The organism is Agarivorans sp. DSG3-1 (genome assembly GCF_046774965.1).
Taxonomy (GTDB): domain Bacteria; phylum Pseudomonadota; class Gammaproteobacteria; order Enterobacterales; family Celerinatantimonadaceae; genus Agarivorans.
Genome location: NZ_CP177241.1, coordinates 115,344 through 346,029 on the forward strand (window position 1 = coordinate 115,344; position 230,686 = coordinate 346,029).

A 230,686-nucleotide genomic window follows, 5' to 3' on the forward strand; every position below is an offset into this window, starting at 1 on the left:
AGTGCTTACTTACCGTCGTTATGGGTCATGGCGGTGTAGAACAGCCAGCTGACTAACAAGATGATTAAGAAGTAGATGATGGAAAATGCACCCGCCGGGCCAATATCAAACTGGCCCACAGCCATTTTGGTTAGGGTTTGGCTTAAAAATGTGGTGGAGTTACCCGGGCCGCCACCGGTGAGCACGAAGGGTTCGGTATAAATCATAAAGCTGTCCATAAAGCGCAATAACACGCCAATCAGCAGCACGTTTTTAAGTTTAGGAAGCTGAATAAAACGAAATACCGCCCAGTTTGAAGCACGGTCGATTCGCGCCGCTTGGTAGTAAGCATCAGGAATAGCCCGCAAGCCTGAGTAACACAGCAAAGCCACCAACGAAGTCCAGTGCCATACGTCCATCAGCAACACGGTAAACCAAGCGTCCATGGGGTTTGCCGCATAGTTGTAGTTAATACCAAGGCTATTTAAGGCCCAGCCAAATAAACCAATATCAGCCCGCCCAAAAATTTGCCAAATGGTGCCTACCACATTCAGAGGAACCAACAAAGGCAAGGCCAATACCAGCAAGCACACTACCGAACCAGGGCCGCGAGCAGGCATCATTAACGCCACTAAAATGCCCAATGGGATTTCAATTAACAATACCGAGCCAGAGAAAATAAACTGTCGAACCAGTGAATCGTGCAAGCGAGTATCGTTAAGGATTTCTCGATACCATTCGGTGCCCACAAAATAGCGAGTATTGGCATCAAAAATATCCTGAATCGAGTAGTTCACTACCGTCATCAAAGGGATGATGGCGCTAAAAGCCACCAGCGCAAATACTGGCAAGACCAAGTACCACGCTTTGTTGGTATAGGGTTTAATCATGATTGTCTTCCTTGGCTACCAAGTATTCGTCGATGTACAGCATCAACCATTGTTCGGGAAAGCTAATGTAGGCATGTTGCTGCGGTACGCGTTGGTCTTCTTGTAAGCGGGCTTTAATCACCTGCTCACCCAGCTTCAAACTGAGGATTTTGTAGGTGCCTAGGTCTTCTACAAACAACACTTCAGCTTGGTAAGCATCGCCATTAGGCTTGTCCCATACATGCACAAACTCAGGGCGAATGCCTACTTTTAGGTTATTGGACTGGCTGGCGTTTACGGCAGCCATCTCGACCGGACTTAAGGCAATTTTTTGTGGCCCAAAACACACACCTTGCTCACAACGCTCAACTTCCATCAAGTTCATCCCTGGGCTACCAATGAAGTAGCCCACGAAGGTATGGTTGGGTTGCTCAAACAGCTCTCGCGGGGTGCCAAACTGCACCACTTGGCCGTTGTACATCACGGCAATTTTGTCAGCGAAGGTTGAAGCTTCTAGCTGATCGTGAGTCACGTAAACCATGGTAATATTGAACTGCTCATGAATTTGCTTGAGCTTGCGGCGTAGCTTCCATTTGAGGTGAGGGTCAATGACCGTGAGTGGTTCATCGAACAAAATTGCCGATACGTCATCACGTACCAAGCCACGCCCCATCGACACCTTTTGTTTTTCATCGGCACTAAGGTTGGCGGCCTTTTTATTGAGCACCGCGGTGAGATCGAGGATCTCGGCAATCTCGCCAACTTTTGACTGCACTTTGGCCTTGCTAGCGCCCATATTGCGCAGCGGAAAGGCTAAGTTATCAAATACCGTCATGGTGTCGTACACCACTGGAAACTGGAATACCTGAGCAATATTGCGCTCTTGCGGCGGAATGTCGTTCACCTTCACCCCATCAAATAAAACCTCCCCGTCCGAGGGTTCTAGCAGACCAGAGATAATATTGAGTAAGGTTGATTTTCCGCAACCCGAAGGCCCAAGCAACGCGTATGCTCCGCCCTTTTGCCACACATGATTCATCTCTCTAATGGCATAGAGTGGTTCGTCTGCTTGCTTGTCATAGCAGTGAGCCAGTGATTTAAGTTGGATCTCAGCCATGATAGTTGTCCTCAATGCGACGGCTCGAAGCCTGAATTAATTGCCCGTCACCGTTAAACACGTGTAGTTTGTGGGTAGGCACATAGATTTTTATTTTTTCGTCCACATGGTAGGAATGCACGCCAGATAAATGCAGCACCAATTGGAAGTGCTCATTACGTACATGTAAAAAGGTTTCGGAGCCCGAAATCTCAGCCAACTCAACTTGCACCGAAATTTCTAGATCATCGTCATTTTTAGGCAATAAACTCAAATGGCTTGGTCGAATACCAAACTGATAATCCCCCTCGCCCAAGGCTTTTAAGTCAGCATTAAGGGGAAAATGCACTTTGTCATCAAAGGTCACTTCAGTGGCGCTCATTTTGCCGGTGATGAGATTAATCGGTGGCTCATTAAACAACGCCGCAGCTGTTACATTACAGGGCGAATGGTAGGTTTCAGCAGTGGGGCCACTTTGAATAATGCGCCCTTCATGCAATATGGTGGTGGTACCGCCTAGAGCTAAAGCCTCATTAGGTTCAGTAGTGGCATACACCGCAATGGTATTGCGCTGAGCAAACAAATCTCGCATTTCTTGGCGCAGCTCTTCACGTAACTTGTAATCCAAGTTCACCAAAGGCTCATCAAATAAAATAATGTCGGCATCTTTTACCAAGGCTCTTGCCATGGCTGTACGCTGCTGCTGGCCGCCAGAAAGCTCTAAAGGCAAACGCGATAGGTATGAAGTAATGTGCAGCATTTCTGCTGTTTCCATCACCCGCTTGTTAATCAGCGTTTCCGATTCGTTAGCTAAACGCAAAGGTGAAGCAATGTTGTCGTAAACCGTCATGTTGGGATAGTTAATAAACTGCTGATACACCATCGATACATTTCGTTCTTGTACCGACACTCCGGTGACATCTAATCCGTTCATCAGTACTCGACCAGTATTGGGTTTATCTAAACCCGCCATTAATCGCATCAAGCTGGTTTTGCCCGATAAGGTGCGACCAAGTAATACATTAAACGACCCCGGCTCAAAGTTGAGACTGGCTTGATTTATGTAGTATTGACCGTCAACCATCCGTGTAACGTTTTCCAATGTCAGTGACATGGGTGGGGGCTCTCCTTTTACTTAGCGCTAAACAATGTTCGCACTGTGTTCACAATCGCAAATCTACGAAGATGGTTGCTAGAGCCGTGCCACATTCAATGATTTAATCAAAGCACTGATTTAAAAGAGTTTAATTTTAACTAAAGCTTTTATTGAAATTAAACATGTTCATAAAACGTGATCAATGTGAACATTTTGTTAATCAGTTTTGACCAAATAATGTTCGTATGCGAAAGTTCAGCCCTGATCAAGTTCACGTTTACTGATGTGATGCTGATTAAAGGACGAAAATGAGCGATAAAACTCAGTGGTATTTAGAGCATGAAGCACTAATCAAACACTCTTGGCAGCGTTGCCGAGACTTGGGGTTAAGCCACCACAGTGAGCCGGAGGTTGAACATAAATCTGCGGGCGATTTGTCTTGCTTGTTAGAGCAGCATCATCAACTGTTAGAAACCACCCATCACCAAGTTTTGCCTTATTACGAGAACCTCTTAGCTAACAGCAACAGCCAAGTAATGCTGGCAGATCACCAAGGCTACGTATTAAAAAGCTGGGGCGAGCAGCGCTTTAAGCAACAACACCAAGAGATTTTTGCTCCAGGTACCGGCTGGCAAGAACCGGCATTAGGAACCAATGCAATTGGTACCGCACTAAAAACAGGGAGTGTGGTGCAAATTCATCACGATGAGCACTTTTTGGTGGCCAATCGATTTATGACCGGATCTGCTGCACCTATTTTTGGAGTGGACCGAGAAATGGTTGGCGTAATCGATATCTCTAGTGATACCTACCTACCTGAATCTCATACCTTAGGCATGGTAAAAATCATGTCACAAGCGGTAGAAAACCAACTCATTATCTCCCACTTTAACAGTGAACACTTTTTACTGCGTTTTAATACCAGCCCCGAAAACATAGATAGCCAATGGTCTGCATTGATTGTATTTGACGAGAATGGACTCGTTATCTCAGCTAATCGCAGAGCAGAGCTGGTGCTAGCAACAGATTTAAAACTGGTAAATATCAGTGAATTATTCGACATAAGCGTGAGCCAGCTCATTAACCAGCCAGAGAGCTTTCAAGTTCCTTTGCTCACCTGTCAGCAATTTAGAGTGCATGGAATTTTACACAAACCTAAACAAGCTAAACCTAGGGTCTTAGACTTTAGGACGCTGTTGAAAACTGATACCAACACAGATAGCCAGCAAGGCGATAAGAAACAGCCGTTCTTGTTAGATGACCTCAACCTAGGCGATCCTGTAATGGCGAAAGCCGTGGCACAAAGTAAGCGTATTGTTGATAAAGAGATCCCAATATTGATCCGCGGCGAAACCGGTGTAGGCAAAGAAGTGTTTGTAAAAGCGCTGCACCAATCTAGCCTGCGTAGTAAACAAAATATGGTAACGGTAAATTGCGCTGCTATTCCCCAAGAGTTGGTCGAGTCAGAGCTATTTGGTTATGAAAAAGGGGCATTCACAGGTTCAAGCAATAAGGGGTATATTGGTTTAATACGTAAAGCCGATAAAGGCACTTTGTTTTTAGACGAAATTGGCGACATGCCCTTAAATGTGCAAGCTAGATTATTGCGCGTGCTGCAAGAGCGTCGCGTTAACCCGTTGGGCAGCACTGAGTCATACCCTGTAGATTTTAAACTGGTATCGGCGACTAATCGTAATTTAAAAGATGAGGTAGAAGCCGGCGGTTTTCGCCAAGATTTATATTATCGGGTCAGCGGTTTAAACATAGAGTTACCTGCGTTACGCCACCGCAGTGACCGCCAACACTTGATTCAGTTCTTACTTAATTATTACGCTGAGACGCCACAAGATGGCTTAATTACCGAGCGTGCCATGCAGAGCTTTTGCCAACACCCTTGGCCAGGTAACATTCGTCAGTTAGTCAGCGTAATTCAAATTGCACAGGCCATGTCTGACAGCCAAGCCATCGATTTTCAACACTTACCCGATGATTTCTTTGCTGACTTAGACAGCAAAAATAACAATGTGCAAGCCTTTACGCCTTCTACAGAAACGCTCAGCAACGACGCCGAACACCCAACTAAAAGCGCCAGTACTCAAGATATTGTTGCGGTTTATCAATCCCTATCATGCAATATTTCCAAAACCGCTCAGCAGCTTGGTGTAAGCCGAAACACTGTTTATAAGCGCCTAAGAGAGAGTGGTTACAAATAGCCTTAACCGCGTAATAATAACCATCTATGACCCGTCCTGATATGGGTTGACACTTGATTAACTAAAACGCTCGATGCACTTCATCGGGCGTTTTGTATTTTAGTGCCTCGTGAGGCCTATATTCATTGTAGAGCTTAACCGATTCATCGACCATTTTTCGTGCCTCATTTAAGTTTGTAGGTTTATTCAGCAAGTACTCCATCTTTAGTATTCCATTTATTCTCTCCGCAAGGGCGTTCTGATAACAGTCATAACCGTCTGTCATCGAACAAGATACATTCTGCTGACGGTGTATCGCTTGATATTCACTGGAGCAATACTGAACACCTCGGTCCGAATGATGAACAAGCTCCCCTATAGACCTTCGTTCCTTCAACGCATTTAAGAATGCTTGTTTGACCGTGTAAGCTTTCATATCCTTACCTAGGTGATATCCCACTATTTTTCTTGAGTAAGCATCCGTCACGAGACTGAGATAGGCTTCACCGCTTAGCGTTGCCAAGTAGGTGATGTCAGCCACCCATAGCTGTTCTGGTCTCTCTGGTATTAGGCCTTCTTTTATGCGGTTAGGATGGCAGTAAAAACGATGATTGCTATGTGTGGTTCGATGGTAAGCGCTTCGATTATGAACTAATAATCGATTCATTCTTAGTAAAGAGAATAAGCGGTCTCGGCCAATATCGATAGCATTCTGGGCAAGTAGGTACTTGAGCTTACGAGCCCCGATACGAGGGTGCATCATTCTTTGTACTTTCACAAAGTTGAGCACTGACTCATCTTTTTGTATTTGGTGAGCCTGGGCAATACCGCGCTTGTAAAAAGCTTGCCGTGTAATACCCATGAAGTGACAGGCTTTCGTTACAGTTAGCTTTCGGACCGCTTTTTCCTTAATAACTCGGCCTTGCGCTTCTTTGAGAGCCGAACTCCGAAGTCTCTATCCATGACTTTTACCACCGCTTCAAAGAAATCAGCTTTCATCTGAGAGTCTTCTAGCTGCTTCTCTAGCTCTTTAATGCGTTGCTCTGGGGTTTGAGGCGAAGAAGAATTTGACATAGCAGTACCTACCATTCTCGTATGCTCTATTCCTTTAGACCAATCTAGTCGACCATGTTTGCGAAGCCAAACTAAAACGGTAGAGCGACCTTGGATCCCATAACGGTCCTGAGCTTGTCGATAAGACATTTCGCCTTTTTCAACTTGGTCTACCACTGCCAATTTAAAGGCAAGAGAATAATTTCGTTGGGTACGTTTACTGGTTGTTTTCATGACACTCTCCAATTTCATGTTGGATATGTGTCAACCTTATTTAGGACGGTACACTAACAATAAAAAAGGAGCCATATCGGCTCCTTATTTTTATCTACTGTTTAGATGATTAATTCAATACATCTAACTGTACTTGATAGTTACAGCCTGCGCCTTGCAATTCGATTTTGTAGCGAGGCTCTTTAAATTTCGCGGGGTTTTCCACAAACCAATTAACAACATTAACTGCCGGGTTTGCCGGAGTGATAGGCGTAATCAATAAGTTGCCTGCGGTTATCGAACCATCACCATTAATAACCGGTTCTAGCGGCACGTTAATCTGCCAAATAGCAGAAACACTATCCGCTACCACACACTGGTCAGTTACCAACACTTTGTTTGCGGTAAAACTAATATCTCGCTTCCACGAAGTGACCGAATCATAAGCCGCATAAATACCACTTAGATCCATATTGATGACAGTTTCAGCACCATTAACGGTGTAATCCATAGTTGCTTCGGTGCCGCGTTTTTGGAGAATGGTTTCTCCTTCTTCGACAAAACGCACCATGTTATGTACTTCGGACTCTTGATGGATACCACTATGAGACCAAATGTTCTGAGTTACCGCTAACCAATCATTTTTATACAAACTGAACGAACCTTGATCACGGTGAGCGTGAGACTCATCATAAATACCCGCTACTGCTGATAACCAAGTGGCGTCACTATTCCAAGAAGATCTAACAAACAAGTGCCCAGCACTCGTTGCGTGATATACCAACTCTGTAGGTTCTAGTTGATTCAGTTCTTGCTGTAACAAGGTGGTATGTAGATTAAAACCGTAGCGAATAGGGTCAACTGAATTATTGTCTAACCACCACTTACCGCGTTTAGCTTCATCAGTGCCTACATTTAGCGAAGCAGCACGCTGTACCAAGTTCTCGTGGTAGTCAAAAAGCACCGGTTTAGATACACGAGACTGGTCGCCAATCGGAGCGAACATTTCAAGTGGTGGAGTAGTTGCATGAATCCAATAATCAATGGTTTCTTTAGAGTGAACAGATTTTGCTGAGAGGTCTTCACCAGTAGTGTCTTTCCAAATTTGGTAAAGTTCAAATAGCTTCCCTTGAGCCACCCCATAACCGGTTCCTTCGCGGCTGCCCCCCTTATCAAATCCTTCATAATAAGCCACTAACTTAGGCAACTTGTCATCGTTTAATAGATTTAGCCAAGTGGTATTTTGAGAGGCCAAACCCCAAGTCATGGTGGCCTTTAAAAAACTGAAATGGTAATTATTGCCTGGATTGGTGGTTGCCCAACCACTCCAAGGGAAAGAATTACCAGCCCATTCAGCCTCACCGTGATTCCATACATTCCAAATAGCTTGCTCGGCATAGTTTTTCCATCGAGTGCGCTGGCTTTCACTTAACAATTCATAGCCGTAGTCGTAGGTAAAAGCCAGTTCAGATATAAAGCCGCCTACATACAAATAAGAATCGAAACTGGTTTTAGGTTTGTCACCCTCTGCCATTTTTGCTTCTGCAGCAACAACTTGCGCTTCTACATCTTCGATCGCTAAATCAATGTATTTTTTATCTTGGGTCAAATAATACATGTAGACTGCGTCTGTAGGCGAAAAGCCGTAACCTGGATTACCTTCTACTGCTCTATCTACCCAAGCAGCAAATTTACTATAATCTTCATTGGAATAGCGCAAGTGGTCGAGAGAGGCTAAGGACAATTTACGTTGAGTAGCTGCAGAATCAACCACAGTGACCAGAAGCTGAGCAGTCTTTTCTTTCCAAGTAGCGGTACAAGTGGCTTGGCCTACACTCTCGGTGGTCAACACATTCTCTGCATCTAAGCTAACGTTACTAGTATCACAGCTCAATGTTGCGTCAGAAGGCTCAGACTCACTGGTGCCATTGGAGAAGTATCCGGTAAGCTTAATGTCTTGCTTAGTAGCCAAAGGAAGAATCAAATGCCCTTGAGGAATGGTACTAATAAAATCAGGTAGGACTTCACTGGCTGTTACTACGAAGTTTACAGAGAGCGTCAACGCGTTCCAACTGACTTTACAAATAGACTCGCCAGCTTTATATGCACTTAGGAAGCTAGTGGCGCTAATATTCACTGCTGGGCTATCACATTGCCAAACAAGCTCAGAGTTTGCTATAGGCGTAGTTGAATTATCAGCATAAACACCGTTAACAACTAATTGAGAGGTGTCACCTTCTTTCAAAGACGTTTCCCCAGCACCTAAACGAAGCTTGCGAACATCACTTGGTGAAGTGGTATCACCATCTCCTGGTGAAGTCGGATTATCATTTGCTGCGACGACAAAATCTACTGCGAGTTGTAACATACTAAATGAAACAATGCAGTTTGACTCACCAGCTTTGACCGCACTCACTTCACTACTTGAACTAATATCTACAGCAAAGCCTTCACAGCGCCAAATAAGGCCTGATTTAGGCAAAGGCTTAGTAGTACCATTATTGTAGTCAGCATTAACAACCAACTGAGAGGAGTCACCAACGGCAAGCTTTGTAGTACCTTCTTGTAGGCGCAAGTTTTTAACCTGCACTGCTGCATCGGAGTTAGATACAGGAGACACTTCTTCCTCTTCATCGATACAAGCAGTTAATAACAACAGCGACGTAACCAAGCTCATTTTAAGAAATTGATTTAAAAGCCTGTTAATTTGAACAATCATTATTACTTCCCTGTATTTCATTGCTGTAACTACCAAAGCAGCCATGCCCAATAAGTGGGCAGCTAAATGCCTAATCTAACCAACCAAAGCTGTTGCCACTTTGTATCCAAATAAAATGACTAAGCTATAGGTAAACCTACGTTTCTCAAGTTTTAAAGAAAAGAAAACCTTAAAACTCACTAAGATTAAGGACTATTACTCAAGCCTATTACGCCTTTAAGACAATCTATAGGCGAGTTGACGGATAAGATTAACGGGGAATAATATGAGAGATTAATCAATAGCGCAAATCAAAGATCTGCGCTTCGTGACAAAAGTTTGATCTGAATTAAACGCAGGTATCGATTGCGGCTTGAGCTAAAGTAGCGTCATCTTGCTCACTCATGCCACTAATACCTAGCGCTCCAACCACTTGGTCATGTTGATAAATTGGCACGCCGCCTTGAATACCTGTAAAACGAGCATCACTCCAATAGCCCATATCTTTGCCAGTTTCTTGAGCCCAAGCAGCTAAATTGGCGGTAGGTTGGCGGTCACGCGCCGACGTATAGGCTTTATTCTGGGCCAACACCGCAGCATGAAATGCGACACCATCCATACGCGCAAAACTCACTAACTCACCATGTGCATCTACTACTGCTACCGCAATACTTGCTTGTTTCTCACTAGCAAGGCCTAAAGCTTTTTCAGTCAATGCACGGGCAAGGTCAAAGGTAATATCCATAATAAATCTCTTCAAGTAACAATAAGTGGCTTGAGTCTAGAAAGGTTTAGGCTTAAAACCAATGCTTCACACTCAAATGTCTCGCACAATAGTTCGAAGGTTCGCCACTTAATACGAGCTGTAACGCTATTCAGTTAAGGTGTTAAGCTTGCTAGCATAGAATAAAATGTTGAAGCGAAGGAGAGCATGGATGAGCAAGGTTGCTTTAGTGACCGGTTCGAGCAGAGGAATAGGCGCAGCCACGGCATGTTTGCTCGCTGAACAAGGCTATTCGGTATGTATCAACTATAAGAAAAACCAAGCCGCAGCATCAGAGGTCGTAGAACGTATTCAATCTACAGGAGGTACCGCCATTGCCATAAGAGCGGATATCAGTGATGAACACCAAGTTAAGCAACTTTTTAATCATATAGATCAGCAGCTTGGGCCAATCAACGCGCTAGTCAACAACGCCGCAATGTTGTTTCCTCAAATGCGGCTTGAAGCAATGAACGCTCAGCGAATTAATCAGCTTTTTAGCGTTAATGTCACGAGTGCATTCATGTGCTGTAAATACGCGATTAAGAGAATGGGAACTAGCCATGGCGGATCTGGAGGAAGCATTGTTAATGTATCTTCAGCTGCGGCTCGTGTAGGTTCGCCTTTTGAATACATTGACTATGCAGCAAGCAAGGGGGCCATAGATACGCTAACCAAAGGCTTATCTCTCGAATTAGCCGAGCAAGCAATACGCGTAAATGGTGTTCGTCCTGGGTTTATACACACAGAAATGCATGCAGATGGTGGCGAGCCAAATCGTATTGAGCGATTAAGAAGTGCAATTCCGCTCCAGCGAGGCGGCGAGCCAGAAGAAATAGCCGAAGCGATCGCTTGGCTTATTTCAGATAAAGCGTCTTACGTAACTGGTAGTATTTTGGATGTAACAGGTGGGCGCTAAGTGCCTAAAACCCAGTTATGCTGGACTAAGAAATATGACGTTATAAGTGAGAAAAATGGTAAAAGATCCTCGAGTCATCGATAAACGCATCCCTTTTGTATTAGCCTTATTAATTGCTTTGTTTTGCTACTACACTTGGGCCCCAGCCAGCCCATTTAAGAAACTCCCCAAACTAGCTCTAGAGCAAGCATTAAGCAGCCAAACTGCAGCTTGGGCAGAAGGAAGCATTGTGGTGAAAGGTATTAGCCCATTACAAGACAATACCCTCTATATTCATGCGAAAGTTTTACCCAACCAAGCTCTCTCGGTGATTATTATCGCTCCAGCGGCCAGCAATCCAAACTTAAACTCCCGCTGGCGAGTGGAAGGGAAGCTATTGTGGCAAGACAACATTGCAGTATTAGATACCATAAGCAGCAAGGGGAAATTTGAGGTTGTAAGCAATCAGCCTTAGCCTGCGCTAGCGCTAGCGCAAAGCACGCCAAATTTTACTGCTCAATAATAGTCGTCATCGCTCAAACCATAGACACTAGCAATGACTCAAAAGGCTTGGACATATTTGTTGTATATCGTAATCGCTATAGGTTTAGCATTAGTGATACTGGGCGTGGGTTTAGCACTATTTTCCAACATTAACGTATCAATGGGCGTTCGTGGTGTGCAGATTATCGCCGTTACTATTGGTCTGGGTTTATTACTGATGGTACCGAGTAAAATAGTACTGACCTTGCTGCTAATGAAAAACAATAGCCAATAGTTAGTCTGTCGCTGCTAAGTCACTTACTTATAAGCCCATTTTTGTAATCTCGCCTAGTTCTATCGCCTCACATAACGCCACCACTAACCATCTTACAAAACAATAGACCAGCTAATAACTTTTATGTCATTATCGAGCGTTTTTTGAATCTAAGACAATGACGTCATTCGAAGTATTAACGGAATAAACATGAATAAAACCTTAAGTGCCATAACGATAGCAATCAGTTTAACCTTGGCAGGATGTGGCGGAGGTGATGATGGAACGCCAATCGCAAACAAACCCACTACACCCCCGACTACTCCTGGTGAGTTTTCACCTAGCAGACTGAGCTTAGAGCAGTACCAACAGATATTAAGCTGGGATGAAAGCTACATCGCTAACGTCTCCAACGATCCGCTCAACCACTTTGATGAAGATACCATCAATATCGAAGTATTTGCCCAAGATCCTCAGCCTTACTCCATTGCTTATTCGATGAGTGACAACACTTTTGAAGAGCAGCAGTCGGAGACAAGCTCACTTACCTCAAATGTTTGGAATGGAACTTCATGGAATATTCTTCCTGAAACAGAGTTCTTTAATGACGGCGATGACATGCAAGTGGTTGATGATTACTTGTTAGTATCCAGTGCTATTTTAGACGTGAATTTTAAAATCTACGCAAAGCAAGTTGATCTATCTAAACAAGGCGCATTAAATGCAGCGCTAAACATTAGCGATGTCCCCTGGACCTGGGATGACGCTAACTTTGCAGGATATGGCTACAAAATGGTGTCTTATCCTACTGTTCCCTTGATTATGGTAGATGTCAGTGACGAAGATAGCTTCATAAGCAATGGCTCTATCGAGGGAAAAACTTTAGAGCAAATTGCTGAATTAATTCTTCCTGGGCAAGTTAACTACGTGTTGATAGACGACGATACCATCGAGATAGGTGATAGTCGCTGGACAGTAAAACATGACACGGTAGCTAATTTAGCTATTGTAAGAATTAACTCTCCCTACGAGTATGCGGGCGCTTACATGGCAATAGACTGGGCCCTAATTGATTACAATGGTGCTATTCACCAAGCTGTATTAGTTGAGCCCGAAAGCTTAGAAACACTTTTGCTCGCCGAGCCCAATGTTGCCTTTTCTTTCGATAATGCGATTAAAGCCATCACTCACCTTCATAACTTAACGACCAACTAACTAAACTATGCCCAGCGATGTGCTGGGCATTTTATCTAGATACAGCTTTGACTCATTACACAAACTGCTCAATCCATTGCTGCATAGCTTGGGCAGGTAAAGCCCCTGCTTGTTGTCCGAGCAGTTTACCGCTTTTAAAGCACATCAATGTGGGAATAGAGCAAATTTGATAGCGCTGCGCTAAGGCTTGTTGCTCTTCAGTATTCACTTTTAAAAACTGTGCTTGGTGAGCAAACTGCTTAGCCACTTGTTCGTAGGCTGGAGCCATGCTTTTACATGGGCCACACCAAGGTGCCCAAAAGTCGACGATAACGGGTAACTCACCACCAATATGGCGTGCAAAACCTGCTTCATCCGTATCTATCGGTTCGCCCTTAAATAAGGCTTCACTGCATTTCCCACATTTAGCCTGTTCGCCAATACGCGATTGAGGCAAACGATTACCTGCGTTACAACTAGGGCAAATAACGATGAGTGATTCAGACATTTATTTCATTCTCCGATAACGAGCAACTTACAGTGGCGCTAAATGCTCAATCATTAACTGCACACTGCGGCGCCCTCTAAATTCATTTACATCTAATTTGTAAACCAACTGAACCTGTTTTAGGCTGGCATTTGGCCAAATACTTCGATCGACATTAAATGCTATAGCATCTATTTCTTGCGACATGCCGGGCAGCTTTACACTCATTTTTAAGTGTTTCTCGCCTACTACCCGTTGTGCACAAAGCTCGAATTCGCCATCAAATAATGGTTCAGGAAAGCCTTGCCCCCAAGGACCTGATTCCCTGAGCATTTCAGCAAAACCGAGTACCAATTGCTCGGGTAGCAGCTCGCCATCACTAAGCAGCATATGAGTAAGACACTCTTCATCTATAAAATCTTTCGCGGTATTTTCTAAGCACGCTTTAAACTCAGCAAAGCGCGCTTGCGGCAACGATAACCCCGCAGCCATAGCGTGGCCACCGAACTTGCTAATTAAACCAGGATTCTGAGTATCAATACGTTCTAACAAATCACGTAAATGAACTCCTGCGACGGAGCGACCCGAGCCTTTCACCTCGCCATTATCGCCATCGGCAAACGCAAACACTGGGCGGTAATACTTTTCTTTAATACGCGAAGCCACCAATCCCACCACACCCTGGTGCCAATCTGCTTGATATAAACACAAGGCTTTAGGGAGTGATTCGGCATCTAAGCTCAGCTTGTTCACACTAATCAGCGCTTCCTGCTGCATGCTTTGTTCAATATCTTTACGCTCGCTGTTCAGGCTATCCATTTCGCTAGCTAACTGGCGAGCATGATGAATATCGTCACTCAGTAAACAGTGAATACCCAAGCTCATGTCATCTAGGCGACCCACAGCATTTAAACGTGGACCAATAGCGAATCCTAAATCACTGGCCACCATATTGGCTTTATTTCTGCCAGACACTTCAATTAAGGCTTGAATGCCCGGGCGACACGCACCCGCTCGAATACGCTGTAAGCCTTGGTGTACCAAAATACGGTTATTGCTGTCTAAAGGGACTACATCAGCTACCGTGCCAAGCGCCACCAAATCCAGTAGGCTGGCAATATTAGGTTCTTGCAAACCTTGTTTTGCAAACAAATCTTGTTCACGCATTTTGCTACGCAGCGCCATTAGCAAATAAAAAGCAACCCCCACACCCGCTAAGCTTTTACTAGGAAAAGCACAAGCCGACAAATTAGGGTTAACAATCGCTGCTGCTTTGGGGAGTTGCTCCCCAGGTAAGTGGTGATCGGTAATTAATACCGGGATCCCCAAGGCACTGGCTTTTTCTACACCGCTAATACTCGAGATGCCATTATCAACGGTAATGATAAGCTCGGCGCCCTTAGCGGCAGCCAACTCTACAATCTCAGGGCTTAAACCATAGCCATACTCAAAACGATTAGGCACTAAAAAGTCTACCGGGCGAAAACCAAACTGTGGCAAGCCCGCCATTAACAGCGCGGTACTGGTAGCGCCATCGGCATCAAAGTCGCCCACAATCACTATCTTCTTTCTTACGCTGAGATTTTCGATGAGTAAATTCACCGCATCGTCCATGCCTTGTAAACCTTGAAACGGCAACAAAGCTTGCGCTCGGCGCTCTACGTCGGCTGCGGTTTTTACGCCACGGCGTACATAAACCTGCTTTATCAGCTCTGGCCAGTCTTTGGGTAATGCTTGGGTATCTAGGTCTTCTCTGCGGCGTAATAGCAAGGTTGGTTTACTCTTTTTTGAAGTAAATAAAAAAGGCTCCGCTCTAATTAAAAAGCAGGAGCCCAATTATAGGCGCTTAATGTTTAGCCGCGCTCTAAATACTCAAGCAAAGCAGCAGGTGGGCGGTAGCCTGGTAACATAGTGCCATCTTCCAATACCATAGCTGGCGTGCCACGTACTCCAAAGGCTTCGCCTAATTGATACTGTTTTAATACCGTATTATCGCAGCTACTACGTGCTACGTTGCTACCATTTTTAGCTGCGCTCATAGCGGCTGTTTTATCATCGGCGCACCATACACTTTGCATTTCACCATACACTGGCGACTCCACTCCACCACGCGGGAAAGCTAAGTAACGAACAGTAATACCCAAGTCGGTGTAACCTGGAAGGTCTTCTACTTTATTGGTTTCTGGGTTCTTATCTCTATAAGTATAAAGCTCGTTATGCAGCTTACGACAATAGCCACAACTCGTATCGGTAAACACCGTAATAACGTGTTTTTCATCCTTAGCTTTAAATACGATCATGTCATCTTCAAAGCTAGCCAGTTGCGTTAAACGCACCTTAGACATACTTTGGTCGGTTAGATTTACCCGGTTCACTAAATCAAACAAGCTACCTTGCAGTAAATAGTTTCCGTCTGAGCTTACGTAAAATAAACCTTGGCTGGTGGCTACTTCATATATTCCCGCCAGCGGCGTTTCAGCAATGGAGTCAACACTTACCCCTAAACGTGCTTCAATGACATGTTGTGTTTTACTGGTATCTAGTTTAACAGCGCTTAACTGGGCTGCGTCTTCACTCCACGCGCTATTTAGGCTCAGGCCGAAGAAACTCATCGACAACAGTAAGGCCTTGGATAATTTCATTAAATCTTCTCCGAATTAGGGGTGTTTAAGCAGACCGTGCAAACACAGCAAAACTTACCGTCTCTATGGCTTAAATGCAAAAATTTTAATTACAAAGCGCTTACTAGCGCATTTAAGCGCGCGGATGATGCTGCTGGTACACCGAGCGTAAACGCTCATTAGCAACATGGGTGTAGATTTGCGTAGTAGACAAATCGCTATGGCCTAACAGCATTTGTACCACACGCAAATCAGCACCATGATTCAACAAGTGGGTCGCAAACGCATGACGTAAGGTATGCGGCGACAAATGACTATTTATACCCGCCAAACTCGCATAACGCTTAATGCGATGCCAAAAAGTTTGCCGAGTCATTTGGCTACCACGCAAGCTAGGAAACAATACGTCACTCTCTTGTTTAAGTAACATTGGGCGAGCGAGTTTTAAATAGTGCTCTAATACATCGACAGCCTGTTCACCTAAAGGCACTAAACGTTCTTTACCGCCCTTGCCTACGACTCTGACTAAACCTTGGCGTAAACTCACCTGTTCTATTTGTAAACTCACTAACTCGGTAACACGCAAGCCAGTGGCATACAAAACCTCTAACATGGCTAAGTCTCTATGCTGAATAGGATCATCGAGCTGCGGTTCATCTAACAAGGCTTCAACTTCACTTTCACTTAGGGTGCCGGGGAGCTTCTTTTGCAGCTTGGGTTGTACCAGCAATGCACAAGGGTCGGTAGTACGGATTTTATCCTGCAGTAAAAAACGATAAAAACGCCGCATGGTAGATAACTGCCTAGCCGCACTAGCAGGCTTTTGACCTAACTCAAATCGCGAAGCGATAAACCCTTGCAAATCCAATGCTTCAGCTAATTCAATCGCAAGCTGTTTGCCCTGTAAATAACAGGCAAGCTGGTTAAGATCGTTTCGGTAGGAATTAAGAGTGTTTTCGGCAAGGCTATGCTCAAACCACAGTTGCTCGATAAAACGGTTAATATGCGGATTATCTATTTTGCTGGCTTTTGATTTAACGTACTTACTTGTCATTTCGCTCACTACATTACAAAGCTAAGACTTAGCATATTGGTGTTACTAAAGGCTTTTGGTACACTGCCCGCGCACTCTCCAACGCTTTAAAGGATGCATCGCATGCGCATTGGCCTGTTCTACGGCTCTTCTACCTGTTACACCGAAATGGCAGCTGAAAAGATTCAAGTTGAATTTGCTGAGCACAACCTTGATGTATTCAACATCAAAGATTGCGACGTGCAGCAAATGAGTGATTATTCGCTACTTATCCTCGGTATTTCTACTTGGGATTATGGCGAATTACAGGAAGATTGGGAAGCGGTATGGGACAACCTTGAAGGCCTAGATTTAAAAAACAAAACCATCGCCCTGTTTGGCTTGGGTGATCAAATTGGTTACAGCGAATGGTTTTTAGATGCAATGGGCATGTTGTTTGAGCAATTAGCGCCTTCTGGCGCAAACTTTATTGGCTTTTGGCCAAACCAAGGTTACGAATTTGAAGCTTCTAAAGCGCTTACTGAAGACGGAGAATTCTTCTATGGTTTAGCGCTAGACGACGAACACCAGTTTGAACAAAGTGATGAACGCATTCATCAATGGTGTGAGCAGCTGAAAGAAGAACTGAAACAGTTAGCCTAAACCTAAGCCAATGCTCGTTAGAAGCTTACTACTCCAAACATAAAAATGCCCTGACAGCTGTCAGGGCATTTGATGTTCACCTAAATATAAATTAGTTTACTTTACGCTTTCGAGCAAAACCAAGCCCCACCAAACCTAAACCAAAAATGGCCAAGGTTGCAGGCTCAGAAACTGTTGCAGAAACGTCTTCATTTAGCACAATATCATCAACTAAAAAGATACCACCAAAACCCAAACGTAACTCATCGATCAAGCCTGTTTGAGCGCTATAGTACTCATAACTACCATTTAAACTAGTATCAACAGTCCACGCTAACACACCATTATTGTAACCTTGCAATATACCAAACGAAGAGTCTGCGCCGCCAGATTCTTTACCTGTAGCCCATTTCTTCGCCCAAAGGCCATCAAAAGTAAAATCCGCACCATTCTGTTCTGTAATAACGCCTACACCACCACGGTTATTTAGCATGCCAAATTCACCACTCTTAGCGCCATAATTCCAACGAGAACCATCTAAATCTAACCAATCGAGTGTGCTAGAGAAGTTAAAACCTTTGTACGATTGGGCATGCCCATATTGGTTTTGCACACTACCGCCAGGTATATCTTCGAATGATAAGATAGTGGCACTTAGTTGATTGGCAAACAGAGTTAGAAACAATAAAGGGAACAGCTTAGTCATTGATAATTATCCTAAAGTAACATCATATTTTTTATATCCGTCGCTGGCTAAAGCAAAAAGCAGACCACCTAAAAATATCAAACTTAATCAGTAGGTTAGGATCTCTTCAAATAAAATTTCACTAAAAATGTAAACAAAGCTGACACATTTAACCGACTTAATAAGATTTAAATTATAAATACATGTAACTCAACGCTTTATCGGGCAAGAGCAGTTAACCAGATACCCTACCTAAATAAACCTTAGCGCTTAATACTTAGCTCTTTAGTCAGTAATTCCAGCACTTCTACCTGTTCTAACAAAGACTTAATCGCTTGGTCTGAACCTTGAACGAGTTCGGTCACCAACACCGTTTGATCACGCAACTGATGAGTATCATCCGAAATGCCTGTGGCTACCGCACCTTGTTCTTCGGAAGCGGTAGCAATCTCAGAGATTTTTGCCGAGACCATGTCAGTACGCTGATGAATATCAGCAATAGTTTGGTGCACTCCGCCCATCATCTCTTTGCTGGTTTCACCGCGCTGCACACTTTCTTTCACTGTAGAACTTAAACCGGAACTGGTAGATTGCAGCTCTTCAATCATCGATTGAATCTCTACCGTAGCTTGCTGGGTGCGCCCAGCTAAACTACGTACTTCATCGGCCACCACCGCAAATCCACGGCCTTGCTCGCCTGCTCGCGCCGCTTCAATAGCCGCATTTAAGGCCAGTAGGTTGGTTTGCTCTGAAATAGAGTTAATAGTGGTGACCACTGCGCCAATATCTTGCGTGCGCTGTTCTAGCTGAGTTACTGCTTGTTCCGCTCGTTGCACGTCATTCATTAGGTGCTCAATGGCGTCTACGGTTAGCTCTACTTTTTGCTGCCCGTCACTGGTAGCTTGATTAGCTTGGCCGGTTTGCTCGGCGGTATCATTAGCGTTTGCGGCAACGTTGCGAATAGTGACCACCATTTGCTCAATAGCACTTGCCAGCGAATCAACCCTGTCTTGCTGCTGAACACTAAGGCTGTTGCATTGTTCACTGGTACTGCTTAGTTGCTCGCAAAGCTGCTTTACCAAGCCATTGGTGGCATTGGTTTCGCTTACCAGTTGATGCTCGCGCTCTGCGACTTTATCAATAATGATGGCAATAGAGCTAAATTCATCACGTACAGGAAAATAGTTTAAACGATAGGTTAAGTCACCCTTGGCCAGCATATCTAGGGCGTTGTGTATTTGGTACATCGCCCCACCAATAAAGGTCATGATGTAATAAAACAGCAAACCCGCCACAAATAAAATGGCCGCGATACTGGCGTACTGAAATCCCGAAAACAAATCAAATATTGAGGTATCGTCGTGTTGCGAAGTCACTGTATTTTGCTGTAACGAATACCCCGCGCGCGATAACACGCTGCGTAGATGCTCTGGTTCGGCTTGAATCACTTGGCTTAGCAATTGCGCTTCTTGCAAATGTACCTGCGCCAAATGCTGTTCAAAATTACTTGATACAATAAGCAAAATGGCCACCAAGGCCAACATGGGAAAGGCAAACATTAACAGGAATTTCTCCTGTAACTTTAAATGAATGTTATAGCGATCGATCCATCTAAATGGGACTTCTTTCATGACAAACTCCATTTTGTATTGCACTGCGCAATTAATGATCATTCATGTTATGACCCACGCTGAATGAATGCGAGATCCCGCCGTTCAGCTAATGAGATAAGACAAACAAAAAAAACGTAAGCTAACCGATTGTGTTGATTTTTTATGATGAATAATTAGAACTAAAGCGCTAGCAGGGCTACTAGCGCTTTAACAATTAAGCGGTTTCAACCACTTGTTGTTTGCTATCGCGAACAAATACGCTAACCATTACCGCCGCTAGAGTGGGTAATAACCAAGCAAAACCTTGTGAGAAACCAGGCAATACATTAAAGGCATCCATATTTACGCCTGCCGCTTTAATCGCATCAAGTACCCCAAAAATAGCGGCTACACCAATAATTAAACGAGCCGCCATTTGTGGACGATTAAACCAGTCCACCAACAAATTAAAGGCAATCAATGCTACTGCAACCGGGTAAATACCTATCAGAATAGGAATAGACACAACCAATAATTGATTCAAACCAATGTTAGCAACCAGCGCACAACACGCTGCCGTTAGAATAGCCGTGAGCTTGTAAGAGATTTTGGTATTGTCACTCACATAAGTAGAAAACGAAGAAATACCACCAATAGCGGTGGTGAAACAGGCTAAGCCAACCACCGTAGACAATAAAAACTGTCCTTTGGCACCAAATAGCACGCCAACATAGGCGACAATGATTTCGCCACCGTTTTTAGCCTCTGGCGCTACACCTGTAGCGGTTGCGCCTAAGTAGAACAGCACAACATAAAACAGAGTGAGTCCCACCGCGGCAATTAAACTGGCTTTAACCAAGTAACCAAATTGCTCAGACTTACCCGATACACCTTTGCCATTTAGCGCATCAATCATCAATACACCAAACATTAGCGCAGCTAAGGCATCCATGGTGTTGTAACCATCGATAAAGCCTTGACCAAATGGCATGTCAGCAAAGTTTTGTTGAGCCGGGGCGATTTCGGCAAACGGTGCACTAAATACACTCACACCAATCACTGCGATACAAATAACCAACAGCGGAGTAATAATTTTACCTACAGTGTCGATCAGCCCGCCACGACGTAAAATAAAGAATAGTGCTGCAATAAAGTAAAACAGAGAGTAGCCAATTAAGGTTAGCTGGCTAGCACTTTCTACCAAAGGTACAAAACCTAGCTCATAAGCCACTAAACAGGTACGAGGAATACCAAACATTGGCACTAACACTAAGTAAATAGCCAGTGCGATAGCATTGGCCACTTTACTTGGCAAATAACGACCTAGATGAACAATGCCGCCGCCAGCTTTAGCAATCGCCAACAAGCCTAGCAATGGCAAACCTACCGCGGTTACTAAAAAGCCAAGCATCGATAACAGCAAATTATCGCCTGCTAACATGCCCGCCATAGGTGGAAAAATTAAGTTACCCGCGCCTAAAAAGAAGGCAAATACCATCATCCCTAAACTAATTGTGTTCCATGATCCAAGTGCTTTGGTCACGTGTATTCCTCGTTGTAGATTGCAATCATTTATAATTTTAAGCGGAGAAGTATATAGCATGGCTTTTAAACATAAAACCAGTATATCGAACTACATTAATGATAATTGATCCAACTCAACACCAACAAAAATCACATTTTAAGGTACAAATCCCTACAGAGATTAACGAACTGAGTAGAGTAGCTTTTATCTTGTTGATAGATAAGAATTTGCTCTTGCTGGCAACACGAAACCGGTGATTTAGTAAGTAACAACATACTGCGAATAGCTGGCTTATTGGCGAAAGAATGAACTTGAGCACGCCTCGCTAAATGCCAATCATCCAATTCAGCTAAACGCAGCCATTGCTCGGCCACGTCACAAGGTAGGATCACCGCCAGTTGAGTGTGTTGATGGGCTAATTTTGCTAGCGCAGCAAAAAACGCCTGGGCATTTAAACTACCGCTATGCCTAGCTTGTTGGCGTTTTTCTTCAAACACTTGCCCAGCCGAAAAATATGGTGGGTTAGAAATAACCAAATCGTAGCTCTGCGCGCTCTGATGGTTTTGCATACTTTGTAATTGAACATTAATCGCCAAGGGCCAAGGACTATGTGCTACGTTTTGCTGGGCTTGAGAACAAGCATCGGTTTCGATATCGATGGCATCAATAAGCACCTCACCAGCCAATCGCTGGGCCAAGATTAAACTAATCAGCCCAGTGCCCGTTCCTACATCTAAAACACGCTTAATATTATGCAAAGGCGACCAAGCAGCTAACAGGATCCCATCGGTTCCCACCTTCATTGCGGTTTGATCATGAGCAACATGAAACTGCTTAAAAGTAAAACCTGGTCGTTGATTGTGTTCGATCACTTCTTGCTTGCCCCTGTTTGGCGCTATACTATGCCGCGAATGTAAATGACCCGCGCTTTTGGTTCAAGTCGATGGCGCCTGACAACTTGGTAGATTTATGACCTTTGAAGACCTCGACCTAGACTCACAAATATTAGCCGCTGTAAGCGACATGGGCTTGCAAAAAGCGACGATGGTCCAACAGCAAACGATCCCAGCTATGCTTGATGGTCGAGATGTATTGGCTAGCGCCCCCACAGGCACCGGTAAAACCTTGGCGTTTTTACTGCCGGCTATTCAGCACTTGCTCGATTACCCGCGCCGTAAAGCAGGCCCAGGGCGAGTACTGATTTTAACCCCTACTCGCGAACTTGCTATGCAGGTTGCCGAGCAGGCGCGTTTAGCCACTGCTCACACCAATCTGACTACCATCGATATTACCGGTGGAGTTAAATACGATGTACACGCCGAGCAGCTTAAAGGCAACATTGATATTGTTATTGCCACGCCGGGCCGTTTAATGGAGTACATCACCTACAAGGTGTTTGATACCCAAGCCATTGAAGTTCTCATTCTTGATGAAGCCGACCGCATGCTCGATATGGGCTTCATTAAAGACATGGAAACCATTAGTGATGCAACCAGTGAACGAGGCCAAACCGCGCTATTCTCTGCCACGTTAGAAGGTTCAGGTTTGTTACGTTTTGCTGAAAAAGTAATGGAAGACCCTGAGCAAATTGAAGTAGATTCACCGCGCCGAGAACGCGCTAAAATTCATCAAATATTGCACTTTTGCGATGATGCCGCCCACAAATACCAATTATTACGTCATTACTTACTCAACGAAGAAATCGAGCGTTGTGTGGTTTTTGTAAAAACCCGAGACCGCCTGTATGCACTAGCGGAGCAACTGCAAAGTGACGACATTAAAGCCTCTTACTTACGCGGTGAAATGGCTCAAGACAAACGTAACCAAGCGATGCAAGCCTTCCGTGATGGCGAAGTGAAGATCCTTATTGCCACTGATGTTGCAGCCCGCGGCTTAGATGTGCCAGAGATTAGCCACGTATTTAACTATGATATGCCTCGTACACCAGACGTATATGTACACCGCATTGGCCGAACCGCTCGCGCAGGCCGTAAAGGCATGGCTGTAAACCTAATCGAAGCGCATGATATGGGTGCGTTAGCTAAAGCAGAGCGCTATACCGATGAACCGATTAAACGCCGCGTGATTGACAGCTTGCGCCCGACACATCGTGTTGCAGCGCCGCCAGCCAAGAAGAAAAAGCCAAAAACAGTAGAGGCTAAAAAAGCGGCTAAGAAGAAGGCCAAGGGACGAGCTAAAAAGCTGGCCAAAAAAGCCAAGAAGTAAGCCTTAGCCAGTGACCCGTCCTGATATGGGTTGACACTTGATTAACTAAAACGCTCGATGCACTTCATCGGGCGTTTTGTATTTTAGTGCCTCGTGAGGCCTATATTCATTGTAGAGCTTAACCGATTCATCGACCATTTTTCGTGCCTCATTTAAGTCTGTAGGTTTATTCAGCAAGTACTCCATCTTTAGTGTTCCATTTATTCTCTCCGCAAGGGCGTTCTGATAACAGTCATAACCGTCTGTCATCGAACAAGATACATTCTGCTGACGGTGTATCGCTTGATATTCACTGGAGCAATACTGAACACCTCGGTCCGAATGATGAACAAGCTCCCCTATAGACCTTCGTTCCTTCAACGCATTTAAGAATGCTTGTTTGACCGTGTAAGCTTTCATATCCTTACCTAGGTGATATCCCACTATTTTTCTTGAGTAAGCATCCGTCACGAGACTGAGATAGGCTTCACCGCTTAGCGTTGCCAAGTAGGTGATGTCAGCCACCCATAGCTGTTCTGGTCTCTCTGGTATTAGGCCTTCTTTTATGCGGTTAGGATGGCAGTAAAAACGATGATTGCTATGTGTGGTTCGATGGTAAGCGCTTCGATTATGAACTAATAATCGATTCATTCTTAGTAAAGAGAATAAGCGGTCTCGGCCAATATCGATAGCATTCTGGGCAAGTAGGTACTTGAGCTTACGAGCCCCGATACGAGGGTGCATCATTCTTTGTACTTTCACAAAGTTGAGCACTGACTCATCTTTTTGTATTTGGTGAGCCTGGGCAATACCGCGCTTGTAAAAAGCTTGCCGTGTAATACCCATGAAGTGACAGGCTTTCGTTACAGTTAGCTTTCGGACCGCTTTTTCCTTAATAACTCGGCCTTGCGCTTCTTTGAGAGCCGAACTCCGAAGTCTCTATCCATGACTTTTACCACCGCTTCAAAGAAATCAGCTTTCATCTGAGAGTCTTCTAGCTGCTTCTCTAGCTCTTTAATGCGTTGCTCTGGGGTTTGAGGCGAAGAAGAATTTGACATAGCAGTACCTACCATTCTCGTATGCTCTATTCCTTTAGACCAATCTAGTCGACCATGTTTGCGAAGCCAAACTAAAACGGTAGAGCGACCTTGGATCCCATAACGGTCCTGAGCTTGTCGATAAGACATTTCGCCTTTTTCAACTTGGTCTACCACTGCCAATTTAAAGGCAAGAGAATAATTTCGTTGGGTACGTTTACTGGTTGTTTTCATGACACTCTCCAATTTCATGTTGGATATGTGTCAACCTTATTTAGGACGGTACACAGCCACTAAAAAAGCCACGCTATGCGTGGCTTTTTGTATTTAAGAGAGCAGTAATGTTAATGGTATACGCGTACTTCCACTCTTCGGTTATGCGCGCGTCCTTCTTCAGTTGCATTACTAGCAATGGGAGCGGCAATACCTTTACCTTCTTCAACTGCAGCATCTCTAGTGACACCGGCAGCCAATAACGCTACACCAACGTTATGAGCACGACGATTACTTAATTCTATATTGTAACCTGGGTCACCAATGTTATCGGTATAACCAACCGCATCAATTTTGAGGTCATTGGCAATCACGGTTTTAGCAATACACTCTACTTTATGTTGCTCGTCGTGATGATATTCATCTTTATTAAAGCCAAACAAAATGTGTTCAAAGCTCATTATTTTATTGTCTTCAACCAACACATATTGCTCACAAGATTCGGGGATTAAAACCGCCGCTGCAACAGCAACTACCGCGACTTCTTCAATGACGACTTCCTCAACAACAATTTCTTCAACAATGACTTCTTCTACAATTTCACAGCCACGTTCATCAACTTTTGCGCCAGCAGGCGTGTCTGGACATTCATCAATACTGTTGGCCACACCGTCGCCGTCTAAATCAGGGTTTGAACATATTAAGGCACCAGCGATAACACCACCAACCATGCCTCCTCCGCCAGCAACAGAACCAAAAGCACCGCCAATAATGGGACACAATACTCTAACATCTCCCTCAGGAGGACTTGAACACCCTGCCAAGGTGGTTGCGCCAACTAGCGCCAATATCACTGCAATCTTATTTTTCATATTATCTCCATATGGCCTTGCTCGACGATTCTTGTCGATTACCTTGAGTAAAAAATAAGTCAGTTATTTACCAAATAAAGCTGCTCTTCGGCCGCTACTTTTGATATTGGCAGGGCAGGAGTAAAAGCTCAAGTGAATTTAAGGTTAAAATCAATAAGGTGGTTTTGTTAAATTGATTGGTGAACTCCAACAGAGGTCTTTGGCGACTCGCAATCAAAGCCTATACCAATAGGAATGCAGCTGCGCAGATCATATGCACGGTCAAAATTACGGCAGGGAAACAACAGCTCATTAACACCTATAGAGGGTTAGCGACACCTTGCTGAGGAATTCTTTAACCGTGTAATCCCACCCAAATAAAGGCGTAGCCCTAGATCTAGCTAAGTACTATTTCCAGATTACACATTTAACGCGAAAACTTAGCTCCATCGAATACCACGCATAATCATCTGTCCTATGGCGAATAACAAATAACGAGTTTATCTAATTTGCAAATAGGGCTTCAGAAAAAAAATTATGGGCTGGCGAAGGCTACAAACAATAGGCGCGAGCTTGGTTAAGCTGATTCTTAGCGTAAACAGTTCACCTACTTTTCACGAGGCGCTGTAAAGATTTTACGTATAAAAAAGCCCCATCGAAATGAGGCTTTATCATCTAAAAAAGAGAATGACTATTGCTGGGCTTCGTCGCGCAGAAACACGAGAGTGCTGGCATCAGAGCTCGCTTCATCAAAGTAGTAACCCTGGTAATCAAAATCACTCAATTGTTCCAAGCTAGTCACCTGCTTATCGAACATGTAGCGAGCCATTAAACCACGCGCTTTTTTCGCGTAAAAGCTGATGATTTTGTATTGGCCGTTCTTTTGATCTTTAAAGACCGGCGTAATTACCGTGCCATCAAGTTGCTTGGTTTTTACTGCCTTAAAGTACTCATTCGACGCCAAGTTCACCAGCACATTGTCACCTTGTTCAGCTAAAGCCTGATTTAACTTGCTGGTGATTATGTCACCCCAAAACTGATACAAATTAGTACCGCGAGCATTGGCCAGCTTTATGCCCATTTCTAAGCGATAAGCCATCATCAAATCAAGCGGACGTAACAAACCATATAAACCCGACAATATACGTAAATGCTGCTGAGCATAATCCAGCTGTTTGCCGCTTAAGCTGGCAGCATCTAAGCCGGTGTAAACGTCGCCTTTAAACGCAAAAATAGCCTGGCGAGCCAAGTCTTGCGGTAGCTCAGTGCTCCATTCAGCAAATCGAGCCGCATTTAACCCCGCAAGTTTATCGCTAATTTTCATCAAGCTAGAAATGTCCGCCGGGCTTAACTGCCTAGCCACATCAATTAGCTCAGCACTATGCTCTAGCAACTCCGGGCGAGTATGCGATTGCTTGGCTAACTCTGAACTAAAATCTAAGGTTTTAGCGGGTGAAATAACGGCTAACATAATGCTCCTTTAATGACCTTAAAAATCGATGGTTACCCCATCTAACATTCCGCCATCTAAGTTATTCGATTTTTCAGAGCCATGCAATTTAATCATCAAGCGCAAATCGTTTGGCGAATCTGCGTGCGCAATTGACTCGGCATAGCCAATCACACCCGATTCATAGAGTTCAAACAAGCTTTGGTCAAAGGTTAACATGCCCTGTTCACGCGACTTAGTCATGAGCTCTTTCAGCTTATGCATGTCGCCTTTACGAATTAAATCTGCAGCCAATGGGGTGTTAAGTAGGATCTCAAATACACCACGGCGCCCATTACCATCTTTGGTTGGCACTAACTGCTGCGCCACAATCGCTCGCAAGTTAAAAGACAAATCAAAACATAACTGGCGATGACGTTCTTCAGGCACAAGGTGCATAATTCGGTCTAAGGCTTGGTTGGCGTTGTTGGCGTGCAAGGTCGCCATACATAAATGGCCGGTTTCAGAGAACTGCAGGGCAAATTCCATGGTTTCACGAGTACGGATCTCACCAATAAGAATAACGTCTGGCGCTTGGCGCAACGAGTTTTTCAACGCTTCTTCAAACGACGGCGTATCAATGCCCACTTCTCGCTGATTAACAATACAACCAGCATGTTTGTGCATAAATTCCACTGGGTCTTCAATGGTAAGAATATGCCCACTAGAATTGTGGTTGCGGTAATCAATCATGCTCGCCTGAGTAGTCGATTTACCGGCACCTGTTGCCCCTACAAACAGAATCAAACCACGTTTAGACATTCCCACTTCTTTAAGAATTTGTGGCAGTTGAAGCTGCTCAAAGCTGGGAATATCGGTTTCAATTCTACGAATCACCATGCTTGGCTGTTCGCGCTGAAAAAATGCGCTCACACGATAACGGCCCAAACCTTTACGGGCGATAGCAAAGTTAGCCTCTCGTCCGCTTTCAAATGCCTCAATTTGAGCGGGCGTGCGAATGGTTGCCAGCATTTCCATAACATCTTCAGGCATGAGCTTATGCTCGCTTAACGGTGTTAAGCGACCACTCACTTTTGCACTAGGAGGAACGCCAACCGATAAGTATAAATCGGAGGCTTTACGCTCCGACATATCACTCAGTAGTTCATCAATTAACATGGTGACTCCTAAAAGTTATTTGCGTCAGCTGCTTTAAGCTTAGCGTCTTCATATGACACCATGCCTTGGTTCACTAACTCTTTAAGGTTTTGATCAAGGGTTTGCATGCCATGCGCCATACCGGTTTGAATTACCGAGTACATTTGCGCCACTTTATCTTCTCGAATCAAGTTACGAATGGCTGGTATACCAATCATAATCTCATGGGCTGCAACACGGCCGCCACCTAGTTTTTTAAGCAGGGTTTGCGCAATTACTGCACGTAATGATTCAGACAACATTGAACGAACCATGTCTTTTTCAGCCGCTGGGAATACATCAATCACACGGTCAATGGTTTTAGCCGCCGAGGTAGTGTGCAAGGTGCCAAATACTAAGTGACCGGTTTCGGCCGCGGTAAGCGCTAAGCGAATGGTTTCCAAATCACGTAATTCACCCACCAGAATAATATCGGGATCTTCACGCAGCGCCGAACGCAAGGCGTTGTTAAAGCTGTGCGTATCACGGTGAACTTCACGCTGGTTAATCAAACAGTTTTTGTTTTTGTGTACAAATTCGATAGGGTCTTCAATCGTCAGAATATGCTCGTGACGTTGCTCATTCACATAATCAATCATCGCCGCCAAGGTCGTTGATTTACCCGAACCAGTAGGGCCGGTGACTAAAACTAAGCCACGTGGGTGATCTGCAATTTGGCGAAAGATAGCAGGCGCGCCCAATTGGTCTAAATTCAATACTTCCGAGGGAATGGTACGAAACACTGCTGCTGCGCCGCGGCTTTGTTGAAAAGCATTTACCCTGAAGCGAGCAACACTTGGCACTTCAAACGAGAAATCGATCTCTAAGTTTTCTTCGTACTCTTTGCGCTGCTTGTCGTTCATAATGTCATAAATCAAGCTGTGTACTTGTTTATGCTCTAATGCTGGCATATTAATTTTACGCACTTCGCCATCAACTCGAATCATTGGTGGTAATTCGGCAGATAGGTGTAGATCCGACGCGTTATGTTTTACACTAAAGGCCAGTAATTCAGTAACATCCATTTAATTGTTTCCTCAATGTGAGACTATGAGCAGTATTACCCAAGCACTTCAATTTGTTAACCACGAAATTCAGCAAGCGTTAGCTCAAGCACATCGCCCCAGTGATGCTGTTGATTTATTAGCCGTTAGTAAAACCAAGCCTTTGAGTGACATTGCTGCCGCTTATCAAGCAGGCCAGCGCAAGTTTGGCGAGAACTACGTGCAAGAAGGCGTGGACAAAATAAACCTTAGCCAGCAACAAGCGTGGCTAAACGATCCCATTGAATGGCATTTTATTGGTCCCTTACAATCCAATAAAACCCGCTTGGTCGCAGAACACTTCGATTGGATGCAAACGCTAGAGCGCGCCAAAATCGCCGACCGCCTAGCCGCTCAACGCCCTAGCAACATGGCACCGCTACAAGTATGTATTCAAGTTAATATTAGCGGAGAGCAAGCCAAATCAGGAGTGAGCCTAGAAGATGTTAATCATTTGGCTGCACACATATCGCAACAGCCACAGCTGTGTTTACGCGGTTTAATGGCCATTCCACAAAATTTGAATCAAGGCCAAGAGCTTGCGCAACAATTTGCCGCAATGGCCAAAAAATATGCTGAATTGCAAAGCCAGTATGCTAGTGTCGATACCCTTTCCATGGGGATGAGCAGCGATATGCAGCTAGCCATCAATAACGGCAGCACCATGGTGCGGGTCGGCAGTGCTATCTTTGGCCAACGAAGCTAACTTTTACGAATAAAGGAATACAACATGACAGCTCGAATTGCGTTTATTGGTGGCGGTAACATGGCCAGCAGTTTAATTGGCGGCCTAATTGCCAACGGCGCAAATGCTGGCGACATTACCGCTAGCGATCCCAATGTTGAACAACAGCAAAAGCTTCAGCAGCAGTTCTCGGTAAATGTTACCGGTGATAATGGCCAAGCCATAAACCAAAGTGATGTTATTGTGTTAGCGGTTAAACCGCAGCTTATGGCGGTTGTTTGTCAGGCTATCGCCGACTTAGGTATAGACCTAAGCAGTAAGCTGTTTGTATCAATTGCGGCTGGTATTAGCGTACAACGCTTAAAAGGTTTGTTAGGTGAGCAGGTAGCCGTTGTTCGCACCATGCCTAATACTCCCGCTTTAGTTGGCCGCGGCATGACCGGTTTATACGCCCCTAGCGACGTAAGTGCCGAGCAAATCGCCGCAGCAGAACAGCTAATGCAAGCGGTAGGCGAAACCTGCTGGGTGAAGCAAGAAGACGACATTAACCACATTATTGCTGCTGCAGGTAGTGCACCTGCCTATTTCTTCATGTTTATGGAAGCCATGCAACAGCATGCTGAGCAACTTGGCTTTAGCCCAGAGCAAGCCAGAACCTTAGTGCAACAATCAGCTTTAGGCAGTGCCGAATTGGTTGCAGCAAACCCAGACCTTGATTTAGCGACACTTCGGGCCAATGTTACTTCTAAAGGTGGTACCACTGCCGAGGCGGTTCGAATTTTTGAAGAACAAGGTTTACGTAAAGTGGTTGCCAACGCCATGAACGCTGCGGTAGAACGCGGTCGTGAAATGGAAAGTTTGTTTTAATTTAATCAGAGGATCCTATGCAAGCGTCTAGTTACTTAATTGAAGTTGTATTCAACCTCTACTTAATGGTGGTGTTGTTACGTGTATGGCTGCAATTGGCTCGTGCCGATTTCTACAACCCACTCAGCCAATTTGTGGTTAAAGTTACTAACCCTGTGGTAGTGCCATTGCGTCGAATCATTCCCGGTTTTGCCGGAGTAGATTGGGCAGCAGTAGTGATTGCTTTTGCTGTAGTGGCTGCAAAATGGGTGGCTTTATACTTTATCACTGGCGGGCAAATATCTACGAGACTTGGAGTCGTGGGATTTGACTTATCTTCTGTACCTTTGTTATCGCTTGTAAATATTATAAAAGAAGCTGGAATGCTGCTGTTCTGGGTATTGTTACTGCGCGCTATTTTAAGCTGGGTAAGCCAGGGAAGAAGCCCGGTTGAATACGTACTTGGCCAATTAACCGAACCACTACTGTCGCCAATTCGCCGTATTCTGCCATCAATTGGCGGGTTAGATTTGTCCGTCTTGGTATTGTTTATCGGACTTAACTTCCTTAACCTTCTCATCGGCGAATGGTTTTATATATGGCAGATCGTTTAATTGCCGGCGATTAGTTATGATGACGTAAGCCTGCTTTTGCAGGTTTACGTGCAACCCAAGGCCAGCCGAGATGCCATTGTAGGTTTACATGACGAAGAGTTAAAAATTGCCATTACCGCCCCACCCATTGATGGTAAAGCTAATCAGCACCTCGTCAAGTATTTAGCCAAGCAATGCAAAGTGGCTAAGTCTCAAGTGAGCATTATACGGGGCGAACTGGGGAGACATAAAACGGTGAGCGTAAGCAACCCCACTATTATTCCCGAGATAATTGCCAAGTTGATGTAACTTTTGTTAGCTACATTCTTTCTATACTAAAACCATATTTGTTTAAAAGGTCGCCATTATGAGTAAGTTTTTATTAATAAGCTTAATCTCAAGTTTGATGTTGTTTACCCTACCTAGCCGCGCAGAACAAAAGGTAGTATTGGGTGATTACGAAGTCCATTACGTGGCATTTAATTCTACTTTTATTCCCGCAGAAGTCGCCAAAGTATATGGGCTGCAACGCAGCCGCTATAACGGCCTAATCAACATAACGGTATTGGATGGTAAATCGGCTGATAAAAAGCCCGTCGCCGTCAAAATATCAGGCACAGCGCGCAACTTAATTGGCAATCAAACCAATCTAGAATTTAAAGAAATTCGCGAAGGTGAATCGGTGTATTACATCGCTGAATTGCGCCACAGCAATGAAGAAACCTTTCGCTTTAAAGTGATTGTAGATGATGGGAAACGCCAGCAAACCCTCGAGTTTCAGCAAAAGTTTTACGTTGACTAAACGTTTTTCTGGCTAAGTTTCGCCCTAAGGTTATCTTTAGGGCGAATGGTTTTAAGCCCCTATCTCCATTCTTCAACCACTGCTACTTTATAGGAACCGTCATGCAAAAAGTTGTACTCGCCACCGGTAACCCCGGCAAAGTTGCCGAGCTCTCTGAGCTACTCAAACCGCTGCAAAAACAAATTATTGCCCAAAGTGAATTTACAGTTGAAGACGCAGACGAAACCGGCACTACCTTTGTAGAAAATGCCATCATCAAAGCCCGTCATGCTGCCAAAATCACTGGCCTTGCGGCCATTGCTGATGACTCAGGTTTAGCCGTAGATTATCTAAATGGTGCGCCAGGCTTGTACTCTTCTCGCTATGCTGGCGCGAATGCAAGCGACCACGATAATGTGCTTAAACTGCTTGAAGCATTGAAAGATGTGCCCAGCGACCAACGCGGCGCTGAGTTTCATTGTGTATTGGTGTATCTACGTCATGCCGAAGACCCTGCTCCGCTAATTTGTCATGGCAAATGGCGTGGCACAATTACCACAGATATTCATGGTGCTGGCGGGTTTGGCTATGACCCTGTGTTTTGGGTTGAGCAACACCAAGCGACTTCTGCGCAAATTAGCAAAGCCGATAAAAATGCCTTAAGCCATCGCGGCAAGGCACTACGCCAGTTGCTTACGCAAATGGAAACAGAAGCATGCTAAGCCCTGCGCTAAGTTTGTATGTGCACGTGCCTTGGTGCGTGCAAAAATGCCCCTATTGCGATTTTAATTCCCACGGCTTAAAGCAAAACCTACCCGAGAAAGAGTACATTCAAGCCTTGCTGGCTGATTTAGACCAAGATTTACAGCGCTTCCCTGCCATGCAAGGGCGAGAATTACACAGTATTTTTATTGGCGGTGGCACTCCTAGTTTGCTTTCCGCTCAAGCGATTAGTGATTTACTTAATGGTGTAAAGCAGCGCTTAGTGCTCAGCCCTAACACTGAAGTCACCATGGAAGCCAACCCAGGCACCGCAGAAGCCGATCGTTTTGCTGGCTATTTTCAAGCTGGCGTAAATCGCTTATCAATTGGTGTACAAAGTTTTCAGCAACAACACTTAGACAAACTAGGCCGCATCCATAATGGTGATGAAGCGATTCGTGCCTTTGAGTTTGCTCAGCAAGCGGGCTTTAAACGGATTAACCTAGATTTAATGCATGGCTTACCTAATCAAACGCTTGAGCAAGCCATGCAAGACCTACAGCAAGCTTTTGCCCTTGGCCCAAGCCATTTGTCTTGGTATCAACTTACCATTGAAGCCAACACCGCTTTTGCTTCACGCCCGCCTAAATTGCCTAACGAAGATTTACTCTGGGATATTTATGAGCAAGGCCACCAGCAATTACAGCAAGCGGGTTTTAATCAATACGAAGTATCGGCGTATTGCCGCGATGGTGACCGCTCGCAACACAACCTCAATTACTGGCGCTTTGGCGATTACCTCGGCATAGGCTGTGGCGCTCATGGCAAACTAAGCGACTTAACTGGCCAGCGTTTACTTAGAACCGAAAAAGTAAAACACCCTAAAGGCTACCTGGAACAAGATCGCGACTTTTTGTTTAAGCAATGGGCAGTGGAGCCTAGCGACTTAGCCTTTGAGTACTTTTTAAATCGTTTACGTTTGTTTGAAGATATTCCTAAGGCCGAATTTGAAAACCTAACGGGCTTAGGGCTGGATACGCTTGAATCTTCATTAAGCGATGCCAAGCAGCAAAGCTTATTGGAAGAAAATGAGCACTATTGGATAGTGACAAAAAAAGGCCGTTTATTTCTAAACGACCTTCTTAATTGCTTTACCGATTAAGGATAGGCTTAGGCTTCTCTAGCGAAGATTAAATCCCACACGCCGTGGCCTAAACGGTGGCCGCGGTTTTCAAACTTGGTTAATGGGCGCCATTCTGGGCGTGGCACGTAATCATTGGTTTCTGAGGTGTTTTTATAACCTGGAGCCGCTTGCATCACTTCCAACATATGCTCTGCATAGTTTTCCCAATCGGTCGCCATGTGGAATACACCGCCAACTTTTAGCTTTTTGCGCAGCACTTCTACAAACTCTAATTGCACAATACGGCGTTTATGATGGCGAGATTTATGCCACGGATCTGGGAAGAACAATTGCACAGTATCTAGGCTGTTATCAGCAATACTATCATTCAATATTTCTACGGCGTCGTGTTCAAATACACGTAGGTTTTTAATCTCAGCGTCAATGGCGTCGGCCATACAAGCGCCTACGCCAGGGCGGTGCACTTCAATGCCAATAAAGTTGGTGTCTGGTGCGTTTTTAGCCATTTCAACTAACGATGCGCCCATACCAAAGCCAATTTCTAGTACCGTTTTAGCGTTGCGACCAAATACTGCTTCAAGCGAATAGTTGCTTGCCTGATGATCCAAGCCTAATGTAGGCCAAAACTCGTTTAGCGCATTCTCTTGGCGTTTGGTTAAACGGCCTTCGCGTTTAACAAAGCTACGAATCTTACGTAAACGTTTGTCTTCTACTTGCTCTTGAGGCGCCTCAGGAGTTGGATTTTGGTCTTGCTCGCTCATGATATTTCCAGACTAGATATTACAGTGACATTCTAAATGTAGAACAGGGCTGGCATTATCCAAAGATCTCGCAGTTGTGCAAGCTTTGCACGCGCGAGTCCTTAAGATTTTCCTAGCGTTGTTCAGGTAACTTACCCGCCAAGCGCGTGACTAAGGCCTGCTGAACAAGCGGGTCTACCGGCTTAACGACTCGCTCTGTGCTAGCGGGATAATGAGTGACACAATTGCCGTTTACCCAATCGTGCTTAGGCCGAATAGGCCGCGCAGTAAAACCACCGCCGCAATTGGGGCAAACATTATCTAAGTGGGTCTCCACGCATTCCACACAAAAAGTGCACTCAAAAGAGCAAATCATTGCGTTGCTAGCATCGGCAGGTAATGGTGCTTCACAACGCTCACAGCACGGACGTAATTCCAGCATAGTCACCCCTATTCGTTATTGAGTATCTATAATAGAACAAGAAACGGCTTTATAAACATATTGGATACAACACTATTGATGACAAGCTTTAGGCAACAGCAATTTGGCTTCACCCTGATTGAACTAGTGATGGTGATTGTTATTCTTGCCATTATTGCTGTGGTGGCAGCACCTAAACTTATCAACCTTAAAACCGATGGCAAAGCTGCGGTACTCAACACCATCGGTGGCTCTATGCAAGAAGGCCTGAGACTGGTTTACACTGAGGCTGCACTGGAAAATAAAGCCATTGGTAATCAGCAAATCAACTACCTTGGCACGCCTTTACCGATTTACAATGGTCACCCTGCCGTAGAGGGAACAGACAGCTTTGAAGAGCTGAATCGACAAGTACAAGCTTGGCTCAGCATCGACTCTGTAGCACTTACCACTATTACCGCAGACAATGATGCTGCCCCCTTTTTTATAGATAAATCCACCGCGTTTAATCATATCTATATTTTCTTTTCTGAAGACTTAGCGAGCAAGAGTGTGTTCTTTAATTGCCATGTGCTTTATACCAACCAAGAAAATGGTAGCGGGCCTAGCGTTACGGTAAAAACTAGCGATTGTTAAAGCAAACCGCTGCTTCATCATCTCACAGATATCTATTACACTAAGTTTGAATACATTGAAGGACACATCATGAAGTCAAAGCCAGCAGTCCGCTTGTTTAGAGAACAGCAATTTCATGGTGGCGACCACCCACTTTATCTCGGTAACGGACACAGTTTTAAGCAAGCAGAACATATGGCCACCGTGGTTTACCAACCCGCTCATTTAAACCACAACGCACCACAAGGCATGCAGGGTAAAGGCCGATTAGACGGCACTTGGATTTATAGCGAAGAGCCAGATAAAGCCGAAGGTATTCTGGCTAGCGGCATTGAACTGGTCATGGACTCAAGCTTAGAAGCAAACGCTAGCATCGGGCTACATCAGCATACGCACACTGAAGAACTGTATTACCTGCTGAGTGGCGAACTTCAGATCACTATAGTCGACGGGGAGCAACAGCAAACCCAGCACTTAAAGGCTGGTGACTCACACTGCATTCACCCAGGCCAAAGCCATTTTGTGCAAGCCGGTGAAGATGGTGCTCGCTTCATTGTTGTTGCCGCTAAAGTCAGCGCCTAGAGCATATTACTGTGTTAAAAAATCCGCTAAACAACACCATTAACACCGCGGCAATAATTGGCAGTAACTGGGGCATGGTGCATGTTGATGCACTCAAACAACGTGGCCTAAAAATCGTTAGCCTTGTCGACTTAGATCTAGCAAAAGCTCAGCAAATTGCCCAGCAACACAATATTGCGCATGCCTGCAACCACATTCAGCACGTTCCCGCTGTAGATTTGGTGCTAATTGCCACACCAGCGCTAAGCCACCAACAGGTTATTCAACACTTTAAAGACAGTGCGATTATTTGTGAAAAACCACTGCTGGGTTTAAGCCAAGTAGATAACAACTTTACTTGGCCGCAGCGGCTTTGGGTGAATTATGCCTTTAGCCAACTAGCCAGCGCTAAACAGCTTGATTCATTGCTTAGTGGCTATTCTCAGCCAGCCCATGTGCGCTTGAACTCACAGGTTAACCTGCCCCTCAACTTTACCTTAGAGCAGTGGTTTTTAGAAACCACTAGCCATCCTTTATCTTGGCTATTACACCGTTTTGGTAAACCTTCTCAACAGAAAAAAACAGTGGACGGCCAAAGGCTGAAATTACAACTGCAAGCTGGTAAACACCTCATCGATGTGGATTTTAGCTTAGGTGGACCTGCTGGCATTTTTCATCAAATAGACATCACTATTGGTCAGGATAGCTTATCGCTGAACGGCGAATATGTACCGGGTAAACCTTGGCGATTTTCGCCGGTAATGCTGAATCAACAAGCACAAAACCAAGGTGAATATAGCCCACAAGACTGCTGGATTGAGGCTAATCAACGCTCCAGCCAAAAAATGATTGAACAATTTAGGGGTAACATCTCTCACGCCGATTTTCTTGAGCAAGGGGGTTTTGATGCCAGTAAAGCACTGTGGTTAGAACAAGCCTTATTCGGTGACAAGTAGCCACACAAAGATAGCGGTTGTTAATTGGCGTAAAGCACGTAAAAATAGAATCACTTTTCTTGATTTGGGCAATCGTTAAAAAATGAAACTCGATAGTAAAGACAAGTTAATACTCGATTTGCTGCAACGAGACGTGAGTATTGCGCTCAACGAGATTGCCGAGCGTGTAGGTTTATCGGCCACACCTTGCTGGCGCCGCGTGCAAAAACTAGAGCAAGCCGGGTTTATTCGCCATAAAGTGGCTCTACTCGACAGAAACAAACTCAATCTAGGTGTCACGGTGTTTGTTAGTGTTCGCACTTCACAGCACGATCCCTCTTGGTTAGCGCAGTTTAACCAAGCAGTACAAGACATTCCTGAAATCATTGAAGCCCATCGCATGAGTGGCAGCATCGACTATTTGCTTCAAGTCGTAGTGCCCAGCATTAACGACTACGACAAAGTGTATAAACAACTGATTGAGCGTTTAGCCTTTACCGATGTCAGCTCTGCCTTTTCAATGGAAGTCATGAAATCCACCACTTCTTTGCCCACACATTATTTAAGCTAGCCCTACGTTATGAGTAATACAATTCAAGCATTTCCCACTCGAGTGGTGGACTGGTACCACCGCGCTGGCCGTAAACATCTGCCTTGGCAGCAAGACAAAACACCTTACAAAGTGTGGCTGTCGGAAATTATGTTGCAACAAACCCAAGTCGCTACGGTAATACCTTATTTCGAACGCTTTATGCAACGCTTTCCTAATGTCACTCACTTAGCAGCAGCAGATACTGATGAAGTACTACACCTATGGACAGGCTTAGGTTATTACGCCCGCGCCCGCAATTTACATAAAGCAGCCAAAGTGATTGCCGAGCAGTACCAAGGGCAGTTTCCAGAAGACATTAAGCAAGTCATAGCGCTGCCAGGTATTGGCCGCTCTACCGCAGGTGCGGTGTTATCACTTTCTCTTGGTCAGCACCACGCCATACTCGATGGCAATGTAAAGCGGGTATTAGCTCGTCATCAGGCCATCGCTGGCTGGCCCGGTAAAAAGCCCGTAGAAAACCAACTTTGGGAACTTGCTGAAGCAAACACTCCTGCTCAGCAAACCACTGCTTACAACCAAGCAATGATGGATTTAGGCGCGATGATTTGTACTCGCTCAAAACCTAAATGCGAGCTCTGCCCTGTGGCGGAAGACTGTGTGGCACTAGCCACTCAGCGCCAAGGCGACTTTCCAGGGAAAAAACCTAAAAAGGTACTGCCAGAAAAGCCAGTGCAAATGTTAATACTGCACTGGCAACATGAATACTTGCTGTTTCAACGCCCCATGCAGGGTTTATGGGGCGGTTTGTACTGCTTTCCAGAAATAGCGCTAGAAGACAGCATTAGCCAATGGTTAGAGGCACAGCAATTAAGTGCCGATGCGATTTACGAGCTAGAACCACTTCGCCACACCTTTAGCCACTACCATTTGGATATTCAGCCAGCATTGGTTGAGCTAAGTGAAGCGCCGCCACTACAAGTCATGGCAGACAACCAACAACTTTGGTATAACATGCAAAACCCGCCAAAAGTTGGCTTAGCGGCCGTAACCGAAAAGCTGCTAAAAATAGCGCAACACGCACTTTAAAATTTAAGCCTGCCGTACAACACAGCAGCGCATGTAATAAGGGATAATTATGGCTAGAACAGTATTTTGCCAACGTTTAAAGAAAGAAGCCGATGGCTTAGATTTCCAACTGATTCCTGGTGATGTCGGTAAGCGCGTGTTTGATAACATCAGCAAAGAAGCTTGGACTGAGTGGCAAAAGAAACAAACCATGTTCATTAACGAAAAAAAGCTCAACTTGATGAATCAAGACGATCGTGAGTTGCTTCAGGCTGAAATGGTGAAATACTTATTTGAAGACGGCGAAGTAGACATTGAAGGCTACACCCCGCCAAGCAAATAGCTCATGCTAATACCGCATTAAAAAACAGAGCCTTGGCTCTGTTTTTTTCACATGGATTATTTGCTATTAGGCGGCACTTGAAAATAAGCACTTTTTGCTGCTTGGTAAGCATTCAAGTCAACACCTTTCCCCTGATAAGTCATTCGAATTTGAGTCGGGTGCTTACTGTGACCGCAAACGGCGCTTGCCCTTGCCACTATTTGCTAATGAGCTTATCAATGCGTTTCTGCTAAGCTAGTTTTTTTATTCGGGGTAAACGCCGTGGCTTGGCAAATATTAAGTATTGTTGCTCCACTTGTAATTATAGTGGTGCTAGGACTGCTTTACGGGCGCAAACATCGCCCCGACATTAGTGCTGCAAATCGCATGAATATGGAAATATTCTGCCCTGCATTAATCTTTTCGGTATTGGCGAACACTCAACTTGAACTAAGCGATTACAGTGAATTACTGCTGGCATCCATTTGGGTGGTATTAGGTTCAGGGCTTATTTTATGGCCGCTAATCAAAATTTTTAAACTTAAAGCGCGCACCTTTCTACCACCAATGATGTTCAACAATGCCGGTAACCTTGGACTACCGCTGATTATTTTGGCCTTTGGTGAAGCCGCCATGCCCATTGCAGTGATCCTGTTTGTGGTAGAAATGGTATTGCACTTCTCGGTGGGGCTGTATTTTATCGACTCCCAAGCCAAGCTGCTTTCTACCCTAAAAATCCCGGTGATTATTGCTGCTATCGCTGGCCTCATTTGGGGCGGCTTGGAGCTATCCTTGCCCACCATCATTGCTACTCCAATCGACCTGCTCGGTCAAATATCGGTACCACTTATGTTGTTTACCCTAGGTGTAAGATTGATTGACGTGGATTTGAAAGACTGGAAAATTGGCTTATTAGGCGCTGTAGCTTGCCCGCTTAGTGGCTTGATATGTGCAAGTATTACCATAATGATATTGCCGCTAACACCGCTACAACAGTCTTGTTTGATTTTGTTTTCTGCGCTGCCACCAGCAGTACTCAACTTTATTGTTGCTGAGCAATATCAGGTAGAGCCACAACGCGTGGCCTCTATTGTGATGTTAGGAAACATCGCCAGCCTGTTTTTTATTCCCTTAACATTATTCTGGATATTACCTGCAGCTTAAGCCAATGCTTAGTCTTCTAAACTCCCGAGCCATTTAAACAAAGCACAATCCTCATTTAGTAATGCCGTTTAATTTAACTATATTTATCTATACAAACTCGATTAATGGATTAACAAATGAAAATAAGAACAAAGTTTTTGTTGCTGTTACTCGCTGGTGTAGTTTTTCCGGTTTTAGTCATCTCAATCATTACTGTATGGAACGTTAGAAGTAATGCCGAACTCAGTTTTGAACAACGAAGTACCGCGGAACTAGGGCATATCGACACAACCTTTTCTATCTACCTCAATGGCTTGGCCGAAGATGCTAAGTTTCTTGCCAACTCCTATACCATCCGTCAATTAGATCACTCTATTACCACCTATATGGGCAAAGCAAGTAAACCTATGACCCCCGATAAAAACGGTGGCGTTGAACAAACTGCGTTTCATTTCATGCGCGAATTTGGTGAAGCTCGCCCAGACTTAGCCTACGTATATTTAGCCATGGACCACGGTGGCTATATCCAATGGCCACTCGGCAAAAACTCTGCTGATTATGATCCTCGTATACGCCCTTGGTATCCGCTTTCCATCGACTCTACTACGCCGGTTCGTATTCCTGCTTATCAAGACCTAGTCAGCAAGACACCTTTAGTGGATTACATGGTACGTTTTGAAGGACAAAATGGCGCCTTTGGTACCATTGGTGTAGACGTGACGCTAAACAAACTCACCGACTTAATTAAAAAGATTAAATTTGGAGAACAAGGCTACATCATCATGATTGAGGACTCCAATACCATATTGGCCGACCCCTCCAGCGAAGATAATCTATTCCAAGACATTAGCGACGTAACCAGCTACCAAGCCATTAAAGACTCGCCCCCCGGTTTGCACACTATTGAAAAAGATGGTGAAACTTGGTTAGCCAACGTGTATTTATCTCCCGACCTCAATTGGCGCTTTATTGGCTTTATGCCCGCCAGCGAGGTTTACCAGCAAGCCAACTCCTTAATTACCTTAATCATGGGCGTGGCTATTTTAATGGTGGTGGTCTTTATTGCACTTGGGTTCACCTTGATGAATGTCATCACTAAACCAATGATAACCATTACCGAAGGCCTAGAAGGTATAGCCTCAGGTGAAGGCGACTTAACCCAGCGCCTTAATATCCACTCCAATGATGAATCGGGACAGATGGCCGATGCCTTTAACCGCTTTGTTGAGTCTATAAATTCCTTAGTGGCCAGTATCAAAGGCAATAGTGAGCAAGTAGATAATTCAGCGGCTCATGCCAGCGAACTGTCTAGTACCATGAAACAAATAGCCGAAGGACAATTAGCCGCGGTAGAGCAAGTATCCACCGCTTTTCATGAAATGGTGGCCACCTCTAACGAAGTGGCCTCAAACTGCAGCCAAGCAGCCACCAGCGCCGATGATAGCCAACAGCAAGTGGAAGAAGGTCATCAGTTGATTCAAGATACTGTACTAGCCGTTGGGCAGCTCGAAACGACCTTAAACGAATCTAATCAGGCTATGGATGAACTGTCACAAGAATCGGCCAATATTACGGTCATTTTAGATACCATTCGTGGTATTGCTGAACAAACCAACTTACTGGCGCTCAACGCAGCTATTGAAGCGGCGCGTGCTGGTGAACAAGGCCGTGGCTTTGCAGTAGTCGCCGATGAAGTTCGTACTTTAGCTGGGCGTACCGCTGAGTCCACCGAAGAAATCGATAAACTACTAAGTAACCTACGCCAACAAACCGCTAATGTTGCCTCTAAGCTGTCGAGCAGCATTGAGCATTCATCAACCTCAGTTACGGCCACCAATCAAACCAGTACGGTATTTGAGGCTATTTTGCAGTCGGTACTCACTATACGGGATATGGCGACCCAGATTGCCGCTTCGGCAGAAGAGCAGCATTTAGTCGCCGAGGAAATTAATCGTAACATCACTGATATTCACGACGGCTCTAGTCAAGCTAATCAAGTATCACAAGAGCTTGAAGATAGCGCGACCACCTTAAACTCCCTGGCCGGTAGCCTACAGGAAATGGTCTCACGCTTTAAAACTAGTTAGTCACTCTCTAATACAAAAAGCCCAAGCAAACTTGCCTGGGCTTTTTCTGTTTCTATCGCACATCTGGCTTAGCGATTTTCTAAACGGCTGTAATCCAATATTCCAGACTCAAGCGGCTCTGCTTGTAGGTATGCTTGATGCAAACGGTCGCTAAATGGCCAGAACTCTTGGCTTGTTCTGCGAATACCATAGCGCTTCATAAAGGCTTGATATGAAGCTTCGTCATTCACATGCACAAGTTGCTGCTGCAAGCGTTTAAGTTCAGATTTCTGTACCTGCCAAAATGCGCCAGGATAAGCCCCCACTATACCGGGTAACAAAGAAACATGATCTTGGTCTGGGATACGATTATCGTCTTCTAGGAATAAACTAGAGATGTTGGTATGCGCATTGTGTCGCAATAAGGTGAAATACTCGGGTTCAGTTTTACTCGGTTCATCCACTTGAATAAACACCACCTGCGGTAACAGTTTAACCGCCCCTCCTTTCCAAGCATCTATCTGAATCGCAAAGTCGCTGATTTCGCGAGAAAACTTAGGGAAGGTAATATCATGTTTCTTAGGTAATGCCGACGCTAGCTTCTCATCAAGCATATCAAACAGTTGCTGTTTATAGGGTAAGTCATCTCGGTATTCAACTGCGCTTTTAAAAAATGCTTCTTGTGGACGAGACTCTACAAAATCAACAATTTGTTTATCGGCTCCCACATACCAGCTGCGTAGTTCGTCGTAACGCATTTCGGCAGGTAACAAAGAAGTAAAGCTGCCCTCGCCTTCCATACGTAAAAAGTCCATATACAAGCGCGTAACTAACTGATGACCTAAATTGCCATAAGGGTCAAAGCCAGCCACCAATAAATAATGAATACGCTCAAATAAGGAATAATCAATTACCCATGCTGTTTTAGGTTGTTTACCTACAGTGCCTTTGAGTACGCTGGCACTGTCAAAGTGACGAAATATGGTTAATGCAGCGTTGGGGTTGTCACCATCACCATCCCAAAGTAAATCTAAGTTCAATAGGCTATCGTCTTTATTTAACCAGTTTTTCGCTTCTTCAATACTGGCTTTAATGTATTTACGGTGACGCTTGGAATAGCTGATCCAAGTACTAATTGGCAGTACATTACTTTGCTCCACAGAAGGCATGCGTAAATGTTCACTTTGCTCTACCAAAAACTTTGCTTGTTGCTGTTCATAGCGGTTATCTGGATTAGCAAAATACACCCAAAAATGATCTTGAATCACATTGAGCGCGACCTGACCTCTACATACAGGGCCTTTCATAAAGCCCATAATGAAGGTTTCCGCATCGTCTAACATAAAGCGGTAACGGCCATTAACGGTGAGATCCTGAAAGGCCACAAATGGGTTGCCAGCCACTTTAGGTTCATAACCAGGCAGCTCATTCACGACCGTATCATCACCCAAAAACCAGTTTTTCCAACGCTCGGCGCGAGCCTGATCTAAACGGTAAGGAATATGCGTTTTTACCACTATGCTTTCACGTTCTGGCGCAAGGCGGTAATAAACTCGCTCAACTTTTGGATCATCATAAGGTCTGCGAGTAGCAATTTGATCAATAGGATTGCCCGGCGCGGTGCGCGAGCGAACTAGCTTAAAAAAGGCCGGACGAGTATTGGGATCGTCAGCAAAATAAAGGTGGGTTATAAACAAATGCTCGTAAATATAACGGGCCATCAGGCGTTGTTTTTTTGAATCGCCATTTAACAAGGCTTCCCATTGTTCAACCTTATCCATTAGTTTGTTATGGGCGCTTAAGTCATCAGCCATTGGAGCACCACTAGCTAACCAAGCGGTGAGTGTATCGAACTCCTCATCGCTTATCTCGGGCAAGCCGTAAGGCATGCCCCACTCAGGGTGAGATGCTTGCACCTTAGCGTAACCCTCAATGCCTACACATTGCTGGGTTCTATCCAATGCGAAGTCAAACGCTTCGGGGTCGAGGATCTCATCGCCGGGATCTACATAGCTGCGCTTTTGTTTTAACGCTTGATACATTACGCCCGCTTCAAGGTTTGCCTCTTCAGTTTGAACCCGTTCATTTAATACCGGATTAAACCCTTTTTGACGCCACATTTGAGTAGATTTAGCATCGGTATATAAACGTGTTGTTGGCGCAGCAGTAACCCGGCTTCCATGATAAACGCGAGCAGTAGTAACACCCCGGTCGATGCCAGCAGCTGAGGTTAGTTTTAATTGGCAGGGCGCGTCGTAACAGGCGTGGCACATAACGCAGCGTTGATCGAGGATCGGTTTAACCTCACTCAAAAACTCAGCGGCTGGAGGATAATTTTCAGAAAACACCCGGGGTTGCACAGAGGCTTTGCCAAAGCGCTGGTCGAATTGATTAACAATAATGGTAGAACAGCCTGCAATTAACAGCAGGAGCCAAAAAACACTAAAACGTCGAAACATAGCTCTTCCCTGATCAAGTTAGCGCGGCATCTTACACTACTTACAATGCCTTAAGTATACATCAACTCATGATTTTTTAGCCTGGCTTTACACTTCACCACAGTAGCGTTTCAACAAAGATTAAAAAAACATCAAAAACTACTTGAACCATCAAATGATAATGATTATCATTTAGATATAGATTAAAGAGGGGACAGACAAATGATTAAAACAATAACTTTTGCCAGCATGCACTTTAGCATCGCTTTTTTGGTCACTTGGTTATTAACTGGCGATATTATGATTGGTGGTTTAGTAGCTATTGTAGAGCCAGCAGTGAACAGCGTGGCCTACTTCTTCCATGAAAAAGCTTGGGTAAAATGGGGTTTAAGCCCTACTCCTCAGCATTAAGGAGCGGATAAATGTTAGACCAAAACCGTGTACAAACAATGGATATTAATATCTTACTGAGCATTATTAACATGCAGGTGAGAAATGACTTTTCGAGCTTTGAGGAGTTATGCCATTTTTACGAGCTCAACCAAAACCAATTAGTACAGCGCTTGGCACTTGCAGGTTATACCTTACAAGCAAACCAGCAATTTACTGCGGCATAAACTGTTGCTGGTAGTCTTGTTCAGAGATAAGGCACGCCGCATCAGGTACCCGTTCAACAATACAAATACCTTGTAAGTGGTCATACTCGTGTTGAATGATCCTAGCAACAAAACCACTATAGCGCGCTTCTAAATACTCGCCTTGCACGTTTTGATAACGCAGCATAATTTCGCTAGCCCGAGCAATCTTTGCCCGCTTACCTGGCACACTTAAGCACCCCTCCCAACCCAGCTCTTGCTGTTCACTATACGCTACAATCTTAGGGTTACAAATTTCAAAGGCCGGCAGGTTTGGGGCATCTGGATAACGCTGATTTGCCTTACTAGCCACAATCATTAACTGCCACGACTTTCCTGCTTGCGGCGCGGCTATACCTACACCTTGAGCTTCTAACATAGTAAAACGTAAACGTTCTACCCATGCGAGTTCTTGCTCACTTAAGGGAAAATGCACAGCGCCAGCTACTTGTTTAAGCACAGGATCTGGGTAAATCGCCAGCGTTAAAGGCTGAATGCTGATGTTAGCTGGCCTCACTCTCACTGTTCATCGCACTATAAGCCCGATAAGCAAATACTAGAAAGAACGCTTCAAGTATTTGTCCTAGCACTCGGTTACTAAACACCAGTAGTTCACTGGCTTGCTGCGCCAACAACCAACGGTGAACGCCCCATACAGGAATCATAGTGACTCCAGCCACGATAATCACACCAGCTAATAGTGGCCACTTATATTCTTCGGTTTGTTTCCAACTGGCACTAATCGCTTGCAGCGGTGTAGTTCTATGTAATACGCAGTGCAAGTCGGCCACAATTAAACGGCTGGCGATAACAATGCCCGGCAAAACAAAAAAACTCAGCCCTAACATCACTAAGCTAAAAGTCATGGCTATCACTAGAAATAAACTGGGCCAGATGCTCAAGGCTGCTTCAAAGCAACGACTAATCGACCACGCCTGTTGCTTAATGTGGCTGCGCATATAAAGAATGATTGCGCCTTGGTAGATTGGCTGCATTAACAAGCCCAAGCCAACAAACATCCAATAATTAATCGCCGACTCTTCGGGTAAGTTCTGTACATACATACTTTGAATTGCCGCAAAGGGGATTGCGAAAGGCAACACCATTAAGGCAATAGCCATAAAGTGCCGACGGTAGAAATGAACACTGTCAGCTAACCAATCCCACAAACCACTAACTGCCATGGTACTCCTTTAGCCATTTCCCTAGCGTTAAATACAAAACCACCTCTTAAACCTATTTGCGCCAGCGCTACGCCAAGCGAACACATTCCAATAATTGAGAAAGACCCGAAATTTGCCAAGTCACATTATCAAAAGGTTGAGCAACTACTTCACCAGCGACCTGGCGCTGTAACCATACACTAGTAAGGCCCGCTGCTTCAGCCCCTTGAGCGTCATTTTTAAAATTATCCCCCACATAACAGCAATCTTTGGCAGAAAGCTTGGCCATAGCGAGGGCTTTATCAAAAATGGCGGGATCAGGTTTAGCGGAACCGGCCGCTTCGGCGGTTAACACGAACTCAAAATAATGAGTAAGACCAGCCGCTCTAACCTTACGCTGCTGCATATCTTCTGGGCCGTTCGAGACCAATGCTAATCGCCACCCTTGCTGACGCAATTTGTCTAAACAAACTAAAGTATCGGGGTAAAGCTGAGTGGCAGCTATATATTGCTGCATAAAATACTCAAAAGCGTCTTCAGCTTGCTTATCGCTTAATTCAGGTTTTTGTAAGGCTTCGCGGGCGCGCGCTTGGCGCATTTCTGCAGCACTTAACTGGCCCTGCAAAAAAGCGGGATAATGCTGTTTAAGCGCGCGACGCCAATGGCTCATTGCTTCAGCTTCGAGCTCTGGTTGGTAGTGTGTAAACAGCGCTTTAGCCGCAGTCTCAGTGGCGATGGCATCATCAACCAAGGTATCGTCTAAATCGAATAACAGCATGCTTGCTGAGGTTTGAGACGTCATTCGTTTCCCCTTTTTTCAGCCAGATTAGCGAGCTAGCTTTAGAAGTCAACGATTGTTTACAGGCTGCATATTAAGCCTGACAACAAAATGCAGTGATCTATCAGTAGCCTGCTACCGTTATTTGTATGAGTAACATATTAAAGGGCATAAAGATGAACACTCCATCAGTCAGCTTAAGTGAAGTGACCCTGCTATTTTACCCTGAAGATAAACCCTATCAGCTACAATCACTGGTGCTTAAAGATCAAGTAAAAACCCAGCAAGGCCGGGTAATGATCAGCGCTAAATACAAGCAAGGGAAAATCATTGTGGCGGTTATTGAAGGCCATGCTGAATTGCTAAACCTATTGGGTGATCGCTTTGATGGGCGACCCGCTTCGGCAGCTTAAGACTTGGCTTGCGCAGGTTCAGCTTCGCCGTTGCTTAAATTGTCCACTTCCGCTTCGGCGCACATATAGGCTCGGCTGGAACAAAATGGCGTAAGCGGCACACTTGGCTCCATAGCTTGCTCTTGCTCTGTAAGGTGAGATTGATGTTTATCGGTCACTTTACCTACCACGTAAAACGCCATTCTTAAGGCCAACAAGCCAAACACAACGGTACCTAAAGCTTGCCCACCCAGCACACCCAATGGGCCAAACCACTCCCCGCCTAAATATACAAACGGCATGGTGCCTAAAGTTGCTTTACCAAAATTTAGCATGGTAGATGTGCTGGGATAACCTAGGTTATTAAAGGCGGCGTTGGCCACAAACATGGCCCCGTTAAATACAAAACTAAAGCTAATCCACGTACAAAAGAAGGCTATCACTGTGGCGGCTTCCCCGCCTACACCAAATACCCTAATGATATGGTTTTGGCCCACTAACATAAGCAGAGATACCACGACCACAAAGCCACCGTTAAACCACAAAGCCTTACTCAGTGCTTCACGAACGCGATCGTAATAATGGGCACCAAAGTTTTGTCCGACTATCGGGCCTATAGCGCCAGATAAGGAGAAAATCATCCCAAAGGCCACCGGCATGATCCGCCCAACCACTGCCCAACCAGCGACGTAAGCATCGCCAAAAGCCGCAATCGCGGCAGTAACATAAGCATTTCCGAGCGGCGTTGCTACATTGGTCATCATCGCAGGACCGGCTACTTTTAAAATACCGCGTAAGTCTTCCAACAACCTTTGTCCACTGAATCGAGCGAACAGATTATGCTCGTATACCACGCCATATAGCGCGACACCAGCCACCACAAAACGAGCGATAACAGACGCAATAGCCGCTCCTGGTAAACCTAAACCAAGGGCAAAAATAAAAATAGGGTCAAGAACGGCATTCACACCTCCACCGGCCAAAGTAGACCACATGGCTCGCTTGGCATCGCCCACCGAGCGCAACGCAGCGCCTGCGCTCATGGCTAAACCCAGTATCGGCAATGAAGGCAGCAAAATACGAATATAGGTTATAGCCAGCTCATGGGTACGCGCTTTAGCACCAATAAGGCTTAATAATTCAGGAGCGAAATACCACACCAAAGCGGCAAAGGATGCGCTAATAATAAAGCCCGTAAACAGAATATTGGTGACCAGTTGCCTAGCTCTAGCTTTGTCTTGCTGACCAATGGCCTTAGAGACTAGCGCGGTCATAGCAATGGATAAACCAATGGAAATAGAGGTAGTAAAAAATGCGATAGTTCCAGCGTAACCTACCGCAGCGGCCAGCTCTGCTTCACCCAGTAAACTGATGAAAAATAGATCGGCCAAATCAACGAGAAAAAGAGCAGTTAAACCAATAGCATTGGTTGAAGACATCACCACTATGTGGCGAAAAATATCACCGGAAACAAACTTGGCCTTTGGCATAGAAACTCGCAACACGATTGGATAGCTTCTAGTGTAGGCGCAAACTGGTGTTGAGTCATGGGCAGAATAGCCCCTAATTTAAAGGGGCTATTGCTCTGCAACGCTAAAGTTATACTAAGCTAGCGCGTAACTCTTTAGTCGCTAACACCATGTTTTTAAGGGCAGCTTCGGTTTCTTCCCAGTTACGGGTTTTAAGGCCACAATCTGGATTTACCCATAAACGCTGATGAGGGATCCACTCGGCGGCTTTATCGATTAAGCCTTTTATATCTGCAATGCTTGGAATATTTGGCGAGTGAATATCGTAAACGCCTGGACCAATTTCATTGGGGTACTCAAAGTGCTCAAAAGCCTGTAGCAAGCTCATTGCCGAACGTGAGGTTTCAATGGTTAATACATCGGCATCTAGTGCTGCAACGGAGGGCATAATGTCGTTAAACTCGCTGTAACACATATGCGTATGGATCTGGGTTTCAGGTTGAGCGCTGGCTGCAGACAATTTAAAGGCTGATACTGCCCAATCTAGATAGTGCTGCCATTCGCTGCGCTTAAGCGGCATGCCTTCGCGAATAGCAGGCTCATCAATTTGAATAACCTGAATACCTGCTTGTTGCAGCTCAGCCACTTCATCATTCAAAGCCAATGCTATTTGTTCAGCAATTTCTGCCCGGCTAATATCTTCTCGAGCAAAGCTCCAAGTAAGAATGGTTACCGGCCCTGTAAGCATGCCTTTTACTGGCTTGTTGGTGAGTGACTGGGCGTAGTTGGTCCACTCAAGCGTTAATGGTTTAGAACGCTCGATATCATCAACAATAATTGCAGGTTTTACACAGCGTGAACCGTAGCTTTGCACCCAGCCAAAACGGCTAGCGATAAAGCCATCTAATAACTCGGCAAAGTATTCCACCATGTCATTTCGCTCAGCTTCGCCATGCACTAATACATCTAGGCCTAACTTTTCTTGGCGCTCAATAGCATCGGCAATGTGTTTCGCTAACGCGGCATCGTAATCCACTTGGCTTAACTCACCAGCTTTGTATTCACGACGTTGACGGCGAATTTCATTGGTTTGCGGAAACGAACCAATCGTAGTAGTTGGCAGTGGTGGCAGCTGCAAGCTTTGTTGCTGAATAGCTTGGCGCTGAGTAAACGCTAACTTACGCTCGCGCTGTGCCGGCGCCAGCTGTTCTATACGCTGCTGTAGTTCTGTATTTTTCTGATTACTAAGCGATTGTAAAGCAGCACTGTATTGACGCGATAAACGTAAGGTATCAGCGTCACCATTTAAGGCTTCATCCAATATTTGTAGCTCTGTTAGTTTTTGCTCTGCAAAGGCTAAGCGGAATTTTGCATCGCCTAAATCTGTTTCACTTTCTAAATCAAGCGGGCTGTGCAGTAACGAACATGATGAAGCAAACCACAAACGTTCACCTAAGCGCACTTTCAATGAACTATATTGCTCGATAAGCTGCGGTAAGTTAGCGCGCCATACATTGCGACCATTAACTACGCCAGCCGACAGCACCCAATGCTCTGGCAGCCAAGTGAGCACTTGCTCCAATTGCTCTGGTGCAGCACTTAAATCTAGGTGTAAACCGTCTACGGCCAACTGTTTAATTACTTCAGCGTTATAAAGCACATCGGCAAAGTAGCTGGTAAGAAGTAACTTACTAGAGCTTATGCGCGTGCTGTAGGCGTCTAGCAAGGCTGCTTGCCACTGCGGCTCTAGCTCCAAACCAAGCACTGGCTCATCAACTTGCACCCACTCAATGCCTAAATCAGCGATTTTTTGGAAAATCTCGCGATAAACGGTAAGCAATTGTGGAAGCAAAGAGATACGTTGAAAACCATCTTCTGCAGCATCATCATTTTTACCTAGGTATAAATACGATACAGGGCCAAGAATAACGGGTTTAACTTCGTGCCCTAAGGCTAGTGCTTCTTTAATTTCATCAAACAATTGTTGCCACTGTAAGCTAAATTCGGTCTTTTCAGAAAACTCAGGAACAATGTAGTGGTAGTTAGTGTTAAACCATTTACTCATGTCAGACGCAGCATGGTTACAACCACAACCTTGCTGGCCACGAGCCACTGCAAATGTGCTGTCTAAGGTAATTTCATCTGACTGGTGACGCTTCGGCACATTGCCTAATAGCAGTGAAGTATTCAGCACTTGGTCGTACCAAGCAAAGTCACCTACTGTTACCCAAGCCTGACCACTGTCTTGCTGGGCTTGCCAATTTTGTTGGCGAATTGTTTTGCCTACTTCAAGTAGTTGCTGCTGCGATGACTCACCGCGCCAGTAACTTTCTAAGGCAAACTTTAGCTCTCGATGCTTACCAATTCGCGGATAACCCAATACGTGTGTAATGCTCATTTCAATAATCCTTTTAGCCGTCTAGATGTATATAAATCCATAGTGACTAGTCGAACCAAGCAATACAATTGAAAAGCTATCAAGTGAAATTGAAGTTTATTCAACACCATCAATCTCATACCCAAATTAGCAAGGCTTGAAAGCCAACAACTTATTTGCAAAATTGAATATTATTCATGATTGCCTAAGTAACTAAGCCTCACGCTATACAAGCTGAGTAGCCATGCTTAAGCTAGCAACTTAGTGTTAAGAAATGGAGGGCAAGGCACACATGTTAGAGTTAAAACACTTACGCAGTATTAAAGCTATTGCCAATAGCTCTTCACTAAAAGCAGCGGCCGCTAAGCTGTTTATTACTGATTCTGCGTTATCTCATCAGCTAAAAGATATTGAGCAGCGCATTGGAGCCAGCTTAGTCGTAAGAAAACAGCAACCTTTGGCGCTTACCGAGCAAGGCTGCCAATTGTTATCCCTTGCCACACAAGTATTGCCGCTAATAGAAAAAGCGGAGCAAACACTCTTACACTCTCATCAGCAACAGAGTCGATTGAACATTAGTGTAGATTGTCACGCTTGCTTTCAGTGGTTACTGCCTAGCTTGCAGCAATTTCAACAAACCTGGCCGCAGGTTAGCAGTAGCTTCTGCCAAGATAAGGACTACAACGGATTGCCGCTGTTGCAAAGTGGTGAAGCAGATTTACTCCTCACCTCCAATGTGAAAGTAGATCAGCAGATTCATTATCAGGCCTTATTTGAATATGAAATGGTATTAATTTGCCCTCCGCAGCATCGTTTAAGTCAGCGCCAAAGCATTCAAGCTGCAGACTTAGCCGGTGAAACGGTCATTAGCTACCCAGTGGCGCTGCAACGATTAGACCTACACCAACACATACTCGCGCCCGCCAACATTGAACCTAGGCAATGGAAACATGCCGACAACCCCGCCATGCTGTTACAAATGGTTGCAGCAGGAATGGGAGTGGCAGCCATGCCTTATTGGGCTGTGGAGCATTATGCGGCCCAGCAATTCATTAGCCTACGATCGTTTAAACAAGCACTATGGCGACCTATGTACGCTGCTTACTCAACTAACCTGCGAACCAGCACTCCCTTACAAGCGTTTATTTCTCTCATTCTAGAGCAAGCCTTTAGCCAACTAAAAGGCACCAGAACCCTGCGCGCTAAACCGCAATAATCCTCACTAATTATTTGACGAAACGCACAAAAAGAGTTTACTTTTAATAACATAAGTTAAGTTGTTCCCTTCTCATCAATTTGCAGTTTGGCAAAGGTTTCACACTATGGTGTCTGACTGGTCTCCAGCAGAATTTACAGAAAGAAAAATGAGCCTTGTTATGCACTTGGCCGGTTTAATTCCTTGTATTTATTTCTCTTACGTTCACCTTTTTGGTGGCACTTTTTGGTATGGCTTAGTGGTTCTTCCCTGCACATTTGCCATTTTGGTTTCATTGTTTTTATTATTCACTCAACCAGACTCACAGAGTTACAAAATAGCCGATGTATGGTTTTTGCTGCTAGCAATTCCGCCAGTGTTATTAGCACTAACCCGCCATGATATGCATGGTGAATTTTTTGTCCCGCCGTTAATTCTTGCTTGTTTTATTCACCTACCGTTAAAGGTGGCGGAACGCTTAGTGTTAGCAGTGAGTATTGTGGCGGTTGTACTTGGGGTTAACCATCTGGGTATTCATCAAGGTATACGTTTTGGCATCGGGATCCTTGCTACCCACATATTCGCTTGGGGCTTAGCAAGGGTGTTGGTTAAACAACATAACGAGCTAAAAGATCTCGCCTTTAAAGATTCGCTCACTCGCTGTTACAACCGCAGAGCCCTATTCGATGAACTATTAAAGGCAAAACAGCAAGATAAGCGCAGCGGCATTAAAGCAGCGATTGTGTTATTAGATTTAGACCACTTTAAACAAGTGAACGATCAACTAGGGCACAATGTAGGGGATCAAGTACTGGTGTGGTTTGCTCATTTTCTGCAGCAGAATACTCGAGTCAACGACCGAGTATTTCGTTATGGAGGGGAAGAGTTCTTAATTCTTTTTCACGATGCTGACTTTGACATGGCTTACAAAACCAGCGAGAAGCTGGTGAGTACCATCGCCAAGATAATAGCGCCAGAGCAATTAAGCGTTAGCTTTAGTGCCGGAATTTCGGTGATTAAAGATGGTGAAAGTATCGACGATTGGATTCAACGTGCAGATATGGCCTTGTATCAAGCTAAACAAGCTGGCCGTAATCAAACCTGGCCGAGTCAGTTTTCCTCTGCTGAAGTCACCATTGAGTGAAAGTGGGTAATTAGGGATTAAGTACCAAGGCAAGCGATATAAATATTTGAGCGGAGAATAGAGCGCCAATGCTTGTTCTATTCACCAGTATTTTTGAGCATACTAAGAAATGAGTAAAGCGGTAAGCCGAGTTGAATATACCGCTCGGTTTACGTGGCAGGTTTAAGAAGCACTAACACACTTGGTTTGTTGTACGGCTAGGCTCTCTTGTTCATTACGCCACAAACGGTGGCCACACTCTAAACAAACACATTCTCGGCGGTAATCCATTAAGCTTTCTAAGCCGTATTCCCAAGTTTGGTTGCTATTACAATGAATACAACGAATAGTGGTTTCGCTCTCCACCTTTTCTGGGTAGCGCTGCTGGTAATCTTTTAGTGTTGGCAAGCGTAGCCATGTGCGCTCGTTGTTATCACGCCGATTAAAAAACAGCACCACCGCACCAAACAAAATCAACAACAGTTGAAGCAAAACACCCACCTTGGTTTTTTTAAGCTTAAGTTCTTAATATCGAACTCTATTTCTGCTACAGATCCTTGCTTAGATACCATTTTAAATCAACCTGGTTTTTAACAAATATGCCAATAACAGCAAAAAGGCTCTTCACTAACTGTTACATATTGTTTACGTTTTAGTGGTTGATAATACTAATCGAGTTTTATTACGCTTAAACGAGGTGTTTTTGCTATATTTTGACTTTCCTCGTGCAACAATAATTACAGCATCTCGTACGACTAAGGACAGTCTCTGTAAGCCCATGAATAAACTGCTAAAAGCATCATCCATTATACTTTCTCTTATCAGTTTTCTGCTGGCAACACTGATCCTCATTTTGAAATATTTGCCCGATACCACTTGGGGTATCTCGCTCAGTTACTTAATGTTGTTCTCACCCCGCTGGTGGGCGATTTTAGTATTGTTAAGTCCAGTCGTGTTCTTAAGCATAATGACCAAGTGGCAATATTTGTCTTGGGCACTTTGCGCGGTAATTTTTGTTCAGTTTCAAGATTTACAGCTCGCACTGCCTAATCAAAGCGCTGGCGAATTTACCGTGTTGTCTTTAAACAACGGTAATGGGGCCAGTTCAGAACAGATTCGAACATTGGTGGCTCAGCTGCAACCAGATATTGTGTTTATGCAGGAGTCAAAACCCGAACGCGTTGAGCAAATCTTTGATGACAGCTGGTTTAGCCATTGTGATCACCTGTGTACAGTGAGTAGAACCCCAATTGAGCATCAGGGGAGTTTGTCACGAGAGACCTTTGGCGGTTGGGGGAAATTTGCGGTTTTTTACCAAACTCAAATTGGCGATACCACACTGCAACTTGCCAACATCCACATGGATACCCCACGCCCTACGATTAATGCCTTGATACACCGAAGTGTCGCCGCTGAAGAATTTGCCAATCTGCACTTTGCCCGCAACATGCAAGCTTCATTGTTGGCATCATGGGCCAAGCAACAGGCTAACTTTATCGCCGCTGGTGATTTCAATATGACCACCTATGAAAATATCTATCAGCGCCATTTAGCAGAATTAAACAATGCAATTGATATTGCTGGTAGCGGCGTAAATTACACCAAATATACCTCATGGCATGGCGCAAGAATCGACCACCTACTGGCCTCGGAACATTTTGAAATAACTCGAGCAATGGTATTGGAGTCAATGGGCGGAGATCACCGTCCTATTACGGTTAGTTTAAACTTACACTAGCTTTACGTTTAAATCCTCTTCTACTGCCATCAATTGCCAATAACAGTAAGGCCAACACTATCAATATATAGGTTGGCCATTGCTCGGCAGATAAACGCTCTCCCAATAGCCAGCCTACACTAAACACCAAAACTGGTTCTAAATAGCCCATTAAGCCAAACAAGCTAAGCGGTAAGTGGTTAGATGCCAATAAAAACAACAGCATAGGCACTGTACCAGCAATACCTAAACCAAAATAATAGAGCCAAGGGTAGTGATTATAAAAGCTGACTATTTGGCTTTGTTCAACGCTTACACCGTCACTGAACAACAGATACACAATCGCCAGTGGCAACAACAATAAGTTATCTACGGTGAATGCGATATGGCTTGGCAGCGGATACTTACGTCGTAACATAAAATATAAGGGGTATCCAAATGCTACCAGCAACACGACCCATGATAAGCCATCAGCCATTAGATAAGCATAAGCAACCCCTAACCCAGCTACACATACGGCCACCCACTGAACGCGACTGAGTCGCTCTTGGTAAACAAATCGTCCTACCAACACCAATACCAACGGCAAAGAAAAGTAGCCCAATGCAACTGGCAATGTTTGCCCGTTGGCTGGTGCCCAAATAAATAGCCAGAATTGCAAACCCACTAATATTGAGGCGACCATCAATCGTGGCCAAGCTTTAACATTAACCAATTGGCTTACGATCAAAGGAAGTTGCTTCATTAGGCCTAAGCCAATCAGCATCAATAAACAACTCCATACAATACGTTGCGCAGCTAACCAGTTACCACTATTTGGCTCTAGGGGAAATTGATGGATATACCAAGGTAAAAAAGCAAACATGCAGGAGGCGGCTACCGAGCTTAGCAGGCCCACATAGAGCTGAGAATTTTGTGAGGAAGGTAAGGCCAATTTACTGCTCAACCATTAGGCTAAAGAACTGATTAAGCAGTAAATAATGACTCGCCGCAAGTATTTTGACTAATTTTTAACTAGTGCAATACTGGGCTAGGAACTGGTGCAGCAGTCAGTTGGCTAAGCTGAGCCGAAGCCGCCATTGCTTGCCATTGCTGCTGCATTTTTTGATATGGGCTAATGCCAGTTTGGCGCTGGGCGTAATCGTTTAAAATGACTCCCCAACGAAACTCTTCCATTTGTTGGTTAGGCACCTTGGCTTCTCGTTTAGCCATGGCCAGTACTAAAGCCTTAACCTTCTCTAATTGCGGCGCTACCGGGTGATTTACCCCGTCGGTTACCAACACATTCTGAAAGTCAGCCAACATATTTTGTTTTAAGGCGTCCACTTCTTCGTCTTGTAAATCAGCAACGGCGATAGCTTCGGTTAATACTCGTAACTGCCATACGCGAGAAAAGTTTTGGTAATCATCTTGGTGTAAATCAAAAAACAACATCACGTAACCGCTGGCGCGCTCTAACACTGCTAAACATTCATGCGAGCCAACTGCAAAAGAATGCGCACTCCAGCTATGGCGAACGGAGGCATTTTCTAGGGAAGGTAACTCTCGTGGCAAGCTTGCTTGCACATTGTTACTAATTTGAATTTCTATCATAAGTTGCTCATCACTGATCCTAATAATCACTAATGAGCAAAAACAATGCCAGCACTTGGCGTCAAAAAAACGCTGCTAACGTAATTCGCTTAATACTTCATGCAAAGAAGGTCGAATTTGATGACCTAACTGTTTAAGCTGCTCGCTAGGTGGTATCAGGTCTGGAATTTGATAAACCCGCATACCCGCTGCTACAGCTGCTCTTACACCATTGTCTGAATCTTCAAAGGCTAAACAATCTTTGGCTTGAATATCTAAGGCATTGGCCGCCGTTAAAAATATCTCAGGGTGGGGTTTGCTATAAGTCACTTCGCAGCCTGAAGAAATGCTGTCAAAGAAGTCGATTAAGCCTGCGTTTGCTAATTTAGTTTCGGCAGCGTGGCGATTCGATGAGGTAGCTACAGCCAAGGGAATCGACTGTGAGCGCAACCACTTAAGTAGCGCAACAGCGCCGACTTTAACCGGTACCGGTTTATGTAAAATAACCGCATGGTATTTTTCCAACCAGCAAGCGCGCAACTCATCGTAAGCTAAATGTTCACCATAACCAGCACAGATGATCTGTTTTATCTTCTCAGCATTAGAACCAATAATGCCAAGGTAAACTTGCTCTTTAAACTCTAAACCTAAGTCACCACAGGCCGCAGCAAAAGTATCATAAGCAAGACGCTCACTGTCGAGTAACAAACCGTCCATATCAAATACCGCAGCACGATAAGTCATTACAATCTCCACTAAGCTAGGTAAAAACTGCTCGCCAGTAGCCTAGCGAGCAAACGGGTTTAAAAGAACAAATGCGCCATTAAGCTGATAATGGGTAACGTCACCAGCGTACGAATTAAGAAAATAGCGAACAATTGCCATAATTTAACCGGTAATTGGCTGCCCATAATAAGCGCACCCACTTCAGATAAGTAAATTAACTGAGTGACCGACACTGCTGCGATAACAAAGCGAGTGATATCGGCTTCAATAGAAGCCGCTAGAATGGATGGGATGAACATATCAGCAAACCCCACCACTAGCGTCTCAGAAGCACGCGCAGCTTCAGGCAATTGCAGCAGTTCTAATAGCGGAATAAAGGGCTTACCCAAATAGCTAAAGATAGGCGTGTACTCAGCCACAACTAAAGCTACTGTACCCACCGCCATAATGACTGGCAGCACACCAAGCACCATATCTAGTACGTTGTGCATGCCTTGTTTAACCAGTTGCTTCGGATGGCTAGCGCGACCAGCTTGGGTTAAAGCTTGCTGCCAACCCCAAGTAAAACTGTTGTAGCCACTGGGGATCATTTCATCATCTTGCTGGCGTTTACTGCCATCAATAAACTGATCTTTAAAACCAGACAAAGGCGGTAAGCGTGGAACAATCACTGCGGCAGCAAGACCCGCAACACAAACCGTTAGGTAAAATGGGGCAAACATATGCTCAAGGTTTACCTGTGCCAATACCACCAAGCTAAAGGTAATAGACACTGCAGAGAATGTAGTGGCAATCACTACTCCTTCGCGTTGAGTGTAGTGTTTTTCTTCATACTGTTTATTGGTCAACAGTATTCCCACACTACCGTCACCCAGCCAAGATGCCATTGAATCAACGGCACTGCGCCCTGGCAAACCAAATACCGGGCGCATCACTTTAGTGAGCAAAGTGCCAATGAATTCAAGTAAACCAAAGTTAAGTAATAGTGGCAGCAATAAGCCAGCAAAAATAAACACGCTTAATAACGTTGGCAGCAAGTCACCTAAAATTAGACCGCCGGTGTCACCAGACCACAGGGCTTCAGGGCCTATTTTAAAAGCACACACTAACACCAATAGCCAACCGAGCATTCTTACTGAGTACCAAGCCTTTGACACTTGAAACAAAGAGGTTAGCAAGGCATTTTTACCTAGAAAAGCGGGTTTAGCCAGTAAAGTATAGGTCGACATTACAGCGCTAATGCTAATCAAACCCACCAATACCCATAGCGCGCTGTCACCCAAAACCGCCACTAACGCTTTGGCTAAAATAGCCACCGGTATGGTGTAAGAACCGTCGTAAGGCAGCGGTAGCATAAATAGGAAGATACCTAGCAGCGAAGGTATAACAAATTTCCAGGCTGCTACATTTTTTTGGGGGCTAGTTGAGCTAGCTGTTGGCATAGGTGCCGTCTCCGCTTCACGCATACAAAATCACTCGAATATGTAAATCTAGTAGTTGTATTCACTAAAGGTGAATAAATTTTCGCGAAAGAATACAAGCAACAAGCCAATCAATCAAGATTTATGAACTACTAAAATCCAAATAAGCAACATCTTGAACCATAAATTGCAAATTATGCGACACAGTTTCACCACTAGGTGCAGGATTTAACTCACTTTAGCCCTAGTGTTACAGCGAGCAGATTGGAGGTTGGTTTAAAAATCTTCACCACGAAAGCTAAACTCTGCTAGCTGAGCCGAACCTAAAGTGTGTTTAATCACCAGCTTTTTACCGCTAGAGTTATAAGCGAAACCTACACTGGGACTTTGCTGCCACACACTATCTGCAGATCGCCGCCACAGCACATTGTCGGCTTGCAGTTCACAATAAAAGCTGTGCGTGTTGCCACCTTGGCTCAAACGAAGCTGCATAGTGTCACCGTTACGCCGGTACTGGCGAACCAAGTGAGGCTTAACGCCTTGCAAACTAGCGATTGCAGCTTGGCATACTTGTTCGGGTTTAAAACCTCCCAAGTTGGGTTTGGCCGCAATCAAAAAACTTGCTGCCATTAGCAACAGGGCTCTTTTAATCCATGGCCTCATCTCATTAACACTCGTTTTATCAACTCCATTCATTTAGACACATATTGCGAGCGCCCAATTAGGCGAATCAATACTCTGCTATCGACGTTTATTGTTCGTTAGCAGCGTTTCACAATAAGCCCTTAAAAAGCAGCGCTTTATTGTTGTCTTGCGGGCTCAATAATCAGTTAACTTAAGTTTACGTTAAATAGCGATGGCTTAGCTGCAACTTTGCCGTAATTAAGCTAGGCTTAAGCTTAGATTATAAGAGAAATAGGAAACCCAGTATGCACGAGCGCCGCCAATTTTTGCGAGTTCTATTTGATCGCCCCGCTTACTTGAATCATGGGGAGCAATCTTGGTCATGCCAACTGTTGGATTTATCGTTGCAAGGAGCATTAGTCACCTTGCCTAATGACTGGGATAGCACCCTTACTCAACTCACCTTAAGCTTTAGTTTAAGTGATGTAGCAATCGATGAGCTAAGTATTACTATGGATGTTGAAGTAAAACACGAACGTAACCAGCAACTTGGTTTGCGCTGTGTTCACATTGACATTGAAAGTGCCAGCCACCTCAAGCGCCTAATCGAATTAAATTTAGGTGACGACGATTTACTGCATCGCGAGTTAGAGCACTTGATTGATCAAAAGCAGCAACAAGACTAAACCGCTTCTAGCGCCTCTGCGAGTTTACTTACCGCTATCACTTCTAAACCTGCAATCGGCTGTTTTGGCCGATTGCCTAAAGGCACAATCGCTCGTTTAAAACCATGTTTAGATGCTTCGTTTAAACGCTCTTGCCCATTACTCACCGGGCGAATCTCTCCCGATAATCCTACTTCACCAAATACCACTAAATCTTGCGGTAATACTTGATTTCTAAAGCTCGATACCATAGCAACCAATAGCGCTAAATCAGCCCCTGTTTCAGCTACTCGTACTCCGCCTACAACATTGGTGAATACATCTTGGTCAGACATTTGCACCCCGGCATGGCGATGCATTACCGCAAGCAGCATGGCTAAACGGTTTTGCTCTAGGCCTACAGCAACGCGCCTAGGATTGGCCATTTGGCTGTAATCTACCAAGGCTTGAATTTCGACTAATAAGGGGCGTGTACCTTCCCACACCACCATTACCACCGAGCCAGGTGCGGCTTCTTGGCCACGCGATAAGAATATCGCCGATGGGTTCGACACTTCACGCATACCTTGCTCTGTCATGGCAAACACGCCGAGCTCGTTAATTGCGCCAAAGCGGTTTTTGTTGCCACGTAAGGTGCGAAAACGGCCGTCGGCATCCCCTTCCAGCATAATCGAGCAATCAATACAGTGCTCTAATACTTTAGGGCCTGCCAGCGATCCGTCTTTAGTTACGTGCCCCACCATAAACATGGCAATATTGTGCTGCTTGGCAAAGCGCGTTAACCAAGCGGCACTTTCGCGAACTTGGCTTACACCCCCCGGTGCCGACTGAATATCAGCCATGTGCATCACCTGAATCGAGTCAATCACCATCATCTTTGGTTTAACTTCCAAAGCAACTTGGCCAATTTGCTCAACACTGGTTTCGGCTAACAGTTTTAGTTTGTCTTTAGGCAGGCCTAAACGCTGAGCACGCAAGGCAATTTGCTGCAAAGATTCTTCACCCGTAACGTACAAGGTATCCATGGTTTGCGCTAAGCCACACATGGTTTGCAGCAACAAGGTACTTTTACCCGCGCCAGGGCTTCCGCCAATTAAAATAGCGCTGCCCGGCACTACACCGCTCCCCAGCACGCGATCAAACTCAGTAAAACCGGTAGAAAATCGCGGCAGTTCGGCTAAATCGATACTCTCAAGCGTTTGCACCTTACCAGTGGCGTTACCAGCGTAGCCGGTAAAACGGTCGTTACGCGCTGGCGCCGCACTTAAGCGTACTTCGCTAATGGTATTCCAGGCTTTACACTCTCCACATTGCCCCTGCCAACGAGGGAAATCGGCTCCGCAGTCGTTACACACATAGGCCGTTTTCACTTTTGCCATTTTCACTCCGGGCGGTCACATAATGCTAAAATACTGTTAATAATGCTTGCCTTAGCCGAGTCACAAGGCACAATCTTTGCTTATTATCTAAGATTGTAAAGACTGAGACAGAGTTTTGACAGCAAAACAACCGTTTAAGGAATAATACCCAGCAATATGGCGGACACCAAGCACTACGCAATAATTGAACGTTTATTACCACTAATGGGAAGCAGTGACTTTAACCAAGTATTTAGTCGCGCCACCCAAGAGCTGTCTAATAATGAACGCTTCTTATTAAAAATGGAAATGAACCGCTTATCGGCTCCTTGCCAACGCTTGGTTGATCTTAGAACTAAAGTAGATGGCGAATGTAAAGAGTTTCACTATCAAGGTAAAACACACTATCTAGACGACATTGCCATTAAAGTCTTTAAACAGCAGCTCAAACTCTATAACAACCAGTACACCTTAGGCATATTTGAAAAACTGCAAACTACCGAGAATAACTTCAAGGTAATGCAGAAGAACAATATCAGCCCACAAGAAGCGGCCGCCCGTCGCCCCAAAAATATCGTCGCTCGCGCAGTACGTTTAGGCCATTACATCGGGCGCAGTGAAGAGCGCATGCACCTTACCGCGCCATTAAAAATGGCAGGCGTAAACGGCGTATTGTTTGATGCTCGTACTTCAAACATGTCAGTTTCGGGACTTAGAGCTAAGGTCGACTCGCAGCGAGAGTTTGTCGTTGGCGAGCATTACTTCATTTACTTTAGCGGCTTAGAAAAAGAATTTGTTAATCGCGTGCTGAGCGCTGGCACGGAATACCAAGTAGTAGGCATCGACCGTAAAGGTAGCCAGCAATGGGTACGCTTAATTGTGGTCGATCCAGGGGAGGAGTTTAATAACTTCTTCAAAAACTTTTTACGCTCTTATCGTGGGCGCTATAAAGTAGATGTAGATAACATCACTGCAGCGGTTATCACTAAAGGTTATGAGCAATATTTAATGCCGCGCTTAAGCAGTGTGCCGTTGTATTTTTCTGGTGAAACACCCGCGCAACTCAACTATGTGTTAGCCACACAAAATAATTTAGAACTGCTGTCTTATTGGCGAGATGAAACCAATAACAGCCATTTGTCGCAGTTGTTTCACCCGCCAAGAATGATGCGTTATCAGCAGCAGGGCCAAGGGGAAAGCTTAATTTATTGCTTTACTCACACTGCCAACAACAAGTTATTTTTCTATTCTGCCTCTAGTGAGGAACTGGCCGAGCACCCAGAACTTCGAGAATTATATTTTGCTTTTGGCTGTCGCAAACCCAGCTGGAAAGTATTCAAGTTTCAGTATCACCCGGCTCAGGCCAGCGATGCCGAGGTAAGCTCCCCTCTTCCTAAAAAGGACTCGCAAATTGAGCGTGAGCGTGTAGCTAAAGCCTTAGGAAACCTAAGCATGGTAGGTTTGTTAAGCGACGTTACCAACTTACATATTGAGCAAAGCTACCAATTAGCCTACCCGCTTGACGGCAACCCCAATAAACTTGCGCTGTTTAATCAAAGCAAACAGCCCAGCAAGCACTTTGAGCAGGTAAACTATAAGTATCTGCAGCTACGCAAAGAGAATCGCTACAAATACCGCTCATTAGTAGAGGTTGAACATCATGGTGATAATGAATCAGGTTGGATTAGCGATTTTTCAATCAGCGGAATGAAGATTGAAGTCGAGACACCGCTGGATTATACCGTTGGCGATACCGTACACATTGCCCTGCCGCAGTTTCAAAAACTGGTGAAAAGCTTTGAGCTTAAGCACTTGGCTTACGAAGTAACGAATTGCAATAACAGCCACACCATATACAACTTGAAAGTGATTGAAGTGAAGGGACACTCGCACCAAGGTGTAAGTTTTTTCAAACAGCTCATCGATAACAACTTAGACAAACTGCCAATGCTGCCAGAAGGCAAAACCATCGCCGGTTTGTCTGACGCGCTACGCCAAATAGTATGCGCACCACTATTTTGCCGAGCGATGTTTATTCACAAAGTACCGGGCGCACTTGATGTAGGTTGCGTGACTTACGGCTCTATTCCACAGGCCAGTGATAATTGGTTGAATATTGATAGCAGTTCGCATCAGGCAGATTTAACCAAGTTCCTTGCCAGCGAAAACTTAGCATCTTTCCTCGCCACCCAATTACGTAGCCATACGCCCAGTGACAACCCTGAGCGTATTGAAGTGATCACGGTGAGTACTAAAGACAACAGCAAGCTGTTGTCGGTGCGTTGTAGCGACAATTTTACTTCGGTAGCGCAGTTACGAGAGTTTGTTAACTTGAGTTTAAGTCGAGGCCAAGTCAATGCTTTTTGTTTACAATTGTCTCGAGTAGGTCGCCCAGATACAGAGTATATTCAACGCGAACTAGACTACATTAGCCATTACGCAATTCATCGCGCTAAACAACTAGAAGATGAGCTATGGAGTGTGGCGGGAGTGATTGAAGTGACCGATGTCACCGAAGAACTGATGCAGCGCTTTAACTTAAGCGCTGCACCTCAACAGCTCAAACTAAGCAGCTAACATTTTAGCGGCGCGTAAAATACATACTGCGCCGTCTAAATCACTGTGTTTAATGGTAAGTTGTGCTTGTTGCTGTACCAAAGGTTTAGCATGAATCGCAACCCCAAAATCAGCCGCTGCCAACATCTTAAGGTCATTAGCTCCGTCACCAATCGCCATTGTTTGCTGAGCGGCATACTGCTGCTTAAGTTGTAATAGAATATCGGCCTTGGCTTGGGCATCCACCACCGGGCCTAATACCTCGCCAGTCAGCGTGTCATTTTCTATTTCTAGTACATTGGCTTGTACATGATCAAAACCTAAATCTTGCTGTAAGCGCTCGGCAAAATAGGTGAAGCCACCTGAGGCTATCGCCACCTTCCAGCCAGCATCATGAATTGTCTCTATCAAACATTTTAAGCCCGGCATTAACGGCATGTTATCGGCAACTTGCTTGAGAATACTTTGAGGCGCATCTTTCAGCAGTGCTACGCGGCTACGTAAGCTTTGCTCAAAGTCTAACTCTCCACGCATAGCGGCGGCAGTTACCGCGCTCACTTGCTCGCCGATGTTGGCTAAAACAGCTATTTCATCAATACATTCAATTTGAATGGTGGTGGAATCCATGTCCATCAACACCACCCCTGGCTGACTAAGATCTGGCAGACTATCTAGCACAGCCAAATCAAAGTTAAACTCAATACCCGCGAGTTTTTCTTTACACCACTGAGTATCAGCTTCACTTTGCAACAATACGCAAATATTTCCCGCTTCCGGCATTACGCCGCAGAAGTTTAACGCGGTAGAATCGTCGACCAGTGGACGCAAAACGGCAAAGTCTGGAATCAACAATTCTTTTGCCCATACCAAAATATACGCACCAGTCAGTGCACCACTGGTTTCTAAGAGCCCTTCATCAGGACATACCCGATATGGAAATTGCTTTAGGGCCAAAGACCACTGACTTAATGACTGCGGTAAGCTTTCAAGACTATGTGGTGATTGCAAAACGAGATCCTTGTTTCTAAAAATTGCGGCGCATCAAGATAGCGTATTGCTTTTTGGTTTGGCAAGCACCTACAATGGCTTTAAGCATAAAAAAGAGGTTCGTGTGGCCAAATCTGCAGTTAGACGCTATCGAATTATTCAATTCACTCAATTGGTGTTAGCCATTGTATGTTGTGTTTGGGTACTTTATTACTACGTTGATTTAAAACACAGCGGTGAACAGTTAATCGAAAACCAAACCGAAAAACTGGCGCGCTCGTTAACCTCTTTAGCCGCGTTAAATGCAGCAGGCTACATCGAAGAAGATAATCAACAAGATTTAACGGAGTTGGTGAACTCTTTAGTCAAAGAACATTTTGTAAAAGATGCCACCATCTATGACCATCAAGGGCTTCGCTTAGCCGCTTCTCATCTGGCCTTACCGCTCTCGCAATTGCTGCCTTTGGCAGGCAATAGCCATTTACCGTTAGAAGGTTTAGGCAGGCGCCCTTATATTGCTGAAGTTCGTGGAGAAAAAGGAGAAACCTTAGGTTTTTTACGAATAACTCTAGAGCATACAACCTTACTGGCCGAAGCAAATACTTACATCACTAATGGCCAATCAAAAATCATGATAATGTTTTTGATGTCGATTAGCATTGGATTTTTGTTAACGCGGGTATTGTCGAGGAAACGCCATTTGGCCACTTTGTTTAATATAAACAAACGCGCCCAACGTAAAGAAGCGAAGAAAGCGAAGAAACTTCTAGCGGACATTGCCGCTAGAAGTGATACCGCTAAAGGCTAAAGTAAAGACTCAAGGGTTAGGGTAATCATCTCGTTAAATGTGGTTTGACGCTCTTCAGCGGTAGTTTGCTCACCACTGCGAATATGGTCTGAAATAGTCACAACACATAAAGCCGCTTTACCGCATTCAGCCGCTACGCCATAAAGACCAGCCGCTTCCATTTCTACTGCATATACATTATGTTTTTCCATCACATCGAACATATCTGGTTCTGGTGAATAGAATAAATCTGCAGAGAAAATGTTACCTACTTTTGCATCAATGCCTTGTGCTTTAGCACTGTCTACAGCTGCACGTAATAGCTCGTAGTTAGCAATAGCTGCAAAGTCATGGCCTTTAAAGCGGCTACGGTTTACTTTTGAATCGGTACACGCGCCCATGGCAATAACCACATCACGCAACTGAATGTCGTTACTGACTGCACCGGCACTGCCTACGCGGATAATGTTTTCAACACCGTACTGAGTGTATAGCTCGTGAGCGTAAATAGAACAGCTTGGAATACCCATGCCAGAACCCATTACAGAAACACGTTTGCCTTTGTAGGTGCCCGTATAACCAAGCATGTTACGCACACCGGTTACTTCTACAACGTCTTCCAAAAAGGTTTCAGCAATGTGTTTAGCACGCAGCGGATCGCCAGGCATTAAAACCGTTTCTGCGAAATCACCAGGGTTAGCATTGATATGTGGGGTAGCCATATAAACTCCTAAATAAAGTTAGTTCGAGGTGGCGGCAGATTAGCGACCACCCTCAGTTATTATTTTTGTAAAAAACTGCTGCCATATTCTAAGGCTGGCAATTTCATGTAATCGGCAATGGTTTGTCCAATGTCAGCAAAGGTATCGCGCTTACCAACATTTTTTGCGCCTAAGTTTTTACCATAAAAAATCACTGGGATATGTTCACGAGTATGATCGCTGCCCGGCCAAGTAGGGTCACAGCCATGATCAGCAGTAAGGATCACAATGTCGTCATCACTTAACTGGGCCAGTAGCTCAGGCAAGCGTTTATCAAAGTACTCTAAGGCCGCTGCGTAACCTGCAACATCGCGACGGTGGCCGTACGACGAATCAAAATCGACAAAGTTAGTGAAGATAATACTGTTATCAACTTGGCGATCCATTTCACTCAAAGTTAAGTCAAATAGGCCTTCTAAACCTGTGGCTTTTACCTTGCGAGTGATGCCTTGTTGAGCGTAAATATCGGCAATTTTACCAATGCTTACCACCTCTCCACCGGCATCTGCCATGCGGTCTAACAAGGTAGGTGCTGGCGGCAGTACCGATAAATCTCGGCGATTACCCGTGCGGGCAAATTCTTGGGCATTCGCGCCCACAAATGGCCGCGCAATCACTCGACCAATATTGTATTTGTCTACCAACTCTCGGGCTAACTCACACAACATAAGCAAACGCTCGACACCAAAGGTTTCTTCGTGAGCGGCAATTTGGAATACGCTGTCTGCCGAGGTGTAAAAGATCGGCTTACCTGTGGCCATGTGCTCTTCGCCCAAGCGTTCTAACACTTCGGTGCCCGATGCATGACAATTACCTAAGTAACCCGGCAGATCAGCACGCTCAACTAACTCATCTAATAAGCTTTGCGGGAAGCTGTTTTCTAAGTCGCTAAAGTAGCCCCAGTCAAATAACACAGGTACGCCAGCAATTTCCCAATGGCCACTTGGAGTGTCTTTACCACTCGACATTTCAGCTGCATAGCCATAGTGGCCAATCGGTGTTACTTCGGCATCTAGGCCAGGAGGGAATACCCCGCCACTTTCGCCACAGGCTTTACCTAAACCTAAACGGTTTAAGTTAGGAATGTTTAACGGGCCAGAGCGACCAACATCCGCTTTGCCTAAAGCACATTGCTCGGCAATGTGCAGCATCGTATTTGCGCCCACATCACCAAACTTGTCGGCGTCGTCGCTGGCACCAATACCAAAAGAATCCAGCATTAAAATAATTGCACGTTTCATAGGATCTCCTTACTGCGGACCAATACGCTGATAAACAGGGTTTACATCGGCCTGCACTGCACTAGGCTCATCAAGTTTGATGGCCTGTTGAATTTGTTTTGCGGCGGCTTGCCAAGCGTCTTCATCATCAGCATGTAGCATCAGAAGGTTTTGGCCTTTATCTACCAAGTCACCTAATTCTACGAGTTCGCTAATGCCAACACTGTGATCAATCGCAGCACCGGGCACACTTCTGCCACCACCTAAACCCACCACTGCCATGCCTAACTCACGGCAATCGAGTTGTTTAATCATGCCACTGTGTTTTGCCAATACCGGCTTAATCACTTTAGCTTGTGGCAAGTAGTGATCACTGCGTTCTACAAAGTCAGTTGGCCCGCCTAAGGCACTGACCATTTTGGCAAAACGCTCTAGGGCTGCGCCCGAGCTAATACTGTCGGCCAACTTTTGCTCCGCTTGTTGCTTACTGTTGGCTAGGCCACTTGATAGCAACATTTCTGCGGCTAATGCAGTCGTTACTTGATGTAGGCGATGCGCAGACGTGTCACCTTTTAAGTAACGTAAAGTCTCTACTATTTCGACCGCATTACCGGCACTTGGTGCCAAAGGCTGATTCATGTCGGTGAGTAAAGCGCAGCATTTCACACCAGCAGCGTTAGACACTTCAACAATGCTTTCAGCCAAGGCTTTAGATTGGGCGAAATCGGGCATGAATGCCCCGCTGCCCACTTTTACATCCATGACTAAAGCTTGTAAGCCAGAGGCTAACTTTTTACTTAAAATCGAGGCCGTGATCAGTGGAATAGACTCCACCGTCGCCGTCACATCGCGAATGCCATAAAGGCGCTTATCGGCCGGCGCCAATTCACCGGTTTGGCCGATAATGGCAATGCCTACGTCTTTTACAATGCTTTCAAATTGTTGCGAACTTGGGCTAATGGAATACCCAGGGATCGCCTCTAACTTGTCTAAGGTACCGCCAGTGTGGCCCAAACCGCGTCCCGAAATCATCGGCACGTGCCCACCACAAGCAGCCACCATTGGCCCCAAGATCAACGACGTTAAATCCCCAACACCGCCAGTAGAATGTTTATCTACCACTGGACCAGGCAAATTAAGGTGATCCCAATTGAGTACCTGACCAGAATCTCGCATGGCGCAGGTTAAGGCTGTGGATTCACTGCCATTCATACTGTTGAAGTACACCGCCATGGCAAATGCGCCAATTTGGCTATCACTCAGTTGGCCATTAGTAATGCCATCCACCATGAATTGGATTTCTTCTAGCGATAGCGCATTGCCATCGCGTTTACGTCGAATGATTTCTTGAGGTAACAACATAAGCATTCCTTAGAAAAGCTAAACCTTAGTAACCCGCGCCTGCTTGCGCGTTTTCGTCACCAGAAATGGTGGCTTGAAGCGCTGCTAATAAGCTTGATGCGCCAAAACGGAAGTGAGCCTCGCCCAACCAATCGTTACCTAGCGCGTTAGTGGCAATATCTAGGTAAACTTTAGCTTGTTCGGCACTTTTTACGCCACCAGCCGCTTTGAAGCCACAGGCAGGATTAAACTCGGCAATCGCCTTAAGCATAATTTCAGCCGCCTCTGGGGTGGCGTTTACAGGCACTTTACCGGTAGAGGTTTTGATGAAATCAGCACCGGCTTTAATCGACAACTCACTAGCTTTAGCGATCAGGGCTGGCGTTTTTAACTCGCCACTTTCAATAATTACCTTTAATTTAATCTGGCCGCAGGCTGCTTTACACTGCTTAACCAGCTCAAAACCTACCTCTTCGTTGCCAGCCATTAGTGCGCGCCATGGGAACACTACATCTACTTCGTCTGCTCCGTAGGCTACTGCTGCTTTGGTTTCTGCAACAGCTAGCGCAACGTCATCTTCGCCCAGCGGGAAGTTGGTTACGGTAGCAATTTTCACCTCACTAGCGCCGTGTTCGGCTAGCACTTTACGGGCGAAAGGAATGAATCGAGGATAAATACAAATTGCCGCCACTTGGCCTTCAGCTGATTTAGCTTGAGCACACAATGCCGCTACGCTTTCGCGAGTATCATCATCATTTAGCGTGGTAAGGTCCATTAAAGAAAGGGCTTGACGCGCCACAGCAGTAAGAGACTGAGACATAATTATTCCTCAAAATTTTAAGATTAAACCGATTGCCAGAGCAGCAATCGATTGAGCTGAATTAGAGGCTTCTCGACAGGTTGCCGAGAAGCCTTATTAGCTTATAGCAGGCTGAAGAAGAAACCAGCAAGTGCAGCACTCATTAAGTTAGCTAATGATGCAGCCGCTACAGCTTTAAGACCTAAGCGAGCAATGTCAGAACGGCGTGTTGGCGCCATGCTACCTAAGCCACCTAGTAAAATTGCAATTGATGAAAGGTTAGCGAAACCACATAGCGCAAAAGTAATAATTACTTGGGTATGCTCAGATAGTGTTTCACGGATTTCAACAAAGTTAATGTAAGCAACAAATTCGTTAACAACTAGCTTTTGACCAATAAAGCTACCCGCTTGAACGGCTTCAGCCCATGGCACACCAATAATCCACGCAACCGGTGCGAAGATGTAACCAAGGATAAGTTCAATGGTTAGGCCTTCAACACCAAACCAACCGCCAATGCCGCCAACCATACCGTTTAGCAAAGCAATCAAACCAATAAAGGCAAGTAGCATTGCACCTACGTTAAGGGCAAGGTGCAAACCCGTTGATGCACCGCTTGCTGCAGCGTCAATTACGTTTGCAGGGCGATCTTCTTCAGCTAAAGTAGCGTCCATATCTTGCTCTGAAGCATTGGTTTCAGGCTTGATAATCTTGGCCATTAATAAGCCACCCGGCGCTGCCATAAATGAAGCGGCAATAAGGTACTTAAGCTCCACACCTAAACCTGCATAACCGGCTAAAACCGAACCCGCAACAGAGGCTAAACCACCTACCATAATGGCGAATAATTCAGACTCGCTCATTTTAGGAATGAAAGGCTTAACCACAATTGGCGCTTCAGTTTGGCCAACAAAGATGTTTGCTGTCGCAGACATTGACTCTGGGCGACTTGTACCAAGCGCTTTTTGCAGTGCACCACCAATAACCAAAATGATCTTCTGCATAATGCCTAAGTAGTAAAGCACTGCAATGAGTGATGAGAAGAACACGATGATTGGCAATACGCGAATCGCGAATACAAAGCCAACACCGTTAGAAAACATTGCGTTAGTGCCTAAGCCACCAAACAAAAAGTTGATACCCGCTTGCGCGCTATCAATAACCGATTGAACACCACCAGAAACAGCAGCAAGCACGTCTTGGCCAAATGGAAGGTAAAGTACAAATGCACCAAAACCAGCTTGGATAGCAAAAGCTCCAAGTACGGTACGTTTGTTAATTCGTTTTTTGTTGTCGGAGAGCAAGAATGCTATCCCTAGCAGCGCAAGTACGCCAACCAAGCTCATTACTGTACTGTTCATACGTGTCCCTATTGTTTAATTGTCTTTTTTAGTGAAACTCACATCGCTTCCATCTTCTTGCCACATGCAAAAGAAGCCATCTACAACGCGTTTATTTAGTATTCCATTACACTCAGGTATCTGTTCAGGTAACTACCTATAGTGCCGACCGAGGTGTAATGACTTCTACTGCCGGCGATCATACCTTGGGTTTTTAGCCCAAATGATAACTAGATCAAATCTAATCCACTTCTGAGCGCTTGCCATCAACTTGTTAACCAAATGTGTTGATGATTTTTCACAATTTCCCTAAGATGCCTGACTATTCACAATCTTGTTAAGCAAACTATAGGAAATTTCTAATTTATTTCCCAAGCACTTAACCCGAATGTTTAACGAATTTGTTACGAAAAAAAACGCTCTAGTACATTTTGGTAGGCCATACCGCCCAAATAAATACCCAAAATACCAATAATGCCCGACAACACCGGAGGAGCCGGTAAAGGCAACTTAATAGCACTAAATACTATGCCAACAACAGCGCCAGTAATTAGAGCAATAATAACTTCGTACATTTTTTTCGTCCTTTAAATACAGAGGAACTAACACAAGACACAGCGCTATTGCTGTTTTTTCCCTCAGTTCATGGGAAGCAGTTTAAGTTTCTAAGTTGTTAAAAATCGTGAGGTGCATCACGGGATAATAGTCAAAGATTAGTCAAAATGAGGTTAGTTACTAAATGTGTTGAAAGGGAGCGTTGAGTGGTTGATGTTATGGTGAGCAAGAATGAGGAAAAAGTGACCTTTAGACAACAGTTTAACTGCTGTAAGAACTGTCGCTGCCCTAATTTTGGTTTAACCGAGAGCTCAGACTATTTAGCCGAAAGTCATCAGCTTGGCTACCCTGCTCTGCATTGCAAAGCGTGTGGCAGTTACCCCCCTTTGGTAGACAGCCATAGCGTGAATTTAATTGTAGAAGAGCGCGCCAAATTACATTTAAGCAAAGCCCCTTGCGGCTGTAACCATTGTGAACCGGGCTTTTTCTTAGGCCCCACCGCTGGAGTTAAGCGCTACGGTAAAACAGGGGCGAATAGCCAGCGCTACCAATGCCGCCAATGCCAAAGTGTTTTTACTCAAGTTCACGTTAAAGGCACCGAGCAACTATGCCGACTATTTAATTTTTTGAGTTTAGGCCACAGCCCGCAAAAGATTATGCAGCAGTTAAGCATTGCACCAAAAATTTACTACCAATTATTACAGCGGCTGTTTCACTGCTTACGCTTTTATTCACGCCAGCAAGAGACCGCGGTGCTAACACGCAAATTTATTGCGATACACACCGAGAGTAATGTGCACGAGTTTTCTGAACAAAAGCGCGTATGGGCACTTTGTTCTAGCGAAGCGGAATCTGGCTATGTCTTGCTGCATACTCATAATCAAACTCAATTGCAGCTCAACAACTCTGTGTACTATCAACAGCAAGCTTCCACCATGCTGCCAAGTCTTAGCGATAGCCCTATCGTGGACGCGTTAAAACGCCGTTATCAGCTCACTTTGAATCGCTATCATTTTGAAGATTTACACTATGGACCCACCTCGCATTTGCGCGGTACTCAAATTATTCAACCTTCGGTATGCGCCTATGCACATTTCCAGTTGCTGTTCGGTTTTACCCAACAAAGCGACAGCTGCCATCACTATATTGAGCACGAAAGTAGTATTCGTGGGGCTGCGTTAATGAGCTGTGTAGACGAGATAAAACATAAAACGGCTGAGGTATATTACATTTACCGCCACCCTCGTACCCAATCTGATATGGGTTCTGCTGGTAACAAAGTAGGTTGGTGGAATGACCGCTGGTTTCCTGCTGACTTTGGCGCTTTTTGTGGCATTACTTCCGGCCAACAAGTGCCAGCACCTATCGAATTGCCCAGGCCGCTAGCCTGCCATTTGTTCTTTGAGCATCTTGAACAAAACATGTCCAAGCAGCTAAAAAGCGCCAGCTCGGTAGATGCGCTATTTGAGATAAACCGAGCACTATTTAACTATGTAATTTGTGACGATAACGGGCAAACACCCGCCATGCGCTTGGGTTGCAGCGATTCCCCCTTAAGTGGAACCGCCTTAGTTACTGCCGCAGTAGCCGCGGTGAATGCAGACCATATTGATAAGTTTAAAGCCTAAAGTCTGCCCTTGATTAACTTGATGGAGTATTGAGCTGCAGTAGCTTCGTGCTCGCTCTAAGAGCGAGCTAAACAACCTGCAGAAGGGTTACAGTGGTAGATGCAGAGCCTGAAGGCTGTTATCCCACAACGCTTGCTCTAACTGCTCTGCCGGTTCGCTACGCAACGCAATTAATTGTTCAAAGATAATAGATAAATTAAGCGGAGTATTGTGAGCTTGTTTCATCTCAAATAGCGGCATATCGGGGGCGTCAGTTTCTAATACGAGAGCATCAAGCGGCAGCCGCTTTAAAGCCTTACGGGTTTTTTCTGAACGTGGCCATGTGATGGTGCCACCCACGCCAATTTTAAACCCTAAATCCACAAAACGACTAGCCTGCTCGTAGCTGCCACTAAAGCCATGAATAATGCCGCCTTGGCTGAATTGTTGCTGCTTTAGCAACTGTGCCACTCGGTCGTGTAAACGCACCGAATGGATCAGTAGTGGTAACTGTTGTTGCTGGGCTGCCTGTATTTGCCAATCAAAAGCAAACTCTTGGTGAGCCATAGTATCCGAGAACCGTCCGTCTAAGCCGCATTCGCCCCACGCTTGTACTTTATCACCCGCTTGTTTAACTAAGGTCTGCAAGCTATTTAGCTCGCCTAACAAGGCATCAGGATGCTGTGTTAAGGCTTGTTCATTTAGAAAACACGGGTGATAGCCCAAGGCTACAAATAGCGAAGGAATAACACTTAAATCTAACACCGTTTGCCAATTATTAGGGGCAACTGCAGGCACCATACAATGGCTGACATTCGCTTGAACAAAAGTTTCTAGATGTGCAGTTAAATCATCTTTAAAGGGAGGGAAATCAAGGTGACAATGGGTATCAAACCAAGCCATATTAATCTTGCTCAGGTTTAGTATGTTCGCGAGGGATACAACTGCGGCAGGGTTTATCTAATCCATTGGCCGCTAGCCACTTGTCGTAAGCAGCTAGGTATTGAGACATTTTACGCCAAATTCTGTTAAACATAATCTATCTCCGGCTAAAAGCGGCGAACCTTGCAGCTCGCTGCCAACAAATTTAGTGCTCGCGAGTCTGCATAAACTTAACGTCTGGGTAACGCTCTGTCGCTAAGTTTAGGTTAACCATAGTGGGGGCTAAATAAGTTAAGTTATCGCCGCCATCTAAGGCTAGGTTGTCGTGTGCTTTCTTTTTAAACTCTTCAAACTTCTTAGTATCGTTACCGCCACACCAACGCGCAGTGGCAATGCTAATACCTTCGTATACCGCTTCTACCTTGTATTCAGTACGCAGGCGATGCACAACCACATCAAACTGCAACACACCTACCGCTCCAACGATTAAATCATTGTTACGCATAGGGCGGAATAACTGCACCGCGCCCTCTTCAGACAACTGAATCAAACCCTTAAGCAATTGCTTTTGCTTCAAAGGATCTTTTAGGCGAATACGGCGGAACATCTCAGGGGCAAAGTTTGGAATGCCGGTAAACTTCATGGCCTGACCTTGAGTGAAGGTATCACCAATTTGAATAGTTCCGTGGTTATGCAAACCAATAATATCACCAGCAATCGCTTGCTCGGCAGCCGAACGGTCACCCGCCATAAAGGTAACAGCATCAGAAATGCTAACATCTTTACCTAAACGAACATGGCGCATTTTCATGCCCTTGTTGTATTCACCCGATACGATACGCATAAACGCGATACGGTCACGGTGTTTAGGGTCCATGTTAGCTTGAATTTTAAAGACAAAGCCTGAGAAACTATCGTCTGTAGCGCTTACTTCGCCAATATCGGTAGCACGCGGTTTAGGCGCAGGCGCCCAGTTAGTTAGACCTTCTAACATATGGTCTACACCAAAGTTACCCAATGCGGTACCAAAATACACCGGCGTGAGTTCGCCACTTAAAAATAGCTCTTGGTCAAACTCGTTAGATGCCCCCATAACCAGCTCTAACTCTTCACGAAGTTGCTCGGTTAGCTCGTCGCCAATAGCAGCTTCTACTTCTGGGTTATCTAGGCCCTTAATAATTCTCTGCTCTTGAATGGTATGACCATGACCAGTTTGGTAAAGAATCACTTCGTCTTTAAGCAAATGGTAAACACCTTTAAACAATTTACCGCAGCCAATCGGCCACGTAATTGGCGCACAAAGTATGTTTAGCTCGCTTTCAACTTCGTCCATCACTTCCATTGGGTCACGAATGTCGCGGTCCAATTTATTCATAAAAGTCACGATGGGAGTATCACGTAAACGTGTCACTTCCATTAGCTTACGGGTACGGTCTTCTACACCTTTGGCGGCGTCAATCACCATCAAACAAGAATCAACGGCGGTTAATGTGCGGTAGGTATCTTCCGAGAAGTCTTCGTGTCCCGGTGTATCTAACAGGTTTACCATGCAATCGTTAAACGGGAACTGCATCACTGAGGTCGTTACCGAGATGCCACGCTCTTTCTCCATTTCCATCCAGTCTGATTTTGCATGGGTAGCATTACCACGGCCTTTAACAGTGCCGGCTTTTTGGATGGCGTTTCCGAACAACAGTACTTTTTCAGTAATGGTGGTTTTACCCGCATCCGGGTGAGAGATAATCGCAAAGGTTCTTCTGCTGGCAATATCTTGCAAGAGTGAGGCGTTAGACATCGAGTTGATTCTTCTAATTTGGCAACGCAAGGATGCAGCAAAGTGGCAATAATGGCCGAAACAGCACAATCACCCAGCGTTTAGTTAATCGTAATTGGCAGGTATTTTCGCCGATCTAGCTTTGATAAACAATCGGCGGTTTTGTTGGTGGCGTTAAAAGGCTTCATCGGATAAATGAAACAGACTTATTAAGGCACTCTTTATGACTGTAAACTTCTCAATATCGGAGAGTCGACACTTAAGTAGATTAAGAACCTTACTAAAATCACCACACTCAAAGCGAACTATGACGTTTCATCCAATAAAGCTGAAACACTGAGAAAATAGATCAATATGTATGGGTAATTCCTCCCTGGTATAATCACTTCTAAACCATGTATCACTCGGTCCTCGTGCTTGGTATGCGATTCTACTAAATGTACTACTAGGCTAAAAAGCAGGTTGATGATTCTTAGCCACTATTTTTTGAAACTTAAACGCGGCGCCTAGCATACAAATACCGATCAGCATAAAGACAATGATTTTTTGAATGAGTGAAAAATCATGCATATCCCAAATCAATACTTTTAAGGCAGCGGAGGAGTACAAAACCGCTGACAACCAAATAAGCTTTTTCAGCTTTGGGTTAATAGTTTGGAATAGAATTATCGTGGCATGAACAACCAACAGAAATGAAATAGCAGGCCCTAACATGTCATCAAACAACTGCGACAGTAATGCCACGTATACGCCAATGGTGAGTAAGTTGAATATCCAAGTATTTAGTAACCTTCCCCCGGTTTTTTTCCAAACAATTTTATTCTGAGATGTACATCTATACACGAAAAAGTATGAACAGAGAGCGGCAATACCATTAATTAGCGCTAACCAAAGGTTATGTGAGCGCCCCAACTGAATAGGCCATACTAACAATACATGACTAATTGTTATCATCGAGAACAGCAGAAATATTACGATATGCAGCGCCACTAAGTTTGAACGTGCAGGTGGCATTATTGGTTGATACAAAGAGAACCCGGTAAAATAAATCATCATTGCGAGTAGCGATAGTTCAACGTTTCCGGTAAGCGGATACAACACGATAAAAATAGCCAATCCAAAATAATAAACCGCAACAGTGCTGAGTGGTTTCAGCACTTTGTTGAGCAAACGTTTATCCGGTGAACCAATAGGTACTGAGCGAAGTGCCTGCCCTAACCATCCAATAACAATAAACAATACTAAACCCGCAAGTAAGGCTGCCACCGCATTACCGTGCCAGAAATTAAAGTTAGACAATACGCAAGCGACCAGGGTGGTAACTGTTGCACAAGCCACCAATACATATAACTCTATTTTTAACAAAACGAACTTTAAACGGCTGTATAGAAACAATGCAATACCACTAGATCCCCATAAAGCGAGTGGGAAATAGTCTCCGTATTGACGCAGTACTTTTGGTAAAAACAACACAGGTATTAAGCAGTAGAACAGCTTTCTTAAACACTCGGTGAACCCAAAAAGTGAACTCTCTGGATAATATCGTTTATAAAACTCAGCTAATCCCCATAAACTCAGGAATATTTCTACTCTCGCGATTTGACCAAAAGTACTTTGCTCTGAAAAATGAAAATTTCCTACCTCATGAGCACTAATGGCCATGGGTACCAACAGCAATGTAAAATGCCCTAAGCCAAATAACTCGGTTAATGCCAAACCTTTGGATTCTGAACGCTTAATTAAATAAAACATGGGCACGATAGCAAACAGCCACATGGCTTGGGCTGAAAAAATACCGATAGTCAGTAAGAAGCTCACTGACAAGCAAACTGACATGAAATTTTCAGCAATTAAAATAAGAGTGGATTCTTTTTCTGTCAGCTCGTTCTGCTCTCGTTTAAGCAATACAACGGTGCTATAAATTAAGACGGTGAGAGCCAAAAGGTTAGCCCATCCAATGTCCATATTAAGCGCCAATAAATTCACCGACGGTTCGATGGAGCGACCTACCCAGAAAACGACTTGGCTAGCCATTGCTCCAATCGATACAACTAAGGTGATATACCCTTCTATGCGTACTGCCACAAACTGAAACCGGCAGCCCAAATAAATCAACATTAGAGCTTCAATACACCAAATTAATCCTATCAGCTCAGGCGAACTCAAAATTAATATTCCAACACCGGCTAACAATCCTGCGTGCAATAAAGCAATAGCCTGAACAGCTCGATATTCTTCACTATTTGGTGAATATCCAAATAGCTTGCTCTGGAACAGAAATAGCGCTATCCAAGGCAATACATTGAATAACAATAAAGTAGCCATAAATTCACTACTTAGAATGAGTTGCTGACAAATAAAGAGGTAGAAGATCACATTGGAGCTTAAAATTATTAAGCGAGCTTTGTTTATCACTAAACGGCGATTCAAGCCCTGTAAAGCATAGTAACTAAAGGCATAGAAAAAACCATGAATGACCGCAATAAGGCCATACGACTCGGTAAACGTTTGCGCTTTATTAGAAATTGAAAATTCGATCATTGCAGCGCCTAAGCCCATACAAATGTAAGCTAATTGTGGCCATTGAATTCTTTGCGATAAGTACAGCATGGAAACGGATAACAGCAGAAGGTAACAAAGGTAAAGCGCTGGAGCTTGATCAACATGCCCCATAACGATAGGCATGGTAGCGCCACCTAGCAACGCAACAACTGCAACCACCCTTGTTTCAAACAGCAATGCCAAAATACAGGCAACAGCTGTGACCGCTGCCAATAAAAAGAACCCCGCCACTGCCGGCAATAATTCATAATATGGGCCAGCAAAATAAGCACAAAGAAAACTTAAAATAAGCCCTAATGCGATAATGCTTGAACCATATTCCGACATTTCTTTGTTGGTTTTACTCAGCCTCACACCACCAGCAGTAACAGCAATAGAAGTAACAAAACCTAAAAGTACCTTACCGGTAGGGCCAAAGTATTCGTTAAATGAATATTGTAATAGATAAGCAAAACCTAATACTAAAGCCAAGATACCCGTCGCCGTCATAAAGAAGACGGGTGCTTTACCTTGCTGTTGATAATGCCTATATAGCCTAGAGAGTGATGAGGTTAATGAAGCAACAGGCCCAAATAGAGGCGCTAGCAATGGTGCAAGTATGGCGAATAAACCTTGCTTGCCGACTTCCGCCGCTAAGCTGCTGGTTTCCAAGTTCGAGGAATTTGTCGTTTCTTTGGTTTTATCTTGAACTGGCGGCATTGGCGATTCAGCTACAACGAGAGAAGCTTGAACATGTTCGATATTTAAAGCATTCGCATTTAAGGTAGAAACTGGCTCTTTAGCCGACTGATTTTGCTTTTGGTTCTCGATGCGCTCAATGGCATTCGTTTGCTCATTTAATTCAGCATCCTTTGACCACGCTCTTTTGCCTTCCAAATAATCAATGCGTTTTTCTAACGCACCAACCCTTCGACTAAACTCAACTTCCAAAGTGGCTAACTTTTCGCTCAAAGCCTTTGTTTGGTTATCCATTTCCTGACTCACTTTGAAATATAAATAGCACTCGCATAATCCTTGCTTCTTGCTGAACTAGAGCCACAGGGAAGATAGTGATGACAGGTTACTATACTATCGACGCTACTTAAGCACTGTTCGAGTGCACGTTAAGTATGCATAAAAAACCTGATCATTCTCTGTTCATAACTAAGAAGACTACCATTTATATTGATATTAATCAGCGGACTAAGGCCGAAAGTAACAATTAAATCAAAAGTGAAATTGCATATTCCTACTGTACAAAAATGACAAACCCAGACCACTCTTCTTTCAAATGAATGGCATAAAGATCGCCATGCCAGACTTAAGCATAAACATCTACCCCACCGTCCACTAGCCGCTTAACTTTCTGTCAGCCTACTTTACAATCGATATTTAATATTAGTTAAATCAATAGATGAAGTCATACTGGCTAAGGGCTGAGCAATTTTGGTATAGTACTTGCCTATCACTGGTCGAACCATTTACATCAAGGAAGATCGAATTGAACCGCAAGCAAGTTTTATCCACCCTTAGTGGCTTACTGTTATCGTTTGTTAGCCATGCCACTATTATTGATTTTAATGAACTCGCTAACGGCGAAATAGTTAATGGCCAATACCAGCTAAGCCATGGCGTGAGCATTGATGCCACCAACCTACGTTTGGGGCAAAACAATTTGGCTGTCGCTTTTGATACCAGCTTAATCAATACCCAAGATCCAGATTTAGAATCACCTTTTAGCAATATTAATCAGCCTTCTTTAGGTATTGCTAACCCTGGTAATGTGCTGATTATTCATGAGAATCCAAACTCATGTAATGACTTTATTTGTAGCAACCCAGATGATGAAGGTCGCCGCCCTGCTGGTTACTTCACCATTAATTTCTCTAGCGCGGTATTGTTAGAAAGCATCGACTTTTTTGATATTGAACTTGCCGAAAATGGTTATACGCCACAAAACGCCATTCACTTGTTTGATGCTCAAAATAACGAGATTTTCCCTGCTGATTTTTACACCCCGCATACCGGCGGTGATAATACTTGGGATAGATTGAACTTTGATGTGGCCGAAGTGAGTTCTTTGCGTATTCACCTAAACGGTTCTGGTGCTATCGACAACATTAAGTTCTCGGTGCCTGAGCCTGGCAGCATTGCCTTGTTTGGTTTGGCGGTGTTTGGCTTAGTAGCCCGACGCCTTAAGTGAGCGAGCCAAATCCAATAAAAAAGGCGCTAATCAGCGCCTTTTTTTAATCCCAACACACCCGTTACTAGGCTGGATTTACGCTCGGTTTGATACGATAAAACAAAGCATACAATACCGGAACAATCACCAAGGTAAGCACAGTCGCAAAGCCTAAGCCAAACATGATGGTGACAGCCATTGAGCCAAAGAAGGCGTCAAATACGAGCGGAATCATACCCAAAATAGTGGTTAAGGCCGCCATGCTTACTGGCCTTACCCGGCTAATGGCACTGTCTACCACTGCTTGATAAGGGTCTTTGCCTGAATGGGTTTCTAAGTTGATTTGATCCATCAATACAATGCCATTTTTAAGCACCATACCGCTCAAGCTTAATACCCCCAACAAAGCAGTGAAACTGAAGGCTGAATTAGTAGAGAGTAAGCCAACTGCTACCCCAATCACCGCTAGCGGTACCGTTAACCAAATAACAATCGGCTGACGAATCGAGTTGAACAAGAACACCGTAATGATGAACATGAACAAATAACCCATAGGCAGTGAGCTAAACAAAGACTCTTGTGCGTCTTTAGACGACTCATACTCGCCGCCCCACTCCAAAGAGTAACCAACCGGTAAGTCTATCGCTTCTACTTTTGGTCTCACTCTCGTAAACAAGCTAGCTGCAGTTTCATCCCCCAAAATATCGTGGTCAGCCAATACTGTTAGCGTTCGTTTACGATCTTGGCGCTGGATTAATGGCTCTACCCAATCTAGCGAAATATCGTCGACCACTTGCTGAATAGGCACATAAGTTTGTAGTGCGGGGCTCCACAATTTAAGGTTTTGTACGGTAGAAAAATCAACCCGTTCATCAACCGGCAAGCGAACCACAATAGGCAGCATTTCGGTGCCGTCTCTAAACAAGCCAATCGCACTGCCACCAAAGGCCATTTGTAGCGTATCCGCTAAATCTTGCTTGGAAATACCTAAACGGCGTGCTTGTGACTCGTTAAATTGAGGGAGCAAATCTTTGGTACGCTCTCGCCAATCGTGGCGAATATTTCTGGCACCAGAATCGGCACCTATAATATCTTCAACCTGAACAGCTAAATCACGCAATACCTGCGGATCCGGACCAATGATTCTAGCTTCAATTTTTGAGGCTGGTGAAGGTCCAATATCCATCAAGCGGAACTGGAAGCTCACCCTTTTAAACTTATCCCGTAAACTCACGTCTAAATCGCGCATTAGATCTAGCATCTGCTCGCGATCAGTTACCCTAACTTGCAACTGCGCAAAGGCTTCATAGCTTTTTTCAGGGCTGTAAGTAAGGCTAAAACGCTGCAAACCTTGGCCAGTCGTTGAGGTAACAAACTCCACTTGGTCTTTCTCTAATAAGTAGCCTTCAACTTGTTGTACTTCTTTATAGGTTTCACGGATGTCAGTGCCTTCTGGCATCCACATGTCTACGTAAAACATAGGGGTATTTGACGGCGGGAAGAATGAGTTCTTCACTAAACTAAAGCCGTAGAATGCCCCCGCTAACATGGCCAACATCAGCACAATTGTTAACATTCTAAAACGTAAACAGAATTTTAACAGGCGGCCAAACACCACAAACAATAAACCTTTATAGGGGTCTTCGTTGCTTTGCTCTTGCTCACCAGTTTTTGACGAAAGCAGTAAGTTTGCCAAGAACGGCGTAAGGGTAATAGCAGTGACCCAGCTTAAAAATAGCGAGAAACACAATACCCAAAAGAGTGAGCCCATAAACTCACCAGTAGCGTCTGGCGACAAACCAATGGGAGCAAAAGCAATGATAGCGATAACCGTAGCACCCAATAATGGCCACTTAGTTTGCTCTACAATATCAACTGCTGCTTGCACTTTAGTGCGGCCACGTTGCAAGCCAACCAATATGCCCTCGACCACCACAATGGCATTATCCACCAGCATCCCTAGGGCAATAATTAACGCGCCTAAAGAAATACGATGTAATTCCACATCGTAAATGCTCATCAAGATAAAGGTACCTAATACCGTGAGCAACAATACCGCGCCTATAATGACACCGCTGCGTAATCCCATGGTAAACAGCAACACCACAATCACAATGCCAACCGCTTGCGCCAAGCTTAATACAAAGCCACTTACCGACTGATCAACTTCTTTTGCTTGGTTATATAAGGTGTGAATTTGCACACCTGCTGGCTTAATGTTTTCTAGTTCAGCTAAGCGCACATCCAAGGCTTCGCCTACTTTTACTACGTTTACCCCTTTTGAAAAGGCAATCCCTAAGTTTAGGGCTGGTTGACCGTTGTAATTCAGCAAATTACTTGGCACTTCTTGTACGTCTCTAGAAACGGTAGCCACGTCTTTTAAACGGATTAAATTACCGGTATCACGACCATGAATAATCAGGTTTTCAAAGGTTTCGATTGAGTTAAGTTCGCCACTTGGGCGTAGTTTTAGAGTTTGTGAGTTTAAGGTAACTTCACCCGCACTAATCACCGCATTCTGCTGGGTCAATAAGCCCGCTATGGTTGTCATATCGAGGTTAAGTGCTGAAACACGCTTTAGCGACATCTCTACATATAACTGCTCATGTTGGTCACCCGCTAAACTAATTTTGCCAATACCTTCAACCAGCTCTAACTCGCGAGTCAGGTAATCAACATAACGTTTTAGTTCTACATACGAATAGTTGTCTCCGGTGATCATTAACATCACACCATAAACATCTCCAAAGTCATCCATCACCTGAACGGGATTAACACCCGGTGGCAACGACGGCTCCAAGTCGTTCACTTTACGGCGTAATTCATCCCAAATTTGTGGCAACTCATCAGAACCGTAGTCCATCTTCATGCTCACCATAATCTGCGATAAGCCTGCAGAAGAGGTAGAAGTGATCTTGTCGATATAAGGAAGCTGCCTAATCGCCTTTTCTAAAGGATAAGTTAGCTCTTCTTCCACTTCAGTAGACGTAGCCCCCGGATAAGAGGTAATCACCATGGCATCTTTTACGGTAAACGGTGGATCTTCCAAGCGGCCTAACTCGCCAAACGACACGACACCACCCACAGCAAGTATGACCAAAAACATCCAGCTAATGACTTTATTTTTTATTGAATACTCAGCAATGGTCACGCTTATTGCTCCTGCAAATTACTGTTAACTGCTCGGCCATTTCTTAAGCGAGCGAGGCTAGATACTATGATTTGATCACCTTGAGCTAAGCCCTCGCTAACCAATACACCTTCGGTATGAATTTGTGCCACTTTTACTTCCACTTTTTGAGCGAGACCTTCTATCACTTTCCATACATAAAACTGTTGGTCGCTGCTGCCTGGGTCTATGGCAGTCATCGGTAAAAGGTAACCACTTTTGCCCACTAAACCTGCGGCGTCTAAATCCACAAACATGGTTACTGCAGTACCCGGTAATATGGCGGGCGAAACTTGTTTCATTCTCATCCATACTTCAAACGCTTGGGTTTCAGGGTTTGGTTCAGAGGTATGCTCCAAAAACGTTAGGGTGTGTAATTCGCTAGTCCCTGCAAACCTTGCCTTTGGTTGATAGGTATAGTTACGCTCAGTGGGGTCAATTTGCGCTAATAAATTATCGGGCAGCTGCAAACGCACGTAGACTAAATCATCTTGGTAAATCGATATCGCAGTTTCCCCTGGCGCTACATTCTCAAAGGATTGCTTAGGCACCTCGGCCACTAAACCACTAAAGGGCGCGCGTAACTGGGTGTAGTTAAGTTGCGACTGCGCAAGCTGGTAGTCAATACCGGCCAGTTTAAAGTTTGCTTCTAGCTCGTCGTACTCTTCTTGAGACAGTAAGCTTTTACCCACCAAGCCTTGGGCTCGGTTTAACTGGCGTTCGGCCAAACTAAAGGTGGCTTTAGCATCATTGACTTGCTGTTTGATTTTGCGATCATCTAACTGTGCTAACAATTGGCCTTTGCTAACCTTTTGCCCAGGTTTAATCGACATAGCGGTAAGTTCGCCGGCAACTCGAAACGACAAAGGCGTTAGCTCTGCAGGTTCTACACGTGCGTTAAATTCGCGCTCTGGCTGAGCGGCAGATTCACTAATGGTAATAGTAATAACGTTTAAGCTTGGAATAGTTTGCACTTCTTGAGGCTCGCTACAAGCAGCCAGCAGCAAAACAGAACCACTTAACGCTAAGGCTTTAACAGTAGAATTCATCATTAAATTCCTCCCTCGCGCTGCCACGGTCTAATAATTTGTCCGGCAGTTAAGGACTTAGCCCCTGCCGCTACAATACTGTCTCCAGCGCTAAGTCCATCAATGACTAAGCCTTGTAAATTTAGTTCCACGGTAACTGCCTCTACACGCATATTGTCTGGCGATACACGCCAAACCTGTGCCTGTTGTTCCTCTATATTAAAAAATGCACCTTTAGGTAAGGCTAAACCGTTATCTGATTCTGATTCATTACGCACATAAACCGCGCCCGACATACCCGGTAGTATGTTCAGGTGCTCGGGGCGAAGAATAGTTAGGGTGACCGAATAACTGTTGGTATCAGGATCTGGCTGAGTTGAAATTTCTTTAAAGCGAGCAGGAAGCTCTACACCTTTAAAGTTGCCTAAAGTGACCCACAATTTTGCTTCGCGTAATTGGGCTAAATCTAAACGCTCAGTAATGGTCACCGGAAGATTAAATACTAAATCTAATTGCTCTGTTCCCAATAGGCTCAGCACTGCTTGTTTAGCACCTACATATTGATATTGCTTGGCGTAGGTCAGTGATACTACGCCTGAGAAAGGTGCGTGTAATTTGCTGTAGGCTAAATCTGTGACGGCTTGGTCTAGGTTAGCTTCGGCTTCGGTGTAAGCCGTTTGCACCTGATCGTAGTTATCTTCAGAGATAAGTTTTTTGGCGAACAATTGCTCAGAACGATTACGTCTAGCTTTCTGTAATTCAAATTGGGCTTGGTGAGCATCTACCGCTAGCTGAAAATCATGCGGATCCAAGCTAGCCAACAAGTCGCCTTTTTCAACAAACTCGCCCATGCGAACATTAAGCTGGTCAATTTCGCCCGTTACTTGGAAAGCAAGTTGGGCTCGGTTAGTGGCTTGCACTTGAGCGACAAAGTTGTAGTCAACTGAGTTAAATGTTTCTGGCACAACCAGCAACTTTACCGGTTTCACAAGCTCGGTAACAGGCTCCGAATAAGCCGGCTCGCAGGCTTGTAAAAACATCATCAAAATACTGACTAGACCAAGGCGCTGCCATACGACTCGGTGGCTTAGACACGTTCTCATTAATTACTCCGATTGAACAAAACAGTCAACTATGCTTTCCAGGCGGAAAGTATATTGGGCAAATCTTATTCTAGCAAGCTTTACTTTCCACCTGGAAAGTAAAAGTTATGTTAGACTACGCCCTAGTTCAGTGCAGACTGATTAACTTGAATGAAGTAATTGTAGAAGATGATTGAGAAACGCACAGGTAGACAAACAGCAAAAGCGGCTGAAGAAACCCGCCGAGAAATTTTAATTGCCGCCGCAGATCTATTCAGTGACAAGGGTTATGCGGCTGTTTCATTACGTGGTATTAGTGAACAAGCAGGGGTGTCTCATACCTTAATTCGCCATCACTTCGGTTCTAAGTTACAGATTTGGCAGCATATATGTGACTGTATGCATTTACACTTTCAAGAATATGTAAACCAACTGGTAGCCCAGCAAGGAAAAGATTTATCGAGTCGTCACCAATTATTTGATCTACTCACGCGCTTATTAGCCAAACTTCAAGTGGACCCGCAACCTATTCGTTTACTAAACGATGCAGTTAAAAATGAACAAGAGCTGTTTGAATACTTTTTAGAAGAAGAAGACCAAGTGCGTGATATTATCGATGCTTTAGTCGAAAAGTGCCAACAGCAGGGTTACCTCAAGCACTTCAACATAGGCGAATTAAAATGGTTACTCACCATTTTTGCTACCTCATCTACCACCCTTGCGCCTTTGTTAGCTAAACCTTATCCAGGTGAAACCCGAGACTACTGCCAGCTTAAAAGCTGGAAAATGTTCAGTCTGCTTTTAGCAAGCCAACTCGATATTGCCGAATCCGACATCCCGCAACCAAAACATTTACGAGAACTAGTAATAGAAATACCGCCTTGCAGCTTTGCAGTAAATAAAGAAGAACAAGAAAAAACCACATAAGCATTATTGCTAAGCGGCTACTTTTGCACACTCAACTTTAACCAATCCAACTTGTGCACAATATAAAAGCTGCCCACTACGTAAACTCCTACCATAGAAAGTTGAAAGATCCGTCCATAAAACTTAGTGCTTGCTTCGCCGCCACCGGTGCCGATGGTGCTAGCTAACACTATGATAAAAGCCGACAAACCCGCCGCCACGATGGCGCCTTTAGGGTGTAAATAAATGGCTTGGGCAATAAGCATGAAAATCAGGGTTATCAGCAAACTCAAAAACAATAGGTGCGGCACCGCTTCTAATAGATTAAACGCCAGCAAAGCAATTAAGCCGCCAACGATATTGGTAAACACAATACCTAAGCTAGCTTTTACCCCCTTGGTTAGCTCCGGATTCTGCGCCAAAATAGCCACAAAAATCACCACCAATAAATCAGATAATTTGTGAAAAGCAAAAAAGTACACCAGTAACGGCAAGAGCACCATAGTGCTGACTATTGCTTTACGAATAGCAAATTGTTGAGTTAACTCTGTGACCGGTGGCACTGGAGGCTTTTGATGAAAATCATCATCAGACGGAATCAACCAGTGCACTAAAGCCACAATGAGTAACGCTAATACAAACGCCACCATAAAGTCAAATACAAAGCCTGACGCAGCCGCTCTACTCACACTGGCAAGCATCGGCAACGCAATCAACGCCACCAACAAAAACAGCACCACTAGCTCGTTCATTCCAGTGTTGGCGCGATAAAACACAAAGAACAAACACCAAGCTAAAATAATGAATAGCAATAAAGGATAAGGCTGAGCAATAAGTACTACGCCCAAGCCTACAGCAAAACAACTGAGTACCGCCAAGGCTAAGGTTTTTACCATCTTTAAATTAAGCGGTGGTTTGCCCGGCAACAACAGCTGAACAACAAATAGTGCGGTCACATAAGACATGCCCCACTCTAGTGTCACAGCTAGCACAAACATCAAGCTACTAACGAGGCTAAAACGCAGCATATGCCGCTTTAACGAAGCGCTTGGGGCAAGCAAAGTGGCCTCTCTAGTAGACATAAGACAGCCAGCTTTTCACCCGCAGAGAGATTTTAGCTAAAACCTTCATAAGTGTGGTGCCTTCGGTGTGAATCGTCACATCTGCTTGCGCGCCAATTCGGCGTAAACCATAGGCTGAATCATCACTAAACTTGATGATAACCGGGAAACGTTGCGGGTCACGCAACCAACCTGCGGTTTGCGGAATAGACGGTAACACCCCTAGGTTATTAGACTGACCAAAGTTAACTGCAAAGCCAATCGACACCACTTCCCCTTTAAAGATCTTGCCAGGGGCAACATCTAAGGCAATTTCAACGGGGTCACCATTTTTTACATTAGCGATATTGTTTTCACGCATGTAGGCCTCAACCCACACCTCTTTGGTGGTCACAAAAGTCATAATCGGCTGACCTTTGTTGGCGTAATATCCGGCTTCTAGTTGCAGGTTTGTTACCCCGCCATCACTGGGTGCCAAAATCACCGTTTTACTTAAATCTAAGCGCGCTTTGCCTAGCTTAGCTAAGGCAGACTGCAATTTAGGGTTGTCGTCGCCACTTACCCCTAAGCTTTGTTTGGCTTGTTCTAGCTCAGCGGTCGCCTTCGCTACGGTTGCTTTAGCTTTTGCCACATCGTTTCTAGCACGGTCAATATTTTGCTGAGGAACCACGTTTTTATCTTCTACCGCAAACAAACGGTTGGCATCGGTAAGAATCGATTGATAAGACGTATTGGCTTCTAACAAGCGGGCTTGCGCGGCAGAAACACCCGCAGTACCAGCACCTATTTCTTGCCCAGCCAACTCTAGAGTGGCCTCTGCTTGTTGTACCGCAAGTACGTATTCTTCTTCAGCCACTTTAGCCAAAGGTTGGCCTTTTTTAACCAATTGATTGTTGGTCACACTCACGTTCACCAACTTGCCCGATACCGAAGCAGCCACCGGCACCACAAAGCCAAATACTCTCGCATTGTCGGTGGTGGGTGTTACTCTGTCTCCCACCACGTAAATAACAAAAACTAAAATACATAGCAGCAAAACAACTAACGAGCTTTTACGCAAAGGGTTGGCTGGAGGGTTTGTTTCTACTGGATTCTCTTCCGACATCTTGTTTCTCTTACATCTAACAGGAAAAAATTAGCTAGCCTAAGCTAGCCAATAATATGCAGTTACTCTGTTGGTTCTACTTCACTGTTTAACTCAAGCCAAGCCATCAACAAGCGATAACTTACCGCAAGAATAACAGCACCTAAGAACAAGCCCACAAAACCAGACATAATCATACCGCCTAGAGAGCCCAGTAAAATCACCAACATTGGCACGTCTACACCACGGCCCAGCAATAATGGCTTCAGCACATTCTCACTAAAACCTGCCAATATGCTCCAAACAGCAAATAAGCTTGCTACCAAGGTAGATTCGTTATTGAACACATACACCACCAACGGCAATACCACGAGTACCGGAGGTAACTGTGCAATGGCTAATACTAATACCAATACCGACCAAACAGCCGCGCCTGGTACACCTACCGCAAAGAAACCAATCGATAATAACGTCGCCTGAATAACCGCCACGCCTAATACACCTTTAGCAACGCTTTGAATGGTATTACTGGCCAAATTAGTGAGATAAGGGCCATTTTTACCGGCCAGCGCCTTGGCTAACAAGGTAGCGCCATGCACCGACTTTTCACCATTGGCCATAAATACACCCGCAATAATGACCGAGAAACAGAACATTAATAGCCCGCCCATTAAGCCACCAGCAACACCAATAACTTTACCTGCAATATCTCCGACCTCGCTGGCATAAGTAGTTAAGTAACGCTGTAAATCGCTGGCGGCTAAAGACCACTGAGCATGCAAGGTTTCGCCCACTAATGGCCAATTTTTGATGGCGTTGGAAGGAGGAGGGATTTCAAAAGAACCTTGCTGAATTTGCTTACCGAGTGCCGCTACGCTGTCTATCGCCGCAGTGGTTATTTTCACCCCAGGGATGAGGATAATCGCCAGGGCAATCAATACCATAATACTGGCAGCCACTCCGCCCTTGCCCACTAGGCTTTTCAGTTTGAGATAAAGCGGGTTTAAAGCCACTGCCAAAATCATTGCCCATACGACCGGGGTAACAAATGGCCGCACAATATCGAAACACCACGCGGCTAATACAAACAATAAACCAATCTTAATCGCGGCTTCTACTGCACCGCGTTCAAATCCTTTTTGATCCAACATATCCATGTTCTCTAAGTGAAGTTACGCATCCTAACTAAACCTACAACCCTGTGGTTTAGCCTGCTTCAATGAGTATAGAGAATATGCCAAGCAATTGTTTAATTTATTAAAATAAACAATTGCCGGAACACAATGTAAGAAAGAAAGTAAACACCCAGCACATCCATAGCCTGTACTGGGTAATTTAATATTAGGGGTTAACATTGGATGCTCAGAGACTGACCATCGTAAGAAACCGTTTTTTGTTGAACAGAATGGGCTGATATAAACCTGATGGCCAAGGTGCGCTTAGCTAACATGCCAGCAAAGCTACCACGCCGCTCCCCTACTTCTAAACTCGCAACTGAGTCATGCCAAATGAAATCAATTTCTGAGTATTCTCCTTGCTCGTAACGATAGCTATCACCCTCGTCTTCATACAGCGTGAACTGTCCATCAGCTCCAGCATAGACCTCAATAGTGAGCGGATCGCACGGTAGCTCATCATGATATTGAACATCTGGACCATGAGGAATAATCGCCCCTGCTTTTACCAGTAAAGGCATTATATCGATAGGTGTGCCCATGGCTAAGGTTTGACCACCTTGATAACAGTGTTTATTCCAGTAGTTGTACCAAGCTCCCCCCGCAGGTAACACCACATCTCGCTCGGCAGGAAACAGTTCTGTAGATTGCTGGCTTAAACCACTGTGCGCCCAACTTAAACTGCACTTAGATGATCCTTGCCAATGCGCGTACTCTACCCGCAAAGAGTACTGTCTACCTGCTTGAAGCTGGCTTTTGGCTTTGTGGTTTACTTGCGCTTGCGGCTGCCAACTATCAATAATCAAGTCATCATCAAGATAAAAACGCACTCCGTCATTGGCGTGAATCAACCAATCATATTCGCCGTCTACAGGCGCGGTTAACAAGCCTAACCAGCGCACACTATAACCACTCAAAGGCAAACCTGCTGGCGGCCCACCCGCCCAATTACCATCTAGCGTTTCACTGTTTTTTTCGCTCACAAAATGCTTGAAAGCATCATCGCTAAAGTGCTGCTCTATCACTCCAATATGGCCACTGGTTGTGGCTAATTGTTGTGGAGCAATCAGCTGTTGCTGCAAGTTTTGCTGATGAAACATTGCTTGAGTCACCGGGCACACCATTAGGCTATCGCCAAACATAAACTGGTCACTAATATCATGTAACAGGTTTTGCTGCCTAAAATCAAAAGCCAACAAACGCATCATGGTGCCACCTTGCTGAGTCACCCGCCATGCTTGTGAGTAGATGTAAGGCAATAAGCGATAACGTAATTTGTCAAACTTAAGCAGAGCATCAAAGGCCCAATCACCAGGCTCGCCAAACTGATAAATTTCTCTGGGGGTATTCGCGCCATGCGAGCGAAATAAAGGGCAAAACGCGCCATATTGGAACCAACGCACATACAATTCTTTGTAGGCATCGTCATCGACACCTTCGGGGAAATTAGCACCAAAACCACTGGTAAAAAATCCGCCAATGTCGGTAGTCCAATAGGGTAAACCGGCCGCACACAAATTAAGTCCCGCAGGTATTTGTTGTCGCAGTACCTGCCACGTGGCGCTGATATCGCCCGACCAACAGGCAGCGGCATAACGCTGCTGGCCTAGGTAACTGGACCGGCTAAGCGTAAATACCCGCTTATCTTCAGCTCCTTGGCTAATTTGCTGGCGTTGCACTTCATAAACACCACGGGTGGTCATTAAGGAGTACCCATTTAGCACTTTTTTCCAGGAGCCTAATTCGGTATCTCGCTGTTGATAACAATATTCCACACCATCTTTAGGCTGCTGAGTGGAGATAAATTCAGGCTCAGTGCCGTCCATCCACAGAGCGTCTACCCCTAGGTCCATTAAACCTTGTTTTACATGTTTCCAGTATATGTCTCGGCCTTGCTGGCTATACGCATCGTAAACATGGCCGTTGGCCCAGTGCTCTGTTTCAAATAAGTAGCCTTGCTCGAGCAATTCATTAAATACTGGGCTGTCTTTGCCTACTATCGGCCAAATAGACACCATTAACTTGAAGTTCATATCGTGCAATTGCGCAATGGTGCTAGCGCCATCACCAAAAGCAGCCTTATCAAACTGCATGGCACTCCAACCGAGTTCCCCCCAGTACTTCCAATCTTGAACAATGTTATCGATGGGGATATTTTTATCTCGGTAGGTTTGAGCGGTAGCTAATAAATCCTCTGCATTTACGTAGCGCTCTTTACTTTGCCAATAGCCATAAGCCCAACGACCAAATAACGGCGCGGCTCCGGTTAACTCTCGATAATGTTGAATAATGTGATCAAACTCAGGGCCATAAATCAGATAAAACTCAATGCATTCGCCCGCTTCACTGCTAAAGCTAAACGCTTCACCCTGGCTGGCAAACTCAGTAAAAGACAACTGATTCCACAATACCGCATAGCCTTTGCTAGACAGCAACATGGGCGCCGCAATACCTTTGTTAGATTGGCAAATTTCTCGGCTCTGATTGTGGTAATTAAAAATACCGTCGGGATACTGGCCTAGACCATAAAATGCTTGCTCACCAGCACTTAAAAATTGCTGCTGTATATGCTGCTCGCCATCGGCTTGAGGCTGAATGCTGGAATCAGCCAAGCTTAGCAACTCTTCACCTTGGGTAGTGCTAAGCACCAGCATTGTTCCTACACGTTCAAGCCTTAACGCGGAACTAGCAATATGCTGTTCAGAACAGCTTTGTGGCGCAATACCGGTTTGCGGTAATACCACTAGTTCAGCCAAATCATGACTAGTTTGTAATGCTGTTTTATCCAAAGATATTCGTACTTTAAGTACGTTGTCATGAATAAACTCTAGGGCGATAACAGTAGAAGATTCCGCAGGGGAAAGCGCTTTAGCGCTAACAAAGTGAGCCGACATTAAGCAGACCTTAAAACAAAGACGTTAGCCCAAGTGTAATCTATAAACTTACTTTAAAAGTGGTGTTAACTACTAAAAGTGATACCTAACCCAGCCCTAATTCGCCAAGTGTTTACAAAGCAAACAAACCCTCTTAGATAACCCCTACACTGCTTACTTTAACCACTCACGAGCTTGTTCGGTAATGGCGACGACAGCAGGGTTACTGACACGCCGTTCGGCAGATATGGCAAAAAACTGCTCGCGCACCGCGTCAGTACAGCCAATAACCTCTACTTTGTATTGATTGACCACTTCATCGGCAATTGCGGTAGGTACGGTAAATACCCCAGTGCCTGCTTGTCCAAAGGCTTTCATCAACGCGCTGTCATCAAACTCACCAACAATTTTGGGGTGAATATTTTGTTTATCAAACCACTGCAATAAACGAACATGCATTAAGTTTATTTCACTTGGGATCAGCAATGGTGCGCCATCTAAACTTGCAGGGAAATCGGCAGTTAAACGTTTGGCCAATTCAGGCACCGCCAAAAAACTAATACCACTTTCACCCAAAGGATGATTAAAGCCGCGCACACCTAAACCCGGAGGCACAGGGCCGTCGGCCAATACCAAATCTAATCGGTTCAAAGCTAACTCGGCGAGTAGGCTTTCTAAGGTATTTTCTTTGCACACCATACGTACAGCATCAGAAAGATTTAATGCTGGGGCAAGCAGGCGATAAGCGATAGTTTTAGGTACCACTTCAGCAATGCCTACTTTAAGCATTTGCGGACGCTCGGTGGGCCCATTGCGCAAAGCATCTTCTAATTCATCGCCCAATGAGAAGATCTCATCGGCATAACTCAGCGCCAATCGGCCTGTCTCGGTGAGCTCTAAATTTCGCCCTACCTTTACAAACAAGTCATCACCAAAGTGCTGCTCTAGTAAACTAATTTGGCCACTAATGGTTTGCGGAGTAATGTGCAGTAACTCACTGGCTCGAGCAATTCCACCTTGCTTGGCAGCTACCCAAAAGTAATGCAGATGTTTGTAGTTAATCATCAGTAAACACTTCGTATTTTACGAACAATTAGCAAAGTATATTCGAGTATACCTAAGTATTAAAGACCATTAAGGTAAAGCTTCGTGATTCAAATCATCCTTAGGGATCCAGGAGCAAACTATGCCGGGCACCATGAAAATTGATATGCACTCACAACACTTTCCGTTAGGCGAGTCTTTACAAGATTACATTCGCCGCCGTATTAACTTCGCCTTAGGTACCCAATACGACAATATTATGCGCATTGCGGTAAGGCTTTCCGATAGCAAAGACACCAAAGGTAGTGCCGGTAAACGCTGCCAAATATTAGTTAAACTTGCCGGCCAAGCCGATGTGGTGATTGAAGATATTCAAGCTCAGCTTTATGTCGCAATAGACCGTGCAGCGAGTCGAGCTAGCCGCTCTGTTACGCGTAAAGTCGCCCGCATGCGTAACAAAGCCTTACGCGCGCCACACATCAGTGTTGAAGATTATTATGACTTACAGGATAAAAACCATAACTTGCATGATGACGAGGTCGATCCACTAGATGATGAATTTCTAAATGAGGAATACGCTTATTTTGATCCACAACAGCAGCTCGACCTTCCCGACACTCAGCAGCCCATCAAGGAGTAAATATATGATCTCCAATTCCCCTTCGCAGCCAAATCAGCTCGCTAAAGAGTCGGTTTATGCCAGCAATAAAGTGATTCGCAATACCTATGCACTGCTGTCAATGACACTGTTATTCAGTGGCGCAAGTGCAGGGGTATCTATGGCCTTAAACCTGCCACATCCGGGGATTATTCTGACCTTAGTTGGTTACTTTGGATTGCTGTTCGCCACCGTAAAGTTGCGCAATAGTGGCTGGGGGCTAGTGAGTGTTTTTGCCTTAACCGGTTTTATGGGCTTAACCCTTGGCCCCATATTAACTGCCTATTTAAGCTTACCTAACGGCGGCATGGTAGTGACTCAAGCCATGGTGGCCACCGCAGTGATATTTATCTCACTATCGGTGTACGCCATCACCAGTAAAAAAGACTTTAGCTTTATGGGAGGCTTTTTAATGGTGGGCATTATCGTTGCCTTTCTTGCAGGATTGGGCGCGATATTGTTCTCGATTCCGGCCTTGTCATTGGGTGTATCGGCAATGTTTGTATTGCTAATGTCGGGCTTAATTTTGTATGAGACCAGTAACATTATTCGCGGGGGTGAAACTAACTACATCATGGCCACTACGTCTTTATTTGTCGCTATTTTCAACTTGTTCACCAGCCTGCTGCATCTTCTCGGCTTTTTAAATGGTGACGATTAACCCAGCCAATGAGGAATTATTATGAGTATTCAAAATCTACTTAACCAATTTATGGGTAGCTCCGACAGTGCCAAGCAAAACGCTCCACAAAGCCAGGGCGTGTTGGGTTCACTCAGCAATAACATTCCAGGAGGATTAGCAGGGGGAGCCGCCGCAGGCGGACTAATGGCCTTGCTAGTCAGCAATAAGTCTGCCCGTAAATTTGCCGGCAAAGCAGCCACGGTAGGTGGCGCAGCGGTACTTGGAGGCTTGGCCTTCAGTGCATTTAGCAATTGGAAAAAACAAAGCGGCAGTAAATACAGCGCAGATACCAGTGCACAAATGTCCAAAGTGAATCAACAAAGCTTTAGCTCTTCTGCCACCTTAAATGACGAATTTCAGTTAACACTGATTAAAGCAATGATCGCTGCCGCCAAGGCAGATGGCCACATTGACGATGCCGAACAACAGCGAATATTTGAAGCCGTAGAGCAAATGGCCTTAAGTGATGAAGCCAAAGCGACCTTGTTTCAATTGATGCGCCAAACCATCACCATTGAGGAACTAGCCAATGGAGTTGACAGCATTGAGCAGAAATCTGAACTTTACTTGGTATCTTGTATTGCGATTAACGTAGACAACTCGGCTGAGCAAGCGCATTTAGATGGCTTGGCTTATGCCTTAAGGTTGCCCTTTGATCTTGCTGAACAGCTACAGAAACAAGCTCAACAAGCGCTCGACCAAGCGGCTTAAATTCTAGCCTTTCACTTACTGGCAGGGATGCTAGTGACTATCTTTAGAGGTTTGTCCCGCAACTAAAGATGTTGAGTGAACAATTTGCTATTATTAATCGCATTCAACTCCCATGAGCTAGCAACGTGAACCGCAAAAAGAAAATAAACGATACTTTGAAAAAAAGAGCTAAGAAAGCCAACGCCAAAAATCAGAAAACCAATAAACCGCGTTATATTTCTAAAGCTGAACGGGCGGCAATGGAAGAACAACAAGCCAACGAAACGACTAACGATAGCGCAGAAGCCCCTGCTGAATAAGCGCTAGCACCCACAGCGTTCTCCCTTTCAAAAATAAGCCGGCTAACATCCCTCTGTGGCTTACTATTAAACGGTTCAACATCAACACGCTTATGCTTGCCTCTAGCCTTCTATTTTTCCATTCTATTAAGTGATTCATCAACGTTCATGCAAGCATGAGGCAGTTCACAATAGCGGGTTTTCGCAATCCAATTATCAACTTTCACAGTGCTCACCCTATAAAAGGGAGGATAAGGTAGCCAATAAGCTGAATACCGTTCAAGGAGTATGACCCATGCACCAGCATGCAATTAAAACCGGATTTTTCAAAGTGGCTGCCGTTGCAGCGGCTTTTTGTGCGTTACAACTAAACGCTGCTCCATTGCGTGACGTAGTAAAAGACCAAGACCAATTTATTGGTGCGGCGCTAGAAACACGCCACCTTCAAGACAAGCAATTTGCCGAAACACTGGCCCGCGAGTTTAACCAACTCACCCCAGAGAACGAAATGAAATGGGGTTACCTACAGCCAGAGCGCGGTAAATTTACCTTCGACAAAGCCGACCAGCTGATTGACTTTGCCCAGGAAAATAACATGACGGTACGTGGTCATGCGCTAGTGTGGCATATTCAAAACCCCGCTTGGTTAGATGAAGGCGAGTTCAGCAAACAAGAAATGCTGAAAATTATGGAAGAGCACATTACCGAAGTAGTGAGCCATTACAAAGGCAAAGTACAATACTGGGATGTGGTGAACGAAGCCTTAGATGACAACGGTGGTTGGCGCCAAACTATTTGGTACAACACCATTGGTGAAGAGTATATTGCTAAAGCCTTTGAATTTGCCCATAAGGCCGATCCTGATGCGATTTTGGTTTATAACGATTACTCAACTGAGGGTAAAAGCCCTAAAGCCAATGCTGCTTACCGTTTAGTTAAAAAACTAAAAGAACAAGGGGTGCCTATTCATGGCATTGGTACTCAGGCTCACTTAGTCGTTGGCGTAGCACCACGAGTAGCTGATATTGCCGCCAACATTGAACGCATTAGCGAACTCGGTTTAGAGTTCCACTTCACTGAAGTTGATATTCGCATTCAAGGTGAAGCAAGCGATCGCTCATTGCAACAGCAAGCTAACATGTATGAAGATTTAGCCAAACTAAGTGCTTATTTTGATAACGTTAACTTCTTTACCACTTGGGGTATTAGCGATAAATACAGCTGGATACCACATTGGTTCAAAGGTTTTGATCACGGCTTGTTGTTCGATAAACAATACAAAGAAAAACCGGCTTATGTGGCGGTAAACAAAGTATTTGAAGAAAAAGCAAAAGGCACCTTTGATTGGGCTCCGCCTGCCCCACTAGCGGATACAGGTCGTCGCTTTGAAGCCTTTATTAGTAATGAAGCAGAACAACATCTCAAACTAGATGGTCAAGCCGCTAAATGGAAAAACGCGGTATTCTACCCGTTTGCTTACAACCAGTTAGGTGGAAAAGACTTAACCTTACCCGCTGAGTCTGATATTTCAGGCCGCTTTGCTATGTTGTACAAAGACAATACTTTGTATGGTCGTGTTGAGCGTAAAGACGATAAAACCGTGACCAGCAATAAAGCTCAAGTATGGGAAAATGATTCGGTAGAAGTATTCCTTGGTTTTGGTGAAGAGTTTGCTCAAATTCGCGCTTTAGTTAGTGAAGAGTTTGCCCCTAGCGCTTTCCAAGCAGAGATTAAAAACTACTGGAGTGAAGATGGCACAGTGATGGAGTTTTCTATTTCTCCTAAACAAACCACCGAGCTAGCGGGCGCAACCTTAGGTTTCAATATTGCCTTAGCCGACAACGATGCTGGCGCAGATGCCGGGCGTCATGCTCAACTATACCCAGTACCAGGCACCAACAATGGTTGGCAAGGGCACGACTTTGGTGAAGTATTCTTTACCGCGCAAAACCGCGAAATTAGCGAAGGCCTAAAAGGCCAAGTGGTTAGCTTTAAAGCCGAGCCACTAAAAGACCTAGACCCAAGCGCTGAGTTTAGCCTGGCACAGTGGGCAAATGCTTACCATTACCCGTTTGCCTTTAACCAACTCACTCCAGATGACCAAACACCGCCTAGCCAAGACATTATTCACGGCACATGGCGCGTAGCATACTCTGGAAATACTTTGTACGGAGTGGTTCATCGCCAAGACAATGTGACAGTAACGAGTGGTGATGATTGGCAAACAGACAACGTTGAAATATTTATCAAAGTTGGCGAAGAGTTTGTACAGTTCCGCAGTATTGTGGGCCAAGATTTCCAGAAAAATAGCTTCCCAGGAAAACGTGTTGCTAAATGGAATGACGATGGCACCATCATGCAATTTGCCATTGAATTGCCTGTTAAAGACTTGGGCGGCACCACCATTGATTGGAACATTGCCCTAGCCGATAACGATGATGGCAGCTCGCGTAGCTCTCAGCTTTACCCAGTTCCAGGTAACAATACCGCCTACCTCGGTGAGCAGTTAACAATTTTGGAATTTGTTAAATAAGCTGTCGCTCTAAACCTTAAAGCCCCGTTTATTACGGGGCTTTTTTTTGCCCTTTCCTCACACTATTAAAACTCTCCGATTCCCCAATGACCACAGCCGTTGATCTACCACTACGCTAAAGCTTACTATTAGCTAGCCGATAGCTAATTAAGTGCTTGTATAAACAAATGCTTAGTTAATTTCCCAAGAGGCCTGCAATGAGTTTTGAGTTGTTCAAAAAAGCGTTCTTCACCATGGTGCTAATCGCCATTGGCGGTGCGGCCTTAAGTTATATGTTCATTTACCATGTGAAAGGCCGTGGGGTAAGCGCCAAAGATGGCTGGATGTTTGATATTGCTGGTTATCATCAAGCTATTCGAGAATCTAAACTCACCAATAAACCAGTCTTTTTATACCTGCGCCGCCAAGCTTGTCAGCGCTGTATTGCCTTTGAGCAAGACTACCTAAATGATCCTGAGCTGAAACGTATTCTTAATGAATATGTAAAAGTGCAGGTAAACATAGATACCGATCGAGACCACGAGCGCTTTGCTGATCAGTTCAACTTAAACACCTACCCTTCTATGTTTATTATGTTCGATCAAGAACACCCTGTTTCTACCTACTTAGTACTGGAAATGGCACAAATCTGGGTGGCCCGCGACACCTTAAAAAATGGAAACTTTATGCCGCTTTCGCCGACAAGCTTTCGTTTATCTGTGACCCATGCGACAATATTGGCACGAAAAGCTGCCAGCATGGACGACTCAAACAGTGAAACACCCCCTTAAATTTATAACCTTCAGTTTATTTGTCGTTTCACTGTTATCTACTAGCTTCACCAGTTCTGCCAGCGCCATGTTAGAAGGCCCGCTAAATAACGATTGGGGCATCGCCTTTGGCTTCCGTAATGCCAGCATTCCCTTTCGCTCTGAGACCAGCAGCGTTTCTGATGTGGTGCCATTGTTTTTTTATAAAGGTGAACGGGTCTACCTAGACGGGCTAGCCGCCGGTTATAAATTTTGGAAAGACGATGATTTCGATGTAGCTGTTATGGGGCGCTACCGCTTTTTTGATATTCCTTCTGAGTATCAAAATCAAATCCGTGGTGACGGCATAGACTACGGATTGCGCAGCCAATGGCGCTTTAAACCCGATTACTCCTTTAACACTGAGCTGCTAAGTGATGATGTGGGTAACCTACACGGTAATTTAGAGCTCACATGGCAAAAGTTTTACAAACGTTGGTATTTCGCGCCCTACGCTACTGCTCATATCAAAAGCAGCGACTATAACACCCGTTATTACGGCCTAGAACTGTTTGAAACCAAAGCCGACGTAGATATTAAAGCCGGTATAGATATGCGCTATCAAGTATGGCGAGACTTCTTTTTAGTCGGCCGCTTAGGCGGTACGTATTTAGGCCACGAAACGCAAAAAGTCGATATTATTGATAAAAACTTTCAGTTTGAAAGCTTTATCGGAATAAGCTTCTTTAACAAGCAATATCAAACTACTTCAGGTGATTGGCCAAAAGGCTATTTACGGGTATCTCACGCTTGGGCAACCCCTTCTAACCTTGGCGATATCATTCACTTCAAGGCCGAAAAAGACGAATACAATAACCAGCTCAGCTCAATATTTTATGGCCACTTACTCAGTGAAACCTTGTTGGGCTACCCGATTGATGTATACCTAACACCCGGCTTGGCTTACCACCACAGCTCAGAAGTTCAAGATCCTATTCTGGAATATGTTATCGCGTTTAAGGCCTACTACACCTTTACTTGGCCCATTCGCTGGCGCTTTGGCGTGGCCGAGGGTTTATCTTACGTGACTAACATCACTTATATTGAAGAAGTAGACCTAGCCGAAGATGGCAAAGGCTATAAACCCAGCAAACTACTTAATTACTTAGATTTCTCTTTAGATGTAAACCTTGGTGATTTATTTAGAAAACCCGAATTAGACAACATGTGGCTAGGTTACAATATTCACCACCGTTCCGGTATTTTTGAGAACTCTTCACTATTTGGGCGGATTAAAGGCGGCAGTAACTACCAAGGCCTGCATTTCCAATGGCATTGGTAAAGGTTTATTTGTTAGTAACGTTTAGCAAATACATTGCATGATGAGGGCGTCTTCTCGCCCTTGCTCGTGACAAGGATAATAGGCTTTACGCCGGTCAATCTCGCTAAATTCAAAGCGTTTATAAAGCTGCTGAGCCTTATAGTTGCTGGCTCGAACCTCTAGCAGTATGTGCAGCCACTGTTGCTGCTCTGCCATGTTAAACATGGCCCGCATAAGCTGCTTTCCTAGGCCTTGCCCCTGAGACTCTGGAGCGACTGCTATGTTAATTAGCTCGGCTTCTCCAGCCACCACCCGCAAAACAATATAAGCCAACAAGCGTTGCCCTTGCCACAACCCTAAATTGCGATACAAGCCGCCAAAATTACTGGCCAGCAAATCCCGGCTCCAGGGGTGCGAATGTGCTTGTTGCTCTATGGCTAACATCAGCGGCACATCCATTAGTGATAAAGGGCTTAACTCTGGTTTAAGATCTGGCTGCATATTTGTTGCCATAGTATTCGTTTAGCTTGTTTGTTATTGGCAAGCTGCTCTGGGTCACAACGCAGCAACTGTGGTAGTTGGGGGTTATTCTCACTGGGCTCAGCCCACAATACCCAGCCCTGATAACCTTCTGGAAAGTGCTCGGCGCTGGTGCAGTGTATATCTGCCCAATCAAACTTCATAGCGGCTACAATGCCTTTAAACAAGTCGAGGTGCTGCTGCAAAGCCTTCGCATTAATCACCACAACCAAAGGCCAAGCCGGCAGTTCTTGCAAGGGTTTAGCCACCAGCGTCTCTCTGGTTAGCCAAACATCTATCCCCATTTCTTGAAGATAATGATGTGCTTTTTTATCTATCATTACTTGCTTCTATTTGGTCACTGGTAGTCATAGTTAGCGCGGCTTTTTGTTTAAGCTTAAGGTCGCTTTTCCCGAGCGTTGCGAGCGGGACTTTTGAAACTTATATCGCGTGTTGCTACTCGCTGCTTTATTTACAAATACGGTTTTCTTACCAAGCCCTTGTTTAGGCTTTTCTGCTCCAGTGGTTTGAGTAGGCGCAGTTTTACTAGAATGCGTTACCGCTTGATTAATCTCGGCCATCTCGGCTTCAGTTAAGTTACGCCATTGCCCTGGGCGTAAATTGTCTAAACTCACGTTCATTATTCGGGTGCGTTTTAACTTAGTTACTTCGTAACCTAGGTGTTCACACATGCGGCGAATCTGCCGATTCAAACCTTGAGTAAGAATAATAGTGAATACAAATTTGCTGTTCACCCTTACCTTACAGGGTTTAGTCACCGTATCTAAAATAGGTACACCACGCGACATACGCTCTACAAAGCGTTCGCTTAGGGGTTTATCTACGGTAACGACATATTCTTTATCGTGGGCATTTTCAGCGCGCAGGATTTTGTTAACAATGTCGCCATCGCTGGTAAGAAAAATCAAACCCTCAGAAGGTTTGTCTAAACGCCCAATGGGAAAAATGCGCTGCTTGTGGCCAATGGCATCAATAATATTGCCTTTAACATGCAATTCAGTGGTGCTGGTAATACCTATTGGCTTGTTATACGCAATGTATACGCGATCAGATTTATTGCTAGCAATGGCCTTAATCAACTTACCGTCTACCGCTACTTTATCGCCTGGCTGCACTTTAGTGCCTAATTCTGGCTTACTGCCATTAATGGTGACACGCTGCTGTTCAATCAATTTGTCGGCTTCGCGACGCGAACAAAATCCAGAATCACTGATAAATTTATTGAGGCGTTTTTCGGTTGATGAGCTCACAAGAGGTTCCACTAGCTAGTTAACGCGCCTATTAAACCATAGAACAGCAGGCTGAATAAGCGCTTTTAGCCTTAGCCAGCCATTTGCTCGGCCATTTCTCGGCCCTGACCGCGGATTTTGTCAATGGTAACGTAAAATGACGACGGCAATACCAAAGCACCAGAATTAGCATGGCTAGCAAAATAATCGATTTTTGCGGCTTTACTTTCTAGTTGGTCCCAATCTTTATGTAGCTGACAAGCAAAGTGCAAAACCAACGCCCGCAAAGGTTCTATATTGGCTGCATCAGGATTGACATGAAATTCAATGGTGTCGACCAAGCGAGGAGCAAACTTCCATAGGCGAGCCAACTCGGCACCCAGTTTAGCCGTAGTAGTGCCTAACACCTCTAGTTGTACAGATTGAGGGTCTTCGCCTTCAGCTTCTCTCTCCGCTATTTTAGTCGCCAGCTCGGGGGCGAGGCTGTACACCATTAAATCACCAATATTATGCAAAATACCGGCGGTAAACATTTCATTAGGGTCTATGCGTACTTTTTCAGCAATAGCGCTGGTAATGCTGGCGATTTCAAAGGTATCGCTCCAAAACTCACGCATATCTAAATTGTTCACTCGTGGAAACGAACTGGTTAGCCAAGACACCACAATCATGGTTTTAAGCGGGGCAATGCCTAAACGAATCACCGCTTCGTTAATCGAAGCAATAGTACGACTTCGGCCAAAATGTGCAGAGTTAGACAATCGCAATACGCGGGCGCTAATCACCTGGTCCATGGCAATTTTCTTAGACAACATCGAAAAATCACAATCGGGGTCATTAAGCATGTTAACCAGCTCTTGCACCACACTAGGCACTTTAGGCAATTCGTTAACACGGGATAGCAACTCTTGTTCCGTCATCCAAGTCTCCTGCTCGAGCGTTCGCCCTGTTAACCAAGGCGAATAACTTGTGCGCTGTATACGCTATCTAGTACTACTTTATGCCAGTGTGAACAAGGACTTCAAGCAACAGCCGTAAATAACAACCATATCAGTAGTTAACAGGAGGGTAAAGCAAGGTTTTGTCAGTAGATGCTTTTAAGGTAATTCTGCTATGGGAGGGTGGCGATAAAACGAAATATTGGAGCTTGAATAGCTACTTAGAGTCGATGAGCGCATGACTTTAAGACAAGCAATTCACGTTTGCCAAGCTTAGTCATTGTATTGCCACGTTAAATGATGTGTTCTGCTAGGCCGGGATAAGAAACGCGAAGTTTTCGCGTCATTCTGTTACCTAATAGCAAGATGTTTAGCTCAGTGTAGGCAATATAAAGTGACTCTGACCCCTTTTATTATGAAACAGAATTTGCCCTAATAGAGCAGAGCTAAACTACAGATAAATCGAGCAAAGAGGTTCACATAGCCAAACAGGAAGTATTGAGGTTTAGAGAACTAAGACCATTTTGCCTTAACCAAGTAACATAGGCTCGCATATCATCGTCATTGGTAAAAGTAACTTGCCGATTGTTACCACGCTGAATGAGGTGCTACGCCAGATCGGGCTAAGAAACACTATGCTTTCGAGCCATTTCATCACCTGAAGCAATATGTTTACTTTAGTGTAGAAAATATAAAGTGACTCTGACCCCTTTTATTTCAAGGTACCAGTGCGCTGGTAGCGACGATTAAAATACAACACATACATTCGCCCTAGCGACTGCATCATTGTTGAAATGCCCGTTGCTGTTGAAGGTGTGCAGAGTAGATGGACGTGATTAGTCATTAATACCCAAGCATGAATAGCCACTTGATACTGCTTGGCATATTGCTTTAACCAAGCAACATAGGCTTGCATATCTTCGTCGTTAGCAAAAATAACTTGGCGATTATTGCCACGCTGAATGATGTGCTCCGCCACACCGGGATAAGAAGCACGAAGTTTTCGAGCTATTTCATCACCTAAAGCAAGATGTTTACTTTAGTGTATAAAATATAAAGTGACTCTGACCCCTTTTATTTCTTTTATGTTGATTCAATTCCTAATTCCGATTCTTGAACAATAACTTTCACTTCATAAATTCCACTGTCATTGATAAAAGTCATTCCATTCAAAAATACAGGTCGACTATTTAAGATACTTTCGTAGCTATCATCTGAGCGAGAAGTCAGAGCTATGTTGCATTTAGGGCATTTCAATTCATTACGTAAAGCAAACTGGTATGAGACTTCTAAGTCACGGCTTTCTAGGTAGCTCAAAACTGCGCTGCCTAATGTTAACTCAGGTGATTCACAACAATCAGATAGTCCCCTTAAGCTCTCACTTACTAAAATCGCATCACCTGCCAGTGAATACAGGGATACCAAATCCCTATTTAAGCGACTAAGCCAAGAGTATTTCAAGCTAAAAGAGCAATTGGGACACTCTCTCTGCTTACCACTCCTTTCAAGAATACGTACCATAATTTAGTCCTCTAATATGACTGTTATCTGCCGAATACCTTCACCACCGTTAGAAGGTATGCTGTCAATTACTAGCTCTGGAGAATAAAAGGGGTCAGAGTCACTTTATTAAACTTAATCGCCATGCTTTCGCCACCCTTCTCGCCTACCGCGAATACCTTCTGTTACCCGTAGACCTGTTAGTGTTTCTATTTCCTGTTTAAACTGTTCACTACCTAATGCCAAGCCTTTATGCGTAGCTTGACGAATATCATTGAGTAGCTTTCCTTCTATATGATTGGCAAACAAAGCGCGGTAAGCACTTTGCCTCTCAATAGGTGAGCCGCCTAAACTAGCATACAGCTGATGCTCACTCAGTAAGCTACTACGTTTTCCTAAGGCACTGCACTGATAACTAGACCACGAGTAATCCGCAGGGTCACTAACCATGTTAGCCCGCACAGGGTTTAGCTCTATGTATCTGCTTACCTGCATGAAATACGCTTCACTCTCGATTAAGCAAGACTTAAAACGCCCCTCCCACAAGGTACCAGTGCGCTGGTAGCGACGATTAAAATACAACACATACATTCGCCCTAGCGACTGCATCATTGTTGAAATGCCCGTTGCTGTTGAAGGTGTGCAGAGTAGATGGACGTGATTAGTCATTAATACCCAAGCATGAATAGCCACTTGATACTGCTTGGCATATTGCTTTAACCAAGCAACATAGGCTTGCATATCTTCGTCGTTAGCAAAAATAATTTGGCGATTATTGCCACGTTGAATGAGGTGCTCCGCCACACCGGGATAAGAAACACGAAGTTTTCGCGCCATTCTATTACCTAAAGCAAGATGTTTAGCTCAGTGTAGGCAATATAAAGTGACTCTGACCCTGAGGGCTCCCTTTATTTAATTGTATTCTCTGATCTAATGAACTCCATACTTTCTGCACATCTCATCAAAGCAAATTTTCCCTACTTTTGCTTGCTCATAGTCTGACTTAGTAATCTCTATCTCCCTCCCAGCCCCTTGAAGTTGTCCTGAAATGTATGAGAAAAAATAATTCTCATCACGCTTGCACACACTCCAACCGTTTCTAAAAAACAAGTTTTTACTATCCTCTGGCGAGCTTTGAGGGTATACAAATGGTTTTTCCTTATAATACTTACTCATACTCTACCTCTGTTCTTCAGTCTAGTAGTTCCAACTCAATCAATGGTGGCTTATGCGAAAAATCCATAACAGCTTCAGGGATACCGCCGTTAGTATATCCCCCTGGTATCCACTGAGAATTCGCTCCCCCTTCATTTCCTGATGGGACCTTTATATTTTTCAAGTCTTCAGGGCGTATATAGAAGACTACTGTATCGCTATCTCCCAAATAATCCTGATCAAGTCCTAACTTTTGCTCGACAAGCCTAAGGTCACTTCCTGACTCCGACATTACACTATCGAACTCAGACTTCGGTATAACAAACCCTCCGTCAGGCCCAGCCGTTTTAAACTTACCTACATCAGTTCTCGAAGTAAAACGCACGGCCCCTTCATCAAAATGTGATAGATGTTTTTCAATTTGCTGCTTTGTTAAGTAATCTGATGGCTGAGGTCTAGAGCCATTTGGTTGACTCAGAACTTCTTCATAGACTCTAGATGAGTCCCACCCATCATTAATAAAAGAATAAAAGGGGTCAGAGTCAATTTATATCGTAATGACCGGGGCGTCAAAGTGACGTTGGCTTTCTCGAGATATTCGTGGGTAAAAAACAGGCACAAAAAAGCCGTCACTAGGACGGCTTTTTCTAATTTGGTACCAGAGGCCGGACTTGAACCGGCACGTTATTTCTAACGGGGGATTTTGAATCCCCTATGTCTACCAATTTCATCACTCTGGCATTTGTTATGCTCGCCTCAGCGAGTGATTGGCATTATAAGCTGCGTTTTTAGATTGGCAAGCGCTTTTTGTTTTTAAGTTCACTAAGTGTTTAAGAAATGCGCGTACTCGCAATTTGTATACTAAAACCGAGGAAAATCACTGACAGACTCAATTCTTACCCAGTGAGTTTTGCTAACATACTTAAAATTCTTCAGAGTTCGTCAATCATGAGTGAAAACCAATCTACCGCTACGCTGCCCAGCGCAGGCTTTTTTCGACGCCTTGCTGCATATATTTATGACGCACTAATGGCTATCGCTATTGGCATGGTAGCCACTATGTTAGGGCTGGCTACGGTAGCTTTAGCTACCGCATTAGGCTGGTTAGTACTTGATGAAGGTGTAGAACATTCTAGCTACCTCGTAAGCCAGATATGGTTCCAAGGTCTTATTTGGGGAAGCATTATTCTGTTCTACATTTGGTTTTGGTGCAATCTTGGGCAAACCATAGGCATGCGTGCTTGGCGGTTACGAGTACAAAATAAAGATGGCTCTAACATCAGTTATACTCAAGCCCTGATCCGCTTATTTACCTCGGCGTTGGGCGCAGGTAACTTGATGGTATTGGTGACTAAAGACAATACCGCATTCCAAGATATTTGGGGCAGATGCCAAGTCGTAATCCTTCCGAAAAAGTAGTGCTTAGGTTCTTCGATTAATTAAGAAGAAAGCGATGCCTAGCACCAATACGCTAGGTATTGCAGCACTAATGTAAGGATGAACTCCGTACACTAGACTCATAGACCCCAACACTTGATCCAGAATGTAATAACTAAAGCCTGCCACCACACCCAGCATAATTTTAGCGCCCATGCTTGAGCTACGCAGCGGCCCAAATACAAATGACAACGCTAGCAACATCATAATACCGGTAAGAATTGGCATCATTAATTTACGCGCTAGAGCTAATTCGTAACGCGCTGGATCTTGGCGATTCTGTTTTAGGTAGGCAATGTAAGAGTACATACCAGTAATGGATAGATCATGCGGTTTAATCGTTACCACACTTAATTTATCTGGGGTTAAGGTGCTGCTCCACGGGTAGTCTTCGTAAAGCTGCTCGGTAACGCCGTTGTCACTAAAATCAATCACTTTTGCTTCACGAATAAGCCAACGATTTTTATCGTAGTAAGCTTGATTGCCTTCAACTTGTTGGTACAAATCGGCATCGTCGTTAAAGCGATAAATAGTAATATTGAACAGCTCTTTGTTTTCTTGTACTTCGCCAATATTTACAAAGCTTTCGCCGTCTTTGGCCCATACACCACGCTGCACGGCCACCATTGCGCCGCCCGACATTTTGCTTGAACGCAGCTCTTTCGCCGCCATGTCTGATTGGGGAGCAACATACTCGCCCAACAACATCATTACTATCATCATTGGCACGGCGGTTTTCAGTACCGCTACCGCGATATTAAACCGAGATAAACCAGCGCTTTGCATCACCACCAATTCACTGGTGCTAGCTAAAGAACCTAAGCCGATTAACGATCCAAGCAAGGCCGCCATAGGAAAGAAAATTTCTAGCTCGCGCGGTACGCTCAGTAGCACATACCACAGTGCGTCAGTGATTTGGTAATCACCTTGACCAACACTGCCCATTTGCTCTACAAACTTCACTATCATGCTTAAGCTTTGTAAGGTAACCAGCACCAGCAAGCTAGACATAATAATTGTACGGCCTACATACCAATCAAGAATCCGAAACACAGGCCTTTCCTTTAATCTTTCCGCGTATTTTCAAGAAATACTCACTTCTAATAAACAAGTAGAACAGCGCTATAAACAACATGAATGCATGCACCGACCACAACCCTATTTCGGACGCTAATTTACCGTCTTCCACACCACTGCGCGCGGCGCTGAGTAAAAGGTAGTAACTCAAATACAATAGTATGGCTGGCAACAACTTAGCATAACGCCCCTGCCTTGGGTTAACCGCCGCTAAGGGCACCACCATAAAGGTAAGAATAGGAATAGTAAGTGGCAGAGATATACGCCATTGCAGCTCGGCAATATGGGTAAGCTCTTGTGAGCCAACTAGCTGATTAGTAGGTAAAGACCATAAGCGTCGCTGCGATTGGTTGCCTTCTTGCTCGCGTAGGTACACGCGGTAACGTTCGAAATGCAAAATACTGAAGTCTAATTCTTCTGGTGCCTGTTCGTAACGTTTGCCGTTACTTAACACCATCCATTGAGACCCGTCGGTACGACGTTCAATTCCACCTTCTTCCGCCATCACTACCGATGGCCGTGTATCACTACCTTCGGGTGGGGTGTGGGCTACAAATACTTTCTCTAGGTGTTTTCCTTTGTTTTCAATTTGCTCTACAAAGGTGACCACCCCACCGCCTAAAGATTCAAAGCGACCTTGCACTAACACCGACATACCCGCTTCGGCGTCCATTTGGTCAAACAACTGCTGTTCTAACTCATTGGTATAGGGGCTTAAATACAAGGTATTGAAACCCGCCGCTAACGTGGAGATTAATCCAAGAATCATGGTGTCGCGCAACAATTGAGCAGTACTATAGCCACAGGCTTGCAGTACCACCATTTCACTATCGGCGTATAAACGACCATGAGCCACTAAAACACCAATAAACATGCTGATCGGTAAGATAAGGATCAAAAAGGCAGGCATGTTCAATAACATGACTTTTGCAATAATTTCACCGGCCACATTGCCTTCAGCAGCTTGTCCCAATACACGAACAAACTTTTGTGAGGTGAAAATCAGCATTAAAACTGCCAACACCGCGAGTTGGGTTTTTGCAGTTTCTTTAAATAGGTAACGGAATATTAGCACTCAGTCATTCACTTCAAACATAGAACTTTGCTGGTAATAGCAAAAAATTCAGATAAACTTTCTATTTTTTACAGTTTCACATAGCAATATGTGCCTGTATAACTCATATTTATTTAAACAGCAGATAGAATCGGCCAACCCGTTTTAGCAGGCAAGCTATCTTAACCCAGTTTTGGTGATTGTAGGAGTATTCATGGAGTTTAGCGTAAAAAGCGGTAGCCCGGAGAAGCAACGTAGTGCGTGTATAGTTGTTGGTGTGTACGAACCACGTCGTTTATCTCCTGTTGCCGAGCAACTAGATAAAATTAGCGATGGCTACATTAGCGCCTTGTTACGCCGCGGCGATCTAGAAGGTAAAGCTGGCCAAGTACTGTTATTACATCATGTGCCAAACGTACTTAGCGAACGTGTATTATTGGTAGGCTGCGGCAAAGAGCGTGAGTTAAATGAACGCCAATACCGCCAAATCATCACCAAAACCATTAATACCCTAAACGAAACCGGCTCTATGGAAGCCGTTTGCTTCTTGCCAGAGCTGCACGTTAAGTCTCGTAATACTTATTGGAAGGTTCGCCAAGCGGTAGAAACCACTCAAGAAAGTTTGTACAGCTTCGACATGCTAAAAAGCAATCGTGAAGAAACCCGTCGCCCGCTACGTAAAATTGTGTTCAATGTGCCTACTCGCCGTGAATTAACGATTGGCGAAAGCGCGGTGCAACATGGTTTAGCAGTGGCTCAAGGGGTAAAACACGCTAAAGACTTAGCCAACCTGCCACCAAATATTTGTAACCCTGCTTATTTAGCCGACCAAGCTAAAGAGCTGCAAAGCAACTACGACAACGTGAAAGTAAGCACCCTAGGTGAAGCCGAAATGGCAGAGCTTAAAATGGATTCTTACCTTGCGGTAGGCCGAGGTTCAGACAATGAATCAATCATGAGCGTGATTGAGTACTGTGCACCGGGTTGTGAAGACCAAAAACCTATCGTATTAGTAGGTAAAGGCTTAACCTTTGATTCAGGCGGTATTTCTTTAAAGCCAGGCGCAGGCATGGACGAAATGAAATACGATATGGGCGGCGCTGCTGGCGTATATGGCGCCATGAAAGCCTTAGCCGAATTACAACTACCTCTTAAAGTGACTGGCATTTTAGCAGGCTGTGAAAACATGCCTGGTGGCAACGCGTATCGCCCTGGCGATGTAATTACCACCATGTCAGGTATCACCGTTGAAGTATTAAATACCGATGCCGAAGGGCGTATGGTGTTATGTGACGTGCTCACCTACGTTGAGCGTTACGAGCCAGAACTAGTGATTGACGTAGCCACCTTAACCGGCGCTTGTGTAGTAGCACTTGGCCACCATACCAGCGGCTTAATGACGCCACATAACCCGCTCGCTCACGATTTACTCAATTGTGCAGAGCAAAGTGGAGATAAAACTTGGCGCTTACCGTTGGGCGAAGAGTACCAAGAGCAGCTAAACAGCAATTTTGCTGACATGGCTAACATTGGTGGCAAAACGGCAGGCTCAATTACCGCAGCTTGTTTCTTGTCGCGTTTCACTAAAAAGTACAACTGGGCACATTTAGATATTGCCGGTACGGCTTGGAAATCGGGCGGTGAAAAAGGCGCAACCGGGCGACCAGTGCCATTGCTCACTCAATTCTTGCTAAGCAAAACTGACCAAGAATTCGAAGAGTAAGCGCTAAGCCAACAATAATAAATGGGGAGCATTAGCTCCCTATTTTGCTTTTTCTAGGCATCAAAAAAGGGCGTCTACGCCACTAACTAAAGATTGCCGAGTATATTTCAAACAAGTAGTCTCTAGCGTATGAAAGCGAAATTTTATATCATGCCCGATTCTGTCACCACTGACAGCGAAGCACTCGATAAAATAGTGTGTGAGATACTCGCACAGTACTATCGAAATGGTGAGCGAATACAAGTGTATACCTCATCAAAGCAGCACGCAGAGCGGTTAGACGAAGTGTTATGGCAATTTGCGCCAGAACAATTTGTACCGCACAATCTCAGTGGTGAAGGCCCTCAAGGTGGGGCGCCCGTCGAGATATCTTGGCAGGCACCAAGGCAACGTCGCCAGTGTTTAGTGAACCTCACCAACACCGCGCCAGATTTTGCCCGAAATTTTCAGCATATTATCGATTTTGTGCCAGCAGATGAAACCGGTAAGGCTGCGGCTAGAGAACGTTATCGAGTGTATCGCCAACAGGGTCTACAATTAGACACCGTGACGTACACAAACCCAGACATTACATAGAGTCAGTACATCCAATGGAAAAGACCTACAACCCAAGCGCAATTGAACAAGCGCTATATCAAGAATGGGAACAACAAGGCCACTTTAAGCCGCATGGCGATACCACTAAAAACGCCTACAGCATTATGATCCCACCGCCAAACGTAACTGGCAGCTTGCATATGGGACATGCGTTTCAAGACACCATTATGGATACGCTGATCCGCTACCAACGCATGCAAGGTAAAAACACCTTATGGCAAGTTGGTACCGACCACGCCGGTATCGCTACGCAAATGGTCGTAGAGCGTAAGATCGCAGCAGAAGAAGACAAAACTAAGCACGATTACGGCCGTGAGGCCTTTATCGACAAAATTTGGGACTGGAAAGCCGAGTCTGGCGGTACCATTACTAAGCAGCTACGCCGTTTAGGTGCATCGGTAGATTGGGAGCGTGAACGCTTCACCATGGATGACGGCATGTCTAAAGCCGTTGAAGAAGCCTTTGTACGTTTATACGAAGATGATTTAATTTACCGTGGCAAGCGCCTAGTAAACTGGGATCCAAAGCTTCATACCGCTATTTCAGACTTAGAAGTAGAAAACAAAGAGCAAAAAGGCCACATGTGGCATTTGCGTTACCCGCTAGCAGATGGTGAAACCACCAGTGAAGGTAAGAACTACTTAGTGGTTGCTACCACCCGTCCAGAAACCATGCTGGGTGATACTGGTGTTGCGGTTAACCCTGAAGACCCGCGCTACCAAGCGCTAATTGGTAAGTTTATTGAACTACCTTTAGTTGGCCGTCGCATTCCAATTGTTGGCGACGAACACGCCGATATGGAAAAAGGCACGGGTTGTGTGAAAATCACCCCCGCTCACGATTTCAATGACTGCGAAGTAGGTAAACGCCACCAACTGCCAATGATCAACATTCTTACCTTGAATGCTGATATTCGCGATGAAGCAGAAGTATTTAATACTAACGGTGAACCCTCAAACGCTTATCCAACAGATATTCCTGCAGAGTTTCAAGGTCTAGAGCGCTTTGCAGCACGCAAAGCAATTGTTGCCAAGTTTGATGAATTAGGTTTACTTGAAGAAGTTGCCGACCACAACAACACCGTGCCATACGGTGACCGTGGTGGCGTAGTAATTGAGCCAATGCTTACCGACCAATGGTATGTACGTGCAGCTCCGCTAGCTAAAACAGCCACCGAAGCCGTTGAAAATGGCGACATTAAGTTTGTCCCTCAGCAATACGAAAATATGTACTTCTCTTGGATGCGTGACATTCAAGACTGGTGTATCTCTCGCCAGCTGTGGTGGGGACATCGTATTCCTGCTTGGTACGACGAATCAGGCAAAGTATACGTAGGCCGTAACGAAGCCGAAGTACGCAGCAAACACAGCTTGGCTGACGACGTTATGCTTCGCCAAGACGACGACGTATTAGATACCTGGTTCTCATCAGGCTTATGGACCTTTGCCACGCAAGGCTGGCCTGAAAAAACGCCGAATCTAGCCACCTTCCACCCTAGTGATGTGCTGGTTACCGGTTTTGACATTATTTTCTTCTGGGTAGCCAGAATGATCATGATGACCATGTATTTCATGAAAGACGAAAACAACAAGCCACAAGTACCGTTTAAAACCGTGTATGTAACGGGACTTATTCGTGATGAAAATGGCGATAAAATGTCGAAATCTAAGGGCAACGTGCTTGACCCATTAGACATGATTGACGGTATCGATTTAGAAAGCTTAGTAACCAAGCGTTGTGGCAACATGATGCAGCCGCAGCTCGCCAAGAAAATTGAAAAAGATACCCGAAAAACCTTTGAAGATGGTATTGAAGCCCACGGTACCGATGCCCTGCGTTTCACCCTTGCTGCCATGGCCACCACTGGTCGCGACATTAACTGGGACATGAACCGCCTAGAGGGTTACCGTAACTTCTGTAACAAGTTATGGAATGCCAGCCGCTACGTATTAATGAATACCGAAGAGCAAGATTGCGGCCTCTCTTCACAAGAGCAGGGCGGCGAAATGGAGTTTTCGCTGGCTGACCGTTGGATTGAAGGCCAATACCAGCAAACTGTTAAAGCTTACCGTGAAGCACTGGATACTTACCGCTTCGACATTGCCGCTCAGCTTATTTATGAGTTCACCTGGAACCAGTTCTGTGGTTGGTATTTAGAGCTTACTAAACCAGTATTGTTTAAAGGCACTGAAGCCCAGCAACGTGGTACACGTAATACTCTGCTTAACGTTCTAGAGAGTTTATTGCGTTTAATGCACCCAATCACGCCGTACATTACTGAAACTATTTGGCGCCAAGTCGCTCCATTGGCCGGTAAAGCTGAAGCAACAGACAGCATTATGCTACAAAGCATTCCTGAGTTTGACGCCTCACGCATCGACGAAGCAGCAGTGGCAGATTTAGAGTGGCTTAAGCAGTTCATTCTAGCAATTCGCAACATTCGTGGTGAAATGGACATTAGCCCCAATAAACCACTAAATGTATTGCTGAAAAATGCTTCAAGCGAAGATTTACGCCGCTTAAACGATAACGCCCCATTCTTAGCCTCTTTGGCTAAGTTAGAAAGCACTACAGCATTAGCCGAAGGTGAAACTGCTCCAGCCTCTGCCACCGCGATTCTTGGTGACATGGAAATCTTGATTCCTATGGCTGGTCTTATCGATAAAGATGCAGAGCTAGCGCGTATCGGCAAGCAACTTGAAAAGCTAGATAAAGAGCTGTCTAAAGTATCAGGCAAACTGTCTAACCAAAAATTTGTAGCGAACGCGCCAGAGCAAGTTATTGCAAAAGAACGCGGCAAGCTAGAAGAGATGGAAAATGCCAAAGCTAAGCTAGTGGCTCAGCAAGAGACTATTGCAGCGCTTTAGTATTCTATGATTTAAAAGTCCTCCTGCGGGAGGACTTTTTTGTTTGTGAAAGGACAAAAAATGAATAAAAGCTTAATCACCAACTTAATCACGTTAGCGTTGGTAGCGTTTGGCTACTTTGCTAATCATAGCTTGGTGTTCTCTATCGGGTTGTTTGCGCTATCGGGCGCGGCGACTAATTGGATTGCCATTCATATGTTGTTTGAAAAAGTGCCGGGCTTGTATGGCTCTGGAATTATTCCGGCACGTTTTGATGATTTTAAAGCGGGCATTAAACAGCTAATGCTTAATCAATTTTTCACTCCCGAAAACATCGACCGATTTTTGTCTGATGCCAGCGGCAAAGCGGTGCAGCTTAACCTACGCCCAGTTATCGACAAAACAGACTTCAGCCCAGCCTACCACGCCTTAGTTGAAACTATTGAGAGCTCGTCGTTTGGTGGCATGTTAGCCATGGTGGGCGGTAAAGAAGCACTTACTCCGCTAGAGCAACCATTCATCGATAAACTTAAAAATGCAGTGATTGAAATTAGCGAAGATGAGCAATTTAGTGAAGCGCTGCGCGAAGAGCTTGAGCAACCTGAACATTTAGGCGACGTGCAGCAAAAAATCACGGTGATTATTGAGCAACGTTTGGCTGAGCTCACCCCACAACTGGTTAAGCAAATTATTCAAGAAATGATCCGCAAACACCTTGGCTGGTTAGTGGTATGGGGCGGTGTATTTGGCGGGCTCTTTGGCTTAATTCACGGCTTGGTATAGTTTAAAAAGCGCGCTAGTCGCGTTTTAACAACTTGTTCTGTTCCAGCAAACGTTGTACTTCTCCACTATCTAGCATGTCTTGTAAAGCTTTGGATAGCTCTTGTTTTCTCTGTACCAATGGAGAATGTTTAGAAATAGCAAGATATACGGGCCGATGCTCCTGTTCCACATAGTTAGCGTGTTTAAACCATGCACTAATACTTTGTTCCTTTATGAAATAATCCCCTTCAGCACATGACATTATAAGCGTGTCTATACGCTCTCCTTTTAGCAACCGAAATGCTGCTATGTCATCTATTACTTCATGCTTAAACAGCTGCTCGTCTTTATCAAAGCGCTCGAAGTAAGCCACCTTACTTTGCACTGCAATACGCAAACTTTTCAGGTCTTGATAACTATTAATCTTAAGCTGACTGTCATGTCTCAAATAAAAGCAGGTGTTTTGATGGCTTCGATAAGGAGGCTCTACAAAAGCCATGTATTGCTCGCGCTCGGCAGTTTTATATAAACCACTCATTAAGTCACTCTCGCCCATCATCATGTGTTTCAAGCAACGTTTCCAGCCACATCCTTTTGTTACTAGGTCGAGTTCCAAACGGGCGCTTAAGCCTTTCAAGATGTCGATTTCTATTCCACTTAAACTGCCATCAGATTCAATGGTTCGCCAAGGTGGCCAATGGGCGTTCGCAGTTGTGATAGCTTGCTGAGCTGATGCTGACCAACACACAAAACACCATACCGACAAGATTCTTAAAATCACTGCTATTCCTTTAGCCCATCGTTACAGTTTCTCTTAGTATAATTAGTGTAGTAAAAAAAAAGCGACGCATTAGCGTCGCTTTTTTTTAGAAACCTTTGCTACTTAATCGTCATCTTCTTCATCAGACTCAAAGTACGTTCCCCAGCCATCGTAAATCACTTTATTCTTTTCAGCTATTTTAGCTAAGGTTTCAATATCTTGCTTGATACCTTCAGCTTCGAGCGGCGCTTCAACAATTACATCAAAACACCACACCTTAGTGCCGTCTTCTAACTCAGCTTCTTCAGCGTCACTCACTTCAAAACCCGCTTTAAACACGTCTACAGCGGCTTTCTCTAGCACTTTAAAGTCTTTACTAGCTAAGTGATGTTCAATCGTATACTCAGCGTCAGGGTCGCTGCCATCGGCCAACAACTCTTGAATAATTAAATCTGTTTCTTCCTGCCAATCGGCAACCACTTGTTGCATGCTCATGATTGTTCTCCTGCCAACACATCTTGGCCTGCTAGCTGTTTATTGTGAACGTCTTGGTAATCTGCAGCTTCACCACGTGCTTCCATTGTGAGCTCATAAATCCGCTGTTCCATGGTGTCGTGTAATTGGCCAATTTCGGCGCGTAGATTGCTCTTCCAGGCGCTGACATCAATCGGTTGACCAACCTCTACGATCACTTTGCCGTTGTTCCAACGATTTAGTTTTACTTGACCATGAGTAGAAGAACAGCAAATCGGTAACATGGGTACTTTTGCTTGCATAGCTAAATGAAAAGCACCGGTTTTAAAGGCTTGTAAACCACGGCCATAACTCCGGGTTCCTTCGGGGAACATCCATACCGATAAATGGCGTTTATCAATGGCTTCGGCGGCTTGTTTAATGGTGTCTGCAGCTTTACTACGGCGATCTCGATCAATCAGAATATTACCGGTAATCCAGTAAATTTGACCGAAAAATGGAATTTTAGCTAAGCTCTTTTTACCAATAGACACCACTCCTTTGCGCAAGGCAAAAGGCAGGGTGAACATGTCGTAGCTATTTTGATGGTTAGCAACCCACACGGCTTTATCCGGCAAGTCTTGCGTAACCCAACGTACTTCAACGTTAATACCTACAAAACGACCACACTTAGCGATTAATACACCAATTTGATGTACTAAATCTGGATGACGCGGTCGTGTTAAACAATACAAAATAACAAACGGAAATGCCGTTAGCATTACCACAGCAATAAACAAAATTCGGATTACGGCTAACATAGCACCCCCATTAAAACAGCCCGCAGTATACGCGCTGCATTTTAGGTGAACAAGTGTAAGCTGAAAAACTTAACTTAAGCGTCATCTGCAGATGGCTCATCAGCGATGCTTGCATTGGTTTCAACTTCAACCGCATCAACACGTTGCAAACCGCGCGGCAGTTTATTCCCCCTGCGACCTCGTTCTCCACGGTAATGGTCTAAGTCGCTCGGTTTTAAGGTAAGTTTGCGCTTTCCGGCAAACAAGGTCACCGCTGCATCTGCAGGTACTACGTTAAGTAAAGTGACATACTCTTCACGATTCTTAACCCGTGCCGATGGAATACTAATCAGCTTATTGCCCTTACCTTTCGCCAACGCTGGCAAGCTAGTCAGCGGGAACACCAACATTCTACCTTCGTTAGAAATGGCCAAGCAGCTATCGGTATCATAGTTTTGCACCACAATCGGCGCCATAACTTTACTGCCCGCTGGCAGGTTTAAATAAGCCTTACCGTTTTTGTTTTTGCTCAGCATATCGGCGTATTTGCCAATAAAACCATAACCGGCGTCAGACGCCATTAAATAGCGCTGCTCATCATCGGCCATCACCACATGGCCAAACATTTCGCCCGGTGCGGGATTAAAGCGACCGGTTAATGGCTCACCTTGGCTTCGCGCAGATGGCAAGGTATGCGAATCGAGCGAATAGCTTCGCCCTGCGGTATCAAAGAACACCGCCTGTTGGTTACTGCGGCCACTGGCACTGCCTAAAAAGCTGTCGCCAGCTTTATAACTCAAACCGTGGGCATCAACTTCATGGCCTTTCGCCGCGCGGGCCCAGCCTTTATCCGATAACACCACCGTGATGGCTTCGTTTGGCATCAATTCTTTTTCGCTCAGTGCTTTTGCTTCGGCACGTACCATCAGCGGCGAACGGCGATCATTACCATAAGTTTCTGCATCGGCAATTAGCTCTTTCTTGAGCAAAGTGCTCATGCGGCGCTCGCTGCCTAATAACTTTTCAAGCTTATCGCGTTCTTCGGCCAGCTCAGCTTGTTCACCACGAATTTTGATTTCTTCTAACTTCGCTAACTGACGCAATTTAATTTCTAAAATTGATTCAGCTTGCTTGTTGGATAGACCAAAGCGCTCCATAAGGGCTGCTTTCGGTTCATCTTCGGTACGAATAATCTCAATGACTTCATCAATATTTAAGAAGGCGATTAACAAGCCTTCTAATATGTGTAGCCTGGCTAACACTTTATCTAAGCGGTATTGCAGGCGGCGACGCACTACGTCACGACGAAAACGTAGCCACTCACTTAATATTTGAACTAAACCTTTAACCTGTGGGCGATTATCCAAACCCAACATATTTAGGTTTACGCGATAGTTACGTTCAAGATCGGTAGAAGCAAACAAGTGATTCATTAGCTGGTCTACATCCACGCGGTTAGAGCGTGGCACTACAACAATTCGAGTTGGATTCTCATGATCTGATTCATCACGTAAATCCACAACCATCGGCAATTTTTTAGCCTGCATTTGCGCGGCAACTTGCTCTAGTACTTTGGCACCAGATACCTGATGAGGCAAAGCGGTAATAACCACTTCACCATCTTCGGTATGAAACACAGCCCGCATTTTGATTGAACCACGGCCAGTTTCATAAATTTTTTGAATATCTTTCGATGGCGTAATAATTTCGGCTTCGGTGGGATAATCAGGTGCTTTTACATGCTCAAGTAAATCCCCTAGCTGCGCTTTAGGGTTATCCAGCAAATGCACACAAGCATTGGCTACTTCTTTCACGTTATGCGGTGGTATATCGGTCGCCATACCTACAGCAATACCGGTTACACCATTGAGCAGTATGTGAGGTAAACGTGCCGGCAATACTTTGGGCTCGTTCATGGTGCCATCAAAATTTGGCACCCAATCACAAGTTCCTTGGCCTAACTCACTGAGTAAAACCTCTGAGAACTTCGATAATTTGGCTTCGGTATAACGCATCGCCGCGAAAGACTTAGGGTCATCGGGCGCGCCCCAGTTACCTTGTCCATCAACCAAAGGGTGGCGATAAGAAAACGGCTGCGCCATTAATACCATTGCTTCATAACAGGCAGAATCACCGTGAGGGTGATACTTACCTAATACGTCACCCACAGTACGGGCAGACTTTTTGTATTTGGCGTTCGCCGATAAGCCCAGCTCAGACATGGCGTAAATAATACGACGCTGTACCGGTTTTAAACCATCGCCAATATGTGGCAAGGCACGGTCCATGATTACGTACATGGAATAATTTAAATACGCCTGCTCAGTAAAGTTGCTCATCGATAGGCGTTCTACGCCCTCTAAACTGAGTTCATTCGCATCACTCATGCTTTATAACCCTTTTATGTTCCTTGCAAAGCTAGCACTGCTGATGCTTTGTCTAATTGCCAGAAATAGCGTGCGCTAGCTGGTTTACCTATGTAATAGCCTTGCGAGTAATCAACTCCCAAGCTAATCAGTTCGTTATTTAATGCTTCTGATTCGACAAACTCCGCCACCGTTTTATGGCCAAGCTCATTAGCAATGCCAACCAAAGCTTGAATAAGTACCCTATCTTCATTTTGATTAAGGATCTCGCGGACAAATGAACCGTCGATTTTTAAGAAATCAAAAGGCAGTTGTTTTAAAGAGTGGAAAGACGAATACCCGACACCAAAGTCATCCAAGGCAATCGCACAGCCTAGCGCTTTTAAACGCTTAATATGATCTTCTGCTTGCTTCATATTAGGCAGAGCTGCGGTTTCGGTAATTTCGAAAATGATCATGTCACCGGCAATGTTACGGCTAACAAACTCACGAGAAATACGAGCAATCACTTTTTCGCTACAGAACGAGCGTGCTGATAAGTTAATAGCAAGCTTGTCGGTGTAACCATTACGCAGGTTAGTTTCCATCTGCTGCAAGGCTTGCTGCACGACCCACAGGTCAATTTTGTCAATTTGGCCGTTTTTCTCAGCCGCTAAAATAAGTTGATAAGGCGAATGTAACTGGTCTTTATCATCTCGCACTCGCAGCAGCACTTCGTAGTGCTCTACTTTGTTGAGTTTGTTATTCATGATTGGCTGATAAAAAAGCTCTAAGCGGTCTCGCTCAATGGCATTTTGCGCCAAATCTAACCAGTAGTGTTTTTTAGCAAGTTCAGAGTCACTGCTTTCGGCTTGGAAACTCACCACACAATTTTTACCACGTTCTTTGGCCTGGTTGTTACAAATGTCGGCCTTCGCCATTAAGTCTTCAAAGCCACTACCATGCTCTGGGAAGGCAACAATGCCCACACAAGCGGAAGCAGTATGAATAATGTTATGCCCAGGCACACTCACTTGTGCCAGCATGCTAATAATGCGCTGCGCAACCACTTCGGCATAAGCCAAACTGGTATCTTCTAAATAGATCGCAAATTCATCACCGCTAATTCGCGCTAGCAAGGTTTCATTAGGCAATAAACGCTCTAAACTCGAGGCCACTTGGCGCAACATTTCGTCACCAGCACCATGGCCACTAATGTCGTTTACATACTTAAAGTTATCCAAATCAACCATTAGTAAGCAGCCATAACGCTGTTTTTCAACCATTTGGTTAATCACCCGCTCAAATTTACGACGGTTAGGTAAATCGGTTAAATTATCGTAATTAGCCACCCACTCAAGCTCTTCAGCACGGCTTTTAAGCTGCTGCTCTAGCGCCTCTAACTGATAAGAAAGTCTCACCAATGTGTGGTTAAGCTCATCAGATTCATCTTGAAGAAACCGTTTGCCGTTGGTTTCTAAATTACGCCTAAACAAGTTGTGTGATGAGCGCGCTAATAAGGGCAAATTGTTAATGGTGCGGCGCATTCTTCGCAATGAGGGGCTAAGGGCAAATACCACAATCGCGCCAGCAAAAAACAAAGCGGCAATACCAAATAACAGATTGTTGTAGTCAGCCCTTTTTAGCTGATTAAGCTGGGTATTAATATCATTTACGATGGCGTAATACACAGGACGAGTTTGGCTAGTGTTGTTTACCTTAAAGGCGTGTAATTCAGTCAGCCCCATTTCGCTATCAAACTGCTCAACGCCATTAACAATATCTTTGGCGTTCAGCCCTACCAGAATATCCTGCACCATATCGCGATAAGCCGATTCAGAATAAAGCAGGTTCACTGACAAATCTTCGTTTAACTCTACCAAGAAGTGGTGGCTGCCTTGGCTAGCAGGGAATAGTTCAAGTAAGCGCAGCGAGTCAATGCTGTAAAAAATCCGATAACTGCCCTGCTCTTCTAATTGCTCTAAATCGGTGGCGATAATAATCCTACAACTGAGCGGGCAATCTAAAATCCATTTAGCTTCTACTGTCTCCGGGTCTTGAAGCATCCATTCCAAGGCCTTTTGGCTATGAGCAATATAACCAAATTCGTATTTCAAGCCCTCTAGTGGGTCTACCACACTTAAGCTACGCACTGGCAGTTCGGTATTACCACGTAGATCCTGCCAAAAAGAATCAAAAATAGAAGAGAGTTGTTCGGTTTCAAAGTCATCGAAACGATAACTTTGGCTAGAGGTAACGCCCTGCAAGCGAGAGAACACGTCACCATAGTATTTTTGTAATTGATATTGTTGGTTTTCAATAACCTGTGCTCTTCCTAGCAAGAAAAAACTCTTAAGATTATCGTGATTAAAACTAATTAAGCCGACTAAAGTCACCAGCAACACACCACATAATAGTAGTAGTGCTTTATTTGCTAGCCCTAAACGTAAGTCGCGCATGCCTTAATAATTCCCTATACCAAATCTGAGGCCATATTGCCTTTCTCTTCTAACCATTGTTTACGGTCACCCGAGCGCTTCTTCGCCAGCAGCATGTCCATTAGCTGCAAGGTTGGTTGTTCTTCTTCAACGGTTAACTGCACCAGTCGACGCGTATTTGGATCCATGGTAGTTTCGCGCAACTGCAAAGGATTCATCTCACCCAAACCTTTAAAGCGCTGTACGTTAACTTTACCGCGTTTCTTCTCGGCTTCAATTCTATCCAAAATGCCTTGTTTTTCATCTTCATCAAGGGCGTAAAAAACTTCTTTGCCTACATCAATTCGGTACAAAGGCGGCATCGCTACATAAATGTGTCCTTGCTCAACCAGTGCTCGAAAATGCATCATAAATAAAGCACACAGCAAGGTGGCAATGTGCAGACCATCGGAGTCGGCATCCGCCAGAATACATATTTTCCCGTAGCGTAAACCGCTTAAATCAGTACTGTCGGGATCAATGCCAATGGCTACCGATATATCGTGTACTTCTTGTGAGGCTAATACTTCACTGGCATCAACTTCCCAAGTATTAAGAATTTTTCCGCGCAGTGGCATCACCGCTTGAATTTCTCGCTCGCGCGCTTGCTTTGCACTACCACCAGCAGAATCCCCCTCTACTAAGAACAATTCACCTTTTAAAGGGTCTTGGCTAGTACAGTCGGTTAATTTGCCAGGTAAAGCAGGCCCAGAAGTCACCTTTTTACGGGCAATTTTTTTAGTCGAACGTATTCGGCGCTGAGCATTACTAATAAATACTTCGGCCAACAATTCTGCTTGGTCGGTATGGGTGTTTAGCCACAGGCTAAAAGCATCTTTAACAATACCCGATACGAAGGCCGCGGATTGTCGTGACGATAAGCGCTCTTTGGTTTGGCCAGCGAACTGAGGATCTTGCATTTTTACCGACAGCACGTAACAACAACGATCCCACACATCGTCGGGCGTGAGTTTAAGGCCTCGCGGTAAAATATTACGGAATTCACAGAACTCTCGCATCGCATCTAACAAACCTTGGCGCAAACCATTTACATGAGTACCACCTTGAGCCGTGGGGATAAGATTCACGTAACTTTCGGTAATGCTATCGCCACCTTCGGGTAACCAACTTACCGCCCAATCTACCGCTTCATCTTTACTAGAAAAAGCACCAGTGAATGGGTCTTCAGGTAAGCTAATAAAATCTTTAAAGGATTGGCTTAGGTAATCTTTTAAGCCATCTTCGTAATACCATTCGTCGTTTTGTTTATTAACTTTATCGACAAACTTAATGTTCAAGCCAGGGCACAATACTGCTTTCGCGCGCAACAAATGACGTAACCGCGACACGGAAAACTTAGGGCTATCGAAATAACTAGCGGTAGGCCAAAAGCGTACTCGGGTACCGGTATTTCGTTTACCAACGGTGCCCGTTACTGTTAACTCTTCAACTTTATCGCCATTTTCAAACGCCATTTCAAATACTTGGCTATCACGGCGTACCTGCACCTCGACACGCGAAGACAAGGCGTTTACCACCGAAATACCCACACCGTGCAAACCACCCGAAAACTGGTAGTTGTCGTTGCTAAATTTACCACCAGCGTGCAAGCGAGTGAAAATAAGCTCTACGCCACTGACCTTTTCTTCTGGGTGAACATCGGTGGGCATACCACGACCATCATCAACAACTTCAATTGATTGGTCTTCAAACAAGGTGACGGTAATTGAGCGAGCATGGCCAGCGAGTGCTTCATCAACACTGTTGTCTATAACTTCTTGGGCTAAGTGGTTGGGGCGAGTGGTATCGGTATACATGCCAGGGCGGCGTTTTACCGGGTCTAAACCACTTAATACCTCAATTGAGTCTGAATTATATTGATCAGCCATGATAGAAATCGTTACCTGCGTGCCAAAAAGTCGAGAATGTCACCACAATATTGCTCAAAGCCTTGAAAGCTGTGGTCTCCACCCTCTTCAATAGTGAAAGTTGCCCCATTATACTCAGTGACAGCTAGGTTAAAGTCCAGTACTTCATCTGCTGTTTGTAACATCACCCATAGCCGCTGCTGACAGCTTAGTTGGCTGACTTCCAGTTGCTTTAACTGCTCTATGTGTTGTTCTTCTAAGCAGTATGTTTGCTGAGTATAAGGGTTAGTTTGTTCGCCTAAAAAATCTTTAAGCAAGTTATAAGGTTTTACCGCTGGATTAACCAATACCGCAGGCACGCCAGTTGATTGGGCGACTCGAGTGGCTAAAAAGCCTCCGAGTGAGCTGCCAACCACACCTATGAGCCTATTTTGGTACTGGGTAAGTAAGCTTTCAATTTGTTGCCATGCCTCCATGGGATAACAAGCCAACTGCGGGCACACAAACTGAATATCAGAGTGATTGTCTTCCAAGAAGCCCGCCATGGCGAGTGCTTTTGCGGAGTTAGGCGAGCTATTAAAGCCGTGTAGATAAAGTAGGACTGAAGGCAGTTCCACTCAGTAACCTTTGGACTTTGGGTCGGGAAGAAAACTTCGTTCAGGTAAACGGCGCAGTCTAGTGGCAATCCGCCCTTCTGGCGTAAGCTGCAAATAACGCCAGCCTGGCTGCTGATGATCTAATGCGAAGTTTGCCGATAAAGGTAGAAATTGGATGCAGGTGCTAGGGGTTGCAATAAACGCCACACCGTCAAACTGAAATTCGTAGTTTTGATGTACGTGGCCAAAAATAACACCGCGAACATTAGGGTAACCAGCAATCACCGCAAAAAACTGTTCAGCGTTTTTTAAGTTATGCTGATCTAACCAATTGCTGCCCACCGGAATGGCTTGGTGATGCATAGCGATCAATACATGTTTATCTGGATATTCTGCTAAAGCTTGTGCCAAGTCATCTAACTGCTGCTGGCTCATCACCCCGTGAGGTTCGCCTTCAACTTGGGTATCTAGCATAATCACTTGCCAATGCTCGCTTATCAGTTGCTTTGACGTTAACACCCCATATTGCGCTAGGGTTTGCATGTTAGCTTGTAAATCGTGATTACCCGGCAACCAAAAACTTGGGCGCTCTAGCTCTGCGACTTTTTCAGCAAAGCGTTGATATGAACGTTTGGTATGATCTTGAGATAAATCGCCAGTGGCGAGAATATAATCGAAGGGGATCTGTTCACTTTTTACATTATCTAAAACTGCACTAAAGCTGTCGCTAGTATTTACACCCAGCAAGCCAGTTTGGTCATCAGCAAACAAGTGGGTGTCGGTAACTTGCAATAAGCGCACGTTGCCATCTTCTGCTGTATTTATATCTAATTTAGTAAATGCCACAATCTTTTCTTGTAGTTTGACTATGCAAACTCAACTTTAATCCGCTGTTTTATACAAAATACCAACCAGTCATTAAGAAACTGATTTGTTTGATGCTTTTCATCTTGGTGATGCATCTTTTTATTCGGGTAATCATACCTTGGTTTTAGCTTAAAAATCTGCTGACTAGCACACACTTCCGCCAACCGCGCATCGTGGTACAAACGCACTAACAGTTGCGGTTGCAAATAATTATACGCTTGGGAAGTGGCCTGCCTAATTTCGTATAAAGCAGTATATCGAGTCAACTCTTTACTTTCTAATAAGTAGTTTTCACCGACTTTGGGGATCAAACGTAAACTTTCCCCCACCTCTAAAGAGGCTGGAAACAATCGAGTCATCAAAGTGTAATTAGCCGCATAAAGCTGCATTAATTGGTCAAGATTAACCCGATAGTTAGAGGGCCTTCCCTTATTGGCCATCACCGTCGCCATCATTCTGCCATTGCTGCATCACTTTCTGCAAATTGAGCTGCAACCATTGAATAGCAATCACAGCGGCAGCGTTATCAATAACGCCCGTTTGCACCCACTCAAAGGCCTGTTCACGACTGATCACTTTAACCAATATATCTTCGTTTTCGTTATCTAAACCATGTACGCCACCAGCTTTGCTAGAATCAACTTCACCAATATAGAGGTGAATCCGTTCGCTCAAACCACCTGCTCCAGGCAAAAAGCTATTACACGAAATAACTCGCGCCACGTTAAGCCCGGCTTCTTCTTCGGCTTCACGAACGGCTACTTCTAGTGGCGGCTGGCCGCTATCTAACATGCCAGCGACAATCTCCAGCAACCAAGGGCTAGCACCGGTTTCTACCGCACCAATACGAAACTGTTCTACCAGTACTACTTGGTCCAATTTAGGATCAAACAACAAAATGCCCGCAGCATGACCACGGTCCATCATTTCTCGAGTCATCCAATTGCTCCACCCGCCTTGGTATAAACGGTGGCGCAGAGTATAGCGTTGTAACTTGAAGAAACCTTGATATACATCTTCAACTGATTGGATTTCTACATCATCTTGAGAAAACTGACTACCAGAGTGTGGCTTAGGCATACGAACTTAGTCTCCTTTTTGTAACGATTGGTATATAATGCGTCAGAATATATTGCTGAAATATCAAATTGCTTTAAATTAGTGGTTTTTCTTTGATATCTAGGTCTTACTCTACAAATAAAGCTGGTATAGACTAGCATTAATTAGCAAATGTTAGTTTTAAACCAAGGACTTTTGTTCCTAAATCAAACTAACTCACTCCGTATCAACATCGCTACATATACTAGCGACCAAAGGAAAGGCGTAATGAAGCTCAAAATCAAATCGTTAATACTAGCTTGTGGAGTAAGCTCTTTAGCTTTTCAAGCTCAAGCTGATGATTTATTGCAAATTTATCAACTAGCCCAAGAAAAAGATCCTGTAATTTTGCAAAGTAAAGCTCAGCGCGACATCGCCTTTGAGCAAATTACCGAGTCTCGCGCATCATTATTACCGCAAATTGGTTTTGGTGCTGGTGCTAAGTACACCACCACAAGCAATGACAGTATCGACAGTATTACCAATACTAATGCCTCTGTAGGTTTGAGCCAGTCGCTATATTCTAAGACCAACTGGACCAGCCTTAGCATTTCTGAAAAGAATGCGACGCGAGTAGAAGCGGTATACGGTAATGACGTACAAAGCCTCATCATCCGTGTAAGCAACGCTTACTTCAATGTACTGCGCGCCATAGACAACGTAAGCTTTGTTGAAGCTAACAAAACCGCGGTTGGTCGTCAGTTAGAGCAAACTAAACAGCGTTTTAATGTTGGTTTAACTGCAATCACCGACGTACACGAAGCGCAAGCTGAATATGACCGTACTTTGGCGCAAGAGATTCAGGCGCGTAACGACCTGTCAAACAGCTACGAAGATTTGCGTGAGCTTACTGGTTTAGAGCACCGCGAACTCAATGTTTTAAATACCCAACGTTTTGAGCCAAATGCGTTAGAGCAAGGTTCTGATTTTTGGTTAGCAACCGCTACCGACCGTAACTTAGAGCTAAACGCCCAGCGTATCTCCAAAGAAATAGCCCAAGAGCAAATTGAACTCGCACAAAGCGGTCACTTGCCAACGCTAGATCTAACGGCTGGTATTGGTTACGACAACAATCAATATGGTAACGACCTTTACGATGCCACCCAAGGCGGCAGTAACAATGCAGGTAATATTGGCCTTGAGTTTAACTGGCCTATCTACCTAGGTGGCAGTATTGATTCACAAGTAAGACAAGCGCAGTTTAGCTACATTGCGTCATCTGAAGCGCTAGAGCAAACTTACCGTTCCGTGCAAAGTACCGTGAACTCGGTAGTAAACAACGTAAGTGCGAGTATTGGTTCGGTTAAAGCTTTTGAGCAAACCGTGGTATCTTCGCAAAGCGCGCTAGAAGCCACCGAAGCGGGTTTCGAAGTAGGTACTCGTACTATTGTTGACGTACAAGACGCTACACGTAACCTTTACTCTGCAAAAAGTGATTTATCAAATGCTCGTTACGACTACATTCTTAACATGCTAGCGCTAAAACAAGCTGCTGGTACGCTAACCGAAGAAGACGTCGTGTTGGTTAACTCTGGTTTAATGCCTGCTCAATAAACTGAGTAGCATGATCAAAAAGTAAAAAAAGGCGCCAATCGGCGCCTTTTTAGTATTTAAACAAACTGTTAATCTATTTGATTTTGGCGAATAGACTTAATGATTTCTGAGGTTGAGCAGCCGTCTTCAAAATTAAGTACTTTCACTTGTCCGCCATTGGCAATCACCTCTTCACCACCGGCGATCTCTTCTGGCTTGTAATCGCCGCCTTTTACCAATAAGTCTGGTAACAAGTTAGCAATTAAGCGTTGTGGGGTATCTTCACTAAAATCAACCACCCAATCTACCGCCCCTAAACCCGCTAATACCGCCATACGGCGATCGACACTATTTACCGGGCGGCCTTCACCTTTTAAGCGCTTAACTGAATCATCGTTATTTACAGCGACAATTAAACGGTCACCTAGGGTGCGCGCATGGTTTAAGTAAGAAACGTGACCAGCATGTAAAATGTCGAAACAGCCATTGGTCATAACCACCGTTTCACCACGGCGTTTAGCGGCTTCTAAAGCAAGTTTAAGTTGCTGCTCGCTTAATACACCAAAGCCAGTTTCTTGCGAACCGTAAACGGCATTTGCCAGCTCAATGGTAGATACTGTAGACGTACCCAGCTTGCCAACAACGATCCCAGCCGCGGCATTGGCTAAAGCACAAGCATCATCAAGGCTAGCGCCAGCTGCTAAAGAGCTAGCAAGTGTCGAGATAACAGTATCACCGGCACCGGTAACATCGTAAACCTCTTGGGCCAGCGCGGCTAAATGCAGCTCCGCTTCACCTTTACGAATTAAGGTCATACCGTGTTCGCTGCGTGTCACCAATAGCGCTTCTAAATCAAGCTGTTCAATCAGTGCTAAGCCTTTACTAATAATTTCATCGTCGTCTTTACACGGGCCCACTACCGCTTCAAATTCAGAGTAGTTAGGCGTAAGCAAAGTAGCGCCGCGGTATTTATCAAAGGCACTGCCTTTAGGGTCTACTAATACTGGTACCCCTGCTTCACGCGCTAACGCAATTAAATCGCCGACACGATTCAAAGCGCCTTTATTGTAGTCAGACAGAATAACCACTTGATGCTGTTTTACTTGCTCGGCAAAACTGGCGGTTAAATCTTTACTGTCGACTTCATGAAAATTTTCTTCAAAATCTAAGCGAATAAGCTGCTGATGGCGACTTAATACGCGAAGCTTGGTAATGGTGGGGTAATCCGCAAATTTAGTGAACTGACACTCTACCCCAACCGTTGCCAACTGGTTCTCAAGCGCTAGTCCGGCTTCATCTTCTCCGCTCATGCCTAGTAAGGTTGAGCCAGCGCCTAAGGCCACGGCATTCAATGCTACGTTCGCCGCCCCGCCAGGGCGCTCTTCAATTTGTTCTACTTTAACCACTGGAACCGGTGCTTCAGGTGAAATTCGTCCGGTAGGTCCATGCCAGTAGCGGTCTAACATTACGTCGCCAACCACTAGCACCTTAGCTTGGGCAAACTCAGGGAGGGTAATTCTCATTGTTCACTCTCATCGATAATTAATTACTAACAGTTTATCATAGTTAAATTAATGGTCTGCGGCATAATCTCTTGATATCCAGTAGACTTTACACATTCTTACAACAACTAAGTTAAATATGGCGAAAATATCTCCACCTAAACTCGGCGCAGCATCACTTCACCCTAAAAACTGGGGCGCTTGGATCTTGATAGGCTTTATGTTCAGTATTAGCCTGCTGCCTTTTCGTATTCAGCATTACTTAGGTTTAGGCATTGGCCGCTTAGCTAAAAAGCTACTCAAATCACGAGTTCATATCACTCGGCGTAATCTAGAAATTTGTTTCCCTGACAAAAGCGCCGAACAGCGCGAGCAATTAGTAGAAGGTTGCTTCAAGCACTTAGGCCATTCGGTTGTAGATACAGCTAATGCGTGGTTTTGGCCACAATGGCGGTTTGCTAAACACTTTAAAGTAGAAGGCGCTGAGCACCTAAACAAGGCGCGTGAAAAAGATGGCGGCATTTTGTTAATTAGTGCCCACTTTTGGACCTTAGAAAGCCACGCCCGTGCTTATGGTACTTTGGATCCCGGCGTAGGTATTTACCGCCCCAATAAAAATGCTGTGTATGAGTACTTTCAGTATCACGGCCGCACTAAATCCAACAAATACTTAGTGGATCGCACCGATGTGCGCGGCATGATTAAAGCACTAAGAACCGACAATGCCGTTTGGTACGCACCAGATCATGATTACGGCACTCATGCAGCGGTATTTGTACCATTTTTTGCTCAAGATAAAGCCGCCACCATTACCGGTACAGCCACTTTAGCCAAAGTAAAAAATGTTCAAATTCTGCCAACCTATGCCTTACGTAACAACGATGGATCTGGCTTTACCTTGGTGATAGAACCTGCTGTAGAAAACTACCCAAGTGGCAATGATGAGCTAGACGCCCATACCGTTAACCAAATAGTAGAAAAAGCTATTTTGCGCGCACCCGAGCAATATATGTGGATTCACCGCCGCTTTAAATCTCGCCCACCGGGTGAATCAAGCGTTTACTAAATAAAAAGGGCTTGCTGAATCAGCAAGCCCTTTTTTCGAATACCCTTGTAGAATGAGCCAACTAGCGAGTAAACAACTGCTGCCAAGTATCGGTCACTATACTCAAATCGAGTTCAAACTCAGCTTTGTTGGCCAAACGAGGCACACCTTGTAAGCCGCAGCGATGACATTCATCGCGAATATCTAAATAACACTGCGTTAAACCTTGGGCTTGTTTAGGCTCCAATAAACCAAGCTCGACGCAGCTTTCAAATATTCGTACGTTATCGGTCCATTTACTCAACTCAGGGTGCTTTTCAGTATTCAATAACACCAAATACTGAGCGATAAATTCGATATCTACCATGCCTCCGGCAGATTGCTTCAAGTCCAACAATTCATCGGTTTCTCGGCTGAGGTGATCCTTCATCTTGGTGCGCATTTCTTGAACTTGTTTAGCTAAGTCTTTGGCATCTCTAGGGATAGCCAAAATCTTACGACGTACTTGCTCAAAGCCCAGGGCTAATTCACCATCACCATAAATTACCCGCGCTCTCACTAACGCTTGATGTTCCCATGTCCAAGCTTCGGTAAGTTGATATTGCTCAAAGGCTTCAATGGCCGACACCAACAAGCCAGAGGCACCAGAAGGGCGCAAGCGCATATCAAGCTCATACAACACGCCTGAGGCTGTGCGGGTATTAAATAAATGCATAATTCGCTGAGCGAGCTTCAAATAAAACTGTTTACTGTCGATTTGCTTAGCGCCGTTGGTATAGGTACTGCTATCGCTGTTATGCAAAAACACCAAATCTAAGTCTGAGCTATAGCCGGTTTCAATGCCGCCTATTTTTCCATAGCCAACTACCGCAAAACCGCGTTGTTGTTCGGTTAACTGCGATGGATAGCCATGGCGCTCTATCATTTGGTTCCAAGCCTGCTCTACCACCGCATTCACTATCACTTCAGCTACAGCAGTTAAGTGATCACTTACTTTCATTAAGGGTAGCGCTCCAGCGATATCCGCCGCAGTGATCCGTAATTGTTGGATTTGCTTGAACTGACGCAGCGCTTCCATTTGCTGCTCCATGTCATCTGGTGGAATACGCAACATAAACTCACGCAGTTGCTGCCCGTAACTGTCTTCACTTGCGGGGTTATACAGTACACCGGGGTCTAACAACTCATCTAACAGAATGGGGAAGCTCGCCAGTTTTTCGGCCAACATCGCGCTACCCGAACACAAACGTAGCAACTGCTGTAAGGACGCTGGGTTTTCTGCCAGCAGCTCTAAATAAGCGGTACGCGATAAAATCCGCTCTAGCAATACCATCACCCGAGGCAATACTAAGCTGGTTTTTGGATGTTCAAACAACTGCTGCAGCAAACTAGGCATCATCCGCTCCAGTGTTTGCCTACCACGCTGGCCAATTTGCCTATGTTCTACCGCGTGCATAAAGTGGTACATGGTTTCTACGCGAGCTTTTTGTTCGGTTTCACTACATACATGTTTACCCATTAAACTGGCTAGATCTTCTCGGTTAGCACCGCAATGCCACAGGTCGTCATACTCTTGCCCTGCTTGGTGCTCTTCTTGTTCCTCTTCACCAATAGCGCTTTGGAAGCAAGCATTCACTTCGCCTAAGCGCTGCTGAAGGTGCTGATAAAACGCTTCCCATGTTGAATGGCCCATTACCCAAGCAATTCGCGATTGGTCTGACTCACTGTCGGGCAAAGTTTGCGTTTGCTGGTCGTCTATTTGCTGGAGAATGTTTTCTACTTGGCGCAAATACAAATAATGCTCTCGCAACATATCAGTTTGCGCTTCGGTCAGTTCACCGTGTTCGCTAAGTTGAGTAAGTGCGGTGAGCAAAGAGCGTGTTTGCAATACCGGCTCACGGCCACCACGAATAAGCTGAAAGGTTTGTACAATAAATTCAATTTCGCGGATCCCGCCAGAGCCCAATTTAATATTATCGCGCAAGCCTTTACGGCGAATTTCTGAATTGATCATCGCTTTCATCGAACGCAGCGCTTGAATCGCACTGAAATCGATATAACGGCGATATACATAAGGCTTAAGCATGGCTTGAATGTCTTGATCGAAACGCAAGTCTTGATTAATCACTCGCGCTTTAACCATCGCGTAGCGCTCCCAATCGCGACCATGGTGCTGGTAATAATCCTCAAAAGCGGCGTAACTCACCGCTAATGGCCCTGATTCACCAAAAGGGCGTAAACGCATATCTACTCGAAATACAAAGCCATCTAGGGTGGGTTGGTCAATGAGCTGAATTAAGCGCTGTCCCATGCGAATAAAGAACTGCTGGTTAGCAATATTACGACGCCCACCTTGAGTTTCGCCGTTTTCTGGGTAACAGAAGATTAAATCGATGTCTGACGAGAAGTTAAGCTCGCGCCCACCTAACTTGCCCATACCAATCACCACTAGCGGCTGTGCGTTCCCCTGCTCGTCTGTTGGAGTTCCCGATTCAGCGCAGCAACGTTGATACAACCATTGATTAGCGCAATCTACGCTAGTATCTGCCACCGCCGATACTTGTGCAAAGCTATGGCTTACCGCTTGCGCTAACAGCAAATCTCGCCAAGCAATTAACACCATATGTAAACGGCGGAACTGGCGAAGTACTTTTTTAGCGCCATCATCATTAACTTGCTCTGCAAGCGCGCTTGATAGCTGCTCTCGCAGTTGCTGTTCATTTTGTGGGCTATCAAGCAATTGCTGCTGCCAAATGTCTAACAGCATACTGGGCTGGCTAATACAGCTGCGAGCAATAAAATCACTAAGCGCAAAAGCTGCTTGTGTTTGAGCTTGCTGCTGCTCGCTTAACTGTTCAAGCAAGCTGGGTTCAAACTCAATCAATCGCTCCCAAGATTTAGAGGCTAAGGTAGCAAGCTCGCTGGGTAAGGGAAGAGTATTGGCCATAATGAAGAAAACCCGAATGCAAAATTTGACTTAATATCATCACGATTTATCACTAAGTACAAGCGCATAACCATAGAGTGTAAGCGGGTTCAAAAAGCCCTGCTTTATATGCGGTTTATCACGATAGTGAATTGAAAAACGGCGATTTTTAATAAAGCTAAATCTCACTTATCAAAACTACAGTATAGTGAAGATGTTGTTGCTCAAATCGCCTCAGGATTGCCTTATGAAAACTACCATCAATGCCTTTGACCTTGTGATGTTATCCTTATCTCTCATCGCTATAGTCATCGTTAGCTGTATCTTTTTTTATCCCGCTGATACACAACTACGAGCACTGTTAATCAATTTGGATTCTCTTATCTGCGTGGTGTTTATTAGTCACTTTATTGTTAGCGCCATCCGCAGTAAAGCGCCACTGATTTACCTAAGACACCACTGGATAGATTTGCTGGCGAGTATTCCAATGGTGGAAGCTTTACGTTTATTACGCTTCTTCCACGCCATCAAGCTTATCCGCGGCATTGTTGAGCAGCGTCATTTACTCAAAAACCTAAAACACCGACGTATCGAATCTACCTTAGCCAGCATTTTATTCACGCTGCTAGTGATTGTTTTGCTTGGCTCAATTGGTATTTTATTGGCCGAACAAGACCAAGTGAACGGACAAATCAGCAGTGCTGGTGAAGCACTATGGTGGGCCATTGTGACAATTTCTACCGTAGGTTACGGCGATTTTGTGCCAGTATCTGACGCTGGCAGAATCATAGCGGGTTTGATGATATTAACTGGCGTGGGCTTTTTTGGTGCGGTTTCGGGCTTAATGTCGGCCTTGTTAATGCGCGGTAAAACCAACAAAGAGGTACGCATAGAGCAGCTGTTGATAGAGCATCAAAAAGAACAACGCGTCTTGCAGCAGCAACTTAACGAGATTCAACAACAGCTGAATCAACTGCAGCAAACTAAAGACTAATTAACGCTAACTGCGAATAGATAACCAAGCCATGGCTAACGCTTCGTAAGTGGCGGTATCGGCCTTAGCGATATGACTAAGGCGAGGAATAAAGCTTTGCCAAGTTAAATCCGCATGCCAGTTTTTTACCTGATAGTAAGTAGGTGCGGCGGTTGGATAAAGTCCTTGCATCGCAAACAAGCGCATTGCTCTGGGCATATGTGAGGCTTGAGTAATAAGCGTTAAGTTAGTATTTGGATAACGCCACGCAATATTGGCGGCTTCCTCAGCAGTGTCTTTAAGTTGATAACTGCGAATCAGTTTTGAGTCGGGAACGCCTAAAGATATCGCAAGCTTGGCCAACATATCGGCATGTTGTACACCACTGCCTTCATTATCACCGCCGGATAGCAAAATTTTCACCTGTGGTTGCTGGCGCCATAAACGCACCGCTTCAACCACCTTAATAGCGCCACAAGGCAATACTTGGCTAGACAGCGGTTGGTTTTCATCTTGGTAATGCAAGCAGCCTAATACCACGATCATTTCCGTATCAGGCGGTAGTTCATGCAGGGCGTTATATTGCTTTTCCCAGTGGTACAACAGTGCACCGCTTACCGGATAAAGGCTTAAACAAAAGGTGAGCAATACACACACAACCATTAAGCTTCGAGCGAGGATTTTGCGACCAAGCAGCAAAAGCACCAAGGCGAACAATAATATTAACCATAGGGCGGTGCTAGGCATAACCAGTACCGTAAGCAGTTTTTTTAATGCAAAGCTAAAGCTGTCCATAAGCTACCAATACACAGCTTGTTGCAACGCTTGTTGGCGAGAGAACTCTAAGGCATTTAATAGAGACTGTTCTTTACGGTGAACCCATTTCTCAATAGGTTGCTGTTGTTCAATGTCTAGCTGTGGCAGCATTTCGCGCAAAGGTTTAAACAAACTTAACTCTTCAATACCAGACAAAATATCCACCCAAGGCAGCCTAAATTCTTCACGTAGCTCTTGATCAAACAGCTCCCCTACACACATGCCAACCAATAGGTTACGCCTTAGCTTGGTAGCTTGTTTAATATAGATATCCGCATCCACTTGCTGCTGCGCTAACGCAGACTGTTGCAAATAATCCCAGCTGGTTTGCAACATACCTTGAGCGAGCTGCTGCATGTTGTGAGTTTGCAACGGCTTATGATGTTGCCACTTAGCTTGATACAACCAACGGGTAATTTTTAACATTAAACTACAGTATCGTCCGCTGTGAATGAGCGTAATCACGTCGTCTGGTTGTGGTAATGCCAATTGTTGTTTTTGCAAAGATTTAAGTAAAGAACGTTGCTGCGGTAACTTCTTAATAAACGCGCCACGCTCGGCGGTGAGCTTGCTTAAACTAGAGGCTTGATTAAGCCAAGATAGCTGCTGGCGTAACCAACGTAACTCTTTAAGCCAAGAGCATTCTACCAGCGCTAACTCGTTAAACATTTTGCAAGCTTGAAACAGCATTTGTACTGATAATGAAACTTGCTCAAGTGCCGCAAAGCTGCGCTGTTCAACAAACATCTGTTCATGATACTGCCAATGAGCCAGAGCAGACCTGAAAATACGGGTTAAACACTCAGCACTATTTTCAGCGTCACTGATTTTTACAGCCGTTAGCGGTTTTACTTTATCGCGGTGCGCCATGGCCAACATATATCCGCGCTGCGCTTTACTAATGTTAGCTAAACGCAGCCCTTCAATAGATGCGATGTCGCTGGCCAACTCAAATAACTGGCTAACATCCCCTTTCACTAGCTCCAGTTCAATTTCACAAATGGCTTCTTGCTCAGCACTGGCGGTTAAAGCACCCTGATCAAAAGCCACTTCAATTAAGGTATCGTTGGCTAAATCTACCAGCCAAGTTTGCCTGTCGAAAGTTGTAGTAAATAGAGGGGAAAGCTGAGTATCGATATGAGAGAGGTCAGTGCCAGCGGGCCATTCAACTTGTTCAAACAAGGCGAGTTGCGGCTTATTAGCGTTAATTACGCAGTTGTATTCTGGCCGCTGATGTAAGCCACCTAGCGCTAAACCGTCAGTTTTAATGGTTTGTACGTTGTCGCCATCGCCACTGCGAATACGCAAACCCATACCCCAACGCATCAATTGATGGTCGGCAGTATCAAAATAAACACTGGTGAGAGTTTTCACTTCGGTTTGCAGCACACTATACTGATTTAGCCGAGCGAGTAAGACTGACGCGCATTGAGGCGTAGCTAAGAGCTTGATTTCAATTTCATTGTTCATGGTTTATCCATGTTTGCTGATGCAGCGACCTGCTCCCTCTGTTCAGTACGCATATAAAACCTTTGATATAGCTCAAGTTAAAAGCAACAAATTATAAGATAAATGCTTGCAACTAAACTCGGCTACGTTACCATGCGCCTCGCAAAAAATATATCCCTTGCATAGCTAATTGGAACACAGATTATGTCCGGAAATACAATTCTAGGTTTGTTTGCAAAATCGCCAATTAAACCACTAGAAGAGCATATCAATGTAGTGCACGAATGCTGTGAAGTGTTAGTGCCATTTTTCGAAGCTGTACTTGATAAAGATTGGAAGACTGCAGCCAAGCGCCGCAGAGACATTTCCAACTTAGAAAAAGAAGCTGATCGCATGAAGCGCGAAATTCGTTTGAACTTACCGGGCGGCATTTTTATGCCAATCGAACGTTCTGACGTATTAGAGTTGCTTACCCACCAAGATAGAATTGCCAATAAAGCGAAAGATATTTCTGGCCGTATGTTAGGTCGTAAAATGGAGTTACCGCCGAAACTGGCTGAAATGTTTATGGCTTATTTAGCACGTTGTTTAGAAGCAACCGGCAAAGCTAAAGATGCGATTAACGAGCTAGAAGATTTACTTGAAACAGGCTTTAGAGGCCGTGAAGTAGATTTAGTGAAAAAGATGGTACACGAACTCGATGTTATCGAAGACGATACCGACGCGCAGCAAATCAAAATTCGTCGTAAATTACAAAAGATAGAAAAAAAACTAGATCCTATCGACGCAATGTTCCTTTATTTCATCATTGAAGCTATCGGCGAATTGGCCGACCAAGCGCAGCGTGTTGGCGCGCGCTTAGAACTGATGATTTATCGCTAACAAAAATTACTAGGTAACTCCAATGGAAATTCTTGCAACTTATGGCACTACGTTAATCATCATTGCTGCCGTGTTTGGCTTTGTAATGGCGTGGGGTATTGGTGCTAACGATGTAGCTAACGCTATGGGTACATCGGTTGGCTCAAACGCTATTACCATCAAACAAGCGATTATTATCGCAATGATCTTTGAATTCGCTGGAGCCTACTTGGCCGGCGGTGCGGTAACAAATACGGTACGTAAAGGTATCATTGATTCAGGTGCGTTTGTAAACACGCCTGAGCTATTAGTATTCGGTATGATCGCTGCGTTGTTAGCAGCAGGTACTTGGTTACTCATTGCGTCTTACAACGGTTGGCCAGTTTCAACTACTCACTCTATCATTGGCGCCATTGTTGGTTTTGCTGCTGTAGGCGTGGGCACAGAAGCGGTTGAATGGGCTAAAGTTGGCGGCATTGTTGGTAGTTGGGTTATCACTCCAGCCATCTCCGGCGTCTTCGCCTATTTAATCTTTGTCAGTGCACAAAAGCTTATTTTTGATAATGAAAATCCACTAGACGCTGCTAAACGCTATGTACCAGGTTACATGTTCTTAGCTGGCTTTATGATGGCATTGGTAACGATCAAAAAAGGCCTTAAGCACATTGGCTTAGAAATGAGCAGTGTTGAAGGTTACGTTTGGGCAGTAGTGATTGGATTAGTGGTAGCGATTATCGGTAAAGTCATCATTAGTCGCTTAAAAACAGATCCTAAAGCTGATCGTCAAATGCACTACACCAACGTAGAAAAAGTGTTTGCGGTACTGATGGTCATTACTGCTTGTTGTATGGCGTTTGCGCATGGTTCAAACGACGTAGCCAACGCTATTGGTCCTTTGGCGGCTGTAGTAAGCGTGGTAAGCAACAACGGTGAAATTGGCGCTAAAGCAGCCTTGGCTTGGTGGATTTTACCACTGGGTGGCTTAGGTATTGTGGCCGGTTTAGCCTTATTTGGTAGCCGCGTAATTGCCACCATTGGTAAAGGCATTACTCACTTAACACCGAGCCGTGGTTTTGCTGCAGAACTTGCTGCTGCCACCACCGTTGTTGTGGCATCAGGCACGGGCTTACCTATTTCTACTACTCAAACCCTTGTGGGTGCAGTATTAGGTGTAGGCATGGCACGAGGCATTGCTGCACTTAACCTGGGTGTAGTACGTAGTATTGTAATATCTTGGGTGGTTACACTACCTGCAGGTGCAGCACTATCTATCGTGTTCTACTACATATTGTTGGCTATTTTTGGCTCATAAGCCCTAAAACTAGTTAACTTTACTCACATTAACAGCGTTGCTGGTTGAGACTAGCAACGTTGTTTCGTACACTAACGGCGAATACTATCTAACTCGAAGAGATACGCCGTGATTGTAAGAACTTTATCTGCTGCATTTTTATCGCTTGCCCTCACCTTTCCTGCTATCGCACAAACTCGCTACATTTCAGATGATTTATACGTTTTCATGCATGCGGGTCCTAGCAACCAGTTTCGCATTGTAGGCAGTGTTAACGCGGGTACTAAAATTAACCAAACTGATTACAACGCAGAGAATAAATACGCCAAAATTGTATTGGAAGGCGGCCGTGAAGGTTGGGTAGAAGCTAAATACCTAAACCGTTCCCCTGGCCTTGCTAATCAACTAGAGCAAATAAAAACCCAATTAGAGAAAAGTGAAACCGCGCGTAAGCAACAGTTAGAAGACAGCGGAAATGCGTCATCTGAGCGTGTTCAGCAAATCGAGACTCAACAGCAGCAGATTGAGCAACTACAAGTAAACAATGACCAGTTGAACGAACAGTTGAATCAAATCACTAATCAAAATGCTGCCATACAGCATGAGCTAGACACCAAAGATGAAGCCGTGCAAATGCAATGGTTTATGCGTGGAGCTGGCGTTGCGGCGGCCGGTTTGGTGCTAGGTATTTTACTGCCGATGATTCCACGTCGCAAAAAACGCGATAATCAGTGGATGTAATTCTTATCGATACCCAATAAAAAGGCGCTTAAAGCGCCTTTTTTATTTACATTACATTGGGCAAACTCTCGCCCCATATCACAGCACTATTGTTAATTAACGCCTGACCTAGTATTGAGTACCTCTGCGAAACAAGCCTTAAATCCGGTTATCGTTTTTCAAATGATTTAAACCAAAGGTACAGACTTGGAACTACGGTTAGCGTCACTATCATCGAAATAATACATCCCCAGCCAACCACTAAGGCCATCGGCGACATGTAGTTATCATAACCGCCAATACCGTAAGCAAGGGGGATTAGACCTACTACTGTGGTAATTGTGGTTAAGGTGATAGGTCGAATTCGGCTTTGCGTCCCTTCAATAACAAAATCCACTAAGCCACGCTCCAACAGCTGCTGCTCTTTATCTTTTAAATGCCAAATCAGCACTAAGCTATTGTTTACCATAATTCCGATTAACGCGATCATGCCAATAATGGAGAAAAAGCTAAGCACTTGATTGTGAATGACTAAAATCAATAGCGCTCCTGCCACCCCAAAAGGTATTACAGATAACACTATCAACGACTCGGCAACGCTATCAAACAGCAACAGCAGTAAGATAGCTATTCCGGCAAAGGCCAGCAAAATAGCGATAGTAAACCCGGTCAGCGCTTCTTGAGTTTCTAAAATTTGTCCGGTTGCAACAATGGATGCGCCTTGGTAGCTTTTACTGGAGAACTCGGCTTGTATTTGGCTAAAAGCAGAGACTGGATCAGTGATGCTGGCATCAACCCCAGCAGAAACTCGAACAACTCGCTCGCCGTCAAAGTGTTTTATTTGCGCCTGAGAATCGGTAAATGTCCACCGCACCAATTCGTTTAAGGGAACCAACTGGCCTGAGCTTGCACGAAGCATCAAGTTATCTAATTCAGGTAACAGCTTGTCATCATCTTCTAAGGTAAGTCGAAAATACACCTCCTCCTCTCCGTTGAAGATACGTGTTACTCGTTTCCCATCAACCGCGTACTTAATAACATCGCCAACCTGACTAGCGCTTATGCCGTAGTAGCTTAACCAACGGTGCTGCAACTCTGCTTGGATTTGCGGTGCAGGTTCATTAATATCCCGACGAACTCGTGTTACCCCATCCATCTGTTCAAGGTAGCTGACCAGTTCGTTTGTTAGTTGTTCGCGGCCACTGTCGCTGCCACCAACCACGCGTAAATCAATAGGCCGCCCTACTGGTGGTCCTCCGCCATCTATATCAAATTCAATCTGGGCTAAACCAGCAATGCCTCCAGCGTTACTCTCCCATTCTTGCACTAACTGCTCTGCAGTGCGGGAACGAGAGTTGGCAGGTGTTAGCGTCACAACCCAAAAGCTGCTCGGCGAACTCACTTCACCGTACCAATACGATACTTCGGCAGTATCTTTAAACATTGCTTCCAACTGCTGGGTTTGCAACCAAACATCATCTAAATCCAGCTCAGGCTCTGCTTCAACGCTGACCTCAATCAAGTAGGCACCATCAGTTGGGAAAAATAAGAAACTCAGATTTTTATACGACAGAAACGCCAAGCTAAATACAAGCACCACAATACTGGGTAAAACAAGCTGACGTTTTTTAATTGCGAGTGCGATGAAAGCATTCAATGCGCTTAGCTTCACCCAGCTTTTATTTTCGATTTTAGTCGTATTTTTTAAGATGGTTTTAACATGAGCAGGAAGCAAAAACAGCGCATCAATAAATGAAAAACAAAGCGCTATAATCACCGTTAATGGGATCACATACACCAGTTTCCCACTGTTTCCAGGTAAAAACAGCAGCGGTATAAATGCAATCATGGTGGAAAGAATACTGGCTAACAAAGCAGGAAAAACACTTTTAACTCCCAAACTAACCGCTTTACTTACCGAATGTCCCTGTTCAACCAACGCAATAATTCTATCGCTAACCACCACCGCATCATCAACAATAATACCCACAATCAATATCAATGCTGACAAAGTAAACACATCAAGAATTTGCCCAAATGAAGGGAGTAGAGCTAACGTACCAAAGATACAAACGGGAATGGATACTGCCACCCAAAATGCAATTCGGCGGTCCAGAAACAAGGCTAAAGTTATGAGTACCAATGCAAGACCCAATAAACCATTGTTTTGCACAATATTGGCTTTCTCTTGGATATCGGCTGATAAATCAAAGCCAACATCTAGCGTATATTGTTCACCTAAAAGTCCTTGTTGTTTATCTAAAAGTACCTTAACCGCTGCGGAAGTTTTAATCACATCTGCCGCTTCATCTGTTCTTAAATCAAACAAAATACTCTTATGGCCATTAATCGAGCCGTATACTTCTCCTTTCTCAAAGCCATTATCGATAAGGCCTGCAATATCGTTAAGTGTGAGCTTGGGTTTGAAGGAGATAAACATATCTTGTAGAGCAGTGATGCTATTGAGTTCTGCTTCTGTCATTAACTCCGGGTTGTTTTGAAGTTGCTCTAGTCGTCCGCCACTAATCAGCGCATTACGCTCGCTAATAATCGACGCAACCTCGTCAATGGTTAGGCCATAACGTTTCAATGATATTGGCTCTAATTGAATGATAAATTCTGGCGCCCGCAAATCAACGGGATACACCTCACCAATCCCATCAATTTTTCTAAGTTCTAGCTCAAGGGATTTTGCTTTGCTTCTCAGCTCGCCATAACTAACATCACCTGAAATGCCTACCACCATGAAATCCAAGCTATAAGACTTTTTAATACTAAGCGTGGGACCTTCAGTGACACCTAACGGTAAATCAGATAAGCGCGAAAGCGCATCTCGAATATCTTGATAAACACTATTGGGATCAGAGACATTGGGGTTTAGCTCTAGGCTTACTCTAGAAACACCGGTTTCAGAAACCGAGGTAAACTCTTTGATACCAGAAATAGACAGTAATTCTTTTTCAATTTTACTGGTGATATTGCTTTCAATGTCTTGAGCACTAGCCCCTGAATACACGGTAACAATATCGCCCTTGCCCATGTCAAACCGCGGTTTCTCAGCTAATGGTAAGTGGTAGGCTGTAAACGCTCCTAGGCTAATCACTATTAGTGTTAACAACTTAGCAGCAAATTTTCTTTGGAATAACAGTTCCATAAAGTGGCTCATTCTTCACTCTCCTCATTAAAGTAGATGTGAGAAGTCATGCCTGAATGCAATTGCGCATTGTGGTTATCGAGAACCACTTCAATTAAGAAACCGGGTTCACTCCCTTGCAGGGCCGGTGAGGTAAACGACACTTCAGCGTCAAAGCTTTGATTGATCGAAGGGATACCCACCTTTACCCTGTCCCCTTTGCTAAATTTAAAGAAATCTAACTCGAGCAAGTAAAAACGCACCTTCAAACGATCAATATCCGCGACGGTGTAAAGAGGATCCCCCACCGAAATAAACTGCCCTAGCTCTACATGCCTACTAATAACAACGCCGTCAAAAGGGGAGATAGGTGTTGATTTTCTTAGAGTGCGCTGGGCAATTTTATATTGAGTCTCACTTACTTTAAATTGTGCTCGGCCAATTCCCGTAACACGCAGCTGGTCATCTAAAACACTGGCTGATACACCTTGCGTTTTAAACAGTGACTGATAACGCACTAACTGCTTCTCTTGTGCCTTTAACTCTGCGTCACTAACGTCTAATTGGTACTTTGCTAACGCGACATTGAGCGTGTAATCTGCCGTAGACAAAGCCAAAAGTGGCTGCTCACGGCTTACTGTATCGCCATTGTCTGCGTGATAAGAATCTACCACCCCACTAAGCTCGCTGCGCACAATTACGCTCTTTGCCGGGATCAGCGTCCCCACTACGTAGTCATTTGCCAGCGCTAGGCTTGATAGGAAATATATAGGTAATAACACTAATAGTTTGTTCATTGTTTTGGCCTCATATCAGTCCATTAGTCATTAGCCATTCACTAAAAACTAACAACAAACGCTGAATAAAGTGTAAATGGTGGCAGCCGACTGAATAGCTATCGTTGCGATACTAAAGAGTCCCTACAACCCGTTACTTCTTAAAACGTCGTTGGCAGTTTCAGAATGAGTAAAAGCTCTGTCTACTCCTCAGATACTTATCTGCGCACGGTCAAAATCCAGTGCAACAAACACCCTCTTAAGGCACACAAAGCATTCAGGATAAGCTAAGCAAAATTCTAAGCCTTAGGGCATGAACAGGGCATGGACGTAAGATGAACAAAAGTTAACTAAGTGGGGATGGCCGAAATTAAAAGGCAATAAACATCTAGGCATTCATTACTGAAAACGACTTAATCTAAAATGACCAAGTACAAAAAAAGCCGCTTAAGCGGCTTTTTTTGTGCAGACCAAAGAGACTATCCCCAATCAGACAACGCGTTCAATCGGCAAAGATTACCCGCTACTCGTAACACTATGTCATCCAAACGAATCGCAACTAATTCGATATTCTTAGTCACAAAGTCCCCCTCAGCAAGCTCTACATCATTAAGTGAGATGTAACGACGCGTCGGGTCAGATGAAAATACATGAGAGTTAAAGGTGAGCGATGGAATTAGCGCCTGCACCTCTGGTGCTAACGCTCCCATCATTGGAGCCGTATCGTAATTGGTAGGATCTGCTTCATCTTTCCAAGCAAGCACCTTAGTGGCCTGCACTGCAGCAGCAAATCGCTGCTCTAGGCCTTTTTCAGTAGCATTTTTCTCAGCAGTGGGATTAGCCACTGCAGCAGTCGTACTTTGTTTTTCTGCTTGGGGCTTAGGTGTCGGTGCAGATTTAGGCTCAAGATTGCTTACCTCAACCGGCAATGCCGCTTGCTGCACTGGCTGCTTTGGCGTTTGCGCTAGCGGTTGATATCGAATCTGAGGTTGTGACTCCGTGTGCGCAAGTAACGCTTCAAACTTCTCTTGGCGCAGCGCTAACAAATCCACTTTTTCTAAGTCATCAGAGCTGGGTAAAGGGCGTAGCTCAAAGCCTAGCTCAAACTCAGGAATGGTAGCCACAGTAACAGTTGGTTTCGCGGGTTTGCTAATCACTTGCTGTAACTCGGCCTCTCTAGCAGCTTCCAGTGTATCGGAGGTAGATTGCTGCCATAGCAAAAAGGCAATAGCGGCAAGTGCCAACGACAAACCTGAACTTAAACCCACCAGTAAAGCAGAGCTAACCGCCGGAGGAGCAACTAATGCCACTGCTTGATTAGGCTGATTGCGGCGCTGCGCGTCTAGTATACTCGACATTAGTTCAACTCCAGCAAACGTGGTTGGTCTACATATATTTGTTCATTTAAACGCAGTAAGGTGAATACACCGGCAATACCGTCTGCGTTCAAGCTCTGCTGCTGTTGAAAACGTTGTACTTGGCGGCTTAATTCGCCGTCAAATATGTACGTTCTACGTGGCCGCTGCCCATGAAGTAATGACAAGCTTTGATCCAACCAATATACGGCATCACCTTGACTGCCTTGTTTCAATATTCCGTCATAGCCTCTTGGTGGCTGCCATAGTATTTGGAATTCGCCATTCCAACGCCGCTTCAGCCATCGTTCGGTCACCATTAACGAACGATCACCTATCCATAATTCTACTTTGGGCCCCCAATGGCGAATGACAGCATAGAAATACGTACCGCCATCTTCAAGCTCGACCACTGCAGGTAAATTAATACCGCGTAATATGCGCTCTCCGCCACTTAAGCTAAGGCATTTCAAATCTAAACTTGGCACCAATTTACAATTCGCTTGGGCACTCACGACATCGTAACCCCAAGCGCGCAGTAGGAGTTGCCAAGAGTTTCCTGGCAAAGTATTACTTTTTCGTAACTCTTGCCACTCTTGCAGCTGATCCTGATTGCTACTAATAGCAGGAGCCACATCGGCAAACGTAACTTTTGGCTCTTGTTTAGCAACCACAGGCTCAAGCGGCGCTTCTACAACGGCATTATCAACGGCAACCTCAGGTTGAGAACGTGGCCACTGCTGATATAAAAACACCAAGGCCAAAGCAAGGCAGCCCAATACGGCCCCAACATACAAATAGTTAGTATTTACGCTTTTCTCAGGTTCAGACAGCGCAGTTTCTTGAATAGCTTGCTCTAATGCGCTTTTGTCTACTTGCATTTGATCACGAGCAAACGTAGCCAGTAATGCGCGGTCACATAATAAATTAATGACCCTAGGAATACCCTCAGCGGCTTTAAATACATGATTAACAACAGCAGTAGGAAACAAAGGTCGTTGGCAACCTGCAACCATTAATCGATGGCGAATATATGCTTCTACTTCGTTTATGGTTAGTGGTAACAAGTGGTAACGCGCGGTAATACGCTGTGCTAGCTGTCGTAATTCTGGTTGTTTTAATTTTTGCTGTAACTCAGGTTGGCCAATCAACACCACTCGCAATAATTTACGAGTATCTGTTTCAAAATTAGTTAACAAACGAAGCTGCTCAAGCACTTCTACCGAAAGGTGCTGAGCTTCGTCAATCAGCAACATAGTGTTGCCGCCATTCCAATGATTTTCGAGTAAACGCTGGCGAATCACATCACCAAAGTTTTTTAGGGTAAAGTTGTCATGGTTGTAGTCAATTTTGAGTTCATCGCATACAGTGGCTAGCAACTCTAACTCGGTAAGACTCGGATTTAAGACTAAAGCCACTTGGGTATTGTCGGGAACTTGTTTTAACAAGGCACGAGATACCGTGGTTTTACCGGTCCCCACTTCGCCTGTTAACAATACAAAGCCGCCGGTTTCTCCTAAACCAAAGGTCAAGTGAGCCAGTGCTTCTTTGTGGCGCTCACTCATAAACAAGAAGTCGGGGTTTGGCGCAATCGAAAAGGGATTTTCCTTTAAGCCAAAATAATCCAAATACATTTAACCGCTATCCTTTCGCCGATTATGGTTTGCACTTTATCTTAAAGTGGCAATCCAAGCCTTTTGGGCATTTATCGGTGTATAATACCTCCTCGCAAGGCGTTTGTGCACTGAGTTTAACGAGGAGTGATAAGTGGAAACCTATTTAGTCGGCGGAGCAGTACGAGATCAACTACTAGGTTTACCCATTAAAGACCGTGACCACGTAGTAGTGGGAGCTAGCCCAGAGCAAATGCTGCAACTTGGCTACAAGCAGGTAGGAAAAGACTTCCCGGTATTTTTACACCCTCATTCGCAGCAAGAATACGCACTTGCCCGCACCGAACGAAAGCAAGGCTCTGGCTATACCGGCTTTAGTTGTTACTTCGCCGAAGACGTTACCCTTGAAGACGACCTATTACGTCGCGACCTTACCGTAAATGCCATCGCTCGTGCAGAAAGTGGAGCGTTAATAGACCCTTACGGTGGCCAAGCTGATTTACACGCCAAGCTATTACGCCATGTTTCTCCAGCCTTTGTGGAAGACCCACTACGGGTATTGCGGGTAGCCCGCTTTGCCGCGCGCTTTTATCACCTGGGCTTTAGCGTTGCCGAAGACACTCTCGTTCTAATGCGAGAAATTGCTGACTCAGGAGAACTGAACTTTTTAACCCCAGAGCGCATTTGGATGGAACTAGAAAAAGCCCTGCACAGCGAGTCACCGCAGGTCTTTTTTGAAGTACTACAAGCCGCCAACGCCCTAGAGATATTATTCCCAGAGCTGCAAAACTTGTTTGGCGTGCCCGCCAGCCCTAAATGGCATCCCGAGATAGACAGCGGTATTCATACACTGATGGTGATAGAGCAAAGCGCCAAGCATGATTACAGTAATCAAGTGCGTTTTGCCGCACTTTGCCACGACTATGGTAAGGCACTTACGCCCCAAGAAAAACTGCCTTCGCACCCCGGCCACGGCCCCAAAGGCCTTAAATTAATAAAAGCCTTTTGCCAGCGAATAAAAGTACCCAACGACTACCGCGATCTTGCGCTGTTAGTGGCGGAGCATCACATCACCATTCATAGCGCGCTAGAACTACGCCCAGAAACCGTACTAAAGCTGTTTGATCGCTGCGATGCTTGGCGCAAGCCTGAACGCTTTACTCAAATACTGGAAGCTGGTGTAGCAGACATTCGCGGCCGTTTAGGTTTTGAGAATAACGACTACCCTGCTTACGACTACCTACTGAAACAACTTGAAGTGGCTAATAGCGTAAACGTGCAAGCCATTATAAAAGCTGGCTACCAAGGCGCAGAGATAAGAGAGCAACTACATCAGCAGCGCGTTGCGCTGATTAAACAAGAAAAGCTGCGTTACCTCGCCGAATAACTAACGTAAGCAATAAAAAAAGCTAGCCCATTGGCTAGCTTTTTACGTTTTGAGAAACTTGCTTTTAGCTAAGCGCTAAAAAGGCAAATAGCGCAACACCTAGTGCTAAGCGGTAAATAACAAATGGCTTCATACCTACTTTGTTCACCCACTTAATAAACAAGTGAATACAAGAATAAGCGCTAACAAACGACACCAATATTCCTAGTGACATTGCCGACCAATCGATATCCACTGGCGTTTCGGCCATATCCTTAGCCATCAATACGCAAGCGCCAACGATCACCGGAATCGACATTAAAAAGGAAAAACGCGCTGCCGCTTCGCGGGTTAAACCCAGCATTAAGCCAGCAGTAATGGTGATACCACTGCGTGACGTACCCGGAATAATAGCAATAGCCTGAGCAAAACCCACAAACAAGGCTTGTTTCCAACCTATCTGATATTCATCTTTTATCAGTTTTGACTGAGAGTCTGCCCACCACAGCAAAGCACCAAATATAATGGTTGTAGACGCAATCACGTAAGCCGAGCGCAAGTACTCTTCAATCAACGATTTAAACAAACCACCAAATACCACCGCTGGAATGGTGGCCAAAATAATTAACCAAGCTAATAGAGCTTCTGGGCTGCGATTACCGGCAAACGACCCCAGCCATGCTTTAAGCATTGCCCATACTTCTTTTCGAAAGTAGCAAATTACCGCAAACAAACTTCCCACATGCACCGCTACGTCGAAGGTAATACCTTGATCGTCCCAACCAAAAATCTGCGAAGGTAAGATTAAATGGGCCGAGCTAGAGATAGGGAGAAACTCAGTTAAACCTTGGATCAAAGCCAAAAAAATGGTTTCGAATGTACTCATTAATTGTTCCTTGCTGACAAAAATTAAAAACTGAAAGAATCGACCCGAGTCAAAACTTGGCTGCTATGATCAAAATCTTGCCATAGTTGCGTGTAAGTTTGATGAAGTGTTGGATGTACTAAATCTCCGGCTATATCTGCCAGCGGTTTTAATACAAAGGCACTTTTTATAATCTCAGCTCTAGGTAGCACGCAGGGAGCAGCTACCACCAATTGGTTATATAAGAGGATATCGATATCTAAGGTGCGTGACGAGTACTTTTGCGCATCCATTGCTCTACCGTGCTCAAATTCAATCCGTTTAATGGCATCAAATACTGCCAACAAAGACAAAGGACTAGAGATTTTGGCCACCAAGTTGTAAAAGGCTGGACCGCTAAAACCTAAGGCTGGGCTTTCGTAAACCGGGCTTAACTCAAGCTCACCAAACTTTTTCTGCAGCGCTTCAACGCCTTGGCGAATATAACGGTCGCGCTCCAAATTACTGCCAATCCCGACAAAAATATCAGCCATTATTGAGAGCTATCCGCTTGGCTACGCTCGATTTGTACACCGACATTACTGGCAAAAGGCACCGCACCAGGCTTGTTAATGGTCACTTTCACCCAAGGAACAGAAAATTTGTTCAATATAAGCGCCGCCACTTTTTCGGCTACCGTTTCCACTAACTCATGTGGCTGCTGGGTCACTAAGTCACTCACAGCTTGGCTTACCGATGCATAGTCGAGCGCGAGAGACAAATCATCACTCATGGCTGCCGGGCGATTATCCCAGGCCATTTCCAAATCAATTAACAACTTCTGTTTGATTTGCTTTTCCCACTCGTAGGCGCCAATGGTGGCGAGTACAGTGAGATCATTAATAAATACTTTATCCATAATTTTTGGCTGCTGTAGTGTTAACGTGCTTATTAGCCTTAGCTAAAAAAACAGCGTATGATTTGAGCTTTGAAAGAGCGCGATAATACCGCAATTCAGCAATGGGTGGAATGCTTCTAAGCTAATGGGTTTACTCGGTTTATTTTTTATCACAGCAGCGTATTTACTGGGTTCGATCTCCAGCGCTGTACTGATTTGCCGAATTTACCGCCTACCCGACCCTCGTCAGCATGGCTCTAATAACCCCGGCGCAACCAACGTTTACCGTTTAGGCGGAAAGCTTCCCGCAGGATTAGTACTGTTTTGTGACTTACTAAAAGGCACGCTACCAGTGTGGTTAGGCTATTACGCAGGCCTTGCTCCTATCGTATTGGGCTTTGTGGGCATAGCGGCTTGTTTAGGCCATATGTACCCTATCTTTTTTCATTTTGAAGGGGGCAAAGGCGTTGCTACCGCGCTTGGTGGTGTGTTACCTATTGGTTTAGATCTAGCAGCAATGCTGGTAATAACTTGGTTAATCACTTTAAAATTACGCGGCTACTCGTCTCTCGCGGCCATCATCAGCGTCAGCTTAGCGCCTCTTTATACTTGGCTAATTAAACCTGAATATACACTACCAGTGGCTATGTTAGCCTGCCTCATCATTATTCGTCACCAAAGCAACATCTCCCGTCTACGCAATCACACTGAAAGTAAAGTGGTTAATAAAGACTAAGTCATGTTTGCGAACAACAACCAATAAAAAAGGCGCTGTATTCTGCGCCTTTTTTATTGTTGATAGATGTAAACTCTACAAGGGTTTAGCGGCCGGCAACTCATCTAAGGGCCAACGTGGCATCGCTTTAACAGATAAACCTTCGGTTTGCCCTGCTTTAAAACGTTGCATACCAGCGTAAGCGATCATCGCGCCATTATCTGTACAAAACTCAGGTCGAGGATAGAACACTTTACCACCACGAGACTCAAGCAGTTCGCCCAACTGTTCACGTAAAGACTTGTTTGCACTCACTCCACCTGCTATCACCAAGCGTTTCAGACCGGTTTGCTTTAACGCGCGGCGGCATTTAATGATGAGGGTTTCAACCAAGGCCTGCTGAAAAGCCAAGGCAATATCGGCTTGAGTTTGCTCATCTTTTCCTTCCGCATCAATGGTGTTTTTAGCAAAGGTTTTTAAGCCCGAAAAACTCATATCTAAACCTGGGCGGTCGGTCATTGGCCTTGGAAATTTATAACGACCCGGCGTGCCTTTTTCTGCCATGCGGCTAAGTGCAGGGCCACCCGGATAATCTAAACCCAGCAACTTGGCTGTTTTATCAAAGGCTTCACCGGCAGCGTCATCAATAGACTCACCTAGAATTTGATATTCACCAATACCGTCTACTTCTACTAGTAGAGTATGCCCACCCGATACCAACAAGGCTAAAAAAGGAAACTCAGGCGGATTGTCTTCCAACATGGGCGCTAACAAGTGGCCTTCCATGTGGTGCACCGGTACGGCTGGTTTATCCCACGCCATGGCAATACTGCGCGCAGTGAGAGAGCCCACCAACAAAGCGCCCACTAAACCAGGGCCCGCGGTATAGGTCACCGCGTCTATATCGTCAGGCGTACAGTTAGCAAGTTCCATTGCTTCTTTGATAAGAGGAATGGTTTTTCGAATATGGTCACGAGAGGCTAACTCAGGCACCACACCGCCGTAATCGGCATGCAGTTTTACCTGACTGTATAGAACATCTGCCAATAAGCCCTGCTGATCATCATAAATGGCCACGCCGGTTTCATCACACGATGTTTCAATACCTAGTACACGCATAGTCTTGCTTTTCCTGCTTGGTTACTGGCATAAGTATTGTAGAAATTAACCACTTAGCCGGCCTAAAATCGCAGCTATCTTACTTGCTCGAAGCTTATTTCACCAGTGGATTACAAATAGGCTTTACATTGCCCCCTAGTTCGGCTTAAAATTCCGCACCATTTTTAAACACTCAGGCTGATTTTTGTTCGGCCGTTAATAAACCGGAAGGTGATAGGCATATGCCAATCGTTAAAGTACGTGAAAACGAACCATTTGACGTAGCTCTACGTCGTTTCAAGCGCTCTTGCGAGAAAGCAGGCATTCTTTCTGAAGTTCGTCGTCGCGAATTCTATGAGAAGCCAACTACAGCTCGTAAACGTGCTAAAGCGTCTGCTGTTAAACGTCACGCTAAGAAATTAGCTCGTGAAAACGCACGTCGCGTTCGCTTGTACTAAGCGCTTTTAATAACCTATGTCATTAAAAGCAACGCTACAAGACGAACAAAAAGCAGCAATGCGTGCCAAAGACAAATTACGTCTTGGCACACTTCGCATGTTGCTTGCGGCGGTTAAGCAAGTCGAAATTGATGAGCGCATTACTTTAGACGATGATCAAATACTGAGCATTGTTGTTAAACAAGTAAAACAACGCAAAGACGCAGCCGAACAATTTTCGGCCGCTGAACGTCAAGACTTAGCTGATAAAGAACTCGCCGAGATAGACATCTTGGAGACGTTCCTTCCTAAAGCGCTTAATGAGCAAGAAGTGGCTTCGTTAATTGAAGACGCCATTGCCAAATCAGGTGCTGCAGGAATGCAAGATATGGGTAAAGTGATGGGCATCCTGAAACCTCAGGTAACAGGCCGTGCAGACATGGGTGCTATTAGTACTGCTGTTCGCAAACAACTAGCCTAAACCCGTCACTTAGATACTCGAACAAGCCGTGTTCTCATTGAGTTCACGGCTTGTTTGTTTTTTGTAATACTGAAGATGGTAGTGAATGGCCGGAAGAATACCGCAACAGTTTATCGATGACTTATTGGCTCGTACCGATATTGTTAGCCTTATCGATCAGCGTGTACGTCTTAAAAAAGCCGGAAAAAACTATTCTGCTTGCTGCCCTTTTCATAATGAAAAATCCCCCTCTTTTACCGTAAGCCAAGACAAACAGTTTTATCACTGCTTTGGCTGTGGCGCGCATGGCAATGCCATCAGTTTTTTAATGGAGTACGACAAACTAGAGTTTGTTGACGCCATTGAAGATCTCGCTAGCCAAATGGGTGTAGAAGTAGAGCGGGAAAATACCAACAACAGCAAGTTTGATCAGGCCAAGAGCCAGCAACAGCGCCAAGCCAGTAAAGATTTATACGAGCTTATTGGCCATGCTAGCCGCTTTTTTCAACAGCAGTTGCGGGTTCACCCCAACAAGCAGCAAGTGATCGACTATTTAAAAAGTCGCGGCCTAAGTGGCGAAGTGGTTCAACGCTTCTCTATTGGTTATGCGCCCGACGAATGGGACGCCTTAGGAAAAGCACTAGGCGGCTCTAAGCAAGCTAGCCAACAATTGGTTGATGCTGGCTTATCGATAGAAAACGACAAAGGCCGCCGTTACGATCGCTTTCGCGATCGCGTTATGTTTCCTATTCGGGATAAACGCGGCCGTTATATTGGCTTTGGTGGTCGAGTATTTGGTGATGGCACACCAAAGTATTTAAACTCGCCAGAAACTAGCGTATTTCACAAAGGCCGCGAGCTATATGGCTTGTACGAAGTTCGCCAAGCACATAAGCAAATACCACAAATACTGGTGGTTGAAGGCTATATGGACGTAGTCTCGTTAGCTCAATTTGATATTGACTACGCTGTAGCTTCGCTAGGTACTTCAACAACGCCGGAGCATTTACAAACACTGTTTAGAACCAGTAGCCAAATTATTTGTTGTTACGACGGCGACCGAGCAGGACGCGATGCAGCATGGCGCGCCTTAGAAAACGCCTTGCCTCATTTGCGTGACAACGTAGAACTTAAGTTTATGTTTTTGCCCGATGGTGAAGACCCAGACACCTTGGTACGCCAAGAGGGCAAAGATGGCTTCGAGCAACGCATGCGCGATGCGATGCCGTTATCGCGATTCTTGTTTGAACGCTTAAGCCAAGAAATAGACATTACTACCGACGCAGGAAAAAGCCATTTAGCCTCTCGAGCTTACGAGCTTATCTCGCAGGTAAATGCAGCATTTTATAAAGAAACCTTGCTGACGGAATTGGCCACCCAGAATCGAATGATTCGTAGCCAACTGGAAAAAGAACTGGCGCAGCTAAAACAAGCTGAGCGCAGTAAGCCCAATGCCACCGCTAAAATGAGCTTAACGCCAATGCGAAAAGCCATTGCGATGATTTTGCAGCGCCCTGCTATCGCCAATGACTTACCGCCGCCTGAACAACTAAGGCAAGTAAATATTAAGGGCATGCCCTTACTATTGGCCATTATTGCCGAGATACACAAAAAAACAGATATCACTACCGCCCAGTTATTAGAACGCTGGCGAGACCAACCAGAGCAAAAGCACTTGAGTGCGCTGGCTGGCTATAATTTAGAAATTGATGAATCAGGTTACCCAGACGAGCTGCAAGATATTATTGCCAGTTTTGTCGAAAAATTACTATTGCAGCGTTACGACCAACTCAACGTTAAATCACTAAACGGAACACTGAGTGTGGAAGAAAAACGTGAAATGCTGCAATTAGTAGTGGAATTAAAGCCTTAAATGGGCTGACTAAGTAATAAACAAAAAGTTTTTGGTTAAATGCCCTTGATATAGAAATTTTAACCCATACTTGATATAATTCTTCGTTTGCGCTTATAGCGCTTACGTTTATGGTTTTGCTAGCTTAATCTACTTCGGATGACATCTATGGAACAAACCCCACAGTCTCAACTCAAACTCCTTCTCGCAAAAGGTAAAGAGCAAGGCTATTTAACTTATGCAGAGGTAAATGACCATTTACCTGCTGATATCGTAGATTCCGATCAAGTTGAAGATATCATTCAAATGATCAACGACATGGGTATCCAGGTACATGAAAATGCACCCGATGCCGATGACTTATTGTTGGCGGAAAATACTACCGATGAAGACGCAGCTGAAGCCGCGGCTCAAGCGCTTGCAACGGTAGAATCAGAATTAGGCCGAACTACCGACCCAGTACGTATGTACATGCGTGAAATGGGTACCGTTGAACTGCTTACTCGTGAGGGCGAAATCGACATCGCCAAACGTATTGAAGAAGGCATTAACGAAGTTCAACGCAGTGTTTCTGAGTATCCAGAAACCATCTCTATCTTGCTTGAAATGTACGACCAGTACCAAGCAGAAGAGCTAAAAATTAGCGACATCGTAAACAGTTTCATCGACGAAGACGAAGTAGCCGAAGCAGCACCTACAGCTACTCACATCGGTTCAGAGCTTGAAGAAAAAGATCTTGAAGACGAAGACGAAGATGAAGACGAGGAAGAAGAAGACACAGGTCTTGACCCAGAATTGGTGAAAGAGCGCTTCGAAACCCTTCGTGACCAATACGATAAAACGCATAAAGCGATTGAAAAGCACGGCCGAATGTCTGCCCGTGCCACCAAAGAGATTTTTGAACTAAGCGAAATTTTCCACACGTTCCGCCTAGTACCAAAACTGTTTGATAAGCTTGTTGCCAGCATGCGCACCATGATGGAACGAGTTCGTACTCAAGAGCGCCTAATTCTTAAATTATGTGTTGAGCAAGGCAAAATGCCAAAAGGCACTTTTGTTAAAGCCTTCTCTAAAGACGAAACAAATGAAACATGGTTTAACGAACATAAAACGTCTGCCAAAGACTACGCTCCTGCGTTAATGGCCGTAGACGAAGAAGTTCGCCGTTGTATCTTCAAACTGAAAAGTGTTGAAGAAGAAACCGGCTTAACCATTAACAACATTAAAGACATCAACCGCCGTATGAGCATTGGTGAAGCGAAAGCTCGCCGTGCGAAGAAAGAAATGGTTGAAGCTAACTTACGTTTGGTAATTTCTATTGCGAAGAAATACACCAACCGTGGTTTGCAGTTCTTAGACCTTATCCAAGAAGGTAACATTGGTCTGATGAAGGCCGTAGATAAATTTGAATACCGTCGTGGTTACAAATTCTCTACTTACGCTACTTGGTGGATCCGTCAGGCAATCACTCGTTCAATTGCAGACCAGGCACGAACTATTCGTATCCCGGTTCACATGATTGAAACGATTAACAAGCTAAACCGTATTAGCCGTCAAATGCTTCAAGAGATGGGTCGTGAGCCTACTCCAGAAGAATTGGCTGAACGTATGTTAATGCCTGAAGACAAGATCCGTAAGGTACTTAAAATTGCTAAAGAGCCAATCTCCATGGAAACACCTATTGGTGATGATGAAGATTCGCACTTAGGTGACTTTATTGAGGATACCACTTTGTCGATGCCAGTAGACGCAGCGACCGGTGAGAACCTTAAGTTTGCCACTCAAGAAGTACTAGCAGGCCTAACCCCGCGTGAAGCTAAAGTACTACGTATGCGTTTTGGTATTGGCATGAACACCGACCATACACTTGAAGAAGTAGGCAAACAGTTTGACGTAACCCGTGAGCGTATTCGTCAAATTGAAGCCAAAGCACTTCGCAAGCTTCGTCACCCTTCTCGTTCAGAGCAACTACGCAGTTTCTTAGACGAATAGGCCGCTAAACGGCGAATAAATAAGCGCTTAGATTCAAACGCATAGACAAGGCTGAGATGTTTTTTTATAATCCAGCCTCGTTGTTTGAGCTAAGCTCGCAACACCCAATTTGGCCCTTTAGCTCAGCTGGTTAGAGCACACGACTCATAATCGTTAGGTCCACAGTTCAAGTCTGTGAAGGGCCACCACATACAAAGGCGTAGAAGGTTAGTAACCACTACGCCTTTTCTATTTTTACTTTCTGTGTAGCAAATATGTAGCAGATTTTCTGAAATAACACTTTTTAAAGCTAGCTTTAAACCCATTTACTCTTCACTTTGTATTCCTGTTCGCCACCAGTATTCACAACCCAATCAAAAACTAGCTCAACGCTCACAAGATCAATTCTTCGGATTAATTGATGTAGTTAGACTTGAAAGCTAATGGGACACCTCAGAGCGAGGAAGAGAGCTGACGACTTAAGGATGCTTACTTGGAAGCCTGAAGGCCGGTACTTCCGGCATGAACTAAACACCTGTTCATAACATATTGATTAAAAGCCAAAGTGGGTAATTCCACCTTGGCTTTTTTGTGTTTGCTACACACGGGAAAGTTTGTAAAAGGGTTAATATTAGCTAATATTCGTCTTTACAGGTTTTTTGAATCTTAAAGTCACTCTCTTTTTAAACAAGCAACCCCCTAAATTTTAGTGGCTATTTTTTAGGCAACTCTACATCAACAAGAAAAGTAGCCTGTTGAAACATTAGTGCCATATACATAAATAGTAGCGATACAGCTATAAAGAAGTAACCAGCCAAATGAAAACCAGCTAATCGATTCACCATCCCACCATCAACCAGCAATGGAATTTCGGTAACCATCATAATCCCTATTGATGCGGTTACAGCGTAAATTGATACTAGCTTCGCAGCCTCTATCCACCGGCTTTTTCTAGTACTATAACGGTCAACAAACTTGAACAGATTCTTATCAAAATCAATATCTATATATCGCTTAAATTTTCCATATCTTTTTAAATATCTAAATGCTCCTGGAGTATATAAGAACCATTCGATTTCTTTAGAGGATAGGTCTCGAGAAGTTACACATGACAAAGCAACGCGAATTGATGGCATATTATCTCTTGCATCAGAACCGCACAATTGTTGAAGCGCTTTGAATACCTCAAAATGCTTCATACCATTAGCAAAGGAAAGAGCCTTCATTCGGTAGATGATATAAATCAAACCCAAAACCCCTCCTATAATACCTAACGCCTCAACAGAAAAAGACACTATACTGCCAGATTGGATCATTGCTTCCTCCTAGCATTAATTGAGGGTATATTTATTAGGAAGCCCTTGCTCGCCCTGCTTTAGGAGCACAGCCCCATGCAATAACTTTTTCTCCAATAGCCTCCCACTCCTCTAGAATGATTCCAGACAGTCGTTCAAAAAGCTTTCTTTTATGCGAATCATCCATTACTTCTAAGCTTTTTTCCAATATTCTCTCTCCGAATCCATCTAGTTTTATACAGCTTCCGCATTCTATACAATCATTATTCTGAGCGCAGGGCTTTATACCAAATGTAGGCTCAGCCACAAAGAAGTCCTTCCAGAAAGCCGACCAACTAGGTTGAAGAGCTTGTTTCAACGTAATTCCATCTTTATGATCAAAATATTTTCTAAACTCTCCGCTACTAATTTGCTCTAATCGCTTCATTTTCTCTAATACATCAATACTATTGGCTGGATAACCTTTCGAAACTAATGCTTCTTCAATAACTTCTTCAGGTAACAAAGATTCTATCTCGCGAACACTCAGCATCTTAGCTTCAACTGTTCCATCGATACAAAAGCCATTTTGACCAAACTGACGGGCGGTGCTACCGACCGACGCACCTGGATACTTTACATCGTTGTCTACAATACAAAGTGCAAGCTTCTGTGAAGACTTATACTCTGAGTAAACACTATATGTATGTGACCCATATCCACAATGTTTACTTAACTTCAAGTTGAAATTGTAGTTAGACTTTCTATTCAAATACCCATCTGCAATTATTTTAAAGAAATCAAAATCTTTATCATTTTCGGGAATTAATGTAGATGGCTGGACTCTTAATGTAGAGTTGAAGTAATCGTAAGAGATTTCAATAATATTTTGCCCATTAGCATCCAAATTATTAACATAATGAGAGCGGTCAAACAAAACATGAACCACCACCGATATTTCATTAGATACTGTTTTATACTCTCTGGATAAAAAATGAAGTTCTGAAATTGTTTGCAGACTAGAAGAACTCAAGTGAGAACTTCCTCTGAAATGACGTATCAACTTACGATCACAATAAACAACATGATTACCATCTCTTTGGGCAGATAAAATATTTTCGAATGCTGAAACCTTTTGATGATAATCGACATCAAGCTCATCGGGGTTACAAATGACCTTCAATATCATTCAACACTCCCAGAAAAAAAACCAATAGGCCAATTAATCAAATCGCCATCTTCATCAAATTTTGAAAAACTTACATTTGAGAACTTTCTATGTTCACCTTTATCAAATATTGCAATATTAACGTCATGCTCAGATAACTCTCCAACTTCAATACAGTCACCTAGTGCATTAATCATTGTTCTGCTATGTGTTTCAAATATTATTGATACTGATGAGTTATATCGGTTTTTTACGGTAACCACCTTGGCGAATAATTTGGCCAACCTCATTTGGTATTCCGGATGCAAGTGTAGCTCTGGTTGTTCGATAGTAAATATTAGCTGCCCTCTCCTTCTGTATCTGTAACGTTTGGAAAATCCTGTTTGCGATTCAAACCAAATAGATGCAACAATAGGCAATATTTGAGAAAAACCAAATCCCATATCATTGATGTTATACTCATGACTATCATGTTTATTTTTTATTTTTAGAGCATAATGAAGTCCTAACTCTTCGACTCGAATTGAAAACCCAAAGTTTTCCTCTGTCCATTTTGAGAAACTCTTTTTCTGAGTCTCAGGGAGAGATTTCAAAAGCATTGCCAAATTTGAACCAGTATGATCAATTTCATTAACTTGAAGATCTTGATGTCGATAATATCGTTCAGCTGTTGCTCTTAAAGGTGCTATATACCGAACACCTTTGAAAACATTGCTCAAATCACGATTAATTGTTTCCAGCAAGTCTATTATATTAAATCTTATTAGCGTCTTAAAGAAAACCTCTACAATTTCATCTCCACGCTCTTCTAAGTTACGAATAAATACGCTATTACCAGAGTAGACATAATGCAAAAGCTTATACAACGACTCTCTGTTGCATATCCCGATCTTATCTAGCCCCTCTCTTATTTTCCCAACTGAGGTGTTGGAATGAAAAAAATCACGCAATCTAGGCAAAGATTTCCTAAACAAGTAATCTGTAAGAAATTCCTCATCAAACTGCTTAATAGTTGTTTCTTCTCCATCACTTAAGTAAACTTTCTTCTGAGAAAACTTACCAATATGAGGTATGAACTGATTTCCTAAAATGTGGGAAATGCCAACTTCGATACCATTAAATGAAAAAACCCCCTTTTCTTGATTCTGAAATTTAAATTCAAAAATTTCATCTTCTAAAGTAATTTTAACAGCCTTCGCAACCGTTTTTTTATTTTCTTCTCCCACAGAAACACTTACATCCAAATCAATATCACTCTCAACAGCCATATCTCTAGAAAAAGTTCTTCTATATCTCGTCCCATACCTAGAGAAATCATCCAACGTTAAGCGCAACTTAAAATCAAAGTGAATTTCTTCATCATCTAAGTCATTATTTTTCACCTCAGAAAAAGCCCCTAAATCCACATAAGCTCCGTACCACAGAATAGGACCTGTAGTATCGGTCTCGACAGACTGCCTTAACAAAGGAAAGCTTCTTATAAACGAACTTTTTCCGCTGCTGTTTTTACCTAGCAATACAGTTAATGGCTTGATATCTATAAATGCATTTTCTTTCGCGTTGGAAAAACTACGGAAGTTTCTAACTCGCAGTGATTTCAGCATGACTGCCCTTAATAATTATTAATAAGGGAAATAGTACCATAGCGACTTAATGACAGATATCTAGTTAACAAGGTTGATTCACACTATTTTAAGAACTCAAGCGTACACTTATTTACAGAACTCCAAGTAAAGCCGAAGAGCTTGAACCTTTAACCACCTGCCATTCAAAGTGGCGGGTGACGATTTCTAAACCTTGATAAAGCACGCCCTTAAGACGTTTAACAAATACATCGCCATAGGCGTTGGTTTTACATTCGCCCGTTTCGGTATCTACGGTTTGCTGGTAGTAAACCCTTAATGGCCTGTTGGCTAACTTGCACCACACGCCGCCCATTACCTTGGTAAACTCCTTCCAGTTGGCGGTATCGGCAGCTTTAAAGGCTTGTTGGATGGTTTCATCGAACCTGCAGACCTTCTTTAGTCTGCGTAGTTCTCGCCAAACGGTGACCGATGCCCCGCCCACTTGTTGAAACTGCCTTATACGCCAACAAGCCGCCCATGCGTTAACTCTTGCGGCCGCTTCTATTGGCTCTTCACCATGTATGCCACTGTCTAGTGATTTACCGTTAATGTTCTTAGACACATACTTAGCTAAGTAACCTGCTGCGCTGCCTTTGTTTGGGTCTATCTCTACCGCTTTAAATCGGTGTAAGTCTGCACCTTTTTCATCACCATCTTCTTCAAAGGCATAGTGACGATAAATATCTAACATGTGTTGCTTTTGTTCGGGTGCGATAAATACCAGTAAATGCCAATGGGGTGTGCCGTCATGGTGGGGCTCGGCCACTCGAATGCCGTAAGGCTTTATATTGTCTCTATCGAGCTGGGCGCGGATTTTAGCGTAGATATCACGTAGGTATTGTTGACCATCTTTAGGCAGCGACCCATTCCATTTAGGATTGCGGTGGCCAGTAGTGCCATAGCTAGAATGGTACTTAGACGGACAAGTTAACGTTAAGAACAAACCAACATGTTTATGCTCTTCGGCTAACTCTTGAAAGCCCCTCGCCCTTACCATTAGTTCTTGTCTGCGGATTTCGGGATTAGATACATTTAAGTCTGATAGCTCTTTTAAGCTGTAACGTTGCCCTGCATCGTTTATCACAAAGGAGCTAGACATAAGTTTGTCTTGATAGGCCAGTTGCGCTGTTCGGCGGTTAAGAGTGATGTTGCTACAGTAGATTTGCTTTCTTTTATTCACTAGCCCTATGTGTTGCGCGGTGGCCTCGATATCTTGATTCAATTTTTGGCGTAGCTTTCTAAGCCACCAACCACTGTTCTTAGTGCGGTTGATAGCCCCTTTGTAAGCATCGCTTTCGGTGTTGGCATTAGTCACTTTACCTTTTAATAGAATACGAGGAATAGGCGGCTTTATGCCTTTACCCCGTATGTAAGCGGCTATATCTTCATAAGCAGATTTAGGTGAGTCACTTAAGCGTGTAAGCCTAGTGCAGTTATCAGCCTTTTCAGTGGCTTTTTTTCTTAAGTCTTCTTCACACAAATCTAGGTTTAAGCTTATGGGTTTAGCGCCAATGGCTTTGGCTACGTTATCGCGAGTAGTGCGGATGCCAATATTGGCATCTCGCTTAGTAGGCGCAGCATGATACTGCGCCATAAGTGGCATTCGAAACTCTGTAGGAAAGCTGGCTAATATACGCAAAACATACGCTTTATCATCATGGTCAGGTACGGGCATTAAACACCTCCCAACCTTTGGTGCTAATACCGTAAATTCGCCACGGCGTTCCTAAGTAACTTGTGACCTTGTACCGAACCAAACCATTAGCGATTAAGTTGTTTAAGGTTCTTCGGTCAAAGCCTTTGCTTAATTTACCCCTTACCGTCATATAAAACTCTTCACCTTTTTGGTTAAGGCAAAACTCGATATGTAGACCGTTAGCAAAATCGCTTAGCATTCTCTTGGTAGCATCGGTTAAATCGTTAAACATGAGCTACACCTCCCAACTGACCCAAATGCTCTAGGCGTTGAAAACTGCAAAGCCATGCGTCTAAGTCTTCGCGTAAATAGCGAACTGCTCGGCCAATTTTAATAAATGGTGGTGCAGGGGTGTGGTTGTCACGATTGCCGCTCATACGCGCTTGGCGTAAGTAAGAGCGGCTCATGCCTATATAGATAGATGTTTCTTGTTCGGTTAGTACGCGTTTATCAGTGTTGCGTGTTGTATGTTCCATGTTATGTACCTTGATTGATTAACTTCGAGGTACATTGAAACTCTCACTTTTCTCACGTGAGACTAGCCGTGAGAAAAGTGATTAATATTTTTTCTTAATGCAGACATTTTATTATCAAAACTGCGCCTAGATAGTTCTCGTTCATTATCAGAAGCATCAGACCAAACCAAAAATTTATCACCTATTTCTTGAATAAGCTCATTTTGGTCAAAGTTAAACAGCTCTTCGTTTACATCGGCTTTTAATAAGGCCCATAACTTAGTAGAACTTTTTCCTGAGTGCGCTTCAAAAAGTCGGGTCAATACCTCATCAATTGCATAAACACGCTGCTTGTCTTCTTCACACTTAACATCAGTTAACATTTCTTTATCTGCAGGACCAAAGATCTCTGCCTCTAACTTAGCTAATGAAGCCAAGCTAATGCCTAGGTCTTTGTACTCAAATTCAAAAGGGTGTTCTTTCAAAACATGCTCTGGCGTATGCTCAGCTTTCTCTCTTAAGCTGTCGCTTACAAAGGGCTCGGTTTCAAAACCTGCTGGAGCGTTTTTTTCAAGCATGTTCTGAATCATATCCAAGCCTTTAACCCAATCATGAGTTTCCGATAAAACCTGCTCAAAAAATGGGAAAATGTGAATAACGTGATGCTCGGTTAACTCTCGGGGATATCCCCATTCGCGATACAGCTTATTTGGAAAACCAACGGTATATGGAATAGGAGCCGAAAGTAACTCAGCCCCAGTAATATCAACGGCTCGTCCGAAACGTAATCGGACTTTTTTCTCGTCTACAATCGTTACTGCATGCTCAGCAGGAATACCCACCCAACCACGGTAATTGTAGGTTCCTAAACCTCGGAACCCTTCTTCGAAAAACACACCAAGAATCGATTTGGTTTTTCCAACAAAACAAGCCCATTCAAGCTCAGCTAAGCTGGCACTTCGGACAACTTCCGTTTCCGTTAACTTGGAATGATTACCAACTTCAGATAACGATATAAACTTTTCCAAAACAACTCCTTTTGCTATTAATTGCACTTGGGTTTAGTTCTCATCTAACCTTCGTATTAGAGTTAAGCATCCTGCGTCTTTTCATAGCGTTTAGCGGTCCAACAAAACCAATTAGCAATATTCAAGTTACTTATCTAGTTCTTGCGATTATATTTAGCAACCAACCTTTTAGCGTTAGCTATCCCGACAATGCTATCCAAGCCCATAAAACCAATAAAAATCAAATATATCGAAAGGCTAAACCAACCTATGTATCTGAGGATCTCATATTCAATAACCAAATGACTTGATAAGAGCATCGCAACACCGACGCCTCCAACAACAACATAATTAAACCAAGCAATCACAAACTCACGCCAAAGGTTAGACTTACCCTTCCAGTAGATTATTGAATTGTATTGTTCACTAAATTCAAGGTATCGGCGACCAGAGCGATAGTAAAATAGATTCTCCGTGGGAGTATCAGAGTTTAAAATGAGTTTAATCCCTCGATAAGGAATTTGAACCCTAAAGTGATCTAGCATTAGCTGCTCGACTATAAAGAAATCCCTATTTTCACTTTCTTTTAAGTAAGAAATTAAATTCTGAAGGGATTCAGAATGACGCGAACGGTTCGTCGAATAGTATTCTCTTATTTTTTTTTGAAGATACAGGATTAACCCTGAATAAAGCAAAATGTAGCTTGGGGCTCCAAACTCTTTAATTAATTCAGAGATTAACTTCAGCTCCATGAAAATCTTCCTATATAAAGACTCTTCTTCATCTCAGTCTCGTAGCCATAAAGTCACAAAAAATAGTAAAAGCATTACTTAATCTAACGGCCCAGTTTTAGGAATGTACTGACCATTAGCATGTCTAAAAAACACATTGCACTCTGTCAGCTCAAAATCATCGCCCGTCATTTGAACATAAGGGTTTAGCTCAATGTATACATCGACATTACTACCTTCACTTTTTGACGCGCCTACAATTGCTTTGTACACATTGTATTTTTCATCAATGAAAACCTCAGCAACACTTAAGTCTGAGTTTGTCCAAGGCATTCTGAGGATCAAATCACCTTTACAGTTTGGGGCTTTTATCGGGAAAGAATTTTGTTGAACCCTCACCTCAAATTGCCCTCCATTCATAACAAATTGCTCAGCGCTAAATTCCTTTATTGAACTAATGCTATGATCATTCAATGAAAGCATCATGTGATAATAGCTTTTGCCATTAGCCGTTGAAGTAACAACATCTTCACTACTTGCGCAACTAATGTTACTCAGCATCATACCTACACTAACGCATGCTATGGCTAACGTTTTTCTTATACTCATCATTATCTATCAGCTCTACATTCTATGGAGTTACAGGAGCAACGTATTTGTTCCACTTGTCTATGTACTCATGTGGAAGCCCCTTGCCTAAAGGCGTGTTGTAATATTGCTTCCAATAATTAGCTTGGGCTTTAATGTCACCAGCTTTTGGCAGTGCTGCAGGAACACGCATATAGTGAACCCTTGCCATAGCAGCAGCGTATTTATCGTTGTTTTCTAGCTCAGTGATTTTGTTAGCGTTGGGAGAACTCAGAAATGAGATTACGTCTTTCGCAAGGCCTTTACGGTACTTCAAAAAATTATCCCAAATATCATCATGTGTAGCAGGTTCCATCTGAAAATAGCCCTTAGCTGGACCACCTCCAACCTGACGTCGATACATGAAGTTGAGGCTTTCTTGCACCGCTGTGCCCAATAGGAGCTCTTCGGCCGCCAAGTTAGGACCGCCAATCTTCAAAAGAACGGGCTTTATAACCTGCGTTCTAAACACTCTTGCTTTGCTCATGCTTCTAACTACCTGATAATTTGAAGTTATATAGTAACCCAAAGTCTAATGACAAAAAACACTAATAACCTAACAAACAATAAGGGCAGCAATGACACTGGTATCTATCAAACGAATGGCGTCACTTTCAAAGCCGCTAACATTAGGAAGCGAGTAGAGCGACTAATCAAGCAGAGACTTTGTTAACTTCGCAACTGCAACACTATAAAAAACGAGAAAGTACCCTAGAATTGCCATCGCAAATAGAACAAATAAAATAATTGGTTGATGGATATTTTCCAATAATATTGCTTCTGTGTTAGTCGGCAACCTTTTAAACAACCCCGCAATACTAGAGCTCTGCCAAACAAAAAAGAGTAGTAGAGTATACTTGATTGGCCTATTCAGAACCGTGTGATTTCTCCAATTTGACATCTGCGACGTCAGAATTGACATAACGAAACCTGAATAAAACAATAAAAAGGTGACCATTTTGTTTACTCCTTGCTAATAAAAAAACTTGGTAAGGCCTCACAATACATCTCGGATAGAGCCAAATGTATGTAAGGTTCAAGTAGCCCCATTTCTTACCCAGTTTTTATACCTCTAAGTTTTAAAGTGAATCTTAACTATCCAACACAAACACAACATCAAAGTCCATATACTTCAGTATCATAGATCACTAATAACACATAACATAATATGATTGTATCCGTTAATTCAATACTATAACCTTTCGCACAAGGCAGGCTCTGAATCTATGGAATGAGAAATCTCATTAACCAGCAGGGAAACGGAAAATGAGAGTTAATGAATTAAGGAGTAACAAATGAGCAAGAAGCGAAAAGGAAGAAAAAACACTGCGAGCCCAAAACGTAAAACTGAGCGACCACCCCAAAAAAAACGGAGTTTGGCACAAAAATTAGGTATTGTTGCCATAATCTCATGCGTAGGAGCACTATACCCTTTATTTAAGGACTATATAGCCAGCTACAAAGATGAAGGTTTGGTTGTTAATCTATATAACAACCAGTTCCCCTTGAGCGAAAACACTCCAACTTATATCGTCTACGCGCAACCAAGCGATCAAAGACAAGCTAACCACTTAATCCCTCTAAGGCTATCCATCAAGAATAAGGCTTCCTATGCAGATGAGAATGTACTCGTTTCTCTCTCTTACGAAAAAGAAAGCAGGAGATTCGACATCGGCAATACTGTCTTTACGCAAATTACTGAAAATCGTTTCAGTGACCAAGTGCAAAGAGAAGTCACTAAGCTGGGCTCTAAGGATGTATCCAGAATTAACTATGTTTACTTACCTCAACTTCGAGAAGAAAAGTTTGTCGAAGTTGGCTTGACTCATAGCGCAACATTTGAAGAGTTAGAAGGCTATGTAATGGCTAGCGGCCAAGGTCTAGACGTAACTATAAGAACTGCAAGTCACAAAGACAAAGATAGGAGCTGGCCTGTGCGATATCGGGGGCTTGAGTTAAATGACACTGACGGAATGCTCTGGTGGATGGAGAACTGGTACAGCAAGAGTCTTGCTATAGAGCTTAGAAATGAAATGAGTTTTTGGCAGTATCTACTCAAGCTCGTGTCATCTGAAGAGGTTCAAGTCTATGGTGTAGAGTTTGACTTCGCATACCACGATCAGCTCAAAGCTTACATCCCCAAAACTGAACACTCTCGGCTAATAGGCGCTAGATTTGCCCCATACTCAATTGACCTTTTATTCAACTAAAGCAAATTAACTGCATTTGCCTTGTGCTCCGGCGCAAGGTGAGCATAACGTAATGTCATGTTCATATCTGCATGGCCTAGTAATTCGCGAACTGTGTTTAAATCGACACTTTTCATCACTAGCTTACTAGCGAAGTGGTGGCGTAAATCGTGAAAGTTAAAATCTTCTAACTCGGCCAACTCAACCACCTTCGCCCAGCCTTTTTTAATATCGGTTAGCGCTTTTCCCTCCTCGCCCTCGAATACATAAAGTTTACTGGTAGTTTGTTTGCGCCAATCTTGAATAACCTGCTGCACTTTTGGGTTTAAAGGAATATGGCGGGTTTTACCTGATTTAGCGGCTTCACCGCGAATAGTTAAGCTAGGAATATTCAAATCTATATCAGCCCATTTCAACCCTAAGATCTCACCTCTACGCATGCCTGTATTCATAGCCATTAGCACTATGGGTTCAATGTGGTCAGCAAAACGGCTGTTATCTAAGTTAGGTAGTGGCTCGTAACCGCGTTGTTCTCTAAAAGCATTACCACTATTACGTTTTTCTTTGGTAGTTTTGTCTCGTTGGCGCAAAGCTCCTAGCAAAAGAGCTTCTTCATCATCATTGAGATAACGCACTCTAGAGTTGTCCAATTTGTAGGCTTTTACTTTGCTTAATTCGTGAGACTCAATTATCCCCCAATCGACCGCTCTACTTAGCGCACCTTTTAAGGTGTTCACGTTGTAGTTAATGGTCGCCATTGAAGCGCCTTTCTTTTTACGCTCTGAGCGCCATTTCTCAATATCCCACGCGCTAATCTCTGCAAGCTGTTTATCAGCTAAGCACACAAAGTTTTTCAGCAATACATTCTTAATTTGGTTTGCAGTACGAGTATTGTTGGTAACTAACCAAGGATGATATTTGTTTTCTACATAGGTGGCAAAGCGGGTGAATTTCTCGGCGGCTACCTTGCGCTTTAGGATTTGCTTCTCTAGCTGCACATCTTTGCCAGCAGCAACTTCTCCCACTTTTTGTTTTGCCAAATCGCGAGCTTGAACAGGGCTAATATGCCCCGCTTTACCGAGTAAAAAATTGACCTGTTTACCGTTAATTCGGTAATAAAGGTAGTAATTTATCGCCCCAGATGCCGAAATTCGCGCGTGAAAGCCCTTTATTTCGGTGTCATTTATACGTTTATCGGCAGGAGAAAGCGCCTTAAGCGTTGATGTACCTATCTTTCCTGTAATAGCCAAGTGCAATTCCTGTGTAGCAAATATGTAGCAGATTGGCAGTATAACAGTGTTTTTCAATATTATTCAGTGAACAAACAATAACATACCAAACCATTGATAAATAAATACAAAATAGCACTTCGCTGTTCATTGCTGTTCACTGCGATATACCCTAAAATACCCCTAAATCGGACTCATAATCGTTAGGTCCACAGTTCAAGTCTGTGAAGGGCCACCATATTAAAAAAGGCGTAACACTCAGTGTTACGCCTTTTTTGTAACTAGCTATGACTAAATCGGCAAAGCTTGTTGGTTTTTCACTTCTCGAATCGCAAAGCTGCTGTCTACTTGGCTTACCATTGGCAAGCGTTGTAGCTCTCTTACCCATTGTTCGTAGGCGACTAAATCCGCTGTAAGTACTTGTAGCAAGTAGTCAAAAGCACCCGATACCGTATGGCAGCTAACCACAGCAGCCATATCACTCACCGCTGATTCAAAGGCCATTACAGGTGCGTCTTGATGCTCTTTTAAACGCACATGCACAAAGGTGGTAATGTTTAAGCCCAATTTAGATTTACTTAAGTGAGCTCGGTAGCCTTCTATAAACCCTTGGTCTTCTAGTAACCTTATTCGCCTTGCAACGGGTGACGGCGATAGCCCCACTTTATCTGCCAATTCGGCGGTGGTTATTCTGCTGTCTCGCTGAATTAAATAAAGTAGCTCTTTATCAACATTGTTCACACAGCCCTCATTAGCTCAAAACATCACTTAATAAGTAAAATCTAACACTCAGAGCCAATTAAGTCTTCTTTGCTGAATCAAAGTACCAATTATCACTGTTATTAATTAGTAATAATAAAGGGGTAACCAAGGAAGGCTCCTATGCAAATACCTCAATCATTGACACATGTTAAACAACACTACTCTGGCAGGCCTCTTGTGCAAGCTATTCAAAGTAGCCAGCAACAACAGCGCTTAGGTTTGTTAGCGGTAATGGCCACGGTATTGGTTTGGTCTGCTTACTTTATATCTTTGCGGAGTAGTGCGTTATCGCCCTTAAGCTTACTTGAGCTGAGCTTGTTTCGTTATGTGATTCCAGGATTATTGCTCAGCCCCTTACTGATAAAGCGTTGGCAGCGCATTCGCCAAGTACCGTGGTTTTATTTAGCTGGAATGGTGATTGGAGCTGGCTTGCCATTTTTTCTGGGGTCTGCGGTAGCCATGGGCTTTGCGCCCGTTGCGCATGGCAGTACCTTGGTGCCGGGAGTAGCTCCTCTCTTTGTAACGGCTATTGCCGTACTAGTCTATAAGCAACCTTTTGAATCGTTTAAAAAACTGGGCTTAAGCGCTATTGGCGTGGGAGTAATACTGTTGCTGGCGAGTAGTTGGCAGCAAGTAAACTCACAACAAACCTTTGGGCAGCTAATATTTTTGGTCGCGAGCTTTTTATGGGCAGTATTTACCATTTGCGCTAGGCAAAGTGGTTTAAAGCCCTTAGAAACAGCTGCCGTAGTTACGGTACCCAATGCTGCAATGCTATTGATTTATCTTATCAGCTTCGGCTCTCATACTTGGGGCTTTACTCAACTACCTTGGCAAGCCTTAGCGGCACAAATGCTGGTACAAGGGCTTGCAGTGGGTTTGTTGGCCAGTTTTTGCTACGGCTATGCCATTACTCGATTAGGCGCAGAGCTAAGCTCAGCCTTGGGTTCACTAACGCCTGTATTTGCCTCAATGTTTGCTTATTGGCTATTTGCTGAAAGCCTCGATCTACTAACAATTATAGGTATGATAAGCACTGTATTAGGTGTGATTGCCGCCAGCGGATGGTTTAAAAAACCTGTTCAAACTATCTCGCTATCTCGTTTAAAGGAATGACTATGTTTGAAGACCTCCCGATTGCTAAAGATGATCCTATTTTATCCTTAGGCATTGCCTATAAAGCCGATCCTCGTGATAACAAAATTGACCTAGGGATAGGTGTGTATCGCAACGAGCAAGGTCAAACACCAGTGATGCAGGCGGTAACCGCAGCACAAAACCGTTTGCTTGCACAGCAAACCACTCAAGCCTACATAGGGTTAGCTGGTAATGCTGAATACAACCAAGCCATGTTAGATTTACTACTTACAGGCAATGCCGCTTATTCGCGATCAATCGCTATGCAAACCCCTGGCGCCAGCGGAGCACTGCGCTTGTTAGCCGATTTAATCGCCAGTGCCAAACCTAACGCTACGGTGTGGTTGTCTAACCCTAGTTACGTAAATCATCAACCGATTATGCAAGCGGCAGGCTTAAAGGTGGCGTTTTACCCGTATTTTAATCCCGCAAGTAAACAGGTTGATGAAGAAGCGATGCTGGAACAGATTGCCAAGCTTGAGCCGAATGATGTGTTGCTGCTGCATGGCTGTTGCCACAATCCCACAGGGGCCGAGCTTTCGTTTGCAGCGTGGCAAAGTATTACCGAACTGGCGCTTAAAAATGGTTTTTTACCCTTTGTAGACTTAGCTTATCAAGGCTTTGGACAAGGCTTGGAAGAAGACATTAGAGGCTTAAGCTATTTAGCTAACCGTGTGCCAGAGCTGCTACTTGCTAGCTCAAATTCTAAAAGCTTTGGTTTATATCGTGAACGCAGTGGTGTGGCGATAGTCCTGGGAGAAACCTTACAACAAGCCACAAATGCCAGAGGCAAGCTGTTTGAATTAGCACGCAGAAGTTACACCATGCCGCCCAACTGGGGCGCATCTATAGTGGCTGAGATTTTAAATAACAGCGATCTAAAAGCTCAATGGGAAAGCGAGTTAAATCAAATGAGCCTACGTATGCGTAGTTTGCGACAAAACCTGGCTGATGAGTTTAATCTGCAATCTAACAGTGAGCGTTTTAGTTACTTTACCCAGCACCAAGGCATGTTCTCACTTACGGGGTTTAGCCACCAGCACACCGAGCAGCTGCGTGAGCAACATGCAATTTACATTGTGGGTGGCGGGCGCATTAACATTGCAGGTTTAGCGCAGCAACAGATCCCCCGTTTAGTGGAAGCTTGCCTTGCTGTGGGCGTATAGCGATAGCGATATTAGAATAACTAGCACGAACTAGCTAAAAATTTAAAACGCACCTTACTGATCTATTTACAAATATCTCGAGTTATTAAAGCAAGATGTTTGTTTATGGAGATGTAGGGTATGAAAAAATTAAGCATACTTTTTTTATTCTTTTTTAGCTTAGTAGGCTGTAGCCATTCTCCTTATTACAATCCGAAACTTGGTGGTGAAATGTCATTACCAGGCAAAACCTATGACAGTTTCTTCATCGAATCTGACTCTGGAAACCAACTACACACTGTTTTCATCTCGTCTGAAAGTGCAAAAAGCAAAGGTTTAGTGGTTCATTTTCACGGCAATGCCGGCAACATCAGCGAAACGGTAGAAAAATACCTTTGGGTAACAGACCAACAATACGATTTACTACTATTTGACTATTCTGGGTACGGCAACTCAAGTGGCGAACCTAATTTTGACAATCTGCAAGCTGATGCAAAAACGGTATTTCGCTTCGTAGAGCAGCAGTTTTCATCTTTAGAAAACTACGCATTAATCTCTATCGGTACTTCTCTGGGCGGGGCGGTAATGTTAGATGGCCTACTCGATTCGAAACAGCGAGATATGTTTCAGCTAGTGGTTGTTGATTCGTCTTTCCACAGCTTTCCCGCTGTCGCTCAGCACGTAGTGGACCAAAGTAGTTTGGGCTTTCTCGGTTCTTGGTTAATCCCAATAGTGATAGATACTAGTCACGACCCACTGCCTAGACTGCACCAGCTAAATGACACCCAAATATTATTTGTGCATTGCGAAAGTGACGCCTTAATCCCTTGGCAGTTTAGTGAAAAGATGTACCAAAACAGTGATGTTGAAAAATCATTAGAGTTACTTCAAGGCTGTGATCACGCTAGAACATTTACCCCGGAATCAGCCTCAAATAGACCGCTGTTATTGAGTTACTTTGAAGACATATCCACCCCAAATAATGCTTTAGAATCGCTTTCCAAGATTGATAACTAAAGGAATATCAATCCCGTCATTCGGTTGATACAGGTTAGCATTTGAAAAGTGTTTATAAGATAAAGCAAACATCCAATTAGTGGGTAGGTGGTTTACCCCTGCCCCAACTTGCGCTTGAAATGCAAAGTGCTTGGCTTGATTTCGCGTCCCCAAGCTTTTCTCACTAAGGTAAGTCGGCGCTAGCGCCCTAACAAAAAACCAAGGCTGAAATTCACCATATGGTTCAGCCAGCAAGGTTAATTGAGGGTATACAGAAACCGCATGCAAAGACCGATTGTGCTCGTAATCCGTCCCCACATAGCTGTATCCGACACCTAAGCTTAACCACTGCTTTGCGCTACGTTTATAGCGATAAAACTCATAGTCTAGCCCTACAGTGTAATTGCGCTGATTTACATCTGCACTTGGCTGTGGCCCATAGCCTACATTAACGCTAAGCAGGTTAGTTTGGTTAGCTGCCGTTACGCTAAAGCTTAAAAGTAGTAACACTGCGTGAAGAAGATCGCGAAGAAAGTGTAGAGTCATCCTTGTCACTCTTATAGGAAGAATCAATAGAGCCGAATAAAGCTTCGGCCCCACCAAATACTATTTTTGTATCGCGGCCTTACCTAATTCACTTTGAATATCACCACTAAGGTTCTTTACCCACCCCTTGTATTTGCGATGAATATAGCCAGAGTCAGGGTTGTATTTCATGTTGTCGCTATCACGATACAAAATATCATATTGTCCATCGTGCAACTTAATATCTACCGCAACGTAATGTGAGCGCACATAGATTTCTGCAAACATTAGATCTGTTTGCTCTTCTTTAATGATCCAGTTGCGTTTTAGCCCAGCCTTTACCATAAGTGACTTTACTTCTTCTTGTGTCAGTTTTTCAGGTATTGACTGATTCAATAAAGGCTTAGGCGCTACAACCTTAGCCTTATTGCTAGCATCGCTAGATTCTGCCATTGCAGCTTGAGGGGCTAATAATAGTGTTGCCACTATAGATAACATACCAATTACGCGTATCATTTTTCGTCCTTTGAAATAGTAGTATTAAGGTTATTCTGCTGGTAGTTGACACTTAATTAAGCTGTGTCCCCAGCCAATATTGTCGATCTGCTCTTTAATTTCTAAACCAGATTCGCCAATAAATTCTTTAAAATCTTGCGATCTATAAAAGCGGCTGTTGCCATTGGCTAAACACGTGAAGTATAAAGACGTTGCATTTAAGCTATGCGCCCCTGCTTCGTGAGTTTGCCGGTCAGGAAATAGCTCCAATATGTACACACTACTTCCAGGGCCCATTGCTGACTTAACCCGACTTAATATCGACACTATTTCTTTCGGTGAGAAGCAATCCAAAAACTGACTCATCCAATAAATGTCAGCACCTTTTGGCAGCTCGCCGCTTGGATCGAGCATATTACAGGCTACACCATCAATTCGATCGGCAAAGCCATGCTGTTCTGCATTTATTTTTGCCATAGCAAGCTGCTGCGGTAAATCGACAATTTTCATTGCAACGTCAGGGTTGTGCTCACAACACTTAATTGCCCATTTCCCGGTGTTTCCGCCGATATCGACAATGTCTGATGGTTTATTTGCAAATACAAGTTCAAGCAACTTAGGAAAAGCTTTGTCTGAGTAAAAGTGGTCGAAGTTAAACCAACTTTGTTTTGCGGGTTCAGGTAAGGTTGAGAGCCCTTCGTAAATGGTATCCCAGTTCCCTAGCTCTTTAAGCCCTGCAGGTGTGCCTTTTTGAATCGCTTCGGTTAAATGCTGTAAGCCGGTATAACAAACGTCGGCAGTAAAATCCATGTTGGCTCGGGTCATACCGTCGTGCAACACAAAGTAACCTAAGCGTGTTAACTCATAGCTACGTTCAGCGTCATGCCAAATTACCAGTCCCGCGCTAAGTCCCATATCGAGCAGTACTTTAACGCCATAAGTGCTAACGCCTGAAAGTGCCGTTATTTTTTCAGCACTTAGGCCGTTATCACCAGCCTCATCAAGTGCCTCAAGTATCCCTAAATCACGTAAACTACGGGCAGTATGAAATGCCACAGGAGCAAAGGCCAAACGCTGCGCCTGTTCAATCGCATCAACAGCTTTTAGCTTATCTTTTGTATAAAATTCCACGTACAACTTCCTAATGTTTTACTTAACGTGTCCAACGCTTGAATATAAGAGAGGTATTAATTCCACCAAATGCGAAATTATTACTCATCACCAAATCTGTCTTTATGTCGCGGCCAGAACCAACAATGTAATCGAGTGCCGCGCACTCAGGGTCCACATCATCTAAATTAAGCGTGGGAGCAAACCAACCACTGTTCATCATCTCAATGGAGAACCATGCTTCTAGAGCCCCACAAGCGCCCAATGTATGTCCCAAATAGCTTTTGATTGAGCTAATTGGTACAGCCCTTTTTAAGGCCTGGTAGGTAGCAAGACTCTCTGCTACGTCACCTTTGTCAGTAGCTGTGCCATGAGCACTTACGTATCCGATCTGCTCACCAGTAACACCTGCGTCATTCAAGGCCATTTCCATAGCAACTTGCATGGTGGAACTTTGTGGTTGAGTGACATGGGTTCCGTCTGAATTTGTGCCAAAACCGACTAGCTCAGCATAAATAACTGCCCCACGCGCTTGAGCATGCTCTAAACTCTCCAAAATCAATGTTCCAGCGCCTTCTCCAATCACCAAGCCATCGCGATTTTCTTCAAACGGCCTCGGTGCTGATTTAGGGTTTTGGTTTTGGGTACTGGTAGCAAAAAGGGTATCAAATACCACTGCTTCAGAGGGGCAAAGTTCTTCTGCGCCTCCCGCAATCATCAATTGCTGAGCGCCAGACTTAATGGCTTCGTAAGCGTAACCGATACCTTGGCTACCCGATGTACAAGCGCTTGAACTAGTGATTACTCGGCCTTTTAAACCAAAAAACACTCCTAAATTAACCGGCGTGGTATGGCTCATCATTTGAATGTAGGTAGTCGAGGTTATCTTTTTGCTATTGCCATTTTTCAGCATATCGCCGAAGTGCATAATGGGTGCTGTACTGCCAATAGATGAGCCGTAAGACACGCCCATTCGGCCATCTTTAATTAGCGAGTCATCAAGCAAGCCTGCCTGTGACAAAGCAAGCTCGGTCGCTCGGGTGGCCAGCAAGGATACTCTACCCATACTACGTATTTTCTTACGTGGATAAGTCGGCAGCTCATAATCATCAATCGGTGCTGCTAACTTAGTATGCATGTCTGTAAAGCGTTCCCACTCAGGCATGTAACGGACAGCATTTTCACCTTGCTTAAGCTTACTTTGAATATCTGACCAATTGTCACCGAAGGCGGTCAAACCCGCCATTCCAGTAACCACCACACGCTGACTCATGCGATACCTCCATTTACCGAAATAACCTGACGAGTAATATAAGCGGCGTCTTTCGACATCAAAAATGCCACGGTGCCAGCGACTTCTTCCACATCACCTAAACGACGCAAGGGGATCTGCTTCTTTAACTCGTCGAGCGGTAGCTCTGCCATCATGTCGGTATCTATCAATCCGGGGGCAACACAATTTACCGTAATTTTCCGCTTTGCGACTTCCAACGCTAAAGCTTTAGTGGCACCGATAATACCCGCCTTGGCAGCACTATAATTAACTTGTCCGCGATTACCCACTTCGCCAGAAAGAGAGGAAAGAGTAATAATGCGCCCACCTTTCCGGGTTTGGATCATTGGCATAACTAAGGGATGTAAAACGTTATAAAGGCCATCTAAATTGGTATGTATAACCCCATCCCAATCTTCTTCAGTCATCGCAGGAAAAGCGTTATCTCTAGCAATTCCCGCGTTTAGAACGACCCCAAAATAGGCGCCGTTGTCAGCGATATCTTTTTCGATACATTGTTTGGATAGTTCACGCTGGCTAATATCAAAAGGCAGCAGGTAGCTATTTTCAGAATGCTCTTTAACTAAACCAAGCGCGAGCTGAGCAGCCTCATGATTACCACGATAGTTAATCACTACCTGATAACCTTCCTTCGCTAGGCGAACAGCGATCGCTCGGCCAATGCCTCTACTCGCTCCTGTAACCAAAACCCGTGGCTTATCGTTCATATTAACTTCCCTTTACAAACTCAATCGCATTTTTAGGTTGATACACATTTAAATGCGCACTAGAAACTATCGAGCCGTGCTGATGTTTTACTTCACAAGCACAAACCGCTAAGCCATCATCTTCGGCATAGATTCTTTCTGCCGAAATAAGCAGCTTACTTCCCAATCTGAATTGGCTTTCCTCAAAGTGGCACTTTCTGGTTCCAATGAGAAACCCCACTTCAACGGCTTGTTGCTGCGATTTAGCTTCCAACCCCGCTAAGGCCGCAACAGCTTGAGCCATATACTCTATTGAAATGTAAGCAGGAACAGCTTGCTCTAAATCATTGAAAAGATGACTATTTTCTTTTATCACAACTTCACAAACAATCTTGTCCGACTGCCAGTCCACTATATTATCAATCAATATCATTGGGGCTGTATGAGGTAGAACCTCAGCAATCGCAGGTAGTTTCTCAGTCATTAAAAACATCCTTATGGCCTAAGCACACAACGGCATTACTGCCACCAAAGGCAAAAGAATGACTCAGTGTAGAACCAAGCTTGTGGTGGTAGGGATAAGCCCTTGGGCCGAAAAGTAGATTGATGTTGGGTAACTCAGGATCTAATGCATAATCTGCATTCATTCCAGGAATCTCAGCGTTACAGTTAAACGCTGGATGCAATAACAACCAGCACAAGGCGTTTTCTATTGCGCCTGCAGCGCCAAGTGTATGACCCGTTTGGTGCTTTGTAGACGAACAGAGGGTGTTGTCACCAAACACCCGTTCAACTGCTAACGCTTCCATTTTGTCATTCAGCGGCGTGGCCGTTCCGTGCAAGTTTATATAAGCAACCTGAGAGGGCTCTAGACAAGCTTGCTCTAAAGCCGCGCATATTGCAGCTTCTGCTCCTAGCCCTTCTGGATGAGGCGCTGACATATGGTAAGCGTCTGAACTTTCACCAACGCCAAGTAGATTCACCTCTGCAGCTTCATTGGTCATAATAAACAATGCCGCACCCTCACCAATATTTATCCCATCACGATGCTCACCAAACGGTTGAGCTTCGTCGCTGGCCACCGACTCCAAAGCGAAGAATCCGTTTAGAGTCAGCTTACATAAGCTATCCACCCCACCAAGAATGACAGCATCAGCCATACCACTTGCCAGTAGATTTTTCGCTGAATTAAATACTTTGGCACTCGATGAACAGGCAGTAGAAATACAATAAGCGGGTCCCGTTAAACCTAATTTCTTTTTCAAATACACGGCAGGGCTACCCATTTCTTGCTGGGCATAATGAAAAGACTCTGGAAACGCACTATTTTCTTGCTCGGCGATAGCGTGTTCCCCTTCTGCCACACCAGAGGTGCTCGTTCCCAACACAATTGCCACTCTTGATGGCTGATATTGCGTTAGCAACAAACTCACATCTTGTTCAATTTGCTGGAACGCGGCTTCGAGTAACTGGATATTTCGACTCACAAGATAAGGCCAGCGCTTGTCACAACTCGGCAGCGGACCCTTAACAGCTCCCACTCTTACTGTATGGTCAGGAATGTAGGCATCACTGAGCACGCTTGTGTCTCGTTTCCCTGCCAACCAATTCGTCCATACTTCACGCTTATCTCTTCCCAAGGCACACACTACAGCCATTACCGGTAGACCATATTTCTTGCTCATCGTATTTGAGCCTCAAGCGTAGATATGTTTATTTGATAGCTTGCCTTTAGGTTTTTCAGCATCACATTGGCTTGCCATTTTGAGTCGCCTTTAAACTGCACTGAGGTCACTAGCTCATTGTGAAGGTAAAGCTTCCTGCAACGAGATGCCTGTTCGCATTCAGAATCTTGTACTCGCCACCCCATAGCGTTTAACTGCTGATTGAGCTCGGCTGTTGGCCAGTATACAAGTTGCATATCAGCTAACATAAATTGTGCCATCTGTTCATCGAATAGTGGAACATAGCTGTCTTTAACTAAGTGTTCACCGTCGTAGTCGAGTTTGAATAAGGGAGTAGAAAATCCATCTAAAGCTAATAATTCAAGTCGATCTGGTGTTACATCTAGGTAAATCAACATTTGTTGATTCTCACCGTTAATACGAAAACTAATTACTTGTTCCAAAGCAACTGACTGTTCTAGCTCACCGGGGCTAAGCAAAGGTCGCGCAGGGGGCATTTCCGGAGAAAAAGAATGCGAGCATGCACTTAGCGCCAAAATTATGCCTACCAATAAAAGACTTCTCACTCTCCCTCCTGCAATTTATTCACGACAAGCTGCGGAGCTAATAGATAACTGCATGCAATTCCGCTGAGCACTATCACACCAAACCCTGCCAATGCAGGTGTGGCGCTTAACGCTAATAAACCAAAAGCCAGTATTGTGGATGTAGCCGCCAACGTTGTAGCCATTAGCAAACGATAGGAAGGTTTCACACTCAATTGGTAAAACAGCGCATAATCTAGACCGACTCCAAACACCAATAATAGTGCTAACACGTGAAACAAACTTAAACCCTGCCCCAGCCAACCCACTACGGATAAAGCCACTAATACAGCGAGTACAGGAGTAGATAAACACCGCAGTGCCATAATGAACCCTAAACGAGCTGCTAATATAATACCGATGATCACCAACACTCCAACTAGAAGAGCGGAAGCTTGCGACCTAAGTGTGCTCAACACTGTCGAAATCTCTGCCACAGGGTCGACAAATTGAACGCCTTCAAGTTGCTGCGCTATTTGTTGCAGAGCCTCAAGATTATGAATATTTAAAAGGCTTACTACCGATGCTTGATGCTGTTGGCTTGTTACCCAAAAATCACTAAACACTTGGTTTTCTGGTGCCGCGAGAAAACTGTCAGGAGTTAATATGCGACCCTTTGAAGCCAAAAACTTGTTATATGCAGGCTCAGCAAGCTCCTGGTCAAATCCGATGTCCTCAAAAACACTTGCTAAGTTCTGATAGAGCTGACCAACCAATATATGGTTTGCCTGCTGCTGCTCTATGGTTGGAATAATATGACTTAACCCCCAAGCACTGCCTAACCAGTTTTGTTTAACCGCGTTATTTAGCTCACCGAGTAAGGCCTGCTCTCTTTTAAGGATCTGTTCGGGGCTATCTCCACGTACTAAATAAAACTGATTAGCCTGCCCATTTTGGAAAAGTTCGAGTAGTTGCTGCTGTTGGTAATCAATGGTCGGAAAGTCACCTCTTAGCTGTCGAATATCGTCTTCAGAGTTTAGCTGAACTAAACCGCCTAAAACAAACAATCCCAACAAAGCCAGCGACCACTTGTTTAAACGTAATGTCAGCCAGCGCTCTGACCAGCGTGCTTGAGGAATAGTGGCTGCCAAAATAGGGGCTAACAAGTAAAGTGACACTGCTGCGCCAAATAACCCAGAGGCACAAAATACCGCCATTTGCTTTACCCCTTGCATGGGGACAAACAACATAGACAAATACGCAACAACACTGCTTAACGCACTTAAACTAAGCGCTGGGGCAATTTTTCTTAAGGTTTCAGCTGCTGAAACACGACTTCCCGCATGTTCAGCACAAAAGTGAAATGCATAATCAATGGCAATACCAATTAGGCTAGCGCCAAACACCAAGGTAAGCAGATGCAGCTGTTCAAAAAAAACACTCACTGCAGCAAGCGCAAATAACAAGCCACCCAATAAACTAGCAATCGCCAAGACCAAGGGTTTAACCGAGCGAAAGAAGAACAAAATTAACAGGCTAATCAGCAAAATAGACGCTACACCAATGGTGCTCATCTCATGTTTAGCTTGTTTGGTTGCTGCATCAGCATGAAATAATAAACCCGCCTTCAGAAAGGCTAAGTCATCTTGCTCAGAAGCTAGAAGGTGCTGGCTGGTATTTATAGCCTGAATTAACTGCTGCTGTTGAGCAGGCGAAAATACATTGGCACTCACTCGGAGCTCTAACAACACCCAATAAGTATTATTAGAGTGAGCGCTTAAAAAACCTCTTTCATCCACTGATGATTGCGCTAAACCTGCAAAGCCATCTAATTGCTGGGTAAACAAAAACAAAGGATCTTCAATAAGGCTTGATGAGCTAACCACGCTGGCTGGCGACCAAAGCTGGCTTATTGCGGTTGCTATAATTGCCGAATAATTTGCCTTTTCTAAAGTATCTTGCTGCTGCTGACTCAATCGCACAAACCGATAAGGGAAAAGCCCTCTGGCAATATTCTGTCCTTGATCTAGCCTTTGCAGCATTACTTTGTCAAAAGCCTTGGTTTGCTCAAGATATTCAGCCAACTTAAGCGATGCTTCAATGGCTTGTGTTTTGTTCGAGTGGCCTACAGCAATAAAGTTAAGCCCCTCTAATTTGCTTGCCAATTGCTCACGTGCGGCTAAGCCCAGCGGATCCGCAAGTGAGCCAGGCAACATTGCGCGTATGTCACTATTGACCCGCATACTTTGGCTTTGGTTTAACAGCACAAACAAACTTACTATTACCAATATCAACCAGCAAGCAAAAGGCTTTTTAATCATTAAGCCAACTTAATTGTTGCTTACTTAATGTTACGGGCTCAGCCTGAAGCAATTGAATAGTAAGAATATCTTGATTAACTTGATGCATCTTTATGTTGTCTAAAGCCGTTGAGCCACTTAACTCTATGCTCAACAGGGCATTTTTCATTTGTTGGTCAATAGGCTTCAGCAAAATCTGCCACGCTTCTACACTTGAATCTTTCGCTATCAATATTTCAAATCGCTGTGAAAGTTCGCTCCATTCCCCAAGAACAACATGCTGCATCATAGGGGCCCAAGCATTAATCATTTGCTCGGCGGCATTAGGCAAGCTCATATCTGCATCATCGCTATCGAGTTGGCGCACACTCTTCGAGGTAACAATCAGCGTTTGTTTTAAGGGCTTTAACTGCTGCCAAAGCAAACCATTTTCAGCGTTAATCACTAAGTGGCCACTACTTACCAATGGCTTCTTCATTACTTTTAGTTTTCGATACTGGATGTAATTCGCCTGATAATGCTCGCCCTCAGCTAAAGATAATTGCTGTAAAAAAGTAGAACTAGCATCAATCGGCTGCCATGTTGTGGCACTTGCCCAAAAGCTAACAAAACACATCAACAAAGGACTAAATAGGAGTAGTCGACGCTTGAAAATTAGTCTGGTGAACATATACCCAACTTGGCCATTTTGTTGATTAAGGCTTGAGGGGAAGCAAAACACATCTCGCCATTGCTTTTATCTACTGCGACTTGAATGGTGTAACCTTTTGTCAGCACGGTTCTAGTACTTTTATCTACAATCAGATATTCAATTTTCAAACGGTTTTCAAACTCGATAAGCGAGGCTTGTACAACTAGTTCCTGTTCATAGGTACTGGTTTTAACATACTTAAGCCGAGTATCAACAATTGGCCAAACATATCCAGACTCATCCATTTGGCGATAGTTGTAATCCAGCTTATCTAATAACGCACAACGCGCGACTTCGAAGTACCGAAGGTAGTTTCCATGCCAAGTCACTCCCATTGGGTCTGCGTCATGGAACGGAACGGTTAGCTCTACCTCAGCACTAATTAAAGACTTCATGAGCAGTAAAGCTCCCATTTTCGTTGCTGCAGTTGCTTGACCACTTGACGTAACTCAGCTTCAAGGGGGCGATCTTCTTCAACCAGTTTAAAGTCTTCCATCACCTGCAAATAAGAGGCTCGTAACTCGCCGTTTAAGCTATCCAATTCCAGCTCACCCTGTTGCATACGCAAGGTAAGTGCTTGATGCACCGCTAGCCACGCTGCGGCAATAACTTGTTCTGTTAGCTCTAAAACTCGCAGGCAATCTCGAGCAGCAATAGTTCCCATGCTGACCTTGTCTTGGTTATGACACTCTGTAGAGCGAGAGAACACACTGGCTGGCATAGTTTGCTTTAATGCTTCTGCGGTCCATGCTGAGGCACCGATTTGTACCGCCTTAAAACCATGATTAATACACGCTCGTTCGCTTGATGCCGCACTAAGGTTACGTGGTAAACCGTTGTTAAATTTTTCATCCATAAGCAAAGCGAGTTGTCGGTCAACCAGATCAGCCAAGTTTGCCACTGCATTCTTCATACTATCCATAGCAAACGCGATATGCCCACCGTAGAAATGTCCGCCATGCAGTACATGTTCGCCATCAGCATCTATAATCGGATTATCATTGGCACTGTTTAACTCGGTTTCAATAAACTGACGCATAAATGGCAGCGCATCTCTAAGCACACCAATAATATGCGGGGCACAGCGAATAGAGTAGCGGTCTTGTAAACGCTCTGAGTTTCTAGGGTGTTGGTGGTGATTTAGGTCATTACGGATCCATTCGGCTACTTGGTTTTGCCCAGGGTGAGGTTTAACCGCAAATAACAATTCGTCGAAATGGTTAGAATTGCCCTTTAGCGATAACGATGCCAAAGCCGTGATACGACTCGTTACCTGAGTTAAGTATTCAGCACGTCGGTAAGCCAAACACGCTAAACCTGTCATAACTGCTGTGCCATTCATAATGGCCAGGCCTTCTTTGGGTCTTAAGCGAATAGCTTCAATGCCAAGCTCGGCAAACACTTCATAGCTAGGGCGACGGCGATTTTTGTAATACACCTCGCGCTCCCCCATCAACACTGCGGCAACATAGGAAAGAGGAGTTAAATCACCAGATGCCCCCACCGATCCCTCTGAGGGGATAACGGGCATAATGTCGTGCTTCATTAACAACTCAAGCTGCTGGAGTAACCGATAACTCACTCCAGATTTGGCTAATGAAAGCGAACTTAAACGACTAGCGACTACCGCTCGCGCTTCATTCGGGGCTAACTCTTTGCCCATGCCGCAACCGTGGAAACGTGTGAGGTGTAATGGTAACTCTTCCACCAACTCAAGCGGAACTACAATGGTACAGCTATCACCGTAACCCGTAGTCACTCCGTAAATAGCACCATCTTCTTCGAGTAGGCGGTCCAAAAATTCAGCGCCTCGCTCAACAGTAGCCACGTAATCAGGGCTGCTATTCAAACATGCTAACTGAGGTTGTCGGCTAAGTAACTCCACTTGCTCAATGGTTATAGCTTGTTGCCCAAATACCACTTGTAAACATGATGAGATTACCTGTTCAGCTTCTTGCTGCGACGACGCTATGTCAACTTGAGTCATCGTATTTGTCCTTTAGTCACGGTGTCTTGTGTATCTGGACACCAAAAATCAAAAAAATTAAACCACTGTAAGGGGTAGCGAATGGCGAGAGTCTCTAACCTAGAAGCGTAATCTTTACTGGCCTGTTCTATGCGTTGTTTCCGTTCGGCTCTTACTGCGCCTAAGTTATCGCTGATTTTTTCAAAATACAGACGATAACGGCCGCTGTCCTGCTGCATACAGAACAGACTGAACACCGGGCATCGTAACAAAGCTGCTATTAAAAAAGGCCCTTGAGGGAACGGAGCCAACTCACCCAAAAATGAGTGGTAATTCACCCTGCCATAACTGTCGGCAGGCGTTCGATCAGCTGCAATAGCAACTAACTCTCCATCTTCTACATATTGCGCAAGCCGTACCCCTAAATCAGGGGTAAATTCGGATATCTGGATGAGGTTAAGCTGAGAGTCTGGGTTAAGTTCAGCTAGCATTTTGTTGAATTTGTTAGCGTTCTCTGTAAGTACCACAACGTTAATTCGAGTCCGGTACTGAGTCTCGGCCAACGCTCTGCACATCTCTATATGGCCCAAATGAGAAGTAAGCAACACTGCGCCCTGTTTGCGTTGCAGAGTATCAATGAGTAAAGCCTTATTAGGGAAATCTACTTCAGCACGCGTGATTTTTTGCACCCAAGCATCTAAGCGATTGAGTGATGCACTACCAAAGCTAAGAAAGTGAGCAAAACTATGCATCCAATTTGGCTTATTGGGTATTGGGCTTTCAGCGTGCTTTGCAACCTTTTGCAGAAAGGCTTGCGACGCTCGGCGAGTAGAGCCTCCACTTAGAAAGAAATAACCAATAGCGGGATAGAGCAAAAGTTTAGCTAAGTATCGACCACCAAGGCGATAGCCCATTAGTGTTAGCTTTAGGCCCCAAAAGCTTCCTCTTTCGGCCACTGCCGACCAATGCGCTTGTTTTTGTTTTCGCCAAAAAAGTGATGGTAAACGCCACAACATGCCAAAAAACAACTTAGTGTGCATTTTACTAATTAACCAGTTATCTTCCCACGCTCTAAAATGGCTAAGGCCCTGTTCTGGATAGGTCACTTTGGTTGGGATTTGAATAATCGAAGTTTCACGCCAGTAGTGTCGAACTAAGACTTCAATATCGAAATCCATCCGCTTTCCTAAACTAGTGGAATCAAGCAATTGAATAGTTGATGTCAAAGGGTAAATCCTAAAACCACACATACTATCTTTTAGCTCAAGACTAAGTGTTTCTATCCACACCCAAACATGAGTTATATACCTTGCGTAATAGCGCGCTTTAGGAACAGACGCATCATACTCTGGAATACCTGTAATTAATGACTCTGGATTAGCCTTGGCTAATGTTAGAAAGCGATTTACATCGACGAGATTATGCTGACCATCGGCATCAACTTGTAATGCATGGCTGTATCCTGATTTTGCAGCTTCACGTAAGCCGGTCATCACAGCCCCGCCTTTACCCAAGTTGCGATCATGTCGATAAAGCTGGACGTGTTCAAATCTCATCGCGAGACGGGACAGGAAATCTGCGGTCTTGGAATTACTGCAATCATCCACCAGAATGATGGGCAGTTCTAGCTGAGAGATTGTCTCTTCAATCGCATGAGTATGGTTATAATTTGGAATAACGACGCAAGGCTTAAACATCATCAGACCCTAGTTGCACACGTCCACTGCTGTATTTGTTATTCTCGTTAAAATAAGAGAAATAGAGTTTGCTTTTTTCCTTATCAAATCGAAGAGATAGTTGAAGTCGACAATTGGGTTGCATCACATGCTGATACTTTAAAGCCTCCAACGCGACGACTTTAGATGAGACATTTAGATACTCAGTTGCAAACTCGATAGCCCAGTGAAGCTGTGCTACACCAGGAACAACCGGCAGATTTGGGAAGTGGCCTTGCAAACATGGTAAATCAGCAGCAATAAACAAACTGATGTTTACACTACCGTTTACATCTTCAACTGATTCAACTGTAGGTACCCCAAATTTTTTCATGTAAACAATAACCTCATTTTCGGTATCTGGCGCTTTCCTTGAGAATTAACAAGTAGCGCATCAACATAGCGCCATTTTCGGGGTAACGTTACTGCTTCAAATTGCTTAGATAAATAGCGTCGAAAAGTCTTATTTAAAAAGAATTTTCCATTTTCTATTTGTTGTTGGCCAAGTTCATTCAATACCACCACTGCACCAATGTAATCTCTTGACGAGGAAAGAGTCAGCAAATCACAGTGTGCAACCCAAGGATGGTCTGCTAATTCGCTGGTCATTTGGTCTAAACAAACACGTTTTTCAGCAATTTTAACAACTCTGTCTAAGCGCCCTACCAAATTAAATCCATCAGCTTCAATACTGACTGCGTCATCCATTTGGTGCCATGCCTTACTATCCTCTAAATAAGGAGAGCAAATTTGTAAGGCCTTAGAGGGTGATACCCGCCAATTAACACCATTGAAAACTTTCCAATATTGCTGCGATAGCTGATTACGATAAGCAACCCCACCTGTTTCGCTACTGCCAAAGACTTCTGTTGGTGCATAATTCCACTGTAAACTTAAGGCACTTGCGGCAGTAGGTTTAAGGGGGCCACCAGAACTCACACAAAACTGAGGTTTACGCTTCAGCAATTGAGTCTGCACGCTCAGGTGCTCTAAAAATGACGGGCTAGAAACAAAACTGATAGCTTGCTGGGCAGCACTAAAGAGGTCTTCAGGGTAGGTAACAAGCTTAACTAACCAAGGTCTTTGAGTAAGTAATGGCCAAAGAATGGTAAACAATAAGCCATATATGTGCTGATGAGAAACACTGGTACAAATAAGACTTTGTTCAACATGCGAGCCAAAATACTGCTCTAAGGTATCTACCTCTGCAAGCAGCTGCCGCCATTTTTTAATAACTTTTTTAGGCTGACCGGTACTGCCTGAAGTATAAAGGTGAAGCGCTTGCTCATCCTTAATATCAATATCTTGCAGCATACCTTTGCTTGCCGACTCATTTAAAAACTCGCGATACCCCGTAGCAACATCAGGAAGATTTTGTCCTACTCCGTGATCTGCACACACCGCATCCACTTTATCAACAAAATGCAGAAGAGTGTCTATTTGTTGATTAGGCGGTAAAACAGGGGTTCGCTTTGCTAATAACAAAGCGAATAAGCAACAAGAAAAGTCGAAACTATCCTCTGCAAACAACAACCATAGCTGATGTGGTGTAGATTCAATTTCATGATATTTTGCCTGAACTTGCTGCCACCAATCTACATTAGACAATGCTTCATCTCTAATGGCGACGGTGTAACTCGGCGATATAGAAGGAAGCTTAACCCTATTCATACTTTTCTTCTAACTTGAAACACTTTCTTAAGACCCACTCGCCGGCCAATAAACTGGCGATTAACATGTAACTAATTAGTCCGTTATACAATGTCCAAGTTTCTATATCTGCGGCAAATATAGTCCAACCGCTAACTAAGGCGTTCAAGACAAAAAACACACACCAAACTTTAGTCAACTTGATGAAATACGAACGAGCTGAAACAGGGATAGCTTTTCCACTTAAACGAGCAAACTTTTCAATGATCGGTTGCTCATCCGCAAGGCTCAACATAAACACTGCACATAGAACAATATTTACCAACAAAGGATAAAGCTGAAACCACGTTTGCTCTTGCCTAATCAACGCAAAGCCAGCCAAAGCAAGCCCTAATAAACCCAACCATTTTTGTTGCTGTAATACACCGTTGTTGTTCCATGTGAGTAGTACACGCAGTGAGAAAACAACTAACAGCGCTCCTCCAATCATATAAAAAGAAAAAGAGTTTAAGCCAAAGTAAATAATGAAGGGGTATACGGCTAGCGCTATCACCACCAATGCTCTAATCAAATTACTCGTCATTATTGCTTACGCAGCATCGCTAACCAATTGTTCTAGTGCATCAATAACGTCGGCAATAGTTCTCGCTGATTTGAAGTCGTTAGGTTGAATTTTTTTACCGGTTAATTGTTGTAGTTTAACCACCAAATCAACCGCATCAATACTATCCAAATCAAGATCTTGATATAGGTTTGAGTCTAAAGAAATATCTTCTTCAAGTACTTCAAACTCACTCACGAGAATGTCTTGTAATGCTGTGTATATTTCATCTCTATTCATAATGAATTACGCCGCTTTCTTTTCTGATTCAATAAATTCAGCCAACGCCTTTACGCTCGCAAAGTGCTTTTTAGTTTCTTCAGAGTTAGCGTCCAATTTAATTTGATATTTTTTCTTTATGGCTAAACCCAGCTCTAAAGCGTCAATCGAATCTAAGCCCAAGCCATCAACAAATAATGGTTCATCGGTTGCAATATCAGAAATTTCGATATCTTCAAGTTCTAGTGCTTCAATAATCAACTGTTTAAGTTCCTGCTCTAATGTATTCATTGGCAGTTAAGTTCCTTATAAAAATGTTGCTGTAAATATCTAGTTATCGTTCGTGCTTTTCGTGAATCACTTTCATCATTCAAACAAATATCGTGAGCACTTATGGGGTCGCTAATATCTAATGAAAAGTGAGGTTTACTGGCTGGAATTGCATACCAAGGCTCAGACTTCGTTAAGGTTGTAGGAGAAACCTTTATCGTCACAGGCAACAAGTCAGCTGAACACCTTAGGGCTATGTTTGCAGCGCCACGTTGCATTTTTAGTGCTTCACCAGGTGTTGTTCTAGTACCTTCAGGAAAAATAATGAGACTGGCACCTTTATCTAACTCTTGCTGACAAGCCTTTAAAACTTCTTCTGGCTCGGCACCGTTTTTAATATACCCAGCTGCTGAGATAATCATCGACATACAAGGGTTACGCCATAAACTTTGCTTAACGATGCAATTAGTTTCGGGTAAATGCGCAATCAACAATACTACGTCAATAAGTGAAGGGTGATTAGCAATGACTAACTTGCCTGATGATTGGCCCAGTTTATGTTCATTAGAGACAGAGACACTTAGCACACCAAGGCCACGCATCATTAATACAAAAGACTTAAATATTTTATGCACAATAAACTGGTTACGAGTCAGTTTATCTCTCGCCGGTATAAAGTTCAAAATTGGAAATAGGGTCAAAGAAAGCAGCACACCCAACATACCAAAAGTTAAAAAAGACAAGGCTGTCATGGATAATCGCCAATAGTAATTAACCCGCTTGCTCATTCTTCACCTCCCACACCCACTTCTGAGTATCGACATAACACTCAAAGCTCTTAGTTGGGGAAGATAATCCATTAATAAGCTGACTGACTAAGTTTTCTGGTGGTGTTGGTTGTTGGCATCTCTGAGACTCTAAACGAGTGGCCCAACCAAACTTTGACGCGGTGATAATGCAAGCAAAAGCAACCACATCTTCTTGCTCATCTGCGAAGCGCTGATATCGCTCTGGTAGAGGTTCATCTACATACACTAACAACACAGGCTCTTGATAACAGGCACTTTGGCTGTATGCTTCAACAAAAGCCATAGCTAATGAGTTTCGCCCACTAGTGACAACAGTTGAAGGCGCTATGTTTTTTTGACTGATCGAATACAAACCACTCGAGGTATTGTAAACTGACTGGCTAAATTTAGTTGGAGAGAGTGGAGAACGTTTACTTAATTCAACTAATAAGTCTAGGGTGCGATGTAGCTCACCATGTCGCGATGAGAACACACTACGAATATCTTTAGTTTCGGGTAATACATCGAGGATAACCCTTAAAGCCATTTTACTGAGTAAGCTAAAGCGTCGTCGTTGCATAGGGGCAATTTCGGGAAGTGTAGGCGCTTTGTAGACACCATCTACCGCGATGGAATTCCAACTAGTCCATTTTTCAATTTTAAAAACAGCGTCCATACTACAACTTAAATATCAAGCCTATCAAAACATAAAGTCACTCCATGTGACTATGTATTTATCTTTACGGCTATCTAATAACTTCACCTAGAAAATAATAAATAATTCTATCGTTTAAACCATAAAAAAGCACTAACTTTGGTTGAAAAGCTTATAAGTGTGCAATAGATAAAGCATATCCTATTGGACCTTCTAGGTTTTTTAATATAACGCCCTTATAAGCCAAACTTCTATCGCAAACCACCGGTAAATCTTTCATTGTTGCTGGCGCTTGGCACGCAAACACTTTCCAAGCGGCTTCTTTGCGCGTCCAATATTGATAAAAATCAGCGAGGTTACTTGGCTCCTTAGGTTCTATTCGGTGCCTAATTTCTTGCCACATTTCAAGGTAAGGGCGTTCTTTAACTCTCTCAATATCTACCCCGCAAGGCATGCTACAGGCCATTGCTGCTAGATACTCCCCACTATGACTCAAACTCAAATGAATCTGTTGGTGGCTTTCAACAGCGATATAAGGTTGTCCATATTTATTTCTCTGTATATCTGCTGGACAAAAAGTACCTTGAAAACACAAATTAGCACAATCAGCTAGGCAGCGATTGTAAAACACAGCTAATGCTTTTTTGTCTACCGCCTCTGGTATTTTCCTAATAAGAACTTCTTTAATAAACACCACCAACCTATAAGCAAAAATACATCATCTGCATCCCCTAACAGGCGTGAATAAAAACGCCCTAAGCTGACCAAAATATCGAAGAACTACTAAGCAGTATCTTTTCGTTTGGCTTTTACCGCTAACTCTAACTTTTCGCTTAAGCTGGAGTTGGTTTGGCTTAAATTCGTGATGTCTTGATGGGCTTCGTTAACTTCTCGCTGTAATTGTCGATTCACTAAATCACTGGCTTTTAATTTTTCGTCAAATTCCGTTATCTGGCTTTGTAATTTACCGCTATCAATTTGTGCATCGAGGATTTGCTCATCGAGGGTAGTTAACGCCTGTTTGGTCAGCCTGTGGCCTTCCTGTTCTTTTCGCAAGTTGGCTTCAAGCAATTGCAGCTTTTGCTTAACTTCTTTTATTTGATGATCTTTTTCTAATACTCGGTTATCAGTATCCGCCATGCTATTGCTAAGCTGCAATTGCGAGCTAGTATCTGCCAGTTGTTTACGGGTTTTTTCTGCATGTTGCAGAGCATTTTCCTGCTCCGCCTCAAGCTCTTCAATGCGCTGCTTAAGTGCACGTTCATTTTGCTGAGCTTGTTCTAACTCTGGTAAAACTTGCTCTAACTGTATCTCGTTACTGCGATTAACGGTATCGAGCGCTTGTTTGTCGCCGCGTACTTCATTTAATTCTTCGTTCAACTCACTAGTTTGCTGATGCATGCTCTCAATTTTTTGTGCATCCTCTAAACAACGTTGCTCCAAAGCAATCAGTTTTTGCGAGAGCTCTTCTTCGCGCTCAGCCGAGGCAGCCGAATCACTGGTATCTGATTTTTGCTCGGCTAAGGCTTGCTGAGCTTGCTCCAGTTGTTGGTTCAACTGTTCTATCTGTTCAGCTAATAACTGGTTATCGCTTACATTTTGCTGCGTTTGTTCACCTAACTGGTCGCCTTGCTCAGTTAACTCTGCAATTTTTTGTACTTGCTGCTGCTGGGTATCTTCTAGCTGTTGGTTTTTCAGCTCAATACTTTGCTTACTTTTCACTAGCTCCGTCATGCGCTCACTCACCTCACAGTGCTCTTCGGTAAGCTGCTTGGTTAGCGCTAGCTCTTTATCCAATGCTTCGCTCATTTCACCTAATTGTTTACGTAGTGCAAGCTCCATCTCACTCTGTTCTTTGGCCGCAGCTTCTCCGCTTTGCTGAAAACTCGCCAATTGGTTTTCAGCAGTTTGCAACTGCTCTTCCAGCTCCAGTTTTTCGGTATTAAGTTGCTGGTAAGCTTGTTGCTTGTTTTGCTCAGCAGTATGATGTTGCTCTGCATCCGCTTTCGCTTGCTCCAACAGCTGTTGCTGCTCTTTGGTGAGCTGCTTACTTTTATCCAATTCAGCGAACAACTCACTGGTTTTTGCCGCTGCCTGCTCTAGCTTTTCGCGCAGTTCAATAAGTTCCGATTCAGCCACTTCAGTTGCACTATTGGCGGCAGACAACTGTTGATTATGTTGGCTAATTAACGCTAAGCGCCCTTCTTCCCAAGTTTGCTGTTTCTCATGGGTAATACGTTCAACTTTGGCTTCAGTTGACTGTTCCAGCTGCATAAACCAATCGTTTAAGGATTCGGCAAAGCCATTAGGTAAGCTAGCAATGGCATGCTGCTGACTATAGGTTCTGAGAAGATGCTTTTGCCCGCAAGCGGCAACCTCTGCAATTAGCTCATCACTGGGTGACTCACCATTTTGTTGTTTGAGGTATTCTGTTATCGACGATTCGTTGAGCGAACCTTCACTCTTAAGCATTTGACGTACAAGTAAATCTAACTGTTCAGCATCCATGACTTTTCCCTATCAGGTTCAATACCATTGAACCTAATACTGCAATTGGTTTGGCGGCAATCAAAACCACCCGAAGCTATTGATTAGGCGCACTATACCAACCCCGCAATCAAGGGATCAATCAGCAGCAGCTAAAACAGTTAAGGCAATCATATAATTATTGTTATGCGCTGTTATTGACCGCTAGATAAAGCCAACAACCTCACCTAAACAATAAACGCACCTTCTCAAAGTTGTATTTACAATTCTATCATCTAATATTTAAGCAATAATTCATAATGAGTTAATTAACTAAAGATAAAACAAGCAGTAGCGTAGGTTTTTAGTTATTAGAGGTGTTTTATGGGGTCAAAAGACTTTATTAAACAATTACAGGGCTTTCCCTTGGCGTGGCAGTGGCAACGCAAAAACAATGTCTTCAGCTGTGACCAAGCCTTAATAGATGCGCTAGGCTTTTCTGGGAAAAAACTGATCAGCCTTAAGCAGTTTGCTGCGCGCTTAGATTCAGGCCAAGTGCAGTATCTTCAAAAAGCGATTCTCGATTCTCAGAAACAACAAGATCCAGAAAGTGAACATACCTTAGAGTTAAATCTAATTTTTAACATCGACCAAGCCCGTTATGCTGGCCAGGTATTACTCTGGAAAGAGCGCATCAACCAAGTGAATGGTTCCTTAGAATTTCTTTTACCACTATTAAACAAACACTCTGAAACGCAATTAATAGGCGAGCACCTTACCAACCCCTACTCCCCAGCATTAATATGCAACAACCATCATCAAATTATTTGGCTTAATCAATCCGCTTGCGAGGAGTTAAGCCAACCTAGCTACCAACTACTCGCCTGCAAACTAAACAATCAAAATGGAACACCGCCAGAACAAGACTCAGCAACTAACAGCCTGCAATGCAAAAGCTTAAATGGCCTGTCTATTAATTTTGACGCTCAAGCTAAAGACATCCATACCAATGCGCCTAAACAGCGTTTCTTTTTGTACCAACTCGAAGTAAAACACGATAGCGCCACTCAACACACCGCTAACCTGCGCTGGGATAACGAGCAAAAATTTGCTCAGCAATTAGCTGAAGCCCAACAGTTTCTAGAGAAGCAAGAAACCCTCGTTGTGTTTGCCTTAAAATTAAGAGCAGAAGGTGATAACTCTTCTGAAAAGATGAAACGAATGATTCTGGATAACTTAAGACGCTTAAACCAAAAAATAAGTGTTGGCTTTATAAATGCTCATACCTTATCTGGCTTTTTAGCAACACCTAAAAAACTGGCCCATATCCAACACCGTTTAAGCTCTGCAGTCACCCAGCTTTTAAAGCCCAGTTCTCCAGCGGAGTCCATTCAAAGCCAAATGGGTGTCTCGGTATTAGGTGTTGATGCTAGCAATAGCAAGCAGTTAATAAACCACGCTAAACATGCAATGGCTAACAGCCCATTTTGTGAGGCTAGTGAATTAGCGACCGAGTCTCGCTTTTTCGACACTCGCTTAGAGAAAGCCAAACAACAAGGCTCTCCCAAGAAAGCCAGCGAAACACAAGCCCCTCAGTCTAAGCAGCATGATGATATGTACATTGACCTAGATAGCTAGGAAAAAGACATGGCACGATGATAAAGCCCCTTGAACTTAATCTGTTTAAGCCACTCTATATAGCCGAATTCCAAAATAAGTTAAATTTATTAACAAGTTGGCTCGATGCGCTTAGCCATTTAGTGCTATAACAAAGGGTAGCTTGATTGAATTAAAGGTTAATGATGAATTTTATTTTTCGCGCAATAGTAACGCTACTGTCAGTCGCGCTTACGCAAGCGCCCGCTTATGCTACTCCCCTAGAGCAAAGCCCCTTTTACCCTAACGGCGCTTATTACCATTTAGATGGCAAACTGGTGATGGGCCGTATCGAAAATATCTATTATTCAGACGTAGAACAACTCAAGGGAATCGGTGTTCCCGCAAAGATAGATACGGGAGCAGATACCACTTCAATTCATGCTATTAACATCAGTATTCATAGCCAGCACCCAGCACTAGCTGAACTAGAAGGTGAAGCGCTGTTAAAAGCGATTGCCGAGCGTTTTGGCGACCCCGATACAGAATGGTGGCTGGAGAGCTTTGACACACCAGAGCGCAACATAAACGCCACTGTAAAATTTGATTTAGTTCATCCGCAAACTGGCGAACTATTGAGTTTAGAACGGCCATTGGCTCGCCTAAGCGGCATACAAGGGCGTGGAGACCACGGTATTCTTTACCGCCCAGTAGTAGATCTAGCGCTATCTTCTGGCGACATCACGGTAAACACCGCGGTAAACCTAACTGACCGCAGTGCGTTTTCTTACTCCATTTTAATTGGCAAAACCTTCTTACGGGAGCAAGCCTGGGTAGATTCAAGTTACGATTACTTACAACAAGAGCCGTTAGCCAAAATACTCGGCACTAAAGAAACCGCCTATTTAGATACGCGACCACTTGCAGTAAGTATGTCTTTAAGTAATCGTCGCAGCAGCTTAAATGCTACTAATATCGAGATAGACGCGAAGAAAAAGCAAGTAAGTTTTGAGGTGGTAGCAAGCAATAAAAAAACCAAGGTTTACACCCTCCCTCTATTAAAAATACTCAAAATTGGTGACAAGTATCACCCCATGGTCAATATGCCGATAAGTTTTGGCGAAGAAGCTAAACACATTGAGTTAGTGTTGCGCGACCGCTCTATGCGAAGCACCCAGCTGCGCTTGGGCAAAGAAGCGCTCAATCAGTATTTTCTTATCGACTTAAGTGCCGAACATTTAGCAGATAAACCGTTGAAGTCTGCCATAGAACTGGCAAAGCAAGCCCCACTTATGATTACTCCCGAAGAGCAATTAAACATAGATGGCGTGTGGTTTAGGGCTGAGCCTTCTTTTGCGGTAAGCACTTCGCTACTGCGCGTGAAAAGTTTAAAAACCTTGGAACGCAGTGACCAGAAACGCTCCATCGCAGCATTTTCGGCTACCGATGTTCAAGGCAAAGTATATGTATTTGAGCAAGCCATTGACCGTAACATAAGCGTGGGAGAAGTAACGCGCCCGGTTATTAAACCTACCTTAAGTTTTGCCAATTCTCGCCGCCAGACAGACATAGCGCTAGAGCTTGCATCTGCAGACGACCCAGAAATGCTATCCATTGGTGAGAAGTTTGTCGAAGGGCCATTGTTGGTAAATACCCGCACCACTAATATTTTGGATAAGCGTAGCGCCATTCGTGCGGGATATGTAGAGCAAGCAACAGTAGAAGGTTTTAGCATTCCGGTAAAACTAGATACCGGTGCCGATGTAAGCTCTATGCACGCAGAAAACATTAAGCGCTTTGAACAAGACGGCAAAGCCATGGTCACCTTTACCTATAAAAATTCCGATGGATTACGTCAAGAGTTCACCCGCGAAGTAGTGGACAAAATGGTGATTAAGGCGCGCGTGGGCGAGCAAGCTAACTCTCGTCCAGTAGTCTTAATGAATGTGCAATTGGGTGAAGTGAATGAAACCGTTCGCGTTAACTTACAAAACCGCGAGAACTTCAGTTACAGCATGATTTTAGGCAAGAACTTTTTACGCCATGGTTTTGTTGTAAGCAGTGATGGTGGCTTCATTCTCACCAAGCAGCCTTAACAGCAATCCCATATTACATAATTAAAAACGGCCCTAGAGCCGTTTTTTAAATGATTAAAGCGGGTGTTAAAACTGGTATTTCAAACCGGTTTTATCCAAGGTTTTGTATATCCCCCGTTGGCTGTCTGACGTGTATCCTTTCATTCCGCCCTGCTCTCTTACCTTATTGCGCATCTCTAACCACTCGTCACTGCCCCAACGAGACGATTGTGATTTAAGTAAATCAAACTCTTGATTAAGTCTATTTACGATACCAGAACCTTCGAAGAAAAAGCCCACTTCGTTGTTATATAACAATGAGCGAAAATCTAAGTTGGTGGTGCCTACAAAAGCAAAATTATCGACCACAATAAATTTTGCATGAAGTTTACCGTAGTAGGTTTCTCCCCCTAGCGCGGCAGCATCGGCCCTACCCAGCTGATAGAAGAAAATACGGGGATGATTAACCAATGCCTGCCACTCTTTAGAAGCGATAAAGTCAGGGTTTTGTTCATGCTTTGCTAAATCTGACTCCAGCCACAGCTCTACCATTTCCTTACTCATTAACATCGACGGAACCGTATGCATATCAATCACCGCTTGGGTGAAGAAATTGTCGCTGGTCAATACAGAATTGGTAATAATCTCAATCTTTCTTTCCGGATCTTTTTCTAACCACGCCAGCGTGGTATTAAGGTCTTTTTTCAATACACCTTCGTCTTTGAACAAGTCTGATTGCAAAAACAAATACGGCGATACCACGCGGATGGATTTTAGATCATTGTCGCCATAAGCGGTTCGCGCCAAAATGCCACTAATAGAGTTAGCGTTGGCTTTTTTGTTGGTGCTGTAGTGCTTTACTAAATCAGTAGCATTAAGATTATCCAATTCATGAGCAAAACGGGTCGTTGAGGGCGAGAAACCTTGTTGCAAATAAGACGCTGCTAATTGATATGCATTGGCAAACGCAGCAGAAGCCTTTAACTCAGCTAGGCTGTCTAAGGATATTTGCATGCGTTCGGTATAGGGGAAAACAGTGGATAGCTTTTTATTACCGGGTTTTGAGAACAATACCGAATAGTAGTATTCAGTCAGCTGTGCAGGTGAGCTTTTTCTATCTGCGTCAGGTTCTGGCCTTATTAACACTTCTAGATCCTTAAATGCGTTAGGGTCTGGCTCACCGTGGTGATCTAATCCGTAGTAATGCAAAGAGATATTGCGGCCTCCCGTCATTATCCACGCTTTTTCTGGATAAGCGCCGTCGACCACCAGCAGCTTATCGTGTGAACGGCGGTTAGCATTTGAACCAGACTGCGTAAGCGCGTTAAACACTACCGCCTGCACTCGTGCTCTGTTATTGGTAACTTCGCCATTTCGCGCTTTAACAAAGCCTGCCTTTTTAGCACATTCAATCAAACCTTTGAGGTCACCGTGCTCCATGCTTAGCGAGCCTAAACTATCAACCATAATACGTACATCTACGCCACGCTTAACCGCTTCACAAAGTGCACCAAGTATCGCATCACCAGATAGGTCAGGAGTATAAATGTAATAAGCTAAATCTAGGCTGTGCTCTGCCTGTTCAATTAAGTGGATTTTTACAGCCAAACTTTGAATAGCTTCATCAGTGCTTGAGCCAACAACTTTTACCGACGCCAGTTGATGAGGTAATTTAGATTCTGATGCTAGTTTTAGGTAATCTTGATCCAGCTCATCGGCTGCTCGCCAACGTCGATCTTCTAACTGCTTGGTGGTCCATGAGTCATCAATGGCATTGTCGGGAACCACTCTCTGCGCAGAACAAGCTTGCAGCAAGGCCAGCAGCAGTATCAAACGTCCATATTTGATCATCAATAACATCCTGTTTTATGACTAAGATTGGCAAAAATAACCACCTACTTTACCGAGTAGCAAGCTTCAAAGATAGCTACTCACGCAGATAAACAGCGATGTTAAGCCATTAAAAAACCTCTAAATGAGCGCGTAGATAAAAGTACTGTTGCCTTTCTAAACCTGCTTATTAACTCGCTGTTTTTACTAGCATAGTCTACTTTTAAACAAGTAATAGATCACTCTATAGGAGGTTTCATTACATGTTTAATAGATGGGCCTTTTGCATTGCATTATGTCTAATGCTCAACACCAAAACGTATAGCGAGAGCTACACCATTTACAGTATAGAAGCGCCACCATTAACCATGCTTAATAGCCAGCAAGCCGGGATAGTGGGTGATATTGTGCTAGAAGCGTTTCACCGCTTAGGGCATACGGTTAAGGTTGAAACCCTTCCTTGGAAGCGCGCTCAACGGTTAGCTAGTCAGGGGGATAACCAGTTCATCATGCCTTTAGCCTTGTTACCTAGCCGAGAGCAACATTTTACTTGGGTAGCGTACATTATGACTTTAGAGCGTAGTTTTGCGAGTACCCAAATACCCATAAATAGCTATCAACAAGCTAGGGAGCAGGTACACAAAATAGGGGTTGGCCAAGGCTCTGCGCAAGCGACAATCTTACAAAATAAGAACTATAAAAAAGACCAAGTTGTTGAAATTAAAATCGGCAAGGCCGCCGCAGAAATGCTACAGCGTGGCCGAATAGATGCGTGGTTTAATGGAACACCGGAATCGGTTTGGTATTGGAATCAACAATACCCAAAGCAGCCTTTGATAGTAGGTGACCCGGTTGAATCTAATCAACTATTTTTAGCTGCTTCTAAGAACGTTGATCCTATACTGGTTCAACAACTGGCACTCACTATTCAGCAACTACACGACGAAGGATTTGTTAAACGCACTGAGCAGCACTATTTAGGAGCACACGCGAAACCTTAACATTAGCTTTCCTTGTTACTTGGCGCTCTCGATAACTCTAAGTTTTTAGCCCGGTTGATCAATGGCACTATGCTGGATCCCTGCACTAAAATCGAGAACACAACCACCGCATAAGTCATCACTAAAATAATCTCTCGCACATCAATATTCTTCTCCGGTAAAATCATCACTCCCGTGGGTACCGACATCGCCATCGCTAAAGCCAAGCCGCCACGTAAACCACCCCAAGTTAGAATAGCGACCGACATAGGGTTGTAAGACTTAACCAGACTGAATCCCAAAAAAGGAAGTCCTACGCTTATCAAACGACTTAACAATACCAAAGGAATGGCTAGCAACATTAACCACATATCTTCGATATGAAAAACAAAGCCAACCAACACCAAACCAATCAGTAAAAACAGCAAATTATTGAGAAACTCCTCTAGTACATGCCACAGATGATCAAAGCTTTGTTTGCTCGCCTGAGTGAAGTACTTTTCTCGCGTAATGTTGCCAATATAGATACCCGCCACCACCATGGCTAAAGCGCCAGACACACCAAGGTATTCGGCAAATACAAAACCTGCAGTGGGAATAGACAAGCTCACGAGCAGCTCTAAAGAATCATCATCGGTATGTTTAATTAAGTAGTTGGCTGCTAAGCCTAGCAACAGCCCATAAACGATGCCACCGCCAGCTTCATGTAAAAACAGCCACGCTATGGCTGAACCGCTGAGCTCTTGATGAGTAAATGCAATGCCAAATACCGAGACAAACATCACCAATCCAAAACCGTCGTTAAACAATGACTCTCCTTCAACTTGGATAGAGATTTGCTGTGGAGCCTGCATTTTTTTCACAATAGCCAAGACAGCGATGGGATCGGTAGGAGAAATTAAAGCACCAAACAACAGGCAATAAATAAAGTCTAGCGGTAAGCCTACCCAAGGCAAAATCCACCACAATAAGCTGGCTACCAAAAAACTAGAGATTAAAGTAGAAAAAAGCGCTAGTACCGCAATTTCTGTGCGCTGAGCAGCCAAGTGTTTCAAGTTGATGCCAAGACCACCAGCAAACAATAAAAAACCGAGCATGCCGTGTAACAGTAAGTTTTGAAAATTGATCGCACTGATCGATTCAATCAACCGGGGGAAGGCCTGAAACAACTTGGTTTCGCCCAATAATATGAGTAACAGCGACAACACTATAGACGCGGCGGTAATTGTAATGGTGGATTGAACTGAGCCTATGCGGCTATTCACATAGGCAATTAACATGGCTAAGGCGGCCAGGTAACAAAGGCTGTAATAAGTATCCAAAGATGAGTCCAGTATTCAAGCAAATCATTGCTTAGTCATTAGCTGTAAACTCAAGTATAGACAGTGGCTTAAACAAGCTAACAAAATAGCCTGTTTAAACCTGTACATACTAATAAAACAGGTGCTTTACTGTCTTTTTTAACCCGTCTCTTTATCTCTCAATGCTAGACCTTATCAATCTACGTTACGCTTGCATGGCCCTTAGAACTTCTAAGCAGGCACCAATAGTATGATAGTCAATCTTCGCGCCGGGGCTGGCAATCAGAGGATCCATCACTTCACCCTCTCGGCTTAATACTCGCCACCAAGGCTGATGTTTAGCCTCACAAAACTGTTGCCAGCTGTACTTCCATAAACTGTCGTACGCTGTCCAATACGCCTGCTTGCCGGTAGCGGTGGCCAGTAATGCCGCAGCTGCGAAAGACTCCGCCTGTACCCAAAAATATTTTTCGTCATCACATACCGAACCATCGGGTGCTAAGCCGTAATATAGCCCACCATATTGATGATCCCAGGCTTTTTCCATGGCATACGTGAACAGTTTTTCTGCGCAAGGCAATAGCCAATCGGCACTATGGTGACGTGACAACATCACCAGCAATTTAGTCCACTCAGTTTGGTGACCAGGTTGAAAACCCCATGGACGATACAGGTTTTTAGGGTCGTTGCGGTTGAACTCCCAATCCACTTGCCATTGCGGGTTGTAATGCTCCCAAACTAAGCCATCTGTGGAATAGCATTGGCGTAAACAAATATTTTGAGCAATGGTAATCGCACGGTGTAAATAACGAGATTCTTGGGTAGCCTCGTACGCAGCAATCATTGCCTCGCATGCATGCATGTTGGCATTTTGACCGCGATAATCACTTACCGTTTGCCAATCGGCACTGGCTTCGTCGGCATACAATCCCCACTCCTGCTGCCAAAAACGCTGTTCCATTAGTTCAAAAGTAGCCGCTAGTTGTTGCTTAGCGCTTGCTCGTCCCACTTTTACTGCTGCAGAATACATCAGCATGACAAACGCTAAGCCATAACAATAGTTAGTTTGTTCTATTGGGCAATCACCATCAATCAACCAGTTATACGCTTGCCGTTGAGGGTCAAAATGGTGATTTTCTACATAACTAAAACCATGTTCAGCTAAGTCTAAAAACGCCTTATTTTGTTCACGTAAACCCACATGGGCAAAAATGTAAGCTAAGCGAGTCGAGCTGACTAATTGCTTTACACTGTCATGCTGAGCTTCGCCGCTAGGCAATAAGGCTTGAAAATAGCCACCACTCGGGTCTATAGCATGCTCTTGGTAAAATTCGCTAAGCGCTAAAACATGCTGCTGCAAAAACTGCGAACTACGAAAAACGGGAAGCATAGTTACTCCTTGTGTTGAATAAACTGTTGGATATCTTGATGTGAGGGCAAAGCGCTCCAAGCGCCACGTTTAGTTACCGCTAACGCGCCAGCAACCACCGCATGGTTAAGCGCATCCGCTAAGGGAGAAACTAAAGAAATGGCGTGCTCAAGGGCGGCAGAATCGGTAATGCTCTGCTCAATAAGTGACGCTAGCCAGGCTCCAGTAAAGGCATCGCCGGCGCCAGTAGTATCCACCACATCCACCTTAGGTGTAGCCAACTGCAGGGTTTCTTTTGCGCTAAACAGTTGCACGGGCTCAGCCCCATCAGTAAGTAAAATGAGTTTTACGCCAAGTGCAAACAAATGACTAGCCAGATCGTCAACTTGCACACCTTTAGCTAAATAATTCCATTCTTCCAAGCTTAACTTAAGCATGTCTGATAGAGCCGCAGCCTGCATAACCCGAGGGATAAGCTGCTCTGTGCTTGGCCACAACGCTAAACGTAAGTTCACATCAAAACTGACTAACATGCCACCTTGTTTGGCCGCAGTAATAGCCTGTAAAGTGGTGTCAGCAATCGCCGCTTCGGTGAGGGTATTGGAGCATATATGAAACAGCCCTGCCCCAGAAAACAGTTGCTGAGGAAAATCACTAAACGACAGTTTTAGATCGGCTGAATTGTTACGATGAAAACTAAAGCTGCGCTCGCCACTGGCATCTAAACTAACAAAGGCCATTGGCGTAGGGTGTTCGGATGTACAGAGTAAATAGTCACAGTTTACCTGTTGTTGTTGCAAACAATCTCGAAGGTAAACACCAGCAGCATCTTCGCCTAGCTGGCCTAACATGTATGCAGGTTGCCCAAGTCCTGCTACAGCAACCGCTACATTGGCGGGAGCTCCACCTGGATATTGCCCATAGATAGGAATGTCGATTTTGCCTTGGCGCTGAAATTCCAAAGGGATCCAATCTACCAATACTTCACCAAAGGCCAACAGTCGCGACATAACTACTTCCTTAGTTTTCGGCTAATAAGTGCCTTCAACGTTACACATAAGAAACCGCTTAGTCAGCCCTAAATAGCCTTAGATAATGTGTTTCCTAGTGTTTTCCGAGCAAGGTCACTAATAGCTAATTTTGTTGCGTAATTGTTTGGTTTGGCCGCGTTGGGTTTTCTTATCCATACGTCTACGCTGAGAGCCATATGTAGCTTTAGTCGCTCGGCGGCTTTTTTGTACCACCGCAGCACTAACAATTAGCTCTTTTAGCCGCTGCAATGCGTCTTCTTTATTACGTTCTTGAGTACGGTGGCTTTGCGCTTTAAGCACTAAAACGCCGTCTTTACTGATGCGTTGGTCGTTGAGTTTAAGTAAGCGTTCTTTATAAAAAGCAGGAAGGCTGGAACGCTTAATATCAAAGCGTAAGTGCACCGCACTGGACACTTTATTAACATTTCGTTTATAGCGAAACTATTTTATTTCTATTAGAGAGATCTAGTTATCCAAGATATTGATATATATGGCGTATATTAAACATTAGGTAGGGCGACTACCTTTACATAAACTTATGTTTTTGTAAAAAACGTGTAAAAAGATGCATAAAGAGTATGTTTTTTGCGTTTTCTGACCCTCAGAACTCCACTTTTCCACGTAGTGATTTAGCCCTTCTCTGCTTAACTTTCTTGTCCACCCTTCGCTTCTGAGAACCTTTTGTAGGTTTAGTCGGACACCGACTCTTTTTTATGGACGTTGCGGTTATGATTAATTCATTCAGTCGAGTCAAAGCTTCTTGACGGTTTTTCTCTTGGGTTCTGTGTTTTTGAGCTTTTCCAGTGTAAGAGCTCATATCGGCACTAGCTTTAGCTCATCAAAGATGAAAGACGCTTCAACTGTAAAGGTAGTCATTACTTTTGATTCTGATGAAGAAGCTGAAGAGCAACCTGAACCTGAACTAGAGGTGCAAGTGGTCGAGCCTGATTTGGAGGAAATAAAGCGAAACCTCCAAGTTGAAGAGGAGCGGCCAAAAGTTTCTCAGAGTATCTCTGTTAAAGGGAAACGCAGAGTAAGATTGAGGAAAAGGTAACTGTCAAATCAGGTATGAGCTACTACTGAACCTTACCTCTTAATGCTTTGGTTTGGCCTTTGCGTTTCTTGGAGTCCATTCTTCGCTTTTGTGAGTTTCTGGTGGGCTTCGTTGCCCTTCTTGCCTTTTGGACAACTGTAGCAGATAGGATTAGCTGCTTTAGCCTTTCTAGCGCGTCATCTCTGTTTTGTTCTTGGGTTCGGTATTGCTGGGCTTTGATGACAATTACGCCGTCCTTAGTCACCCGAGAATCAGTTAAAGCCAATAGTCTCTGCTTATAGAAGTCAGGCAATGTTGAACAGTTGATATCAAATCTCAAATGTACAGCTGAGCTTGTCTTATTTACTTTCTGACCTCCAGCACCCATAGCTCTTATTGCTGTGAGTTCTATTTCCCAGTCTGCTAATTCCACACTGTTAGAGATTTTAAGCATCTATATGCCTCAAAGGTGTTCGTTATAGTTGTGGTTCTAGTATGTAAGTGGTAAGGCCTGAGAATCCTAGACATTTTCTAGGCCCTTAAAATATGGTTCATCCGTAACTCAAAAATGCCCCATTGTGTTTTAGCGAGTTTTTTTGCTGATAGATTTCGTCTAAGGTCTTCATTACTTTTTTTAACTCAGGTTAAATGTGCAAATCAGCAGACTCTTCATCGCGAAGAGTCAGGACTTCATATCCAGACTTTGTTACCAGAATGGTGTGTTCTGACTGAGCAGACAACTTTTTATCACGTGTGATTACCGTCCATCCATCTTTCTTGGTTTTGGTCTTTGCTGAGCCTTGGTTTACCATTGGTTCAATGGTAAACACCATTCCTTCTTCTAGTGTCACGCCGTCGTTTGGAATACCATAATGTAGGACCTGAGGTGCTTCATGCATTTCCCGACCTATACCGTGGCCACAGTACTCTCTTACAATGCTGTAACCATGCGACTCTGCGTAACTCTGGATAGCATGACCAACGTCTCCCAGCGTCGCCCCCGGTCTCACCTGTCTTATCCCTTTCCACATCGCTTCGTAGGTAACTATTGCAAGTTTCTTAGCTAAAGGTGGTGCTTCAGGCATAAGATACATCTTGCTAGAGTCAGCAATAAAACCGTTTTTTTCCAAAGTAATGTCTAGATTGATGATGTCTCTGGCTTTTAGAAACTGGCTTGCTTTTGGCACACCATGGCATACCACTTCATTGACCGAAGAGTTCAATACATACTGATACCCGTATTGTCCTTTGCTTGCCGGGCGAGCTTCAAGTTCATCAGTAATGAATCTCTCTACAGCATCATTGATATCCATCGTTGAAACGCCGGGCTTAACATAGGAATCCAGCATTTTGAACACCATAGCAAGCAGCCTTCCTGATTGCCGCATAAGTGCGATTTCGTGATTATTTTTTATCGTGATGTGACTACTCATAATCTCGCTCTTGAGGGGGTACTCTGTTTGGAACCGAAACCGATGCCATCAGTTCTGATATCAACTGGTTAAATGAAAGCTCAGGATGTAACTCTGCTAGCATGCCTACTTTAATCCAGAACTCTGCCTGAGAGTTGATAGAACGATGCATGACGGAACTTGCTTTGCGAAGCTCTTCATGGAGCTCATCAGAAATTTTTACTATACCCATAGATATGCAGTTTGTATATGAATCATATATACATTGTATACTACGGGATAATTTGTTCAAACCGATATTAAGCGAGCTGCTTTTGCAGACCTCGGACGATGACTGCAAAAGCTTAGATCGTTTATCAGCGTATCCAGTTCATGGTAGCTTGCTCAGCAAAATCTAGAAAAGAGATTGGATCTTTACCGGTCAGTTTTTTTACTTCATTTGAGCAGTTTTCTTCTGAACCGAGGGAGATAGACGTATCCATGGCAGACAGCACGTTGGCATAGACTAGCTCCATTCCTGAAATTATAAAACGCTGTCGAAGTTGCCCCTCTGTCAACTTAATATGTTCAACTGGTTTGTTGATCACTCTGCTTATCATACTAGCAACATCATCATAAGTAATGGCAGATGGACCCGTCATAATAACATCTCGATTAAGAGGCTCTTTTTGAGTTAAAGCAACCGCAGCTACTGAAGCAATATCGTCAGCATCGATAAAAGGGACTCGGCCGTTGTCAGTGGCAGAATAAATAGCCCCTTCTGATAAAATTGTTTCCAGATGCTGCTGCTCAGAGAAGTTCTGCATAAACCAAGTCGGCCTTAGCGCGGCCCATTCTGGGACCGTTTCTTCCAAGTAAGCATGCACCGCCCCCATCATTGGCCCGCCTTTCGGTAAAGAGGAGGCGCTAAGCAATACAAATCTCTTCACTCCTTTTTTCACCGCGTAATCGATAAAAGGCTTCATCACATCTAGCGGTTCGGCGACATTAGCTGGTGCGAGCAAATAGATGGCTTTTACATCTTTGAGTGCTGCGTCATAGGTCGTCTCATCACCCCAGATAAACCGTATACTCTCATAATCGTTTATTGGTAAGGCTGATCGAGAAGCAACACGAACACTTACACCCTGCAGGGTAAGTTTTTCAGCTATGCGTTTGCCAGTTTTTCCGGTTCCACCCGTAATTAATACAGTGTTCATTTTTTGTCTCCTGCACGTTGAGTCAGTGAGCTAAGATCGCCAATCGCATCCAATGCAATGATTGGGTTCCAGTAATCCAGATACTTCTGTATTTTTCCATTTTTTAAGGTAATCACTGAAATGTATCGTTGGTTGTAGGCTCGTCCTGTTTTTAGCCCAAGCCCAGCGCATTCGAACTCTATGATGACCACATTCGGATCCAGAGTGTGATGCACTGTAGGTTTGCTGATTTCCCCAATGCTAATCACTTCACTTACGCTCAATAGGTATTTTGCGAGGGCTTCCGAACCTTCGATTTTTTTTACAGCGCCTTCTGGTGCATAGGGGAATTCCATAACACCGTCTTGGGCGACCATATCGATAAAGTTTTCTGCAGATGGGTTAAGCTTTTCCCCAAGGGCATTTTTAAGCATTCCCGAAAAATCTGTAAAAGCTGTCTGAATATCATTCATGATTTACTCCTCTGGCCTTGCTTTACGATGGAACGACATCGTATCATTGATAATATAACTATAGGGGGACTTTGAATGGAACGCAAGTGTATCGACGAAAATAGATCTACGCGTCGTAAACCTAGTGGAGCAGCAGTAAAAAAAGAATCAGTAACCAGAGCAATTGAAAAAGCACTCTTTGAGGAGTGGGCTGTTACAGGATACTCAGCTATTTCAATTGAGTCAGTTGCTAAAAGAGCTGGAGTAGGTAAAGCGGCAATTTACCGTCGCTGGCCTTCTAAACTAGTCATGGTTACAGATCTAGTAAACAAAGTGGGAGTTAACTTGTTTGTGACTCCGGATACAGGTGACCTTTATCAGGATGTTCATCAGATACTGCTCCAGCTTAGAAGGTTGCTTCGTCATCCTTTGATTGCAAGGATTCTACCCGATTTACATGCAGAAATGGGACGTAATCAAGCGTTAGCTTCGGAAATACGCGCAACAGTGCAGGTTCAACGTAGGTCTAGCGCAGAAAAAGTATTACAGGGTGCAATTGAACGAAGGCAAATTGGTCCTGATAAAGATATCGAGATGACTTTGGATATGCTGGGTAGCATGATTTACTGGCGTATGGTGATTACCAAAAAAAGGGCAGATAAAAAGTACCTAGATAAATTAACTAGCTTGATTGTCCGATACCTTATTGACTAGCTTGTTAAAGCATCTGCAATCAGCACTAAGTTAATGGCCGAACTCAAGCTAGTTGTTTTCCACAAGCTGTCCTCTGAAAGCTGAGGGAGATACCCCCTGATGTCGCAGGAAAGCGCTGCTGAACGAACTACTTGAATTATACCCGACTTCTAATGCAATAGAGATGACTGGTTCTCTCCCTTCTTTAAGAAGGGATTTGGCCTTGGCCATTCTCCATTGCAGAAGATAACTTAAGGGTGTCATACCTACAGTATCTTTAAAGCGAGAAAAAAAAGCAGAGCGGGACATTCCAGCTTCCGCAGCTAAAGACTCACCAGACCAAGGATATGCAGGTTGGTCATGGATAGCTCTTAAAGCTTTAGCAACGCATTTATCTGCCAATCCACGTATTAGACTAGGAAGTTCATTGGAAAGGTGAGCTGAGCGAAATGCGTTTATCAACAGTATTCGTAACAAATAGTCGGTGATGACCTCTCCAGCAGGTTTAGGCGCTAAAACTTCTTCTTTGATCAAAGAGGTTAAAGAGGTTATAGCAGTAATTTGCTCCTTTCCCCGTAGGACCATGCTTGAAGGAAGCAATGATAGCAACATGTCCTTATCCTGACATTTAAAGCTACAGTGACCAATTATCATACGGGTGCTTATATCCGCTCCATTCTCGCCAATCCACACTCTGCCGGGTCCTATTTGTTGCGGCTTGTCGAAAAAGCTAGAAGTTGTTGGCTGAACGGAGGAGATCGCGGCTTTTTGCGCTTCAGGAATAAGTATAAAGTCGGATTCATTTAGCTGAATTGGAGGGGCATCGTTGACCGATACTAACACCTCACCTGTAACTGCTAGACAATAGAATAGCCTGTCTAGCCTAGCTCTTTGAACTTGAAAAGGCCCGCTTGCTTCAGCGAGTTTAATTTCTGGAGCATAAGGGGCTAAAAGGGAGACAACGTCAGAAAGAGGATCCCGCATAAAATACCATTGATAAACGTTTTTGTACTATCGAGTATTCATAGTGTTAATGAACCTGTCAATATTGGCTCTCCCCAAAAGGTAGACATGACTAGGAGAGCTTATGAAAACAGTATTAATCACAGGGTGTTCATCAGGATTTGGTTTAGCGATTGCTCAACATTTCTTAGATAATGGATGGAAAGTTATTGCAACCATGAGAAGAGTCAATCCCAACTTACTGCCCCAATCTGAGAACTTAAAGCTGATAGAGTTGGATGTAACTCAAACAGAAAGCATCCATCAAGCTGTCGAGCTAGCAGGTGATGTTGATGTGCTGGTTAACAACGCTGGTGTAGGGTGGTTATCAGTATTAGAAAGCGCACCTGACAGGGTTATCAGAAATATCTTTGATACCAATACATTTGGTTGTTTTGAGATGATAAGAGCGGTGCTACCCGGAATGCGGGCTAACGGGGTGGGGACCATAATCAACGTATCTTCCAGTGTCACTATAAAGCCACTGCCTTTGTTGGCTGCTTATACCGCGAGTAAAGCTGCCTTAAATGCATTTTCTGAGTGTTTGGCTTTGGAGCTAAAACCCTTGGGGATAAACGTGCATCTTGTTTTGCCGGGTCAATCTCCGGGCACTGATTTTAGCAAAAATGCTATCGCGGCAATGGATCAGAGCAGTCAAACACCTGCTGAGTATGAACCTTTCATTGAAGAAGTAATGAGTAAGTTCACCTCTACTTCACCAGAGGATCTTACACAGAGCCAGGATGTGGTGGAGGCCGTTTGGCGAGCGGCAACTGACATCGAAAGCCCATTCAAGTTGGTTGCTGGAAAAGACGCGATACGCGCTCAACAAGAAGTCTGCGCCGGATAAACTGGCTGTTTACCCTGATACAATTGTATCAGGGTAAACATGACTGCCACTGGGTAAACCAATGCGCTCTAAAGCAAATCTAGGAAAAGTAATGACGTTTATCCGATGAAGTATATAAAAGAGTCAGCCCAACCTAAGTTGGATTCTATCTCCCTATCTCCCTATCTTTTTAGCCTTCTTTACTCTAATTATAGCCATTTGATATCAGTTGGCATCAGACGCACTGCGAATGAGCTTGCCTTGTATCATTGCTGTGCAGAATGCTGCGATGATTCCTACCGCGGTTACAATAAGCATAGGCATCGTGCTTGATATCCCTACTGGCATATGCGCCGCAATAAATGCAATCATTCCTAAAAAATAAGAAGGGATATTATTAAATAGAGGAATACCTCGCAATGAAACGATAACTAATGCAACAACAAATACAACAGGCGTTATAGACCAAAAACCTATTTGTTGAGCTAGACTAGCGATTGCAAGTCCCGCGAAATTGGCAATAATAATACCTAGTGCTAAGCAACCATAGGTTGTAAAAATACCAGGCAGTGTGTGTTTTCCAGTATAGAAAGCAACCCAGCCAATAAACATGGCCCATACAGGCCAACTTAGACTGTTAGCTAATGTAGCGGCAAGTGTGGCCGTAATTGCGGCAATCAGACTAACTAATAAATAATTAAAATTGAACATTTCGTTTTCTCTTCAAAATTGAAATTCAGTTTAAGGTTTAAAGCAAAATAACTCGCTACGATAGTTCGGGCCCACTTCAGGGCTATAAACGCCAACAACACTGGAGGAAGAAATACTAGAGGAAAAATATAAATTTCCTCACAAAGTGAGTACCCAGCTTTGTCAATCCCTATCCACATATTCCAACTTGATACTCCAAACCAAATAAGAATGAACAGCTTCAGCATTGCTGGACTTAGTAATGGCGTAAAATGCCATAGCCAGCCGAAAGTAATAAATAATCCTAGTAGGATAATTCCACACACAAGTATGATTAATGTATGCATTTTATAACCTCACACTTTTAGGCCATCACCTCATCGCTGCACGTGCCTTGCTACTATTTAGCGGAAGGTGTTAAAAGGTCCGATAAACCAACACGATGTAACATTTCTGCTCTGAGTCGATCCAGAACCGCAAAACCAACATCGGCACCATCATTGGTCGGGTCAAAGAGGATACGAAACGGCTTGTCACCGAAAGGCTTAGATACAGCCTCGACAATCATATCTGCAACCGGATCCGGTCTAGCATCTTCAGGGACGATTTCAGCAAACGAATTTTGAATCTGCTCAGAAAAGTTAGCGTATGGCCCATTTTCATATTCATTGACGCATTCGATATCCTTTGGATGTCCTGAGTGAGCAAAGTGGTTTGTGCCTTTGGTAAACGCCCCTGGAACGACTATGGTTGTTTCAATCCCCCAGCGACTCAGCTCTCTTGCGTATTGAACAGCCAAAGAATCCATAGCAGCTTTCGCCGCAAAGTACGGTGACAAATAAGGCGGCGTGCCACCTGCCGAACTTGAGCTGGAAATCCAGATTAGGTAACCCTCATGACGTTTACGCATATGAGGCAATACAGCACGATTGAGCCGTTGCGCTCCCAAAACATTGACATCATATTGCTGAGCAAATTGTTCAGGAGTAAAAGCCTCGGCAGGTCCAAACATCATGTGTCCAGCGTTGTGGACTACGATGTCAATCATACTGCATTCGTCAATAATCGTGGTTACCGCCTGTTCAACAGATAACTCGGATTGAACATCTAATTCCAAAGGTTTGATAGACAGAGATTCAGCTCGACTTAATTCAACAATTTGCTGAGCGTTGACTGCATTTTTTCCATCTATCTCTCTCATGGAGGCATATACTTGATGGCCCGCGCGGGCGAGCGCTTCAGAAATGAGACGCCCAAATCCACTAGAAGAACCAGTAACTAAAATGACTTTCTTAGACACGATGCTCTCCTTAAATAACGCCGCCATTGGCTCGAAGAACCTGCCCATTGATCCAGCCACTATCTGTACTTGCTAAAAATGATACTACGGATGCAATGTCATCTGGCGTACCGAGTCTTTCAAGCGGGTTCATTTGAGCCATACGTTCAATCAGCTCATTCGGCTTACCTTTTAAAAACAGCTCTGTAGCAGTTGGCCCCGGTGCTACAGCGTTAACCGTAATCTCTTTTCCGCGCATCTCCTTGGCCATAATCGCGGTTAGCGTTTCAACCGCAGCTTTCGTAGCAGCATAGACACCATAGTTCTCAAGTTTAAGACCAACTACACTAGTCGAAAAGTTAATGACTCGACCGCCGTTATTCAGCCTTAATGAAGCCTCACGAAGAGTATTGATTGTCCCCTTTAGATTAATATCTATTTGTTTATCGACATGTTGTGTATCGGCCTTGGAAAGAGGCTGAAGTTCCATGATTCCTGCATTGTTTACTAATACGTCGACTTTCCCCCACGTTGATTCAATATGGTTGAACATCGTATTTACCGCCTTCGCATCTGATACATCGGCTTGGTAAGGCATAGCCTGTCCACCGGCTTCAGTAATCTGAGCAACGACCTGATTTGCTGCACTTTCACTACCAGCAAAATTCACCACAATGGCAAATCCATCCTTCGCTAAACGTTCCGCGATGTTTGCCCCAATTCCCCGCGAAGCACCAGTTACTAAAGCTATTTTTTTGAAGTTTGACATGAATCCTCCTTAGGATTGTGGTTGTTGTTTGAACATCTATCTAAAAAATAGCACCTTCGCGTTTGTGAATAATCAGTTATTATTCGGTATCAATATCCGAAAAAGTCGAACAATGATGGACAGATTTGACGCAATGCGCGTTTTTACAAGGGTTTTAGAGAGGCAGAGCTTTACCGAAGCAGCCGGAGATTTGAACATTGCCCGTTCTACCGTCACAGATGTGGTAAAGAAGCTAGAAGATAGAATTGGTGTTGTTTTGCTTGAACGAACAACAAGACGAGTTAGACCAACATTAGACGGTGAAGAATTCTATCAGCGGTGTTTATCGATAATTCAAGAAGTGGAAGATGCAGAAACCGCATTTACTGGCGTAAAGCCCAAGGGAGCTTTGAGGGTTGATGTTCATGGAACATTAGCTCGACACTTTCTAATTTCCAAGTTGCCACATTTTTTATCAACATATCCAGATATTGAGCTATATATGAGTGAAGGAGATAGGCTTTCTGATGCAATTCATGAAGGTATTGATTGTGTCATTCGAGTTGGAAATATAAGAACAGAAGAATTAGTGTCAAAGCAGATAGCTCTTTTAGATGAAGTGACAGTTGCTTCTCCTGAATATTTATCAAACTTTGGTACGCCGACGAGTGTCGAGGATTTAGCTGACCACAAAATGGTTGGCTTTCGGGCAACGGGAAGTAGTGTATCTTTACCCTTAGAGTTCATTATAGATGGGAAAATTCAATACTTTTCGCCAGAAGTTTCGATAATGGTCAATGCCGCTGAAACGCTCGTAGCCGCAGCTCGAGAAGGCTTAGGAATAGTACAAGTACCGAGTTATCACATAAAGAGAGATCTAGAATCAGGTGCATTGAGTACTATTTTGGAGCATGTCCCTCCATCTCCATCTCCTGTTTCAATTCTTTACCCGCGAAACAGGAAGCATTCAACGAGGGTTAGACTATTCATAGAGTGGTTAGAAGTTGCTTTCTCGACATCATGAAAATAAAAAAGTTATCAAAACTAGCCACCATTACGGAAATAAGGGCGCAATACCCAAATACCTACTAGTTTTTCCATTTTTGAGCTAGCTAGATTTATGCTAGCTGACTTTTGACTTTTGACTTTTGACTTTTGACTTTGACTTTTTACCTCTAGGCTGAAGATTTTCGATCACCTTGCATTTCAGACATTGCGAATAGCGGTGCCTTTCTGCACTTTGGGATAGCAAAAGTTATCCGATGGGTAGATTCAGCACGAAGCGCCCAACTCAGTTCTGTCCAAAAACGAGTTGGGAGCATAGTTCAGTAAACCACTACAATTAATGTGTTTGAGTAACATGCTTTTCACAGTTTAAGATGAAACCACCTGAGTGTTGGGGTACCAATGGCTCCATATCATCCATGGCATTCCAGAATAAAGGTTAACTCTTTGTAACTTACCAAAGGGGGAATTACCGTAAGCATCTATTGTTAGGTTATCTATTTCATGGATATCGTCAGTTATATAGAAAGCACCAATAGTATCTAGCTCAGCGTAAAAAACGAATGCAATGTGCTGTTGTTCTAGTTTAATGATTCTAATATTTTGTTCGGTAAAAGCATCCTTGGTGATAGCCAATGTTTCATCAGCAACTTTTATTCCCCAAATTACGGTTCCACTTTCTAATCGGTCATCAGCTAAGCTTAAAGTAGGGAACATTGGGGAGCCTTCATAATGAGGGGCTAATGCACTATCAAATAACTTAAGTGTTAACTTGTCATACCAGTTTGGTTCATAGTTAAATACTTCTCCCTTTGGGTAGAGTTTTTTATAGGAACTCCAAGGCATACGTTGGACCGGATATTGATCCAATTCCTCCTGACTATATTCAGCTGTAGCGGTGACTTGTTGGATAAGCTCCCCGCTATTTCTATCTGAAAAAATGAGATTGTTATGTACTTGGGCGATAACTTTAAAATCAGTGTCTTTTCCATTGATTTTTGGGTTAAATGCCATTGGCAAATTACTTAAAGCACAGTACGTCATTACTGTATCTTGCCCTGCTATGTTATCGCCAACGATATGAGGTAACTGCATCCAATCACGAGGATATCCTCGTGCATCGCCATCTATCTCTAAAACAAACATATCCGTATCATCATCTAATTTTGAGTCAGCTTCTTGAACTGACATAAACTGAGCGCCATATTGTTGAGAGCGTAACCAAAAATCAGGTGCGAAAAAATTGATGAAAAATACACAAGCAATAATACCCAGTGCATAGCAAACTTTTAACTTTTTAGAGAAAAAACGGGGGGTGTTATCGAGATAGAAAACCAATACTACCGCGAATAAAATTGCCACACTAAACACGCTTTTGTAGTCAAAATAAGTAAAAACCCAAGGTCTAGGCATGTCCAAGATTTGCCCGAACTCTGTTAACGCGACCGCACCAAATATCCCTATAACAACACTTATCAAAACAACTACCGATATCAATAAACGCATTATTTGTTTTACCTTTCTTTCCGAAGATAGTCTAAATAGAGTGGCAAGCCCTAACTAGTGTAATAGTTAAGGCTTAGAGCCTGTTTACATTAATGCCAAGATTTAAAATCATCGACCAGTTTTACTGTTTCAGGTCTAAGGTTTTCTATCCCTGAATAAGGGACACCTTTTCCTAATGGTAGATGTGGATATTTTTGAATCATCATCATATGACGTTTCATCATGTCTTGAAATGACGCTCCAGACCATAAGGCCATACCAATATGGGGGTTTTCTTCTCGCGGGTCGCGATAAACATTAAATACTGGTGCGGCAGCGCCAGGCATGCCTGGAGTGGGAACATGCATTTTAAACTCATTTTTCACTACAGCAGCCAAAGTTTCATTTTGGTAAACGTAGACATAATCTCTACGACCATTTGTCTCCCCTTCAAGTAACAAGGCTGTTTGGTCAATTCCGTCAATAATGCGATCTCTAGGAATTTGATCGGTGGCTTGCGCAATTCTTGCTATCGTGGTGTAAAGGTCACTGACATGAATAATATCACTAGCCGCGGAATTGGCTTCAATTACACCAGGCCAACGAACATAAGCATCAGTGCGAATACCTCCTTCTAAAAAGTCAGTTTTACCGCCTCGATAAATTAGCTCGCTTAAGCCAGAAGGACCGCCATAATGATACATTAAGCCGTTATCAGCCATTAAGATAACCACGGTATTATCTGCGATACCAAGATTATCGAGTTCGTTCAGGAATTCACCAAACCAAGTATCAAGCAGCTGTAGTTTCTCTGCCATGAAACCACCATTTCTTGTTACATTAGGTGTTTGGTCATGAACGAAATTTAGAGGGTATAGAGGCCAATACTGTAAATAAAATGGCTTGTTTAATTTAGAAAGTTGTTGGAGTTGATCAATTGCTTGGCGTTGATATCGAACATTCATTTCATGGTAATCAGCTTGGCTCCATTCATGGCCAGCAGGCATATGCACTTCTTTAGCCATTTCGCCCTTTCTTGCTTCTAACCCTGTAACCATTCCATTTGGTCGAAAGGTTTTATCAATAACAAAGTCATTATTTTGCATTGTATCATTCCAACCAAATAGGTTATTTGCCAATGCCGCTTCTTTTGTCATCAGTGATAACTGAACTTGTTGATGTGCAGGGAAAGCTGCATAATCAAACCCTTGATTATGTGGGTAGGATTCCTCAATATCGCCTTGGTGCCATTTACCTACATGTGATGTGCTATAACCTGCTTCAGATAGAACTTCAGCAATAGTAACTTCATCTTTGGATAATCCTTCCCCAACCAAAGTTACTTTCACTTCACTTGAACCACTACGAATAGGGTGACGCCCCGTCATCATTGCTGCTCGCGTTGGAGTACAAGATGGCTCGGTATACATTCGTTCTAGTGATAAACCCTCGTTGGCAAAGTCATTTATATTCTTAGTATTGACGCCCATTACATGGTTCATCTTCCGATTTCCCATCTGACCATAGCTCAAATCATCGACCAATAAGTAAATGATGTTTGGTCGCTCATCGCCATTATTCATGCGAATGTCAGCAAGTTTTTTATCGATTGCTTTGTCTTGCTCTTGCCACTTTTGTGAATGTTGCCGCTCTAGTATCTTATATTCTGCGTCATGAACTATGTCTTCAGCTTGTGCAGGTAGTACAAATGCACAAGCTAAAATGGTTAGAAACGATAACTCTTTCATCTAAAACTCCTTGATATTCCAACAAGAAAATCACTCCGAGCCGAAAAAAAATTCAACACTAAAAGGTTAATTGATGTAGTAAAAATGTAATTATGGCGTTAATAATTCACTTTTTTTATAATATATCGGCCAAAATTAAATATACTCCCAATCAGACTAAGGCCTATGATGATAAGTAGTGAAATCAAAATTGCTGGTATAGAGAGTTTAAATACGAAACTTCGAGACTGGGGATTAGATTTTGTGCAATTAGATCGTGGCATATTGGAAACAGGTTTAACAAAAGCCGAAATGCCTGGAATTAGCTTACAACATATTTCGTTTAGTAAGAAAATTTGGCAACGAGGTTCCCCCCCTAGTAATACGATTACCTTCGGAATACTGACTTCTGATGAAGCAGAGATAGTTTGGAATAATCAAGCCATTACTCCTACGACACTAGAACTATTTGGCAGAGAAGATAAGTTTGATATCGTTTCTCCAGCCGGATTTTCAGCGCTGACGTTTTCAGTTAATTATGATGAGCTGATGCAGCTTAAGGAGCAGTGCGGATTTCCGCTAGATATAGATTTGATTTCACTCGCTCACCGTGTCGAAAGTGCAAATCCACTAACGCTGAATAAACTCAAAATGTTGAGCGAGCAAATACTATATCTACAACCATTTGAAAACGCCCCCCACTTTGCTGAAGAGCTCAAATCAGACCTGAGTTACTTGTTGATATCTGCTTTGGACTCACCAAAGGTACACCGTTTTCCGATGATTAAATTACCGCGAGATAGATTAATTCAAAAAGCAATGATTTACATCCAAGATAATATCGCAACGCCTATTTTGGTTGGTGAGCTTTGTAGTCAGGTGTATACCAGTGCTAGAACGTTGACTCGCTGTTTTCAGAGTAAATTTGGCTTATCACCTAAAGAAGTCATTACCTACTTACGACTACAAGCTTTTAGACGTTGTTTAATTGAGAATCCTCAGCTTAAAATTTATCAAATTGCCTCTTTATTTGGTTTTTGGCATTTGTCAAAGCTAACGCAAGATTACAAATTAGTATTTGGGGAGCTACCAACCCAAACTCGTTTGAAAATGACCTAAATAAGACTATGTATATAGGCACACTTAAAGCATAGGAAAGTCAGCTTGTTACAAGAGTAAGGGAGCAATGCTCTTGTGCTTCTAGTTTCAATTTCGATTACAGATGGTGCTCACTGGCCAATTAAACAGTATGGTAAGGCCTGAGAATCGTAGACACTTTCCCGGTTCTAAGAAATGGTTCACCGTAACTCGAAATTGCCCCATTGCGAGTTAAGAGCTTTAAAACTCTGTGCTTGTTAACTGTATTTCTCCATACATATACTTATGAAAATACACGGCTATTAAAAGAGAGTACCAGTAGATACTCTCTTGGGTTTGCTCTTACCTTTCTGAAGGGTGGGTCCAATCAAAAACCTTTAAAGGTTCATCAACGGGTGTGCGAGATAATGCATTGGTGAAATTTGAAATGAGTTTGCAAGCTAAGCCTGTCAATACTTCAAGCGCATGACGCTCTGTATATCCTGCATCTAGAAAATTCTGCAATTTTTCATCACCTATATGGCCACGATTATCTAGTAGCTCTTTAGTAAAGACATGCAGTGCTTGCAGTTTGGCATCAGGTAACTCATTTCCTTCTCGTAGTGCTTCAATAATGCTTTCTGGCATATTGGCAGATTTCATGATCCACGTATGGCCAGGTACGCAATAATGGCAATTGTTTTCAAAGTTTGAGGTCATCAGAACCACTTGAGCTTCGAGTGGACTGAATAGCGTACTTTGCGTGAATAACTCATAAGTCTTCAAATAAGCTTGATAAGTTGCAGGGGCATCTGCTAACACTCTATGTAAATTAGGAATTAGACCAAGTGCTTTTTTAGATTGCTCCATTATTGCCTTTGAGGCTTCTGGTGCGGTTTCAATATCGTGGTAGTTAAACATAATAATTCTCTTATTATTTATTAATGGTGAAAGCATTTCGTAAGGCTTGAGTTAATCGTTCTTCACTTGCTCTTAGTCGATAATCTTCAGACTGATCTATCCATTGGATGACGCCATGTTCATCAATTAAAATCGATGTGGGGATAGACATAGATTTGTATTCAAATGAGGTAGGAAATGGTAACCCTAATACTGTTTTGGTTTTGGATGAGTCAGCCCCTAAAGCCTTATGATGTTCAACGCCATATTGTCTAACGACTTTCAGCTCTGGATCTGACAAAAGAAGAAGGTCTAAGTTATCTCGTTTAATGTGCGCTTTAGCTTGCTCTGCTGTATCTCCCGACAACGCAACAACCTTAATGCCATATTGGTCAAGGATCGGCTTCATTTCATCAAACATTTTCAACTCGGCGCTACAATAAGGGCAACAAGCACCTCGGTAAAATTTAAGAAGCACACGCTGATTCTTTAGATCCGCAGTTGAAAATTTTTCGTTTTTATATGTGATTGATTCAAAATGTGGAAATGTTTCTCCGATTGCAACTCTAATATCACCTAATGGGGTGTCTTTTTGACTAAATACCCAAATGAATTTACCACCAAGCAATATGGAAAAACTGGCCATAATTGCAACGAAAACAAAGCTCCAATCCATATCTATCACCCCCACATATCAGTGCACTTAAACCCAGAAAAACACCTGCGCCAAGTGCCAGCATAAGGACGATAGGGTTTTTGGGAGGGTTGTTCTTTTTTACTTTTAGGAAGTAATGCAGACTTCCGATTACCGTTGTGGCAAATCCAAGTAGTGATAGTGTTATAGCTGAAAACATTGCTTGTTCCTCATTTAATAGTGAAATGTACCAGTTAGTACAATTGCATTTAATGTACTAACTGGTACAATATGTGTCAATAAGAATTTTCATGTGGTTGTTGAGGAAAATGGCAAAAAAAAGACAGTTTGACGAGGTAGAAGTACTTGGGATTATGGCCAAATATTTTTGGCAGCATGGTTATGCGTCAACTAAAGTGGATCAATTGTCGATTGTTACAGGACTAACAAAAACCAGCATTTACAACGCTTTTGGTAACAAAGAAGCCGTGTTTAAATGTATTGTAGATTTCTATGTTGAACATCACATGTCTGTGATACTAAAGAGACTCGACACGGATAAATCAATATCAGAAAATCTTCAATATTTATTTGATAGTGAGTTATTAAATCCAGAGAATGAGTTACTCACCTATGGCTGCTTAATGACAAACAGTATTGTTGAGCTAAATTCAAACGAACCTTATCTTTATGACTATGTTGTAGGCAAGTTTGAACAAGGTCGTATCGCAGTACTGGCATTTTTTACTCAATATGAGAAAACAGAACGACTTGTTGATGGCATAGATGCAGAGCATCTAACCGACTTTTTCCTTACGTTTCGCCAAGGTCTTAAAGTTCAATCAAGAGGGCGCAGACCACATGAATCTCTTGCTCAATCTATACGTGCATTCATGCTTGTATTTAGTTCATTTGAAAAATAGGTTATGTGCAGACTATTATCGAATCTAGCTTTGTTACGGAATAGAAAATTTGGTTACAGAAACGAGGCTTCCCATACTACCAAGCCAAAGAGGTGAGCACAAAGCGATTAGCTATTCGTACTATCGCTCCCTACTTAGAAAATGGGCGTCAAATCTTGGGTTAGCCGCTAACCTTTATGGCAATCATTCTATGAGGTGAACCAAAGCAACACTTGTCTATATAAAAACTAAAGACATTCGAGTGGTACAGCTTTCACCCGAACATACAAAGGTAGGTAACACGCTCCGCTACCTTGCTGTTGAATTAGAAGACGCATTGTGTAGTCAGTTAGCCAGCGAGTAGACAACTTTAATCGGATTTATCCTTATCGTAGTGTTATTGAATGGTGCCTTTAAAATGAAAACAATCAAATATAACGGACGTGTTGTTTTTCAAAAACAAGATATACCCCGTTTCAAACGTATGCCACGTGTATTTGTAGACAGCGAAGCGTGCTTTGCGTTTGTTACTAATGGCGATTTTAACGTCAGGGAGCAGACAGAATCTGTTTCATTGAACAAAAACTGCGGAGTACTAGCAAAATGCACCAACTACTTTTATGAAAATACCAGCTACCATAATGATGAAGGTGTAGGTGAAGCGATTGGCATCTTGCTTTACCCTGAAATATTTCAGTCACTGTTTAACTTTGATATTAGCCAGTCAAACTACAGGGTTGATTATAATATTATGCAGGTTGAAGTGGATAGATTGCTTGAGCACTATCGCGACAGCATTAGCATATTGCTAGACTCTCCAGAGTTGGCGGATGATTTACTTATCGAGAGTAAGCTACGTGAATTTGTCATTCTTATGGCGAAAAGAACCAATGCCCCGTCTGAACTCGATTTTCTTGCTTCCATGTTTAAACCTAATTTTGCCAAATTTGAAGATATTATCCAAAGTAATCTGTATGCGGATCTGAGTGTGAATGAGTTGGCGGCATTGTGTCATATGAGTGTTTCTACCTTTAAACGTAAGTTTAAAGAGGTGTATTCAGAACCACCAATGAAATACATTACCAAATTAAAAATCAACAAAGCTAAGGTGTTACTGAAAGATAATAACTTACGTATCTCTGACATCGTTTTTGAAACGGGTTTCGAATCGATTTCCACCTTTAACCGTACCTTCAAAGGACAAACCGGTCTATCTCCTTCTGAATTTCGTTTAGCCTGACACCATACACCTATTCCTTCCGTACCGATTGGCTCGTTTGAGCTAATCTGAGCAATATTTGAACTTTTCTGAAGAGCCTACCTTCTCCAATTTCCATATAGTTACCCCATCAGCTAAACACAGATAAAGGTAACGAATAATGGGTATCAGCTTTAAAGAAAAATATGGTGATTGGGCTCTTATCACAGGTGCAACGTCTGGCATCGGTGCTGAAATGGCGAGTCAAATTGCAGCAAAAGGATTGAATATTGTTTTGGTTGCTCGTCGAGAAAAAGAACTTGAAGAGCACGCAGCATTGCTTGCGGATCGCTATGGAATTAAAACAATGATTGTTTCAGCAGATTTAGGTACGACTGAAGGGGTTGAAAAAGTTAAGCAGGTGAAGCAAGAAATAGGTTTGTTGGTACTCGCAGCAGGTGTTGAAATAAATGGTTCATTTGCTAAGACATCGTTAGCTAAAGAATTACAGATGGTGCAGCTTAATGTTACCTCTGTATTACAACTTACCCACCACTTTACACCAGCGATGGTGGAAAGAAAACGCGGTGGCATTCTAATGGTATCAAGCCTTTCTGGTCATATGGTTTCTCCATATTTTTCAAATTATGCAGGTACCAAAGCCTATGTTCTACAACTAGGTGCTTCTCTTCATGGCGAGCTTAAACCCAAGGGTATTGATGTAACCGTTCTTTCTCCGGGGCTAACTAGCACACCGATGACTGCTGATAATGGCATTGACTGGTCTAAATTGCCAATGGTTGCAAAAGACCCTGCGGAAGTAGCCGAAATTGCTATCAACGGTTTAGGTAAAAAAGCGGTTGTGGTTCCCGGTAAACGCAATCGAATGGCGGCTATTCTTTCTGGAATAATCTCCCACCAAAAGCAGGCCACAATGGGTGAGTCAATGATTGGCAAAGCAATGCCCAAGAACAAAATGTAAAACCAATAACTTAAAACTCAGATTAAAAAAGGTAAAAACAATGATTAAAGTATACGTACTGTACCCAAATAAAGATGATGTCACTTTTGACTTTGATTACTACTGCAATAAACATGTTCCTATGATCGGAGAGCTTTTGGGAGAGGCAGTAACAGGGGCTACTGTCGATGCAGGCATTGCCAGTGTTGTTCCCGGAGAAGCCGCACCCTATGTGGCAATCAGTACCATTTCATTTGATTCTATAGAGTCATTTCAAACAGCTTTTGGCCCACATGCAGCAAAAATTAAAGCCGATGTGCCGAATTTCACCAATGCTATTCCTATAATGCAGCTTAGCGAGCAAAAATTATAAAACCGCCAGTTTTCTACTGTGAAAATGAGCAGAATACAAATGGTCAATAAGTTTGTGTTCTGCTTAATGTTATTTTAGAAAATAAATCAAAGGCTAACATCATGGGAGTATTAGGAAAAATATGAGTAAGAAAATCAAATTAGATATAGTGTCAGATGTGGTTTGCCCTTGGTGCATTATCGGTTATAAGCGTTTAGATGCCGCCATAAAAGAGCTTGGTATAGAAGATAACATTGAGATTGAGTGGCAACCGTTTCAGCTAAATCCAGATATGCCGCCTGAAGGTGAAGACTTACGTGCCCACTTCAAAAGAAAGTACGGCACCACATTAGAAGACAGTATTCGTTTCAGAAAAGAGATGACAGAGCTTGGAGAAGACGTTGGATTTAAGTTCGATTACTTTGACGGACTAAAAGCGGTAAATACGCTTGATGCTCATATTCTTCTCGAATACGCAAAAAAAGTAGGTAAGCAAACCGAGCTTAAAAATCGATTATTTGCTTCGTTTTATAGCGAGCAAAAAGATATTTCTAACAAAAGCATTCTCAGGCAAGAACTGCAAAGTGTGGGTCTCAATGTAGAAGATGCAATGAAAAGTCTGGATGACGATAATATACGAAATCATGTCCGATCGCAGGAACAACAATGGAAACAAACGGGTATATCAGGAGTTCCAACGATTGTATTCAATCGTGAGAGTGCTATATCTGGAGCCCAATCAGTGGATACGTATAAGCAAGTATTAACTGAATTAGCTAAGGCGTAATTTCTGCCTCCCACTCAATCGAACTTTTACACTATTTTGGCGCTCTGAAAAGGTAACGGTCTATATGAAAAATAGAGAGTTTGAAGCCTACCTTCATCATCATATACCAGTATCAAAATCTCTGGGTATCGGGGTGAATACTTGTAGCGTCAAAAATATCGAGCTTACCGCACCATTGAAAATAAACATCAACCACATGAATACGGTGTTTGGTGGCAGCTTATCTGTTGTCGGTATTCTAGCTGGTTGGTCTTTAGTTTATGCCCAGTTGGAGGGTGAAAAGCATCAAATTGTTATTCAAGAAAATAACATTCGATACCTGAAACCCGCCAATGGTGATGTTCGTGCAATATGTAAGTATGACAACCATACACTGTGGTCTCGGTTTCATCGTGCGTTTCAACGTAAAGGCAAAGGACGTGTTCAAATAGCCTGCAATCTATTTTGTGCTGATGAGTTGGTTGCTACTTTTGAGGGTGTATATGTCGTTTTTAATAAAAAGTAATTACTGAATGTTTAGCAATACAAGAAGTAACCTGTAAAGTAAGAGTGCTCTAAAGATTGTAACTCATTTCTGTTACAAAACGATTTAAAGCGGCCGTTCTAAATCGTTTTGCCCCGAAATCACTTAAATCAACGGCTTTAGCAAAAATGATAAAGAACAAGTCAGGTTAGGATAACTCATTTAAAATCACAGAGCTTATTCAGTTGAATCAGCTCTGTGAAATACGGGTAGATCGGTTTCTAGAAACTGTTCCGCTATTACTTCGTAAATGTAATTTCAGTGAATGTTGGCTCTTGCTTGTAGATGTCTTGCGCTGAGTATTCAATAGTACCAAAATCAATCTTATCTAAGTCAACTTTACGGATGTCTGGGTTGTTCACTGTACGGTAGTAGTAATCATTGTTTTCAATGTCTACTACATTGCCGTAACCAATCATTTGCGAGCTAGGAGAAACCCATAACCAGTACATTGTGCTTGGTACAATTTCCATAGCATTTAGGATAGAGAAAGCGCGCCCTAAACCATTGTTCCGCTCGTCGGAATCTGCACCACGGTTTTTGTATTCAGCATTGATTGTAGCTAGGTGAGCGAAGCGGCCATCTGAGCCAGAATCTATTTTATTCCAGATGTCTACTGTCTCATCAGTACGCGCGGTTGCAGCATCAATGTGCTTTTGAGCACTCTTTAATTGCTCTGGGTATTCAGGGTCATTGGTCATTACGCCCACTTCATTTTCGTAGATAGTTGGGTAGCCAGAGCCATCCACATATTCAACGACAATCGCACGCTCTTTATCACGAATGGCGAAGTGCATACCAATTTCCATGTCGTGAGCCACTTTGATTTTTGTGGTTTCTACTTTAGTTTTGTTGAGTAGTTCAACGGCTTCGTCTACTGTTTTGGCGTTTGCTAGCACATGGCCAACGACTTCTAGGTAGTTAATGTCGCCTTTGCCTTCTTCAAGGTATGAAGATTCAATTAGTGCAAGAGATTCAATGTTTACGCCATGTTCGTTCAGACCCGATGAAATCCACTCCGTATCAGCATGGCGCATACCAACGAAACCATACTCACCCGACTTGCCGTTGATTTCGTAGCCACGAGGAACTGTCACGAAGTGCTCGCCCATAAAATCTGGTGCTTCCATTGTACGTGATACGAAGGCATTACCATCGACTTCGAAGGTGGAGTAAGAACAAGCGTTTGCTGTCGCTGCCAAACCCGCAGTGAGTGCCGCTGCCGTTGCTAGAGTTAGTAAAGTCTTTTTCATGGTTGTACCCTCATTTAAATAGTTCAAACAGTGTGTAGTACTGATGTGTTTTGCTGTTGAAACTATTATCACCAACAAAAAGATTTTACGTTAACGATATTAAACATCATAATGATGTCTATAGATGTAGAGAGGTAGTCCAGATGGATTATTCATTAAACCAGTTGCAAGCTTTTGTGGCGACTGTTGAAGAAGGCAGCTTTAAGGCGGCTGCCATTAAACTCAACAAGAGTAGCCAAGTAGTGGCAAGGTTTATCTCCATGATGGAGGACAGTTGCAATGTGTTACTTTTTGAGCGTCGAGTTAGGCAGCTACATCTCACCGAAGAGGGTAAAAAGCTTTATCGTCACGCCAAACGCATGATGCTAGAGAGTGAAAAATTAAACGCGCAGCTTGCTAGTTTTGACAGGCTATTACCCAACACTTTTACGGTTGCTATTGACAGTTACTTGTCGTCTGAAGCTGTCACTCAGTGTTATTTAGAAGTATTGAAAGAGTTTCCGAATATCGATCTCGTCGTTAAAAGTGGTGATACGACGCAAGTTATTGAATGGATGAAGTCCGGTGAAGTGGAGGTCGCTTTAGTTTTTTCTGCCTTAATACAATTCGAGGATGTTCAAGAAATGGTCGCATTCAATTTTTCAACGGCGGAAGTGGCTTCTTCTAAAGTTGTTACTTCTGGTGCGGTATTAACGCAGGAAGAACAGAGTGATATGACACAAATAGTCCCTAAGTTTATCTACGATTTTGGGCATGAAAAACGCTACGTACTCAGTGATAGAACGATCATATGTACAGGATTTGATGAAGTGTTAGCTATGCTGCAAGCGGGTGCCGGATGGGCTAGGGTTCCAAGTTTTAAAGTTAGAAGCTTTTTAGATGCAGGAGTGCTGAATGAATTTTATGCTGAAGGCTCAACGCCAGTAAGTTGGCATGCCATGCTCTATTACCCAAATGAAGATCAGCTAAGTTTAGCGGCGGATGTGTTTATCGAGAGAGTGATGCGGTTGAAGGAAGTCATTGAATGACCTGAATGTCTGACTTTGTGTGAGAGAGCAAACTTTGCTACTAGTTTCGAGAAAATATCATCAAGGCGTGCAGCTGAGCTTCTGCCAACACGCCTATACACTAAAGAACCAACTTATAATCAGCGGTTTATGGAAACGACTGATGAGAATGCAGGTTCATCCATTTCCCATCACGCAATACAAACACAATTGTCATCGAGTACGGTGAAGTTGGCACTAACAGATTGTTGTCGGCGTCATACTGAGTGTATGTCATGTCAGCGGTGTAGAGTGCTGCTGTCTCTGATAGCATCGTCACTTCTTCACGAACCACTTCAATATCTTGGCTGACCACGCCTTCAAACATTGCAGTGAAGGTATCTAAGGTCTCTTGTTTTGACCAAAGAGGCAGGCCTGCCACAAAGTAAGTATGATCGGTTGGAGCATTTTCCCACATACGTTCAAGTTGAGCATTGCGAGCGTGTTCCCACATGTTGTGAGCAGTATCAAACACTTGCTGTTTGGCGTTGCTGGCAACCACCAAGGGTGAACTGACTAGTCCGATGGTAAGCAGTAAGGTAACAATAGATTTAGATTTCATAGGAGAGTCCCTCAAAAAGAGGTGCAGATTATGCACCTCAGCTTAAATCAATGGCTGGTTAGATTTATTTCGCAGTTAACACATTGAATGTCGGTTGCTGACCATAGATTGGGCTAGCAGAGTAAGGCACGCTATCAAAGTCAATGTCGTCTAGGTCAATTTTACGCAGCGATGGGTTGTCGTAGGTGCGAAAGTAGTAAGCTTTGTCCTCGATATCAACAACGTTACCGTAAGCAATCATCTGTGGTAGTGGTGACATGAATTCCCAGTACATTGAACCAGGTACAAGCTCCATGTTGTTCAGCATTGAGAACGCACGGTTCAAGCCTTCATCACGGGCATCATTAGCAGGTGCGTTATTTTCGTAAGCTGCATTGAGCGCTGCGATGCGAGAGAAGCGCTCTTCTGAGCTAGTGTCAAAACCTGCGAATACTTGCATGTCATCGCCTTTACGTGCGTTTGATTTTTCAATGGCTTCTTTCGCCATCTTTTCTTGTGCTGCGTAGCCCGGGTCGTTGGTCATTACACCAAGAGTGTTTTCATAAACAACCGCTTCACCACCTTCGTGCTCAATCACAACGGCACGTTTTCCGTCGTTAATTGCATAGTGGAACGCTACGGTTACACCGTTGAATTGTTTCATGTCTTCATAAACAACGACCATTTTCTTGGCAATTTCTACTGCTTCATCAGTCGATTTTGCATTACCTAGCATGGTTGACATGATAGATAGCGATGTTGCATCACCTTGTTTTGCGTCTGAGTATTCAGCCGCCCAGAAACCAAGTGCTTCAATGTTCACACCGTGCTCATTCAGACCTGATGAAATCATTTGAGTATCGCCATGGCGCATGCCTACAAAACCGTATTTCGCCGTTGAATCACGGAACTCGTGGCCACGAGGAACAACGATAAGGCTCTCTTCGGTTTCCATTGGTAGCTCATTGGTACGACTTACGAAATGATTGCCTTGTGCATCAGTAACGTAAGAGTAAGAACAAGCTTGAGCAGTTGCTGAAATACCGAACGTTGTCGTTGCTGCAAGTGTTAATGCGATGATTGATTTTTTCATAATAAGCTCCAAGTGATTTGTTGAATTAGGACCTTTTGCCTAGTTCGTGTTGATGGAGCCATCATGAACTCCTTTTTTTGTTAAAAGAAATTCCAATAAACAACCTAAAGTTGTTTATAATGTAGAGAAACTATCAAGGATAAGGCATGGATTTCTCATTATCGCAGCTACAAGCCTTTGTATTAACGTATGAAACTGGCAGTTTTAAGAGCGCTGCTATCAAAGTAAACAAGCGCAGTCAAGCCATAGCTAAACTGGTAGCTAACCTTGAAGAAAGTTGTGATGTTATTTTATTTGAGCGTCATGTGCGTAGGCTGGAGGCCACCAAGGAAGCCAAAAAGCTCTATAAATTAGCCAAACGCGTTTTGCTAGATTCCGACAAATTCACCACAATGCTTAACAGTTTTGAGAAAGAACTGCCAACAAGTTTTACCATTGCAATTGACAGCTTATTAGTTAGCCAAGAGGTTATTCACTGCTTTAAAGCAGTGCTAGAGGAAATACCGACCATTGAACTAGAAGTGCTTACAGGAAACACTGAGCAAATAAAAGTTTGGGTGCAGAGTGGCCTTGCTGACATGGGGCTCAGGGCTTCTCCCTTCACGCTAGAAGAAGAGTTAGTTTCCATTAGCGCCTTTAACTTTCAAACCATATGTGCTGCCCATAGCAATCTCTTTGCTCAAGGAGCAGTGGTTTCAACTCAGGAGCTTGCAGAGCACACACAAGTTGTTCCTAAGTTTGTCTTTCAATACGGTTTAGATAAAGGACATGTAGAAAGCGATAACGTGATCATTTCGAACAACCTCCATACCACGATTGAGATGGTTATTGCACAAATAGGTTGGGCAATTGTTCCGGGATTTGCCGTTCGACAATTAACCGAGGAGGAAACCATTGTGCAATTCCACATTGAAGGTTCCGTACCCGTTGTTTGGAGTGCAGAAGTTATCTACCCAAGTGACGATAAGTTATCATTGGCAGGGGATATTTTCATTCAACACGTTCAGTTACTTAATGAAACAATGAATCAAACATAACCTTTTCTAGCCTCGTAAAACTAATCTGTAAAGTACAAACTGGTTAAATTGGCGACTCACTTTTGTCCAGCAACGTGTTTAAAATGGACCAATATTTATTGTCATATTCTTAACTTTGACTAGCGTAATGTAACTGAAAACGGTCAAACTTTAACGTCCATGTAGGTTGATACAGCATGGAAAATTGTTGTACCACTCAAACTATATTGCCCTCCGACCGGTAAACGAGCTAACTACAATTAGTAATGACTCCGGGGTTAACTCCCAAAATAAGACGGAGTTAGCCTGCTGGATAACTCCGTACGAATAGTATTGGAATGGTGAATAACGAAAAATAGAGCACAAAACACTTAGTTTACTATTAACGCAGCTGACTGCATTTAGTAATGACTCCGGGGTTAACTCACAAAATAAGACGGAGTTAGCCTGCTGGATAACTCCGTACGAATAGTATTGGAATGGTGAATAACGAAAAATAGAGCACAAAACACTTAGTTTACTATTAACGCAGCTGACTGCATTTAGTAATGACCAGGGTTGTTTCCTCGCATGATTTCTTGCTGTCCCATTTGGGACACAGCACTTTAGCTCACTGGTGATGCCAGCAGACAATAAAGTTTGTTACTTTTCTAATAAAGATTGATCATTTTTGCTTTAATTTGACTGTTGGGCATCCGTGGTATATCTCATTCCTTTCCATTAACAAATACGCTGGTTCACGGTAGTTGCTACAAATATGCTTATTAATGAATTACAAACATCCATAGCGATTTTCCGGTTTTTCCGTACGTACACTAGTCCAAAATACCTTTGCTTAAGCGAATAGCTAAACTCGTTAAAAAGATGGTAGGCTCAAACTTAGTGTTACCCCCCTGCTTGCCTGATGAACACAGCTTTAGCATCTATCATGCTACATTTGTCAAAACAGTCTACAAAAGCAGTTAGCCTATGAAAGACAGTCATTTGCTTTAAACTCTGTTGATAAAGATGAAAAAACTCTAAGATTTGATGAAGCCATTTCATTGCTGAAGGGAGCTAAGCAGTAGGCTTTTAGTAAGCCACGTTTGGTTCAAACTTTAGAATCAATTAAGCTTGAAGTAGATTGGAAGATGATGCTCGACTTTGCCACAGTATTCTGTGCCTCGAACAGCCAATATACGAAGCATTGGTTAAATTAGTTTACTCAAGAAGGTTTAACGTCCCTGTTATAGGCTCTTTTGAAAATCCAAATGACTGAAATAGCCCCATGTGCTCTCCGCCTATATGATACTTTAATAGTAGGGTGCGGTCTCCATATGACATTCCCGCATCTATATAGTATCGATTACCTAATACCAAAGGTTGCATCCCTTCAATCATGTTGTGCCCTAAAACAACCGCATCAACACCTTCG

Annotated in this window: 218 protein-coding genes, 2 tRNA genes and 1 pseudogene (1 of these 221 running past the window's edge); 79 read left to right on the top strand and 142 right to left on the bottom strand. The window is 43.9% G+C overall.

Annotation, left to right across the window (positions count from 1 at the left end):
- Window positions 1-5: 5 nt before the first annotated feature.
- Genes ACLD71_RS00555 through ACLD71_RS00565 form a run of 3 tightly spaced genes read right to left on the bottom strand, consistent with a single transcriptional unit; the run spans window position 6 to window position 3,058 of the window.
- A complete protein-coding gene (locus ACLD71_RS00555) occupies window positions 6-869 on the bottom strand; it encodes a carbohydrate ABC transporter permease (protein ID WP_137674878.1) in 864 nt (287 codons plus the stop codon).
- Window positions 862-1,965 carry an ABC transporter ATP-binding protein gene (locus ACLD71_RS00560; RefSeq protein ID WP_411992372.1) on the bottom strand — a complete coding sequence of 368 codons (1,104 nt, stop codon included), beginning with the start codon at window positions 1,963-1,965 and terminating at the stop codon, window positions 862-864. The genes ACLD71_RS00555 and ACLD71_RS00560 overlap by 8 nt, the downstream gene beginning before the upstream one ends.
- Window positions 1,958-3,058 carry an ABC transporter ATP-binding protein gene (locus ACLD71_RS00565; protein ID WP_303551425.1) on the bottom strand — a complete coding sequence of 367 codons (1,101 nt, stop codon included), beginning with the start codon at window positions 3,056-3,058 and terminating at the stop codon, window positions 1,958-1,960. The genes ACLD71_RS00560 and ACLD71_RS00565 overlap by 8 nt, the downstream gene beginning before the upstream one ends.
- Window positions 3,059-3,348: 290 nt before the next feature.
- Here ACLD71_RS00565 and ACLD71_RS00570 point away from each other — a divergent pair, with 290 nt between their 5' ends.
- Window positions 3,349-5,253 carry a sigma-54-dependent Fis family transcriptional regulator gene (locus tag ACLD71_RS00570; RefSeq protein ID WP_411992374.1) on the top strand — a complete coding sequence of 635 codons (1,905 nt, stop codon included), beginning with the start codon at window positions 3,349-3,351 and terminating at the stop codon, window positions 5,251-5,253.
- Window positions 5,254-5,314: 61 nt separating this feature from the next.
- Here ACLD71_RS00570 and ACLD71_RS00575 read toward each other — a convergent pair.
- From ACLD71_RS00575 to ACLD71_RS00585, 3 genes are all read right to left on the bottom strand, one after another.
- Window positions 5,315-6,519 (bottom strand): IS3 family transposase gene (locus ACLD71_RS00575; protein ID WP_411992376.1). Its coding sequence is split into 2 segments (ribosomal slippage): window positions 5,315-6,132 and window positions 6,132-6,519, totalling 1,206 coding nucleotides; the frame shifts between segments, so codons are not numbered across the junction.
- Window positions 6,520-6,628: 109 nt separating this feature from the next.
- A complete protein-coding gene (locus ACLD71_RS00580; protein ID WP_411992378.1) occupies window positions 6,629-9,217 on the bottom strand; it encodes a hypothetical protein in 2,589 nt (862 codons plus the stop codon).
- A gap of 328 nt (window positions 9,218-9,545) precedes the next feature.
- Window positions 9,546-9,941 (bottom strand): GlcG/HbpS family heme-binding protein, encoded by a 396-nt coding sequence (locus ACLD71_RS00585; protein WP_137674873.1) that lies wholly within the window; start codon window positions 9,939-9,941, stop codon window positions 9,546-9,548.
- A gap of 190 nt (window positions 9,942-10,131) precedes the next feature.
- On the opposite strand from ACLD71_RS00585, the gene ACLD71_RS00590 reads away from it, so the two are divergent.
- The 4 genes from ACLD71_RS00590 (at window position 10,132) to ACLD71_RS00605 (ending at window position 12,829) form a co-directional block, all read left to right on the top strand.
- Window positions 10,132-10,878 carry an SDR family oxidoreductase gene (locus ACLD71_RS00590; protein ID WP_411992380.1) on the top strand — a complete coding sequence of 249 codons (747 nt, stop codon included), beginning with the start codon at window positions 10,132-10,134 and terminating at the stop codon, window positions 10,876-10,878.
- A 55-nt stretch (window positions 10,879-10,933) separates the two neighbouring features.
- Entirely contained in the window at window positions 10,934-11,332 is a 399-nt protein-coding gene (locus ACLD71_RS00595; protein WP_137674871.1) for a hypothetical protein, read from the top strand.
- Window positions 11,333-11,413: 81 nt separating this feature from the next.
- The gene (locus ACLD71_RS00600) at window positions 11,414-11,635 is read left to right on the top strand and encodes a hypothetical protein (RefSeq protein ID WP_411992382.1); all 222 of its coding nucleotides are present in this window, start codon (window positions 11,414-11,416) and stop codon (window positions 11,633-11,635) included.
- 189 nt (window positions 11,636-11,824) lie between these two features.
- On the top strand, window positions 11,825-12,829 hold the full coding sequence (locus tag ACLD71_RS00605) for a hypothetical protein (RefSeq protein ID WP_411992384.1): 1,005 nt from the start codon (window positions 11,825-11,827) through the stop codon (window positions 12,827-12,829).
- 55 nt (window positions 12,830-12,884) lie between these two features.
- Here the strand turns inward: ACLD71_RS00605 and trxC are convergent, their stop codons facing one another.
- From trxC to xerD, 4 genes are all read right to left on the bottom strand, one after another.
- Window positions 12,885-13,316 carry a thioredoxin TrxC gene (gene trxC, locus ACLD71_RS00610; protein ID WP_411992385.1) on the bottom strand — a complete coding sequence of 144 codons (432 nt, stop codon included), beginning with the start codon at window positions 13,314-13,316 and terminating at the stop codon, window positions 12,885-12,887.
- Window positions 13,317-13,343: 27 nt separating this feature from the next.
- Window positions 13,344-15,065, bottom strand: a complete 1,722-nt coding sequence (gene recJ, locus ACLD71_RS00615) for a single-stranded-DNA-specific exonuclease RecJ (protein WP_411992386.1) — start codon at window positions 15,063-15,065, stop codon at window positions 13,344-13,346.
- Window positions 15,066-15,148: 83 nt separating this feature from the next.
- Window positions 15,149-15,937 (bottom strand): thioredoxin fold domain-containing protein, encoded by a 789-nt coding sequence (locus tag ACLD71_RS00620; protein WP_411992387.1) that lies wholly within the window; start codon window positions 15,935-15,937, stop codon window positions 15,149-15,151.
- Window positions 15,938-16,049: 112 nt separating this feature from the next.
- Window positions 16,050-16,970 carry a site-specific tyrosine recombinase XerD gene (gene xerD, locus ACLD71_RS00625; RefSeq protein WP_411992389.1) on the bottom strand — a complete coding sequence of 307 codons (921 nt, stop codon included), beginning with the start codon at window positions 16,968-16,970 and terminating at the stop codon, window positions 16,050-16,052.
- A 102-nt stretch (window positions 16,971-17,072) separates the two neighbouring features.
- Between xerD and fldB the strand changes: the two genes are divergently transcribed.
- Window positions 17,073-17,591 (top strand): flavodoxin FldB, encoded by a 519-nt coding sequence (gene fldB / locus ACLD71_RS00630; protein ID WP_411992391.1) that lies wholly within the window; start codon window positions 17,073-17,075, stop codon window positions 17,589-17,591.
- Window positions 17,592-17,682: 91 nt separating this feature from the next.
- Here the strand turns inward: fldB and ACLD71_RS00635 are convergent, their stop codons facing one another.
- The 4 genes from ACLD71_RS00635 to ACLD71_RS00650 form a co-directional block, all read right to left on the bottom strand.
- Window positions 17,683-18,276, bottom strand: coding sequence for a PEP-CTERM sorting domain-containing protein (locus ACLD71_RS00635; RefSeq protein WP_411992393.1), 594 nt, complete (start codon window positions 18,274-18,276; stop codon window positions 17,683-17,685).
- A 242-nt stretch (window positions 18,277-18,518) separates the two neighbouring features.
- The gene (locus ACLD71_RS00640; RefSeq protein ID WP_161985206.1) at window positions 18,519-19,886 is read right to left on the bottom strand and encodes a methyl-accepting chemotaxis protein; all 1,368 of its coding nucleotides are present in this window, start codon (window positions 19,884-19,886) and stop codon (window positions 18,519-18,521) included.
- 196 nt (window positions 19,887-20,082) lie between these two features.
- A complete protein-coding gene (gene brnQ / locus ACLD71_RS00645; protein WP_411992395.1) occupies window positions 20,083-21,390 on the bottom strand; it encodes a branched-chain amino acid transport system II carrier protein in 1,308 nt (435 codons plus the stop codon).
- A gap of 131 nt (window positions 21,391-21,521) precedes the next feature.
- A complete protein-coding gene (locus ACLD71_RS00650) occupies window positions 21,522-22,244 on the bottom strand; it encodes a tRNA1(Val) (adenine(37)-N6)-methyltransferase (RefSeq protein WP_411992396.1) in 723 nt (240 codons plus the stop codon).
- A 97-nt stretch (window positions 22,245-22,341) separates the two neighbouring features.
- Between ACLD71_RS00650 and srmB the strand changes: the two genes are divergently transcribed.
- Entirely contained in the window at window positions 22,342-23,598 is a 1,257-nt protein-coding gene (gene srmB, locus ACLD71_RS00655; RefSeq protein ID WP_137674859.1) for an ATP-dependent RNA helicase SrmB, read from the top strand.
- A gap of 45 nt (window positions 23,599-23,643) precedes the next feature.
- On the opposite strand, the gene ACLD71_RS00660 is transcribed toward srmB, so the two are convergent.
- The 5 genes from ACLD71_RS00660 to ACLD71_RS00680 form a co-directional block, all read right to left on the bottom strand.
- A protein-coding gene (locus tag ACLD71_RS00660; RefSeq protein ID WP_411992398.1) for an IS3 family transposase occupies window positions 23,644-24,848 on the bottom strand; the annotation gives its coding sequence in 2 pieces (ribosomal slippage) (window positions 23,644-24,461 and window positions 24,461-24,848; 1,206 coding nt in all).
- Between the two features lie 110 nt (window positions 24,849-24,958).
- The gene (locus ACLD71_RS00665; protein WP_303512341.1) at window positions 24,959-25,699 is read right to left on the bottom strand and encodes an OmpA family protein; all 741 of its coding nucleotides are present in this window, start codon (window positions 25,697-25,699) and stop codon (window positions 24,959-24,961) included.
- A gap of 670 nt (window positions 25,700-26,369) precedes the next feature.
- Entirely contained in the window at window positions 26,370-27,149 is a 780-nt protein-coding gene (gene yaaA, locus ACLD71_RS00670; RefSeq protein WP_411992400.1) for a peroxide stress protein YaaA, read from the bottom strand.
- Window positions 27,150-27,167: 18 nt separating this feature from the next.
- Window positions 27,168-28,286, bottom strand: a complete 1,119-nt coding sequence (locus ACLD71_RS00675; RefSeq protein ID WP_411992402.1) for a PilT/PilU family type 4a pilus ATPase — start codon at window positions 28,284-28,286, stop codon at window positions 27,168-27,170.
- Window positions 28,287-28,294: 8 nt separating this feature from the next.
- Window positions 28,295-29,329 carry a type IV pilus twitching motility protein PilT gene (locus tag ACLD71_RS00680; RefSeq protein WP_137674185.1) on the bottom strand — a complete coding sequence of 345 codons (1,035 nt, stop codon included), beginning with the start codon at window positions 29,327-29,329 and terminating at the stop codon, window positions 28,295-28,297.
- 25 nt (window positions 29,330-29,354) lie between these two features.
- Between ACLD71_RS00680 and ACLD71_RS00685 the strand changes: the two genes are divergently transcribed.
- The 7 genes from ACLD71_RS00685 (at window position 29,355) to hemW (ending at window position 34,116) form a co-directional block, all read left to right on the top strand.
- Entirely contained in the window at window positions 29,355-30,053 is a 699-nt protein-coding gene (locus ACLD71_RS00685; RefSeq protein WP_411992404.1) for a YggS family pyridoxal phosphate-dependent enzyme, read from the top strand.
- A 24-nt stretch (window positions 30,054-30,077) separates the two neighbouring features.
- Window positions 30,078-30,899, top strand: coding sequence for a pyrroline-5-carboxylate reductase (gene proC, locus ACLD71_RS00690; RefSeq protein WP_411992406.1), 822 nt, complete (start codon window positions 30,078-30,080; stop codon window positions 30,897-30,899).
- A gap of 17 nt (window positions 30,900-30,916) precedes the next feature.
- Window positions 30,917-31,492 (top strand): YggT family protein, encoded by a 576-nt coding sequence (locus ACLD71_RS00695; RefSeq protein ID WP_137674188.1) that lies wholly within the window; start codon window positions 30,917-30,919, stop codon window positions 31,490-31,492.
- Window positions 31,493-31,780 carry a DUF167 family protein YggU gene (yggU, locus tag ACLD71_RS00700; protein ID WP_137674189.1) on the top strand — a complete coding sequence of 96 codons (288 nt, stop codon included), beginning with the start codon at window positions 31,493-31,495 and terminating at the stop codon, window positions 31,778-31,780.
- A 58-nt stretch (window positions 31,781-31,838) separates the two neighbouring features.
- Entirely contained in the window at window positions 31,839-32,273 is a 435-nt protein-coding gene (locus tag ACLD71_RS00705; RefSeq protein WP_137674190.1) for a DUF4426 domain-containing protein, read from the top strand.
- A 101-nt stretch (window positions 32,274-32,374) separates the two neighbouring features.
- Window positions 32,375-32,974 carry an RdgB/HAM1 family non-canonical purine NTP pyrophosphatase gene (rdgB, locus tag ACLD71_RS00710; protein ID WP_137674191.1) on the top strand — a complete coding sequence of 200 codons (600 nt, stop codon included), beginning with the start codon at window positions 32,375-32,377 and terminating at the stop codon, window positions 32,972-32,974.
- Complete coding sequence (gene hemW / locus ACLD71_RS00715; RefSeq protein WP_411992408.1) at window positions 32,968-34,116, top strand: radical SAM family heme chaperone HemW; 1,149 nt, start codon at window positions 32,968-32,970, stop codon at window positions 34,114-34,116. Before rdgB ends, hemW begins: the two co-directional genes overlap by 7 nt.
- A gap of 8 nt (window positions 34,117-34,124) precedes the next feature.
- Here hemW and trmB read toward each other — a convergent pair whose 3' ends face one another.
- Window positions 34,125-34,859 (bottom strand): tRNA (guanosine(46)-N7)-methyltransferase TrmB, encoded by a 735-nt coding sequence (gene trmB, locus ACLD71_RS00720; RefSeq protein WP_411992409.1) that lies wholly within the window; start codon window positions 34,857-34,859, stop codon window positions 34,125-34,127.
- A 112-nt stretch (window positions 34,860-34,971) separates the two neighbouring features.
- The gene (locus tag ACLD71_RS00725; protein WP_411992410.1) at window positions 34,972-35,280 is read right to left on the bottom strand and encodes a DUF1272 domain-containing protein; all 309 of its coding nucleotides are present in this window, start codon (window positions 35,278-35,280) and stop codon (window positions 34,972-34,974) included.
- A gap of 78 nt (window positions 35,281-35,358) precedes the next feature.
- Between ACLD71_RS00725 and ACLD71_RS00730 the strand changes: the two genes are divergently transcribed.
- The 8 genes from ACLD71_RS00730 (at window position 35,359) to ACLD71_RS00765 (ending at window position 42,540) form a co-directional block, all read left to right on the top strand.
- Window positions 35,359-35,895, top strand: a complete 537-nt coding sequence (locus ACLD71_RS00730) for a Tfp pilus assembly protein FimT/FimU (RefSeq protein ID WP_411992412.1) — start codon at window positions 35,359-35,361, stop codon at window positions 35,893-35,895.
- Between the two features lie 69 nt (window positions 35,896-35,964).
- On the top strand, window positions 35,965-36,456 hold the full coding sequence (locus ACLD71_RS00735) for a cupin domain-containing protein (RefSeq protein ID WP_411992414.1): 492 nt from the start codon (window positions 35,965-35,967) through the stop codon (window positions 36,454-36,456).
- An 11-nt stretch (window positions 36,457-36,467) separates the two neighbouring features.
- A complete protein-coding gene (locus tag ACLD71_RS00740) occupies window positions 36,468-37,391 on the top strand; it encodes a Gfo/Idh/MocA family oxidoreductase (protein ID WP_411992416.1) in 924 nt (307 codons plus the stop codon).
- 82 nt (window positions 37,392-37,473) lie between these two features.
- On the top strand, window positions 37,474-37,941 hold the full coding sequence (locus ACLD71_RS00745; protein WP_137674198.1) for an Lrp/AsnC family transcriptional regulator: 468 nt from the start codon (window positions 37,474-37,476) through the stop codon (window positions 37,939-37,941).
- Window positions 37,942-37,950: 9 nt separating this feature from the next.
- Complete coding sequence (mutY, locus tag ACLD71_RS00750) at window positions 37,951-39,009, top strand: A/G-specific adenine glycosylase (RefSeq protein WP_411992418.1); 1,059 nt, start codon at window positions 37,951-37,953, stop codon at window positions 39,007-39,009.
- 49 nt (window positions 39,010-39,058) lie between these two features.
- Complete coding sequence (locus ACLD71_RS00755; RefSeq protein WP_137674200.1) at window positions 39,059-39,331, top strand: oxidative damage protection protein; 273 nt, start codon at window positions 39,059-39,061, stop codon at window positions 39,329-39,331.
- A gap of 261 nt (window positions 39,332-39,592) precedes the next feature.
- The gene (locus ACLD71_RS00760) at window positions 39,593-40,474 is read left to right on the top strand and encodes an AEC family transporter (RefSeq protein WP_137674201.1); all 882 of its coding nucleotides are present in this window, start codon (window positions 39,593-39,595) and stop codon (window positions 40,472-40,474) included.
- A 116-nt stretch (window positions 40,475-40,590) separates the two neighbouring features.
- Window positions 40,591-42,540 carry a methyl-accepting chemotaxis protein gene (locus tag ACLD71_RS00765; RefSeq protein ID WP_137674202.1) on the top strand — a complete coding sequence of 650 codons (1,950 nt, stop codon included), beginning with the start codon at window positions 40,591-40,593 and terminating at the stop codon, window positions 42,538-42,540.
- 68 nt (window positions 42,541-42,608) lie between these two features.
- On the opposite strand, the gene ACLD71_RS00770 is transcribed toward ACLD71_RS00765, so the two are convergent.
- A complete protein-coding gene (locus tag ACLD71_RS00770) occupies window positions 42,609-44,978 on the bottom strand; it encodes a fatty acid cis/trans isomerase (protein WP_137674203.1) in 2,370 nt (789 codons plus the stop codon).
- A gap of 201 nt (window positions 44,979-45,179) precedes the next feature.
- On the opposite strand from ACLD71_RS00770, the gene ACLD71_RS00775 reads away from it, so the two are divergent.
- Both ACLD71_RS00775 and ACLD71_RS00780 read left to right on the top strand, forming a co-directional pair.
- Entirely contained in the window at window positions 45,180-45,368 is a 189-nt protein-coding gene (locus ACLD71_RS00775; RefSeq protein WP_137674204.1) for a DUF2061 domain-containing protein, read from the top strand.
- Window positions 45,369-45,379: 11 nt separating this feature from the next.
- A complete protein-coding gene (locus ACLD71_RS00780) occupies window positions 45,380-45,574 on the top strand; it encodes a DUF4250 domain-containing protein (protein WP_137674205.1) in 195 nt (64 codons plus the stop codon).
- Here the strand turns inward: ACLD71_RS00780 and def are convergent.
- From def to ACLD71_RS00795, 3 genes are all read right to left on the bottom strand, one after another.
- Window positions 45,561-46,109 carry a peptide deformylase gene (def, locus tag ACLD71_RS00785; RefSeq protein ID WP_411992422.1) on the bottom strand — a complete coding sequence of 183 codons (549 nt, stop codon included), beginning with the start codon at window positions 46,107-46,109 and terminating at the stop codon, window positions 45,561-45,563. The genes ACLD71_RS00780 and def overlap by 14 nt on opposite strands.
- Window positions 46,096-46,776 (bottom strand): hypothetical protein, encoded by a 681-nt coding sequence (locus ACLD71_RS00790; protein WP_411992424.1) that lies wholly within the window; start codon window positions 46,774-46,776, stop codon window positions 46,096-46,098. Before ACLD71_RS00790 ends, def begins: the two co-directional genes overlap by 14 nt.
- A gap of 67 nt (window positions 46,777-46,843) precedes the next feature.
- Window positions 46,844-47,557: an HAD family hydrolase gene (locus ACLD71_RS00795; protein WP_137674208.1), complete on the bottom strand. Its 714-nt coding sequence runs from the start codon at window positions 47,555-47,557 to the stop codon at window positions 46,844-46,846.
- A gap of 152 nt (window positions 47,558-47,709) precedes the next feature.
- Between ACLD71_RS00795 and ACLD71_RS00800 the strand changes: the two genes are divergently transcribed.
- Entirely contained in the window at window positions 47,710-47,946 is a 237-nt protein-coding gene (locus tag ACLD71_RS00800) for a DUF2375 family protein (RefSeq protein WP_161985179.1), read from the top strand.
- Here the strand turns inward: ACLD71_RS00800 and ACLD71_RS00805 are convergent.
- Together ACLD71_RS00805 and metE are read right to left on the bottom strand one after the other, a co-directional pair.
- Complete coding sequence (locus ACLD71_RS00805) at window positions 47,943-49,415, bottom strand: MATE family efflux transporter (protein ID WP_411992427.1); 1,473 nt, start codon at window positions 49,413-49,415, stop codon at window positions 47,943-47,945. The two genes, ACLD71_RS00800 and ACLD71_RS00805, sit on opposite strands and share 4 nt — an antisense overlap.
- Window positions 49,416-49,524: 109 nt before the next feature.
- Complete coding sequence (gene metE, locus ACLD71_RS00810; RefSeq protein WP_411992429.1) at window positions 49,525-51,792, bottom strand: 5-methyltetrahydropteroyltriglutamate--homocysteine S-methyltransferase; 2,268 nt, start codon at window positions 51,790-51,792, stop codon at window positions 49,525-49,527.
- Between the two features lie 271 nt (window positions 51,793-52,063).
- Here metE and ACLD71_RS00815 point away from each other — a divergent pair, with 271 nt between their 5' ends.
- On the top strand, window positions 52,064-52,987 hold the full coding sequence (locus ACLD71_RS00815) for a LysR substrate-binding domain-containing protein (RefSeq protein ID WP_411992431.1): 924 nt from the start codon (window positions 52,064-52,066) through the stop codon (window positions 52,985-52,987).
- Between the two features lie 106 nt (window positions 52,988-53,093).
- On the top strand, window positions 53,094-54,110 hold the full coding sequence (locus tag ACLD71_RS00820) for a GGDEF domain-containing protein (protein ID WP_411992433.1): 1,017 nt from the start codon (window positions 53,094-53,096) through the stop codon (window positions 54,108-54,110).
- Window positions 54,111-54,272: 162 nt separating this feature from the next.
- Here ACLD71_RS00820 and ACLD71_RS00825 read toward each other — a convergent pair whose 3' ends face one another.
- Window positions 54,273-54,581 carry a hypothetical protein gene (locus ACLD71_RS00825; protein WP_411992435.1) on the bottom strand — a complete coding sequence of 103 codons (309 nt, stop codon included), beginning with the start codon at window positions 54,579-54,581 and terminating at the stop codon, window positions 54,273-54,275.
- A gap of 361 nt (window positions 54,582-54,942) precedes the next feature.
- Between ACLD71_RS00825 and ACLD71_RS00830 the strand changes: the two genes are divergently transcribed.
- Window positions 54,943-55,827 carry an endonuclease/exonuclease/phosphatase family protein gene (locus ACLD71_RS00830; protein ID WP_411992437.1) on the top strand — a complete coding sequence of 295 codons (885 nt, stop codon included), beginning with the start codon at window positions 54,943-54,945 and terminating at the stop codon, window positions 55,825-55,827.
- On the opposite strand, the gene rarD is transcribed toward ACLD71_RS00830, so the two are convergent.
- The 5 genes from rarD to ACLD71_RS00855 form a co-directional block, all read right to left on the bottom strand.
- The gene (gene rarD, locus ACLD71_RS00835; protein WP_411994816.1) at window positions 55,808-56,704 is read right to left on the bottom strand and encodes an EamA family transporter RarD; all 897 of its coding nucleotides are present in this window, start codon (window positions 56,702-56,704) and stop codon (window positions 55,808-55,810) included. The genes ACLD71_RS00830 and rarD overlap by 20 nt on opposite strands.
- Before the next feature lie 116 nt (window positions 56,705-56,820).
- Window positions 56,821-57,399 carry a hypothetical protein gene (locus ACLD71_RS00840; RefSeq protein WP_411992439.1) on the bottom strand — a complete coding sequence of 193 codons (579 nt, stop codon included), beginning with the start codon at window positions 57,397-57,399 and terminating at the stop codon, window positions 56,821-56,823.
- Between the two features lie 75 nt (window positions 57,400-57,474).
- Window positions 57,475-58,122, bottom strand: a complete 648-nt coding sequence (locus ACLD71_RS00845; protein WP_411992441.1) for an HAD family hydrolase — start codon at window positions 58,120-58,122, stop codon at window positions 57,475-57,477.
- A gap of 59 nt (window positions 58,123-58,181) precedes the next feature.
- Window positions 58,182-59,546 carry a YjiH family protein gene (locus tag ACLD71_RS00850; RefSeq protein WP_235836240.1) on the bottom strand — a complete coding sequence of 455 codons (1,365 nt, stop codon included), beginning with the start codon at window positions 59,544-59,546 and terminating at the stop codon, window positions 58,182-58,184.
- Window positions 59,547-59,801: 255 nt separating this feature from the next.
- Window positions 59,802-60,155 (bottom strand): hypothetical protein, encoded by a 354-nt coding sequence (locus ACLD71_RS00855; RefSeq protein WP_411992442.1) that lies wholly within the window; start codon window positions 60,153-60,155, stop codon window positions 59,802-59,804.
- A gap of 299 nt (window positions 60,156-60,454) precedes the next feature.
- Here ACLD71_RS00855 and ACLD71_RS00860 point away from each other — a divergent pair, with 299 nt between their 5' ends.
- Window positions 60,455-60,835 (top strand): PilZ domain-containing protein, encoded by a 381-nt coding sequence (locus ACLD71_RS00860; RefSeq protein ID WP_137674220.1) that lies wholly within the window; start codon window positions 60,455-60,457, stop codon window positions 60,833-60,835.
- Here the strand turns inward: ACLD71_RS00860 and radA are convergent.
- Window positions 60,832-62,193 carry a DNA repair protein RadA gene (gene radA, locus ACLD71_RS00865; RefSeq protein WP_411992444.1) on the bottom strand — a complete coding sequence of 454 codons (1,362 nt, stop codon included), beginning with the start codon at window positions 62,191-62,193 and terminating at the stop codon, window positions 60,832-60,834. The genes ACLD71_RS00860 and radA overlap by 4 nt on opposite strands.
- Window positions 62,194-62,349: 156 nt before the next feature.
- On the opposite strand from radA, the gene ACLD71_RS00870 reads away from it, so the two are divergent.
- Window positions 62,350-64,749 (top strand): PilZ domain-containing protein, encoded by a 2,400-nt coding sequence (locus ACLD71_RS00870; RefSeq protein WP_411992445.1) that lies wholly within the window; start codon window positions 62,350-62,352, stop codon window positions 64,747-64,749.
- Here the strand turns inward: ACLD71_RS00870 and serB are convergent.
- Window positions 64,738-65,736, bottom strand: a complete 999-nt coding sequence (gene serB / locus ACLD71_RS00875) for a phosphoserine phosphatase SerB (protein WP_235836241.1) — start codon at window positions 65,734-65,736, stop codon at window positions 64,738-64,740. The two genes, ACLD71_RS00870 and serB, sit on opposite strands and share 12 nt — an antisense overlap.
- 10 nt (window positions 65,737-65,746) lie before the next feature.
- On the opposite strand from serB, the gene ACLD71_RS00880 reads away from it, so the two are divergent.
- A complete protein-coding gene (locus ACLD71_RS00880; protein WP_137674223.1) occupies window positions 65,747-66,523 on the top strand; it encodes a YtjB family periplasmic protein in 777 nt (258 codons plus the stop codon).
- Here ACLD71_RS00880 and deoD read toward each other — a convergent pair.
- From deoD to ACLD71_RS00910, 6 genes are all read right to left on the bottom strand, one after another.
- The gene (deoD, locus tag ACLD71_RS00885) at window positions 66,520-67,224 is read right to left on the bottom strand and encodes a purine-nucleoside phosphorylase (RefSeq protein WP_137674224.1); all 705 of its coding nucleotides are present in this window, start codon (window positions 67,222-67,224) and stop codon (window positions 66,520-66,522) included. The two genes, ACLD71_RS00880 and deoD, sit on opposite strands and share 4 nt — an antisense overlap.
- A gap of 59 nt (window positions 67,225-67,283) precedes the next feature.
- Entirely contained in the window at window positions 67,284-68,504 is a 1,221-nt protein-coding gene (locus tag ACLD71_RS00890; RefSeq protein WP_411992446.1) for a phosphopentomutase, read from the bottom strand.
- Window positions 68,505-68,513: 9 nt separating this feature from the next.
- A complete protein-coding gene (gene deoA / locus ACLD71_RS00895) occupies window positions 68,514-69,845 on the bottom strand; it encodes a thymidine phosphorylase (RefSeq protein ID WP_411992447.1) in 1,332 nt (443 codons plus the stop codon).
- A 25-nt stretch (window positions 69,846-69,870) separates the two neighbouring features.
- Window positions 69,871-70,644, bottom strand: a complete 774-nt coding sequence (gene deoC / locus ACLD71_RS00900) for a deoxyribose-phosphate aldolase (RefSeq protein ID WP_411992448.1) — start codon at window positions 70,642-70,644, stop codon at window positions 69,871-69,873.
- A 101-nt stretch (window positions 70,645-70,745) separates the two neighbouring features.
- Entirely contained in the window at window positions 70,746-71,984 is a 1,239-nt protein-coding gene (locus ACLD71_RS00905; RefSeq protein WP_137674228.1) for a NupC/NupG family nucleoside CNT transporter, read from the bottom strand.
- A gap of 383 nt (window positions 71,985-72,367) precedes the next feature.
- Window positions 72,368-72,538, bottom strand: coding sequence for a XapX domain-containing protein (locus ACLD71_RS00910; protein WP_137674229.1), 171 nt, complete (start codon window positions 72,536-72,538; stop codon window positions 72,368-72,370).
- Between the two features lie 186 nt (window positions 72,539-72,724).
- Between ACLD71_RS00910 and ACLD71_RS00915 the strand changes: the two genes are divergently transcribed.
- A complete protein-coding gene (locus ACLD71_RS00915) occupies window positions 72,725-74,146 on the top strand; it encodes a hypothetical protein (RefSeq protein WP_411992449.1) in 1,422 nt (473 codons plus the stop codon).
- 87 nt (window positions 74,147-74,233) lie between these two features.
- On the opposite strand, the gene ACLD71_RS00920 is transcribed toward ACLD71_RS00915, so the two are convergent.
- The 4 genes from ACLD71_RS00920 to ACLD71_RS00935 all read right to left on the bottom strand — a co-directional run bounded on the left by ACLD71_RS00920 (window position 74,234) and on the right by ACLD71_RS00935 (window position 80,315).
- Entirely contained in the window at window positions 74,234-75,028 is a 795-nt protein-coding gene (locus tag ACLD71_RS00920) for a TatD family hydrolase (protein WP_411992450.1), read from the bottom strand.
- Between the two features lies 1 nt (window position 75,029).
- Window positions 75,030-75,161 carry a hypothetical protein gene (locus ACLD71_RS00925; RefSeq protein WP_255437904.1) on the bottom strand — a complete coding sequence of 44 codons (132 nt, stop codon included), beginning with the start codon at window positions 75,159-75,161 and terminating at the stop codon, window positions 75,030-75,032.
- Window positions 75,162-75,212: 51 nt separating this feature from the next.
- Entirely contained in the window at window positions 75,213-76,802 is a 1,590-nt protein-coding gene (gene prfC, locus ACLD71_RS00930; RefSeq protein ID WP_137674232.1) for a peptide chain release factor 3, read from the bottom strand.
- Between the two features lie 429 nt (window positions 76,803-77,231).
- A complete protein-coding gene (locus ACLD71_RS00935) occupies window positions 77,232-80,315 on the bottom strand; it encodes a DUF2339 domain-containing protein (protein WP_411992452.1) in 3,084 nt (1,027 codons plus the stop codon).
- Window positions 80,316-80,823: 508 nt separating this feature from the next.
- On the opposite strand from ACLD71_RS00935, the gene ACLD71_RS00940 reads away from it, so the two are divergent.
- Complete coding sequence (locus tag ACLD71_RS00940; protein WP_137674233.1) at window positions 80,824-81,525, top strand: PEP-CTERM sorting domain-containing protein; 702 nt, start codon at window positions 80,824-80,826, stop codon at window positions 81,523-81,525.
- 64 nt (window positions 81,526-81,589) lie between these two features.
- Here ACLD71_RS00940 and ACLD71_RS00945 read toward each other — a convergent pair whose 3' ends face one another.
- Genes ACLD71_RS00945 through ACLD71_RS00955 form a run of 3 tightly spaced genes read right to left on the bottom strand, consistent with a single transcriptional unit; the run spans window position 81,590 to window position 86,804 of the window.
- Complete coding sequence (locus ACLD71_RS00945; protein ID WP_411992454.1) at window positions 81,590-84,655, bottom strand: efflux RND transporter permease subunit; 3,066 nt, start codon at window positions 84,653-84,655, stop codon at window positions 81,590-81,592.
- Between the two features lie 2 nt (window positions 84,656-84,657).
- Complete coding sequence (locus ACLD71_RS00950) at window positions 84,658-85,725, bottom strand: efflux RND transporter periplasmic adaptor subunit (RefSeq protein ID WP_137674235.1); 1,068 nt, start codon at window positions 85,723-85,725, stop codon at window positions 84,658-84,660.
- Entirely contained in the window at window positions 85,725-86,804 is a 1,080-nt protein-coding gene (locus ACLD71_RS00955) for an efflux RND transporter periplasmic adaptor subunit (protein ID WP_411992456.1), read from the bottom strand. Before ACLD71_RS00955 ends, ACLD71_RS00950 begins: the two co-directional genes overlap by 1 nt.
- Window positions 86,805-86,972: 168 nt before the next feature.
- Between ACLD71_RS00955 and ACLD71_RS00960 the strand changes: the two genes are divergently transcribed.
- Window positions 86,973-87,710: a TetR/AcrR family transcriptional regulator gene (locus ACLD71_RS00960; RefSeq protein WP_137674237.1), complete on the top strand. Its 738-nt coding sequence runs from the start codon at window positions 86,973-86,975 to the stop codon at window positions 87,708-87,710.
- Between the two features lie 17 nt (window positions 87,711-87,727).
- Here ACLD71_RS00960 and ACLD71_RS00965 read toward each other — a convergent pair whose 3' ends face one another.
- The 5 genes from ACLD71_RS00965 to nhaR form a co-directional block, all read right to left on the bottom strand.
- Window positions 87,728-88,771 carry a DUF2955 domain-containing protein gene (locus ACLD71_RS00965; RefSeq protein WP_411992458.1) on the bottom strand — a complete coding sequence of 348 codons (1,044 nt, stop codon included), beginning with the start codon at window positions 88,769-88,771 and terminating at the stop codon, window positions 87,728-87,730.
- Window positions 88,761-89,855: an HlyD family secretion protein gene (locus ACLD71_RS00970; protein ID WP_411992460.1), complete on the bottom strand. Its 1,095-nt coding sequence runs from the start codon at window positions 89,853-89,855 to the stop codon at window positions 88,761-88,763. The genes ACLD71_RS00965 and ACLD71_RS00970 overlap by 11 nt, the downstream gene beginning before the upstream one ends.
- A 62-nt stretch (window positions 89,856-89,917) precedes the next feature.
- Window positions 89,918-90,985, bottom strand: a complete 1,068-nt coding sequence (locus ACLD71_RS00975) for an AI-2E family transporter (RefSeq protein ID WP_161985181.1) — start codon at window positions 90,983-90,985, stop codon at window positions 89,918-89,920.
- Window positions 90,986-91,182: 197 nt separating this feature from the next.
- Window positions 91,183-93,903 (bottom strand): TIM-barrel domain-containing protein, encoded by a 2,721-nt coding sequence (locus ACLD71_RS00980; RefSeq protein ID WP_411992462.1) that lies wholly within the window; start codon window positions 93,901-93,903, stop codon window positions 91,183-91,185.
- A gap of 153 nt (window positions 93,904-94,056) precedes the next feature.
- On the bottom strand, window positions 94,057-94,947 hold the full coding sequence (gene nhaR, locus ACLD71_RS00985; RefSeq protein WP_411992464.1) for a transcriptional activator NhaR: 891 nt from the start codon (window positions 94,945-94,947) through the stop codon (window positions 94,057-94,059).
- 121 nt (window positions 94,948-95,068) lie between these two features.
- Between nhaR and ACLD71_RS00990 the strand changes: the two genes are divergently transcribed.
- The 7 genes from ACLD71_RS00990 (at window position 95,069) to ACLD71_RS01020 (ending at window position 101,858) form a co-directional block, all read left to right on the top strand.
- A complete protein-coding gene (locus ACLD71_RS00990; RefSeq protein ID WP_411992466.1) occupies window positions 95,069-95,566 on the top strand; it encodes an HPF/RaiA family ribosome-associated protein in 498 nt (165 codons plus the stop codon).
- Between the two features lie 4 nt (window positions 95,567-95,570).
- A complete protein-coding gene (locus ACLD71_RS00995; RefSeq protein WP_137674244.1) occupies window positions 95,571-96,245 on the top strand; it encodes a Bax inhibitor-1/YccA family protein in 675 nt (224 codons plus the stop codon).
- A 21-nt stretch (window positions 96,246-96,266) separates the two neighbouring features.
- The gene (locus ACLD71_RS01000; protein WP_411992468.1) at window positions 96,267-96,977 is read left to right on the top strand and encodes a tellurite resistance TerB family protein; all 711 of its coding nucleotides are present in this window, start codon (window positions 96,267-96,269) and stop codon (window positions 96,975-96,977) included.
- 125 nt (window positions 96,978-97,102) lie between these two features.
- On the top strand, window positions 97,103-97,276 hold the full coding sequence (locus ACLD71_RS01005; RefSeq protein WP_137674246.1) for a DUF2986 domain-containing protein: 174 nt from the start codon (window positions 97,103-97,105) through the stop codon (window positions 97,274-97,276).
- Between the two features lie 274 nt (window positions 97,277-97,550).
- The gene (locus ACLD71_RS01010) at window positions 97,551-99,788 is read left to right on the top strand and encodes an endo-1,4-beta-xylanase (RefSeq protein WP_411992470.1); all 2,238 of its coding nucleotides are present in this window, start codon (window positions 97,551-97,553) and stop codon (window positions 99,786-99,788) included.
- 197 nt (window positions 99,789-99,985) lie between these two features.
- Complete coding sequence (locus tag ACLD71_RS01015; RefSeq protein WP_137674248.1) at window positions 99,986-100,558, top strand: thioredoxin family protein; 573 nt, start codon at window positions 99,986-99,988, stop codon at window positions 100,556-100,558.
- Complete coding sequence (locus ACLD71_RS01020) at window positions 100,542-101,858, top strand: MipA/OmpV family protein (protein ID WP_411992472.1); 1,317 nt, start codon at window positions 100,542-100,544, stop codon at window positions 101,856-101,858. The genes ACLD71_RS01015 and ACLD71_RS01020 overlap by 17 nt, the downstream gene beginning before the upstream one ends.
- A 21-nt stretch (window positions 101,859-101,879) precedes the next feature.
- On the opposite strand, the gene rimI is transcribed toward ACLD71_RS01020, so the two are convergent.
- The 9 genes from rimI to ACLD71_RS01065 all read right to left on the bottom strand — a co-directional run bounded on the left by rimI (window position 101,880) and on the right by ACLD71_RS01065 (window position 107,939).
- On the bottom strand, window positions 101,880-102,338 hold the full coding sequence (gene rimI, locus ACLD71_RS01025; protein WP_411992474.1) for a ribosomal protein S18-alanine N-acetyltransferase: 459 nt from the start codon (window positions 102,336-102,338) through the stop codon (window positions 101,880-101,882).
- On the bottom strand, window positions 102,311-102,697 hold the full coding sequence (locus tag ACLD71_RS01030) for a DNA polymerase III subunit psi (RefSeq protein ID WP_411992476.1): 387 nt from the start codon (window positions 102,695-102,697) through the stop codon (window positions 102,311-102,313). The genes rimI and ACLD71_RS01030 overlap by 28 nt, the downstream gene beginning before the upstream one ends.
- Before the next feature lie 33 nt (window positions 102,698-102,730).
- Complete coding sequence (rluF, locus tag ACLD71_RS01035) at window positions 102,731-103,627, bottom strand: 23S rRNA pseudouridine(2604) synthase RluF (RefSeq protein ID WP_411992478.1); 897 nt, start codon at window positions 103,625-103,627, stop codon at window positions 102,731-102,733.
- A 71-nt stretch (window positions 103,628-103,698) separates the two neighbouring features.
- Window positions 103,699-104,526, bottom strand: coding sequence for an HDOD domain-containing protein (locus ACLD71_RS01040; protein ID WP_137674253.1), 828 nt, complete (start codon window positions 104,524-104,526; stop codon window positions 103,699-103,701).
- 730 nt (window positions 104,527-105,256) lie between these two features.
- Window positions 105,257-105,523 carry a transposase gene (locus ACLD71_RS01045; protein ID WP_411992480.1) on the bottom strand — a complete coding sequence of 89 codons (267 nt, stop codon included), beginning with the start codon at window positions 105,521-105,523 and terminating at the stop codon, window positions 105,257-105,259.
- A 104-nt stretch (window positions 105,524-105,627) separates the two neighbouring features.
- A complete protein-coding gene (locus tag ACLD71_RS01050; RefSeq protein WP_137674254.1) occupies window positions 105,628-106,065 on the bottom strand; it encodes a hypothetical protein in 438 nt (145 codons plus the stop codon).
- A 114-nt stretch (window positions 106,066-106,179) separates the two neighbouring features.
- A complete protein-coding gene (locus tag ACLD71_RS01055; protein WP_137674255.1) occupies window positions 106,180-106,881 on the bottom strand; it encodes a transposase in 702 nt (233 codons plus the stop codon).
- A 93-nt stretch (window positions 106,882-106,974) separates the two neighbouring features.
- A complete protein-coding gene (locus tag ACLD71_RS01060; RefSeq protein WP_411992482.1) occupies window positions 106,975-107,220 on the bottom strand; it encodes a hypothetical protein in 246 nt (81 codons plus the stop codon).
- Between the two features lie 632 nt (window positions 107,221-107,852).
- Window positions 107,853-107,939: transfer RNA gene (locus ACLD71_RS01065), tRNA-Leu, on the bottom strand.
- Window positions 107,940-108,147: 208 nt separating this feature from the next.
- On the opposite strand from ACLD71_RS01065, the gene ACLD71_RS01070 reads away from it, so the two are divergent.
- On the top strand, window positions 108,148-108,618 hold the full coding sequence (locus tag ACLD71_RS01070) for an RDD family protein (protein ID WP_411992484.1): 471 nt from the start codon (window positions 108,148-108,150) through the stop codon (window positions 108,616-108,618).
- 3 nt (window positions 108,619-108,621) lie between these two features.
- Here the strand turns inward: ACLD71_RS01070 and lptG are convergent, their stop codons facing one another.
- Window positions 108,622-109,689 (bottom strand): LPS export ABC transporter permease LptG, encoded by a 1,068-nt coding sequence (lptG, locus tag ACLD71_RS01075; protein WP_411992486.1) that lies wholly within the window; start codon window positions 109,687-109,689, stop codon window positions 108,622-108,624.
- Complete coding sequence (gene lptF / locus ACLD71_RS01080; protein WP_137674260.1) at window positions 109,673-110,788, bottom strand: LPS export ABC transporter permease LptF; 1,116 nt, start codon at window positions 110,786-110,788, stop codon at window positions 109,673-109,675. Before lptF ends, lptG begins: the two co-directional genes overlap by 17 nt.
- Before the next feature lie 193 nt (window positions 110,789-110,981).
- Between lptF and pepA the strand changes: the two genes are divergently transcribed.
- The 4 genes from pepA to ACLD71_RS01100 all read left to right on the top strand — a co-directional run bounded on the left by pepA (window position 110,982) and on the right by ACLD71_RS01100 (window position 116,716).
- Complete coding sequence (gene pepA / locus ACLD71_RS01085) at window positions 110,982-112,490, top strand: leucyl aminopeptidase (protein WP_411992488.1); 1,509 nt, start codon at window positions 110,982-110,984, stop codon at window positions 112,488-112,490.
- A gap of 129 nt (window positions 112,491-112,619) precedes the next feature.
- On the top strand, window positions 112,620-113,066 hold the full coding sequence (locus ACLD71_RS01090) for a DNA polymerase III subunit chi (protein ID WP_411992490.1): 447 nt from the start codon (window positions 112,620-112,622) through the stop codon (window positions 113,064-113,066).
- Window positions 113,067-113,080: 14 nt separating this feature from the next.
- Complete coding sequence (locus ACLD71_RS01095; RefSeq protein WP_411992492.1) at window positions 113,081-115,954, top strand: valine--tRNA ligase; 2,874 nt, start codon at window positions 113,081-113,083, stop codon at window positions 115,952-115,954.
- A 60-nt stretch (window positions 115,955-116,014) separates the two neighbouring features.
- Window positions 116,015-116,716, top strand: coding sequence for a DUF445 domain-containing protein (locus ACLD71_RS01100; protein WP_303512166.1), 702 nt, complete (start codon window positions 116,015-116,017; stop codon window positions 116,714-116,716).
- A 13-nt stretch (window positions 116,717-116,729) separates the two neighbouring features.
- Here the strand turns inward: ACLD71_RS01100 and ACLD71_RS01105 are convergent, their stop codons facing one another.
- The 10 genes from ACLD71_RS01105 to nudF all read right to left on the bottom strand — a co-directional run bounded on the left by ACLD71_RS01105 (window position 116,730) and on the right by nudF (window position 127,941).
- Window positions 116,730-117,476, bottom strand: a complete 747-nt coding sequence (locus ACLD71_RS01105; protein ID WP_411992495.1) for a substrate-binding periplasmic protein — start codon at window positions 117,474-117,476, stop codon at window positions 116,730-116,732.
- 102 nt (window positions 117,477-117,578) lie between these two features.
- Window positions 117,579-117,950, bottom strand: a complete 372-nt coding sequence (gene rraB, locus ACLD71_RS01110) for a ribonuclease E inhibitor RraB (protein WP_137674266.1) — start codon at window positions 117,948-117,950, stop codon at window positions 117,579-117,581.
- On the bottom strand, window positions 117,947-118,729 hold the full coding sequence (locus tag ACLD71_RS01115; RefSeq protein ID WP_137674267.1) for a 1-acylglycerol-3-phosphate O-acyltransferase: 783 nt from the start codon (window positions 118,727-118,729) through the stop codon (window positions 117,947-117,949). Before ACLD71_RS01115 ends, rraB begins: the two co-directional genes overlap by 4 nt.
- Window positions 118,730-118,803: 74 nt before the next feature.
- The gene (gene parC, locus ACLD71_RS01120) at window positions 118,804-121,095 is read right to left on the bottom strand and encodes a DNA topoisomerase IV subunit A (protein ID WP_137674268.1); all 2,292 of its coding nucleotides are present in this window, start codon (window positions 121,093-121,095) and stop codon (window positions 118,804-118,806) included.
- Window positions 121,096-121,109: 14 nt separating this feature from the next.
- The gene (locus ACLD71_RS01125) at window positions 121,110-123,512 is read right to left on the bottom strand and encodes a putative bifunctional diguanylate cyclase/phosphodiesterase (RefSeq protein ID WP_137674269.1); all 2,403 of its coding nucleotides are present in this window, start codon (window positions 123,510-123,512) and stop codon (window positions 121,110-121,112) included.
- 14 nt (window positions 123,513-123,526) lie between these two features.
- A complete protein-coding gene (gene parE / locus ACLD71_RS01130) occupies window positions 123,527-125,419 on the bottom strand; it encodes a DNA topoisomerase IV subunit B (RefSeq protein WP_137674270.1) in 1,893 nt (630 codons plus the stop codon).
- A gap of 11 nt (window positions 125,420-125,430) precedes the next feature.
- Complete coding sequence (locus ACLD71_RS01135; protein WP_411992498.1) at window positions 125,431-126,015, bottom strand: YqiA/YcfP family alpha/beta fold hydrolase; 585 nt, start codon at window positions 126,013-126,015, stop codon at window positions 125,431-125,433.
- Window positions 126,016-126,840 (bottom strand): 3',5'-cyclic-AMP phosphodiesterase, encoded by an 825-nt coding sequence (cpdA, locus tag ACLD71_RS01140; protein WP_411992500.1) that lies wholly within the window; start codon window positions 126,838-126,840, stop codon window positions 126,016-126,018. It lies immediately after the preceding gene.
- Between the two features lie 20 nt (window positions 126,841-126,860).
- Complete coding sequence (locus ACLD71_RS01145) at window positions 126,861-127,301, bottom strand: DUF1249 domain-containing protein (RefSeq protein ID WP_411992502.1); 441 nt, start codon at window positions 127,299-127,301, stop codon at window positions 126,861-126,863.
- Window positions 127,291-127,941, bottom strand: coding sequence for an ADP-ribose diphosphatase (gene nudF / locus ACLD71_RS01150; protein ID WP_411992503.1), 651 nt, complete (start codon window positions 127,939-127,941; stop codon window positions 127,291-127,293). Before nudF ends, ACLD71_RS01145 begins: the two co-directional genes overlap by 11 nt.
- 246 nt (window positions 127,942-128,187) lie before the next feature.
- On the opposite strand from nudF, the gene tolC reads away from it, so the two are divergent.
- Window positions 128,188-129,513, top strand: coding sequence for an outer membrane channel protein TolC (gene tolC, locus ACLD71_RS01155; RefSeq protein WP_137674273.1), 1,326 nt, complete (start codon window positions 128,188-128,190; stop codon window positions 129,511-129,513).
- 68 nt (window positions 129,514-129,581) lie between these two features.
- Here tolC and hldE read toward each other — a convergent pair whose 3' ends face one another.
- Entirely contained in the window at window positions 129,582-131,015 is a 1,434-nt protein-coding gene (gene hldE / locus ACLD71_RS01160; protein WP_303512151.1) for a bifunctional D-glycero-beta-D-manno-heptose-7-phosphate kinase/D-glycero-beta-D-manno-heptose 1-phosphate adenylyltransferase HldE, read from the bottom strand.
- A gap of 118 nt (window positions 131,016-131,133) precedes the next feature.
- Between hldE and lpxL the strand changes: the two genes are divergently transcribed.
- Window positions 131,134-132,060 (top strand): LpxL/LpxP family Kdo(2)-lipid IV(A) lauroyl/palmitoleoyl acyltransferase, encoded by a 927-nt coding sequence (gene lpxL, locus ACLD71_RS01165; RefSeq protein ID WP_411992506.1) that lies wholly within the window; start codon window positions 131,134-131,136, stop codon window positions 132,058-132,060.
- 61 nt (window positions 132,061-132,121) lie between these two features.
- Here lpxL and glnE read toward each other — a convergent pair whose 3' ends face one another.
- On the bottom strand, window positions 132,122-134,986 hold the full coding sequence (gene glnE, locus ACLD71_RS01170; RefSeq protein ID WP_411992507.1) for a bifunctional [glutamate--ammonia ligase]-adenylyl-L-tyrosine phosphorylase/[glutamate--ammonia-ligase] adenylyltransferase: 2,865 nt from the start codon (window positions 134,984-134,986) through the stop codon (window positions 132,122-132,124).
- Window positions 134,987-135,212: 226 nt separating this feature from the next.
- Here glnE and ACLD71_RS01175 point away from each other — a divergent pair, with 226 nt between their 5' ends.
- A complete protein-coding gene (locus tag ACLD71_RS01175; protein ID WP_161985185.1) occupies window positions 135,213-135,959 on the top strand; it encodes a potassium channel family protein in 747 nt (248 codons plus the stop codon).
- 6 nt (window positions 135,960-135,965) lie between these two features.
- On the opposite strand, the gene ACLD71_RS01180 is transcribed toward ACLD71_RS01175, so the two are convergent.
- On the bottom strand, window positions 135,966-136,733 hold the full coding sequence (locus tag ACLD71_RS01180; protein ID WP_411992509.1) for a YdcF family protein: 768 nt from the start codon (window positions 136,731-136,733) through the stop codon (window positions 135,966-135,968).
- Between the two features lie 3 nt (window positions 136,734-136,736).
- Complete coding sequence (locus ACLD71_RS01185; RefSeq protein ID WP_411992510.1) at window positions 136,737-138,224, bottom strand: CYTH domain-containing protein; 1,488 nt, start codon at window positions 138,222-138,224, stop codon at window positions 136,737-136,739.
- A 183-nt stretch (window positions 138,225-138,407) separates the two neighbouring features.
- Here ACLD71_RS01185 and ACLD71_RS01190 point away from each other — a divergent pair, with 183 nt between their 5' ends.
- The 3 genes from ACLD71_RS01190 to ACLD71_RS01200 all read left to right on the top strand — a co-directional run bounded on the left by ACLD71_RS01190 (window position 138,408) and on the right by ACLD71_RS01200 (window position 141,096).
- Window positions 138,408-139,085, top strand: coding sequence for a TIGR00153 family protein (locus tag ACLD71_RS01190; protein WP_137674280.1), 678 nt, complete (start codon window positions 138,408-138,410; stop codon window positions 139,083-139,085).
- A 22-nt stretch (window positions 139,086-139,107) separates the two neighbouring features.
- Window positions 139,108-140,376 carry an inorganic phosphate transporter gene (locus ACLD71_RS01195; protein WP_137674281.1) on the top strand — a complete coding sequence of 423 codons (1,269 nt, stop codon included), beginning with the start codon at window positions 139,108-139,110 and terminating at the stop codon, window positions 140,374-140,376.
- Window positions 140,377-140,484: 108 nt separating this feature from the next.
- Window positions 140,485-141,096, top strand: coding sequence for a TIGR04211 family SH3 domain-containing protein (locus ACLD71_RS01200; RefSeq protein WP_137674282.1), 612 nt, complete (start codon window positions 140,485-140,487; stop codon window positions 141,094-141,096).
- A 148-nt stretch (window positions 141,097-141,244) separates the two neighbouring features.
- Here the strand turns inward: ACLD71_RS01200 and ACLD71_RS01205 are convergent, their stop codons facing one another.
- The 4 genes from ACLD71_RS01205 to ACLD71_RS01220 form a co-directional block, all read right to left on the bottom strand.
- Complete coding sequence (locus ACLD71_RS01205; RefSeq protein ID WP_411992513.1) at window positions 141,245-144,241, bottom strand: efflux RND transporter permease subunit; 2,997 nt, start codon at window positions 144,239-144,241, stop codon at window positions 141,245-141,247.
- Entirely contained in the window at window positions 144,238-145,005 is a 768-nt protein-coding gene (locus ACLD71_RS01210; RefSeq protein ID WP_411992515.1) for an efflux RND transporter periplasmic adaptor subunit, read from the bottom strand. The genes ACLD71_RS01205 and ACLD71_RS01210 overlap by 4 nt, the downstream gene beginning before the upstream one ends.
- Before the next feature lie 458 nt (window positions 145,006-145,463).
- On the bottom strand, window positions 145,464-146,342 hold the full coding sequence (locus ACLD71_RS01215; protein ID WP_411992517.1) for a general secretion pathway protein GspB: 879 nt from the start codon (window positions 146,340-146,342) through the stop codon (window positions 145,464-145,466).
- Complete coding sequence (locus tag ACLD71_RS01220; RefSeq protein ID WP_137674286.1) at window positions 146,342-147,973, bottom strand: ExeA family protein; 1,632 nt, start codon at window positions 147,971-147,973, stop codon at window positions 146,342-146,344. Before ACLD71_RS01220 ends, ACLD71_RS01215 begins: the two co-directional genes overlap by 1 nt.
- 133 nt (window positions 147,974-148,106) lie before the next feature.
- On the opposite strand from ACLD71_RS01220, the gene ACLD71_RS01225 reads away from it, so the two are divergent.
- On the top strand, window positions 148,107-149,339 hold the full coding sequence (locus ACLD71_RS01225; RefSeq protein WP_411992519.1) for a multifunctional CCA addition/repair protein: 1,233 nt from the start codon (window positions 148,107-148,109) through the stop codon (window positions 149,337-149,339).
- Window positions 149,340-149,403: 64 nt separating this feature from the next.
- On the opposite strand, the gene ACLD71_RS01230 is transcribed toward ACLD71_RS01225, so the two are convergent.
- Genes ACLD71_RS01230 through folB form a run of 3 tightly spaced genes read right to left on the bottom strand, consistent with a single transcriptional unit; the run spans window position 149,404 to window position 151,081 of the window.
- Complete coding sequence (locus ACLD71_RS01230) at window positions 149,404-150,204, bottom strand: undecaprenyl-diphosphate phosphatase (RefSeq protein WP_137674288.1); 801 nt, start codon at window positions 150,202-150,204, stop codon at window positions 149,404-149,406.
- A gap of 23 nt (window positions 150,205-150,227) precedes the next feature.
- Entirely contained in the window at window positions 150,228-150,716 is a 489-nt protein-coding gene (folK, locus tag ACLD71_RS01235; protein ID WP_411992521.1) for a 2-amino-4-hydroxy-6-hydroxymethyldihydropteridine diphosphokinase, read from the bottom strand.
- A complete protein-coding gene (gene folB / locus ACLD71_RS01240; protein ID WP_411992523.1) occupies window positions 150,716-151,081 on the bottom strand; it encodes a dihydroneopterin aldolase in 366 nt (121 codons plus the stop codon). The genes folK and folB overlap by 1 nt, the downstream gene beginning before the upstream one ends.
- Before the next feature lie 124 nt (window positions 151,082-151,205).
- On the opposite strand from folB, the gene plsY reads away from it, so the two are divergent.
- Window positions 151,206-151,796, top strand: a complete 591-nt coding sequence (gene plsY, locus ACLD71_RS01245) for a glycerol-3-phosphate 1-O-acyltransferase PlsY (protein WP_137674291.1) — start codon at window positions 151,206-151,208, stop codon at window positions 151,794-151,796.
- A gap of 75 nt (window positions 151,797-151,871) precedes the next feature.
- On the opposite strand, the gene tsaD is transcribed toward plsY, so the two are convergent.
- Window positions 151,872-152,894 carry a tRNA (adenosine(37)-N6)-threonylcarbamoyltransferase complex transferase subunit TsaD gene (tsaD, locus tag ACLD71_RS01250; protein WP_411992525.1) on the bottom strand — a complete coding sequence of 341 codons (1,023 nt, stop codon included), beginning with the start codon at window positions 152,892-152,894 and terminating at the stop codon, window positions 151,872-151,874.
- A 221-nt stretch (window positions 152,895-153,115) separates the two neighbouring features.
- On the opposite strand from tsaD, the gene rpsU reads away from it, so the two are divergent.
- The 5 genes from rpsU to ACLD71_RS01275 all read left to right on the top strand — a co-directional run bounded on the left by rpsU (window position 153,116) and on the right by ACLD71_RS01275 (window position 157,802).
- Complete coding sequence (gene rpsU / locus ACLD71_RS01255) at window positions 153,116-153,331, top strand: 30S ribosomal protein S21 (RefSeq protein ID WP_016403353.1); 216 nt, start codon at window positions 153,116-153,118, stop codon at window positions 153,329-153,331.
- Between the two features lie 16 nt (window positions 153,332-153,347).
- The gene (locus ACLD71_RS01260) at window positions 153,348-153,791 is read left to right on the top strand and encodes a GatB/YqeY domain-containing protein (protein ID WP_137675400.1); all 444 of its coding nucleotides are present in this window, start codon (window positions 153,348-153,350) and stop codon (window positions 153,789-153,791) included.
- A gap of 85 nt (window positions 153,792-153,876) precedes the next feature.
- Window positions 153,877-155,643 (top strand): DNA primase, encoded by a 1,767-nt coding sequence (gene dnaG / locus ACLD71_RS01265; protein WP_411992528.1) that lies wholly within the window; start codon window positions 153,877-153,879, stop codon window positions 155,641-155,643.
- Window positions 155,644-155,790: 147 nt separating this feature from the next.
- Window positions 155,791-157,614, top strand: coding sequence for an RNA polymerase sigma factor RpoD (gene rpoD / locus ACLD71_RS01270; RefSeq protein WP_137675402.1), 1,824 nt, complete (start codon window positions 155,791-155,793; stop codon window positions 157,612-157,614).
- Window positions 157,615-157,725: 111 nt separating this feature from the next.
- Window positions 157,726-157,802, top strand: a tRNA-Ile gene (locus ACLD71_RS01275).
- Window positions 157,803-158,306: 504 nt separating this feature from the next.
- Here the strand turns inward: ACLD71_RS01275 and ACLD71_RS01280 are convergent.
- The 10 genes from ACLD71_RS01280 to ACLD71_RS01325 form a co-directional block, all read right to left on the bottom strand.
- A complete protein-coding gene (locus ACLD71_RS01280; protein WP_411992530.1) occupies window positions 158,307-158,909 on the bottom strand; it encodes a hypothetical protein in 603 nt (200 codons plus the stop codon).
- Between the two features lie 34 nt (window positions 158,910-158,943).
- A complete protein-coding gene (locus ACLD71_RS01285; RefSeq protein ID WP_411992532.1) occupies window positions 158,944-160,056 on the bottom strand; it encodes a hypothetical protein in 1,113 nt (370 codons plus the stop codon).
- Window positions 160,053-161,639: an AAA family ATPase gene (locus ACLD71_RS01290; RefSeq protein WP_411992534.1), complete on the bottom strand. Its 1,587-nt coding sequence runs from the start codon at window positions 161,637-161,639 to the stop codon at window positions 160,053-160,055. Before ACLD71_RS01290 ends, ACLD71_RS01285 begins: the two co-directional genes overlap by 4 nt.
- Window positions 161,640-161,751: 112 nt before the next feature.
- On the bottom strand, window positions 161,752-163,335 hold the full coding sequence (locus ACLD71_RS01295) for a replication endonuclease (RefSeq protein WP_411992536.1): 1,584 nt from the start codon (window positions 163,333-163,335) through the stop codon (window positions 161,752-161,754).
- Window positions 163,322-163,588, bottom strand: coding sequence for a hypothetical protein (locus ACLD71_RS01300; RefSeq protein WP_411992538.1), 267 nt, complete (start codon window positions 163,586-163,588; stop codon window positions 163,322-163,324). Before ACLD71_RS01300 ends, ACLD71_RS01295 begins: the two co-directional genes overlap by 14 nt.
- Window positions 163,581-163,832, bottom strand: coding sequence for a helix-turn-helix transcriptional regulator (locus ACLD71_RS01305; RefSeq protein WP_411992540.1), 252 nt, complete (start codon window positions 163,830-163,832; stop codon window positions 163,581-163,583). Before ACLD71_RS01305 ends, ACLD71_RS01300 begins: the two co-directional genes overlap by 8 nt.
- 62 nt (window positions 163,833-163,894) lie before the next feature.
- The gene (locus ACLD71_RS01310; protein WP_411992542.1) at window positions 163,895-164,839 is read right to left on the bottom strand and encodes a hypothetical protein; all 945 of its coding nucleotides are present in this window, start codon (window positions 164,837-164,839) and stop codon (window positions 163,895-163,897) included.
- A gap of 134 nt (window positions 164,840-164,973) precedes the next feature.
- A complete protein-coding gene (locus tag ACLD71_RS01315) occupies window positions 164,974-165,570 on the bottom strand; it encodes a hypothetical protein (protein ID WP_411992544.1) in 597 nt (198 codons plus the stop codon).
- Window positions 165,571-165,648: 78 nt separating this feature from the next.
- Complete coding sequence (locus tag ACLD71_RS01320; protein ID WP_411992546.1) at window positions 165,649-166,161, bottom strand: hypothetical protein; 513 nt, start codon at window positions 166,159-166,161, stop codon at window positions 165,649-165,651.
- A 19-nt stretch (window positions 166,162-166,180) separates the two neighbouring features.
- The gene (locus ACLD71_RS01325; RefSeq protein ID WP_411992548.1) at window positions 166,181-166,663 is read right to left on the bottom strand and encodes a hypothetical protein; all 483 of its coding nucleotides are present in this window, start codon (window positions 166,661-166,663) and stop codon (window positions 166,181-166,183) included.
- An 808-nt stretch (window positions 166,664-167,471) separates the two neighbouring features.
- On the opposite strand from ACLD71_RS01325, the gene ACLD71_RS01330 reads away from it, so the two are divergent.
- Complete coding sequence (locus ACLD71_RS01330; RefSeq protein WP_411992549.1) at window positions 167,472-168,386, top strand: hypothetical protein; 915 nt, start codon at window positions 167,472-167,474, stop codon at window positions 168,384-168,386.
- On the opposite strand, the gene ACLD71_RS01335 is transcribed toward ACLD71_RS01330, so the two are convergent.
- Both ACLD71_RS01335 and ACLD71_RS01340 read right to left on the bottom strand, forming a co-directional pair.
- Window positions 168,383-169,615 (bottom strand): tyrosine-type recombinase/integrase, encoded by a 1,233-nt coding sequence (locus ACLD71_RS01335; protein WP_411992551.1) that lies wholly within the window; start codon window positions 169,613-169,615, stop codon window positions 168,383-168,385. The two genes, ACLD71_RS01330 and ACLD71_RS01335, sit on opposite strands and share 4 nt — an antisense overlap.
- A gap of 270 nt (window positions 169,616-169,885) precedes the next feature.
- On the bottom strand, window positions 169,886-170,335 hold the full coding sequence (locus tag ACLD71_RS01340) for an Lrp/AsnC family transcriptional regulator (RefSeq protein ID WP_411992553.1): 450 nt from the start codon (window positions 170,333-170,335) through the stop codon (window positions 169,886-169,888).
- Window positions 170,336-170,476: 141 nt separating this feature from the next.
- On the opposite strand from ACLD71_RS01340, the gene ACLD71_RS01345 reads away from it, so the two are divergent.
- From ACLD71_RS01345 to ACLD71_RS01355, 3 genes are all read left to right on the top strand, one after another.
- Window positions 170,477-171,472, top strand: coding sequence for a DMT family transporter (locus ACLD71_RS01345; protein ID WP_411992554.1), 996 nt, complete (start codon window positions 170,477-170,479; stop codon window positions 171,470-171,472).
- Between the two features lie 2 nt (window positions 171,473-171,474).
- Window positions 171,475-172,659: an aromatic amino acid transaminase gene (locus ACLD71_RS01350; RefSeq protein WP_411992556.1), complete on the top strand. Its 1,185-nt coding sequence runs from the start codon at window positions 171,475-171,477 to the stop codon at window positions 172,657-172,659.
- A gap of 120 nt (window positions 172,660-172,779) precedes the next feature.
- Complete coding sequence (locus tag ACLD71_RS01355; protein WP_411992558.1) at window positions 172,780-173,655, top strand: alpha/beta hydrolase; 876 nt, start codon at window positions 172,780-172,782, stop codon at window positions 173,653-173,655.
- Here ACLD71_RS01355 and ACLD71_RS01360 read toward each other — a convergent pair.
- The 22 genes from ACLD71_RS01360 to ACLD71_RS01465 form a co-directional block, all read right to left on the bottom strand.
- Window positions 173,626-174,180 carry an acyloxyacyl hydrolase gene (locus ACLD71_RS01360; protein ID WP_411992560.1) on the bottom strand — a complete coding sequence of 185 codons (555 nt, stop codon included), beginning with the start codon at window positions 174,178-174,180 and terminating at the stop codon, window positions 173,626-173,628. The two genes, ACLD71_RS01355 and ACLD71_RS01360, sit on opposite strands and share 30 nt — an antisense overlap.
- 60 nt (window positions 174,181-174,240) lie before the next feature.
- Window positions 174,241-174,675 (bottom strand): hypothetical protein, encoded by a 435-nt coding sequence (locus ACLD71_RS01365; protein WP_303551763.1) that lies wholly within the window; start codon window positions 174,673-174,675, stop codon window positions 174,241-174,243.
- Between the two features lie 30 nt (window positions 174,676-174,705).
- The gene (locus tag ACLD71_RS01370; RefSeq protein ID WP_411992562.1) at window positions 174,706-175,785 is read right to left on the bottom strand and encodes a methyltransferase; all 1,080 of its coding nucleotides are present in this window, start codon (window positions 175,783-175,785) and stop codon (window positions 174,706-174,708) included.
- A 22-nt stretch (window positions 175,786-175,807) separates the two neighbouring features.
- Window positions 175,808-177,037 carry a beta-ketoacyl-ACP synthase gene (locus ACLD71_RS01375; RefSeq protein WP_411992564.1) on the bottom strand — a complete coding sequence of 410 codons (1,230 nt, stop codon included), beginning with the start codon at window positions 177,035-177,037 and terminating at the stop codon, window positions 175,808-175,810.
- Entirely contained in the window at window positions 177,034-177,765 is a 732-nt protein-coding gene (gene fabG, locus ACLD71_RS01380) for a 3-oxoacyl-ACP reductase FabG (protein ID WP_303551769.1), read from the bottom strand. Before fabG ends, ACLD71_RS01375 begins: the two co-directional genes overlap by 4 nt.
- 1 nt (window position 177,766) lies before the next feature.
- The gene (locus tag ACLD71_RS01385; protein WP_411992566.1) at window positions 177,767-178,228 is read right to left on the bottom strand and encodes a 3-hydroxylacyl-ACP dehydratase; all 462 of its coding nucleotides are present in this window, start codon (window positions 178,226-178,228) and stop codon (window positions 177,767-177,769) included.
- Entirely contained in the window at window positions 178,221-179,429 is a 1,209-nt protein-coding gene (locus tag ACLD71_RS01390) for a beta-ketoacyl-ACP synthase (protein WP_411992567.1), read from the bottom strand. Before ACLD71_RS01390 ends, ACLD71_RS01385 begins: the two co-directional genes overlap by 8 nt.
- Window positions 179,426-179,995, bottom strand: coding sequence for a DUF3261 domain-containing protein (locus ACLD71_RS01395; protein WP_411992569.1), 570 nt, complete (start codon window positions 179,993-179,995; stop codon window positions 179,426-179,428). Before ACLD71_RS01395 ends, ACLD71_RS01390 begins: the two co-directional genes overlap by 4 nt.
- Window positions 179,992-182,274, bottom strand: coding sequence for an MMPL family transporter (locus ACLD71_RS01400; protein WP_411992571.1), 2,283 nt, complete (start codon window positions 182,272-182,274; stop codon window positions 179,992-179,994). Before ACLD71_RS01400 ends, ACLD71_RS01395 begins: the two co-directional genes overlap by 4 nt.
- A complete protein-coding gene (locus tag ACLD71_RS01405; RefSeq protein ID WP_411992572.1) occupies window positions 182,267-182,923 on the bottom strand; it encodes a LolA family protein in 657 nt (218 codons plus the stop codon). Before ACLD71_RS01405 ends, ACLD71_RS01400 begins: the two co-directional genes overlap by 8 nt.
- Complete coding sequence (locus tag ACLD71_RS01410; RefSeq protein WP_411992574.1) at window positions 182,908-183,339, bottom strand: acyl-CoA thioesterase; 432 nt, start codon at window positions 183,337-183,339, stop codon at window positions 182,908-182,910. Before ACLD71_RS01410 ends, ACLD71_RS01405 begins: the two co-directional genes overlap by 16 nt.
- Entirely contained in the window at window positions 183,336-184,931 is a 1,596-nt protein-coding gene (locus tag ACLD71_RS01415; RefSeq protein ID WP_411992576.1) for an HAL/PAL/TAL family ammonia-lyase, read from the bottom strand. The genes ACLD71_RS01410 and ACLD71_RS01415 overlap by 4 nt, the downstream gene beginning before the upstream one ends.
- Complete coding sequence (locus ACLD71_RS01420) at window positions 184,928-186,610, bottom strand: glycosyltransferase family 2 protein (RefSeq protein ID WP_411992578.1); 1,683 nt, start codon at window positions 186,608-186,610, stop codon at window positions 184,928-184,930. The genes ACLD71_RS01415 and ACLD71_RS01420 overlap by 4 nt, the downstream gene beginning before the upstream one ends.
- Entirely contained in the window at window positions 186,600-186,959 is a 360-nt protein-coding gene (locus tag ACLD71_RS01425; protein ID WP_411992580.1) for a thioester dehydrase, read from the bottom strand. The genes ACLD71_RS01420 and ACLD71_RS01425 overlap by 11 nt, the downstream gene beginning before the upstream one ends.
- Window positions 186,956-188,296 (bottom strand): AMP-binding protein, encoded by a 1,341-nt coding sequence (locus tag ACLD71_RS01430; protein ID WP_411992581.1) that lies wholly within the window; start codon window positions 188,294-188,296, stop codon window positions 186,956-186,958. Before ACLD71_RS01430 ends, ACLD71_RS01425 begins: the two co-directional genes overlap by 4 nt.
- Window positions 188,289-188,858 (bottom strand): septation protein IspZ, encoded by a 570-nt coding sequence (locus ACLD71_RS01435; protein ID WP_411992583.1) that lies wholly within the window; start codon window positions 188,856-188,858, stop codon window positions 188,289-188,291. Before ACLD71_RS01435 ends, ACLD71_RS01430 begins: the two co-directional genes overlap by 8 nt.
- A gap of 6 nt (window positions 188,859-188,864) precedes the next feature.
- Window positions 188,865-189,119 (bottom strand): acyl carrier protein, encoded by a 255-nt coding sequence (locus ACLD71_RS01440; RefSeq protein ID WP_303551974.1) that lies wholly within the window; start codon window positions 189,117-189,119, stop codon window positions 188,865-188,867.
- Window positions 189,120-189,122: 3 nt separating this feature from the next.
- Window positions 189,123-189,386 (bottom strand): phosphopantetheine-binding protein, encoded by a 264-nt coding sequence (locus ACLD71_RS01445; RefSeq protein WP_303551805.1) that lies wholly within the window; start codon window positions 189,384-189,386, stop codon window positions 189,123-189,125.
- On the bottom strand, window positions 189,383-190,153 hold the full coding sequence (locus ACLD71_RS01450) for a lysophospholipid acyltransferase family protein (protein ID WP_411992585.1): 771 nt from the start codon (window positions 190,151-190,153) through the stop codon (window positions 189,383-189,385). Before ACLD71_RS01450 ends, ACLD71_RS01445 begins: the two co-directional genes overlap by 4 nt.
- Window positions 190,137-190,829: a beta-ketoacyl synthase chain length factor gene (locus ACLD71_RS01455; protein ID WP_411992587.1), complete on the bottom strand. Its 693-nt coding sequence runs from the start codon at window positions 190,827-190,829 to the stop codon at window positions 190,137-190,139. The genes ACLD71_RS01450 and ACLD71_RS01455 overlap by 17 nt, the downstream gene beginning before the upstream one ends.
- A 151-nt stretch (window positions 190,830-190,980) precedes the next feature.
- Window positions 190,981-191,502, bottom strand: a complete 522-nt coding sequence (locus ACLD71_RS01460) for a 4'-phosphopantetheinyl transferase family protein (RefSeq protein WP_411992589.1) — start codon at window positions 191,500-191,502, stop codon at window positions 190,981-190,983.
- 89 nt (window positions 191,503-191,591) lie between these two features.
- A complete protein-coding gene (locus ACLD71_RS01465) occupies window positions 191,592-193,316 on the bottom strand; it encodes a hypothetical protein (RefSeq protein ID WP_411992590.1) in 1,725 nt (574 codons plus the stop codon).
- A gap of 342 nt (window positions 193,317-193,658) precedes the next feature.
- Here ACLD71_RS01465 and ACLD71_RS01470 point away from each other — a divergent pair, with 342 nt between their 5' ends.
- A complete protein-coding gene (locus tag ACLD71_RS01470; protein ID WP_411992592.1) occupies window positions 193,659-194,912 on the top strand; it encodes a hypothetical protein in 1,254 nt (417 codons plus the stop codon).
- Window positions 194,913-195,073: 161 nt separating this feature from the next.
- Window positions 195,074-196,966 carry a RimK/LysX family protein gene (locus ACLD71_RS01475; RefSeq protein WP_411992594.1) on the top strand — a complete coding sequence of 631 codons (1,893 nt, stop codon included), beginning with the start codon at window positions 195,074-195,076 and terminating at the stop codon, window positions 196,964-196,966.
- 66 nt (window positions 196,967-197,032) lie between these two features.
- Here ACLD71_RS01475 and ACLD71_RS01480 read toward each other — a convergent pair whose 3' ends face one another.
- On the bottom strand, window positions 197,033-198,796 hold the full coding sequence (locus ACLD71_RS01480) for a phospholipase D-like domain-containing protein (protein ID WP_411992596.1): 1,764 nt from the start codon (window positions 198,794-198,796) through the stop codon (window positions 197,033-197,035).
- Between the two features lie 242 nt (window positions 198,797-199,038).
- On the opposite strand from ACLD71_RS01480, the gene ACLD71_RS01485 reads away from it, so the two are divergent.
- The gene (locus ACLD71_RS01485) at window positions 199,039-199,776 is read left to right on the top strand and encodes a substrate-binding periplasmic protein (protein ID WP_137674039.1); all 738 of its coding nucleotides are present in this window, start codon (window positions 199,039-199,041) and stop codon (window positions 199,774-199,776) included.
- Between the two features lie 2 nt (window positions 199,777-199,778).
- Here ACLD71_RS01485 and ACLD71_RS01490 read toward each other — a convergent pair whose 3' ends face one another.
- From ACLD71_RS01490 to arfB (ACLD71_RS01505), 4 genes and pseudogenes are all read right to left on the bottom strand, one after another.
- Window positions 199,779-201,077 (bottom strand): cation:proton antiporter, encoded by a 1,299-nt coding sequence (locus tag ACLD71_RS01490; protein ID WP_137674038.1) that lies wholly within the window; start codon window positions 201,075-201,077, stop codon window positions 199,779-199,781.
- 184 nt (window positions 201,078-201,261) lie between these two features.
- On the bottom strand, window positions 201,262-202,446 hold the full coding sequence (locus tag ACLD71_RS01495) for an AGE family epimerase/isomerase (RefSeq protein WP_411992598.1): 1,185 nt from the start codon (window positions 202,444-202,446) through the stop codon (window positions 201,262-201,264).
- A gap of 2 nt (window positions 202,447-202,448) precedes the next feature.
- On the bottom strand, window positions 202,449-203,435 hold the full coding sequence (locus ACLD71_RS01500; protein WP_137674036.1) for a carbohydrate kinase family protein: 987 nt from the start codon (window positions 203,433-203,435) through the stop codon (window positions 202,449-202,451).
- Between the two features lie 117 nt (window positions 203,436-203,552).
- Window positions 203,553-203,885: pseudogene (arfB, locus tag ACLD71_RS01505) on the bottom strand (alternative ribosome rescue aminoacyl-tRNA hydrolase ArfB); the annotation flags it as partial.
- Window positions 203,886-204,300: 415 nt separating this feature from the next.
- Here arfB (ACLD71_RS01505) and ACLD71_RS01510 point away from each other — a divergent pair.
- Window positions 204,301-204,510: a hypothetical protein gene (locus ACLD71_RS01510; RefSeq protein ID WP_411992600.1), complete on the top strand. Its 210-nt coding sequence runs from the start codon at window positions 204,301-204,303 to the stop codon at window positions 204,508-204,510.
- 22 nt (window positions 204,511-204,532) lie between these two features.
- Here ACLD71_RS01510 and arfB (ACLD71_RS01515) read toward each other — a convergent pair whose 3' ends face one another.
- The 5 genes from arfB (ACLD71_RS01515) to ACLD71_RS01535 all read right to left on the bottom strand — a co-directional run bounded on the left by arfB (ACLD71_RS01515) (window position 204,533) and on the right by ACLD71_RS01535 (window position 207,552).
- Complete coding sequence (gene arfB / locus ACLD71_RS01515) at window positions 204,533-204,943, bottom strand: alternative ribosome rescue aminoacyl-tRNA hydrolase ArfB (RefSeq protein ID WP_411992602.1); 411 nt, start codon at window positions 204,941-204,943, stop codon at window positions 204,533-204,535.
- A 190-nt stretch (window positions 204,944-205,133) separates the two neighbouring features.
- On the bottom strand, window positions 205,134-205,922 hold the full coding sequence (gene map, locus ACLD71_RS01520; protein WP_137672589.1) for a type I methionyl aminopeptidase: 789 nt from the start codon (window positions 205,920-205,922) through the stop codon (window positions 205,134-205,136).
- Entirely contained in the window at window positions 205,915-206,133 is a 219-nt protein-coding gene (locus ACLD71_RS01525) for a ParD-like family protein (RefSeq protein WP_411992604.1), read from the bottom strand. The genes map and ACLD71_RS01525 overlap by 8 nt, the downstream gene beginning before the upstream one ends.
- A gap of 124 nt (window positions 206,134-206,257) precedes the next feature.
- Complete coding sequence (locus tag ACLD71_RS01530; protein ID WP_137672587.1) at window positions 206,258-207,100, bottom strand: ergot alkaloid biosynthesis protein; 843 nt, start codon at window positions 207,098-207,100, stop codon at window positions 206,258-206,260.
- Window positions 207,097-207,552, bottom strand: a complete 456-nt coding sequence (locus ACLD71_RS01535) for a nuclear transport factor 2 family protein (RefSeq protein ID WP_201798707.1) — start codon at window positions 207,550-207,552, stop codon at window positions 207,097-207,099. Before ACLD71_RS01535 ends, ACLD71_RS01530 begins: the two co-directional genes overlap by 4 nt.
- A gap of 75 nt (window positions 207,553-207,627) precedes the next feature.
- On the opposite strand from ACLD71_RS01535, the gene ACLD71_RS01540 reads away from it, so the two are divergent.
- Entirely contained in the window at window positions 207,628-208,245 is a 618-nt protein-coding gene (locus tag ACLD71_RS01540; protein WP_137672586.1) for a TetR/AcrR family transcriptional regulator, read from the top strand.
- 48 nt (window positions 208,246-208,293) lie between these two features.
- On the opposite strand, the gene ACLD71_RS01545 is transcribed toward ACLD71_RS01540, so the two are convergent.
- Window positions 208,294-209,208, bottom strand: a complete 915-nt coding sequence (locus ACLD71_RS01545) for an AraC family transcriptional regulator (RefSeq protein WP_411992607.1) — start codon at window positions 209,206-209,208, stop codon at window positions 208,294-208,296.
- Window positions 209,209-209,311: 103 nt separating this feature from the next.
- Here ACLD71_RS01545 and ACLD71_RS01550 point away from each other — a divergent pair, with 103 nt between their 5' ends.
- Window positions 209,312-210,076 (top strand): SDR family oxidoreductase, encoded by a 765-nt coding sequence (locus ACLD71_RS01550; protein WP_137672584.1) that lies wholly within the window; start codon window positions 209,312-209,314, stop codon window positions 210,074-210,076.
- A gap of 204 nt (window positions 210,077-210,280) precedes the next feature.
- Here ACLD71_RS01550 and ACLD71_RS01555 read toward each other — a convergent pair whose 3' ends face one another.
- From ACLD71_RS01555 to ACLD71_RS01565, 3 genes are all read right to left on the bottom strand, one after another.
- A complete protein-coding gene (locus ACLD71_RS01555; RefSeq protein WP_137672583.1) occupies window positions 210,281-210,766 on the bottom strand; it encodes a DUF1097 domain-containing protein in 486 nt (161 codons plus the stop codon).
- Between the two features lie 379 nt (window positions 210,767-211,145).
- Window positions 211,146-212,045, bottom strand: a complete 900-nt coding sequence (locus tag ACLD71_RS01560; RefSeq protein WP_411992609.1) for an SDR family oxidoreductase — start codon at window positions 212,043-212,045, stop codon at window positions 211,146-211,148.
- A gap of 10 nt (window positions 212,046-212,055) precedes the next feature.
- Window positions 212,056-212,793, bottom strand: a complete 738-nt coding sequence (locus ACLD71_RS01565; protein ID WP_137672581.1) for an SDR family oxidoreductase — start codon at window positions 212,791-212,793, stop codon at window positions 212,056-212,058.
- 112 nt (window positions 212,794-212,905) lie between these two features.
- Between ACLD71_RS01565 and ACLD71_RS01570 the strand changes: the two genes are divergently transcribed.
- The gene (locus ACLD71_RS01570; RefSeq protein ID WP_411992611.1) at window positions 212,906-213,796 is read left to right on the top strand and encodes a LysR family transcriptional regulator; all 891 of its coding nucleotides are present in this window, start codon (window positions 212,906-212,908) and stop codon (window positions 213,794-213,796) included.
- Window positions 213,797-214,146: 350 nt separating this feature from the next.
- On the opposite strand, the gene ACLD71_RS01575 is transcribed toward ACLD71_RS01570, so the two are convergent.
- On the bottom strand, window positions 214,147-215,283 hold the full coding sequence (locus ACLD71_RS01575) for a DUF3179 domain-containing (seleno)protein (protein ID WP_411992613.1): 1,137 nt from the start codon (window positions 215,281-215,283) through the stop codon (window positions 214,147-214,149).
- 89 nt (window positions 215,284-215,372) lie between these two features.
- Window positions 215,373-217,010, bottom strand: coding sequence for a sulfatase-like hydrolase/transferase (locus tag ACLD71_RS01580; protein ID WP_411992615.1), 1,638 nt, complete (start codon window positions 217,008-217,010; stop codon window positions 215,373-215,375).
- Window positions 217,011-217,175: 165 nt separating this feature from the next.
- On the opposite strand from ACLD71_RS01580, the gene ACLD71_RS01585 reads away from it, so the two are divergent.
- Window positions 217,176-218,108, top strand: coding sequence for a helix-turn-helix domain-containing protein (locus ACLD71_RS01585; RefSeq protein ID WP_411992617.1), 933 nt, complete (start codon window positions 217,176-217,178; stop codon window positions 218,106-218,108).
- A gap of 321 nt (window positions 218,109-218,429) precedes the next feature.
- Here the strand turns inward: ACLD71_RS01585 and ACLD71_RS01590 are convergent, their stop codons facing one another.
- The gene (locus tag ACLD71_RS01590; protein WP_411992619.1) at window positions 218,430-218,987 is read right to left on the bottom strand and encodes a carboxymuconolactone decarboxylase family protein; all 558 of its coding nucleotides are present in this window, start codon (window positions 218,985-218,987) and stop codon (window positions 218,430-218,432) included.
- Between the two features lie 13 nt (window positions 218,988-219,000).
- On the bottom strand, window positions 219,001-219,642 hold the full coding sequence (locus tag ACLD71_RS01595) for a redoxin domain-containing protein (protein WP_411992621.1): 642 nt from the start codon (window positions 219,640-219,642) through the stop codon (window positions 219,001-219,003).
- Between the two features lie 287 nt (window positions 219,643-219,929).
- Here ACLD71_RS01595 and ACLD71_RS01600 point away from each other — a divergent pair, with 287 nt between their 5' ends.
- The 6 genes from ACLD71_RS01600 to ACLD71_RS01625 all read left to right on the top strand — a co-directional run bounded on the left by ACLD71_RS01600 (window position 219,930) and on the right by ACLD71_RS01625 (window position 224,305).
- Window positions 219,930-220,523, top strand: a complete 594-nt coding sequence (locus ACLD71_RS01600) for a TetR/AcrR family transcriptional regulator (RefSeq protein WP_411992623.1) — start codon at window positions 219,930-219,932, stop codon at window positions 220,521-220,523.
- A 397-nt stretch (window positions 220,524-220,920) separates the two neighbouring features.
- Window positions 220,921-221,742 (top strand): helix-turn-helix domain-containing protein, encoded by an 822-nt coding sequence (locus ACLD71_RS01605; protein WP_411992625.1) that lies wholly within the window; start codon window positions 220,921-220,923, stop codon window positions 221,740-221,742.
- Window positions 221,743-221,881: 139 nt separating this feature from the next.
- Window positions 221,882-222,682 (top strand): SDR family NAD(P)-dependent oxidoreductase, encoded by an 801-nt coding sequence (locus ACLD71_RS01610; RefSeq protein WP_411992627.1) that lies wholly within the window; start codon window positions 221,882-221,884, stop codon window positions 222,680-222,682.
- A gap of 40 nt (window positions 222,683-222,722) precedes the next feature.
- On the top strand, window positions 222,723-223,034 hold the full coding sequence (locus ACLD71_RS01615; RefSeq protein ID WP_411992629.1) for an EthD family reductase: 312 nt from the start codon (window positions 222,723-222,725) through the stop codon (window positions 223,032-223,034).
- Between the two features lie 121 nt (window positions 223,035-223,155).
- Window positions 223,156-223,800, top strand: a complete 645-nt coding sequence (locus tag ACLD71_RS01620) for a DsbA family oxidoreductase (protein WP_411992631.1) — start codon at window positions 223,156-223,158, stop codon at window positions 223,798-223,800.
- A gap of 64 nt (window positions 223,801-223,864) precedes the next feature.
- Complete coding sequence (locus tag ACLD71_RS01625; protein WP_411992633.1) at window positions 223,865-224,305, top strand: YiiD C-terminal domain-containing protein; 441 nt, start codon at window positions 223,865-223,867, stop codon at window positions 224,303-224,305.
- 257 nt (window positions 224,306-224,562) lie between these two features.
- On the opposite strand, the gene ACLD71_RS01630 is transcribed toward ACLD71_RS01625, so the two are convergent.
- Window positions 224,563-225,576 (bottom strand): linear amide C-N hydrolase, encoded by a 1,014-nt coding sequence (locus ACLD71_RS01630; RefSeq protein WP_152780514.1) that lies wholly within the window; start codon window positions 225,574-225,576, stop codon window positions 224,563-224,565.
- A gap of 143 nt (window positions 225,577-225,719) precedes the next feature.
- Here ACLD71_RS01630 and ACLD71_RS01635 point away from each other — a divergent pair, with 143 nt between their 5' ends.
- Window positions 225,720-226,604 carry a LysR family transcriptional regulator gene (locus ACLD71_RS01635; RefSeq protein ID WP_152780512.1) on the top strand — a complete coding sequence of 295 codons (885 nt, stop codon included), beginning with the start codon at window positions 225,720-225,722 and terminating at the stop codon, window positions 226,602-226,604.
- Between the two features lie 127 nt (window positions 226,605-226,731).
- Here the strand turns inward: ACLD71_RS01635 and ACLD71_RS01640 are convergent, their stop codons facing one another.
- Entirely contained in the window at window positions 226,732-227,184 is a 453-nt protein-coding gene (locus ACLD71_RS01640) for a nuclear transport factor 2 family protein (protein WP_411992635.1), read from the bottom strand.
- Window positions 227,185-227,248: 64 nt separating this feature from the next.
- The gene (locus tag ACLD71_RS01645) at window positions 227,249-228,256 is read right to left on the bottom strand and encodes a linear amide C-N hydrolase (protein WP_152780508.1); all 1,008 of its coding nucleotides are present in this window, start codon (window positions 228,254-228,256) and stop codon (window positions 227,249-227,251) included.
- 146 nt (window positions 228,257-228,402) lie between these two features.
- Here ACLD71_RS01645 and ACLD71_RS01650 point away from each other — a divergent pair, with 146 nt between their 5' ends.
- Window positions 228,403-229,293 (top strand): LysR family transcriptional regulator, encoded by an 891-nt coding sequence (locus tag ACLD71_RS01650; protein ID WP_152780506.1) that lies wholly within the window; start codon window positions 228,403-228,405, stop codon window positions 229,291-229,293.
- 1,179 nt (window positions 229,294-230,472) lie between these two features.
- Here the strand turns inward: ACLD71_RS01650 and ACLD71_RS01655 are convergent.
- On the bottom strand, window positions 230,473-230,686 hold the end of the coding sequence (locus ACLD71_RS01655; RefSeq protein WP_411992638.1) for a metallophosphoesterase. 587 nt of this gene lie beyond the right edge of the window; only the last 214 of its 801 coding nucleotides appear in the window; its start codon lies off the right edge, out of view; the stop codon is at window positions 230,473-230,475.

Bases quoted from the DNA above. Each gene is read 5' to 3' on its own strand.
- ACLD71_RS01260 (WP_137675400.1), top strand. From the start codon at position 153,348: ATGTCATTAAAAGCAACGCTACAAGACGAACAAAAAGCAGCAATGCGT.
- fldB (WP_411992391.1), top strand. From the start codon at position 17,073: ATGCGCATTGGCCTGTTCTACGGCTCTTCTACCTGTTACACCGAAATG.
- ACLD71_RS00560 (WP_411992372.1), bottom strand. From the start codon at position 1,965: ATGGCTGAGATCCAACTTAAATCACTGGCTCACTGCTATGACAAGCAA.
- ACLD71_RS00920 (WP_411992450.1), bottom strand. From the start codon at position 75,028: ATGGCTTGGTTTGATACCCATTGTCACCTTGATTTCCCTCCCTTTAAA.
- xerD (WP_411992389.1), bottom strand. From the start codon at position 16,970: ATGACAAGTAAGTACGTTAAATCAAAAGCCAGCAAAATAGATAATCCG.
- prfC (WP_137674232.1), bottom strand. From the start codon at position 76,802: ATGTCTAACGCCTCACTCTTGCAAGATATTGCCAGCAGAAGAACCTTT.
- ACLD71_RS01030 (WP_411992476.1), bottom strand. From the start codon at position 102,697: ATGATAGATAAAAAAGCACATCATTATCTTCAAGAAATGGGGATAGAT.
- ACLD71_RS01360 (WP_411992560.1), bottom strand. From the start codon at position 174,180: ATGACTCTACACTTTCTTCGCGATCTTCTTCACGCAGTGTTACTACTT.
- proC (WP_411992406.1), top strand. From the start codon at position 30,078: ATGACAGCTCGAATTGCGTTTATTGGTGGCGGTAACATGGCCAGCAGT.
- ACLD71_RS00925 (WP_255437904.1), bottom strand. From the start codon at position 75,161: ATGTTTAACAGAATTTGGCGTAAAATGTCTCAATACCTAGCTGCTTAC.
- ACLD71_RS01215 (WP_411992517.1), bottom strand. From the start codon at position 146,342: ATGTCGAGTATACTAGACGCGCAGCGCCGCAATCAGCCTAATCAAGCA.
- ACLD71_RS01435 (WP_411992583.1), bottom strand. From the start codon at position 188,858: ATGACGAGTAATTTGATTAGAGCATTGGTGGTGATAGCGCTAGCCGTA.
- ACLD71_RS01090 (WP_411992490.1), top strand. From the start codon at position 112,620: ATGAAAGCGAAATTTTATATCATGCCCGATTCTGTCACCACTGACAGC.
- ACLD71_RS01015 (WP_137674248.1), top strand. From the start codon at position 99,986: ATGAGTTTTGAGTTGTTCAAAAAAGCGTTCTTCACCATGGTGCTAATC.
- ACLD71_RS00640 (WP_161985206.1), bottom strand. From the start codon at position 19,886: ATGAAAGAAGTCCCATTTAGATGGATCGATCGCTATAACATTCATTTA.
- ACLD71_RS00780 (WP_137674205.1), top strand. From the start codon at position 45,380: ATGTTAGACCAAAACCGTGTACAAACAATGGATATTAATATCTTACTG.
- arfB (WP_411992602.1), bottom strand. From the start codon at position 204,943: ATGCTTAAAATCTCTAACAGTGTGGAATTAGCAGACTGGGAAATAGAA.
- ACLD71_RS00795 (WP_137674208.1), bottom strand. From the start codon at position 47,557: ATGACGTCTCAAACCTCAGCAAGCATGCTGTTATTCGATTTAGACGAT.
- ACLD71_RS00590 (WP_411992380.1), top strand. From the start codon at position 10,132: ATGAGCAAGGTTGCTTTAGTGACCGGTTCGAGCAGAGGAATAGGCGCA.
- ACLD71_RS00770 (WP_137674203.1), bottom strand. From the start codon at position 44,978: ATGTTTCGACGTTTTAGTGTTTTTTGGCTCCTGCTGTTAATTGCAGGC.
- ACLD71_RS00570 (WP_411992374.1), top strand. From the start codon at position 3,349: ATGAGCGATAAAACTCAGTGGTATTTAGAGCATGAAGCACTAATCAAA.
- ACLD71_RS01400 (WP_411992571.1), bottom strand. From the start codon at position 182,274: ATGATTAAAAAGCCTTTTGCTTGCTGGTTGATATTGGTAATAGTAAGT.
- ACLD71_RS01580 (WP_411992615.1), bottom strand. From the start codon at position 217,010: ATGAAAGAGTTATCGTTTCTAACCATTTTAGCTTGTGCATTTGTACTA.
- ACLD71_RS00910 (WP_137674229.1), bottom strand. From the start codon at position 72,538: ATGTACGAAGTTATTATTGCTCTAATTACTGGCGCTGTTGTTGGCATA.
- ACLD71_RS00790 (WP_411992424.1), bottom strand. From the start codon at position 46,776: ATGGCAGTTAGTGGTTTGTGGGATTGGTTAGCTGACAGTGTTCATTTC.
- ACLD71_RS01320 (WP_411992546.1), bottom strand. From the start codon at position 166,161: ATGATGAGTATAAGAAAAACGTTAGCCATAGCATGCGTTAGTGTAGGT.
- ACLD71_RS01575 (WP_411992613.1), bottom strand. From the start codon at position 215,283: ATGCGTTTATTGATATCGGTAGTTGTTTTGATAAGTGTTGTTATAGGG.
- map (WP_137672589.1), bottom strand. From the start codon at position 205,922: ATGAGTAGTCACATCACGATAAAAAATAATCACGAAATCGCACTTATG.
- ACLD71_RS01180 (WP_411992509.1), bottom strand. From the start codon at position 136,733: ATGGACAGCTTTAGCTTTGCATTAAAAAAACTGCTTACGGTACTGGTT.
- ACLD71_RS00995 (WP_137674244.1), top strand. From the start codon at position 95,571: ATGATCTCCAATTCCCCTTCGCAGCCAAATCAGCTCGCTAAAGAGTCG.
- ACLD71_RS00765 (WP_137674202.1), top strand. From the start codon at position 40,591: ATGAAAATAAGAACAAAGTTTTTGTTGCTGTTACTCGCTGGTGTAGTT.
- ACLD71_RS01645 (WP_152780508.1), bottom strand. From the start codon at position 228,256: ATGAAAAAATCAATCATCGCATTAACACTTGCAGCAACGACAACGTTC.
- ACLD71_RS01070 (WP_411992484.1), top strand. From the start codon at position 108,148: ATGAGTGAAAACCAATCTACCGCTACGCTGCCCAGCGCAGGCTTTTTT.
- ACLD71_RS00620 (WP_411992387.1), bottom strand. From the start codon at position 15,937: ATGAAATTATCCAAGGCCTTACTGTTGTCGATGAGTTTCTTCGGCCTG.
- ACLD71_RS01485 (WP_137674039.1), top strand. From the start codon at position 199,039: ATGTTTAATAGATGGGCCTTTTGCATTGCATTATGTCTAATGCTCAAC.
- ACLD71_RS01640 (WP_411992635.1), bottom strand. From the start codon at position 227,184: ATGAAATCTAAATCTATTGTTACCTTACTGCTTACCATCGGACTAGTC.
- ACLD71_RS01125 (WP_137674269.1), bottom strand. From the start codon at position 123,512: ATGCGCGACTTACGTTTAGGGCTAGCAAATAAAGCACTACTACTATTA.
- ACLD71_RS00855 (WP_411992442.1), bottom strand. From the start codon at position 60,155: ATGGCAGCAAGTTTTTTGATTGCGGCCAAACCCAACTTGGGAGGTTTT.
- ACLD71_RS01040 (WP_137674253.1), bottom strand. From the start codon at position 104,526: ATGACGGAACAAGAGTTGCTATCCCGTGTTAACGAATTGCCTAAAGTG.
- rpoD (WP_137675402.1), top strand. From the start codon at position 155,791: ATGGAACAAACCCCACAGTCTCAACTCAAACTCCTTCTCGCAAAAGGT.
- ACLD71_RS00840 (WP_411992439.1), bottom strand. From the start codon at position 57,399: ATGATAGAAATTCAAATTAGTAACAATGTGCAAGCAAGCTTGCCACGA.
- ACLD71_RS01325 (WP_411992548.1), bottom strand. From the start codon at position 166,663: ATGAGCAAAGCAAGAGTGTTTAGAACGCAGGTTATAAAGCCCGTTCTT.
- ACLD71_RS01635 (WP_152780512.1), top strand. From the start codon at position 225,720: ATGGATTATTCATTAAACCAGTTGCAAGCTTTTGTGGCGACTGTTGAA.
- parC (WP_137674268.1), bottom strand. From the start codon at position 121,095: ATGAGTGATGCGAATGAACTCAGTTTAGAGGGCGTAGAACGCCTATCG.
- ACLD71_RS00555 (WP_137674878.1), bottom strand. From the start codon at position 869: ATGATTAAACCCTATACCAACAAAGCGTGGTACTTGGTCTTGCCAGTA.
- ACLD71_RS01365 (WP_303551763.1), bottom strand. From the start codon at position 174,675: ATGATACGCGTAATTGGTATGTTATCTATAGTGGCAACACTATTATTA.
- lpxL (WP_411992506.1), top strand. From the start codon at position 131,134: ATGGCGAAAATATCTCCACCTAAACTCGGCGCAGCATCACTTCACCCT.
- ACLD71_RS00675 (WP_411992402.1), bottom strand. From the start codon at position 28,286: ATGTTAATTGATGAACTACTGAGTGATATGTCGGAGCGTAAAGCCTCC.
- ACLD71_RS01600 (WP_411992623.1), top strand. From the start codon at position 219,930: ATGGCAAAAAAAAGACAGTTTGACGAGGTAGAAGTACTTGGGATTATG.
- ACLD71_RS01650 (WP_152780506.1), top strand. From the start codon at position 228,403: ATGGATTTCTCATTATCGCAGCTACAAGCCTTTGTATTAACGTATGAA.
- ACLD71_RS00990 (WP_411992466.1), top strand. From the start codon at position 95,069: ATGCCGGGCACCATGAAAATTGATATGCACTCACAACACTTTCCGTTA.
- ACLD71_RS01220 (WP_137674286.1), bottom strand. From the start codon at position 147,973: ATGTATTTGGATTATTTTGGCTTAAAGGAAAATCCCTTTTCGATTGCG.
- ACLD71_RS01405 (WP_411992572.1), bottom strand. From the start codon at position 182,923: ATGTTCACCAGACTAATTTTCAAGCGTCGACTACTCCTATTTAGTCCT.
- ACLD71_RS01410 (WP_411992574.1), bottom strand. From the start codon at position 183,339: ATGAAGTCTTTAATTAGTGCTGAGGTAGAGCTAACCGTTCCGTTCCAT.
- ACLD71_RS00950 (WP_137674235.1), bottom strand. From the start codon at position 85,725: ATGATGAATTCTACTGTTAAAGCCTTAGCGTTAAGTGGTTCTGTTTTG.
- ACLD71_RS01050 (WP_137674254.1), bottom strand. From the start codon at position 106,065: ATGGTACGTATTCTTGAAAGGAGTGGTAAGCAGAGAGAGTGTCCCAAT.
- ACLD71_RS00665 (WP_303512341.1), bottom strand. From the start codon at position 25,699: ATGAAAAATAAGATTGCAGTGATATTGGCGCTAGTTGGCGCAACCACC.
- ACLD71_RS01010 (WP_411992470.1), top strand. From the start codon at position 97,551: ATGCACCAGCATGCAATTAAAACCGGATTTTTCAAAGTGGCTGCCGTT.
- deoA (WP_411992447.1), bottom strand. From the start codon at position 69,845: ATGTTGTTACCTCAAGAAATCATTCGACGTAAACGCGATGGCAATGCG.
- ACLD71_RS01595 (WP_411992621.1), bottom strand. From the start codon at position 219,642: ATGGATTGGAGCTTTGTTTTCGTTGCAATTATGGCCAGTTTTTCCATA.
- ACLD71_RS00890 (WP_411992446.1), bottom strand. From the start codon at position 68,504: ATGAAACGTGCAATTATTTTAATGCTGGATTCTTTTGGTATTGGTGCC.
- ACLD71_RS00730 (WP_411992412.1), top strand. From the start codon at position 35,359: ATGACAAGCTTTAGGCAACAGCAATTTGGCTTCACCCTGATTGAACTA.
- ACLD71_RS01610 (WP_411992627.1), top strand. From the start codon at position 221,882: ATGGGTATCAGCTTTAAAGAAAAATATGGTGATTGGGCTCTTATCACA.
- mutY (WP_411992418.1), top strand. From the start codon at position 37,951: ATGAGTAATACAATTCAAGCATTTCCCACTCGAGTGGTGGACTGGTAC.
- ACLD71_RS00745 (WP_137674198.1), top strand. From the start codon at position 37,474: ATGAAACTCGATAGTAAAGACAAGTTAATACTCGATTTGCTGCAACGA.
- trmB (WP_411992409.1), bottom strand. From the start codon at position 34,859: ATGAGCGAGCAAGACCAAAATCCAACTCCTGAGGCGCCTCAAGAGCAA.
- ACLD71_RS00685 (WP_411992404.1), top strand. From the start codon at position 29,355: ATGAGCAGTATTACCCAAGCACTTCAATTTGTTAACCACGAAATTCAG.
- ACLD71_RS01000 (WP_411992468.1), top strand. From the start codon at position 96,267: ATGAGTATTCAAAATCTACTTAACCAATTTATGGGTAGCTCCGACAGT.
- ACLD71_RS00850 (WP_235836240.1), bottom strand. From the start codon at position 59,546: ATGCCAACAGCTAGCTCAACTAGCCCCCAAAAAAATGTAGCAGCCTGG.
- hldE (WP_303512151.1), bottom strand. From the start codon at position 131,015: ATGAGAATTACCCTCCCTGAGTTTGCCCAAGCTAAGGTGCTAGTGGTT.
- ACLD71_RS00635 (WP_411992393.1), bottom strand. From the start codon at position 18,276: ATGACTAAGCTGTTCCCTTTATTGTTTCTAACTCTGTTTGCCAATCAA.
- ACLD71_RS01510 (WP_411992600.1), top strand. From the start codon at position 204,301: ATGAAAGACGCTTCAACTGTAAAGGTAGTCATTACTTTTGATTCTGAT.
- ACLD71_RS00860 (WP_137674220.1), top strand. From the start codon at position 60,455: ATGCACGAGCGCCGCCAATTTTTGCGAGTTCTATTTGATCGCCCCGCT.
- ACLD71_RS00605 (WP_411992384.1), top strand. From the start codon at position 11,825: ATGAATAAAACCTTAAGTGCCATAACGATAGCAATCAGTTTAACCTTG.
- ACLD71_RS00800 (WP_161985179.1), top strand. From the start codon at position 47,710: ATGAACACTCCATCAGTCAGCTTAAGTGAAGTGACCCTGCTATTTTAC.
- ACLD71_RS01530 (WP_137672587.1), bottom strand. From the start codon at position 207,100: ATGAACACTGTATTAATTACGGGTGGAACCGGAAAAACTGGCAAACGC.
- ACLD71_RS01355 (WP_411992558.1), top strand. From the start codon at position 172,780: ATGAAAAAATTAAGCATACTTTTTTTATTCTTTTTTAGCTTAGTAGGC.
- ACLD71_RS00965 (WP_411992458.1), bottom strand. From the start codon at position 88,771: ATGTCTACTAGAGAGGCCACTTTGCTTGCCCCAAGCGCTTCGTTAAAG.
- ACLD71_RS01315 (WP_411992544.1), bottom strand. From the start codon at position 165,570: ATGGAGCTGAAGTTAATCTCTGAATTAATTAAAGAGTTTGGAGCCCCA.
- ACLD71_RS01585 (WP_411992617.1), top strand. From the start codon at position 217,176: ATGATGATAAGTAGTGAAATCAAAATTGCTGGTATAGAGAGTTTAAAT.
- ACLD71_RS00955 (WP_411992456.1), bottom strand. From the start codon at position 86,804: ATGAGAACGTGTCTAAGCCACCGAGTCGTATGGCAGCGCCTTGGTCTA.
- ACLD71_RS01100 (WP_303512166.1), top strand. From the start codon at position 116,015: ATGAATAAAAGCTTAATCACCAACTTAATCACGTTAGCGTTGGTAGCG.
- ACLD71_RS01145 (WP_411992502.1), bottom strand. From the start codon at position 127,301: ATGGCCAATAAGGGAAGGCCCTCTAACTATCGGGTTAATCTTGACCAA.
- ACLD71_RS01500 (WP_137674036.1), bottom strand. From the start codon at position 203,435: ATGTCGCGACTGTTGGCCTTTGGTGAAGTATTGGTAGATTGGATCCCT.
- ACLD71_RS01615 (WP_411992629.1), top strand. From the start codon at position 222,723: ATGATTAAAGTATACGTACTGTACCCAAATAAAGATGATGTCACTTTT.
- ACLD71_RS01465 (WP_411992590.1), bottom strand. From the start codon at position 193,316: ATGGATGCTGAACAGTTAGATTTACTTGTACGTCAAATGCTTAAGAGT.
- ACLD71_RS01450 (WP_411992585.1), bottom strand. From the start codon at position 190,153: ATGAGCAAGCGGGTTAATTACTATTGGCGATTATCCATGACAGCCTTG.
- nhaR (WP_411992464.1), bottom strand. From the start codon at position 94,947: ATGATTAACTACAAACATCTGCATTACTTTTGGGTAGCTGCCAAGCAA.
- ACLD71_RS01230 (WP_137674288.1), bottom strand. From the start codon at position 150,204: ATGAGTACATTCGAAACCATTTTTTTGGCTTTGATCCAAGGTTTAACT.
- ACLD71_RS01385 (WP_411992566.1), bottom strand. From the start codon at position 178,228: ATGACTGAGAAACTACCTGCGATTGCTGAGGTTCTACCTCATACAGCC.
- ACLD71_RS01195 (WP_137674281.1), top strand. From the start codon at position 139,108: ATGGAAATTCTTGCAACTTATGGCACTACGTTAATCATCATTGCTGCC.
- ACLD71_RS01535 (WP_201798707.1), bottom strand. From the start codon at position 207,552: ATGAATGATATTCAGACAGCTTTTACAGATTTTTCGGGAATGCTTAAA.
- ACLD71_RS01430 (WP_411992581.1), bottom strand. From the start codon at position 188,296: ATGAATAGGGTTAAGCTTCCTTCTATATCGCCGAGTTACACCGTCGCC.
- ACLD71_RS00565 (WP_303551425.1), bottom strand. From the start codon at position 3,058: ATGTCACTGACATTGGAAAACGTTACACGGATGGTTGACGGTCAATAC.
- ACLD71_RS01620 (WP_411992631.1), top strand. From the start codon at position 223,156: ATGAGTAAGAAAATCAAATTAGATATAGTGTCAGATGTGGTTTGCCCT.
- ACLD71_RS00680 (WP_137674185.1), bottom strand. From the start codon at position 29,329: ATGGATGTTACTGAATTACTGGCCTTTAGTGTAAAACATAACGCGTCG.
- rimI (WP_411992474.1), bottom strand. From the start codon at position 102,338: ATGCAGCCAGATCTTAAACCAGAGTTAAGCCCTTTATCACTAATGGAT.
- ACLD71_RS00975 (WP_161985181.1), bottom strand. From the start codon at position 90,985: ATGTTGGATCAAAAAGGATTTGAACGCGGTGCAGTAGAAGCCGCGATT.
- ACLD71_RS01175 (WP_161985185.1), top strand. From the start codon at position 135,213: ATGAAAACTACCATCAATGCCTTTGACCTTGTGATGTTATCCTTATCT.
- ACLD71_RS00705 (WP_137674190.1), top strand. From the start codon at position 31,839: ATGAGTAAGTTTTTATTAATAAGCTTAATCTCAAGTTTGATGTTGTTT.
- ACLD71_RS01390 (WP_411992567.1), bottom strand. From the start codon at position 179,429: ATGAGCAAGAAATATGGTCTACCGGTAATGGCTGTAGTGTGTGCCTTG.
- ACLD71_RS01590 (WP_411992619.1), bottom strand. From the start codon at position 218,987: ATGTTTAACTACCACGATATTGAAACCGCACCAGAAGCCTCAAAGGCA.
- ACLD71_RS01445 (WP_303551805.1), bottom strand. From the start codon at position 189,386: ATGAATACATTAGAGCAGGAACTTAAACAGTTGATTATTGAAGCACTA.
- ACLD71_RS00870 (WP_411992445.1), top strand. From the start codon at position 62,350: ATGGCGGACACCAAGCACTACGCAATAATTGAACGTTTATTACCACTA.
- ACLD71_RS00595 (WP_137674871.1), top strand. From the start codon at position 10,934: ATGGTAAAAGATCCTCGAGTCATCGATAAACGCATCCCTTTTGTATTA.
- ACLD71_RS01280 (WP_411992530.1), bottom strand. From the start codon at position 158,909: ATGATCCAATCTGGCAGTATAGTGTCTTTTTCTGTTGAGGCGTTAGGT.
- deoD (WP_137674224.1), bottom strand. From the start codon at position 67,224: ATGGCTACCCCACATATCAATGCTAACCCTGGTGATTTCGCAGAAACG.
- dnaG (WP_411992528.1), top strand. From the start codon at position 153,877: ATGGCCGGAAGAATACCGCAACAGTTTATCGATGACTTATTGGCTCGT.
- rpsU (WP_016403353.1), top strand. From the start codon at position 153,116: ATGCCAATCGTTAAAGTACGTGAAAACGAACCATTTGACGTAGCTCTA.
- ACLD71_RS01210 (WP_411992515.1), bottom strand. From the start codon at position 145,005: ATGAACAAACTATTAGTGTTATTACCTATATATTTCCTATCAAGCCTA.
- ACLD71_RS01115 (WP_137674267.1), bottom strand. From the start codon at position 118,729: ATGTTAGCCGTAATCCGAATTTTGTTTATTGCTGTGGTAATGCTAACG.
- ACLD71_RS00970 (WP_411992460.1), bottom strand. From the start codon at position 89,855: ATGTCGGAAGAGAATCCAGTAGAAACAAACCCTCCAGCCAACCCTTTG.
- ACLD71_RS00980 (WP_411992462.1), bottom strand. From the start codon at position 93,903: ATGTCGGCTCACTTTGTTAGCGCTAAAGCGCTTTCCCCTGCGGAATCT.
- ACLD71_RS01470 (WP_411992592.1), top strand. From the start codon at position 193,659: ATGGGGTCAAAAGACTTTATTAAACAATTACAGGGCTTTCCCTTGGCG.
- ACLD71_RS00960 (WP_137674237.1), top strand. From the start codon at position 86,973: ATGATTGAGAAACGCACAGGTAGACAAACAGCAAAAGCGGCTGAAGAA.
- ACLD71_RS01095 (WP_411992492.1), top strand. From the start codon at position 113,081: ATGGAAAAGACCTACAACCCAAGCGCAATTGAACAAGCGCTATATCAA.
- ACLD71_RS00935 (WP_411992452.1), bottom strand. From the start codon at position 80,315: ATGGATAACCAAACAAAGGCTTTGAGCGAAAAGTTAGCCACTTTGGAA.
- fabG (WP_303551769.1), bottom strand. From the start codon at position 177,765: ATGAACGATAAGCCACGGGTTTTGGTTACAGGAGCGAGTAGAGGCATT.
- ACLD71_RS01540 (WP_137672586.1), top strand. From the start codon at position 207,628: ATGGAACGCAAGTGTATCGACGAAAATAGATCTACGCGTCGTAAACCT.
- ACLD71_RS01420 (WP_411992578.1), bottom strand. From the start codon at position 186,610: ATGATGTTTAAGCCTTGCGTCGTTATTCCAAATTATAACCATACTCAT.
- radA (WP_411992444.1), bottom strand. From the start codon at position 62,193: ATGGCAAAAGTGAAAACGGCCTATGTGTGTAACGACTGCGGAGCCGAT.
- ACLD71_RS01060 (WP_411992482.1), bottom strand. From the start codon at position 107,220: ATGAGTAAGTATTATAAGGAAAAACCATTTGTATACCCTCAAAGCTCG.
- ACLD71_RS00775 (WP_137674204.1), top strand. From the start codon at position 45,180: ATGATTAAAACAATAACTTTTGCCAGCATGCACTTTAGCATCGCTTTT.
- ACLD71_RS01185 (WP_411992510.1), bottom strand. From the start codon at position 138,224: ATGAACAATGAAATTGAAATCAAGCTCTTAGCTACGCCTCAATGCGCG.
- ACLD71_RS01555 (WP_137672583.1), bottom strand. From the start codon at position 210,766: ATGTTCAATTTTAATTATTTATTAGTTAGTCTGATTGCCGCAATTACG.
- ACLD71_RS00580 (WP_411992378.1), bottom strand. From the start codon at position 9,217: ATGATTGTTCAAATTAACAGGCTTTTAAATCAATTTCTTAAAATGAGC.
- ACLD71_RS00695 (WP_137674188.1), top strand. From the start codon at position 30,917: ATGCAAGCGTCTAGTTACTTAATTGAAGTTGTATTCAACCTCTACTTA.
- ACLD71_RS01480 (WP_411992596.1), bottom strand. From the start codon at position 198,796: ATGATCAAATATGGACGTTTGATACTGCTGCTGGCCTTGCTGCAAGCT.
- srmB (WP_137674859.1), top strand. From the start codon at position 22,342: ATGACCTTTGAAGACCTCGACCTAGACTCACAAATATTAGCCGCTGTA.
- ACLD71_RS00755 (WP_137674200.1), top strand. From the start codon at position 39,059: ATGGCTAGAACAGTATTTTGCCAACGTTTAAAGAAAGAAGCCGATGGC.
- folK (WP_411992521.1), bottom strand. From the start codon at position 150,716: ATGGCTGATATTTTTGTCGGGATTGGCAGTAATTTGGAGCGCGACCGT.
- tolC (WP_137674273.1), top strand. From the start codon at position 128,188: ATGAAGCTCAAAATCAAATCGTTAATACTAGCTTGTGGAGTAAGCTCT.
- yaaA (WP_411992400.1), bottom strand. From the start codon at position 27,149: ATGTTAGCCGTTATTTCACCCGCTAAAACCTTAGATTTTAGTTCAGAG.
- ACLD71_RS00725 (WP_411992410.1), bottom strand. From the start codon at position 35,280: ATGCTGGAATTACGTCCGTGCTGTGAGCGTTGTGAAGCACCATTACCT.
- ACLD71_RS01205 (WP_411992513.1), bottom strand. From the start codon at position 144,241: ATGAGCCACTTTATGGAACTGTTATTCCAAAGAAAATTTGCTGCTAAG.
- ACLD71_RS01565 (WP_137672581.1), bottom strand. From the start codon at position 212,793: ATGTCAAACTTCAAAAAAATAGCTTTAGTAACTGGTGCTTCGCGGGGA.
- glnE (WP_411992507.1), bottom strand. From the start codon at position 134,986: ATGGCCAATACTCTTCCCTTACCCAGCGAGCTTGCTACCTTAGCCTCT.
- ACLD71_RS01455 (WP_411992587.1), bottom strand. From the start codon at position 190,829: ATGGACGCTGTTTTTAAAATTGAAAAATGGACTAGTTGGAATTCCATC.
- ACLD71_RS01375 (WP_411992564.1), bottom strand. From the start codon at position 177,037: ATGAGTCAGCGTGTGGTGGTTACTGGAATGGCGGGTTTGACCGCCTTC.
- parE (WP_137674270.1), bottom strand. From the start codon at position 125,419: ATGGCTGATCAATATAATTCAGACTCAATTGAGGTATTAAGTGGTTTA.
- ACLD71_RS00845 (WP_411992441.1), bottom strand. From the start codon at position 58,122: ATGACTTATCGTGCTGCGGTATTTGATATGGACGGTTTGTTACTCGAC.
- ACLD71_RS01630 (WP_152780514.1), bottom strand. From the start codon at position 225,576: ATGAAAAAGACTTTACTAACTCTAGCAACGGCAGCGGCACTCACTGCG.
- ACLD71_RS01300 (WP_411992538.1), bottom strand. From the start codon at position 163,588: ATGTTTAACGATTTAACCGATGCTACCAAGAGAATGCTAAGCGATTTT.
- ACLD71_RS01350 (WP_411992556.1), top strand. From the start codon at position 171,475: ATGTTTGAAGACCTCCCGATTGCTAAAGATGATCCTATTTTATCCTTA.
- metE (WP_411992429.1), bottom strand. From the start codon at position 51,792: ATGAGCATTACACACGTATTGGGTTATCCGCGAATTGGTAAGCATCGA.
- ACLD71_RS00805 (WP_411992427.1), bottom strand. From the start codon at position 49,415: ATGCCAAAGGCCAAGTTTGTTTCCGGTGATATTTTTCGCCACATAGTG.
- ACLD71_RS01345 (WP_411992554.1), top strand. From the start codon at position 170,477: ATGCAAATACCTCAATCATTGACACATGTTAAACAACACTACTCTGGC.
- tsaD (WP_411992525.1), bottom strand. From the start codon at position 152,894: ATGCGTGTACTAGGTATTGAAACATCGTGTGATGAAACCGGCGTGGCC.
- ACLD71_RS01525 (WP_411992604.1), bottom strand. From the start codon at position 206,133: ATGGGTATAGTAAAAATTTCTGATGAGCTCCATGAAGAGCTTCGCAAA.
- ACLD71_RS01285 (WP_411992532.1), bottom strand. From the start codon at position 160,056: ATGATATTGAAGGTCATTTGTAACCCCGATGAGCTTGATGTCGATTAT.
- rraB (WP_137674266.1), bottom strand. From the start codon at position 117,950: ATGAGCATGCAACAAGTGGTTGCCGATTGGCAGGAAGAAACAGATTTA.
- ACLD71_RS00905 (WP_137674228.1), bottom strand. From the start codon at position 71,984: ATGAACAGTACAGTAATGAGCTTGGTTGGCGTACTTGCGCTGCTAGGG.
- folB (WP_411992523.1), bottom strand. From the start codon at position 151,081: ATGGATAAAGTATTTATTAATGATCTCACTGTACTCGCCACCATTGGC.
- ACLD71_RS01330 (WP_411992549.1), top strand. From the start codon at position 167,472: ATGAGCAAGAAGCGAAAAGGAAGAAAAAACACTGCGAGCCCAAAACGT.
- ACLD71_RS00600 (WP_411992382.1), top strand. From the start codon at position 11,414: ATGACTCAAAAGGCTTGGACATATTTGTTGTATATCGTAATCGCTATA.
- trxC (WP_411992385.1), bottom strand. From the start codon at position 13,316: ATGTCTGAATCACTCATCGTTATTTGCCCTAGTTGTAACGCAGGTAAT.
- plsY (WP_137674291.1), top strand. From the start codon at position 151,206: ATGGGTTTACTCGGTTTATTTTTTATCACAGCAGCGTATTTACTGGGT.
- ACLD71_RS01415 (WP_411992576.1), bottom strand. From the start codon at position 184,931: ATGACTCAAGTTGACATAGCGTCGTCGCAGCAAGAAGCTGAACAGGTA.
- ACLD71_RS01550 (WP_137672584.1), top strand. From the start codon at position 209,312: ATGAAAACAGTATTAATCACAGGGTGTTCATCAGGATTTGGTTTAGCG.
- ACLD71_RS01425 (WP_411992580.1), bottom strand. From the start codon at position 186,959: ATGAAAAAATTTGGGGTACCTACAGTTGAATCAGTTGAAGATGTAAAC.
- ACLD71_RS01545 (WP_411992607.1), bottom strand. From the start codon at position 209,208: ATGCGGGATCCTCTTTCTGACGTTGTCTCCCTTTTAGCCCCTTATGCT.
- ACLD71_RS01605 (WP_411992625.1), top strand. From the start codon at position 220,921: ATGAAAACAATCAAATATAACGGACGTGTTGTTTTTCAAAAACAAGAT.
- ACLD71_RS01475 (WP_411992594.1), top strand. From the start codon at position 195,074: ATGATGAATTTTATTTTTCGCGCAATAGTAACGCTACTGTCAGTCGCG.
- ACLD71_RS01495 (WP_411992598.1), bottom strand. From the start codon at position 202,446: ATGCTTCCCGTTTTTCGTAGTTCGCAGTTTTTGCAGCAGCATGTTTTA.
- deoC (WP_411992448.1), bottom strand. From the start codon at position 70,644: ATGTCTCAGTCTCTTACTGCTGTGGCGCGTCAAGCCCTTTCTTTAATG.
- ACLD71_RS00815 (WP_411992431.1), top strand. From the start codon at position 52,064: ATGTTAGAGTTAAAACACTTACGCAGTATTAAAGCTATTGCCAATAGC.
- ACLD71_RS01295 (WP_411992536.1), bottom strand. From the start codon at position 163,335: ATGCCCGTACCTGACCATGATGATAAAGCGTATGTTTTGCGTATATTA.
- ACLD71_RS00585 (WP_137674873.1), bottom strand. From the start codon at position 9,941: ATGGATATTACCTTTGACCTTGCCCGTGCATTGACTGAAAAAGCTTTA.
- nudF (WP_411992503.1), bottom strand. From the start codon at position 127,941: ATGCCTAAGCCACACTCTGGTAGTCAGTTTTCTCAAGATGATGTAGAA.
- ACLD71_RS01305 (WP_411992540.1), bottom strand. From the start codon at position 163,832: ATGGAACATACAACACGCAACACTGATAAACGCGTACTAACCGAACAA.
- hemW (WP_411992408.1), top strand. From the start codon at position 32,968: ATGCTAAGCCCTGCGCTAAGTTTGTATGTGCACGTGCCTTGGTGCGTG.
- ACLD71_RS01290 (WP_411992534.1), bottom strand. From the start codon at position 161,639: ATGCTGAAATCACTGCGAGTTAGAAACTTCCGTAGTTTTTCCAACGCG.
- pepA (WP_411992488.1), top strand. From the start codon at position 110,982: ATGGAGTTTAGCGTAAAAAGCGGTAGCCCGGAGAAGCAACGTAGTGCG.
- ACLD71_RS01190 (WP_137674280.1), top strand. From the start codon at position 138,408: ATGTCCGGAAATACAATTCTAGGTTTGTTTGCAAAATCGCCAATTAAA.
- ACLD71_RS00735 (WP_411992414.1), top strand. From the start codon at position 35,965: ATGAAGTCAAAGCCAGCAGTCCGCTTGTTTAGAGAACAGCAATTTCAT.
- rdgB (WP_137674191.1), top strand. From the start codon at position 32,375: ATGCAAAAAGTTGTACTCGCCACCGGTAACCCCGGCAAAGTTGCCGAG.
- ACLD71_RS01570 (WP_411992611.1), top strand. From the start codon at position 212,906: ATGATGGACAGATTTGACGCAATGCGCGTTTTTACAAGGGTTTTAGAG.
- ACLD71_RS00820 (WP_411992433.1), top strand. From the start codon at position 53,094: ATGGTGTCTGACTGGTCTCCAGCAGAATTTACAGAAAGAAAAATGAGC.
- ACLD71_RS01055 (WP_137674255.1), bottom strand. From the start codon at position 106,881: ATGGCGCGAAAACTTCGTGTTTCTTATCCCGGTGTGGCGGAGCACCTC.
- ACLD71_RS01625 (WP_411992633.1), top strand. From the start codon at position 223,865: ATGAAAAATAGAGAGTTTGAAGCCTACCTTCATCATCATATACCAGTA.